General features: G+C 38.8%; 181 protein-coding genes and 4 pseudogenes (2 of these 185 only partly in view). 102 read left to right on the top strand and 83 right to left on the bottom strand.

The genetic code is table 11. The features are described 5' to 3' along the window. Both RB214_RS19700 and RB214_RS19695 read right to left on the bottom strand, forming a co-directional pair. Window positions 1-2,186 carry the 5' portion of an efflux RND transporter permease subunit gene (locus tag RB214_RS19700; RefSeq protein WP_309169214.1) on the bottom strand. Its footprint begins 895 nt before the window's first position, so the window shows 2,186 of its 3,081 coding nt (coding positions 1-2,186); its start codon is at window positions 2,184-2,186; the stop codon falls past the left edge of the window. A 2-nt stretch (window positions 2,187-2,188) separates the two neighbouring features. Next, window positions 2,189-3,271 (bottom strand): efflux RND transporter periplasmic adaptor subunit, encoded by a 1,083-nt coding sequence (locus RB214_RS19695; protein ID WP_039487629.1) that lies wholly within the window; start codon window positions 3,269-3,271, stop codon window positions 2,189-2,191. Window positions 3,272-3,393: 122 nt separating this feature from the next. Between RB214_RS19695 and RB214_RS19690 the strand changes: the two genes are divergently transcribed. After that, window positions 3,394-4,290, top strand: a complete 897-nt coding sequence (locus RB214_RS19690) for a LysR family transcriptional regulator (protein ID WP_309169213.1) — start codon at window positions 3,394-3,396, stop codon at window positions 4,288-4,290. Then, window positions 4,280-4,591: an MGMT family protein gene (locus tag RB214_RS19685; protein ID WP_024609175.1), complete on the top strand. Its 312-nt coding sequence runs from the start codon at window positions 4,280-4,282 to the stop codon at window positions 4,589-4,591. The genes RB214_RS19690 and RB214_RS19685 overlap by 11 nt, the downstream gene beginning before the upstream one ends. 242 nt (window positions 4,592-4,833) lie before the next feature. Here the strand turns inward: RB214_RS19685 and RB214_RS19680 are convergent, their stop codons facing one another. The 4 genes from RB214_RS19680 to RB214_RS19665 form a co-directional block, all read right to left on the bottom strand. Next, entirely contained in the window at window positions 4,834-7,059 is a 2,226-nt protein-coding gene (locus tag RB214_RS19680; RefSeq protein WP_024606019.1) for a DEAD/DEAH box helicase, read from the bottom strand. Continuing rightward, the gene (locus tag RB214_RS19675; RefSeq protein WP_024606018.1) at window positions 7,056-8,363 is read right to left on the bottom strand and encodes an ATP-binding protein; all 1,308 of its coding nucleotides are present in this window, start codon (window positions 8,361-8,363) and stop codon (window positions 7,056-7,058) included. The genes RB214_RS19680 and RB214_RS19675 overlap by 4 nt, the downstream gene beginning before the upstream one ends. Window positions 8,364-8,365: 2 nt before the next feature. Next, entirely contained in the window at window positions 8,366-10,798 is a 2,433-nt protein-coding gene (locus RB214_RS19670; protein WP_024606017.1) for a TerB N-terminal domain-containing protein, read from the bottom strand. Window positions 10,799-11,103: 305 nt separating this feature from the next. Continuing rightward, window positions 11,104-11,733 (bottom strand): hemolysin III family protein, encoded by a 630-nt coding sequence (locus RB214_RS19665; protein ID WP_007376338.1) that lies wholly within the window; start codon window positions 11,731-11,733, stop codon window positions 11,104-11,106. Between the two features lie 219 nt (window positions 11,734-11,952). On the opposite strand from RB214_RS19665, the gene RB214_RS19660 reads away from it, so the two are divergent. From RB214_RS19660 to RB214_RS19650, 3 genes are all read left to right on the top strand, one after another. Then, on the top strand, window positions 11,953-14,304 hold the full coding sequence (locus tag RB214_RS19660; protein WP_309169210.1) for a TonB-dependent receptor: 2,352 nt from the start codon (window positions 11,953-11,955) through the stop codon (window positions 14,302-14,304). An 88-nt stretch (window positions 14,305-14,392) separates the two neighbouring features. Further along, window positions 14,393-14,743 carry a hypothetical protein gene (locus RB214_RS19655; protein WP_309169209.1) on the top strand — a complete coding sequence of 117 codons (351 nt, stop codon included), beginning with the start codon at window positions 14,393-14,395 and terminating at the stop codon, window positions 14,741-14,743. 400 nt (window positions 14,744-15,143) lie between these two features. Next, complete coding sequence (locus RB214_RS19650) at window positions 15,144-16,622, top strand: cellulase family glycosylhydrolase (protein WP_309169208.1); 1,479 nt, start codon at window positions 15,144-15,146, stop codon at window positions 16,620-16,622. A gap of 60 nt (window positions 16,623-16,682) precedes the next feature. Here RB214_RS19650 and RB214_RS19645 read toward each other — a convergent pair whose 3' ends face one another. Further along, window positions 16,683-18,374, bottom strand: a complete 1,692-nt coding sequence (locus tag RB214_RS19645) for an alkaline phosphatase D family protein (RefSeq protein WP_309169207.1) — start codon at window positions 18,372-18,374, stop codon at window positions 16,683-16,685. A 298-nt stretch (window positions 18,375-18,672) separates the two neighbouring features. On the opposite strand from RB214_RS19645, the gene RB214_RS19640 reads away from it, so the two are divergent. The 15 genes from RB214_RS19640 (at window position 18,673) to RB214_RS19570 (ending at window position 29,953) form a co-directional block, all read left to right on the top strand. Continuing rightward, complete coding sequence (locus tag RB214_RS19640; protein ID WP_002962453.1) at window positions 18,673-18,945, top strand: hypothetical protein; 273 nt, start codon at window positions 18,673-18,675, stop codon at window positions 18,943-18,945. A gap of 235 nt (window positions 18,946-19,180) precedes the next feature. Then, a complete protein-coding gene (locus RB214_RS19635) occupies window positions 19,181-19,759 on the top strand; it encodes an LON peptidase substrate-binding domain-containing protein (RefSeq protein ID WP_193226924.1) in 579 nt (192 codons plus the stop codon). A 68-nt stretch (window positions 19,760-19,827) separates the two neighbouring features. Continuing rightward, window positions 19,828-20,451 (top strand): sigma-70 family RNA polymerase sigma factor, encoded by a 624-nt coding sequence (locus RB214_RS19630; RefSeq protein ID WP_002962457.1) that lies wholly within the window; start codon window positions 19,828-19,830, stop codon window positions 20,449-20,451. Further along, window positions 20,444-21,124, top strand: coding sequence for a ChrR family anti-sigma-E factor (locus tag RB214_RS19625; RefSeq protein WP_002962459.1), 681 nt, complete (start codon window positions 20,444-20,446; stop codon window positions 21,122-21,124). Before RB214_RS19630 ends, RB214_RS19625 begins: the two co-directional genes overlap by 8 nt. Window positions 21,125-21,132: 8 nt before the next feature. After that, window positions 21,133-22,086, top strand: a complete 954-nt coding sequence (locus tag RB214_RS19620) for a DUF523 and DUF1722 domain-containing protein (RefSeq protein WP_138490055.1) — start codon at window positions 21,133-21,135, stop codon at window positions 22,084-22,086. Continuing rightward, window positions 22,086-23,480: a deoxyribodipyrimidine photo-lyase gene (gene phrB / locus RB214_RS19615; RefSeq protein ID WP_290174022.1), complete on the top strand. Its 1,395-nt coding sequence runs from the start codon at window positions 22,086-22,088 to the stop codon at window positions 23,478-23,480. Before RB214_RS19620 ends, phrB begins: the two co-directional genes overlap by 1 nt. A 1-nt stretch (window position 23,481) precedes the next feature. Then, window positions 23,482-23,910 carry a nuclear transport factor 2 family protein gene (locus RB214_RS19610; RefSeq protein WP_002962464.1) on the top strand — a complete coding sequence of 143 codons (429 nt, stop codon included), beginning with the start codon at window positions 23,482-23,484 and terminating at the stop codon, window positions 23,908-23,910. 2 nt (window positions 23,911-23,912) lie between these two features. Then, entirely contained in the window at window positions 23,913-24,623 is a 711-nt protein-coding gene (locus RB214_RS19605) for an SDR family NAD(P)-dependent oxidoreductase (protein ID WP_002962466.1), read from the top strand. Further along, complete coding sequence (locus tag RB214_RS19600; protein WP_002962467.1) at window positions 24,620-25,876, top strand: NAD(P)/FAD-dependent oxidoreductase; 1,257 nt, start codon at window positions 24,620-24,622, stop codon at window positions 25,874-25,876. Before RB214_RS19605 ends, RB214_RS19600 begins: the two co-directional genes overlap by 4 nt. Next, window positions 25,869-26,606 carry a DUF1365 domain-containing protein gene (locus tag RB214_RS19595; RefSeq protein WP_309169206.1) on the top strand — a complete coding sequence of 246 codons (738 nt, stop codon included), beginning with the start codon at window positions 25,869-25,871 and terminating at the stop codon, window positions 26,604-26,606. The genes RB214_RS19600 and RB214_RS19595 overlap by 8 nt, the downstream gene beginning before the upstream one ends. A 37-nt stretch (window positions 26,607-26,643) precedes the next feature. Next, window positions 26,644-27,906: a cyclopropane-fatty-acyl-phospholipid synthase family protein gene (locus RB214_RS19590; RefSeq protein WP_002962469.1), complete on the top strand. Its 1,263-nt coding sequence runs from the start codon at window positions 26,644-26,646 to the stop codon at window positions 27,904-27,906. Then, window positions 27,884-28,384, top strand: coding sequence for a DUF2878 domain-containing protein (locus RB214_RS19585; RefSeq protein ID WP_033021926.1), 501 nt, complete (start codon window positions 27,884-27,886; stop codon window positions 28,382-28,384). The genes RB214_RS19590 and RB214_RS19585 overlap by 23 nt, the downstream gene beginning before the upstream one ends. A gap of 53 nt (window positions 28,385-28,437) precedes the next feature. Beyond that, on the top strand, window positions 28,438-28,926 hold the full coding sequence (locus RB214_RS19580) for a chalcone isomerase family protein (RefSeq protein ID WP_002962471.1): 489 nt from the start codon (window positions 28,438-28,440) through the stop codon (window positions 28,924-28,926). Between the two features lies 1 nt (window position 28,927). Then, window positions 28,928-29,467, top strand: a complete 540-nt coding sequence (locus tag RB214_RS19575) for a DUF3833 domain-containing protein (protein WP_039487661.1) — start codon at window positions 28,928-28,930, stop codon at window positions 29,465-29,467. Window positions 29,468-29,677: 210 nt separating this feature from the next. Then, window positions 29,678-29,953 carry an HU family DNA-binding protein gene (locus RB214_RS19570; RefSeq protein ID WP_002962474.1) on the top strand — a complete coding sequence of 92 codons (276 nt, stop codon included), beginning with the start codon at window positions 29,678-29,680 and terminating at the stop codon, window positions 29,951-29,953. 91 nt (window positions 29,954-30,044) lie between these two features. On the opposite strand, the gene ilvN is transcribed toward RB214_RS19570, so the two are convergent. Beyond that, window positions 30,045-30,542, bottom strand: a complete 498-nt coding sequence (gene ilvN, locus RB214_RS19565; protein WP_002960314.1) for an acetolactate synthase small subunit — start codon at window positions 30,540-30,542, stop codon at window positions 30,045-30,047. Further along, on the bottom strand, window positions 30,542-32,266 hold the full coding sequence (locus RB214_RS19560; RefSeq protein ID WP_309169205.1) for an acetolactate synthase 3 large subunit: 1,725 nt from the start codon (window positions 32,264-32,266) through the stop codon (window positions 30,542-30,544). The genes ilvN and RB214_RS19560 overlap by 1 nt, the downstream gene beginning before the upstream one ends. A gap of 489 nt (window positions 32,267-32,755) precedes the next feature. Between RB214_RS19560 and RB214_RS19555 the strand changes: the two genes are divergently transcribed. Then, on the top strand, window positions 32,756-35,764 hold the full coding sequence (locus tag RB214_RS19555; protein ID WP_309169204.1) for an immune inhibitor A domain-containing protein: 3,009 nt from the start codon (window positions 32,756-32,758) through the stop codon (window positions 35,762-35,764). Between the two features lie 286 nt (window positions 35,765-36,050). Here the strand turns inward: RB214_RS19555 and RB214_RS19550 are convergent, their stop codons facing one another. The 6 genes from RB214_RS19550 to RB214_RS19525 all read right to left on the bottom strand — a co-directional run bounded on the left by RB214_RS19550 (window position 36,051) and on the right by RB214_RS19525 (window position 43,143). Beyond that, window positions 36,051-37,058 (bottom strand): isocitrate dehydrogenase, encoded by a 1,008-nt coding sequence (locus RB214_RS19550; RefSeq protein WP_039487666.1) that lies wholly within the window; start codon window positions 37,056-37,058, stop codon window positions 36,051-36,053. Window positions 37,059-37,264: 206 nt separating this feature from the next. Next, the gene (locus RB214_RS19545; protein ID WP_309169203.1) at window positions 37,265-38,953 is read right to left on the bottom strand and encodes a hypothetical protein; all 1,689 of its coding nucleotides are present in this window, start codon (window positions 38,951-38,953) and stop codon (window positions 37,265-37,267) included. 11 nt (window positions 38,954-38,964) lie between these two features. After that, entirely contained in the window at window positions 38,965-39,348 is a 384-nt protein-coding gene (locus RB214_RS19540; RefSeq protein WP_024596929.1) for a DUF3192 domain-containing protein, read from the bottom strand. Between the two features lie 69 nt (window positions 39,349-39,417). After that, window positions 39,418-40,191: a flap endonuclease Xni gene (gene xni / locus RB214_RS19535; protein WP_309169202.1), complete on the bottom strand. Its 774-nt coding sequence runs from the start codon at window positions 40,189-40,191 to the stop codon at window positions 39,418-39,420. A gap of 10 nt (window positions 40,192-40,201) precedes the next feature. Next, a complete protein-coding gene (gene ppnN / locus RB214_RS19530; protein WP_309169201.1) occupies window positions 40,202-41,545 on the bottom strand; it encodes a nucleotide 5'-monophosphate nucleosidase PpnN in 1,344 nt (447 codons plus the stop codon). 62 nt (window positions 41,546-41,607) lie between these two features. Next, a complete protein-coding gene (locus RB214_RS19525; RefSeq protein ID WP_309169200.1) occupies window positions 41,608-43,143 on the bottom strand; it encodes a GGDEF domain-containing protein in 1,536 nt (511 codons plus the stop codon). 204 nt (window positions 43,144-43,347) lie between these two features. On the opposite strand from RB214_RS19525, the gene RB214_RS19520 reads away from it, so the two are divergent. From RB214_RS19520 to RB214_RS19510, 3 genes are all read left to right on the top strand, one after another. Beyond that, a complete protein-coding gene (locus RB214_RS19520; RefSeq protein WP_309169199.1) occupies window positions 43,348-45,135 on the top strand; it encodes a PDZ domain-containing protein in 1,788 nt (595 codons plus the stop codon). 180 nt (window positions 45,136-45,315) lie between these two features. Continuing rightward, window positions 45,316-47,406: an EAL domain-containing protein gene (locus RB214_RS19515; RefSeq protein WP_309169198.1), complete on the top strand. Its 2,091-nt coding sequence runs from the start codon at window positions 45,316-45,318 to the stop codon at window positions 47,404-47,406. Between the two features lie 98 nt (window positions 47,407-47,504). Beyond that, window positions 47,505-49,676: a S46 family peptidase gene (locus tag RB214_RS19510; protein WP_309169197.1), complete on the top strand. Its 2,172-nt coding sequence runs from the start codon at window positions 47,505-47,507 to the stop codon at window positions 49,674-49,676. Between the two features lie 366 nt (window positions 49,677-50,042). On the opposite strand, the gene RB214_RS19505 is transcribed toward RB214_RS19510, so the two are convergent. From RB214_RS19505 to RB214_RS19495, 3 genes are all read right to left on the bottom strand, one after another. Then, on the bottom strand, window positions 50,043-51,071 hold the full coding sequence (locus RB214_RS19505; protein ID WP_309169196.1) for an IS110 family transposase: 1,029 nt from the start codon (window positions 51,069-51,071) through the stop codon (window positions 50,043-50,045). Window positions 51,072-51,123: 52 nt separating this feature from the next. Next, on the bottom strand, window positions 51,124-51,714 hold the full coding sequence (locus RB214_RS19500; RefSeq protein ID WP_309169195.1) for a hypothetical protein: 591 nt from the start codon (window positions 51,712-51,714) through the stop codon (window positions 51,124-51,126). A gap of 328 nt (window positions 51,715-52,042) precedes the next feature. Beyond that, the gene (locus RB214_RS19495) at window positions 52,043-52,513 is read right to left on the bottom strand and encodes a hypothetical protein (protein WP_309169194.1); all 471 of its coding nucleotides are present in this window, start codon (window positions 52,511-52,513) and stop codon (window positions 52,043-52,045) included. A 269-nt stretch (window positions 52,514-52,782) separates the two neighbouring features. Here RB214_RS19495 and RB214_RS19490 point away from each other — a divergent pair, with 269 nt between their 5' ends. Beyond that, window positions 52,783-54,054, top strand: a complete 1,272-nt coding sequence (locus RB214_RS19490) for an aminotransferase class I/II-fold pyridoxal phosphate-dependent enzyme (RefSeq protein ID WP_309169193.1) — start codon at window positions 52,783-52,785, stop codon at window positions 54,052-54,054. A 225-nt stretch (window positions 54,055-54,279) separates the two neighbouring features. Continuing rightward, a complete protein-coding gene (gene gntR, locus RB214_RS19485; protein ID WP_309169192.1) occupies window positions 54,280-55,290 on the top strand; it encodes a gluconate operon transcriptional repressor GntR in 1,011 nt (336 codons plus the stop codon). Between the two features lie 95 nt (window positions 55,291-55,385). Here the strand turns inward: gntR and gntU are convergent, their stop codons facing one another. Next, window positions 55,386-56,729, bottom strand: a complete 1,344-nt coding sequence (gene gntU / locus RB214_RS19480) for a gluconate transporter (protein WP_309169191.1) — start codon at window positions 56,727-56,729, stop codon at window positions 55,386-55,388. Between the two features lie 150 nt (window positions 56,730-56,879). On the opposite strand from gntU, the gene RB214_RS19475 reads away from it, so the two are divergent. Further along, on the top strand, window positions 56,880-57,395 hold the full coding sequence (locus RB214_RS19475; protein WP_309169190.1) for a gluconokinase: 516 nt from the start codon (window positions 56,880-56,882) through the stop codon (window positions 57,393-57,395). Window positions 57,396-57,467: 72 nt separating this feature from the next. On the opposite strand, the gene RB214_RS19470 is transcribed toward RB214_RS19475, so the two are convergent. The 10 genes from RB214_RS19470 to hisG form a co-directional block, all read right to left on the bottom strand. Next, window positions 57,468-57,656, bottom strand: a complete 189-nt coding sequence (locus RB214_RS19470) for a DUF1289 domain-containing protein (protein ID WP_165723885.1) — start codon at window positions 57,654-57,656, stop codon at window positions 57,468-57,470. A 1-nt stretch (window position 57,657) separates the two neighbouring features. Then, complete coding sequence (locus tag RB214_RS19465; RefSeq protein WP_165742634.1) at window positions 57,658-58,197, bottom strand: hypothetical protein; 540 nt, start codon at window positions 58,195-58,197, stop codon at window positions 57,658-57,660. 108 nt (window positions 58,198-58,305) lie between these two features. After that, window positions 58,306-58,920, bottom strand: a complete 615-nt coding sequence (hisIE, locus tag RB214_RS19460; protein WP_309169189.1) for a bifunctional phosphoribosyl-AMP cyclohydrolase/phosphoribosyl-ATP diphosphatase HisIE — start codon at window positions 58,918-58,920, stop codon at window positions 58,306-58,308. Beyond that, window positions 58,911-59,690 (bottom strand): imidazole glycerol phosphate synthase subunit HisF, encoded by a 780-nt coding sequence (gene hisF, locus RB214_RS19455; RefSeq protein WP_309169188.1) that lies wholly within the window; start codon window positions 59,688-59,690, stop codon window positions 58,911-58,913. Before hisF ends, hisIE begins: the two co-directional genes overlap by 10 nt. Further along, window positions 59,672-60,406 (bottom strand): 1-(5-phosphoribosyl)-5-[(5-phosphoribosylamino)methylideneamino] imidazole-4-carboxamide isomerase, encoded by a 735-nt coding sequence (locus RB214_RS19450; protein ID WP_197098907.1) that lies wholly within the window; start codon window positions 60,404-60,406, stop codon window positions 59,672-59,674. Before RB214_RS19450 ends, hisF begins: the two co-directional genes overlap by 19 nt. Before the next feature lie 32 nt (window positions 60,407-60,438). After that, window positions 60,439-61,029 carry an imidazole glycerol phosphate synthase subunit HisH gene (gene hisH / locus RB214_RS19445; RefSeq protein WP_309169187.1) on the bottom strand — a complete coding sequence of 197 codons (591 nt, stop codon included), beginning with the start codon at window positions 61,027-61,029 and terminating at the stop codon, window positions 60,439-60,441. Beyond that, a complete protein-coding gene (gene hisB, locus RB214_RS19440; RefSeq protein ID WP_309169186.1) occupies window positions 61,026-62,087 on the bottom strand; it encodes a bifunctional histidinol-phosphatase/imidazoleglycerol-phosphate dehydratase HisB in 1,062 nt (353 codons plus the stop codon). The genes hisH and hisB overlap by 4 nt, the downstream gene beginning before the upstream one ends. Then, a complete protein-coding gene (gene hisC / locus RB214_RS19435) occupies window positions 62,084-63,193 on the bottom strand; it encodes a histidinol-phosphate transaminase (protein WP_309169185.1) in 1,110 nt (369 codons plus the stop codon). The genes hisB and hisC overlap by 4 nt, the downstream gene beginning before the upstream one ends. Beyond that, a complete protein-coding gene (gene hisD / locus RB214_RS19430) occupies window positions 63,183-64,484 on the bottom strand; it encodes a histidinol dehydrogenase (RefSeq protein WP_024597350.1) in 1,302 nt (433 codons plus the stop codon). Before hisD ends, hisC begins: the two co-directional genes overlap by 11 nt. A 5-nt stretch (window positions 64,485-64,489) precedes the next feature. Continuing rightward, entirely contained in the window at window positions 64,490-65,389 is a 900-nt protein-coding gene (hisG, locus tag RB214_RS19425) for an ATP phosphoribosyltransferase (RefSeq protein ID WP_007376294.1), read from the bottom strand. 419 nt (window positions 65,390-65,808) lie between these two features. Between hisG and RB214_RS19420 the strand changes: the two genes are divergently transcribed. Both RB214_RS19420 and RB214_RS19415 read left to right on the top strand, forming a co-directional pair. Continuing rightward, the gene (locus RB214_RS19420; RefSeq protein WP_096794606.1) at window positions 65,809-66,045 is read left to right on the top strand and encodes a hypothetical protein; all 237 of its coding nucleotides are present in this window, start codon (window positions 65,809-65,811) and stop codon (window positions 66,043-66,045) included. A 141-nt stretch (window positions 66,046-66,186) separates the two neighbouring features. Further along, window positions 66,187-67,515, top strand: coding sequence for an IS4 family transposase (locus tag RB214_RS19415; RefSeq protein WP_375144349.1), 1,329 nt, complete (start codon window positions 66,187-66,189; stop codon window positions 67,513-67,515). 77 nt (window positions 67,516-67,592) lie between these two features. Here the strand turns inward: RB214_RS19415 and RB214_RS19410 are convergent, their stop codons facing one another. Together RB214_RS19410 and RB214_RS19405 are read right to left on the bottom strand one after the other, a co-directional pair. Next, a complete protein-coding gene (locus tag RB214_RS19410; RefSeq protein ID WP_309169466.1) occupies window positions 67,593-69,449 on the bottom strand; it encodes a cytochrome c/FTR1 family iron permease in 1,857 nt (618 codons plus the stop codon). A 283-nt stretch (window positions 69,450-69,732) separates the two neighbouring features. Continuing rightward, window positions 69,733-71,016: a sodium:proton antiporter gene (locus tag RB214_RS19405; protein ID WP_024597348.1), complete on the bottom strand. Its 1,284-nt coding sequence runs from the start codon at window positions 71,014-71,016 to the stop codon at window positions 69,733-69,735. 332 nt (window positions 71,017-71,348) lie between these two features. Here RB214_RS19405 and RB214_RS19400 point away from each other — a divergent pair, with 332 nt between their 5' ends. The 3 genes from RB214_RS19400 (at window position 71,349) to RB214_RS19390 (ending at window position 74,374) form a co-directional block, all read left to right on the top strand. Beyond that, the gene (locus tag RB214_RS19400; protein ID WP_309169184.1) at window positions 71,349-73,265 is read left to right on the top strand and encodes an ATP-dependent DNA helicase; all 1,917 of its coding nucleotides are present in this window, start codon (window positions 71,349-71,351) and stop codon (window positions 73,263-73,265) included. Window positions 73,266-73,274: 9 nt separating this feature from the next. Continuing rightward, complete coding sequence (gene tsaB, locus RB214_RS19395) at window positions 73,275-73,976, top strand: tRNA (adenosine(37)-N6)-threonylcarbamoyltransferase complex dimerization subunit type 1 TsaB (protein WP_182672377.1); 702 nt, start codon at window positions 73,275-73,277, stop codon at window positions 73,974-73,976. Window positions 73,977-74,044: 68 nt separating this feature from the next. After that, entirely contained in the window at window positions 74,045-74,374 is a 330-nt protein-coding gene (locus RB214_RS19390) for a hypothetical protein (RefSeq protein ID WP_193226942.1), read from the top strand. Between the two features lie 95 nt (window positions 74,375-74,469). On the opposite strand, the gene RB214_RS19385 is transcribed toward RB214_RS19390, so the two are convergent. After that, on the bottom strand, window positions 74,470-75,759 hold the full coding sequence (locus tag RB214_RS19385; protein ID WP_193226943.1) for an alkaline phosphatase: 1,290 nt from the start codon (window positions 75,757-75,759) through the stop codon (window positions 74,470-74,472). Between the two features lie 411 nt (window positions 75,760-76,170). On the opposite strand from RB214_RS19385, the gene RB214_RS19380 reads away from it, so the two are divergent. The 3 genes from RB214_RS19380 to rnd all read left to right on the top strand — a co-directional run bounded on the left by RB214_RS19380 (window position 76,171) and on the right by rnd (window position 79,972). Then, the gene (locus tag RB214_RS19380) at window positions 76,171-77,022 is read left to right on the top strand and encodes an alpha/beta hydrolase (RefSeq protein WP_309169183.1); all 852 of its coding nucleotides are present in this window, start codon (window positions 76,171-76,173) and stop codon (window positions 77,020-77,022) included. 115 nt (window positions 77,023-77,137) lie between these two features. Next, entirely contained in the window at window positions 77,138-78,790 is a 1,653-nt protein-coding gene (fadD, locus tag RB214_RS19375) for a long-chain-fatty-acid--CoA ligase FadD (protein ID WP_024604837.1), read from the top strand. Window positions 78,791-78,841: 51 nt separating this feature from the next. Further along, window positions 78,842-79,972, top strand: coding sequence for a ribonuclease D (rnd, locus tag RB214_RS19370; protein WP_309169182.1), 1,131 nt, complete (start codon window positions 78,842-78,844; stop codon window positions 79,970-79,972). Window positions 79,973-80,344: 372 nt separating this feature from the next. On the opposite strand, the gene minE is transcribed toward rnd, so the two are convergent. From minE to minC, 3 genes are read right to left on the bottom strand one after another with little or no spacing between them, the layout of a single operon-like run. Further along, window positions 80,345-80,608, bottom strand: a complete 264-nt coding sequence (gene minE / locus RB214_RS19365; protein ID WP_004334706.1) for a cell division topological specificity factor MinE — start codon at window positions 80,606-80,608, stop codon at window positions 80,345-80,347. 1 nt (window position 80,609) lies between these two features. Continuing rightward, window positions 80,610-81,419, bottom strand: coding sequence for a septum site-determining protein MinD (minD, locus tag RB214_RS19360; protein ID WP_011330130.1), 810 nt, complete (start codon window positions 81,417-81,419; stop codon window positions 80,610-80,612). 5 nt (window positions 81,420-81,424) lie between these two features. Next, window positions 81,425-82,129, bottom strand: a complete 705-nt coding sequence (gene minC, locus RB214_RS19355; RefSeq protein ID WP_024604842.1) for a septum site-determining protein MinC — start codon at window positions 82,127-82,129, stop codon at window positions 81,425-81,427. A 155-nt stretch (window positions 82,130-82,284) separates the two neighbouring features. Here minC and RB214_RS19350 point away from each other — a divergent pair, with 155 nt between their 5' ends. Both RB214_RS19350 and RB214_RS19345 read left to right on the top strand, forming a co-directional pair. Then, window positions 82,285-82,572, top strand: coding sequence for a YcgL domain-containing protein (locus RB214_RS19350; protein ID WP_024604843.1), 288 nt, complete (start codon window positions 82,285-82,287; stop codon window positions 82,570-82,572). Further along, the gene (locus RB214_RS19345; RefSeq protein WP_004334714.1) at window positions 82,565-83,581 is read left to right on the top strand and encodes a lytic transglycosylase domain-containing protein; all 1,017 of its coding nucleotides are present in this window, start codon (window positions 82,565-82,567) and stop codon (window positions 83,579-83,581) included. Before RB214_RS19350 ends, RB214_RS19345 begins: the two co-directional genes overlap by 8 nt. 40 nt (window positions 83,582-83,621) lie before the next feature. Here RB214_RS19345 and RB214_RS19340 read toward each other — a convergent pair whose 3' ends face one another. Continuing rightward, entirely contained in the window at window positions 83,622-84,167 is a 546-nt protein-coding gene (locus tag RB214_RS19340; RefSeq protein ID WP_024604845.1) for a GbsR/MarR family transcriptional regulator, read from the bottom strand. A 204-nt stretch (window positions 84,168-84,371) separates the two neighbouring features. Here RB214_RS19340 and adhP point away from each other — a divergent pair, with 204 nt between their 5' ends. After that, entirely contained in the window at window positions 84,372-85,382 is a 1,011-nt protein-coding gene (gene adhP, locus RB214_RS19335) for an alcohol dehydrogenase AdhP (protein ID WP_024604846.1), read from the top strand. A 138-nt stretch (window positions 85,383-85,520) separates the two neighbouring features. Here adhP and RB214_RS19330 read toward each other — a convergent pair whose 3' ends face one another. Together RB214_RS19330 and RB214_RS19325 are read right to left on the bottom strand one after the other, a co-directional pair. After that, window positions 85,521-87,941, bottom strand: a complete 2,421-nt coding sequence (locus RB214_RS19330) for a TonB-dependent receptor domain-containing protein (RefSeq protein WP_309169181.1) — start codon at window positions 87,939-87,941, stop codon at window positions 85,521-85,523. A gap of 218 nt (window positions 87,942-88,159) precedes the next feature. Further along, window positions 88,160-89,437: an amidohydrolase family protein gene (locus RB214_RS19325; protein WP_309169180.1), complete on the bottom strand. Its 1,278-nt coding sequence runs from the start codon at window positions 89,435-89,437 to the stop codon at window positions 88,160-88,162. A 154-nt stretch (window positions 89,438-89,591) separates the two neighbouring features. Between RB214_RS19325 and RB214_RS19320 the strand changes: the two genes are divergently transcribed. The 19 genes and pseudogenes from RB214_RS19320 (at window position 89,592) to RB214_RS19230 (ending at window position 116,195) form a co-directional block, all read left to right on the top strand. Continuing rightward, complete coding sequence (locus RB214_RS19320; RefSeq protein ID WP_309169179.1) at window positions 89,592-91,433, top strand: DUF885 domain-containing protein; 1,842 nt, start codon at window positions 89,592-89,594, stop codon at window positions 91,431-91,433. A 97-nt stretch (window positions 91,434-91,530) separates the two neighbouring features. Continuing rightward, the gene (locus RB214_RS19315; protein WP_004334734.1) at window positions 91,531-92,043 is read left to right on the top strand and encodes a YcgN family cysteine cluster protein; all 513 of its coding nucleotides are present in this window, start codon (window positions 91,531-91,533) and stop codon (window positions 92,041-92,043) included. Then, window positions 92,043-92,555, top strand: coding sequence for an RNA methyltransferase (locus RB214_RS19310; RefSeq protein ID WP_024595017.1), 513 nt, complete (start codon window positions 92,043-92,045; stop codon window positions 92,553-92,555). The genes RB214_RS19315 and RB214_RS19310 overlap by 1 nt, the downstream gene beginning before the upstream one ends. 78 nt (window positions 92,556-92,633) lie before the next feature. After that, window positions 92,634-93,524, top strand: a pseudogene (locus RB214_RS19305) (substrate-binding periplasmic protein). An 88-nt stretch (window positions 93,525-93,612) separates the two neighbouring features. Further along, on the top strand, window positions 93,613-94,869 hold the full coding sequence (locus RB214_RS19300) for a sugar MFS transporter (protein ID WP_165742650.1): 1,257 nt from the start codon (window positions 93,613-93,615) through the stop codon (window positions 94,867-94,869). Window positions 94,870-95,125: 256 nt separating this feature from the next. Beyond that, window positions 95,126-97,015, top strand: coding sequence for a methyl-accepting chemotaxis protein (locus RB214_RS19295; protein WP_309169178.1), 1,890 nt, complete (start codon window positions 95,126-95,128; stop codon window positions 97,013-97,015). Window positions 97,016-97,059: 44 nt separating this feature from the next. Next, window positions 97,060-98,103: a GGDEF domain-containing protein gene (locus RB214_RS19290; RefSeq protein ID WP_309169465.1), complete on the top strand. Its 1,044-nt coding sequence runs from the start codon at window positions 97,060-97,062 to the stop codon at window positions 98,101-98,103. 13 nt (window positions 98,104-98,116) lie between these two features. After that, window positions 98,117-98,731 (top strand): DsbA family protein, encoded by a 615-nt coding sequence (locus RB214_RS19285; RefSeq protein WP_024591046.1) that lies wholly within the window; start codon window positions 98,117-98,119, stop codon window positions 98,729-98,731. Between the two features lie 241 nt (window positions 98,732-98,972). After that, a complete protein-coding gene (locus RB214_RS19280) occupies window positions 98,973-99,725 on the top strand; it encodes a DUF3450 domain-containing protein (protein WP_008169959.1) in 753 nt (250 codons plus the stop codon). A gap of 10 nt (window positions 99,726-99,735) precedes the next feature. Beyond that, a complete protein-coding gene (locus RB214_RS19275) occupies window positions 99,736-101,103 on the top strand; it encodes a MotA/TolQ/ExbB proton channel family protein (protein WP_309169176.1) in 1,368 nt (455 codons plus the stop codon). Window positions 101,104-101,106: 3 nt separating this feature from the next. Beyond that, the gene (locus RB214_RS19270) at window positions 101,107-101,634 is read left to right on the top strand and encodes a MotA/TolQ/ExbB proton channel family protein (protein WP_166420857.1); all 528 of its coding nucleotides are present in this window, start codon (window positions 101,107-101,109) and stop codon (window positions 101,632-101,634) included. 53 nt (window positions 101,635-101,687) lie between these two features. Continuing rightward, the gene (locus RB214_RS19265) at window positions 101,688-102,101 is read left to right on the top strand and encodes a biopolymer transporter ExbD (RefSeq protein ID WP_004334764.1); all 414 of its coding nucleotides are present in this window, start codon (window positions 101,688-101,690) and stop codon (window positions 102,099-102,101) included. A gap of 12 nt (window positions 102,102-102,113) precedes the next feature. Beyond that, window positions 102,114-102,719: an energy transducer TonB gene (locus RB214_RS19260; RefSeq protein WP_024597386.1), complete on the top strand. Its 606-nt coding sequence runs from the start codon at window positions 102,114-102,116 to the stop codon at window positions 102,717-102,719. Window positions 102,720-102,788: 69 nt separating this feature from the next. Then, entirely contained in the window at window positions 102,789-104,117 is a 1,329-nt protein-coding gene (locus RB214_RS19255) for a tetratricopeptide repeat protein (RefSeq protein ID WP_309169464.1), read from the top strand. A gap of 282 nt (window positions 104,118-104,399) precedes the next feature. After that, window positions 104,400-108,488, top strand: coding sequence for a hypothetical protein (locus tag RB214_RS19250; RefSeq protein WP_309169175.1), 4,089 nt, complete (start codon window positions 104,400-104,402; stop codon window positions 108,486-108,488). A gap of 64 nt (window positions 108,489-108,552) precedes the next feature. Further along, window positions 108,553-111,249: a TonB-dependent receptor domain-containing protein gene (locus RB214_RS19245; RefSeq protein WP_309169174.1), complete on the top strand. Its 2,697-nt coding sequence runs from the start codon at window positions 108,553-108,555 to the stop codon at window positions 111,247-111,249. 203 nt (window positions 111,250-111,452) lie between these two features. Beyond that, complete coding sequence (asd, locus tag RB214_RS19240) at window positions 111,453-112,592, top strand: aspartate-semialdehyde dehydrogenase (RefSeq protein WP_182720332.1); 1,140 nt, start codon at window positions 111,453-111,455, stop codon at window positions 112,590-112,592. 335 nt (window positions 112,593-112,927) lie between these two features. After that, window positions 112,928-114,817 (top strand): bifunctional diguanylate cyclase/phosphodiesterase, encoded by a 1,890-nt coding sequence (locus RB214_RS19235; protein WP_309169173.1) that lies wholly within the window; start codon window positions 112,928-112,930, stop codon window positions 114,815-114,817. 229 nt (window positions 114,818-115,046) lie between these two features. Then, window positions 115,047-116,195 carry a DUF748 domain-containing protein gene (locus RB214_RS19230; RefSeq protein ID WP_309169172.1) on the top strand — a complete coding sequence of 383 codons (1,149 nt, stop codon included), beginning with the start codon at window positions 115,047-115,049 and terminating at the stop codon, window positions 116,193-116,195. Between the two features lie 83 nt (window positions 116,196-116,278). On the opposite strand, the gene RB214_RS19225 is transcribed toward RB214_RS19230, so the two are convergent. Next, the gene (locus RB214_RS19225; RefSeq protein ID WP_004334787.1) at window positions 116,279-117,085 is read right to left on the bottom strand and encodes an ion transporter; all 807 of its coding nucleotides are present in this window, start codon (window positions 117,083-117,085) and stop codon (window positions 116,279-116,281) included. A gap of 100 nt (window positions 117,086-117,185) precedes the next feature. Here RB214_RS19225 and RB214_RS19220 point away from each other — a divergent pair, with 100 nt between their 5' ends. From RB214_RS19220 to RB214_RS19200, 5 genes are all read left to right on the top strand, one after another. Then, window positions 117,186-117,398 carry a hypothetical protein gene (locus RB214_RS19220; RefSeq protein WP_004334789.1) on the top strand — a complete coding sequence of 71 codons (213 nt, stop codon included), beginning with the start codon at window positions 117,186-117,188 and terminating at the stop codon, window positions 117,396-117,398. A gap of 15 nt (window positions 117,399-117,413) precedes the next feature. Then, window positions 117,414-117,695 carry a hypothetical protein gene (locus RB214_RS19215; protein WP_004334792.1) on the top strand — a complete coding sequence of 94 codons (282 nt, stop codon included), beginning with the start codon at window positions 117,414-117,416 and terminating at the stop codon, window positions 117,693-117,695. Window positions 117,696-117,763: 68 nt separating this feature from the next. Beyond that, window positions 117,764-117,955: a YwbE family protein gene (locus RB214_RS19210; protein ID WP_004334795.1), complete on the top strand. Its 192-nt coding sequence runs from the start codon at window positions 117,764-117,766 to the stop codon at window positions 117,953-117,955. Beyond that, window positions 117,955-118,473, top strand: coding sequence for a DUF4240 domain-containing protein (locus RB214_RS19205; RefSeq protein ID WP_004334799.1), 519 nt, complete (start codon window positions 117,955-117,957; stop codon window positions 118,471-118,473). The genes RB214_RS19210 and RB214_RS19205 overlap by 1 nt, the downstream gene beginning before the upstream one ends. A gap of 438 nt (window positions 118,474-118,911) precedes the next feature. After that, the gene (locus RB214_RS19200; RefSeq protein WP_309169171.1) at window positions 118,912-119,388 is read left to right on the top strand and encodes a hypothetical protein; all 477 of its coding nucleotides are present in this window, start codon (window positions 118,912-118,914) and stop codon (window positions 119,386-119,388) included. A 20-nt stretch (window positions 119,389-119,408) separates the two neighbouring features. Here the strand turns inward: RB214_RS19200 and RB214_RS19195 are convergent, their stop codons facing one another. From RB214_RS19195 to RB214_RS19185, 3 genes are all read right to left on the bottom strand, one after another. Then, window positions 119,409-120,668, bottom strand: a complete 1,260-nt coding sequence (locus tag RB214_RS19195) for a Y-family DNA polymerase (RefSeq protein ID WP_309169170.1) — start codon at window positions 120,666-120,668, stop codon at window positions 119,409-119,411. After that, on the bottom strand, window positions 120,656-121,069 hold the full coding sequence (locus RB214_RS19190; RefSeq protein WP_004334808.1) for a S24 family peptidase: 414 nt from the start codon (window positions 121,067-121,069) through the stop codon (window positions 120,656-120,658). Before RB214_RS19190 ends, RB214_RS19195 begins: the two co-directional genes overlap by 13 nt. 81 nt (window positions 121,070-121,150) lie before the next feature. Continuing rightward, on the bottom strand, window positions 121,151-121,570 hold the full coding sequence (locus RB214_RS19185; RefSeq protein ID WP_309169169.1) for a MarR family winged helix-turn-helix transcriptional regulator: 420 nt from the start codon (window positions 121,568-121,570) through the stop codon (window positions 121,151-121,153). A gap of 109 nt (window positions 121,571-121,679) precedes the next feature. Between RB214_RS19185 and RB214_RS19180 the strand changes: the two genes are divergently transcribed. Then, window positions 121,680-122,432: a siderophore-interacting protein gene (locus RB214_RS19180; RefSeq protein WP_004334813.1), complete on the top strand. Its 753-nt coding sequence runs from the start codon at window positions 121,680-121,682 to the stop codon at window positions 122,430-122,432. A 206-nt stretch (window positions 122,433-122,638) separates the two neighbouring features. Here RB214_RS19180 and RB214_RS19175 read toward each other — a convergent pair whose 3' ends face one another. Genes RB214_RS19175 through RB214_RS19165 form a run of 3 tightly spaced genes read right to left on the bottom strand, consistent with a single transcriptional unit; the run spans window position 122,639 to window position 126,533 of the window. Then, window positions 122,639-123,586 (bottom strand): sugar kinase, encoded by a 948-nt coding sequence (locus RB214_RS19175; protein WP_165742661.1) that lies wholly within the window; start codon window positions 123,584-123,586, stop codon window positions 122,639-122,641. Further along, complete coding sequence (locus tag RB214_RS19170) at window positions 123,587-125,074, bottom strand: altronate dehydratase family protein (RefSeq protein ID WP_309169168.1); 1,488 nt, start codon at window positions 125,072-125,074, stop codon at window positions 123,587-123,589. 1 nt (window position 125,075) lies between these two features. Beyond that, window positions 125,076-126,533 carry a tagaturonate reductase gene (locus RB214_RS19165; protein WP_309169167.1) on the bottom strand — a complete coding sequence of 486 codons (1,458 nt, stop codon included), beginning with the start codon at window positions 126,531-126,533 and terminating at the stop codon, window positions 125,076-125,078. 186 nt (window positions 126,534-126,719) lie between these two features. On the opposite strand from RB214_RS19165, the gene RB214_RS19160 reads away from it, so the two are divergent. The 6 genes from RB214_RS19160 to RB214_RS19135 all read left to right on the top strand — a co-directional run bounded on the left by RB214_RS19160 (window position 126,720) and on the right by RB214_RS19135 (window position 132,378). Beyond that, on the top strand, window positions 126,720-127,484 hold the full coding sequence (locus RB214_RS19160) for an SDR family oxidoreductase (RefSeq protein WP_309169166.1): 765 nt from the start codon (window positions 126,720-126,722) through the stop codon (window positions 127,482-127,484). A 23-nt stretch (window positions 127,485-127,507) separates the two neighbouring features. Beyond that, window positions 127,508-128,350, top strand: a complete 843-nt coding sequence (kduI, locus tag RB214_RS19155; RefSeq protein ID WP_165742664.1) for a 5-dehydro-4-deoxy-D-glucuronate isomerase — start codon at window positions 127,508-127,510, stop codon at window positions 128,348-128,350. Between the two features lie 68 nt (window positions 128,351-128,418). Continuing rightward, a complete protein-coding gene (locus RB214_RS19150) occupies window positions 128,419-129,369 on the top strand; it encodes a TRAP transporter substrate-binding protein (protein ID WP_375144352.1) in 951 nt (316 codons plus the stop codon). Between the two features lie 9 nt (window positions 129,370-129,378). Beyond that, the gene (locus RB214_RS19145; protein ID WP_309169164.1) at window positions 129,379-129,867 is read left to right on the top strand and encodes a TRAP transporter small permease; all 489 of its coding nucleotides are present in this window, start codon (window positions 129,379-129,381) and stop codon (window positions 129,865-129,867) included. Beyond that, window positions 129,867-131,168, top strand: coding sequence for a TRAP transporter large permease (locus tag RB214_RS19140; RefSeq protein ID WP_309169163.1), 1,302 nt, complete (start codon window positions 129,867-129,869; stop codon window positions 131,166-131,168). Before RB214_RS19145 ends, RB214_RS19140 begins: the two co-directional genes overlap by 1 nt. Window positions 131,169-131,358: 190 nt before the next feature. Beyond that, window positions 131,359-132,378 carry a LacI family DNA-binding transcriptional regulator gene (locus tag RB214_RS19135; protein ID WP_145239108.1) on the top strand — a complete coding sequence of 340 codons (1,020 nt, stop codon included), beginning with the start codon at window positions 131,359-131,361 and terminating at the stop codon, window positions 132,376-132,378. Window positions 132,379-132,987: 609 nt separating this feature from the next. Here the strand turns inward: RB214_RS19135 and RB214_RS19130 are convergent. Beyond that, window positions 132,988-139,158 carry a pectinesterase family protein gene (locus tag RB214_RS19130; protein WP_309169162.1) on the bottom strand — a complete coding sequence of 2,057 codons (6,171 nt, stop codon included), beginning with the start codon at window positions 139,156-139,158 and terminating at the stop codon, window positions 132,988-132,990. 78 nt (window positions 139,159-139,236) lie between these two features. Next, window positions 139,237-142,200 carry a TonB-dependent receptor gene (locus RB214_RS19125; RefSeq protein ID WP_309169161.1) on the bottom strand — a complete coding sequence of 988 codons (2,964 nt, stop codon included), beginning with the start codon at window positions 142,198-142,200 and terminating at the stop codon, window positions 139,237-139,239. A gap of 190 nt (window positions 142,201-142,390) precedes the next feature. Between RB214_RS19125 and RB214_RS19120 the strand changes: the two genes are divergently transcribed. After that, complete coding sequence (locus RB214_RS19120) at window positions 142,391-143,818, top strand: hypothetical protein (RefSeq protein ID WP_309169160.1); 1,428 nt, start codon at window positions 142,391-142,393, stop codon at window positions 143,816-143,818. Between the two features lie 85 nt (window positions 143,819-143,903). Here RB214_RS19120 and RB214_RS19115 read toward each other — a convergent pair whose 3' ends face one another. From RB214_RS19115 to RB214_RS19065, 10 genes and pseudogenes are all read right to left on the bottom strand, one after another. Further along, window positions 143,904-144,866: an alpha/beta hydrolase gene (locus RB214_RS19115; protein WP_309169159.1), complete on the bottom strand. Its 963-nt coding sequence runs from the start codon at window positions 144,864-144,866 to the stop codon at window positions 143,904-143,906. Beyond that, window positions 144,867-146,534: pseudogene (locus RB214_RS19105) on the bottom strand (glycoside hydrolase 43 family protein). It abuts the gene before it with no gap. A gap of 3 nt (window positions 146,535-146,537) precedes the next feature. Further along, complete coding sequence (locus RB214_RS19100) at window positions 146,538-147,749, bottom strand: glycoside hydrolase family 105 protein (RefSeq protein WP_375144351.1); 1,212 nt, start codon at window positions 147,747-147,749, stop codon at window positions 146,538-146,540. A 110-nt stretch (window positions 147,750-147,859) separates the two neighbouring features. Continuing rightward, window positions 147,860-150,409 carry a glycoside hydrolase family 88 protein gene (locus tag RB214_RS19095; RefSeq protein ID WP_309169154.1) on the bottom strand — a complete coding sequence of 850 codons (2,550 nt, stop codon included), beginning with the start codon at window positions 150,407-150,409 and terminating at the stop codon, window positions 147,860-147,862. A gap of 49 nt (window positions 150,410-150,458) precedes the next feature. Further along, window positions 150,459-151,907, bottom strand: a complete 1,449-nt coding sequence (gene uxaC / locus RB214_RS19090) for a glucuronate isomerase (protein WP_309169153.1) — start codon at window positions 151,905-151,907, stop codon at window positions 150,459-150,461. Window positions 151,908-151,999: 92 nt separating this feature from the next. After that, entirely contained in the window at window positions 152,000-152,623 is a 624-nt protein-coding gene (gene eda, locus RB214_RS19085; protein WP_309169152.1) for a bifunctional 4-hydroxy-2-oxoglutarate aldolase/2-dehydro-3-deoxy-phosphogluconate aldolase, read from the bottom strand. A 13-nt stretch (window positions 152,624-152,636) separates the two neighbouring features. Then, a complete protein-coding gene (locus RB214_RS19080; RefSeq protein ID WP_309169151.1) occupies window positions 152,637-154,109 on the bottom strand; it encodes a glycoside hydrolase family 28 protein in 1,473 nt (490 codons plus the stop codon). Window positions 154,110-154,351: 242 nt separating this feature from the next. Next, window positions 154,352-154,486: a hypothetical protein gene (locus RB214_RS19075; protein ID WP_309169150.1), complete on the bottom strand. Its 135-nt coding sequence runs from the start codon at window positions 154,484-154,486 to the stop codon at window positions 154,352-154,354. A gap of 8 nt (window positions 154,487-154,494) precedes the next feature. Next, window positions 154,495-155,142 (bottom strand): TonB-dependent receptor plug domain-containing protein, encoded by a 648-nt coding sequence (locus RB214_RS19070; RefSeq protein WP_309169149.1) that lies wholly within the window; start codon window positions 155,140-155,142, stop codon window positions 154,495-154,497. 436 nt (window positions 155,143-155,578) lie between these two features. Beyond that, window positions 155,579-158,293: a TonB-dependent receptor gene (locus tag RB214_RS19065; protein WP_309169148.1), complete on the bottom strand. Its 2,715-nt coding sequence runs from the start codon at window positions 158,291-158,293 to the stop codon at window positions 155,579-155,581. A 421-nt stretch (window positions 158,294-158,714) separates the two neighbouring features. Here RB214_RS19065 and RB214_RS19060 point away from each other — a divergent pair, with 421 nt between their 5' ends. From RB214_RS19060 to RB214_RS19050, 3 genes are all read left to right on the top strand, one after another. Further along, the gene (locus tag RB214_RS19060; RefSeq protein ID WP_309169147.1) at window positions 158,715-159,473 is read left to right on the top strand and encodes a rhamnogalacturonan acetylesterase; all 759 of its coding nucleotides are present in this window, start codon (window positions 158,715-158,717) and stop codon (window positions 159,471-159,473) included. Window positions 159,474-159,730: 257 nt separating this feature from the next. Beyond that, window positions 159,731-160,726, top strand: a complete 996-nt coding sequence (locus tag RB214_RS19055; RefSeq protein ID WP_309169146.1) for an LLM class flavin-dependent oxidoreductase — start codon at window positions 159,731-159,733, stop codon at window positions 160,724-160,726. A 282-nt stretch (window positions 160,727-161,008) separates the two neighbouring features. After that, window positions 161,009-162,022: a patatin family protein gene (locus tag RB214_RS19050; protein ID WP_165742679.1), complete on the top strand. Its 1,014-nt coding sequence runs from the start codon at window positions 161,009-161,011 to the stop codon at window positions 162,020-162,022. A gap of 113 nt (window positions 162,023-162,135) precedes the next feature. Here RB214_RS19050 and RB214_RS19045 read toward each other — a convergent pair whose 3' ends face one another. Both RB214_RS19045 and RB214_RS19040 read right to left on the bottom strand, forming a co-directional pair. Further along, on the bottom strand, window positions 162,136-162,456 hold the full coding sequence (locus tag RB214_RS19045) for an IS30 family transposase (RefSeq protein WP_309169463.1): 321 nt from the start codon (window positions 162,454-162,456) through the stop codon (window positions 162,136-162,138). A gap of 179 nt (window positions 162,457-162,635) precedes the next feature. Continuing rightward, window positions 162,636-163,067, bottom strand: coding sequence for an Lrp/AsnC family transcriptional regulator (locus tag RB214_RS19040; RefSeq protein WP_007377579.1), 432 nt, complete (start codon window positions 163,065-163,067; stop codon window positions 162,636-162,638). A 172-nt stretch (window positions 163,068-163,239) separates the two neighbouring features. Here RB214_RS19040 and RB214_RS19035 point away from each other — a divergent pair, with 172 nt between their 5' ends. The 4 genes from RB214_RS19035 (at window position 163,240) to RB214_RS19020 (ending at window position 167,928) form a co-directional block, all read left to right on the top strand. After that, complete coding sequence (locus tag RB214_RS19035; protein ID WP_309169145.1) at window positions 163,240-164,310, top strand: ornithine cyclodeaminase; 1,071 nt, start codon at window positions 163,240-163,242, stop codon at window positions 164,308-164,310. Next, window positions 164,307-165,218, top strand: a complete 912-nt coding sequence (ctlX, locus tag RB214_RS19030) for a citrulline utilization hydrolase CtlX (RefSeq protein ID WP_165742682.1) — start codon at window positions 164,307-164,309, stop codon at window positions 165,216-165,218. Before RB214_RS19035 ends, ctlX begins: the two co-directional genes overlap by 4 nt. Before the next feature lie 121 nt (window positions 165,219-165,339). Then, window positions 165,340-166,746 carry a sodium:alanine symporter family protein gene (locus RB214_RS19025; protein WP_024609079.1) on the top strand — a complete coding sequence of 469 codons (1,407 nt, stop codon included), beginning with the start codon at window positions 165,340-165,342 and terminating at the stop codon, window positions 166,744-166,746. Between the two features lie 138 nt (window positions 166,747-166,884). Beyond that, the gene (locus RB214_RS19020; RefSeq protein WP_309169142.1) at window positions 166,885-167,928 is read left to right on the top strand and encodes a patatin-like phospholipase family protein; all 1,044 of its coding nucleotides are present in this window, start codon (window positions 166,885-166,887) and stop codon (window positions 167,926-167,928) included. Between the two features lie 114 nt (window positions 167,929-168,042). Here RB214_RS19020 and RB214_RS19015 read toward each other — a convergent pair whose 3' ends face one another. After that, window positions 168,043-169,659, bottom strand: a complete 1,617-nt coding sequence (locus RB214_RS19015) for a glycerol-3-phosphate dehydrogenase/oxidase (RefSeq protein ID WP_309169140.1) — start codon at window positions 169,657-169,659, stop codon at window positions 168,043-168,045. Between the two features lie 1,311 nt (window positions 169,660-170,970). After that, entirely contained in the window at window positions 170,971-171,732 is a 762-nt protein-coding gene (locus tag RB214_RS19010; protein ID WP_309169138.1) for a DeoR/GlpR family transcriptional regulator, read from the bottom strand. Window positions 171,733-171,900: 168 nt separating this feature from the next. Here RB214_RS19010 and glpK point away from each other — a divergent pair, with 168 nt between their 5' ends. The 5 genes and pseudogenes from glpK (at window position 171,901) to RB214_RS18985 (ending at window position 176,738) form a co-directional block, all read left to right on the top strand. Continuing rightward, complete coding sequence (gene glpK, locus RB214_RS19005; RefSeq protein WP_309169136.1) at window positions 171,901-173,382, top strand: glycerol kinase GlpK; 1,482 nt, start codon at window positions 171,901-171,903, stop codon at window positions 173,380-173,382. Window positions 173,383-173,611: 229 nt separating this feature from the next. Further along, the gene (locus RB214_RS19000; protein WP_024591022.1) at window positions 173,612-174,343 is read left to right on the top strand and encodes an MIP/aquaporin family protein; all 732 of its coding nucleotides are present in this window, start codon (window positions 173,612-173,614) and stop codon (window positions 174,341-174,343) included. A gap of 186 nt (window positions 174,344-174,529) precedes the next feature. Beyond that, a pseudogene (locus tag RB214_RS18995) lies at window positions 174,530-174,880 on the top strand (patatin-like phospholipase family protein); the annotation flags it as partial. 100 nt (window positions 174,881-174,980) lie between these two features. Next, entirely contained in the window at window positions 174,981-175,949 is a 969-nt protein-coding gene (locus RB214_RS18990) for an IS30 family transposase (protein WP_309167075.1), read from the top strand. 240 nt (window positions 175,950-176,189) lie between these two features. Further along, a complete protein-coding gene (locus RB214_RS18985; protein WP_309169132.1) occupies window positions 176,190-176,738 on the top strand; it encodes a hypothetical protein in 549 nt (182 codons plus the stop codon). A gap of 291 nt (window positions 176,739-177,029) precedes the next feature. On the opposite strand, the gene RB214_RS18980 is transcribed toward RB214_RS18985, so the two are convergent. Continuing rightward, on the bottom strand, window positions 177,030-177,593 hold the full coding sequence (locus RB214_RS18980) for a YSC84-related protein (protein ID WP_024605345.1): 564 nt from the start codon (window positions 177,591-177,593) through the stop codon (window positions 177,030-177,032). A 149-nt stretch (window positions 177,594-177,742) separates the two neighbouring features. Here RB214_RS18980 and RB214_RS18975 point away from each other — a divergent pair, with 149 nt between their 5' ends. Then, entirely contained in the window at window positions 177,743-178,954 is a 1,212-nt protein-coding gene (locus RB214_RS18975) for a tyrosine-type recombinase/integrase (protein ID WP_309169129.1), read from the top strand. Continuing rightward, window positions 178,954-180,153, top strand: a complete 1,200-nt coding sequence (locus RB214_RS18970) for a cation:proton antiporter (protein ID WP_309169127.1) — start codon at window positions 178,954-178,956, stop codon at window positions 180,151-180,153. Before RB214_RS18975 ends, RB214_RS18970 begins: the two co-directional genes overlap by 1 nt. A 139-nt stretch (window positions 180,154-180,292) precedes the next feature. Here RB214_RS18970 and RB214_RS18965 read toward each other — a convergent pair whose 3' ends face one another. Both RB214_RS18965 and ppsA read right to left on the bottom strand, forming a co-directional pair. After that, on the bottom strand, window positions 180,293-183,340 hold the full coding sequence (locus RB214_RS18965) for an FAD-binding and (Fe-S)-binding domain-containing protein (RefSeq protein WP_309169126.1): 3,048 nt from the start codon (window positions 183,338-183,340) through the stop codon (window positions 180,293-180,295). Between the two features lie 691 nt (window positions 183,341-184,031). Next, window positions 184,032-186,407 carry a phosphoenolpyruvate synthase gene (gene ppsA, locus RB214_RS18960; RefSeq protein ID WP_309169124.1) on the bottom strand — a complete coding sequence of 792 codons (2,376 nt, stop codon included), beginning with the start codon at window positions 186,405-186,407 and terminating at the stop codon, window positions 184,032-184,034. A 157-nt stretch (window positions 186,408-186,564) separates the two neighbouring features. On the opposite strand from ppsA, the gene RB214_RS18955 reads away from it, so the two are divergent. Further along, window positions 186,565-187,374, top strand: a complete 810-nt coding sequence (locus RB214_RS18955; protein ID WP_007583184.1) for a pyruvate, water dikinase regulatory protein — start codon at window positions 186,565-186,567, stop codon at window positions 187,372-187,374. 63 nt (window positions 187,375-187,437) lie between these two features. Here RB214_RS18955 and RB214_RS18950 read toward each other — a convergent pair whose 3' ends face one another. Beyond that, window positions 187,438-188,787, bottom strand: coding sequence for a class II 3-deoxy-7-phosphoheptulonate synthase (locus RB214_RS18950; protein WP_024596521.1), 1,350 nt, complete (start codon window positions 188,785-188,787; stop codon window positions 187,438-187,440). A 945-nt stretch (window positions 188,788-189,732) separates the two neighbouring features. Between RB214_RS18950 and RB214_RS18945 the strand changes: the two genes are divergently transcribed. Next, the gene (locus RB214_RS18945) at window positions 189,733-190,608 is read left to right on the top strand and encodes a DNA replication terminus site-binding protein (RefSeq protein ID WP_309169121.1); all 876 of its coding nucleotides are present in this window, start codon (window positions 189,733-189,735) and stop codon (window positions 190,606-190,608) included. Window positions 190,609-190,677: 69 nt separating this feature from the next. Here RB214_RS18945 and RB214_RS18940 read toward each other — a convergent pair whose 3' ends face one another. After that, the gene (locus RB214_RS18940) at window positions 190,678-191,892 is read right to left on the bottom strand and encodes a replication protein A (protein WP_309169119.1); all 1,215 of its coding nucleotides are present in this window, start codon (window positions 191,890-191,892) and stop codon (window positions 190,678-190,680) included. A gap of 773 nt (window positions 191,893-192,665) precedes the next feature. On the opposite strand from RB214_RS18940, the gene RB214_RS18935 reads away from it, so the two are divergent. The 5 genes from RB214_RS18935 (at window position 192,666) to RB214_RS18915 (ending at window position 201,020) form a co-directional block, all read left to right on the top strand. Next, complete coding sequence (locus RB214_RS18935; protein ID WP_024596524.1) at window positions 192,666-193,904, top strand: AAA family ATPase; 1,239 nt, start codon at window positions 192,666-192,668, stop codon at window positions 193,902-193,904. Between the two features lie 15 nt (window positions 193,905-193,919). Further along, window positions 193,920-194,882 (top strand): transcriptional regulator, encoded by a 963-nt coding sequence (locus RB214_RS18930; RefSeq protein WP_165743962.1) that lies wholly within the window; start codon window positions 193,920-193,922, stop codon window positions 194,880-194,882. Window positions 194,883-195,288: 406 nt separating this feature from the next. Further along, on the top strand, window positions 195,289-198,435 hold the full coding sequence (locus RB214_RS18925; RefSeq protein ID WP_309169116.1) for a DEAD/DEAH box helicase: 3,147 nt from the start codon (window positions 195,289-195,291) through the stop codon (window positions 198,433-198,435). Between the two features lie 876 nt (window positions 198,436-199,311). After that, the gene (rmuC, locus tag RB214_RS18920; RefSeq protein ID WP_182196439.1) at window positions 199,312-200,778 is read left to right on the top strand and encodes a DNA recombination protein RmuC; all 1,467 of its coding nucleotides are present in this window, start codon (window positions 199,312-199,314) and stop codon (window positions 200,776-200,778) included. A 50-nt stretch (window positions 200,779-200,828) separates the two neighbouring features. Beyond that, window positions 200,829-201,020, top strand: coding sequence for a DUF3185 family protein (locus RB214_RS18915; RefSeq protein WP_024596528.1), 192 nt, complete (start codon window positions 200,829-200,831; stop codon window positions 201,018-201,020). A gap of 728 nt (window positions 201,021-201,748) precedes the next feature. Here RB214_RS18915 and RB214_RS18910 read toward each other — a convergent pair. After that, entirely contained in the window at window positions 201,749-202,423 is a 675-nt protein-coding gene (locus tag RB214_RS18910) for an amino acid racemase (RefSeq protein WP_309169106.1), read from the bottom strand. 171 nt (window positions 202,424-202,594) lie between these two features. Here RB214_RS18910 and RB214_RS18905 point away from each other — a divergent pair, with 171 nt between their 5' ends. Beyond that, the gene (locus tag RB214_RS18905) at window positions 202,595-203,476 is read left to right on the top strand and encodes a LysR family transcriptional regulator (RefSeq protein WP_182748275.1); all 882 of its coding nucleotides are present in this window, start codon (window positions 202,595-202,597) and stop codon (window positions 203,474-203,476) included. Window positions 203,477-203,620: 144 nt separating this feature from the next. On the opposite strand, the pseudogene RB214_RS18900 reads toward RB214_RS18905, so the two are convergent. Next, window positions 203,621-203,737, bottom strand: a pseudogene (locus tag RB214_RS18900) (LysR family transcriptional regulator); the annotation flags it as partial. A gap of 1 nt (window position 203,738) precedes the next feature. Continuing rightward, window positions 203,739-204,644, bottom strand: coding sequence for a LysR family transcriptional regulator (locus RB214_RS18895; RefSeq protein ID WP_309169103.1), 906 nt, complete (start codon window positions 204,642-204,644; stop codon window positions 203,739-203,741). 105 nt (window positions 204,645-204,749) lie between these two features. Between RB214_RS18895 and RB214_RS18890 the strand changes: the two genes are divergently transcribed. Continuing rightward, window positions 204,750-205,526, top strand: a complete 777-nt coding sequence (locus tag RB214_RS18890; RefSeq protein ID WP_288984674.1) for a class III extradiol ring-cleavage dioxygenase — start codon at window positions 204,750-204,752, stop codon at window positions 205,524-205,526. Window positions 205,527-205,994: 468 nt separating this feature from the next. Then, complete coding sequence (locus RB214_RS18885) at window positions 205,995-207,263, top strand: IS110 family transposase (RefSeq protein ID WP_002963310.1); 1,269 nt, start codon at window positions 205,995-205,997, stop codon at window positions 207,261-207,263. Between the two features lie 39 nt (window positions 207,264-207,302). Here RB214_RS18885 and RB214_RS18880 read toward each other — a convergent pair whose 3' ends face one another. The 3 genes from RB214_RS18880 to RB214_RS18870 all read right to left on the bottom strand — a co-directional run bounded on the left by RB214_RS18880 (window position 207,303) and on the right by RB214_RS18870 (window position 209,936). Further along, window positions 207,303-207,653, bottom strand: a complete 351-nt coding sequence (locus tag RB214_RS18880) for a molecular chaperone DnaJ (protein ID WP_125825555.1) — start codon at window positions 207,651-207,653, stop codon at window positions 207,303-207,305. Between the two features lie 361 nt (window positions 207,654-208,014). Beyond that, window positions 208,015-209,106: an IS91 family transposase gene (locus RB214_RS18875; RefSeq protein ID WP_309169100.1), complete on the bottom strand. Its 1,092-nt coding sequence runs from the start codon at window positions 209,104-209,106 to the stop codon at window positions 208,015-208,017. After that, on the bottom strand, window positions 209,103-209,936 hold the full coding sequence (locus RB214_RS18870; protein WP_309169099.1) for a tyrosine-type recombinase/integrase: 834 nt from the start codon (window positions 209,934-209,936) through the stop codon (window positions 209,103-209,105). Before RB214_RS18870 ends, RB214_RS18875 begins: the two co-directional genes overlap by 4 nt. 428 nt (window positions 209,937-210,364) lie before the next feature. Here RB214_RS18870 and RB214_RS18865 point away from each other — a divergent pair, with 428 nt between their 5' ends. Further along, complete coding sequence (locus RB214_RS18865) at window positions 210,365-211,297, top strand: ChaN family lipoprotein (protein ID WP_165743969.1); 933 nt, start codon at window positions 210,365-210,367, stop codon at window positions 211,295-211,297. Window positions 211,298-211,336: 39 nt separating this feature from the next. Here RB214_RS18865 and azu read toward each other — a convergent pair whose 3' ends face one another. The 5 genes from azu to RB214_RS18840 are packed head-to-tail and all read right to left on the bottom strand — an operon-like array spanning window position 211,337 to window position 215,157. Further along, window positions 211,337-211,777, bottom strand: a complete 441-nt coding sequence (azu, locus tag RB214_RS18860) for an azurin (protein ID WP_309169098.1) — start codon at window positions 211,775-211,777, stop codon at window positions 211,337-211,339. Continuing rightward, entirely contained in the window at window positions 211,774-212,517 is a 744-nt protein-coding gene (locus tag RB214_RS18855; RefSeq protein WP_309169096.1) for a DUF2470 domain-containing protein, read from the bottom strand. The genes azu and RB214_RS18855 overlap by 4 nt, the downstream gene beginning before the upstream one ends. Next, the gene (locus RB214_RS18850) at window positions 212,514-213,302 is read right to left on the bottom strand and encodes a heme ABC transporter ATP-binding protein (protein WP_165743972.1); all 789 of its coding nucleotides are present in this window, start codon (window positions 213,300-213,302) and stop codon (window positions 212,514-212,516) included. The genes RB214_RS18855 and RB214_RS18850 overlap by 4 nt, the downstream gene beginning before the upstream one ends. Beyond that, window positions 213,299-214,351: an iron ABC transporter permease gene (locus RB214_RS18845; RefSeq protein ID WP_165743973.1), complete on the bottom strand. Its 1,053-nt coding sequence runs from the start codon at window positions 214,349-214,351 to the stop codon at window positions 213,299-213,301. Before RB214_RS18845 ends, RB214_RS18850 begins: the two co-directional genes overlap by 4 nt. Further along, the gene (locus RB214_RS18840; protein ID WP_309169092.1) at window positions 214,348-215,157 is read right to left on the bottom strand and encodes an ABC transporter substrate-binding protein; all 810 of its coding nucleotides are present in this window, start codon (window positions 215,155-215,157) and stop codon (window positions 214,348-214,350) included. Before RB214_RS18840 ends, RB214_RS18845 begins: the two co-directional genes overlap by 4 nt. Before the next feature lie 139 nt (window positions 215,158-215,296). On the opposite strand from RB214_RS18840, the gene RB214_RS18835 reads away from it, so the two are divergent. Further along, a complete protein-coding gene (locus tag RB214_RS18835; RefSeq protein WP_309169091.1) occupies window positions 215,297-217,378 on the top strand; it encodes a TonB-dependent hemoglobin/transferrin/lactoferrin family receptor in 2,082 nt (693 codons plus the stop codon). Window positions 217,379-217,556: 178 nt separating this feature from the next. Here RB214_RS18835 and RB214_RS18830 read toward each other — a convergent pair whose 3' ends face one another. Both RB214_RS18830 and RB214_RS18825 read right to left on the bottom strand, forming a co-directional pair. Then, entirely contained in the window at window positions 217,557-217,967 is a 411-nt protein-coding gene (locus RB214_RS18830) for a hypothetical protein (RefSeq protein WP_309169089.1), read from the bottom strand. 24 nt (window positions 217,968-217,991) lie between these two features. Next, on the bottom strand, window positions 217,992-218,228 hold the full coding sequence (locus RB214_RS18825) for a hypothetical protein (protein ID WP_309169088.1): 237 nt from the start codon (window positions 218,226-218,228) through the stop codon (window positions 217,992-217,994). A 108-nt stretch (window positions 218,229-218,336) separates the two neighbouring features. Between RB214_RS18825 and RB214_RS18820 the strand changes: the two genes are divergently transcribed. After that, a complete protein-coding gene (locus RB214_RS18820; protein WP_309169087.1) occupies window positions 218,337-219,212 on the top strand; it encodes a LysR family transcriptional regulator in 876 nt (291 codons plus the stop codon). A gap of 51 nt (window positions 219,213-219,263) precedes the next feature. Here RB214_RS18820 and RB214_RS18815 read toward each other — a convergent pair whose 3' ends face one another. Together RB214_RS18815 and RB214_RS20500 are read right to left on the bottom strand one after the other, a co-directional pair. Then, window positions 219,264-220,787 (bottom strand): sensor domain-containing diguanylate cyclase, encoded by a 1,524-nt coding sequence (locus RB214_RS18815; RefSeq protein ID WP_309169086.1) that lies wholly within the window; start codon window positions 220,785-220,787, stop codon window positions 219,264-219,266. A 276-nt stretch (window positions 220,788-221,063) separates the two neighbouring features. Continuing rightward, the gene (locus tag RB214_RS20500) at window positions 221,064-221,408 is read right to left on the bottom strand and encodes a GlyGly-CTERM sorting domain-containing protein (protein ID WP_375144350.1); all 345 of its coding nucleotides are present in this window, start codon (window positions 221,406-221,408) and stop codon (window positions 221,064-221,066) included. 298 nt (window positions 221,409-221,706) lie between these two features. On the opposite strand from RB214_RS20500, the gene RB214_RS18810 reads away from it, so the two are divergent. The 3 genes from RB214_RS18810 (at window position 221,707) to RB214_RS18800 (ending at window position 223,957) form a co-directional block, all read left to right on the top strand. Then, the gene (locus RB214_RS18810; protein WP_008467385.1) at window positions 221,707-222,048 is read left to right on the top strand and encodes a hypothetical protein; all 342 of its coding nucleotides are present in this window, start codon (window positions 221,707-221,709) and stop codon (window positions 222,046-222,048) included. Beyond that, a complete protein-coding gene (gene tnpB / locus RB214_RS18805) occupies window positions 222,045-222,395 on the top strand; it encodes an IS66 family insertion sequence element accessory protein TnpB (protein ID WP_010554756.1) in 351 nt (116 codons plus the stop codon). Before RB214_RS18810 ends, tnpB begins: the two co-directional genes overlap by 4 nt. Window positions 222,396-222,475: 80 nt before the next feature. After that, complete coding sequence (locus RB214_RS18800; protein ID WP_309169084.1) at window positions 222,476-223,957, top strand: IS66 family transposase; 1,482 nt, start codon at window positions 222,476-222,478, stop codon at window positions 223,955-223,957. Between the two features lie 18 nt (window positions 223,958-223,975). Here RB214_RS18800 and RB214_RS18795 read toward each other — a convergent pair whose 3' ends face one another. Continuing rightward, window positions 223,976-226,549: a S8 family serine peptidase gene (locus RB214_RS18795; protein ID WP_309169082.1), complete on the bottom strand. Its 2,574-nt coding sequence runs from the start codon at window positions 226,547-226,549 to the stop codon at window positions 223,976-223,978. A gap of 53 nt (window positions 226,550-226,602) precedes the next feature. Between RB214_RS18795 and RB214_RS18790 the strand changes: the two genes are divergently transcribed. Then, entirely contained in the window at window positions 226,603-227,781 is a 1,179-nt protein-coding gene (locus RB214_RS18790; RefSeq protein ID WP_309168668.1) for an IS4 family transposase, read from the top strand. Between the two features lie 50 nt (window positions 227,782-227,831). Here the strand turns inward: RB214_RS18790 and RB214_RS18785 are convergent, their stop codons facing one another. Beyond that, window positions 227,832-228,605, bottom strand: a complete 774-nt coding sequence (locus RB214_RS18785) for a S8 family serine peptidase (protein ID WP_309169079.1) — start codon at window positions 228,603-228,605, stop codon at window positions 227,832-227,834. A gap of 927 nt (window positions 228,606-229,532) precedes the next feature. Between RB214_RS18785 and RB214_RS18780 the strand changes: the two genes are divergently transcribed. Next, window positions 229,533-230,686 carry the 5' portion of a glycoside hydrolase family 3 protein gene (locus RB214_RS18780; protein WP_309169077.1) on the top strand. It continues 658 nt past the right edge of the window, so the window shows 1,154 of its 1,812 coding nt (coding positions 1-1,154); it begins with the start codon at window positions 229,533-229,535; the stop codon falls past the right edge of the window.

Raw genomic sequence — 230,686 nt, 5'->3', positions numbered from 1 at the left:
ATACCTAAACGGCGCGCTTTTTGTTCGTTAAACTGCGGGCGAATCATTTTAGTACGCGCACGCCAGTCATCACGAATATTATAAGCCCCTTCATCCTTTGCTATAACGTCTTCTGCTTTAGCTGCAAGTTTTCTAAGAACTACTGGGTCTGGGCCTGTAAAGCGTGCTTCAATTTTAGCATCGGTAGATGGGCCAATTTCCATCGGCTTAATTTTAAGCTCGGCTGAAAGTGGCGTACTTTGTGAGTATTCACGCACCTTTTGCATTACTATTGCAACCGCCTCGCGGTTTTTTACTCTAATAATAAGCTGCCCATAAGAAGAGTACGATTTTTGAGGAGCATAAGTAAGCATAAAGCGCGGCGCACCTTGGCCTGTTGTACTTGTTATTTCCTCAACGAGCTCTTCATTTTGTAAGTAGTTTTCTAGCTTTTTAATGCCATCAAGGGTTGCACGTATATCTGAGCCTTGCTGCTGCCAGTAATCTACATAAAACATTGGCGTGTTAGACGCAGGGAAAAACGACTGCTTAACCGCACCAAAGCCAATTACTGCAGAGCAAAGTAATACAACCATAAGAACAAGAGTTGTTTTACGATAATGCATAGATACATCTAAAAGTGCTTTATAGCCTGTAAAAATAAAGCCTTTGTACGGGTCGTCGTCTTCCTCTTCGCCCTCAGCATTTTTACCTTTTTTAAACTCATCTTGTTTAAACATTAAGTTTGCAAAAAATGGCGTAAGGGTGATGGCGGTGATCCAGCTTAATAAAAGCGATATAAATAACACCCAAAATAAGCTGCCAGCAAATTCACCCGTGGCATCAGAGCTTAATCCAATGGGAGCAAATGCAGTAATACCAATAACTGTCGCGCCTAGTAGTGGCCATTTAGTTTGCTCAACAATATTAACTGCCGCTTTTAACTTAGTTTGGCCACGTTTTAAATTTATTAATATGCCTTCGGTTACTACTATGGCGTTATCTACCAGCATACCTAGGGCAATAATAAGTGCTCCCAGAGAAATACGTTGCAGGTCTATGGCAAACAACTTCATAAATATAAAAGTGCCTAAAACGGTCAGTAATAAAATACCGCCAATTAAAATACCGCTTTTTAAACCCATAAATATAAGCAGTACCACAATTACAATGGCAATAGCCTCTACAAGGCTTACAATAAAGCCATCTACCGATTTTTCTACTTCTTTAGGTTGGTTATATACCGATTCAACATGTATGCCGTGTGGGCGCTGGTATTCAAGCTCTGCTAAGTGTTCGTCAATACGTTTACCTACATCAACTACGTTAACCCCGTTCATAAACGACACACCAATTAACAGTGCTTGCTCTGAGTTGTAACGAATAACATTAGTAGGTACTTCGGCGTATTCTCTAAATACTTTTGCTACATCGCCTAAATAAATAAGCTCACTTGCACCAGGTTTTGAAATAAGCAGAGTTTCAAGCTCACTTACATCTTTAAATTCCCCGGTTGGGTGAAAGCGAATAGACTCATCGCCAACACGTATTTTGCCCGCATTAGACACCGTATTTTGCGATTGCAGCAAGCCAAAAATATGGCTTGAGGCTATACCTAGTTGAGCCAATTTACGTGTAGATACTTCAACCATAACTTGTGGTTGTTGCTCACCAGCAATAGTTACTTTACTTACACCTTTAACCAAGACTAGCTCGCGCTTTAAAAAGTCTACGTAGTCTTTAAGCTCGTCATATGAGTAGCCGTCGCCAGTAACCGAATATAAAACGCCGTATACATCGCCAAAGTCATCTAAAATAGTGCTTGGGTAAACGCCGCTTGGCAGCGAAGGAGAAAGGTCATTAATTTTACGACGCATTTCATCCCAAATTTGGCGCAGCTGCTCTTTTCGATGAGTGCTTTTCATTTCCACCGAAATTTGAGATTTACCATTTGATGAAATAGAGGTCACATAATCAACATAAGGGAGTTGCTGAATCGCATTTTCAATAGGGAAAGTGACTTCCTCCTCGACTTGCTGCGGCGATGCACCCGGGTACATGGTAATAACCATGGCAGTTTTAAGAGTAAACTCAGGGTCTTCTAGTTGGCCTAGGTCAAAATACGACACACTACCGCCAATTAACAGCAGCAGCGCAAACATCCAACTAATTACTTTTTTCTCTATGGAGAGTTGCGCAAAGCTCATAATTATAAGCCTCGCTCTTTATTCCATGGACGTACTTTCATGCCTTCATCTAATGAATGTACACCGGCAGATACAACCATTTGGCCTTCTTTTATGCCGCTAAGTACTTCAATACCATCACGGTGAACTTGCCCTACTTTTACAGCCTGCTTATTAACAACACCTGTTTCTGGGTTGTATAACCACACATACGCGTTATCAGACACGCTTTCTTTTGCTTCTGAAAAAACCGACTCAACAGGTAAAATTGTATACGCTACTTGCGAGCTAGTAACTTTAGATAAATCAATAAATACACGCCCAGTCATACCGGCAAGTAAATTAAAGTCATCAGGTACTGGCAGCGAAAAAACAACTTGGTAGGTCAGGGTGGTTGGATCAGCCTGTGTATCCCACTCTTTTAAATCAAGGGTGTATTCTTTTTTTGCAAAGCCATCAAACACAACGGTAGGGTGGTAATCGGTACCTTTTTTAATGCGCGCTATTATTTTTTCAGGAACTTGGATTTCTACATCCATTAAGTCGCGTGTTTCTAAGCGTAAAATGTTTTGCTTGGCTTGAATATTTTCAAAGTTTTTAACAAATACTTTAGCCACAGTGCCTGCAAATGGTGCGCGTAATTCACTGTATTCTAGGTTTGTTTCGGCAATTTTAAAGGCAGACTCTGCCACCTGCATATTGGCTAATGCTTCATCGTATTCAGATTGGCTTGCGATTCTTTTTTCAAGTAATTGCTCAATACGACCAAGTTGCGACTTAGCAAGCTCAAAGCGGGCTTTTCTATCATCGTATTGTAATTGAAAGTCTTCTGGGTCGAGCTTTGCCAGTAGCTGACCTTTTTTAACTTCTTCACCTGCTAAAACCGGAAACTCAACAAGCTCACCATTTACTCTAAACGCCAAGTAAGAGCCTTGGTTTGCAACAACCTCAGCAGGAAAGCTGCGAATGTTAGTTTGAGAATCATGACCTATGTTGAATAATTTAACAGGGCGAATGGGCTCTTCTTTAACTTGTTGTTCTGGCTCAGAACAGGCTATTAAGCTTAATAAAGTCGTAGTTAAAAAACATAGACGAAAGAGTTTCATGTCTTCTCCGTTGCAATGATGGCAAAATAATTAAGTGCAGCATACGCTGCAAACATATAAAATAAAAATCATTAAATCTTAGAAACTCAATAAGTTTTACTTATAATGTTGCAGAGTGCTATATGAAGCTGAATCAATTAATAATTTTAGATGCCATAGTGCAAAGCGCAAGCTTAAGCGGGGCAGCACTAAAGCTACATAAAACCCAGCCAGCGCTTACACTTGCTATTAAAAATTTAGAAGAAAAAATAGGGTTTGAGTTGCTAGACAGAAGTAAGTACCGATTACAGCTTACTGAAAAAGGGCGAATTTTCCACCGCGAGGCGCAGCAACTTCTGTATGCCAACGACGAGCTAGCGCAGCTTGCTAAAGAATTGGCACTCGGTAATGAACCCCAATTTAGAATTTGTTACGAACAACTTTGCCATACGCAGAGTTACAACGAGATCATAAGTAATACTTTTAGATTGTTTACCAGCACCGAATTTAGCTTAACAAGCGGGAAGCGCTTTATTTCGTTAGAGCAAGTAAATAGTGGGCAAGCCGAATTAGGCATTGGTCCGTGGTTTGATTTATTTCATGCGACAGGCGATTTAGAAAGCGTACCTATAGGCAGGCTCGATATTGGCATTGTCAGCGCTAAAGGCGTACTTCCTCAAAAGCTAACCTATAGCGAACTGCAAACGTATCCGTGTTTAGCCATGTTTGAAAGTGACTTGAGTATCGACAGCGACAGACTATCGTATTCAAAAGGCTCCGCCATGATGAAAATTGATGATGTATCGACCTTAAAATCGTTTTTACTCTCAGGTGCAGGTTGGGCAATGATGAGCCTAGAGCACTGCGCTCCTGAAATAAAAGCAGGCTTACTTCAAGAAATACACATAACTGACCGAGAGCATAAATTTAGCGCGCAAATTAGAGCCTTTAGGCAGCATGCAATGCACCACGGCCCTGTAGCGCGCACTATTTGGGAGCAATTTAAAGTACTTAGTGAGGCGTATTTAAATGAACGCTGATATTGATAAAGAAACACTTATTTATACTGTTATCGCAGGCATACCAATAGGCAAAGTAGCAAGTTACGGGCAAGTTGCAGCTCTTGCGGGCTACCCGCAAAATTCACGGTTGGTCGGGCGCTTATTAAAAATGATGCCAAACGACTCGGTTATACCTTGGCACAGGGTAGTGAATAGCCAAGGTAAAATATCATTCCCTGCAGGTAGCGAAAAATACCAAGAACAACGCGAAAAGTTATTATCAGAAGGCGTACTGTTTAAAAACGACAAAGTGAATATGCGCGAGTGCCGGTGGGAGTGATATGACTATTATTGGCAGGTAAGTGCCATAGCTGACTTTCAAGGCGTGAATCTAAAACTTTGTTGGGTGGCGCCTTCTGCTTAACCAACCAACCTTTTGACGTAGGTCGGATAAGTGGCGAAGCCACGCCATCCGACACAGTAAAATACCTTGCCAATTATTATCAATATTTTATGTTGTCGAGTGGCTGGAGAGTGCCATTTGCGGACATTGATGATCCTTGATGAATATAATGTATGAAGTCATAATTTAACCTCTTTGGCATGTTTAAATCTTGCCATGAGCAATTCTTTGACTAATACTCGGGCCTTCTCTACATCAAATGCTCTAGCGGCATACCCTTTTGCAAGAATTTCTTGAGGTAAATATTCATCAAACTTATCTATGGCTTTTTCTGCAATAGCATCAGCTAAATCAATTGCTGATATGGTTTGATCATCTCGAAAGCTTTTAAGAGCCCCGATAACATCATCAATTAAGGTATTCTCAACTTCTATAATTCCTGCAAATGCACCTGCTCCAAACCCTTTGTGTATAAGTACTGCAACGAGTGTATTTACAACTTTATCGCCGGCCCAGGGCAAAACAACGGCTGTATTGCCATACTGTAAGAAATGCGTACTTTCAAGTTTTGCAGTTTTAAAAAAGTCAGCACCTTCTTTGAAAAGTGCTTGAGCAACGGCATCTGCAAATTCAATTCTTTGTTCACCAACTTGAATTCTGTAGTCACCTTCTTCCAGAATTTTAAGCATTTCTTGTCTCACTACATCATGTACAACCATTCCTGAACCACCAAATTTAGGTGGTTTTCCTCCTTTTGCATGCTTTACTGAAATTACTTTTTTATCTGTATCAACTAGCTCAACCACCCAACGTTTACCGGCAAATACAATATGTTGGCCCTCTAAAATAAGGCTATCTACGGGTAATGACCCTAGTGTTTTACTACCCGTTACAATTCTAAATTCTTCAGAGGTTTTAAACACGGCATAAAACGTATAATGATTTGTTATTTTTTCACCCATAAAACCTAAAACTAGTTCACCACTTCCTAACTGGGTAATAAGATCTACCTTACCCATGTGAGATAGCAAATCTTTAAAATGTGTAACAGTAACTTGTTGGAATGGACCGTCTTCACAAAGTAATACGTAGATTTGATCTGCTCTTATACCTCCCCATTGCGCGATGAGAGCTAAAACTTGATGAAGTAATGTTGAAAAGTGATAGAGCGAAGTGTCTGCTGGTTCGTACCATTTACTTGCAACCAATAAACGTATCATCGCTAGCGATTGAACCAATTCAAGCCGAAGTTTATCTACAATACTCGATTTTTCTGTAAGGTCAGCCTCAGTTATCAGCATTCGCAAAATACTAGCGCCACCACGCCTACCTGAACGACCCATGCGCTGCCGTAAACTTGCAATAGAATGCGGCGCAGTAACTTGCACGACAGAGTCAACCTTGCCTATATCAATGCCTAACTCCAAAGTCATAGTACACACTGCTGTAGTGGGCATTTGCTCTTGCTGAAGCCGAGCTTCAAGTGTTTCTCGCATTTCTTTGGCTAACGAGCCGTGATGTGGAAAAAACTCGTTAGGCACAGTGTTACTCTCACACATCTCAGCAAGAGTGGTCGCAATGCTTTCGGTGCGACTTCTGCTGTTTGCAAACACTAAGTGGTTCCCACCACGGCAAAGGCCATATAAATCGTTACATACGCTTTGCTCCGCAGTAACCGCCTCATCTATTACTACAGCGCTTTCAATGTATCCCTTCACTTGCATTTTTAACGTTGATGAAGACTGCGTTTGCTTTATTATTTTACAAGACAGCGATTTATTGGGTCTTAAAGACGCAGGGACACTTTCTAAGTCACCTAAAGTGGCACTTAAAGCGGTTCTGGGTATTGGTGCGTTTACACGGCCAAGCAGATGCTCTAAGCGGTGCAGTAAGCTCAACAAGTGATGGCCACGCTCAGTACCAATAAATGCGTGAAATTCGTCTATAACTATATGCTTTAAATTCTGAAAAGCAGATTTTACCCAGCCACTGTCTCTTATTAATAATGACTCTAGGGACTCTGGCGTTATTAACATGATGCCAGATGGATTTCGTTTCAGCTTATTTTTTCGACCTTGAGGGCTATCACCATGCCAAGGTGTAACTTGTATGTCTAACAAGTCTGACAAGCTTTCTAGCCTTCGATCTTGATCGTTTATTAACGCCTTTAGCGGGCTGATATATAAAATGCCTACACCGCTTACTTGATCTGCGATACTACTTATTGCAGGTAAAAAAAATGCTTCTGTTTTTCCTGCGGCAGTAGAGGCACTAATAAGCACATCAGTCTTTCCTGAGAGGATAGGGTCAATTGCTAAACATTGTATCTCTCTGAGTCGATCCCAGCCTTGTTTAAAAATCCACTGCTGAATTCGAAAATCAAGCCTTTCGTGTGCATCAATCATAATTTAAAATCAGCTAGCTCATCGTCCTCAGATTCAATTTCTAACTCTACATCGGAAGGCTTCTCCTCTGCAATATCAACATTTTTAATTAAGCTGTCCCAAGAAATACTTGGGTTTTGATCAATCACAGCAAGCATATCCAAAAACGCCTTAATCGTATTTCTTGGCGTTCTGAAGTAAGCGTCTCCAATTGTTTGGCTACAATGGACTAGAAATGCTTTAAGGGACTCGTCAGGAACTAAATATAGCGATTCATCACCTGATGCGAAAACATGTCTCAGGTTTTTAAGTAGTATAAATAACTCTTCTGGCGTTAAACTTGCCAAGTGTAATGCAGGGGATGAGTAATCAATAACACCGGCTTGTTTTGCAAATGTGTTGCCAGCTAGGCGAGATTGCAGCGCTTCATAGCTATATAACCCTTTTCTTGGATCAAGTAAAAACTCGGGTGTACCACCGAGTAAAAACCCTAAGTACTCAGCCGATCCTTGTAAGCAGTCGTTGAGTATTCTTAGAATTTGCTCGTAATTTGATAATCGTGCTTGGGTGCTATTGAGTTTGTATAAATTTACCATTTCATCGAGGTTAACTAATAACCCTTCGTAGCCAGCTTGCCTTACAAATAAACTCATAAGCTTTAGAGAGTCATAAAACGACGCATCTGAGATAATACTTCTTATACCAAGATCTTTGCGAGCATCTGTTTTTGTTGCATATTCTGCTCTTAACCATTTTACAGCGTTGTTTTTAAGTTGCTCGTTATCTGTTTCATGGCCAGTCCAGTATGCTTCTATAACTTTTGCAAAGTCGTAACCACCTACAAGCTCAGAGAGAGACGCGAGCCTTTCGTGGATCACTGTGGTTATTTCTTTGCTTGTATTATCTGCTTCTTTTCGTGCCTCGGTAATAAACTTTTCAACCACACTGGTCAATGCATTACCATCAGGCTTATTACGAGTAGACATGTTTCTCATTAACTCAGAATACAAGTTTCTGGCTTGTCCAGATGATGCATGAATACGACGGTCAGGAGATAGATCTGCATTAACAGTAACTAACTTGCGCTCTAATGCTATCGCTCTTACAACACTTAAAAAGAATGTTTTACCTGAGCCGTATTCGCCAATAATTAACCGAAAAGCAGAGCCACCCTCTGTCACTCTGTCGATATCTTTAATGAGTGCTTTAAGCTCATTACCACGACCTACTTGTATATGCTGTATGCCGACTTTTGGGGTAACACCCGATTTAAGAGACTGTATAATTGCATCGCGCTCTTTTGATCTAATTTTTTTTGCTGCCATTGTTATAACTCCCTTATCTCTTCGACTATTTCTTCATCAATGTATATATCACCGTCATAATCAATTACTGGTGCATCCACTAAATCAAATGACCAGTCATTAATGGTTTCTATAGCACCATCGACCATTAATTTTAGCTCACTACACATTTGAGCTACCTCTTCGCGACCCCATTGCGCTTTAGCACATAGCTTTTCAAACAACTGGCTATGAGCCTGATCTAATCCATCAACTTCGTTTGTCAGCTCTGAGACTTCAATATAATCGCTTTCATCTTCATCTGAGGTAAATATCTTTTCCAGCATATTTTTAGCTTCTGTTGTTTGGCTTTCATGAAGGGCTAAGATTGTTTCATCTAAGCTAAATTCTGATGAATTTTGACTTTTTGGCACAAGCCGATGACTACTTGTAGTAAGCTGATGAATATCACTCGTGACAGACTCTTTATTCAACCCTAAATTCGTGTAGAGTTTCTCGATTTGTTTTACTTCTTTGTTATCGACGTTGCCATCAGCGAGCGCAATAGACAGAATAAACCGCTTCACAAATTCTATTTCTGTTTCACCTAAATTATTAAGTCTATTTTTTAAACCCGCATTATCCGATGGGGTAACTAATCGCCATGTAAGATAAGCCTTTAAAGATCGCTTTTCTGTATCCGTTAATTTCTCATCATGAGCAATTAGCTTTTCTAGCTCAAAACTTTCTGACTCATCTACAACCCCATCTATGTTTGCCACCATAGCACCTAAACGCAGTGCGACACCCACTTGGTTAAATACATGACTAGGGACAAACTCTTCCCCATGCCCTGGAGTAAATAAGACAAGTTTGCCATCTAATTTAGGTTTTGCATGGTGGTAACGCGAGTCAGGCGCAATACCTATATCAGCAAAGCTCGCTAGGTTATAAATGAGTTCACTTTCCTTTTTATTTATCGCTTTTGGTGCTGGTAAGTCTGTTTGCAACCAAAATTCAGAAACGTTTGTTACCCCATCATTTTCTACAATGATAGTCTTAGCCCACTTTTTAAACTTTTCAATTAATGGTGATGGTTGGCTATTAGTAATAGCGCGTGGAAGTAACATCAGTGCAGCTAAGTCATCTCTATTAGTGCCTGCTTTACCTAAGTAACGGCTATAACTAGCGAGCTCTTCAGCGGCTTTATCAGCAATAGGTATTAGTTTTTTAATAGGGGCTTTTAATATACTCGGGTCTGGTAAACTATCGAGTAAAATTTTAACGCTAGGAATACCACCGCTGGCGGCAAAGTACTCAGCGTTTAACTTGGTTTTATTTGGTTTAACTTGCATTCCCTCAGAGAATTTTTGATTGTAGTAAAGTTTAAAAAGTGCATCAAACTCTACATCGCAACGCCTAGCTGCGGTTTTTAAATTGTATTGGTCTGTATTTTTGATCCATTCAAGTGCCAACTCATCATCCACTTTTTCTGTGGCAACGATTTGCTCTGAAAGGCGTAATTTAAAAAGTAGTGAATGACGCGTCTTCGGTAATGCATGTTTTTTACCTTTAAGTAATTTAGGTTTAACTAAATACATAAACTCTAAGAGATTTGCTGAATAACCAGCAAAAGAGCGATTTGAAGCAAACACTTTATGTAAACGAAGTACTTCATCAAAAATATCTTCAAATTGTTCCTCTCCAACTTTATTATCTTGACCATTCTCAACAACAAATCTTTCAAATCCGTAAAAGTACAAAAACACAAAGCCTATTGGAGTATTAGCCGCACTTCTATCGGTTGCTAACCAATCAAGGTAGGCACCTCTAGACTCTTTAGATAATAAACCGTAGCTTGGCCAGTAGCCTAAAGATTCATCAGTTGGGAATTCGTTTGAATTAGTCCGTGGTGATATTACTGGTAAGTCTGCACAAATTAATGCTGGTTCAGAGCGATAACCAACCAATGATTCCATCACCCCACCTACGTACAGAAACCCCTTTAACTTTCGACTGTGAATAGTAACTTCTTGACCCTTGCTTAACCATTGAGCTTGTTTACCCTTATTGATATAGGTGTCTTCAGATACATTACTCTCAAAAATATTAAATGTGGCTAAATCGTCTTCAGAATTTCTCGAACTATCAGCACTTTCTATAGTTGGGGTAGATGTATTAACAACAGTGATGCGAGGTTTTGGAGTTGTCTCCTTTGAGGTTGCTAATTCATTAGTTTGTTCGTGTAATTCAATACTTACTGATGCTTTATCAATTTTAATAGATTTTATAGGGCTGATTGCACCATTGGATAGAGCTGATACAGAAGGCTTAGAGGCTGGCGTACTATAAGTGCCTTTTATGTCCGAGCTTGGATTATCTAATACTCGAGGCTTTGCTTTATTTGAATTTGAGCGAGAACTGGTAATTAACCAAATTATCAATATAACAACTGCAATTATTAAAATGAATTCCATGTAACATCCCTTTAAAAATGGTTGGTACCATTTTAGTTTTTAAAACTCCATCGACTACTAACATACTACTAAAAAAATCAGAAATGTATAATACTGCTGCTAGCTAATTGCACTTATTATTAATCAAACAATAAAGTCGTCTTTAATAAAGCTTAATTTTGTATAAGGCTCTCCAGTGATGTGACTTGACCATCAGTATTGTGCTCTTAAATTTGCAAAATTTTAAGATAAACTTGAGCTTAATCCATAGCTAGTGACTGACTGCTTCTCGCTCAAACCTGACCATTTTAAATGGCTATACCAGCTCAATAAACATAATTACTAATTGAAATATAATGACAAACACACCCAGCAATAACAAATAAGTGCCAAATTGCGTGGCTAAATTGGGTGCTTTTAGCGCTGTAAAATAGTGTACCTAAACTATAAAAAATGCCGCCGGCAAGTAGCCAGTAAAGTGCTTTTACATCAACACTTGAATAAAGCGGATATACAATAGCCAGTGCAAACCAACCCATGAGCAAGTAGGTGGCGAGTGATATTTTTTTATTGCCGTTTTTTACAAATACTTTGTACGCAACGCCCGCCAGTGCCACAGTCCAAATAAATGTAAGTGTTGCCCATGACCAAGCACCGGTTAATGAGATTAATAAAAAGGGAGTGTAGGTGCCGGCAATTAATAAGTATATGGCGCAGTGATCGCACTTTTTATAAAAAGCTCTTAAGCGTGGTTGAATACTGGCGTGGTACAAAGTGGATGACAAAAACAGCACAAATAGGCTACTGCCATAAATTGCAGTACTAATATACGCTTTAGTGCTGGTGGCTTGGCTAAATAAATCCCACATAACAAATGCAGCAAATACAATACCAAGTGCATGGCTAATTACGTTTAGTTGTTCTTCTTTTTTAGAATAGGGCGCTTCTAACGACATGACAGATCCTACCACTATTTGAATGAATTTTAGTGTACAAGTGTACGCTGAGTTTTTCAATATTATAATTTTTATATGAATACAATAATTTATTATTTTTCATAAAGTTGAAACATCAATTTAACCAATGCGTAATTAATAAGACGTAAAAAAGTCGTAATAGTTCGTTAGATTACTGGTAATTCCTAAAAACAATTAACCGGACGAACAGTGAAAAACATGAAAAATAAATTAACAACACGGCCTTTTCTTAAACTTACTAAATTGTCTGTTGCGATGATTTGCGTTACATCAACAAATAGTTTTGCAGATCAAACCATAAATAAAGAACTTGATGAAATAGTGGTTGTTGCTCAAAAGCGTGCGCAATCAATACAAGATGTGCCTGTAACAATAAGTGCCTACGATGGCGACTTTTTAGAGAGCTTAGGGATTGGCGAACTCGACACTTTATCTGAAATAACACCAGGGCTTGTTATTCAAGAGCAAAGCCCTAACAACCCAGGCTTTGTAATTCGTGGTATTACGTCTGATAGTGGGTCGTCTCAATCATCACCTCGTGTGTCTATTTATTATAACGGAGCAGATGTATCACGCTCTCGTGGTTCATACTTTGAGCTTTTTGATGTAGAAGGGATTGAAGTTGTTAAGGGACCACAAGCAACACTGTTTGGAACAGCAGCTTCTGTAGGTGCTATTAGTGTAGCAACACGTAAACCAGAAAAAGATTTTTCGGCTCAATTAAAAGCATCCGTTGGTAATTACTCGGCCAAAGGTGTTAGTGGTTTTGTAACGGGTGGTAATGATTTAATGCAAGGCCGTGTTGCTTTTACTTATCGTGAACGTGATGGGTTTATAAAAAATATTGCAGGAGATAGTAACTCCCAAAATCCGGCTGGGTTTAAGCAAGATGATATGCATGGTATTGAGCGTTTTTCTTATCGTCCGTCTTTACGTATTACACCTAATGACGATGTAACGATTGATTTGGTGTATACGTATGAAAAAAATGATGACTCGGGTACATCTTTTAAAAATGGGCTTTATGCACCAACCGGTGGTGATACAAGCCCATATAGCTTTGTTGAAATGCCAGGTAGTCCGTATGCAGAGTCTGTGTTTGGAAAAAAAGACTTAGGTGTAGAGCGCACAGTTAACGATTTAAATTTGACTGTAAATTGGGATGTAAGTAACGATTTAACAATCACTTCAATTACTGCAGGGCGTAATTTTGACTCTTTAGAAGTGTTTGATGCTGATGGTACGCAGGCATGGTTTTTAGAATTTGCAGAAGCTGCTGAGGGCGATCAATTTAGCCAAGAATTACGCGCTGTTTATACACAGAATAAGTTTACTAGTATTTTTGGTGTGAGTTACTTTGAAGAAGATGGTAGCCAGCGTGTTCCATTTAGTACAGAGGAGTCTATATTTTTAAATTGCTTGGGCGTATTGGGTTCAGGTGTTCCTTGTATTAATAATGATGGTAGCGTTAATATTTTAACGCCAGCATTAACAGGTGGTGCAATAAGCGAGTTGCCATATTCACTAGAGTTTACAAACTATGGTGAAAACAAAGCGTATTCAGCGTTTGCTGATGTAACTTATGCTGCAACTGAGGCACTGGAGTTAACAGCGGGTCTTCGTTATATAAAAGAAGAAAAGCGCAGTGGTTATAGCTCTGCTGCACCCAATAGTGTTTTAACACAAGCGCCATTGTTTACGGTTGATACAAATGGTGAAACATTTTATGGTGATGCTGATTATGATGATTGGCTGCCACGTTTTAATGCGCTTTATATAATAAACCCTACTACAAATATGTATGCGACTATTTCAAAAGGGCGTCGTTCGGAAGTACTTGAAGTAAGTTCGGCTAACGACGAACAAGGGAGTGTCGAAGCTTCTATATCAGAAGTCCCAGCGGAAATTATTTGGAACTACGAAACCGGTATTAAAGGCAAAGCGCTTGACGGGCGTTTAGATTACTCTGTCGCTGTATTTTATCAAGATTACTCTAACTTTCAGGTTACGTTACAGGATGATGAAGGCGTTGCGTTTTCTGCTGATGCGGGCTCTGCCACTAATGTTGGCGCAGAGGCTGAAGTAAGGGCGTTAATTAATAATGAGTTTGAGGTATTTGCCAATGCGGCTTACCTTGATGCTGAAATAGATGATGACAGCAATAACGGTAACCTCGCAGGCAATAAATTTAGATTACAACCAGAGTGGACGTTTAGTACGGGGCTGTTTTATTCAACAGAATTGTCGAACTCACTTAATTTAACGAGCTCTTTAATATATAGCTACCGCTCTGAAGTGTATTTTGAGCCAGCAAATGCGCCAATATCAGGCTTAGATATTAGCCAACCTGGCCTTGGATTAGTCAGTGCGCGCTTAGGAATTGCGAGTGGTGATGATTGGGCCGTTAGTGTATTTGCCAGTAATTTATTAGATAAAGAGTACTTAGTTGATGCAGGTAATACTGGAGGGGGATTTGGCAATCCAACATTTGTTGCAGGGGCACCTCGTTTTGTTGGTATTGAGTTAACTCTCGGGTTTGGCGGACAATAATACATTTAACTACTTGATATTTTAATTGAGCCACTGCAAAGTGGCTTTTTTATGTGATCACGTTAAAGTGAATTTATATTAGGTAAAAATGAAACAAGATCTAAAAGCTGCTTTACTTACCGCCATTGTTTATCCTGGAGCGGGGCATTTTTCTTTAAAAAAACACCTTATAGGTGCTATTTTTGCGGGTGTATTCTCTGTTCTTTTAATTTTAACCTTTCAAGATATATTTGCGATTGCACAGTGTACTGCAAATGAAATTGTAAACGGAAAAATCCCCATGTCGGTTACGGCCATTTTAAAAGCCGCGCAACAACCATCTAACGCCTGCGCTCAGCTCGCTGAATATAAGTACGTACCTTTAATGATTATAATTTGGGTGCTGAGCATGATGGATGCATACCGCTTGGGCAGAAAAGCGCTGCCCACTAAAAAATAAGCCAGTTAATCAGAACTCGGTTTGGTTGGCTTATTAATTTTCTTCCCGCATATTTATCCCTGATATTTAGCTATTATTGATGGCGGTAATAATTATTATTACCGCTTTTTCCATTTTTATACATATTTTTTGTAACCGAGATTTTCGCCTGCACCATGTAAACATCGTGTAAATTCCTGTATATACCCAGTAAAATCCTCAAACCTCGTTAAATCGCTCACTTGTTGATATTTAGTTAATTAAAATCCTTCTCCTTGTACCTTTTTATTCATTTAATGTTAATAAATAAATGGTGCTTTATGCTCGCCAAATTAACTTTTTTTAACTATTAAGTATTGGTTTGGTGTCAATTTATTACGTCAAACGATGACGACTGATAATTTCAATTTAAGGAAATACGATGAATAACAGTTCAAATAATCACAAAAGAAAGGATTTTAAAATGGCGAGCTTATCGTTAGCTTTATTATTAGGATGCTCAACTATGGTCAATGCCGCTGTTGAGAAGTTAACGGTGAGTGGGAATCAAATTCTTGCGGGTGGAGAAAACACAAGCTTTGCAGGACCTAGCCTATTTTGGAGTAACACGGGGTGGGGCGCTGAAAAATTTTATACAGCACAAACAGTAGCAAAGGCAAAAACTGAATTTAATGCAACATTAATTCGTGCAGCTATTGGTCATGGTACGAGTACTGGTGGTAGTTTGAACTTTGATTGGGAGGGCAATATGAGCCGTCTTGATACTGTTGTAAACGCAGCTATTAGCGAAGATATGTACGTTATTATTGATTTTCATAGCCATGAAGCACATACCGATCAGGCAACTGCAGTTCGCTTTTTTGAAGACGTAGCTACCAAATATGGGCAGTACGACAATGTTATTTATGAAATTTATAACGAGCCGTTACAAATTTCATGGGCTAACGATATTAAGCCTTACGCAGAAACAGTTATTGATAAAATTAGAGCAATCGATCCTGATAACTTAATTGTGGTTGGTACGCCTACGTGGTCGCAAGATGTTGATGTGGCATCACAAAACCCGATAGATCGCGCCAATATTGCTTACACTCTGCATTTTTATGCTGGCACGCATGGTCAATCGTATCGAAATAAAGCACAAACAGCACTCGATAACGGCATTGCACTATTTGCTACAGAGTGGGGAACAGTTAATGCTGATGGCAATGGTGGTGTTAATATTAATGAAACTGATGCATGGATGGCATTTTTTAAAACAAACAATATTAGCCACGCTAACTGGGCTTTAAACGATAAAAACGAAGGTGCATCGTTATTTACTCCAGGCGGTAGTTGGAATTCATTAACCGCTTCAGGCTCTAAAGTTAAAGAGATCATTCAAGGTTGGGGTGGTAGTACGGTTGCTTTAGACTCTGATGGTGATGGTATAAGTGACAGCCTTGACCAGTGCCCAGATACACCCGCTGGTACAACGGTTGATAGTATTGGTTGTGAGGTAACTGACAGCGATGCCGATGGTATTAGCGATAATATTGATCAATGCCCTAATACACCTGCAGGTGAAACTGTTAATAATGTAGGTTGCGTTGTTGAAGTAGTTGAACCACAAAGCGATGCGGATAACGATGGAGTGAATGATGATATTGATCAGTGCCCAGATACACCCGCTGGTACAAGTGTTAATACAAACGGATGCAGTGTTGTAAGTTCAACAGATTGTAATGGTATTAATGCATATCCTAATTGGGTAAAAAAAGATTACTCAGGTGGTCCGTTTACTCACAATAACACCGACGATAAAATGCAATATCAAGGTAATGCATACAGCGCAAATTGGTATACAAACAGCATTCCCGGAAGTGATGCTTCGTGGACGCTTATCTATAGCTGTAGTTAAGCACGTTAAATAAAATATGTGAAGAAGGTAAATAATACATTTACCTTCTTTTTAAAAGTATTAGCCTTTATAAACACTTTGGTGTTGATCAGTGATGTTGTAGCTAGGGGAGTTTATGTTATCTATATAGCGCCAATCGGTTGTGATTTGCTCTTTAGTAATAGTCAGTAACATATATCCACGGTGTGATAAGTCACAATAGTTTAAGTCGTTTATTAACAATGAAAGCGAGTCAGCCATTTGCTTTGCTTGTACTGTATTAAGCGCTAAATAATGCTCCATCCCCGGGGATGTAACACCAGGCGTTGCAAATTCTACTCCTACGCTTTCGCCTTTTGCATTTTTTAATGTGCCATGCCACGCATTGTGCGTATCACCTGCAACCACGACTAACTTTTTATCTAATGCAGCAACGCTTTTGTATAATGCTTCGCGCTCGCTGGGGTAACCATCCCACGCATCTAAATTATAAGGCATTAAAGTATTTACACGTGCAAGTTGTGCGGGTGTTACCGCTTTATTTTCTAACACGGCTTTTTTAATGGTAACAAGCTCTTTTAACACCTGAGGTATTTTAGTGCGATCGGATTGCGAGAATATCTCGGTAGGTAGCCACATTTTAGTCATCAATACTTGCTGGCCCAATACTTGCCATTTTGCATTTGATTTAGTTATTGCACTGGTGAGCCAGTTTAGTTGTGTGTTACCTAGTAACTGCCTTTTTGGATTATTTAAATCACTGGCAAAGCGAGCAACATCCATTTGTTTGGTCTCTAGGTTTTTATAGTCGCTGTAAGCGAGTTGTTTATCGCGTGCTATTACGCGAGTATCTAGCATGTGCAAGCTTATTAAATTACCAAAATCAAAGGTGCGGTATATTTGCGGGCTTTGTTCGCCCATTGGCGGCCTAATTGGCAGCCATTCGTAATAGGCTTGAATAGCTGCTGCACGGCGCTTAAAAAAGTCACCTTCATCAGGGGTATGATTTTCAGCACCACTTTTATAGGTATCGTTGGTAACTTCGTGATCATCCCATATTGCGATAAAAGGCGCTGCAGCGTGAAGAGCTTGAAGGCCTTGGTCTGTTCTGTAAATTGCATAACGTTTGCGGTAGTCGCTTAGGGTAATAATTTCACCGCTGTTATCAGCTGCTAATTGGCGGCCAATTTTTTCAGCATTTTCGGTAGCGTATCCGCCCATTGGGTATTCGTAAATGTAATCACCCAAATGCAGTACTACATCTAAATCTTTTTGTTTAGCGGCATCGGTGTAGGCATTAAAGTACCCAGCAGGGTAGTTTGAGCACGACACAACAGCCATTTTTATTTGTTCAACATTGTTTATTGGTAGTGTTTTAGCACGGCCAATTGGGCTTTGTGTATTTAAACCCACAAATCGATAAAAGTACTCTGTGTTTGGAGCAAGTTCTTGCACATCTATTTTTATTGTAAAGTCTCGGCTTTTATCTGTTTGTTCGCGTCCGCTGCGAATAATGTTTTTAAATTGAGAGTCACTTGCCAGTTCCCAAGCAACAGTAACTTCAAAATTTGATTGAAAAGTGGTTGCACGTGTCCAAATTATTAAAGCATTACTGAGCGGATCGCCACTGGCTACACCGTGTTTAAATTCAATAGCCGATAGAGGTTTGTTTGTTAATGTTTGAGCACAACCTGTAATGGCACTCGATACTGCGACGGTAAATATACTTGCTGCTGAGGTTTTTAAAAAATTTCGACGTGATGAAAGGGTCATACTGCACTTTTTGAATTATTTATAGTGGTGTGCACTTTAGCGGGTAGATATGACGTTTTTATAAACGCTAAATGTATTTAGTGTGACGGTATTAATACATTTAAACCCTTTTATTTATTAACTAAAAAGTAGTCAAAAAATTAAATTAAATGGTTAAATTAACAAGGTATGAATTTTTTAAATTGAAGCATTGCATGTAAAGCTGTTTAATAACAGTTACTTACGATTTATTTTTATGTTGGCACAACCCTTGAGTATGTAACTACGTCTAAACAATACACAAACAAGGAATACCATTATGAAACATTCAATTAAAATCGCTATGGCAAGTTTATTAGTATTAGGTTCTGCGCAAGTACACGCAACAGAAGTGGACCTAGATGTAACTGATATATTAACTCAAAGTGTAGCAAGCTACGTAAAGCAAACCACAATCGAGCTTGAAAAATCACTAAAGGAAACGCTTTATTTTGATGCTAAAACTGTTTTAGAGGGTTTATTAGATGAGCCCGTTTTAACACATAGCACAACGCCTAAAAATACTGACACTAGTATTAAAAACGCAAAATAAATTATTTAAAGGATTAAAACGATGAGCAGTGAACTTGGATTATTTGCATTAATGTTAGCACCCGTAGTCAGTATGATTAGCGCTTATTACTCGGTTCAAGTGTTTAAAGCTATGGGAGGTTGGTTTAATCTTTAGCCAATTATATAGCTGGTAATTAATTCGATTCATACAAAGCTGATCGACTTAGCAAAAGCGCACGTAAATAAAGGCAGAGTGTTTGAAAGAAGTAGACTTTATGAAACGTGCGATTTTTCCATTACCCATTTTTATGTTACCTGAAGGCTATACGCGATTACGCATATTTGAGCCTCGCTATTTAAATATGGTTAAAACCGCATTAAAAAACAATACAGGGTTTGTGCTTTGTACATTTGAGCACGACACGCCATTTAATATAAGCGCGCAAGGTTGCCTTGTTGATATTATTGATTTTGACCAAGACGACAACGATGTATTATTAATCGATGTATATGCTTCTCAAAGCGTTCAAATAAATGATGTTTATCAAGACGAGGACGAACTGCGGCATGGTTTGGTGTCTTCTTGTAATACGCCATATTGGTATAAGGATTCTAACAACTCAGTTGGCGAACATGACTTATTGCATGATGCGCTTTTAAACGTGTTTAAAAGTAATCCGGAACTTAATTTACTGTACAAAAAAACTCACTTTGACAAACTGCCTTGGATTGCAGCTCGTTGGCTTGAGCTCCTACCTATTTCTATTGAGAAAAAACAGCAACTTGCGTTTGAAACGAACTTTGATAACTTACTGAATTTCCTCCATACTGTGATTAATAACGAATTTGCCTAAATTTTATGATCCTAAATTAATTATTGCCCGTATTACTTAATACAAAAGCAATAACGGGATAAATTATTATGGTAAGTCAACAACAATCACCACGTTGTGAACCTAATACAGGTAAGTACACTGCCATGCCAGAAACGCCGAGTAAAGAACTCATGCAAGCGCTTATAGATGTTGCACAGTCACGCGATAAAAAAGCATTTTCCTATTTATTTGAATACTTTGCGCCAAAAATTAAACGCTTTGGAATTAAGCAATTTGGTGTTGAAGCTCAAGCAATGGAGCTTGTGCAAGAGACGTTAACATCTGTTTGGCGTAAAGCACATTTGTATCACAGTGATAAAGGTGCGGCTACTACGTGGGTTTATACCGTTATGCGTAACGCTTCATTCGATATGCTTCGTAAAATGAAAAGCAATAAAGAAGAAAACATAAGCGAAGATATTTGGCCGTTATTAAATGAATCACAAGATACACATCATGAATACAGTGATCATTTAGAAGATAAACAAATTAAACGTTATTTAGACAAATTACCTATTGCTCAACGCGAAGTGGTAAGAGGCGTTTATTTTCAAGACATGTCGCAAGAGCAACTTGCACATCAACTTAATATTCCAGTAGGCACGGTAAAATCACGATTACGTTTGGCCTTGCAAAAATTACGTAATGAAATGGGAGATCAGCATGATTAAACATCACCCGAGTGAAACTTTACTGACACAGTATTGCGATGCATCACTTGCTACATCATTGAGTTTAGCCGTTTCTATACATGTAGATATGTGCCCTGTGTGCCAAGCTAAAGTAGCTAAAATTGAGGCAAGCAACGCAAACGCATTATTTAGCGAAGAGCCAGCGCAATATGAGAAACCTCAAGCTGAGCAACCTGAGTTACTTGAAGAATTTGAATTGAATGTGCTTGATATGATCACGTCTGATGATTCTATCGACGAAGTTTATGAAGTAGAGCCTGTTTCTATTAAAGTTAATGAGCATAACTATCAGCTTCCACGTGCGCTAACGCGTATTTCTCACAGTAAATTTACCCAAGTGGGTAAGCTTGCTAGATCGCGTATTGCACTTGATGATGGCCCATTACGCTCTAGCTTGTTACATATTGATGCTGGTGGTGAAATACCAGAACACACGCACACTGGCTTTGAAGTTACTTTACTCCTAGATGGCGAGTTTAGTGATGAAGAAGGAAAATATGTACCAGGTGACTTTATATGGCAAGATGGTAGCCACCAACATACTCCTTTAACAAAAGATGGTTGTTTGTGCTTTACAGTTGTCAGTAGTGCGCTACATTTTAATAAGGGCTTCAGCAAGTTACTAAATCCAATAGGTAATTTGATTTACTAAGAGAATTTATGCACACAGATATAATAAAAATAGGTATAAGCGCCTGCTTAGCAGGCGAAAAAGTTAGATTTGACACAGGTCATAAAAAGTCAAACTTCTGTATGGATGAGTTAGGTAAACACGTTGAATATACACGGTTTTGTCCGGAGGTAGCGGTAGGTTTACCAATACCTCGTCCAACTATTCGCCAAGTTAAAGTTGGCGATACTATTAAAGTATGTCGCCCAGATGGCACTGGAGATGTAGGTCAACAACTTACCGAGTATGGTAAAAAAGTTGCAACAGAACAAGCTAAAGAGTTGAGCGGGTTTGTATTTTGCGCAAAAAGTCCAAGCTGCGGCATGGAGCGCATTAAAATATACAACGAAGCAGGCACGGGTAATACCTCTGAAGGCGTTGGTTTTTTTGCTGAGCAAATAATGAAGCACAACCCATTATTGCCATGTGAAGAAAACGGTCGCTTAAACGACATGCATTTACGTGAAAACTTTGTAATGAGAATTTACGTATTTAAAAATTGGCAAAAGTTAGTGCAAGAACCACTAACTGTTCACAAGCTTACTCAATTTCATTCTCAGTATAAGTACTTGTTAATGGCTCATAATTACCAAGCTTATCGAGATTTGGGTAATCTGCTTGGAACGTTCGTAGGTGACGATATAAATGCAGTTGCGGATGAATATATTTTAGGTTTGATGACGGGTCTGAAAAAGCCAGCTTCTCGAAGAAATAATTGCAATACCCTAATGCATTTACAAGGTTACTTTAAAAATGATTTATCGAAGGTTGAAAAACAAGAACTTCGTGATGCGATAGACGAATACCGCGAAGGATTGGTGCCATTGTATGTACCACTTACCTTGTTAAAACATCATTTGAAGGTTCATCCGAATGAGTACCTTGAAAAACAAGTGTTTTTTAACCCTTACCCTCACGATTTAAAACTACGATTTGGTATTTAATGGATACATTATTTTGGTTTAGGCGCGATTTGCGCCTTTTTTCTAATGAAGCGTTAATTCAAGCGCTAAATAATGGCGCTAAACACGCCATTTTTTTTGTGTCTGAAAAGCAGTGGCAACAACACCAAGCTGCGCCTATTCAGATTGACTTACTCAAGCGCCGAGTTACTTATCTTCAATCACAACTTGCTGATTACGGTATTACTTTACATATTATTGAAGCGCCTAGCTTTTGTGATTGTACGCGCGAGCTTATTAACTTTTGTAAAGCAAACGATGTAAAACACGTAATTGCTAATACAGAGTATGAGCTTAATGAAGTAAACCGCGATAAAGCAATTTTGCACGAATGCGATGAGCTTTCTATTACTTTTACTTTGTACGAAGGTGATTTAATTGCACCTGTTGGAACGGTCAAAAATCAAAGTAATGAAATGTATAAAGTGTTTACTCCTTTTAAACGTGCATGGTTAAAGCAGTATCAAGATACACACTTTAGTTTGCCACAATGGCCTTTAACTTCTGACCCTATTGAGTTTGACGAGAGTGATTTACTAAAAAGTGATGGGTGCTCAGATAAGTGGCCGGTTGACGACGAAACACTCTCTACCGTAGTTGATAATTTTATATGCGACAAACTTACAAGTTACGACGACCAGCGTGATATTCCCAGTGTAAAAGGCACATCGGGTTTAAGCCCGTATTTAGCCCTAGGTATTGTAAGCACAAAGCAATTGCTTATTAATATTCAGCAGCGTTATCCTGATATTTTAACTACATCAAAAAGTAAAACGTTTACGTGGATTAACGAGCTTGTTTGGCGCGAATTTTACAGGCATTTAATTGCTGAATTTCCGAACCTTTCGCGCGGCGATAACTTCAACGAAAAGTATAATGCTGTAGTGTGGCGTAAAAGCGAAAGCGATTTTAAAGCATGGTGCGAAGGGCGTACAGGTTACCCATTAGTGGATGCAGCAATGCTACAACTTAAGCAAACCGGTTGGATGCATAATCGTTTACGAATGGTTGTTGCAAGCTTTTTAACTAAACATTTATTAATAGACTGGCGTGAAGGTGAACGCTTTTTTATGCAGCACTTAATTGATGGCGATTTAGCCTCAAATAATGGTGGTTGGCAGTGGGCTGCAAGTACGGGCTGTGATGCTCAGCCTTATTTTAGAGTTTTTAATCCTATCAGACAAAGCGAGCGCTTTGATCCAACGGGCAAGTTTATCCGTAAGTATTTGCCAGAGCTTGAAAACGTGCCAGATAAACACATTCATTTTCCACACACTTATTTAGCCGCAACAGGCAAAGATAAGGAATGTTACTGGCCAGCAATAGTTGATCATAAAGCGGCACGAGAACGTGCACTTGCTGCATTTAAGGTGTGATATGGATAACCAGTTACCAGTAGATAAATTTGTTGAAATATACCAACAGCTTGATAGTACTAATCTTGATTTATTGAGTGATATTTACTGTGACAACATACAGTTTATAGACCCGATGCATGAAATTAACGGCATTGTAGAATTGCGCAGGTACTTTGCTAACTTATACAGCAATGTTAAGCATTGCCAGTTTGATATTAGTGATTCGTTTAATAGCGGTAACAATGCTTTTATTTATTGGACTATGCATTATGCACATCCAAAGCTTTCATCAGGTAAAACTATCTCGGTAGACGGTCATAGCAAGCTTATTTTTAAAGATGGCAAAATTATTAAGCACAGAGACTACTTTAATGTAGGCGAGTTGTTATACAAACACATTCCTTTACTTGGTAGCGTTATAAAGCTAATTGATAAAAGGGCAGGTTAAGTATGATCACACTTATAACGGGTGCTACATCAGGTATTGGCGAGCAGCTAGCAATTAAATATGCACAGCTAGGAGACACTGTTATAGCTTGCGGCCGTAATAGTGATAAGCTCGCCGAGCTTGCTAAATACGACAATATCCAAGCATGTAAATTTGATGCAACTAACCTGCAAGATATAAAAGAGTCTACTATTGGTTTTCCTCATTTTGACCGTGTTATTTTAAACGCAGGTAATTGTGAATATATAGATGATGCGCGCAACTTTGATAGCGCGTTGTTTGAGCGTGTAATAAACGTTAACTTACTTTCTATGGGGTATTGCCTTGAGGCGTTACTTCCTAAAATAAATCCAGGTGGCCAACTTGTTTTGGTCAGCTCAAGTGTTACTTACCTTGCGCTACCTCGTTCAGAAGCTTATGGCGCATCAAAAGCGGGTGTAAGTTACTTGGCAAAAAGCTTAGCGGTTGATTTAAATGATGTTGATGTGACTTTAGTTCACCCTGGCTTTGTAAAAACGCCGCTTACTAATAAAAATGATTTCCCGATGCCTATGGCCGTTACTGCTGAAAAAGCCGCAGACTACATGATTAAGGGTATTCAAAAACGCCGCAAAGACGTTCATTTCCCTTATCGTTTTACACTTATATTAAAAGCTTTACGCATTTTACCACTGCCGATTTGGCTTAAAATCGCAAAAGGATTAGCCCGTTGAAAAAAATAGCAATAATAGGAACTGGTGTATCTGGTTTAACATGTGGGCATTTGCTTCACAAACATTACGATGTAACCGTATTTGAAAAAAATGATTACATAGGTGGCCACACAGCAACGGTTGATGTTGATGTGTGTGGCATCAAATACGCAATAGATACAGGCTTTATTGTATTTAATGACCGAACTTACCCATATTTTGAAAAGCTACTTTCGCGCATTGGTATTGATAAACAAACAACCCAGATGAGCTTTAGTGTGCACAACGAAGCCACTGGTTTTGAATACAATGGACATACGTTTACAAGCTTATTTGCACAGCGTCGTAATATTTTTAGACCTAAGTTTTGGCGATTACTGTACGACATTGTTAGGTTTAACAAACTGTGCAAAGCAATGCATGAAAAAGGTGATTACCAGTCTGATCAATCATTAGGGCAATTGCTTAACGATAACCAGTTTAATGACTTTTTTAAATACCATTATATTCTTCCTATGGGCGCGGCTATTTGGTCTACCAGTATTAAAGAAATGGAAAACGTAGGCGTTGAGTTTTTTGTTAAGTTTTTCTTTAATCATGGGCTTTTAGATGTAACCAATAGACCACAGTGGTATGTAGTACCAGGGGGCTCTCGTCAGTATATTAAGCCGCTGATCAGAGGTTTTGCCGACAAAATTAACCTCAATACAAATATTAAATCAGTTACGCGTCAAAATGATGAAGTAACAATAGAGTTTGCCAATGGTGAGCAAAGTAAATTTGATAAAGTAATATTTGCTTGTCATTCAGATCAGGCGCTTGCACTACTGGGTGATGCTACTGAGCAAGAAAAGTCAGTATTGGGTGCAATAGCTTACACTGAGAACTCAGTGGTGCTGCACACCGATACAAACCTTTTACCAGATAGAAAAGCGGCATGGGCAAGCTGGAACTACCTACTTAACAACAACACGGATAAAGCCGCTGTTGTTACTTACCAAATGAATATTTTGCAAGGTATACAATCAGATACACAGTTTTGTGTAACGCTTAACCATCTTGAAGGAATAAGCCAAAGTAAAATTTTGCGCGAGTTTACTTATCACCACCCTGTATTTAACCAAGAGTCAATTGCGGCTCAAAAACTTAAACACAGTATTGATGGACACAACAATAGTTATTTTTGCGGTGCTTATTGGTACAATGGTTTTCATGAAGATGGCGTACACAGTGGTGTAGATGTAGCCAAGCAACTTGGGGTCGAATTTGACTAGTGCAGTGTATTTAGGCGATGTTAAACATCGCCGTTTTGCTGTTAAAGAACATCGCTTTAGTTACCCTTTATATATGATGTGGGTAGATTTAAATAATCCTCAACAACTAAATGGTGTGCATAAACACATAGGTACGTCAGGCTTAAAGGCGTTAAAGTTTAATGAAGCTGATTATCTTACAGGCACCTCACAGCTTGCTAAACGTCCTCTTATTGAGCGTGCACATGAACAACTTGCCAATTTAGGTATTACTGAAACCTTTTCTCATATTTACATGCTTGGGCAACTTCGTTGTTTTGGTGTGTATTTTAGTCCTGTTAATTTTTACTTTTTTGGTCATAACGACAACCGTTTTAAATACATGATTGCTGAAGTAAGTAATACACCATGGAACGAACGTCATTATTATTTAGTACCTTTAGAAAAAAAAGTGAACTTTAAAAAGGTTTTTTCCGTATCACCTTTTATGAATCTAGATATGAACTATCATTGGCATGTTAAGCAATCGCTTGATAAAACATTGATACACATTGAAAATAAGCGAAATGAAGAGCTATTATTTGATGCTACACTTCGCTTAAAACGTAAAGAGCTTACTAAAGAAGAAGTTAATAAGTTATTTAAACGTTTTCCGGCCATGACATGGTCTATTTTCAAAGGTATTTATTATCAAGCGTTAAAGTTGTTTATAAAACGAGTTCCTTTTTTAGGTCACTCAGGCAAGCCATAAAGCACATAGATAGTCAGGACAATTAATAGGTATTTCAATGGATAAAGTGTCGAGCTTAAATTGCGAACAAAGCACAAACTGGTTAACTAACATATATAAAAAATTAGTGACTAAAGCCTTTTCGTCAATTGAAACAGGCCAAGTTGTTTTAGTAGATGCAAACGAGCGTACAGTTTTTGGTGACCCATCTTCAGTGCTAAAAGCAACGATTATAGTAAACGATAAAGCTATGTATAAGGCATTTGCATTATCTGGGAGCGTTGGCGCTGGTGAAGCCTATATTTTGGGGCATTGGTCTTGTGACAACTTAACCTCTTTCATTGAGATATTTGCTATAAATGAGAAGCAACTTGATGAGTTTGAGAAGAAATTCGCATTTTTTAGTAATATCGCGCACCGGTTTAATCACATAAAAAACAAAAATTCTGAATCGGGTTCTAAGAAAAACATCGTTGCTCATTACGACTTAGGTAATGATTTGTACGAATCATTTTTGAGTAAAGAAATGCTTTACTCAAGCGCTGTATATCCTACAAAAGAAGCGACACTTGAAGAGGCTCAACAATACAAGCTTAAACGCATTTGTGAGCAAGTTGAGCTTCAAAAAAATGATTCAGTAATCGAAATTGGTACGGGGTGGGGGGCTTTTGCTATATATGCAGCCACACATTACGATTGCCATGTAACAACAACAACCATATCTGATGAGCAACATGATTATGTCGCTAATAAAATTTCAGAGCTTGGTCTTGAAAGTAAAATTACATTACTTAAGCTTGATTACAGGCAATTGAAAGGAAAATACGACAAGCTTGTTTCTATCGAAATGATAGAAGCGGTGGGCCATGAGTACTTACCTAGCTTTTTTACCCAATGTGGTGAATTGTTAAAAGACGACGGTGCAATGCTCATACAAGCTATAACTATTGGCGATCAGCGTTATAAGCACTACTTAAAAAACTCTGACTTTATCCAGCAGTATATTTTTCCAGGCGGGTGTTTGCCATCACTTAATGAGATGAGTGAGCAGATTAAAAATAATACCGACATGGTAATTCATACTGTTAATGATATTGGTGCTCACTACGCAAGAACATTAGCAGACTGGCGAAGCCGTTTTATAAAAAGCTGGCCTGATTTGGACCGCTCAAAATTTGATGAACGTTTTTATCGTTTATGGTTGTTTTATTTTGCTTACTGCGAAGGCGCGTTTAGAGCTAGAGCAACAAGTACGGTGCATTTAATGGCGCGTAAACCACGTTTTGTTAGCGATAACGATGATATTGCGCTCGGTTACTAATTTTGTTTTATTTCAAGCAGTGTGGTTTTTATCATTGCTGCTTGAAGCTGATTCGCTACTTTTTAGCGGATTGATTATTGTTTTAATGTTTTGGTTGTCAAAACAAAAAAAACAAGACACCTTACTTCTAATTAAAGCCCTACCTTTAGCACTATTGTTAGAATTCATAGCAGTAAAGTCAGGCTTGTTAGAATTTAAAGTTTATCCCTTCCCTCTATGGCTCGTCTTTTTATGGGCTGCGTTATTACTTTCTTTAAATACTTCTATGGTTTTTTTGAGTAAATTAAAGCTTTGGCAGGCCTTTTTAGTATGCATGGCTTTTGCGCCAGCAAGTTATTGGGCTGGGGCGCGCTTTGAAGTAATAAGCTTAGGCTTACCTTTATGGCAGTTTTGGCTCGTTTACGGTGCGCTTTGGTCTACAGTGTTTACTGTTATTCTTTTTATAAACCAAAAAATCAAGTTATTCATCAATCGCTGATCGCCCACAATTCCCATTTCGTAACATTACCCATTGACTCGAGGGAGCTTATTTTGAAATTTTTACTAAAGGCAGTTACTTTTTATTTGCTTACAACTTCAATTGTTTTAGCTGACACACAATTTAATAAAGTAGGCGAAGCACGAATGGAGTATTTATTTTGGGATGTATATGACGCGGTTTTATTTACCCCTTCAGGTAATTACAGCGCAGGAACGCATCCTATTAAATTTAAACTTACCTATTTACGTGACTTTGAAGCTAAAGAAATCGTAAAAGCAACAAATGAGCAGTGGGAGCATATTGGAAAAAAAGAGCTAGCAGACAAATACGACAGTAAATTATTGTCTATTTGGCCTGATATTAGACAAGGTGATTCGCTAACGTTAGTCACAAATGAGCAGGGTATGAGTACTTTTTATCATAATGATGAAAAAATTGGCGAAATAAATGAACCTCAATTTTCGAGTGATTTTTTAGCCATTTGGCTGGATGAAAAAACGTCTGAGCCGAAACTACGAAAGCAACTATTAGGGAATTAATATGAATGTATTTAACGCGTTTAAAACAGCTCTTGTAAGCTTATCTGCTTTGTTGCTGATAAGCTGTTCGGCACCAAATGTAGAGCATTATAAAAATACATCGCCAAACTTTGACTTTAAAACATTTTTTAGTGGAAATTTGAAAGCCTACGGTGTTGTACAAGACTTTAAGGGTGAATTGACCCGCAAGCTTGTCGTAGATATGAATGCGAGCTGGGAAGGTAACCAGGGCGTTATTGAAGAAGACTTTGTTTATGACGATGGCGAAACTCAAAAGCGTATTTGGAAAATAACGTTAAATGAAGACAATAGTTTAACGGGTGTGGCAGATGATGTTATAGGTACAGCAAAAGGTAGAAGTGATGGCAGCGTATTTCATTGGAATTACGATGTAGAGCTTCCATACGATGGCAGTACTTTAAAAGTGAATTTTGATGATTGGATGTACCTGGTTACACAATCGCGCTTGATAAACCGCACATCTATTGTTAAGTTTGGAGTCGAGGTCGGGGAAGTGACCTTAGTGATCGAAAAAATATAGCTTATTTACCCAGTTGCTTAACTTGCGCCAAAATTGTACTCAAATTAAGTCTTTGTTAACCCAACACGCTGTATTTTACAGAGAATTATTTAAATTTTACTCATTTTTTAAGAATTTAAGCAAAAAATGCAATTTGCTGTTGCTAACTCTTTAAAAATGCATAAAGATAGGTTTTGCGAAGGCAAAATAATAACGAATAGGAATCTAACAATGAATAAAGCTCAATTAGTTGAAAAAATTGCTACTGATGCAGAAATCTCTAAAGCCGCTGCTACTCGTGCTCTTGACGCGTTTACAGGTGCTGTAACTTCTTCTTTAAAAGAAGGTGATTCAGTAGCATTAGTTGGTTTTGGTACTTTCTCAGTAAAAGAACGTGCAGCTCGCACTGGCCGTAACCCACAAACGGGTGCTGAGATCCAAATCGCAGCGGCAACTATCCCAAGCTTTAAAGCAGGTAAAGGTCTTAAAGACCAAGTAAACCCTTAATAGGTTTAACGAATTAAATTAAAAAAAGAGCTATTTAGCTCTTTTTTTTATGTTTAATAAAGACATCAATTGATGCCTTTATATTATAAATTTACGCTTTTAAGGCTTTATCGCCTCGACCAATGCCAACAGCGCCAGAACGTACAACTTCAATAATATCGGTTTCATGACGAAGTGTGTCTAAAAACGACTCTATTTTGTCTGTACTGCTCACTAATTGTAGACTGTAGCTTTGTCGGCCCATATCTAAAATAGCACCTTGGAACACATCAACTACTCGCGTAACCGCTGCACGAGTCGTCTCGTCTTGAGCAAATACCTTAACAAGCAATAGCTCACGTTCAATGTGACTCATTTCTGTTAAATCGATAATTTTAAGCACGTCGACTAGTTTGTTAACCTGCTTTGTAATTTGCTCTACAACTCTGTCATCACCCATAGTGGTAATGGTAATACGCGACAATGATTGATCGTCTGTTGTGCCCACAGTTAGGCTGTCGATGTTATATGCACGTTGTGAAAAAAGCCCAACAATACGTGATAGGGCACCTGGTTCGTTTTCTAATAAAATAGATAAAATACGACGCATTATGCTTTTACTCCTTTACGTAACCACATCTCATCAATGCTGCCTAACTTAATTTGCATTGGGTATACATGTTCTTTTTCATCAACGTTTATATCTAAAAAGACTAATCGGTCGTTAATTGACATTGCTTTATCGATAGCAGGTTGTAACTCATCTAGTGTGTTTACTTGTATACCTACATGGCCGTAGCTTTCAACTAACTTAACAAAATCAGGTAGTGAATCCATATAAGATGATGAATGACGTCCACCGTAAACCATGTCTTGCCATTGGCGTACCATACCTAAAGAGCGGTTATTAAGTGATACAACCTTTACCGCTAGGTTGTACTGTAAACAGGTTGATAGTTCTTGAATATTCATTTGAATAGAGCCATCACCCGTAATACACACAGACTCTTTATCAGGAAAGGCCAGCTTTACGCCCATTGCAGCAGGTAAACCAAAGCCCATGGTGCCTAGGCCGCCTGAGTTGATCCATTGACGAGGATGCTTAAATGGATAATATTGCGCTGCAAACATTTGATGCTGACCAACGTCTGAACTTACGTAAGCATCGCCATTAGTGGCTTTATACACCGCTTCAATTACAGCTTGTGGCTTAATTTTGTCGCCATCAGTGTTGTAGCTTAAGCATTTTTGTTCGCGCCAGCTGATAATTTGTCGCCACCAATCTTCTTGCGCGCTGCGATCTATTTTAATTGGGCTTTTATCAATACCCGCTTGTAGTTGTTCAAGTACGGTTGCTAAACAACCTACAACTGGTATGTGTGCTTTAATCGTTTTAGAAATTGAAGTTGGGTCAACATCCACATGAACAATTGTGGCATTAGGGCAAAACTTTTGAACATTATTAGTTACCCTGTCATCAAATCGGGCACCAAGCGCTAAAATCACATCGGCGTTAGCCATTGCTTTGTTTGCCTCAAGCGTGCCGTGCATGCCTAACATACCTACAAAGTTTGGATGCACACCTGAAATACCACCCAATCCCATTAGTGTATTTGTAATGGGGGCATTTAATGATTCAACTAAATGCGTTAATTGCTCTGATGTATTTGAAATAACAATACCACCACCAGAGTAGATAACCAGTTTTTTGGCCTCTAAAATAGCTGTTACGGCTTTGCGAATTTGTTTTGAGTGCCCTTTAGTATTAGGGCTGTACGTTCTCAGTTCGGTGGTTTTAGGAAATTCGTATTCAAACTTAATAGCAGGGTTAAGCATATCTTTTGGAAGCTCAACAACGACAGGACCTGGGCGACCAGTGCTAGCAATATAAAAAGCTTTAGCTAAGATTGTAGGGATGTCTTTAGCACTTCTACAGTTAAAACTGTGTTTAACTACAGGGCGAGAACAACCCACAATATCGGTTTCTTGGAATGCGTCGTCGCCAATCAAATTTGTAGGCACTTGGCCTGATAACACAACCATAGGAATTGAATCCATGTAGGCCGTTGCAATACCTGTAATACAGTTTGTAGCGCCAGGGCCTGAGGTTGCAAGTACAACACCAACGTCTCCAGTAGCGCGGGCATAGCCGTCAGCCATATGTGTTGCAGCTTGTTCGTGACGTACTAATATATGTTCAATGTCATCTTGCTGAAAAAGTGCATCATATAAGTCTAAAACCGAACCACCGGGATAGCCAAATATGTATTTTACCTTTAACTCTTTTAATGCCTGAACTACTAGTTCAGAACCATTATATTCTTGTTTGCTCATCCTCATTCCTCTGTGCGCTTTTTTATGCATAAAAAAACCCCCGCGTAGTGCGAGGGTTTTTAAAAAGCAGTATCACCTTTTAATACATCCCCGCTGGGCTTATAACTAAGACCAGTACGAGTACGACTAAAAGATTAATGTGTGTGTTCATAGTTTTTACTCTACTTAGCAAAACACTGCTTTTAAATTAAAGATTTTGTATAGGTTTATTTTTAAGGGTTTTAAGCCTTTATGTCAACCTTGAAAGCTGTTTTTTGCATTTTAAATTCGTTTTGTGGCTTTTTTTAATTTAAACCTGCAGAAAACCTATGTTTAATTGAGTTTACTGGCAGAAATTATGCATTTTAGATTGTAAGTTCGATTTTAGATATAAAAGAGCGTGAGAGACCATTAGCTTTAATTGCATATGTTAACTATATGTTTTTATCGCATGTTTAAATTTCTATTATTAGGTATGATTGCTACATAATTATGTTTGAGGAAAACACAGTGAAAAAAGTGACGTTAATTGCGCTTTTAACTACGCTATTAAGCCCTATGGTGGCGGCTAATAACTTAAGTCCGCATGATGTTGGTATAACTAACGAAGAGCGTATTTTATATTGGCTTAAAAAAAGAGACCAAATATCTTCAAGTGAGTTAGATAGTTCATTTAAGTTATATATGAGTAACAAAGACGTTGCCAATCACTCAATTAAAAATGGCTTTAGGCTATTTAAATCCTCTTCCAACGTTTTTTCAAATACAAATAAACAACAGGTCGCTTTTTCAACGTCGCTAGTGCCAGATCAAAGCGTTAATGATGTGAAAGTGTTAGCTATTTTAATTGATTTTCCTGATCTTAAACATGACGACAATCAACTTGTAGAGCAAGACACCGATATGTTTTACGCTGATTATTCAACTGAGCACTATCAGCAAATGCTTTTTAATACTCAAGGTTATACAGGCCCTGATGGACAAAGCTTAAAAACGGCTGCTGATTATTATAAAGCGGCTTCGGGAAATAGCTTAAACTTTAGCGGGCAGGTATATGGTTGGGTAACCGCTAATAGCAATGCAAAAATATATGGTGAGCGCCAAGGCAGTACACGGGATATAAATGCGCCCGCTTTAATTAAAGAGGCTGTGGAGAAAGCAGTTGCAAAGTTTAATATTAATTTAGCGGATTATGACTTAACTGATTTAGATGATATTGATGGCGACGGTATCCTTAATGAACCTAATGGCATTATTGACCATGTAATGGTATTTCATTCAAGTATTGGCGAAGAAGCGGGTGGCGGTTACCTAAGCACCGATGCTATTTGGTCGCACCGCTACTATGTATTTGATGAAAATAGCGGGCCGAGCGAGATTGCAGGCAGCAACATTAAGCTCTTTGGTTATACCATTAACCCTATTGATGCCGGGATTGGTGTGGTTGTGCATGAATTTGGGCATGATTTAGGATTATTAGATGAATACGACTTACAATCTAACACGGTAGGTGAGCCTGTCGCGTCTTGGTCAGTTATGTCGACAGGAAGTTGGGCTGGTTCGCCAAGAGGCTCAGAGCCAGTTATGTTTAGCCCTTATGCGCTTGAATATTTACAAAAGCGGTACCAGGGTAACTGGGTTAACCAGCTTACGCTTGATATGGATGAGATAGAGGCTAACTCACAGCAAACATTAATTAATACTGCGAGTACTTCACAACAGCAAAATCAAATAAAAATATCACTACCACCAAGGCTCGAAAAATTTAGGGCTCCAGTAGAAGGTGATTTTCAATACTATTCAAATACGGGCGACAATATTAGCAACAGCTTAGCTAATACAATAGCGCTACCAAACACAACTGAGACACTTACTTTAAGCTTTATTGCTTATTACAGTATTGAGCGCGATTACGATTTAGTTCAAGTAAAAGTAGATGGCGAGCCAATCGCGAGTAATTATACGCAAGCGCTTAATCCATACTACGGTGATATTGGTCCGTATATCTCAGGTGATTCATTTCTTAATAGTGATGCTAAGCAACCTAACGGCTATTTGACCCATAAGTTTGATTTATCAGCTTATGCTGGACAGACAATTGATTTAAAAATTGAATACATAACAGATGCGAACACACATTATTATGGTTTTGTTGTTGATGATATGCGCATTGAGCAAAGTGATACTTTAATTTGGCAAAATAATGCACAAGATCAAGTTAACACTGTGTTTAATGGCTTTGAAAAAGTTGGTAGTTACACATATGCATCGCCATCACATTACTATTTACAACTGCGTTCATACACAGGCGTTGACAGTAGTTTGCAAGCAGAGCAGTACTCACCGGGGTTATTATTGTGGTACAGCAATGAATCTCAAGCAGATAATAATACTACCGAGCATCCAGGCAGTGGTTTTGCATTAGTGGTAGATGCCGATCAGCGTTCAATAAATAAGGGCAGTACGCAAACTCCGGCTGCTTCAGCAATTCAAATACGTGATGCTGCTTTTAGCCTATATCAACAAAGGGCAGGGTTAGGTGATGATGATTTATCAGCTATCACCGGGTTTACTGATAAAACCGATTATAGCTTTGCAGCGCAAAAACCATCGGGTGTTGTGCTTCCACAGGTTGGTTTTGGGTTTAGTATTATAAGCCAGTCAACAGACAGTGAAGATATAGAAGTAGAGCTTACTTACGATGTTACTAAGGGAATTAATTTTACTAAAAACGGTTTAACCGTTAATTTTAGTGTAGAAGGTTTTGCACTTACTCCAGCGGACAAATTTACGTGGAGTTTTGATGACGGGAGCTTCAGCACAGAGTTAACGCCTACTCATGAATACCAAGACTATGGCACTTATAACGTTGAGTTTATGGCAGATAATGGTACTTCACAGCAAGTAGCTGTAGCACAAGTTACATTAGTTGAACCATTAACTGTAAGTGAAATTGAATATGAAATAAACCAAGGAACTTTAACAGCTGAGGCATCGCTTACAGGTGGAGTCGCACCGTATACTTATAATTGGCAGCTAGGAGATGGAAGTACTTTAGCGACTCAATCACTTACGTATAATTATTTGTACTCTGGTGATTACCAAGTAACGCTTACAGTGACCGATAACGAAGGCACGGAGCAAACTAAAGCGATTGATGTAACTGCTAATGTTCCGCTTAGCATAAACGCAAACGCTACAGTTAGTGATTTAAGCGCACAATTTAATGCCCAAGTAACCGGCGGCTTTAATAGTTACACTTACAGTTGGGATTTTGGTGATGGCAGTGCGTTATCAAATTTACAAAACCCAAGGCATACTTATCAAGCTGACGGGACTTATAACGTAACGTTGAATGTTACTGATACTCAAACCAATGATACTTTTACTCAAGAGTTATCTGCTACTGTACAAAAACAACAAAGTAGTTCGGGTTCAAGTGGCGGATCACTGGCGGGTTTATTAGGATTACTACTGTTAAGTTTATTTAGGTTTAATACTAATACCAATCCGCAATAATACTTAACCATTTTGCGGGGCTAAACGTGTCGCTACCTGTGTTAAAAAATTCTCATTTACGACTGCATGGATGCAGAAGGTAGAGCAATGCAGGAGCAATTGCCGAGAACAACTAAATAGCGAATTTTTTGCCTAGCTATCAACACGTTTTTTCATCCTCAAAATAGATCACTTAATTAAGCGAATTGGTATAACTTGCATAAATACACTAGGTAGTAAACGTAGTTAGCAAAAACAAAAAAGCCCGCTAAATTAGCGGGCTTTTTAAATCAATAACAAATATTAATTATAAACGGTCAATTACTGATTGAGTGAAATCAGTTGTACCGTGGCTGCCACCTAAATCGCGAGTTGTACGGTCGCCTGATTTAATTACATCAGCAACAGCACTACGAATACGCTCTGCAGTATCGCCCATATTTAAATGCTCAAGCATTTGAATAGATGCTAAAATTACAGATGTTGGGTTAGCTAGGTTTTTGCCAGCAATATCTGGTGCACTACCATGTACAGCTTCAAAAATTGCTGCATCTTCACCAATGTTAGCACCAGGTGCCATACCTAAACCGCCAACTAAACCAGCACAAAGGTCAGATAAAATATCACCAAATAAGTTAGTCGTAACAATTACGTCAAACTCTTCAGGTGTCATTACCAGCTTCATACATGTTGCATCAACAATCATTTCATTTGATTCAATTTGTGGGTAACGCTCAGCTACTTCACGTGCTACTTTTAAAAACAAACCAGATGTTGATTTTAAAATGTTAGCTTTATGAACTGCAGTTACTTTTTTACGACCTTCGCGTACCGCTAGCTCGTATGCAAAAGTTACGATTTTTTCTGCGCCTTCACGCGTAATTATCGATTTTGCTTCTGCTTCATTACCGTCTTCACTTACTACTTGGCCAGCACCTGAGTACATACCTTGCGTGTTTTCACGAATAGTAATGATATCAATATCGTCGTAACGTGCTTTAGTACCAACAAATGATTTAACTGGACGTACGTTAGCGTATAAACCGAATTGCTTACGAAGTGTTACGTTAATAGATGTAAAACCTTCACCTACAGGCGTAGTTAATGGGCCTTTAAGAGTGATTTTGTTTTTAGCAATTGTATCAACTGTTTCTTGCGGTAATAACTCACCTGTTTTTTCAAGTGCAGCTAGGCCAGCATCAACAAATTCATAATCAAAGTCGCAACCTGCGGCTTTTAATATTTCAAGTGCTGAGTCGATAATGCTCGGACCGATGCCGTCGCCTTTGATCACTGTGATGGTTTGTTTGGCCATTGACTTTTCCTTTAAAGAGTTTGATTTGCACATAAATTATTACTCTGAGAGAGTAACCGCTTGTTAGAACATTTATGTGAACGTGCTTGAAAATTTAAGGGCGCATTTATATCAATTTATCACCCATTTTGCTAGTTTATACAAAAAATACTGGGTATACACGAAAGTTATAATGGGTATAAAGACATAAAATAGCTTCTAATAAACTAAATACTATTAAACAACTCAAGAGATTCTAATTGTTGATAAAAATCAGCTTGGTTATGCCACTTGAGTATTTTTAGCTGTTCATTTAACGTTTGCTGCTGCCACGGAGTTAGCGAAAGTTCAGGTTTAAACACATTTTGAGCAACAATCTTAAGTGAGATCCAAAGTTTATGGGCCTCAGTTAAGTGCTTTTTAGGTGTTTGCTCTGCTTCTAAGAGTGCTGCAGTCCATGGGTTGTCACTCAATAAATGAGTAAGCTGTTGTGTGAGTTGTTCGGTGTTAATTGAACTTACCCCAAAAAATGAGCAAATAGGGGCACTCAATGTTTTATTTGGTGTGTCGTCAATCAGCGTTTTACGAGAAAGCTGTGTACTGCATTGCGTTAATAAAAAATGGGCGTAAGCGTATAAAGGTAAAGTGATGTGCTCAAACTGGTCATGGTCATTTTTACTAACCAATAAAGCCATTATTTTTACTAATCCATTTAATCTGTTAGTCACGTAGGCTTGCAATGGATGTGGGGTAACATTAACTAATTGTTCAAAAACAACCCGTTGAATTATTGCAGGTGCATTATAATAACCGACCATAGATAAACTATGTTTTAAGTCTTTTGCGGGCTGATGTTCTTTATTATATGGTTTTACTGCCTCGCATAAATTAGCAATTACGAGAGGGTGAGGCGCCATCAGCAGGCTTAATCCTTTATAGCTGTATTCGTGCTGTAACTTAATATTACTTATTAGCTCAAGTAAAGATTGTGCCTTATCAACCTCAAGCTCACTTTGTGGTTTTACATGTTCACTGTTAAATACTTTAAAGCTAATGGTTTTATCAGTGCAATGCCATTGTTTTGGATTATCGTTAAGCGTTGCTTTTACTCTGTACCAGGTTAATTTATTTGGATTTGCTGTACTAATTAAAACATGCCGTTGTTGTGCATCAGTTGCTAAATAAATCATGGTTTGCTCAGCGTATAAAACGCGGCTTCCCGGTAATAATGGCCCTAAATGCGCTATTAGTGATTTAATTAATTGCAGTGCGAACAAGTTAGGTGTGCGAATGTACAAATCGGTAAGTGCTTTATATAAGCTAATATGTTTATTAGCCGTGTTGCTCGTAATGTTCATGCTAATAATATTTGCTAGAGCAATCAGCGTTATGCCCCCATCGTAAAGCATTATTTTAGGAGCACTTACCAATGCTTGTTTATACTTATTTAATTTAGCTAGTAACTGCGTAACAGGTTTTGCTGAATCGCCACTAGCTAACATTACTTTTGCTGCTAACTGATGACGCATTTTCCAAATTTTTTTATCAGAATCTTGAAAAGGTGTTTGCTCGCAAAGCTTGTTTAATTGCGCTCCAACACATAAATGTTCAATGAGTGTAGCGGCTATGTATAGCTCACTTAAGGCACTATTATAATTTTGAGATTTACACAGGGCAGCAGTTATGACGCTCTGACTAACAACTAAATTTGTTGCATAAGAATAACTTGGATTATAAAGCGTTAATCTCGATTGTAATGCGAATGGCTGTTTGCTGTAGAGCACTCTATATTGCTCAGCTAGCTTACTTGCCATTGGATATAGAGCTGTCCATTTTTGTTTATTGTTATAATAACTTAAAAACAGCTGCGTATTATTAAGCAGCTGCTCTAAGGTAGTTGAAACAGCTTCATCCATTAAACCTTCACCTAATTTTGTTCTTGGTATTTATTGTATGCACTCGGGCCCCATAAAAACAGCTGCCCATTTTTAAATAATAGGCCAGTACATTCATCCATAGTGGTAATACCGTCAGATGTTTTATGTTGTGTACGATAAAAAACTATCTGAAATACTTGTTCACCATCTCGTTTGGCATAAGTAAGATCGGGGCTGCCTAAGTAATCAAGAACACTATTTAGTGTTGTTGGCTGCTCAAGTGATAGTTTTTCGATGTAACGTTTATTGAAAGCCTCTCGGTCTTGCCAAATCATAGCTTGAGGATCGTCTTTATAAAAGGTAATCACCAATGCAGCTATCAGTGCATATAGCCCTAAACCTAAAATTAAATATCGGATAAATTTTTTCAATATGGCTTACTCTGACTCCGGTAACTAATATCAGTATACGTTTTGTAATGTTTAGAGGCTATTAACTTGCGACTAATTAAGTCTTAACTGCTTTAAACTAAAACCTAAATTTATATCGGTGCGTAAACTAACCAAGTGCTTTGAAATTACGTACATATCCATATTAGCGGCTAACTTTGCTTTAATACTCGGGCTTAGAGACTCATCTTCGGCTGCTTGTTCAATTGAGTTATAGTTATTAACTATTTGCTGCGCAGATTTAGTACCTATTCCTTTAACTCCCGGAATATCATTTGTTTTATCGCCCGCTAATGCCCAAAAATCAACGAGTTTATTTTGCTCAACACCAAAACGCTCTTTTATACTTGTCTCATCTAAATAGAGTTTTTTAAAGTAATCATACACTGTAATATAAGGGCCTATATAAGGTAAAAAACCTTTATCGGTAGAAACAACAGTATTAGCTATTTGATTATTTGATGCTTTAAACGCAAGCGTTGCAATAATATCATCGGCTTCATCGTTAATAGGTTCAAATACTACAATACCTGTTTCTTCAATTGCGGCTTTAAAATGCAATAGAGCATCTTTTAATACTTGGGGTATTGGCGCGCGCGAGTGTTTGTAGTCTTTATAAAAATGATAACGCCAGCTTTTGTCGCCATCAAACACAGCAATAGCATGGGTTGCATTACTCGTATCTAAAAGCTTTTTACAGGCGTGGGCTACACGTGCACAGCACGTTTGTATCATTTGCTCGTCGCTATGATGTTTTTGATTCGCGTCAACGGCGTAAATGCGCCTAATTAAATTAAGCGCATCTATAAGAAGTAAATGGGGTTTCAAACTATAAAACTCATGCTTTTATTTTGTAACATGGAACATATTTACTACCAGGGAGCTTCATGCGACCTTGAAGAACAAATGCCTGTAATAATTTATCCATATTTGTCATAAGGGCAGGTTCGCCACTTAAAATGTATGGACCGTTTTGTTTAATGGCTCTAACGCCTTCGTCTTTTACATTACCAGCAACAATACCAGAGAAAGCTCTACGCAAATTAGCCGCGAGTAGCTGTTTAGGCTGATCAAGGTGTAAATCTAAACTTGCCATATTTTCATGTGTTGGTGCAAAAGGTTGTTGAAAGTCGTTATCTATTTTTAATGTCCAGTTAAAGTAATAAGCATCACCTTCACTTTTACGGTAATCACGAACATTAGCCATCGATGACTTTAGTTTTTGACCGACTAATTCAGGATTATCAATAATTACTTCAAACTTATCCAACGCTTCCTTACCAAGTGTCATTTCAACGAACTCGCATAGCTCTTTAAAGTACGCCTCGCTTTGTTTGGGGCCTGTTAAAATAACAGGTAAACATTGCTTAGTATTATCTGGGTGCAACAATATGCCTAATAAATATAACAACTCTTCAGCAGTACCTGCGCCACCAGGAAAAATGATAATTGCGTGAGCTGTTCTAATAAAAGCTTCAAGGCGTTTTTCAATATCAGGTAAAATAACGAGTTCGTTTACAATAGGATTTGGTGGCTCGGCAGCAATAATGCTTGGCTCTGTTAAACCTAAGTAGCGATTATCGGTGTTACGTTGCTTTGCGTGGCCAATAGTTGCGCCTTTCATTGGGCCTTTCATGGCACCAGGACCACAACCGGTACAAATATTTAATCCACGTAAACCAAGTTCGTAACCTACTTGTTTTGTGTACTTATATTCAACCTCGTTTATTGAATGTCCGCCCCAGCAAACAACCATGTTAGGCTCGCTTTTAACACGCAGTGCACCTGCATTTCTGAGCATATCGAACACCATATGGGTTATGGCTTTTTGCTCTTTTAAATCTTTTTCGTATTTTTGACAAATAAACAAAATATCACGAATAACAGAAAATATATGTTCGTGAATACCGGTAATTATTTCGCCATCAACAAATGCGGTTGCGGGTGGGTTTTCAAGTTCAATTTTAATACCTCGTTCGCGGCTTACTAAACGAATATCAAAATCTTTGTATTTGTCGTATATATCGTTACTGTCGTCGGTATGGCTGCCTACATTGAGCACTGCAAGTACGCAGTTTCTAAATAACTTATAACGCTCACTAGCAGACGATTGCTCTAATAAATCAACTTCTAATTGCGACAGTAAATCTAAAACCCCAGTTGGGTTTAACTGTATTAACATAGACGTGCTCCTACTGCTAAATCGTAAAACTACTTGTCATAAAAGTTATAATAGCTATGACATTATTTACTGGTACAAAGTCTATCTCGCCCTGAATTTTTGGCTTCGTAAAGTGCATCATCAGCTCTATCAAATGCCTTTAATAGGGTATCGCCTTTCTTAAATTGAGTTGCACCTACCGAAATAGTGATCTCAATTTGTTTTTCTCTAAATTTAAAAGGTATATTTTTAATTACCTTTCTTACTTTATCCAGGGGTAATGTTGCGTTTTCTAGCGACACACCTGGCATTAATAGTACAAATTCTTCACCGCCATAACGCGCTATAAAATCAGACTTTCTTACCGATTTTTGCAACGCTTTTGATATAACTTGTAAGGTAATATCACCTGCGGTGTGGCCAAATCTATCATTGATAGATTTAAAGTGGTCAACATCAATAACTGCAAGCGTAACATCTGATGGCTGCACATTAAACAAATGCATTTCGTGATTGTAACGTTCGTCAAATGCAGCCCGGTTAGGCAGTTTTGTAAGTCCATCTAGTAAGCTTTTAAAGCGCTGTTCGTTTAAGCGTTTTTTATACGTTGTTAACTTATCTTCTAAAGTAACAATTCGAGTATTTATTTCATTAAAACTAGCGCTAAGCATTTCTCTGTCTTTTCGTTCTAACTTTTCTTTTGCTATAAAATCTTCACTTATTGATTTTAATTCGTTATCTACGAGTTCTTTTAAAGATGAGATTGATGTTGCTTTTTGCGTTTGCTCATTAAGATTTTTTATTTTTAGTTCAATGCTTTTATTAAGTGAGTCAAACTCAACTTCCATAGACTCAGAGTGCTTGCTAGTTGAGATAATAGAGTTATGAAGATCTTCGAGGGTTTGATTTAATGAAACTAAAAAGCTTTGCGCGGATTTACGCTCTTTACTTATATTTTTTACCACTACATCAATAATACTAATTGCTGTATCAAGTAATGCATCAATTGAGTCACTTTCTGTAATATTATTTTTTATATTATTAATTTGTAGCGTAGCTTCTTCTTCAAGTATAAGTTCATTAGCGAGCTCAAGCAGTTTTTTTGCACGCGTCTGTTTTACAGGGCGCTGCTGATCAACTTGAGGGTCTTGTTTGGTAAGCAACGCTTCATGATAAAAGCTAATAAGTTGATCAAGTAGCGGAATGTAACCATGAGTTGAATGAACGTTATTAATCTCGTGATCGAGTAAATTTCTTAGAGTCCTGCGAGTGTCGTCAGGTAAACCTTTGGTTTTTTGTAATTGTTTACCGGCACTTTGCACACTGTTGAATAAATTACGTTGCTGAGCTTGTTGAATCGATTCTTGGTTTTTAAGTAGGACTAAAGTTTCACTAATAAGGGGAGCAAGGTTTTCAAAACTCATGCCTTTATTAAGCGCACTTCTAAATTTGGCGAGGCGATTATCTAACTCGATATCTAGTCCTTTACAGCTCAACGATAGTTTAGCTGTAAAGTCACATAGAACATCTACTTGATGTTTACGAGCACTCTCAACAGCCATACGCGCATCAATTGCTTGTTTTAGCTTTTTATCTGTTGCGTTAGATCTTTGTGACACCTAAGCATACCGCCATCAAATTAATTTCATTATCTTCAGTTTACAACAAATTTTTATTATGTGTAGTTATCTAGTAAAAAACTTAGAAATTTTAATAAGCTACTACTTATAAACTCGTATATAGGGTCATTTATCGTATTTAATTCACTTTTAAATAGGGGCTTGTTAGTCTTGTAAGCAATTAAGTTTCCACTAAGAGTCTCTATGAAAAAGTTATTAGCCCTTTCAATTTTAGCTGCATGTTCTGCACCTGTATTTGCCGATGTAAATTATTCTTTAGAAATTTCGCAGCCACAGCATCATTTAGGTGATGTAAGTGTTGAATTTCCAAAAACAGCGCAAGCACACCTTGATATAAAACTTCCTGCGTGGCGCACGGGTCGCTACGAAATGTTAAACCTTGCAAATGGCATTCGCTACTTCAAAGCCAAAGATGAAGATGGCAAAGAACTAAAATGGAAAAAAATAGATCACAGTACATGGCGTGTACATCTTAATGAACCTACAGAAGTTAATGTTGACTACCAAGTGTATGCAAATGAGCTTGGTAAACGTGCTCGCCACATTGACGACAGCCACGCATTTATAGATGCGTCAGGCTTTTTTATGTTCAGTGACTCGTTTCGACAAGAGCCTGTAACCGTTAATTTAGACGTACCTAAAAAGTGGCGTTCTGTATCGGGTATGGACAATTTAAAAGGCAAAAACTCATTTAAAGCTGCCGATTACGACGTACTTGTTGATTCACCAATCGAAACGGGTATTAACCAACTACACACATTTGAAGTAGAAGGGCGTGAATACGACTTAGTTGTTTGGGGCGATGGTAACTACGATGTAGATCTAATGCTTACAGATCTTAAAAAATTAGTTGCCACGGGTAATGTAATTTGGGATGACTACCCGTATGAACGTTATGTATTTATGGTGCATGCAACATCAGGTGCTGGTGGTGCAACAGAGCATCTAAACTCAACAATTATTCAACGTCCACGTGACCGATTTGGTAGTCGCGAAGATTACTTAGGTTTTATTAGCACAGCCGCACACGAATTTATTCATACATGGAATGTAAAAGCATATCGCCCTCAAGGTTTAGTGCCATACGATTACACTAATATGAATTACTCTAAACTGCTTTGGATTGCAGAGGGTTCAACAAGTTATTTTGAAGATCATTTATTAGTGCGCTCAGGCATTCAAACAACGGATGAATTTTTTAAAGTGATGAGTAAAACAATTAATCGTCATTTGCAAACACCGGGCCGTGAAGTACAAAGCGCAAGCGAAACAAGCTTTGATAAATGGATTAATCAAGGTGGCGATCACGCACGTAACTACAGCACTAATATTTACTCAGAAGGTTCGTTACTTTCACTTGCCTTAGATATCGACTTGCTAGAAAAAAGCCAAGGTAAAATAAGCTACCGCGACGTACACAAAGCACTTTATAACAATCATAAAATGCCAGCTGGATTTACAGATACAGATGTACTTAATATTTTAAAAGATTTAACAGGACGTGATTATTCAAGTTGGTGGCAAGAAAATGTTGAGTCGCCTGCAAGTATTAACTTTGACGACTTACTTACTAAAGTAGGTTTAAAATTTGAGCGGCCTGAAAAAGCAAAAGCGCTTGCAAGTATTGACGCTACCGCTAAAAATACGGGCGAGTTACTGACGTTAAGTTATGTACGCCGTGGTGGCAGTGCGTGGAAAGCGGGTTTAACTACCGATGATAAAATTGTCGCTATAAACAAACATCACGTAGGTAAAGATTTAAAAACTAGCCTAGAAACGTTTAAGGCAGGCGATAAAGTAACCGTTGACTATCTTCGTCGCGATGCACTTGAAAGCTTAACATTAGTATTATCAGAAGATTTCGATAAGCCTAAAAAAGTAGTTGCTGATAAAGAGGCAACGCCACAGCAAAAAGCACTATTCAAAGCATGGATTGGCGTGGAACATCCAAATGATGTGACAAAAAAATAAATTCAGTTTTTATAGCGTTTGAATATAGTTAACGATTATTAAAAAAGAGCTTCGGCTCTTTTTTTGTTTTGCATAATGACGTATAAAATGTACATGGAGATTTAATATTAAAATTAAATTTAATTATTATTTAGTATTTTCCTATTATTAAATAAAATTATTTATGGATATAGCCTTAAAATGAAATTAGATAACCCGACTTCAAACTTAACCCATCAATTTGTAATTAACGACTATTTGCATCAGTTATTTGATGCGGTAAATGTTATTTCTGTTCAAGGTTATGACAATGAGCGTCGTGTTATTTATTGGAATGAAGGCAGTGAGCGACTTTATGGATATACCAAAGAAGAAGCCATAGGACAAAAAATAGAAGACCTTATAATTCCAGAGCCAATGTGTGAGTTAGTTATTAATGCGCATAGTGACTGGGTAGAAAAAGACATAGAAATTCCAGCATCTGAAATTATTTTACAAGACAAGAATGGAAATGATGTATCCGTTTTTTCTAGCCATGTTATGTTTACAAATCAATATAATACAAAGCAAATGTACTGTATTGATATTGATTTATCTGAGGTTAAAAAGGCACAAGCAGAGGCGTCATTTAATGAGCATATGCTAAAAACTATTTTTGGGGCAATTCCTGACTTATTTTTCTTGATGGAAAATGATGGAACTATTATTGAGTATCATGCCAGTAATGAGACCGACCTTTATACCAAGCCAAAGCTGTTTATTGGTAAAAAAATGGGGGATGTACTCCCTCGCGATGTAGCCAAAAAATTTGAAACTTATATCAGCCTCGTATTAGAAAAAGAGCAGATGATGAGCTTTAATTACGAGTTGACCTTGCCCCATGGGCTCGTTTATTTTGAAGCAAGAATAAATAAAATAACAGAACATAACCAGTTAATGGTTATTATTCGAGATATTACAGAACAGCATAAATCAGATGAACTAATTAGACATCAAGCGTATTACGATAGTTTAACTTCGCTTCCAAATCGTTTTTTAGCACTAGATCGTTTGTCGCAATTACTTATTGAAGCAAAAAGAAATAACGAAAAAGCTGCGGTACTGTTTTTAGATTTAGATGATTTTAAAAAAATAAATGATTCTTTAGGCCATGAAACAGGAGACAAACTTTTAATTGAATCAGCGCAAAGGCTACAAGATGCACTACGAAAAGAAGACACGGTAGGGCGCCTAGGTGGAGATGAGTTTATTGTATTATTACGAGGTATAACTGATCATCATGCTGCGCTAAAAATCACTGAAAAACTGCTCAACAATTTTAGGGCCCCTTTTAAAATTGAAGGCCGAGAACACATACTAACAGCAAGTATTGGTGTAGCCATATACCCAGAAAATGGTACAACCGTTGCTGATTTATTAAGAAACGCTGACACTGCAATGTATCAAGCAAAATCATATGGTCGTAATATTTATTCATTTTTTACTAAAAAGATGAATGTAATTATTCAGCGCCGACTCGTAATAGAAGAGCAGATGCGTGGCGCCCTTGAGCGTGACGAATTTGAGTTATACTACCAGCCCCAATTTGACGCCAAAAATAAACACATCATTGGTGCAGAAGCGTTATTACGTTGGCATAACCCTGTGCTAGGTAATGTAACACCCGATGAGTTTATACCTATTGCCGAAAATACAGGGTTAATTGTACCCATTGGCAAGTTTGTAATTAGCCAAGCATTAGATTTTTTAAACACATGGCAAAGTACTTGTAAACGAAAACAGCAATACACTATTGCCGTTAACTTATCACCTCGTCAATTTAGAGACGTGGGATTACTCAGCTTTATTCAAAACTCACTAAGTGAAGCAAACGTAAATCCCGAAAATTTAGAGCTTGAAATAACTGAGGGAGTATTGATGAGTTGCCACACTAATGTTGTTGATATATTGACTGAAATAACAGCATTAGGCATTAACTTATCAATGGATGACTTTGGTACGGGTTATTCGTCATTAAGTTATTTGAGGGAGTATCCGTTTAATGTACTCAAAATAGATAGAAGTTTTATTGATGGTATTGTACTAAACAATGAAGACCGTAATCTCGTAAAGGCAATTATTGCCATGTCGCACAGCTTAGGACTGACAGTGGTAGCCGAAGGTGTAGAAACAAAAGAGCAGCTTACTTTATTGAACAAATTAGGCTGTGATTTTATGCAAGGTTTTTACTTTAGTAAACCAATACCAGCAAAACAGTTTCTTGATTTTTCGATGAATTTTGATAAAAAGTAAGATTAAACACTCGATTGTAACAAATCATTGCACGGCTATTGACCTCATTAGCTACTGACGAGTAACCTGTTATAGAAACAAATAAAAAGGATTCTATAATGCGTTTAAAACCTCTTGTAGCTACATTAGCAGCCACATTTTCCTTATCACTTGCGAGTAGCGCCATAGCCGACGAAGGCATGTGGCAACCACACCAACTTCCAGAGTTAGAATCAATTTTAAAAGCCAAAGGGCTTGAAATTGATGTTGAATCTATTTCTAAATTAACCGAATTCCCAATGAATGCGGTAATTAGCCTAGGTGGCTGTACAGCATCGTTTGTATCGCCTAAGGGTTTAGTTGTGTCAAACCATCACTGTGTTTATGGCTCGGTGCAATATAATTCAACACCTGAAAACAACATATTAGAAAATGGCTTTTTAGCTAAAAGCCCTGCTGAGGACTTACCAGCAGCGCCGGGTTCACGCGTATACGTCACAGAAACAGTTACTAATGTGACTGACAAAGTTAGTAAAGGTATTAAAGAACTAAGCGGTAAAGCACGCTACGACGCAATAGTAAAAAACGAAAAAGCGCTAGTAGCCCAGTGTGAAGCCGACGAAAGCTACCGTTGTAATGTGTACTCGTTTCATGGTGGTTTAGAGTTTTACCTAATTAAGTCACTTGAAATTAAAGACGTACGTTTATCTTACGCACCAGCTATGGGCGTAGGTAAATACGGTGGCGATATAGATAACTGGATGTGGCCGCGCCACACAGGCGACTTTGGTTTTTACCGTGCTTATGTAGGCAAAGATGGAAAACCAGCTGAGTACAGCGAAGACAACGTACCTTACGTACCTGACTCTTACCTAAAAGTAAGTGCCAAAGGCGTGCAAGAAGGCGACTTTGTAATGGTTACAGGCTACCCAGGGCGAACTAACCGCTACCGTATAGCAACAGAGGTAGATAACGTATTTAACGACAGCTACCCTAAAGCACGTGTTCATAACTCAAAATACGTGTCGCTTATTGAAGAAAACTCAGAAGACGGCAGTAAAGCGCGTATTGCTTACGAAAGCACCATTGCAGGTTATAACAACTATATTAAAAACTATGGTTCGATGATCGAAAGCTTCAAAAAAGGCACTATGCTTGAGCGCAAAAAACAGTTTGAGCAAGACCTAACACAATGGATCAATAGCGACAGTGAGCGTAAAGAGCAATACGGAAGCGTATTAGGTGAGCTATCTGATCTAATTGCGCAATCACAAGAGCACAGTGAACGCGACCGAATGTTAGGTTATGTACATCGCTCACAAATGATCAGCACAGCACGACGTTTATACCGCCTAGCTTACGAAAAACAGAAGCCAAATAGCGAACGTGAATCTGGTTATCAAGAACGTGACTTACCTCGCATTAAAGCAGGGCTTGAGCGCATGACGCGCCGTTATGATAGCAAAGTAGATAAAGCTATTTTACTGCACTTTTTAGAGCTGTATGCAGCACTTCCTAAAGAAGAGCGTTTTAGCGAGGTTGATGACGTATTTAAAGTACAAAATGGGTTTGATAAAGCAACCCAAAGCGCGTTACTTGATAGCATGTATGAACAGTCAAGACTTGATAATGCCACTGTTCGTAGTTCATTGTTTGAGCAATCGTTTAGCCAGCTAAATCAAAGCCAAGACCCATTTGTGCAGTACGCTAAAGCCATATTTAAAGTAATGAAAGCAGAGGAAGATAAATCAAAAGCACTTGCAGGTAAATTACAAGCAGCTCGCCCAGAGCTAATGAGCGCAATCATTGCGTTTAACAAAGCTCAAAACAAACCTGTATACGCCGATGCCAACAGCACACTACGAGTAACCTATGGCACCGTAGGCGGCTACTCACCTCAAGATGGCTTGGTAGCAACACCGTTTACATCGCTTGAAGGATTACTCGCTAAAAACACTGATGTTGACCCATTTAATGCACCCAAAAAGTTACAAGAGCAAATTAAAGCCAAGCTTTACGGTGATTACACGGGCGGCATGAATACAGTACCAGTAAACTTTTTATCAAATGTAGACACTACCGGTGGTAACTCAGGTTCGCCAACACTTAACGGCAAAGCAGAGCTTGTTGGCTTACTGTTCGACGGTGTTTACGAAAGTATTATTGGTGACTGGGATTACAACCCTGAGCTTAATCGCTCAATCCATGTTGATTCACGCTACATGCTGTGGGTAATGGATAAAGTAGATAATGCACAAAACTTATTAGATGAAATGACAATCGTGAAATAGGTAAGGTGTTTGATTTGCTTATTTATGACTGGTAAGTGCCAGTGTAGGTCGAATAAGCAAAGCCCATCCGACACAGTAAAATACCTTACCAATTATTATCAACATTTTATGTTGTCGAGTGGCTGTAGAGTGCCATTTCCGGACGTTCGTAACCATAGTCACTTATGTGGACTCCCATTTATCAACAACTATTTTAACTAAATAAATTCGCTTTCTTATGTACGAGTTCTAAATGAGGCGCTACCTCGACTCCAAGATAATTTCGCGTGTTAGAGCACTCTTCTTGTTAACGAGCTTTCCGCTCTTGTTACTATACTGTGTCGTCTAACATGTTGTTAATTTAGCTAAAGCTGATGTTTGATTTTTTTATAATAAAACAGCTTTATATTCTGTTTTATTATTGATTAAAGAAAAAGCGGTTCTAACCGTTTTATTGGCTAATGCGACTGCTGCACACTTTTTTCCTCGTCGTTCTATTAACGCTTTAAGCCAGCGCTCTTTACTTGTTTTTGGCTCTCGCTTAACAACTTGTTGGATGACAGCCATTGCACCTGTAATCAGTAAACTACGTAATGTTGTATTTCGACGCCGACTTATTCTACCTAAACTTACTTTACCACCAGAGCTGTGCTGAGTCGGTGTCAAACCTATACAAGCAGCGGCATCTTTGCCCGCTTTAAACCTGGCTAATTCACCCGACGACAAATTAATAAAAAGATGAATGGCATTTAAAATCCCACCCCCTTCTAGGCGCATTAGTTTTTTACAGCTTGGTGTTTCATCAACCCATTTAGCCAATGCTAAATCATAGGTTGCGATTGCTTCAGTTAACGTTAAATATAAATCCAATGATACTTTAAGCATTTTTCTAAATGCATCACAAAAACCATTTTCGGCATCTTCCAATGTATCTTGGATTGTACCTACAAACTGACTTATTGAGCGACCACTGCTTATATTAAATTCACGCAGTAAACCTGTGAGTTGATTTTTAAGCGCTACTTTTTGTTTAACACTGTGCTCTCTCAATTTGAGCATTGATTGAGCTTGCTGTTCATTAATTGATTTTGCAGTAATAAAGTGAACATCTGGTAACAGCGATGCTTGTAAAACAGCTAAAGCATCATTTTTATCTGTTTTTTGACTTTGACGAACAGACATAACTAATCGCGCAGATATTAGTAAGGAATTATGACCAAGTGAAGTTGCAAATTGATGCCAATAATTAGCACTCGCACAGGCCTCAAAAATAATCGTTGAAGGACTAAGCGATACCAAGTACTCACTAAATTGTTGCAGTGTCATCTCATTATTTGAGTGCACTTTATTATTTGTAGAACTACAAACTTGTATTAATTTATGAGCTAAATCGACACCAATTCTTAACTTATTCATAATTGAACTCCGAAAAATAATTTCTACTTAAGTGTAGAAGTTGGGAGTCCAATTATCTTGTTATGCTTTTTAGCCACCCAAATGCCTCTATTTTAATTCGCGCTTCAATACCTTGAATATCTAAATTCATGCAAGCCAATACTTCTGCGGCTGTTAACCATATAGAAAACTTCGGATTACTGGTTACAAAATCATGCCTAGTTATATGAGTTCCTTTATAAATCGCAGTTTCAACGACTCCGTGACCAGCCCATTTAACAAAAGCACTCGTTTGGTTTTTATCCATGTCGGTAATGTAGCCGGAAAAATTAAAATTTACATTTTCAATTTTGTGGGCTAACTGATTTCTTAAATTAGCTAGCTTAGTTAAAAAAATAGCTTGGTCTTTATGAAGAACTTCCATTTTTTCAAGAAGAACAATTTTCCCGTTGCGCGGATTAGCTTGTTCTAAAAAGGCTAATTCAGTTTCGATCTCAGGTGCTCTGAAACGAACTGCTAGTAAATGAGTTGTAGCAGCCTCGAATAAAGCACTAACCTTAATAATAAATGACCAATCATCTTCTTTTAATAAATCTCGATAAAAGTTTTTTGGTAAATTAAGTCGTGATTCGAAATCGGAAACATCGTTAAAAATATCACTCACCTAAATTTACTCCTTACACCAAGGTTTGAGAAAAGCATAACACCGCAAGCAACTGCAGCTGAAACGGAACTTGTGTTTGTGCGAAGCTTTTCCCGCACGAACACGAGTGGAGAGTAAGCTGTCAGATTGACTTGCCTTGTTAGACATCTGCTGTAAAGAAGTCTCTCGCTTTAGAGCCAACATACCATGTGATACCCTTGTTGGCAGAGAAACCTATAACGACACCAATACCAAAAGGTATAGCCTTTTCTAGGGCTTTGCGAGTAAAGGTAATACCAAGCTTTTTGAATATTTCTTTTACTGCCTGAAGTGTCGCTCCTTTGAGGTGTTACTGAACTAACTTCACGAAGGCTTTAGAACCCACAGTCTTACCCCCTTCTTTAGCTGCCTCGCTCATTGCTCCTAAGCCAGCAATTATGTAACAAAGCCTCTTTTCTTCCTCAATTAAAATGTCATGGCCATATACTGTAGCAATAGCCATCGTCATTTCAATTTGAAATTTCATACAAGCTACAGCATCAGCACTAGCGCCACCCCCAATTGCGATAGCAGTACCAATTCCCGGGATAACACCTGTAAGGGCAGTAGTGCCACCTGCAAATGCAGCGTAATAGCTGTAATTGGATATGATCTTTTCAGAAGCTAGTTTCTGAATCTCACTTTCAGATTTATTTGGTTTTGCTTTTTTGTACTTTTCCAAAACCTGAATGGATTCTTTTTTAATATCTTCAGGTTTAGCCAGAATAAACTCAACTGCCTTAAGCAGCCTTGGTTTATCTTCGACAATTTCCGTAGTCATTTATACCCCGATTTTTTAGTTGCCTAACAATTTAATCATAGGACTCTTTCCCTTTTTTAGCGCGAAAACGTCCTTATTTTATGAACTTACATTAATAGCAAATAGTGTAAGCTATTGCCAGCTATATTGAGCCAATATCAACGGCCACCAAAAACTCTGAGCTGCCTTTAACTTAAATCAAACCACCTCAACGTCCTTAAATATATTTCATGTGCATTTTATAACCAAGAAGTGCTAGGTTAGTGGTAAATTAATTGAAGGAAATAATTATGAAATTAGAGTCATTAGCACTGCACCACGGTTACGAATCTGAAGCTACGACCAAATCGGCAGCAGTGCCTATTTATCACACTTCTTCTTATACATTTGATAACACGCAGCATGGCGCTGATTTATTCGATTTAAAAGTACCTGGAAATATTTACACCCGCATAATGAACCCAACCAATGCCGTACTTGAACAACGTATTGCCGCGATGGAAGGGGGCATTGGTGGGCTGGCTGTTGCCTCTGGGATGGCTGCTATTACGTATGCTATTCAATGTTTGTGTGAAGTCGGTACTAATATTGTAAGCACCAGCCAAGTATATGGTGGGACGTATAACTTATTTGCACATACTCTACCTAGGCAAGGTATTGAAGCACGCATGATTAAGGCCGATGACTTTACCGCGTTCGAGAATGCAATTGACGACAACACCCGCGCTGTTTTTTGTGAATCTATTGGTAATCCGGCAGGTAATATTGTTGATATTGAACGTTTAGCACGTATTGCACACAGCAAAGGTGTGCCGCTTATTGTTGATAATACCGTGGCTACGCCGTATTTATGCCGCCCATTTGAGCTGGGCGCTGATATAGTGGTTCACTCACTGACAAAGTATATAAACGGGCACGGTACTGCCATTGGCGGCATGATTGTCGACTCAGGAAAATTTGATTGGAAAGCGAATGCTACGCGTTTTGCAATGATGAACGAGCCCGATCCGTCGTATCACAATGTGGTTTATACCGAAGCTTTTGCTGAAGCTGCATTTATCGGTCGCTGCAGAGTAGTGCCACTTAGAAATACTGGCGCAGCGCTTGCGCCTAAAAACGCATCTGACATTTTAATCGGCCTTGAAACCTTAGGTTTAAGAATGGATCGCCACTGCGAAAATGCACAGCAGTTAGCTGAGTATTTAGAAAATCATCCAAAAGTGCTTTGGGTTAATTACGCAGGGCTTAAATCAAGCCCGTATAACGAAATGAGTCAAAAAATTACCAGTGGTAAAGCATCGGGTATTTTAAGTTTTGGTATTGCTGGTGGCCTAGAAGCGGGTACTCGTTTTATTGATGCGCTAAACATGATTTTACGCTTAGTTAATATTGGCGATGCCAAGTCGCTTGCATGTCATCCAGCGTCAACCACACACCGCCAATTAAATGATGAAGAGCTTGCTAATGCGGGCGTAAGTCGCGATTTAATTCGTTTGTCGGTCGGTATTGAAAATATTGTAGATATAATTGCCGATGTAAGCCAAGCGCTCGATAAAGCTTAAAATTACATTAATTAGAAATGCTTGTTCAGCTTTACTGTAAATACAGTATTGTTTGTTAAAAAGGTTTAGGTTTTCTAAACCTTTTTAGCCATTCATTTAGCTACAGTTTAAATACAGGCGGTAGGCTAAATATTTATTACTTTAACCTAAATAAAATGGGCTAAAAGTAGTGATTTTTCACAATAGTTGGTATGTTACAAGTAACATTTTATTTAATTGTGTGTGATGAAAAAAAACAAACGTTCTTCTCTTCAAGATATTGCCGATGCGGTTGGTGTAACCAAAATGACGGTGAGTCGTTATTTACGTAATCCCGAAAAAGTATCAGAGTCTACTCGCACTAAAATTAGTGCAACTATTGATACGCTAGGTTACATTGCAAATAAAGCCCCTGATTTACTCTCTAATGCTAAAAGCTACTCTATTGGTGTACTAGTCCCATCGTTAACGAATCACGTGTTTGCTCAAGTTATAAAAGGCATTGAAGATGTGACAGGGCCTGCAGGATATCAAACAATGTTAGCCCATTATGGTTACAACCCTGAAATTGAAGAAAAACGGGTTGAGTATCTATTGTCGTATCACGTTGATGGTTTAATTTTATCAGAAACTACACACACAGACAGAACGCTAAAAATGATTGAAACGTCAGGCGTACCTGTGATTGAAATAATGGATACTCATCACTCTCCTATGCAGCAAGCGATTGGTTTTGATAACGTTAAAGCCGCTTTTGATATGACGACAGTACTTTTAAATAAAGGCTATCGCAATATTGTTTATATAGGTGCAAGGCTCGATGTACGAACACGCCTAAAATTTCAAGGTTATTCAGATGCTATGTTAGCTAAAGGCTTTACGCCTAAAAGTGTGATGACTGATCAAGCTTCATCTTATAGTTTAGGCGCTGAACTTTTACAAAAAGCGCGTACTGACTACCCAAATACTGACTGTTTGTTTTGTACTAATGATGATTTAGCGATTGGGGCTATTTTTGAATGCCAGCGAAACAACATTTTAGTGCCTAGCCAAATGGGGGTTGTGGGTTTTCATGGCCATGATATTGGCCAGGCAATGGTGCCTCAATTAGCAAGTGTGATCACCCCTCGTTATCAGATAGGTAATGTTGCGGGAAGAGAGTTGTTGAGCCGGATTAATTCCGATTTAGATACTAGCATTAATTATAAGCAAGTAATTGATTCTGGTTATATAGTTCATCTAGGTGAGAGTGTTTAAATACTCTAATTATATGAGCCTAATTACCTGAGCCTAAATAACAAAAGGCTCAGGTAATTTCTATATGTGTGATGATAAATCTACATACTGTAATTTTACAAAAACAGAGAAATAAGCATAGCGATAAGTGCGCCAACAGTACCAATAATGGTTTCCATTACTGTCCACGTTTTAAGAGTTTGCATTTCGCTCAAACCGAGATAGCGACTCGCTAACCAAAATCCTGAGTCGTTTACATGGGAGAGCACAATAGAGCCCCCACCAATAGCGATAGTGACAGCGGCAAGCTGCGCTCCATCAAGGCCTAAAGGCTGAAGCATTGGAATAATTAAGCCACACGCTGTAAGCATAGCTACTGTCGCAGAGCCTTGAATGACACGCACAGCGGCTGATAATACAAAAGCGAGTATTACAATCGGTAAGCCTGAGCCAGCTAAGTAATTACCTAGTGCAGTACCTACTCCTGAATCAACTAATACTTGTTTAAATACCCCACCGGCACCAGTGACAAGAATAATAATTCCTGCAGGTTGTAAGGCACTACCACAAATTTCCATGATTCTAGCATTCGGGACACCGCGCCTTGCGCCGAGCAAATAAAATGCCATTAGGCAGGCAACTAAAATTGCTGTAAATGGATGACCTATAAAGGCTAACCAATTATATAAATCAGAGTCTTTTTCAACAAAGCGGCTACCAATAGTATTTAAACTAATCATAATTAACGGCAGAGCAATTAAACCTAATGCTAATCCAAAACTAGGCGTCCCTTTACCAACTCTTTGGTTATCGTCGATTTGTTCGTGCTGTGGGAGTTCTACATGAATAGATTTAGAAATAATAGAGCCCCAAATTGGACCTCCTATAATCATTGCCGGTATGGCAGCAATAAGGCCAAATAAAATCATATAACCATAGTCAGCGCCTAATTGAGAGGCAACCAAAATCGGCCCTGGCGCAGGAATAAGAAACGCCTGACAAGATGCTATTCCCGCAAGTAGCCCAATACCAATTTTAACAACGCTACCACCGCCTTTTCGTACCACAGCAAAAACAATACCGATTAAAAGTACAACGGCCACATCAAAAAAGAGGGGGAGGGCACAAATAAAGCCCGTAAAGGTAAGCGCCCAATTAGCGTTTTTTTCTCCAAAACGGTGTAAAAGTGTGTGGGCAATGCGATCCAGCGCGCCGGTTTCTTCCATTACTTTGCCAAACATGGCGCCTAAAGCGACCACCACCGCTACAAAGCCTAGTGTTCCGGCCATTCCTTTTTGAATTGTAGCGGCAATTATTTCTGGGCTCATTCCTGAGAGTAATCCTGCAATCATAGAAACAAGGATCAAAGAGACGACAGCATGTAGTCGTACTTTCATTACTAAAAAAAGCAATAAAAATATGGAGCCTACCGCTGTTAGTATTAATGATAAATCTGACATTTTTCCCTACTTATATTCAGTGTGAATTATGATGTTTAGTGTGTGTTTAACTTCACTTTCGTATTTGTTACGGGTAACATGTTACCCGTAACTCAATATAATATATACATTGAAAATAATTAATTATTAAATTAAGGCGAGGGGAAATACATGAGTAACACAAATGTAGGTCGTATTTATATTGTAATGGGGGTTTCAAGCACAGGAAAGTCAAGTGTGGGTGATGCATTAGCAAAGCGCATTGGCGCTAAATTTATCGACGGAGACGACTTACATCCCAAGGCTAATATATTAAAAATGTCATCTGGGCAGCCTTTAAATGATGCTGATCGTGTGCCTTGGCTAGAAAGAATACGTGATGCTGCATTTAGCATTGAAAAGAAAAATGAAGTCGCGGTAATAGTATGCTCAGCATTAAAAAAGAAATACCGAGAACAAATATGTGATGGAAATACAGGCATTACCTTTTTACATCTTTTTGGTGATTTTGAGCTGGTTAAAAGCCGTATGCAGGACAGAAAAGGACATTTTATGCCTGTTGATTTACTCAAAAGCCAATTTGAAGCGCTAGAAGTTCCAAAAGAAGATGAGCCCAATGTTATAAATATAGATATTAATAGCTCATTTGAGCAAGTAGTCGAAAGCTGTATTAGCGCAACTAAATGAATAGCCACAACAAGTAAAAAGTTTTTAGTTAATCAATTAACTGTTACTTTTAACATTTAAAGGCTTTATTTGTTATGAGTTAGCGTCTGCTCGTGGTGTTTCTAAAATCGCTTTTTTTTCATCTTCAGATAATATTATCCAATCAAAAATTTCTTCGTTAGTACGCCCACAACCGGTGCAGTAACCGCTGCGCCTTTCGCATATTCCTAGGCAATCAGTTTTAAATTTAGATTGTTTTTTGTTTTGATTTAATTGGCGCATATTAAAGTCCTAGTGGTGGTGCAATTTCAAAGCGAGAAGAAAACCCGTTACCTTCTTGATTAGTAGCAAGTGTAATGACTGGGGTTTTAGTATCAAGTACAAAGGTGCTGTAAATTGAACTTGCTGTTTCTTTTTGGCTTTCCAACCAACCTGTTTTGGTTAAGCATTGGCGTAATTGCTTAGCCAGTTTTTGATGAGACTTTATTGTTTGCGTTTGTGTTTTAACAGGTGTTTGGCATTGGTAGCTTGCTTGCTCTGACTTATTTAAAGTAACCGTACAGTTTGCTCCAATCATATGAGCACTAGTACGCCATTGATTAGTAAACTGGTTATTTACTTTATCTGTTTTGATTGAATTAAAACCAGACTCATAACTGCTTATAAGGTTATTTATGGTGCTGCATTCGTCGGGTGTTACTGTGGTTTTTACAGACTGATTCGTTGTAGTAGTAGTGGTTGTTGTAGTTGTAGTCTGATTAGTTTTGCTGGTACAGCCCGCTAAAATAAACGCGACAATAGAAGGAATAATATAGTTTTTCATAGTTCACAGTAACCGATTAATTTAGCCACGCACTATATCACACGTGATTTACTGTAAAAATAAAAAGGCCCATATAAATATGAGCCTCTTTGTTAGTTGCAACTAATGCTATTTATGGCGACCTTGCAAGCATTTAACTACATCTCCAAGGGCTAAGCCTTGGCGTTGTAGTAATACTGTCAGGTGATAAATTAAATCAGCAGACTCGTTTGTCAGCTCATCGTTATCGTGTTTCATAGCGGCAAGAGCAACTTCTACGCCTTCTTCACCTACTTTTTGACAACTACGGCTTAAGTCTTTTGCAAATAATGACGCTGTGTAGCTTTTTGATGGGTCGTCGTTTTTACGCGCAACAATCACATCTTCTAACTGTGCTAAAAAGCTTAAACTTGGTTTTGCTTCATCACCAAAACAGCTTTGTGTGCCTAAGTGGCATGTTGGGCCTTCTGGGTTGGCAAGTACTAAAATTGAATCGTAGTCACAATCTGTATGCACAGATACTACGTTTAAGTAGTTTTCTGATGACTCGCCTTTAGTCCATAAACGCGATTTTGAACGCGAGTAAAACGTTACCTTATTGGTATCAAGCGTAACAGCGAGTGCTTCGCTGTTCATAAAGCCTTGCATTAAAATAACACCAGAGCGGGCATCTTGAATAATAGCAGGGATCATGTCACTTTTAGCGAAATCGACCTGAGCTTGGTTTTGTTGTGTTACTTGCATAATCTTGCTGCCACTTGGTTATCTATTAAAAATTGTTTTAGTTCGCTAATGTTAATCACATTTTTATGAAAAACGCTGGCGGCTAATGCACCATCTACTTTGCTTTGTTTAAATACATCAACAAAATCTTGCATACTACCCGCACCGCCAGAGGCGATTAAAGGAATGTCACACAGCTCGCGAATTTTACTTAGTTGCTCGTTGTCGTAACCGTTACGAACGCCATCTTGGTTCATACAGTTTAATACAATTTCGCCTGCGCCTAGGTCTTGTACGCGTTTAACCCATTCTTGTGTTTTATAGCGCGTACGGCTTGATGCATTAGGATCGCCGGTTAATTGGTAAACTAAATACTCGCCGGTAATTTCATCAAAAAAGCTATCAATACCTACAACAACACATTGCTTACCAAACTCATCGTGTAATTCTTTAATAAGTTCAGGACGCGCAATAGCAGGGCTGTTAATGCTGATTTTGTCTGCGCCGCGCTCAAGTACCCGCGCTGCATCAGCCACTGATTTAATACCGCCGGCTACACAAAATGGAATATCGATATTACGTGCAATGCTCTCTACCCAGTTTACATCAAGTAGGCGTTTTTCAACGCTTGCACTGATTTCGTAAAAAACCAGTTCATCGGCGCCAGCTTCGCTATAGGCTTTAGCCATTGTTAAAATGTCGCCAACTATTTCATGGCCTTTAAACTTAACACCTTTAACTACTTGGCCGTCTTTAACGTCTAAACACGGGATTATGCGTTTTGATAACATGCCAGTGCCTCCTCAACGCTAAATGCGCCATCAAGCAGAGATTTACCTAAAATAACGCCGCCCACACCGAGCTCTTTAAGCTTTTTAATGTCGTCAAGTGAGCTTACGCCCCCTGAGGCTTGCACTTTAATTGTGCTGTTGTGGCGAGTTAGGTCTTCGTAAAGCTCAAATGATGGGCCCGTCATGGTGCCATCTTTACTGATATCCGTGCATAAAAAATCAATAACACCTAAGTTCACATAAAAATCTACCAGCTCAAGTAAACCAAATTCAGATTCACTTAACCAACCGTGTGTTGCTGGTGCCCAGCCCGTGGCTGTTTTATTTACATCAAGAGCAATTACAAAATGCTCTGCGCCAAATTGCTCAATCCAGGCTTTTACTTGTTCGCGTTTTTCTACTGCCATTGAACCAATAACAACTTGGTTTGCACCGGCTTTTAGCCAATCACTTACATCTTGCTCTGAGCGAATACCGCCGCCCACTTGATACGGTACGTTAAGTGCTTTGGTCGCAGCTTGAATATGTTTCCACTGTTTTTTACTTGGATCGCGTGCACCTTCTAAATCAACAAGGTGTAGTTTACCCGCGCCGCTGTCGGCGTATTCTTTTAAACGCGCGCCAAGTTCGAAAGGGTAAAACTGTGCTGTGTCGTATTTACCTTGGTACAAGCGCACAATTTGATTTTGTAATACGTCTAATGCTGGAATAATCACAAATAATCTCTTTTTGTTAGTTAATGGGCAGCTTACAACTGCCAATCAACAAAATTTTGTAATAAACGTGCGCCAACTTTTGCGCTGCGCTCTGGGTGAAATTGCATGCCTGCGTAGTTGTCTTTAGCAACAATGGCTGAAAAGGTTTGACCATATTCGCCGCTCACTAGTGTGGCGTCGTTTACGGTGTGCGCAAAGCTGTGAACAAAATACACTTGCTCATCAAGCGTCAGCCCTTTAGTTAATGCATGCTCTTTGTTAACGCTTAAGTTATTCCAACCCATATGCGGCGACGTTAAATTGCCTACATCAAGCACTTTTACTTGCCCTGGTATTTTACCTAGGCACTGTACGTTACCTTCTTCGGTGCTCTCACACAGTAACTGCATACCTAAACAAATACCCATAAGCGGGCGCTGGTATTCATTTATAGCTTGTTGCCAGCCGTTATCTACTAGGCGTTTCATAGCAACCGACGCGTGACCTACACCTGGCAATATAGCGCGCTCAAAACCCGCTAATTGCTCTGGTGAAGTAATTACTGTTGGCGTTTGCCCTAAGCGCTCAAACGCAAAGCGCACTGAATTTATATTGGCACAACCGGTATTAATTATGGCAATCATAAACATCCCTTAGAGCTGGCTGTTTGTTGGGTCGTGTCTTGTGCTACTGCCATACGAAGAGCACGTGAGAACGCTTTAAATAAGCCTTCTACTTGGTGATGACAGTTACCGTCGCTTACCGATAAAATAAGGCTAATTGCGGCGTTATCACTCAAACTTTTGAAAAAGTGCTCAACCATTTGCACGTCTAAGTCGCCTGCTTTTTCGCGGCTAAAGTTAGCGTTTAATACAAATGATGCACGGCCCGATAAATCAATTTGTGCTTCAGCTTTACACTCGTCCATAGGAAGCGCAAAACCATAGCGTGCAATTTGCGATTTAGTGCCAAGCGCTTGTTTAAGTGCGACACCAAGAGCAATACCAATGTCTTCAACAAGGTGGTGCTCGTCTATGTGTAAATCGCCTTTGGCTTTAATGTTTAAACCAATGTTTGCGTGGGTGCGAATTTGATCAAGCATGTGATCAAAAAAGCCAAGTCCGGTGTCTATGCTGCCATTTTTAGTTTGATCTAAGTTTATGGCTACATCAATTTGGGTTTCTTTAGTGTTGCGTGTAACACGACCTTCGCGGTTTGCGGTAGTCAATTTTGTCACTATCGCACTCCAATCGCCGTCGTATAAAATACCTTCACAACATAAGTTTTGAGCAAGGCCAATATCGGTCTGGCGATCGCCAATAACAAAAGAGCGCGCTAAGTCTACTTTGCCAGAGCGCATAAGCTCGGTAAGTAAGCCCGTTTTAGGTTTACGGCAATCACAGTTTTGCTCGTCAAAGTGTGGGCAAATTAATACTTCTTCAAAGCTAATGCCTTGGCTTTGCATTATGTCCATCATTTTGTCTTGTGCTATGTCAAAATCAGCAGTAGGAAAGCTATCTGTGCCTAAACCATCTTGGTTAGACACCATTACTAAACGGTAACCTGCGGCTTGTAATTGTAATAACGCAGGAATAACACCAGGTAAAAATGCTAGCTTTTCAAGGCTATCTACCTGTTTGTCGGTAATTGGCTCTTCAATAATAGTGCCGTCGCGGTCTATAAATAAATAGGGGTTACTCATGATACTTCGTTTCCTGCTAAAGATGCTGCGGTAGCCGGCGTTTGTAAGCCATCTAACCAAATTTTTACTTGTTCAAGTTCTTGTTCGCTGCCAATTGAAATTCGTAGCCAGTCGTCTTCACCGTATAGTGTAAAAGCGCGCATAACCAAACCTTGCTCAAGTGCAATTTTAAAGTAGTTTTTGTCGGCTAATTTTAAAGTAACAAAGTTACCTTCACCAGTGAGAATTTTTAATGCAGCAGGGGAGGCGTTTAGCCAATCTACCAACTTAGCTTTTAAGCTATTTAAAATAGTAACTTGGCGGCGCATTGATGTAATTGCATCGGGTGCAATTGCTTGCGCTGCAATATTTGCTACAACACCTGATACCGGATACGGCGCAATGACTTTACGAATTGGCGCTAGTGTTGCTGCTTGTGCAAGCGTAAAGCCCGTTCTGAGCCCTGCTAGCGCAAAGGCTTTAGAAAGCGTGCGCAGAACCACTACATTACTAAACTCATTAATAAGTTTTGTGGCGCTTTGCTCTGGGCAAAACTCTATATAGGCTTCATCAACAATAACCAGTGCTTTACCCATAAGTGCTGTTGCAATCGCTTTTACTTTATCAAGTGGTGTTAAGCTACCCGTTGGGTTATTTGGGTTACAAATAAACACCAGTTTTGAGCTGCCAACAGCTGCGACTATTTCGTCAGCACTGCCATTTAGTAATAACTCTTGGGTAAGCGCGTTAATACCAACGTTGTGTGTATCAGCCGTTACTTTGTACATACCGTAGGTTGGTAAAAATAGCGCAATACTATCTTTAGCTGGCTCACAGTATGTGCGCACTAAAAGCTCAATGCCTTCATCTGCGCCGCGCGTCATTAATACATTTTCGCTTTCAAGCTCTGTATAAGCTGCATACCTGTCAATAACCAGTTGCGGTTGTGGGTCGGGATAGCGATTTAAATCCTCAATACTCAGTTCAAGATTTTTAGCATACGGGCTTTCGTTAGCATTTAGCCACGTAGTACCGGTTAGCTTTTCACTTTTTGCAGAGCTGTATGCAGCAAGGGCTGCAATATTTTTAGGTAATAAGCTAGACGCTTGTGCGCTCTCATTGCTCATTTTTAATTGCCTCTAAACGAATTGAAACCGCATTAGCGTGGGCATCAAGGCCTTCTGCATCTGCAAGTGGTAAAATTGCTTTTGAAAGCTGCGTTAAACCACTTTTAGTAATTGTTTGCACTGTGTATGTACGGAAAAAATCAAGCAAGTTTAAACTCGAGTAAGTTGCACTATAACCATATGTTGGTAACACGTGGTTAGTACCCGATGCGTAATCGCCTGCAGATTCTGGTGTGTAGTCACCTACAAATACTGAGCCTGCATTTTTAACTTTATCTAGGTAAGGTGTTGCATCGCCTAGTTGTAAAATTAAGTGCTCTGGTCCATATTGCGCCGATACATCAAATGCTTGCTCAACTGAATCAACCAAAATAAGTGAAGAATTAGCGAGCGCTTGCTCGGCTGTTTCTTTGCGGCTCAAATTAGCTAATTGGCGTGTAAGTGCCTGCTGAGTTTGTTCTATAATACTTTCGCTGTTACATAATAAAATAACCTGCGAGTCTGCGCCGTGCTCTGCTTGTGAGAGTAAATCGGCGGCTATAAATTCTGGGTTTGCACGTTCATCTGCAATAACTAATACTTCAGAAGGACCTGCTGGCATATCAATTGCCATACCTGGGATAGTTTGCGCAACGAGCTGTTTAGCCATTGTTACGAAGCTATTACCTGGGCCAAAAATTTTGTTTACTTTAGGAACCGATTCGGTGCCATAAGCCATTGCTGCAATTGCGCCTGCGCCACCACTTTCTATCAAAGTAGTAATGCCACATAACTTAGCTGCATATAAAATAGCAGGGTTAATTGCTTTGTCACCTTGTACCGGTGTAGCAAGTACGACGGTTTTAGCGCCGCTTAACTGTGCTAATACACCTTGCATAATAACCGAAGATGGCAGTGGAGCACTGCCACCGGGTACATAAATACCGACTGCTTCGATGGCTTGATATTTCAGTTCACATACAACGCCTGGTTGGGTCGATAATTTAATATCTTTTGGCAACTGCGCTTCGTGAAAACGTTTAACGTTTGCATAAGCGGTATCAATTGCGTATTTAAGCTCTGCACTTAGTGCTTGCTCTGATGCGTTAATTTCATCTAGCGGTACACGCAAACGTGGGTTAGCTCTATTATCAAACTCTTTGGCCATGCTAAGTAAGGCCTCATCGCCTTGCTCTTTTACATTAGCTAAAATAGTTTTGCATATTGCTTCAACCTTTGCGCTTACAGAAACTGCAGGGCGCATTAGCGCCGCGGCTTGTACTTGTGAAGATTCCTCATTCCAACGAAGCATGGTACTTACTCCATCATTTTTTCAATTGGCATAACTAAAATAGAGTTAGCGCCTAGGGCCTTTAACTGCTCCATTGTTTCCCAAAATAATGTTTCGCTGCTTACCATGTGAAGTGCTACGTATTCTTCATTACCCGCAAGGGCAAGTAGAGTCGGTTGACCAGAACCAGGTAAAATTTCACAAATTTCATCAAGTTTATTTTTTGGTGCGTGTAGCATGATGTATTTGCTTTCTTTAGCTTGTCTAACACCACGTAGGCGCGGCATAAGCTTATTGATTAGTGCTAGTTTGTCAGCGTCTTGCAGATCTTTATTTTGAATTAAACATGCGTTTGATTCTAAAATTGTATCACCTTGAATTAAGCCGTTAGCTTCAAGTGTTGCGCCAGTAGATACCAAATCACAAATTGCATCAGATAAACCTGCACGTGGTGCTACTTCAACAGAGCCAGTAAGCATTACTGTACTTGCGTTAATGCCTTCGCGCTTTAACCACTGAGTTAAAATTTCTGGGTAGGTAGTTGCAATACGTTTGCCTTCAAACCAGCTCTTATCGCGAGCGCCTAGCTCTTGTGGCCATGCAAGTGCAAGACGACAGTAACCAAAATCTAGTTTTGAAAGTTTGTTTACTTCGCTTGGAACACCTTGGCGTTCACGTTCTGCTTGAACTTCTACTAGTACGTTTTCGCCAACAATACCTAAGTCACATACACCGTCCATTACTAAACCCGGAATATCGTCATCGCGCACACGTAGTACGTCAATTGGCATATTAGTTGAGTGTGCAATTAAGCGTTGTTCACGAAGGTTAAGTTTAACACCTAACTGTTTTAACAGATCTTGACAATCTTTAGATAGGCGGCCGCCTTTTTGGATGGCGATACGTAGACGATTACTGTTGTTCATTATTCATTTTCCTTTAATTTAAAAACTAAAAACCCCGAGGGGAACCTCAGGGCGAAAATGAATCAATGTTATTTGAATCGCCAGAGGTTCCTTTTAGGAATAACCTCTCAGCGAAAGACCTGACAGGTTATTCCGGTGAATGGTGGTGATGATGTACTGTTGTCAGGTTTAAGCGCATTTTTTATCCTATATAACTGCCCGTTGCTTTGTTAACGTGCAGTTGTTATCTGTTTAAATAAATTTCGCATTCATAAAAACATAAACAGCGATATTATGGCAAGTTTTTTTTAGCTTAATTAAAGCATATGTTATAACTGTCGATAATATTAAGATAATAAGCGCAATTTTAGCGAATAATTGTTTGTTTATCATTCAAATTTAGCATTTTGATAATCAAACAGTTAAATAAGGAAGTACGTATGGATATCATGATCCCTTATTTAGGAAGAATCACCAGGCTAGAAGTTGAGTCAAAAGGCGCTTTCCATATTGCGGGTGTGCAAAGTGGATCGGCTACTGAAAAAGTTGAACTAGAGAATAAAAAAAGGCGTGAGTTACAGAAAAAGAAAAAGCTCAATATGCTTGATGATCAAAGTAGTAAAAAAAAGTCTAACGTAGACGATGACGAAAACCCCCATTTAGATACATGGGCTTGAAAATACCAGCTTTACTAAATACATAAGCAATTAACTAAAAAGGCCCTTGCGGGTAATGCCGATCAGTTAAGAAAATGACCGGTTGACCGATCCAAACGATCATGCAAAATCCGTAGTTAGGAAACTAACTACGGATTTTTTGTGAATATAGAACAAGCACTGCAAGCAACACTTGAAGAAAGCAGCCGATACCATACCTTTGAAAAATTATCAGAAATTCTTGACCCTGAAATCATTGAACAAGGTTTTCAACAAGCAGGGATTGCAACCGTTCGTAAGCGAAGATTACCGCTTGAAGCCGTTTTGTGGTCAGTTATTGGCATGGCATTGTTTCGAAAAGAATCAGTTTGGAATATCGCTAATAAGCTAGATATCATGTTACCTGGCAAGAACCAACTCGTTGCTCCAAGTGCGATGGTACAGGCGAGACAAAGGTTAGGTGATGATTCCGTTAAACACGTTTTCAATAAATCTGCTCAATCAATGTATAAGCAACAGTCATTCGAAACATGGAATGGTTTGAACCTATTAGCTGTTGACGGTGTTGTGTGGCGAACAGCCGACACGCCTGATAATCGTAAAGCCTTCTCTTCAGGTAGCAACCAATACGGTGATACAGCCTTTCCTCAAATACGCATGGTCTGTCATATGGAATTGACCAGCCATCAACTTCTCAGTAGCGAGTTTGATAACTATAAAACCAACGAGATGAAATTAGCTGAGCGTTTAATTGAACGTACACCAGATAATTCACTGACTATGTTTGATAAAGGATATTATTCTTTAGGCCTGTTAAACCGTTGGCACCAAACTGGGGAGATGAGGCACTGGTTGATACCAGCAAGGCCCGACTTACAGTATGAAATCATCTCCAGCGCGGGTAAAAATGACCATATCATTGAATTGAAAACAACAAAGCATGCACAAAAAAACTTTCCCGATGTTCCTGAAACGATTAAAGCGAGATTAATCAGTAAAACAATAAAGGGCAAAAGCTACCGTATATTAACCTCGATGACGGATAGATTGCGTTATCCAGGTAATGAAATTGTTGAATTATATTGTCATCGTTGGGAGATAGAACTTGGGTTTAGAGAAATCAAACAAACCATGCTTGATAGCGCATACCATTTAAGAAGCAAGCGTCCAGACATGGTGCGTCAGGAGCTATGGGGCGTGTTACTCGCCTATAATTTAATACGAAGAATAATGACGATGGCGGCGACAGTTACAGGGATATGGCCTAACCAGCTTAGTTTCTCTAGCAGTTCGATGGCTGTCATTCAGTATTTCTCGTCAGTATCTATAATGAGTCCAGGAAACATTCCAATACACTGGCAGCACTTACTCAATACACTGGTCTTATTTAAGCTTCCAGCTAGACGAGAGGATAGAAGATATCCCCGATGGGTTAAGCCAAAACCATCTAAGTATCCCCATAAAAAGAAAGATGCCAGTCAGCTTAACTGACTGGCATTACCCTTGCGGGCCTTTTTACTATGTATTTTGCTTATGCCAATTAGCTTAAACTCTTAAGCAGATTGGCATTACTCTTGGTTTTTGCTTTTAAATATATAAAAGCTAAATATAGCGAACACACATACCTGAGCTACAATACCTTGCCATGTTGACTTAATACCAAGCCATGCTATTTCCAAGCTCATTGGTAGCGGGGCAATACCTATTATATCGGCCTCTTGTAATGCAATAACGGCTTTGCCCATAAGCACAAACGAGAGTACAAATAGTAGGTAAGTGGTAATGGCAAAAAACTTAGCCACCGGTAATTTAATTGAGTATTTAATTAATACCCACGTAATAATAGCCAGTATTGCTATAGCTATCGCAAAACCCGATGCAATAGATGAATATTGAGCAGGCGAGCTTTGCGTTAATAATGACTGATAAAACAGCACGGTTTCGAATACTTCTCGGTATACGGCAATAAAAGAAAGCCCCGCTAATCCCCATAATGTACCCGACTCAAGGCGCTTATCTATATTGTCTTTTATATATTTTTGCCATTGTTGCGCACTTGTTTTACTGTGCATCCATACGCCAACATACAGTAAAATTACAGCGGCAAACAATGCGCCAGCACCTTCCATTACTTCGCGGCTCGCACCACTTATTTCTATTAATGTTTGCGCAGCAGCCCACGTTAAACCACCAGCAATAAGTGCTGTTATCCAACCAATATGTACATATTTTAGCGCATCTTTGCGTTTAGTTTTAATAAGCACAGTCATAAGGGCAATAATAACTAAGAGTGCTTCTAAGCCTTCTCGCAGTAATATAACTAAACTTGCTGAGAGTAGCGCGCCATCAGCTAGCTTAGTTTCGTTTAGCATGCTATCTGCTTTAGCGAGTTGAGTTAGTGCGGCACTTACTTTTTCGGCAACGACGGCTGTATCTTTTTCGTTTTTGAATGTTTGGCGCAGGTTCATCAGTTGTACTTCGATGTTTTTACGCAGTGTTTCGTCGTAGGCATTTAAGTTGTTTTCAACAAGCTCAAAGCCATCTAAGTATGCGCTAATTGCTAAATCACTTGCTTGTGAGTAATTGCCTTTAGCATGCGCGGCTTGCGCTGCAAGTAATTGCGTGCGAGTAACTGTTATCGGATTTTTGTTAGCGCTAAATAATTGCTCTGGATTACCACGAAGCCATTTAACGTAATGTGCTTGTGCTTCACTTTGACCTGCCGATAATTGTGCAGGGTTTAGGTTTACAATCTGCGAAGCGGTAATGTTTTGTTCTACATTTTGTGGTTTTTGAACATCCTTAAATGCCAAGCTACCTACATAAAAAGCTAAAGACCATCGTTGTTGTTCATTAAATTGGGTAAAAGCAACCATAGGTGTGTCGTCAATGCCGTTACTTACAGCGTCAAATAACCCCATTAATGAGCGGTTAGTTGCGCGTTCTTCATCGGTAAAGTTGGTAGGTTCTGGCGATAAATTTTTTGCAAGCGGACCGTCGCCTTGACCACTAGGGCCGTGACACATTGAGCAGTTAGTAGCAAAAAGCGCTTTAGTTTGCTCAACCGGAAGCAGCGATGTAGGTAACGATAGTTGTGGCATAAAGGTAAGCAGCGACTCACGAAGCGCTGAGCTTGCTGCACGTACATCGGCAACACTCGCTTTATTAGCAATCGCTGTATGCAGTGCTTTAGCTTGTGCCTTTACTGTATCAAACTCATTGGCTTGGCCTGATAGCTGTCCAGCTTGCTCAATAATAACGTGCGAAAACTCAGTCATTTCTTGATATTCGTCGGGGTCTAGTATTTCACCATTTCCAACAGCTGCCACGTAATCTACACCTACATACTCTGCAAGCTGTGCAATTTGTTTTATTTTTGTTTGCTCATTAGGTGAGGCCGACACATTAAAGCTTGCCATAGCCATTATAAAAAGCACAAAAAAACAATGAAATTGTCGTTTGCCCAGAGATACCAAATTTAAAAACACGTGAGAATTATTTTTGGACATTGAAAAGCCCTACAGAGGAAAAGCCAAAATTATAATTGTTTTCATTTGCAATTCAAGCTGATTAATTTAAACAAAGAAGATAAATAAAAAGGATAACAATTTATAGAACTTTAAAGTGTTTTTGTAACACGTGAGTAACAGTAACCAAGTGATTTATATAATAACTTGGTTACTGAGCTGATTGCTCACAAAGCATTTATTACTTTGCTTGCTCAGCTGACTTAATGCTGCTTTGAATAAGCGGCGAAATAGTTAAGCCTTGTACAATAATAGAAAATATAACCACAACGTAGGTAACAATAACGATTAGGTTATGTAGGTCAGAGCCGCCTACAAAAACTTGCTCGCGTGGGATTGCTGCCGCCATTGCCAGTGCAAGACCACCGCGTAGCCCACCCCAGGTTAAAATTTTAACACTGTGTTTATCGTAACTTCTAAAGCGTTTAAAGATAACAAAGGGTGCGCCTACACTAATAAAGCGTGCTAGTAATACTGCAGGTACCATTAGTAAGCCTAAGCCAATTTCACCAAGCGTGATTGGCATCGTCACTATTAGCATACCTATTATTAAAAACAGTAGGGCATTTAAAAAGCTATCGGTTGCATGCCAAAAATCTTTTACGTAACGAGTGTCTTCAGGCCCCGTGCGCTCAGTTGCTTTAGTACGAGTAATGTTACCCATTAATATGCCGCTCGTTACCATGGCAAGTGCGCCTGATATTTCCCAAATATTTGCAGCAGCAAAACCTGCGGTAGGAATAGTTAAGGTTATCAATAAGCGAATGTTTACATCGCGGCTGTTAATAATTAAAAAGTGGCCAACCAAAGCGATAACCAAACCAAACGCAATGCCGCCTAGGGCGTCTACAAAAAAGAGTTCTGCTATATCGCCAAATTGTGCATCGGTGCCATAAAAAGCAACCGAAAAAATGGTCGTAAATATTACTAAACCAATACCGTCGTTAAATAGCGACTCACCTTCTACTTGAACTGAGATTCCTTCTGGCGCTCGCATTTGTTTAATAATAGCAAGTACGGCAATAGGGTCGGTTGGGCTAATAAGCGCGCCAAATAATAAACAGTATATAAACGGTACATCAAAGCCAAATAAGGCAAACAGATAAAAACTTAAATAACCGACTATAAAAGTGGAAGCAATAGTAGAAAATAGCACTAGTGCGGTTATTTCCCAGCGCTGTTTACGAAGCGCCATAAGGTTAATTTCCAATGCGCCAGCATAAAGTAAAAATCCGAGCATACCTTTGAGTAATAACTCGTTAAAGTTAATACTGGAAACAATTTGGGTCATGGCTAACGCATTTTGATCGCCTAATAATTTAACGGCAATAATCAACAATAAAGAAATAACAACTGAGCCTGTAGTAATGGCAATTGTAGTTTGCATTTTGAGGATATATTGGTTTGCAAAAGCAATAAAAATTGCAATGGCAGAGAGAAAACAAATGAGATACCAAGCATTCATTGGCTAACCTTACTATTTTTTTAACGACACACGAAAAAGAGGATTATAAACACGCGTATGGTACTCCTGTAATATTTCAGAGTCACAGTTTTTATGCCTAAATATAGCTTTTAATACGGATTATTTTTAGTAAGAGTTAATAGGAAATTAGGCTTTGTAAATATTGTCATTATTAAATTAAATGTACGTTATAAATACACAGTGTATTGTAAAATCGAATGATTAATTTCACTATTTAAAGTGCGTATTAATTCGTAAAGTAAAAGTGGGTTTTGTAATTACTTGCCCTTAATGCTTTGCTTACGTAAAATCCCGCTATTATTTATTTTAAAGTGATTGGTATTATCAAACAGCTGTTTAGTGCAACCGGGCCTTTAGCGTTATCTTTAGATGGGTATATGCCTCGCCAACCACAAATTGATATGGCAATAGCTGTTGCGGATGCATTAAAAAACAGTTCGCAATTAGTTGTTGAAGCAGGCACGGGTACGGGTAAAACATTTGCATATTTAGCCCCTGCACTTAAGTCAAAAGGGCGCACGATAATATCAACAGGTTCTAAAGCTCTACAAGAGCAGCTTTATCACCGAGATTTACCGCAACTAGTTAAAGCTTTAAGTGCTTCAAAAAAAACCGCCTTATTAAAAGGGCGCGCCAATTACCTATGCACCTACCGACTTAATCAACATGTTGCACATGTACCTACTGACGACTCTGACGTAATGCATCAACTAGCTATGGTAGCTAAGTTTGCAAGCGAAACACAATCGGGCGATTTAGCCGATTGCATAGGTATAGAAGATGATGCCAAAGTACTGCCTTATGTAAATTCAACAGCCGATAATTGTTTAGGCAAAGAGTGTCCAGATTTTCAAAGCTGTTATATACGCAAAGCACGTTTAACTGCGGCCGATGCTGATGTGGTTGTTATTAATCACCATTTGTTTTTTGCTGATATGGCTGTAAAAGAAAGTGGCTTTGCTGAACTTATGCCAAAAGCCGACGCATATATATTTGATGAAGCCCATCAGTTAAGCGAAATTGCTAGTGATTACTTTGGTGAAAGTGTAAGCACTAAAAAGTTGGTAGATTTAATTAATGATTTACGTGCTATTTATAGAGCTGAAATTCCCGATATGCTGCAACTTGGTAAAAGCTTAAACAAGCTTGAGACAAGCGTTGCTGATTTACGATTACAATTTGGTGTTGATGGCAGCCGTGGCGATTGGCGAGAAAAACTAAGCGATAAACAAATTTGCGCGGCGCTCCATCGTGTGATCAGTGATTTAGATTTTGTTTATCAAGTACTCAAGCTTTGCTTAGATAGAAGCGACAAAATTGAGCATCCATTTGAACGTGCACTTGCGTTTAAAGGGCAGTTAGAGCGGGTTTTTGATACAGCCCAAACCGGCTTTAGTTATTGGTATGAAACAACGCGCCGTTATTTAACAATTAATATAACGCCATTGAATGTATCAGCTAAGTTTGCTCAAATGATGCAAGACACGGGCGCAGGCTTTGTATTCACTTCTGCAACACTTTCGGTTGATAACAAACTAGAGCATTTTAATGCAAGCCTAGGTTTGAAACCAAAACAAAGTATGATGGTAGATAGCCCATTTGATTACCCTAATCAGGCGCTGCTGTGTTTACCTCGCTACTTACCCGAATCGCATGCTGATAATATGCCGCATGCGATTGTAAAACTAACGCTTGAGCTTATAAAATCGGCACAAGGGCGTTGTTTTGTGTTATTTACTAGCTATCGAATGATGCACTTAGTGGCCGAAGGGCTAACTACACAAATAGACTACCCAGTTTATATGCAAGGGCAAATGTCTAAGCGTATAATTTTAGAGAAATTTACTCGCCATGGTAATGCGGTATTACTCGGCACGGCTTCTTTTTGGGAAGGTGTTGATGTACGCGGCAGTACATTAAGCTGTGTTATTATAGACAAATTGCCATTTGCAGCCCCTGACGATCCATTGCTACAAGCTAAAATGCAAGATTGCCAAATGCAGGGAAAAGACCCTTTTTCACACATACAATTACCGCAGGCTGTTATTGCGCTAAAGCAAGGTGTAGGGCGTTTAATTCGAGATAGTAAAGACAAAGGCGTACTTGTAATATGCGATAATCGCTTAGTTACGCGCCAATATGGCCAAGTATTTTTGAAAAGCTTACCACCGATGCGCCGCACGCGAAGCTTAGAAGATGCCAATACATTTTTAAAACAAATTAATTAGAGTACTAAAATGATCAAAAGTAATATCCTCGCCCTTGATGCTTCAACTGAAGCACTTTCAATTGTCTTACATTACCAGGGCCAAACGTTTCATCATTTTGAAGAGTGTCCGCAGCAGCACAGCCAAAAAATACTTCCACTTGTGGATGAACTGTTAACTAAAGCAAACTGTAAATTAAAAGATTTAGACGTAATCGGTTTTGGCCAAGGGCCAGGTAGTTTCACCGGTGTACGTATTAGTGTTGCTATAGCGCAAGGCTTAGCGTATTCAACTAATTTGCCGCTTGTTGGTGTGTCTACACTGGCTACTATGGCTCAACAAACGTTTGAACAAAATGGCAGCCTAAGTGTTTATCCAAGTATAGATGCGCGTATGGGTGAGATATACTTTGCACATTACCAAGCGCAAAATAATCTAATGCTTTTAGTTAACCAAGAATGCGTTATAAAACCTGATTTACTAAACAATGAGTATATAGCAACCACTGAGCCATCTGTAGCAGTGGGCACAGGTTTTAAAACCTATCCTGATGCGCTTAATGACTTTGAAAACGTGACAATTAATACTGATATTACATTGCCTGATGCACGTTATATGTTAGCGCATGTTGAAGCCGCGTTTTTAGCGGGTGACGTTGTAAAAGCGAGTGACGCTCAACCTAAATATGTGCGCGATACGGTAACGTGGAAAAAGCTACCAGGACGTGAGTAATCATATTATTTGCAAATTGGTTGTTTTTAAATCATAATTTTATGCATTATTAAGGTTGGAGACTCGTAATGACGCTGCCTATTGGTTCAGGTTTTTTTACCGGAGATATTCCGGGTAGGGTTAGCTCTACTAAAGTTGTTACTAATAAACCACAGAGTTTATTAGACCAACCGGCTGCTAAAAAAACAAATACCGATTACGTAAAAAACAGTGTTGAGGGTGTTGAACTGGCTAATCAGCTGTTTAAAAGCAGTGCTAAAAGCAATGAATACAGCCAAACAATTTACGACCAACCGACAGCTCAAGTAAGCAAAGCGATTTCTACTTATACTGAATTTGCTAATTTAGAACGCAGAGCAGAAGTACAAAATTTAATAGGCGTTGATATATACGCTTAACGCTTATGTAAGCGCTTTAGATAAATACAGCTATAAAATTTAATAAAAAGCCCGAACAAATGTTCGGGCTTTTTGTGTTCAAATCCACGTAAAGCTTACTGCTTAATAAAGCCAATCAGCTTATCTGCTATATCAGTATTATTTTGTGAACCAATAAATTGCTCACTGCCTTTACCATAGGCAAATACCTGCACGTCTACAGCGGTATGTCCGCCTGTTGTCCAGCCAGTAAAGCTTGCATCGCTAATAATACTTTTAACAGCTAAATTAAGCGCTTTTTCACCCATTTTTTTAGCTTGCTCAAGTTTTATTTGGTTTTCAGTTGTAAATTCAATATTGGTGTTAGCAGTCCATACTGGTTTTAAATCATCAGAATCCAGTAAAAGTTGAGTTAGTTTACCAGCAGTTGCTTTAACACCTTTTACTACATCAGTTTCCCATTTGTACTGACCATGTGCGCCAAGGGTTAACCCTCCTGTAGAGTGATCTGCAGTAATAACTAAAATAGTATCTTCGTTTTTATCTACATAGGCTTTTGCTTTTTCGATTGATTTAGCAAAATCATCCATCTCAGCCATTGCACAGGCAATATCGTTAGAGTGACCACACCAATCAATTTGGCTGCCTTCAATCATCACAAAAAAGCCTTCTTTGTTTTGATTATCTAATAAACCAAGTGCTTTAGACGTTAACTGAGTAAGACGAGTTGGGTTTTCATCTAATGCAAAAGGTAAGCCTTTAGATGCGTATAAACCAATTGCAGGTATTTGTGTAATTTGCCCTAGGTTTTTAATGTCGTCGCCATATTGATAACCAGCGGCTTTAAATTCATCAACTAAATTACGGTCATCACGAATAAAGTATTTAGTACCGCCACCAAGCATTAAATCAACCGGTAATTTACCCGCAATTTTATTGTCGATGTAGTCATTGGCAATGTCATTATAATTATTACGTGATTCATTATGCGCCGCAAAACTTGCTGGAGTTGCGTGGTTAATTTGTGAAGTTGCTACAAGCGCTGTTGTCATACCGCGCTCTTTTGCTATTTCAAGCATGGTTTTAACTGACTTTTTGTCTGTATCTACTGCAATTGCGCCATTGTAACTTTTATGACCGCTACTGAGTGCTGTAGCACCTGCTGCGCTGTCTGTCACATAAGTATGGTCATCAGGGTAGGTACGAGCCATACCCTTTAAAATAGTGTCAAAAACCGTGCCTTCTACTTCTTTTGTTGCTGGGTCATCTTTAAAATAGCGATAAGCCGTGGTGTAAGCCGGACCCATGCCGTCACCAATCATATAAATTACATTTTTAGGTGCTGATTCTGCGTAAGCACCAGAAGCGGTGCATAAAAGCGCTAATAAGCTGATCTGTTTTTTCATGGTTGTGTACCTTATGAGTGTACCTTATTTAATAGCCGCTGATATTGTATACAGATAGTATGATAAATAAATGAATATCTAAGATATTTATAATTTGGGGTTATATGAATAGAATTGTAGTTAACGCTGTTAGTTCTATTTATTTAAATTATACTGGTTATAGCTTAACTACATATAATGCTATCACCTTTTAATTGTTTAAAAGGTATACAAAGCAAACATATTTAAAAAGATCAGCTTATTTTTTTTGTAATTAAACTTATGATATTGTTTAAATTTTATTTTATATTTTTTGCTTTCTTTAGATCATCAAGATAATTAAATAGCGAATTTTGCACCATTTTCTCGGTTAGTGGTCTGACAACTTGTATGCTATAAATAATGATGCTCTAAATTAATAAAGGACTTGCCGTGCAGCCATTTAATATTAAAACCAATAACTTGAATATTCATGGCTTAAAAGTAGGTTCTGGGGATGAAATAGTAATAGCGTTGCATGGTTGGTTAGATAACTGCCACAGTTTTATACCAATGTTAAGTAAAGCTAAGCCAAAGCACACTTGGTACTGTATTGATTTTGTGGGGCATGGTTTATCATCTAGGCGAAGTGATGATGCACATTATTATTTTGTTGATTATATTGATGATGTGTACCAACTTATTAATGCGCTTGGTGTTAAAAAAGTTCATTTAGTTGGACATTCGATGGGAGCCATGGTTGCAGGGCTTTTTGCTAGTTGCTTTGGTGATTATGTAAAATCTGTTACCTTTATTGAGGGGATTGGGTGTGTTACGACTCCTAGCGAAGGTGTATGTGAACAGCTAAAAAGTGCAGTATTAAATAGAGCGCGTTTAAAAAATAAGAAGCAGAGAGTTTATAAATCGAAAGAGCTTATTTATGAAGCACGTGCTCAAACAACTGATTTGAATAGTGAGCTTATTGCTCTTTTAATGCAGCGAAATATAAAATCGGTTTTAGATGGTTATACATTAACAACTGATCCAAAGCTTAAAAATCACTCAGGTTTTAGGTTTGATGAGGCGCAATGTATTGGTGCAATAAAAGATTTAATTGCACCGTGTCAATTAATTTTAGGTAGCGAAGGTTATTCGTTTGTAAAACAAAATCTGGCAAAGTATATTAGTTATTACAATAGCTTAAAGGTAATTAATGTAGATGGTGGGCACCACTGTCATATGCAAAGTAGTGAACACTGTTTTAAGCATATTCAAGACTTTATGCTGCAAAATGATGCATGTTAATTGTAAGTTTACGTAAAATGTGGGATTATTCCTCCATTAGAGTATTTGCTCAATTGTTAAAGCGCCTTACTTAGATTAAGGTTAATAAAAATATAACTATAAACAGGGGCTAAGAGTGGAAAAAATTTGGCTTAAGCGCTACCCAGAAGGTATGCCTGAAACTATCGATCCTGAGCACTATGCCTCATTACTCGAAGTGTTTGAAAAAAGTTTTACCGACTACAAAGATTTACCCGCATTTACAAATATGGGTAAAACCTTGTCTTATGATGAAATTGATACTGCAACTAAAAAAGTTGCGTCTTATATTCAAAATGATTTAGGCCTTAAAAAATGTGACAAAGTGGCAGTTATGATGCCTAATTTGTTACAAACGCCCATTGCTATTTTAGGTATTTTACGTGCAGGCTGTGTTGTTGTTAATGTAAACCCACTCTACACAGTGCGTGAACTTGAGCACCAACTTAAAGATTCTGATACTTCAGCAATTTTTATATTGGCTAACTTTGCCGATACACTCGAAAAAGCGCTACCGCATACCGATGTTAAACATATTGTTGTTACCCAAGTAGGTGACATGATGGGTGGCATTAAAAAGCATGTTGTAAACTTTGTTGTTAAGTACATTAAAAAGATGGTGCCAAGCTACACTTTGCCAAATACCATAGATTTTTGCGACTTACTTAAAGCCGACGAAAATGCCTATGTACGCCCAGAGGTTAACTTAAGTGATTTAGCTTTTTTACAATATACCGGCGGAACAACGGGTGTATCTAAAGGCGCAATGTTAAGCCACGGTAATATGGTAGGTAATCTTGAGCAAGTTTCAGGATGTTTAGACCCAGTGCTTGAGCGCGGTAAAGAAGTGGTAATAACTGCGTTACCGCTTTACCATATTTTTGCATTAACGGCTAACTGCTTAACATTTATGAAGTACGGCGGATTAAATGTACTTATAACTAACCCACGCGACATGCCTGGTTTTATTAAAGAATTAAGTAAAGCTAAATTTACTGCTATTACGGGTGTAAATACTTTATTTAATGGTTTGTTAAACACGCCAGGATTTGCCGAACTTGATTTCAGTCATTTAAAAATGTCACTTGGTGGCGGTATGGCTGTACAACGCCCAGTTGCTGAAAAGTGGCAAACAGTTACAAAATCTAAATTAATGGAAGGGTATGGTTTAACCGAGTGTTCTCCTTTAGTTACCGTTAGTCCTTATGACTTAACGGCATATAATGGCTCAATTGGTTTACCGGCTCCAAGTACCGAAATCAAATTAATTCTTGATAATGGCCAAGAAGCAGCAAAAGGTGAACCAGGAGAGCTTTGGGTTAAAGGCCCGCAAGTTATGCTTGGTTACTACAAACGCCCAGATGCAACCGCTGAGAGCTTACAAGATGGCTGGTTTGCTACCGGTGACATAGCAACTTATGACGACGAAGGTTTCTTTTATATAGTCGATCGTAAAAAAGATATGATTATTGTATCTGGCTTTAATGTTTTCCCTAATGAGATAGAAGAGGTAGTGGCTATGCACGAAGGTGTGCTTGAAGTTGCTGCTATTGGTATTCCTCACGATGTAAGTGGCGAACAAGTTAAAGTTTTTGTTGTTAAAAAAGACCCTTCTTTAACTGAAAAAGATATAATAAGTCACTGTCGTGATAATTTAACTAATTACAAGGTCCCAAAACTGGTAGAGTTTAGGGATGAGTTACCTAAAACTAACGTAGGTAAAATACTCCGAAGAGCCTTGAAAGATTAGCAACCTATAAAAAAGCCGACATATGTCGGCTTTTTTATTGTAGGAGATTAAGTGCAATACCAATTGATCGAAACCCAAAATCAACTGAACACTTTTGTTGAACAAATAAAAAATAAGCCTATTTTAGCTATTGATACTGAGTTTATGCGTCGTCGTACTTTGTACCCAGAAGTTGCACTTATTCAAGTTTATGATGGTGAGCATTTAGCGCTTATCGATCCGTTAGCTGAGCTCTCATTATTCGATTTTTGGGAAATACTAAAAGATCCTAGTGTTTTAAAAGTACTGCATTCTCCTTCAGAAGATATTGAGGTTTTTCAAAAATACGCAGGCTTTGTTCCATCCCCACTTTTTGATACACAATTTGCGTTGCAGTTACTTGGGGAAGGTAACTGTATGGGCTTTGCCCTTATGGTAAAAGAGTTGCAAGGTATTGAAATAGATAAAAGTGAGTCACGCACTAACTGGCTGCAACGTCCGTTAACTAAAAAACAGTTAGATTACGCTGCTGCAGATACTTTTTACTTATTGCCGTGTTTCGAGCTGATTATAGAGCGTATTAATGCCGCTGGGTTCTTTGACATTGTAATAAACGAGAGTGAGCTGATAGCTAAAAAACGTGCGTTTCAAACACCAGACGAGCTTTTATATAAAGATATTAAAAATGCATGGCAACTCAAACCGCACGAACTTGCGGTTTTAAAAGAACTTGCTGTATGGCGCAGAAACAAAGCCATTAAGAAAAATTTAGCGCTAAATTTTGTGTTAAAAGAACATAACATGACTGAAATTGCCAAACGTGGTCCTTCAAGTTTAAATGCTCTACGTCAAATTCCAGGAGTTGAAGCTATTGAAGTTAATCGCTCTGGTGTAGATATAATCAAGTGTATTGAAGTTGCCAAAGCAGTACCAGATGCTGAGCATCCTGATGTACTTAAGCGCTTAATTGATTTTCCTACCTATAAAAAAGTAGCCAAAGATATTAAACAAAAGATCACTAAAGTCGCTAAAGAGCACAATATACCAGAAGACGTTATGGCCTCTAAAAAGCAAATTAATCAATTGATTAGTTGGAATTGGAAGTTAACGTCAAAACAAAAAGAAAGCCATATTAAGCCTGATTTATTAAGCTCTTGGCGCTATAACTACGTTAAAGACGCTTTAAAAGAATGGGATACTTAAGACTGGATATTTTTTTTACTGTGTAATACTTATACCAATCCGCAATAATACTTAATCATTTTGCGGCGCTAAACGTGTCGTTACCTGTGTTAAAAAAATCTCATTTACGACTGCATGGATGCAGAAGGTAGAGCAATGCAGGAGCAATTGCCGAGAACAACTAAATAGCGATTTTTTTTGCCTAGCTATCAACACGTTTTTCCATCCTCAAAATAGATCAATTAATTAAGCGAATTGGTATTATCTATAATTTTTGTGTTACATAGTAGAAAAGTTTTAGTTGCATGCAAGGGATTAAAACGTAGATATTTAGAAAGTTATTACTAAGTAAATGAAAATAAAGAGGGCGCTTATAAAGCGCCCTTTCTTCAATTACTTCTTTTCTTCATCAGGTAGTGTAACGTTTAGCTCAAGTACGGCTAAATCGTCTTCGTTTTGATCAAACTGAACCTGAACTGCATCGGTACTTACGTTCACGTATTTACGGATCACATCTAAAATATCTTGTTTTAATTGTGGTAAGTAATCCGGCGTTCCTCGTTGAGAACGCTCGTGCGCGACAATGATCTGCAATCGCTCTTTTGCTAGTGACGCACTGTTTTTCTTTTCTGAGCGGAAGTAGTCAAGTAAAGACACGTTAACCTCCAAATATCCGTTTGAATAAACCTTTTTTCTCTACATCTAAGAAGCGAAAGTCGACAGTCTCACCTAGTAAGCGGCTAATCGCATCTGCATAAGCTTGTCCTGCATCAGATTCGCTGTCTAAAATAACAGGTTGGCCAGAGTTAGATGCACTTAATACTGCTTGAGACTCAGGAATAACGCCTAATAAATCAATCGCTAAAATATCCTGAATATCTTCAACCGATAACATTTCACCTTTAGAAACACGATCTGGATTGTAGCGAGTAATTAATAGGTGTTCTTTTATGTTTTCTAAGCCTTCTTCAGCGCGCTTAGACTTACTGTGTAAAATACCTAAAATACGGTCTGAATCTCGCACTGACGATACTTCAGGGTTTGTTGTTACAATTGCTTCATCGGCAAAGTACATAGCCATCATAGCGCCAGCTTCAATACCCGCTGGTGAATCACAAACAATGTAATCAAAGTCTTCTTTTAGTTCATTTAGTACGCGTTCAACACCTTCACGTGTTAAAGCATCTTTATCACGAGTTTGTGAAGCAGGTAGTAAAAATAATTTATCTACACGTTTATCTTTAATAAGCGCCTGGTTAAGGTTTGCCTCACCATTAATTACATTTACAAAGTCATAAACAACGCGGCGTTCACAACCCATAATTAAATCTAAGTTACGTAAACCAATATCAAAGTCGATAATAACTGTTTTATAGCCTTTTAACGCTAAGCCTGTGCCAATTGCAGCACTTGATGTTGTTTTACCAACACCGCCTTTACCTGAGGTAACGACAATTACTTTTGCCATGAGATTTATCCTTTAACCAATGCTGAAATTTCTAATGATTCGTCTTTTTGTTGTATTTGCACTGCATTTCCCCAATGTTCACCTTGTAGCGAATCACTGATCCAGTAATTACCATCTATTGAAACCAGCTCGGCTTCAAGTTTTTGGCAAAAAATGTGTGCTTCTTTAAAACCTTTTGCGCCTGCAATAGCGCGACCGCGTAGCGTGCCATAAATATGCACATTCCCATCGGCAATGACTTCCGCACCATGACTAACTGCGCCAAGTACTATCAAATCTCTATCTTTTGCATAAACTTGTTGTCCAGAGCGAACTGTACCGCTGATAATTTGCGCTGGTAAATGCACCGTTTTTTCTACAATCGATGTATTGGACTCTTGTTTAACAGGTTCGCTCTTAACGTCTTGTGAATAATTTAAAACAGATAAGCCAGCAGCCTTTGCTTGAGTATGTTGCTCATCTGAGCCATTACACACACCAACCGCATTAAAACTCATTCGCTCGATTAATGATTTTAAGTGAACAAAATCAAGTGAACTGTTTTTAATTTCAATTAAATTAACGACAATAGGCGCACCCTCAAAAAACTTAGGGGCCTGGGCTATTTTTACATACAGTTGTTCTGCTAAAAGGTTTATATCAGTACTATAAAGATGCAAAACTGATAACGTAAAAAGATTCCCTTTTAACTCAAAAATTTGGTCCGACATACACGCTCAATTGATTTGTCTGATTAGAAATTAATTTTAGATAAACGTAGGCTGAATAGAGCCTTTATTGAAATTTCTAATCTAATTTTTCTAACTTATTATTACTCTCATGTTATAGTGTGCGGCATTGTTAAGCAAGAATTTATAGGGCCATAATGCTCACTGCAGTATATAAAAGTAAGAAAAAAGCGGATACGTTCTTATTTGTTGAAAAAAGAGATGATTTTAGTAAAGTTCCGGAACCTTTGATGACTATGTTTGGTCAACCTGTTTATGTGATGATCATCAATTTAACAAAACGTGAGCATTTAGGTGGGGCAGATTTAGAAACTGTAAAAGCAGCGTTATCAAATCCTGATAAAGGCTACTACTTACAAATTCCACCACCTGAGCAAAGTTTGCTAAGCCAATTACGAAAAGACAATGGAGTTGATAGTGATTAAAAAACTTATCGTTATATTATGTGGTGTATGTTTAAGCTCACCTGTTATGGCAAAAACTCAGGCTGAATTTCAAGATTATTTAGCGAATTTAAAGCAAGAAGCTATCGCAAAAGGTTACGAAGCCAAACTTATTGACGATGCGTTTGCAACAGCAACGTATAAAGAAAAAGTGGTTTCGGCTGACAAAAACCAGCCAGAAGTAAAAGAAACCCTTGAAACGTATTTACCAAAACGTGTACCACAATGGAAAATTGACCGCGCACGTAAGCTTTACGCAGAAAACAAAGAGGTACTTGAAAAAGTAGCGAAAGAGTTTGGCGTACAAGCACGCTTTATAGTGGCGCTTTGGGGACTTGAAAGTAACTTTGGTACAATTCAAGGCGGACATAACGTTATTTCATCATTAGTGACACTTGCTTTTGATGGACGCCGAGAAGCACTTTATAAGCGCCAACTTTGGGCTGCACTGGATATTTTAAAGTCGGGCCACATAACGCTTGATAAATTTAAAGGCTCTTGGGCAGGCGCAATGGGGCAAACGCAATTTATGCCTACCTCTTTTAATGCTTACGCGGTTGATTACAATAACGATGGTCGTAAAGATATTTGGACTACAAAAGAAGATGCTTTTGCCTCAATTGCTAATTATCTAAAACAAGAAGGCTGGAATGACTCTCTTACGTGGGGTCGCCAAGTTCAGTTACCTGAAAACTTTGATAGTAAATACGTTTTAGTGCGTGGTACCAAAACTCGCAAGCAGTGGTTAGAATATTGGAATGACTCAGAGCGCTCATTAGCTGATTGGCAAGCACTGGGTGTTCGTAAAGCTGATGGTTCTGATTTACCTAATGTAGACGTACGTGCTGCGCTGGTTATGCCTGATGATATAAATGGCCGTATGTACTTAGCGTACGATAACTACAAAGTGTTTATGCATTGGAATCGCTCGTATTACTTTGCTACTAGTGTAGGTTACTTGTCGGATAGAATTGGTTATCCAAAAATCTAATTCTTAAAATATACCTATAAATAAAGCCGCAATTGCGGCTTTATTCTTTTTTGAATATCTTTTCTTTTAGGTCAATAACTTTACCAATTCCAGAACCTAGCTTCATTAGCTTATTAAGTTGCTCTGGCGTTAAACGCTGCAGTTCTGATGACCATTTAGTGACGGTTTCAAGTAGGTTGTGAATCTCACCCATTTGTTTTTGTGCATAAAGCTCATCATCGTTACTGGCTTCGTCTAATAAGTTATCGCGTAGTAGTGTTAAGGTGGGCTCAATTTCACGTTTTTTACGTTCTTCAAATACGCGATTTGCCATATCCCAAATATCGCCAGCAGGGGCGTAGTACTCTTTACGATCGCCAGGAATATGCTGTATTTTAATTAACTGCCACGATTGCAGTTCTTTAATACCCATACTTACATTACCGCGAGAAATACTAAGCGCATCTGCAATCTCATTAGCTGTCATTGGATTTTTAGTAATAATCAGCAAACCACACATTTGCCCAATTGTACGATTGAATCCCCATCGGCTGCCCATCTCACCACAATGCATTACAAAGGCAAAATTCTTTTCGGATAAACTCATAGCTTAGTAACTTTCAGTAATTTCAGAAAGTAAATGCTAGCACGCTCATTTTGGATAGCAAGTTCTTAGCCATTTTATAAATTGATTTTAACGACTAAAGTATAATTTAGATTAATATTTATACATCTATATTGGGATATGTTGTACACAACAATACGTAAATAAATCCTTATTTTTAATTTTTTCACATACGATGGAATGACTATGAAAGCTGCAATTAATAATGAATACAAAGGTAAATTACAAATAACAGACTTACCAATTCCTGAGGTGGGAATAAATGATGTTTTAGTAAAAATAGCGGCCTGTGGCGTTTGCCATACCGATTTACATGCCTGTCATGGGGATTGGCCAGTAAAACCAAAAATGCCATTAGTACCAGGGCACGAAGGTGTCGGTGTTATCGAAAAAGTCGGAAGCAACATTAAGCACTTAGAAGTTGGCGATAGAGTGGGTATTCCTTGGCTCTATAGTGCATGTGGGCACTGTGAGTTTTGCCTAGATGGCAAAGAAACACTGTGTTTATCGCAGCACAATACGGGCTATTCTATTGATGGTAGTTATGCAGAATATTGTTTAGCGCATGGCGACTACGTTGTAAAAATACCTCAGGGATTAGGCTTTTCTGAGGCTGCTCCATTATTTTGTGCAGGTGTTACAACCTATAAAGCATTAAAAGTATCTGGTGCTAAACCAGGGCAGTGGGTTGCTATTGTTGGTGTAGGCGGGCTTGGGCACTTGGCCGTGCAATATGCTAAAGCAATGGGTTTTAATGTAATAGCTGTTGATACAGGCAAAGAAAAACTCGCGCTTGCTAAAGAGCTAGGCGCAGATATCACCCTCGATTTTAAAGAGGTGGTTCCAAGCGAAGCTATTTTTGAACAAGTCGGTGGCGCGCATGGTGTTGTGTGTACTGCAGTGTCTAAAGCTGGGTTTGAACAAGCCTATAAAAGTGTACGCCGTGGCGGTAAATGCGTATTAGTGGGATTACCTCCAGAGGATATGCCACTTCCTATTTTTGATACTGTGCTTAATGGCGTTTCAGTAGTTGGCTCTATTGTTGGTACACGTAAAGATTTGCAAGAATGCTTGGAATTTGCAGCGCAAGGTAAAGTAAAAGCGATTATTGAAGAAAAACGCTTAGAGGACATTAACGAAATTTTTGATGATATGCTCAAAGGTGAAATTAACGGTCGCATAGTGGTTACTATTTAATTTAGATTAAGCGTTTATAAAACACAAAAAAGCACGGCTTCTAAATTAGAAAACCGTGCTTTTTAAGTATTTAACTAACCTGAGCGCTGAAAATAGCTGCTTGAGATAGATTTATTATCCAGAGTTCAGGTTAGCTAGTTAAAGTGTGTAACTAAAACTTAGTTTTGTATTACGCTCTTCCCCTGGCATACCACCTAAAAACATCGCTTTTGAGTAATACTTTTTGTTGAACAAGTTATTTAAGTTTAACTGCATATGCCATTTATCAGTTGTATACGATACAGCTGTATCGTAAGTCGTATAACTTGGTACGTAACCATCAGGAATCGAAAACGAACTTGAATTAGTACTTCTGTTATCTACAAATGTAATACCACCACTTATATTTACAGCCTCAGGTAAATTAAACATATCTGCGTAGTAGGTTACCCATGTACTTGCTGTTACGTAAGGCACACCTTTTTGGCGTGTGTCGTAACTGCTGCTGTTAGGATTACTTTTGTCACGTGCATCTTGATAAATACCGTTTACGTTTACTTTCCATTTATCGTTCAAGTAAGCATTTAAATCAAGTTCAACACCTTTTGTTTGCTCTTTACCATCATAATAGCTTTCAGGTACATCTGAGCTTGATGTTAATGCGTCATAAAGTGGATTTGCATATTCTAAATTAGTACGAGAGCTTTCAAATATAACAACAGATGCGAGTAGTTGGTCATCAAATGCTTTAAATCTAAAGCCTAGGTCGTTACTTATAGACTCTGAATCTTGTCGGTCAGCTTCATTACCCGCCACAGAGCCTAATACACTATACGCTGTACGCCCTTTTGAATGATTTACAAATACAGATAAATCTTCAGATGGCTGATACGTTGCACCAAGGTTATACGTTAAGCCAGAATCTGATGTACTCGCTTCAGGTGTTGGCTCTGCACGGCTAGAACTGTAGCGCTCATCAACACCAAAGTGCTCATAAGTTTGCTCAATTCGGTTATACGCCACACCAATACGCGTTGTAAGTTCTTCAGTTATGTAACCAACATGTTGAATGCCTAAGCCCCATGCTTGTACTTTTTTATTGTAGTCACTTGTTTTAAGCGGATCGTAATCTTCAAAGTTACCGGTTGGCCAATTTGGTTCTCTTATATCGTAAATATACGGCAAAGAACCTTGGTACGTTACATCACCATCATTGTTTGTGAGTACGTAATCCTGATCCCATATTGAGAATTGTTTAAAACGAATATCTCTATCTTCGTAGTTGGCGTTAACTAGTAATTCGTTATCTACGTCGCCTAACATAAAGTCATAACGTAAATCTAAGAAGTACTGCCATGATTTTTCATCTGCTTCTACTTGGCGGTATTCTTGGCGGCGTGCTGCATACGGGTAAAGTACACCGTCTTCAACTAATGGAGCACGAGGGTCGTTATTAATTATTCCATCGCGTGTTGAATAGACGTAGTTATATGCACCTGTTTGGCGCGCAAAACTTGATGTGTAGTTACGGTACTGTAGCTGCTGGTTTAAAAACAAATCGTCAGTAATGTAATAGTTATGCGTTAATTTAAAACGCAGTTCTTCACCTTCGTTAGCATCAGCCATTGGTGAAATAATACCATTTGTGCCAAAGCTATAAGGTGTTAAGCCATCAGATGCTGACAATGAATTAGCAAGTTGGTCGCGTTGTGCATCACTTAACTGTACACCGCTTCCTGTCGGATCGTTTACTAAATCGGCACCAGTTACTTCACCCGCGCTTAAGCCATTTGCAGTTTCTGCATTGTAAATACGAATAGGGTGACCAATAGAATCAACCGCTATTTCATCTTTTATATAGGCTGCAGAAAGCATGATGTTTTGTCTGTCGTTTAGCACGTATTTAAGCGAGGTATAAATTTCGTCGCGATCTTCTTTTAAATCGTGAAAGCCGTCACTTGACGCTGTTTTAGCCATTACACGATAAGCTAAATCATCTGTTATAGCGTTAGTGCTATCAAACGATAATGAATAGCTATCCCACTGGCCAAGCTCAGCCGCAACTTTGTGTTTTTCTTCGAACTCGGGTTTTTTTTCAATTAGGTTAATTACGCCACCTGCACTACCAATGCCATATAAACCTGTTGCTGGGCCTTTTAAAACCTCAACAGATTCAACATTTGTAAGTGAACGAGTTGGGTTAAATGTATTACCCAGGCCTGCACCACCGTACATACCATCGTAGGTGTAGTTTGCATCTAAACCACGAATTACTAAGTTATCACCAATACCGTAATTATTACCTGCTTGTGTTAAGCCACTTACGTTTCTAACTAAATCTTGTAAGCTATCCACACCTTGAGATTCAATCAGTTCTCGGTCAATAATTACTACCGGTGCAGGTGTTTCCATTAAAGACATGTCTGATTTAGTAGCAAGACCAGAGCTCATCACCACACGGTTTTGCTTTTCGTATACGCTGATGCGTTCAATATCAGCATCAACTTGTGTATTTTGGGCAAATGCCACATTTGCATTTAAACAAGCAAGAGTAATAAGAGAGTACTTAAACGTTTTCATAGAGTGATAACTATTCGCGTTATTGAATTTGCGCGAATGATAATGGTTATTGTTTTTAAAGTGAATAGAAAGTTCATTTTATTTGATTAAATAAAACTGTTCGGATAATTAATAGACAAAAGCGAGTCTAATAGGGGGACGGTGACCCTTTTATGGCATATTCAAGATAGGTGAGAGTTTTATTAAGGCTGAGTAAACTCAGCCTTAATAGCGTGTATTTACAACTGGTTTTTATAAACAACACCTGCTTTCATTACAAAAGGTACTGCCTCTAAGGTTTTAATACTTTTAAGAGGATTTGCTTTTACCGCAATTATATCAGCTGCAAATCCGGTTTTAATTTGTCCTAACTGAGTATCCATTTTTAATAACTTAGCGCTATTAATAGTTGATGCTTGAATGGCTTGTAGTTCTGTCATGCCAAATTCAACCATGCGGCTAAACTGTTTTGCATTATCTCCGTGCGGGTAAATTGCTGCATCGGTACCGAACACCATTTTAACACCCGCTTTTACAGCACGGCTAAAGCTATCACGCTGCCTTTTAGAAACTTGGCGCTCTTTATTTAGGTTTTCTTCGTCTACGCCGTTTTGCTCGCCATAAGTTAGCGTATATTCGGTGTTATAAATATCCATAGAAAGCCAAGTTCCATGCTCTTTGGCAAGCGCTATGGCCTCGTCATCTAAAAAGCTGGCGTGTTCAACGCTATCAACACCTGCTTTAATGGCTGTTTTAATCCCGCTTGTACCGTGTGCATGAGCTGCAACAGGTAAATCTCGCATATGGGCTTCATCAACGATGGCTTTCATTTCTTCAAAAGAATACTGCTGTGCACCTACTTTAGTCCCTTTTGAAAATACTCCACCTGTGGCGCAAAACTTAATAGCATTTGCCCCGTATTTAATATTTTCGCGTACTTTTATACGCGCAGCCCATGGACCGTCTGCGACGCCACTTGAAGTATATTTAAGCTCAGGAGGTAATCGGTTGTTATCACAGTGCCCGCCAGTAATGCCGAGTGATGGGCCTGCAGCCCAAATACGAGGGCCAACTATGTCACCCGCATTTATGCCGTCACGCACGGCTATGACGCTGTAACCTTCTGCGCCAACATTACGTACTGTTGTAAATCCAGCTTCTAAGGTTTTTTTAGCAAAATGAGCCGCTTTAATCGCCATTCTAGGAACTGACTGGCCTAAACGTTCACTGCGCGGAACCGTAGGGTCGCTCGTTAAATGCACATGCATATCCATTAAACCTGGCATAAGGGTTAAATCAGGGAGTTGAATATGTTTATCATCTTTAGACAGCGTTGGTTTTTTATTTTGTTCAATGTTTGTAATTACGCCATCATCAATAGTAATTAAAGGGGATTTAATGAGTTTGCCATCTTTAACATCAACCATGGCTTTAGCTGATAGGTATGTAACTGCATGGGTATTAAAAGCGGTTAAGCAAAGTAAGGCAATAGAGGTGCTGAGTAGTTGTTTTTTCATTTTATTTTTCTTTTAAATCATATTTTAATTAATAGAAATGTAACAAGTTCAGATAAAAGTGCAAATTTAATACGATGAATGCAATCTATCGTAATTTCTTTATTAAGCACGCTTTAATGCGCATAATTAAGAAACGATATTAAAAAGGATTATCATGAAATCAATTAAATTAGCATTAGTTGCCAGTGGCGTTATGTTTGCTTTAAGTGGCTGTATGAATACTGAGCTTAGTACACACACTAATACCAGTACGCAGTTAAACACGGTTAACGCATCGGCAGGTATTGTTTCAGAGCTTTCGGCAGAGCAACAGCTCGATGTACTTGTTGCACAGTATTACGATGAATCGCTCACATATAGCCCTATCAGCGCAACGTACAATGGTCGTAACGAGTTTAACGATCAATTTACGCCTGAGATTTCAAAAGAAAATAGAGCTAAAAAAGCGGCTTTTTATAAAAAATATCAACAGCGTTTAAACTTTATAGATAAAGCACAGTTAACAGGGCAGTCGCTTTTAAGTTTTGAAATATTAGAGCGCGACCTTGCACTTAAATTAGAAGGCATGCAGTTTCCTGATTATTTACTACCAATAAATCAAATGGCGGGTGCGCATAACACCTTTGCAGGTTTTGGTTCAGGTCAAAGTGCTCAGCCGTTTAATACCGTTGAAGATTACACGGCTTTTATCTCGCGTAGCGAAGGTTTTGTAAAGTGGCTTGCAAGTGTAGAGCGTTCAATGGCGCAAGGCATCAAACTAGGTATTACGTTACCAAAACCACTTGCTGAAAAATTACAGCCACAATTTGCAGCTCATGTAGTTAAAAATCCAGAGGATTCACTATTTTGGGGACCAATTAAAAAATTACCAGAATCGTTTAGCGAACAACAAAAGCAAAAAATTACAGCGCAGTATCGTCAATTGATTATGCAGCACTTAGTACCGGCTTATAAAAGTATGAGTGACTTTTTAGCTAATCAATATATTCCTAATAGTCGAGAAAGCGTAGGTTACAGTGACTTACCAAACGGTAAAGCATGGTACGAATACCAAATTGAGAAAAACACGACGCTTAGCTTATCTGCAGACGAAATTCATGACATTGGTTTAAGTGAAGTGTCGCGCATTTTAAGCGAAATGAAAAAAGTAAAAGAAACCGTAGGCTTTAAAGGTGAGCTATCTGAATTTTTTGATCATTTACGTGATTCAGATGAATTTTACTACGACACGCCCGAGGAGTTAATTGCGGCATATGAAAACGTTAAGAAAAAAATAGATGCGCGTTTACCTCTACTTTTTAACATAGCACCCAAAGCACCTTACGTTGTAAAAGCGGTTGAAGCCTACAGAGCGCAGTCGGCAGCTGGAGCATCTTATGCATCTCCGGCACCTGATGGCTCTCGCCCTGGTATCTTTTATATCAATGCTTATAACTTAAAAGCGCAGCCTAAATTTTTACTTGAAACTTTATCGATTCACGAAGCAGCCCCGGGTCATCACTTTCAAATAGCACTTCAGCAAGAAATAGAGGGCTTACCTGATTTTCGTAAATTTGGTGGCTATACCGTGTTTGCAGAAGGTTGGGCGCTTTACGCAGAAAGCTTAGGTAAAGAGCTAGGCTTATTTACCGACCCTTATATGTGGTATGGACGTTTATCGGATGAGCAATTACGCGCAATGCGTTTAGTGCTTGATACTGGTTTTCATGCAAAAGGGTGGACGCGTCAACAAGGTATAGATTACATGCTTGCAAATTCATCTATGGCTAAAAGTGATGTAATTGCTGAAGTAGAGCGATATATTGCATGGCCAGGACAAGCGCTTTCTTACAAGTTAGGGCAATTTAAAATTCAAGAATTACGTGATTTTTCTAAAAAAGAACTCGGTGATAAATTTGATATTAAAGCGTTTCACACGCAAATATTAATTGATGGCGCATTACCAATGCCAATCCTTGAGGAAAAAATTAAACGTTGGGTTAAATCTCAAAGCTAATTTGTAGCGCCAAGCCAGTACTTTGAAAGGGTATTGGCTTTGCGCCATTTACAGCAATACGATAGAATGCGCGCTCTTTAGGGGGCACGAGTAAACTATGTTTGATCAACAATTAGCAAATACACAATTTTGGCTTAAAAAAAGCTTAAGCGACATGAGTCAAAACGAATGGGAAGCCATTTGTGATGGATGCGGAAAATGTTGTTTAAATACCTTTATTGATAGCGAAGATGAAGACGAATTTACAGCCACCGATCAGTTACGCGAAGGTGAGCAATTAATATTTACTAATATTGTATGTCAGTATCTTGATAACAACACCTGTGGTTGTAGCGAATATGAAAACCGCCAAACGCTTGTTCCTTCTTGTGTAAAACTCACAAAAGAAAACCTTAAAGACATCTTTTTTATGCCACAAAGCTGCAGTTACCGTCGTTTACATGAAGGTCGTGGTTTGGCTTCTTGGCATCCGTTATTAAATAATGGTGATAAAACAAAGATGCATGAGCTAGGTATTTCTGTAAAAGACAAAACAGTAAAAGATTGCGATGTAAAGCTCGACGACTTTGATTTGTACATTGCAGAATGGCCAACAAAGGACGTAGATTAATGAGTAAACAACAAGCCGTAATTGGTTTAATCAATCCTAAAAGCCCGACTAATGTTGGTGGTGTATTGCGAGCAGCTGGCTGTTATGACGCTAAACAAGTTTTTTTTACAGGCAATCGCTACTTAAATGCCAAAAAATTCCATACAGATACAAAAAATGTAGTGGAGCGTATTCCTTTAACCGAAACAGATAATTTAGAAGCAATAAAGCCACAAGGCGCAACGGTTGTGGTTATTGAGCTTATTGAAGGTGCAACACCTTTACCTGAGTTTAAACATCCTGAAAATGCATTTTATGTATTTGGGCCCGAAGATGGTTCTGTATCAAAAGACGTCTTAAAGTGGTGCGATGAGGTTGTTTATATTCCAACTATTGGCTGTATGAATTTAGCGGCAACCTGTAATGTAGTTTTGTATGACCGCTTGGCTAAATTAGGCGGCGTTGAGAGTAGTGACGATACTATTATTAGCTCTCGTGATACAAACAATAAAATGAGGTGGCAAAAAAGCTGATTAGTTAAGGTTTATTTGTGCAAAAGTGATAGTAGTAGCTAAACTTAAAAACACTATTAATCACAAATAGATACTAAAATGCGCTGGTTTTATTTTATATTATTGCTAACAACTAGTAATAGTTTTGCTGAAACATCGGTTGAGTATTTTCAAAATGGTACTCAACACACTTTAAATGGGCATTCCCATAAATCAGGGGTGCTCTATGAAGCTAAAAACTCCAAACAAACACTTCATCTAGCCACACTCGATTGGCCTCCCTATATTGGTAATAATGTATGTAATAAAGGCTGGGTTTATCAATTTTCAATTGCCTTGTTAAATAGTAAGGGCTACAGCGTATATATTGAATTTTTGCCTTGGGCAAGAGCGGTACGAAATGTAGAACTAGGCAGGGCTGACATACTAATGCCTGAATACTTTATAGAAGATACAGCCCCCTCCGATTATGTTGATGGTAAAACACGTCGAGAGTTACTCGGCTTATCTAATTCGTTTAAAGGTGGCGAAATTGCTTTTTTAAAAAGGAAAGGCGATACAGACCATTTCACAGGAAACTTGAACTCGCTCAAAGGGCTTAAGATTGGTGTTGTTCGAGGGTATCAAAATACGCCAGAGTTTGATGCCATGATGGACAATGGCGAGTTTAAAGTTATCACCTCTGTTGATGATTTACAGCTTGTTAAGCTACTGACTGCTAAGCGTGTTGATTTGGTTATAGGCGATCCTCAAGCTTTGAAATCATCTGTGGCTTACTCCTCTTTAACTAAACCTGAAAAACAGTCTTTGCTTTCTTCCATTGAGCAAGAAAGCATTCCTTTGCAATATAACTCGTGATATTTTGCCATTAGTAAGCGTGCGCATAATTGGCTTTTAGTATTAGAGGATATAAACGAAGGGCTTTATCAGTTTAATAACAGTGGCGAAATAGACCGAATTATTAGTGCGACCAACACGCAATGTGAATAACGTTACTGGAACGTTCCATAAGTGCGCTGACTAATTTATATTTAAACATGTAAAATCGTTTTCAACTTGTTAATGGAGTGAAAACGACGTGAGTGAAATAAATACAAACCAATCATTCGCGGTCAACGAACAGCCAAATAAAAATTATCTGTTTCCACTGACTGCAATGACGACCCTATTTTTTTTATGGGGTTTTATTACTGTTTTAAACGATGTACTAATACCACGCTTAAAAGGCGTATTTGATTTGAGCTTTTTTGAAGCGATGCTAGTACAGTTTTGCTTTTTTGGGGCTTACTTTATTGTTTCTATTCCTGCGGGGCTTTTAGTTAAGCAATTTGGTTACAAAAAAGGGATTTTAACTGGTTTAATTGTGGCTTCAATGGGGTGTATGTTGTTTTACCCTGCTGTTGTAGTACATGAATATTGGCTATTTTTAGGCGCTTTATTTGTACTTGCTGCAGGCGTAACAGTACTTCAGGTTTCTGCCAATCCTTATGTTGCTGCTCTTGGCAGCGAAAAAACAGCTTCTTCTCGTCTAAATTTAGCACAAGCACTTAATGCGCTTGGTACTACCGTTGGGCCTTATGTTGGTGGTTTATTATTTTTCGGTACTGCAGGTAGTTTAGCCGCATCTGCAGCAACTGCTGAATCTGTAAAAGTGCCTTATTTAATGCTTGCTGGCGCCTTATTACTTATCGCTATTGTATTTGCCTTTATAAAGCTTCCAGAAATTGAAGCCCACAAAGAGGAAAATAATACAGCAATTGAATCTCGTTCGTTAACGCAAGCACCGCACTTAACTATGGGTGTACTCGCTATATTTTGTTATGTAGGTGGAGAGGTTGCCATTGGTAGCTTTTTAGTTAACTACTTTGGTGAGGCGCACATAGCAGGGCTTGAAGAGCATACTGCGGCTGCACTTATTAGTTACTACTGGGGCGGGGCAATGGTAGGACGTTTTATTGGCTCTGTATTATTACAAAAGATTGCACCTTCTAAAGCTATAGCGTTTAATGCATTTAGTATTATTGCGCTATTATTGATCACTATTTTTACTCAAGGTGACGTAGCTTTATACTCAGTATTGGCAATTGGTTTATTTAACTCAATTATGTTCCCGACTATATTTTCAGTTGCAATCGAGCGACTAGGATCATTGACGAGCAAAGGTTCTGGCTGGTTATGTTTAGCAATTGTTGGTGGTGCACTTGTACCATTACTGCAAGGGTTTATAGCTGATACAGTAAATATACAGCAAAGCTTTTTTGTTCCAATGTTATGTTATGTATTTATTGCATGGTACGGTTTAAATGTTGTTCGCTTAGCAAATAAGTGGAAATAACAGACTATACAAGAGTGACTGAATACGTATTCAGTCACTTATAAAGCTACAGTTAATAGGAACGTTCCATAAAAAATAAATCTAGTCATTAATTATTTTAATATTAGCCAGTTACCCACCAAAGCCTATTTTTTTACAATCCTTTATTCTTATTTTTCATCAATAACCTAACTGTAAGTCTTTTTTACTAGGACATTTAGCTAAATTTTTGCTAAAACAGTAAGGCTAATAACGATAAATAATAAAAAGGATGTATATGCTTAACTCGTTGAAATTTACTTCCAAAGTGACTATTGCAGCCTCCTTAATTTTGGTTTTGGTGCTAGGATTATTTACTTTTAATAACTACATTGCGATGCGCAAGCAAACCGAGCAGCAGTTAAGCCTGGTATTGCAACAAAATTCCGAATCTGTTTCACAAAATATAGCGAGTTGGTTAAATGCAAAGTTGGCGATTGTAATATCAATTGCTAAAACCCATAAAGCGAATGATTCTAAAGCACTCACCCTTTCACAATTAAATACAGCAGAGCTTGCTGGAAGTTTTAAAAATACGTATATAGGTAAATCTAGCGGCACGTTTATATTAAACGATCAATCAGTTGTATTACCTCCAGATTTTGATGCGACTTCTCGTCCTTGGTATAAATTAGTCGAAAACAAATCAAATACCGCTTTTACAACTCCTTATATCGATGTGACCACTAACGAGCTTACAATTTCAGCGGTGGTACCCATGCTACAAAATGGCCAATTTAGTGGTGTTGCAGGTGCCGATATTGATATGCATACCGTGACAAAAATTATTAACGATATTGACTTTTTAGGACTCGGTTATGGTTTTTTACTCGATAACAAAGGCCAAGTGTTAAGCCATCCAAATGCTCAGTTAAACTTAAAAAATACATCAGACATCTTTGGTACCAATACACCTTTGCAAAGTGAGTTTACCCAGTACGAGATAAACGGAGAGTCTAAGCTTATTTCGTTTACAAAAATTAGTGGTATTGAAAACGTAGATTGGTACCTAGGTGTTGTTATAGATAAAAATAAAGCGTATGCCAGTGTATCGGCTTTTGGCCAAACTGCGGCTGTTTTTATGGTGATAGGAATTATCACTATTATAATTATGATGCAGCTTTTATTGCGCTACTTAATGCAGCCTATGAACCGTTTAAACGATGCTATTAAAGATATAGCACAAGGTGAAGGCGATTTAACAGGGCGCTTAACCGTTGAAAATGATGATGAATTTGGCGAATTAAGTCATTCATTTAATATTTTCATTGAAAAGATTCAACACTCAATAGAACATGTAAAAAGCACCACAGAGCAATTAGATACAGCTATTGAGAGTTTGGTATCACAAACACATTTTTCGCTGTCTATGTATGATGATCAAAGTAAACGAACCGATAGTGTTGCAGCGGCTATCAACCAGTTTTCAGCTACATTAATGGATATTTCAAGTAATGCAGAGAGTGCATCGCAGCTTGCTAAAAATGCAGATGAACATTCAACACAAAACCAAGAAGCATTAAGCCACAGTGTTGCAACTATCCACCAGCTCTCGGGTAATATGGAAAAAGCTCAGCAAACTATAAACAGTTTAAATACGCATACAGCCAGTATTGGCCAAGTGCTTGAAGTTATTAAAGGTGTAAGTGAACAAACGAATTTATTGGCACTTAATGCTGCAATTGAGGCTGCTAGAGCAGGAGAGGCGGGACGCGGTTTTGCCGTTGTAGCAGATGAAGTTCGCCAATTAGCGCACCGCACTCAACAGTCAACGCAAGAGATTGAAGACACGGTTAGTCAGTTGCAAAAAGGCTCAAACCTTGCTGTAGAGCTTATGAAAACAAGTCTTGAAGGCAGTGAAAAAAGCGTGCAACAAGCCGATGCTGTTGGCAATTTAATGAGCCATGTTATACAAGCGATTCAACAAATTAACGATGCAAATCACTCTGTGGCCACTGCAACAGATGAGCAAAACCAAGTTGTTAAGTTATTAGATACAGATATTCAAACAATTAATTCGCTTTGTATACAAGGCAAGGCCAACTTAAATGACACGCTTGACGAATGTACCAAACTAAAACAACAGTTTAGTGCTTTAGAAAATATGGTTCAAAAGTTTAAAGTATAAAATTAATGACTAAAAAAAATGTGAATAAACCAAATTAGCTCAGTCTGATAAATATCGACAGTGTTTATAGCTCATACATGCAACGCAAAGCGTTTTCTTTATTTACCATGATTGGGATTTCAATTGTGTTGATCGCAGTATTAGTGTTTTTTAATTATAAGCTTTATTCGCCACTACTGACCGCTTCATTAATTATCGTTAACATTACAAATATAAGCTGTTCTATCTATTTTATAAAAACGGGTAATCTGCAAGTTGTGGCATTAATAAGTATGAGCATTGTGTGCATGATGTTTGTTGCACTTGTTTATACCGGCGGTAAAGATAATACCGCGCTATATTGGCTAATGTTTTATCCTGTCGTAACGTTTGCATCTTTAGGGGTTAGACTAGGTGCTTGGTTAGGCTGTACCTTACTGTTTTCTTGTATTGTTATTTTATACGGCCCTGATTTTGGTCAAGTTAGCTATGGCGACGTAGAAAAAACACGATTTATAGCGTCCTTTTCTATGGTGTTTTTATTCTCATTTATTGGTGAGTATTTTAGGCATAAAAGCCACATGGCTATTGCCGATATTACGCTAGAGCAAAAACAAGATGCTTATACCGACCCCCTTACTGGTATAGCAAACAGACGTTTCATTACCTCTCATTTTTTAAAGCTTGCCCAAACACGCCCAGAGCAGTACTTACCTTTTTCAATTTTGTTAATTGATTTAGATAACTTCAAATCTTTAAACGATACGCATGGTCACGATTTTGGTGATACGGTATTGATTGAATTTACCAAGCTCCTTGAATCTCAGTTTTTGGCAACTGCGTTAAAGGCCCGTTATGGCGGTGAGGAGTTTGTTGTTATTTTACCGCAGGTTACTGTTGCTACAGCCACTGTAATAGCAAACAAATTTCGAGAGACTGTTGCAGGACACGTTATATTTACTGATGACAAGCAGCGTATTTCAATCACCTGTAGTATTGGTATTTCCCAAGTAAATAAAGTAACTGATTATGATGATTCGTTAAAACAAGCTGATGAAGCTCTTTATAGTGCAAAGGCTGCTGGTCGTAATAGTGTCGTCTCGAACTAGTTGAAGGATTAATATGTCTCAAAGTAAATTAATATATGTTCATGACCCAATGTGTAGCTGGTGTTGGGGTTACTCACCAACCTGGCTTAAGCTAAAATCAGAGCTTGCTGGTAAAGTAGCAATTGAATATAAAGTAGGTGGATTAGCACCTGATAGCCAAGACCCAATGCCGCAAAATATGAAAGAGATGCTTGAGGGTACTTGGCATAAAATTTCAGCGCAGTTAGGTACGCAATTTAATTATAACTTTTGGCGCGATTGCCAGCCAAGGCGTTCAACGTATCCCGCATGTAGAGCCGCACTTATAGCGCGTAAAGCGGATAAAGAAGCTCAAATGGTGGCTGCAATTCAAAATGCTTATTACCTAAATGCGCAAAACCCGTCAGATGAAAGTACATTAATTAGTTTGGCTGAAAAAATTGGCTTAGATAAAAATGAGTTTACCGCGCAGCTAACGTCAAGCGAGCTTAATGATGAATTTAAAGCTGAGTTATCCTTTGTTCGTACACTACCAATCCAAGGTTTTCCCTCACTAGTGCTTATTAAAGGTAATAAAGCATACCCAATTGAAATAAATTACACCGATTGGCATTATTCCCTTAATCAAATTAATTCAATTTTAAAATAATCCAGCCTGTTTATAGGGCATTTGGCTAACAAATGCTCTTATCATCTTAAAAACCCCCTCGTAAGTCTTAATTATTACCACTGTCATAAAAGCGACTTTTTTGCGCAACATCCTTGTCATGTTTCATCTATAAACTCCTGCTCATTGAAATTATTAAGTCATAAATTATTTATATAACAAAGTTTATGACCTAAAAAAACAAACTAGCAAATCCGCTAACTAACGAGTAAAGGTGTATGCGATGAAAGGCGTTAAACCATTAATCTTAGCTGGTATTGTGGCCGCAAGTGCAGCAGTACACGCAAACGATTTAGATAAGGTTATTGATAAAAGTAGTGAAATTAATAAATCAGCTGCGCAATCACAAACAAAAATAGACAAGATTGCAGATTCAATGCAAGGACGTTTACAGCAATTTAAAACCCTCAATAAAGAAATTGACGGTTTAGCTGTTTACAACGCTCAGCTAACTAAACAGTTAAATAATCAAGTAGAAGAGATGGAATCTTTAAACCTGTCTATGGATCAGGTTTCTATTATTGAACGTCAAATTACGCCGCTAATGCTTAGAATGATTGAAGGCCTTGAGCAGTTTGTATCTTTAGATATTCCATTTTTAGCTGATGAGCGCACTAAGCGTGTTACATCTTTAAATGAAATGATGAATCGTGCTGATATCAATTCAAGTGAAAAATTTCGCCGTGTACTTGAAGCCTATCAAGTAGAAGTAGACTACGGGCGCACTATTGAAGCCTATACCGCACTTTTAAACGTGGATGACAAAGAGCGTGAAGTCGATTTTTTACGCATTGGCCGTTTAGAGCTTATTTACTTAACACGCGATGGTAAAAAAGCAGGTAGTTGGAATGCAGATACAAAATCATTTGAAGCATTACCAGACTCTACAATAAGCCAAATTAATAAAGGCTTACGTATTGCGCGTAAGCAACTTGCCCCAGATATGTTAACTCTGCCAGTACATGCAGCAGAATAAGAGGTTAAAAATGAAATTGTTTACTCAAATGACAAAAATAGCTCTTTTTGCTGCAAGCCTAAGCATTACTGGTGCAAGTATAGCGGCAGAGCCAATGAACTTAGATTCATTACTTAAAACGCTCGAAAATGGTCAATCAGCTCAAAGCGAGCAAAATAAGCAGCGCGAACAAGAGTTTACTGCTCGTCAAAACGAGCAAGTACAAACGCTTAAAAATATCCAAGCAAAGCGTAATCAAATGCTGGTGGAATCTGAGCGCTTAGAAACGCAGTTTGAAGAAAATGAAGTAAAACTTGCTAACTTAACAGACACGCTTTCTAAACGAATGGGTTCCCTTAAAGAATTGTTTGGCGTGTTACAGCAAGTAGCAGGTGATTCTAGTAATAAGTTTGCGACATCAATTATATCTTCCCAGATTGCTGGGCGTAGTACGTTTATGGATGACCTTGCTCAAAAGATGGGGTCAACTTCAAAACTTGCTTCAATAGAAGATATTGAAAAAGTATGGTTTGAACTACAACGCGAAATGACCGAGCAAGGCAAAGTAAGTCGTTTTAATGCAAGTGTTATTGTTGAAGGCGGTACTAAAGCACAGCAAGAAGTTGTGCGAGTGGGCGCATTTAACCTTATATCAAACGGTAAATATTTAGAGTTTAATTCCTCGACTAATTCTTTGAGTGAATTAACACGCCAACCTGTATCGCGTTTTACTGCAACAGCAGAAGAGCTACAAAATACTAAAAGCGGTGTGGTGCAATTTGCACTTGACCCAACAGGTGGATCTATTCTTGGTTTATTAGTTCAAGCACCCGATACACAAGAGCGTGTTCATCAAGGTGGGACCGTTGGTTATGTGATTTTAGGCGTGGGTGTTATTGCACTTCTTATATCACTGGAGCGTTTTTTCTCATTATTGGTTATGGGCGGTAAAATTCGTCGTCAACTTAAAGATACAGTTGCACGTGATGACAATCCGCTTGGACGTGTAATGAAAGTAAAAGATCAATTTCCGAGTGTTTCACACGACACACTTGAGCTTAAATTAAGTGAAGCTATTTTACGTGAAATGCCAAAAGTGACGCGTAATTTAACACTGATTAAAATCATCTCTGTTGTTGCACCGCTTTTAGGTTTATTGGGTACGGTAACAGGCATGATCAATACATTCCAAGCAATCACCTTATTTGGTACTGGGGATCCTAAGCTTATGGCGGGTGGTATTTCTCAAGCGCTAGTAACAACGGTATTGGGCTTAGTGGTCGCCATACCAACGGTATTTTTATACACCTTACTTAATACGCGCGCTAAAAATATTTTGTTAACTATTCAAGAGCAGAGCGCCGGTATTATCGCAGAGCGTAGCGAGAAGGGAGCATAAACCATGGTGCTATTGATTGATTCAATCAATGCTATCCGTGATTTTCTCGACACTGGTGGCCAAGTACTCTTGGTCATCGGGGTGTTAATCTTCGCGATGTGGTTATTGATACTCGAGCGATTTATTTACTTTTTCAACGGTTTTCGAAGCTATAAACAGGGTGTGAAAACCGATTGGATTAACCGTGCAGAACGTAATAGTTGGAACGCAGAGCAAATACGCGAAGCAATAATATCGCGAGCAGGTATGCGCTTAAACACCAACCTTTCTTTGATTAATGTGATGGTTGCTTTGTGCCCACTACTTGGTTTGTTAGGCACTGTAACGGGCATGATAGAAGTGTTTGATGTAATGGCAATTACCGGCACAGGGAGTGCGCGTTCAATGGCGTCAGGGGTATCTAAAGCGACTATTCCGACAATGGCAGGCATGGTAGGTGCGTTATCTGGGGTATTTGCCTCAACGTATTTACAAAGAAAAGCTAAGCGCGAAGTAGAACTACTACAAGACAGCATGGTTTTAGACCATTAAGCAAAATTTTGATGAGCGGCTCTTATAAAGCCGCTCATCCTAGGAGAATAAAAATGAGAGCCCCGTTAGGAAACCTATTTCAAGAAGACGAAGCTGAAGAAATAAACATGACCCCAATGCTAGACGTTGTATTTATCATGCTTATTTTCTTTATTGTAACTGCCTCTTTTGTTAAAGAAGCCGGTATTGATGTTAACCGCCCTGAAGCCGCAACAGCGGTTAAAAAAGAGCGTGCAAATATCCTGGTCGCAATTTCAGACACAGGTGAGATTTGGATTAATAAACGTCAAATTGATGTACGCGCAGTACAAGCCAATATCGAGCGTTTAAAAGCAGAAAATCCACAAGGTAGCGTTGTGATTCAAGCGGATAAAAAAGCCACTACCGAAATGTTAATAAAGGTGATGGATGCCTCGCGCGCGGCGGGCGCATTTGATGTATCAATTGCCGCACAAGATGCGTCTTAAGGGCTAGTTATGTTGCGATATTTAGTTGCATTAGTGATAGCCGGTGTAGTGACCTTTATGTTGTTTTTAGGCATGCAGGCACTTATTACTGGCGGTGAAGGCGCTATGACGGATCCGGTAAAGGGTAACGTACTTGATTTTGTTCGCTTGAAAAAAGAAGAAACCGTACAAAAAAAAGAGCGTAAGCCACAAAAGCCACCAACACCAAAAGAGCCGCCACCACCAATGGAATCACCGCAAATGCAAAATAGTGATGCTACAGCTAATGCTAACAACTTTGACTTTGGTGCAAACGTTGATGCGGATGTAAATTTAGCAGGCGGGTTAGCACTTGAAACAAGTGATGGTGAATACTTACCGATTGTAAAGGTGGCCCCTGTTTATCCGCGCCGTGCGTTATCACGTGGCATAGAAGGCTACGTTATTGTTGAATTTACAGTAACTAAACAAGGTACGGTGCGAGACCCACAAGTGGTTAAAGCAGAGCCTGAGTCACTCTTTGATAGAGCGGCGATGGATGCAGCACTTAAATTTAAATATAAACCACGCGTAGTAAATGGTGAAGCTGTTGAAGTTGCGGGTGTTCAGAACAAAATATCTTTCCAAATTAGCGGTTAATTTAGTAATTAACCACGAGTAAACGGACAGAAATGCGAGGCGATTATGAAGCTATTTATTAAATCTGTTATGAAATTAAGCCCTACAGCTAAATTTTTAAAAGTCACATTATTTTGTACCGCTGCGATCAGTACAAGTATTGTTGCTCCAAGTGCTCTAAACATGTTACCTAGCGTTAATATAGCAAGTGCATATGCAGAGCAAGAGCAAAAAACTAAACGTGTGCCAGCGCTTCGCGAAAAGGTCTACAGCCAACTCGCACGTGCCCAAAAACTTGCAGACGATGGTGATGTTAAAGCAGGCCTTGAAGCGCTTGATAGCATTCAAGAGCGAGCTTCAAGCATGAATTCGTACGAAATTGCGATGATGCATAATTTTTATGGGTTTATTTATTACAACGAAAACGATTTACCAAAAGCGATAGCTTCGTTTGAAAAGGTCGTAGCAGAGGAGGCCATTCCCGAGTCGCTTCGTTTAAGTACTACCTTTAGTTTAGCGCAACTAGCTATGGCTAATAGTGATTACACTAAAGTTATCGCATTTTTAGATGACTGGGACACTATTAACACTCAGCCTAAAACAGAAGGCTATTACTTGCTAAGGGCTCAAACATACTATCAGTTAAAGGATTATAAAAAAGGGCTTGAGTACATATCTCAAGTAATTGCTTTAAGTGATAGCGAAGGCAAAATCCCTAAGGAAAACTGGTTAGTACTACAGCGTGCAATGTATTACTCACTTAATCAAACTGATAAAGTTGTTGAAGTACTTGAGCGCATGGTAAAGCTTTATAACAAGCCTGAGTATTGGGTACAGTTATCAGGTATGTATGGTGAAACAGGGCAAGAAAAGCAGCAGTTGGCGGTAATTGAAGCAGCTTACCAGCAAGGTTTTTTAACGTCTAAATCTGATTTACGCCAATTAGCGCAAGTGTATTTATATAACGGCTTAGCATTTAAAGCCGCAGACGTTATGAGTGATGCGATTGAAAAAGGGATTGCAGAGCAAAACGCTAAAAACTATGCCTTTGTAGCTGAGGCGATGATCCAAGCAAAAGAAGACGAAAAATCAATAAAATACTTTGTAAAAGCAGCCGATTTATCACCCAGTGGTAAGTATGACCAACGCTTAGCTGAAGTATATGTTAATACTGAGCAATATGAAGAAGCGGCCGACGCAGCGCGTAAAGCACTTAATAAAGGCTCACTTGATTTTGAATCAAATGCATTTGTTGCCTTGGGTATGGCTCAGTACAACTTACAAAATTTTGATGCATCAATTTTAGCGTTCGAACAGGCAGAAAAACATAAAAAATCACAGCGTTTAGCGCAGCAATGGATTAAATATGTAAAGCGCGAGAAAGTGCATGCAGAAACATTAAGAACGGCACTGCTTTAAGCTTTAGTAATAACGTTTAAATATAATTTCATAATCGCAAATCCAAACCACACTATTTTTAGTGTGGTTTTTTTATGTTTTTAATAAACTAACTACTTGAATTTTATGTAAATAACTTTGTCATCTTATGTTTATTAAAGTGTAACTGTAATGTCATATAGCTACCGTAAGGTAGGCGCTGCTGATAACTCAAGTGACCTTAAAGCAATACTTAATGTTTTAAGGTGACTTGAGTTTATTTGAGCACCTAAAAAATAATTAAATACTTTAACGGAGTGAACAATGAAATTATCTGACTTATTCAAAGTAAGTTTGATTGCAACTGCAGTATCTTTAGCTGGTTGTGGTGGAGACTTAGTAGTATCTGAAGGCGACACAACTATTAATGAAGGTGATACAGTAACTAACGTTATTGAAGGCGGTGACGATACAAGTGGTGAAACGTCATCACGTGATGATTCACAAAATGCTACCACTGGCTTTCCTACTGATATTGATAATGCACTAACTCAAGGTTTAGCAACTGATGTTTCTAGTGAGTTTACATCTATTACAGATAAGCCCGTTTATCGCTTAGCTGCAGATACTGTGTTCACTACTGATGTTTCGTTAACAAACGACGCACACTGGATCTTAAATGGCCGTACTGCGGTTGGTAATGATCGCGCAGATAATGCCAAGCTTTATATTCAGCAAGGTACAACGATTATTGGCGAAACAGGAGATGACTTCCTAGTTGTTCGTCGCGGTTCACAAATTGAATCGGTAGGGACTGTAAGTCAGCCCATTACAATGACCTCAATTCAAGATGTTACAGCTCAAGAAACAACGATTGGTCAGTGGGGCGGTTTAGTATTATTAGGTAACGCGCCAGCAAATTCTTGCGGCGACCAAGAAGGTGAAGCAACAGCTGATGAACTTGCTAATTGTGGTGTGTCGGCTGAAGGTGATGCAGGTCAGTTTGGTGGCGATATCAGTGATGATAATTCAGGTACTTTAAAGTATGTACTTGTTAAGCAAGCCGGTAAAACGTTAGGTAATGGTGATGAGTTAAATGGTATTACGTTTGCCGGTGTTGGCTCTGCAACTACGGTTGATTATATTCAAGTACATGAAAATCTTGATGATGGTATTGAGTTCTTTGGTGGCACAGTTAATGTAAGCAATGTTGTACTTACAAATATTGGTGACGATTCGCTAGATTGGTCTTTTGGTTGGACGGGTTCGGCTACTAATGTTTACATTCAACAAGCGGCTAACGTAGGCGATAACGCTATCGAAGCTGATAACTCTGAGTTTGATTCAAGTGCAACACCATTAACTTTACCTACTATTTCAAACGTTACAATTGTGGGTGCTGAGGGCAATAACGGCATTCGTTTACGTGCGGGTACTGCTGGGGTTCTTAAAAATGTATTTGTAACGGGCCCAGCTACTTATGAAAACTGTTTACGTGTAGGCTCAGATTCAGTACCTCGTGCTGAGGATGGCACACTTACGATTACAAACTCTATTGTTGCTTGTCAAACTGCAGCGAATAACTTTGGCAGCGAAGTTATTAACGGTGGCGATGTACAATCTTGGTTTGAAGGCCAAGACGCTAACCAAACACTTACCCCAGCTGATTTAATGCTAGATGACAACGGTTATACACCTCTTGCTGGCTCGCCGCTTATTGCAAATACGCAAGTTGGTGCATTTGATGGCTCAACTAATTGGATGGAAGGTTGGACTGTTGGTATTAATGGTGGCTTCCCTACTGATATTGATAATGCGCTATCACAAGGTTTAGCCTCAGACGTATCTAGCGAATTTCCAAAAATTACAGATAAGCCAGTATATCGCTTAGCTGAAGATACAACGTTTACAGCGGATGTAACACTTACAAATGACGCACATTGGATTTTAAATGGTCGTACAGCCGTTGGTAATGACCGTGCAGATGCAACTATATTATATGTTCAAGCGGGTACAACGCTAATTGGTGAATCAGGTGATGACTTTTTAGTTGTTCGTCGTGGTTCGCAAATTAACGCAAATGGTAATGCAACTGCACCTATTACAATGACATCTATTGAAGATGTAACAGGCGCTGAAACAACAATTGGTCAATGGGGCGGTTTAGTACTTTTAGGTAATGCTCCTGCTAACTCGTGTGGCGATCAAACTGGCGAAACGACTGCTGAAGAACTTGCTAACTGTGGTGTATCTGCAGAAGGTGATGCAGGACAATTTGGTGGCGATATTAGCGATGATAACTCAGGTGTACTTCGTTATATTGTCGTTAAGCACGCAGGTAAAACTCTCGGTAACGGTGATGAGCTTAATGGTATTTCGTTTGCGGGTGTAGGCTCTGCAACAAAAGTAGAATATATCCAAGTTCATCAAAACCTTGATGATGGCGTTGAGTTTTTTGGTGGTACTGTAAATGTTCGTAACATAGTACTTACTGACATTGGTGATGATGCATTTGATTGGTCGTTTGGTTGGACAGGTCGTGCGCAAAATATTTATATTCAACAAAGTGCTGTTGGTGGTGATAACGCTATTGAAGCGGATAACTCAGAATTTGATTCAAATGCTACACCTTTAACAAAGCCACTAATTTCTAACGTAACAATTGTAGGTGCTGATGGTACTAACGGTGTTCGTTTACGTGCAGGTACAGCGGGCGTTCTACGTAATGTAGTAATTACAGGACCTGAAGGTTACTCAAACTGTTTACGTGTGGGTTCTGACTCTGTAGCAAATGCAGAATCTGGAGAGCTTTCTATTGAAAACTCAGTAGTGGCATGTAGTGAAGATAATAACTTTGGTAGTGGAGCAATTGGTGGTGGTAACGTTCAATCTTGGTTTGAAGGCCAAACAGGTAACCAAACGCTGACAGCTGCTGGCCTTAGTTTAGCAACCGATGGCTTTACACCTAAATCTAGCTCACCATTATTAGGTTCGGGTGTTGATTCGTCAGACCTTGATTCGTTCTTTACTAAAACAGATTATATTGGTGCGTTTGATGGCGATAATAACTGGATGGATGGTTGGACAGTCGCTATAACACCAAGTTTTCCTGATGATATTCAAAATGCCTTAGAGCAGGGTTTTGCTACTGATGTATCAGCAAGCTTTCCTGAAATAACAGACAAGCCAGTTTATCAGTTAACTTCTGATGTTGTATTCACTTCAGACGTAACATTAACTAACGATGCCCATTGGATTCTAAAAGGCCGTACAGCCGTAGGTAATGACCGCGCTGATGAAACGACTTTATATGTTCAATTTGGTACTACGCTTATTGGCGAGTCGGGTGATGACTTTTTAGTTGTTCGCCGTGGTTCTAAAATAGAGGCTGTGGGCAGTGCAACTCAGCCAATTACTATGACGTCTATTGAAGATGTTACTGGTGGCGAAACGACTATTGGTCAATGGGGCGGTTTAGTGCTTTTAGGTAATGCACCGGCTAACTCGTGTGGCGATCAAGAAGGCGATGCTACCGCTGATGAGCTTGCAAACTGTGGTGTGTCTGCTGAAGGTGACGCTGGCCAATTTGGTGGTAATGACCCAGAAGATAACTCAGGTACTTTAAAATACGTGGCAGTTAAACAAGCAGGTAAAACGCTTGGTAACGGAGATGAGTTAAACGGCATTACGCTTGCTGGTGTTGGTAGTCAAACAGAGCTTGATTACATTCACGTTCATGAAAATCTGGACGATGGTGTTGAATTTTTCGGTGGTACTGCAAACATCAGTCACCTGGTTTTAACTAATATTGGTGATGACTCACTAGATTGGTCATTTGGTTGGACGGGTAAAGCGCAATACGTACTTATCAAGCAAGCTGACTCAGCAGGTGATAATGCAATTGAGGCGGATAACTCTGAGTTTGATTCAAGTGCAACTCCACTCACAATGCCTACAATTTCTAATGTTACTATTATTGGTAATGTTGGGGTTAACGGTATACGTCTACGTGCAGGCACTGCGGGTATGCTTAAAAACTTGGTTGTGACAGGCGGGGCAGATTATTCAAATTGTTTACGTGTAGGTTCAGATTCAGCTCCTCGCGCAGAGGATGCTACATTAACTGTTACTCACTCAGTTGTTGCATGTGAAACAGCAAATAACTTTGGTACGCAAGCAATTGGTACTGGTAATGTTGAGTCTTGGTTCTTAGGCCAAACAGGTAACTCTGTGCAAGCAGCCACAGACCTTGGTTTAGCAGATAACGGATATATGCCTTCGGCTGAGTCATTACTGTTAGGTAATGGTTTTGATTCTTCAAGCCTAGATAGTTACTTTGATTCAGTAGATTACATTGGTGCAATGGATGCACAAACAGACTGGACAGCAGGTTGGGTTAAGGTAGGTCTTTAATCCAAACCACATTATAGCCGAGCGAAAGCTCGGCTAATGTCTTGTTTTGTTTCGGAGTATAAAAATGAAATCTTTTAAACCCTCTTCTCTTGTTCTTTGTAAACTAAATTGCGCAGTTATGGCTGCAATTATGGGGCTATCAGTAAACACAGCTATAGCAGCCGAAGCCGAAGAGCAAGAAATAGAAGAAGTAGTTGCTGTTGGCCAGCGACTAAAAGGTAGTGTAGGCGCAGTACTACAAGAGCGTCAAAATCAGGCATTTGTTGCTGATATTATGGGTGCTGATCAAATATCACGCACAGGTGATGGCGATGCAGCTTCAGCGCTTCGTCGTGTGACTGGTTTAACCTTAGTCGATGGTAAATATATTTATGTTCGTGGTTTGGGTGAGCGTTATTCAAGTACCCAACTTAATAGCATGTATGTTCCAAGCCCAGATCCCACTCGTTCAGTTGTTCCACTGGATTTATTTCCATCGGATATTATTGAAAGTTTAAGTGTGCAGAAATCGTTTTCTCCTGATATGCCAGCGCACTTTGGTGGTGGTAATGTAAATATACGCACCAAATCTATTCCTTCTGATTTTTTGTTTAAAATACAGTTAGGTACTTCATATAACACCTCTAACAGTGACACCGGTTATTTTTACAGTGGTGGTGATGATGATTGGATGGGGCGCGATGATGGTACACGTGCTTTACCTTCATTAATTTCTACAGCGCTTAAAAGTGATGCAGGACTTGAAGGTGACAGCAGTACTACGCTTGAGCAGCGTCAAGCGCTCTTACAATCTCTAGATTGGCAAGTTGGACCTAATGAGAAAGACGTTGATCCAGGCATGAATTTTTCAGTAGCACTAGGTGATAGGTTTGAGTCTGAAGTAGGTACTTTTGGCGTTCTTGCAGCTGTTTCCTATGACAATGAATGGGAAGTAGTTAAAGAGCAAAGCGGTACAAATTTAGGGAGTTTGGGCTGCGAAGATAAATGTTTTGCACAAACTTATGATGGCATATCTACTGAACAAACCGTTCGTTGGAGTGGCACATTAAATTTAGGTTATGAATTTAATAATAACCATAAATTTGAACTAACGAATATAGCGCTTCATGATATGAGTGACAGAGTACGTAATCGTGACTTTTTCGATGCTAACGAGTCAGAAGAAGGTGTTACTGAGTTACGCCGTGTTGACGTTATGTATGAAGAGCGTGAAATGTTCTCTACGCAGCTCAAAGGGACGCATAATTTTCCTGAATTAGAAAATTTATTTTTTGATTGGTATGCAGGTACAAGCCGTGCCAACAGAGATGCTCCAGGTGCATTAGATGTTGTTTTTCAAACTAACTTAAATGATGGTGTATTTGAATCAGAACAGTTACAAGATGTTGCTGCTACTAACGTAACGCGTGATTATCAAACTTTGCATGATGACGTAGATACATATGGTTGGAATATGGGCATCCCGTTTTATGGTGATGGCTATGAGTTAGAGCTTAAGGTGGGTGGCGATTTTTCTGAAAAAAAACGTGATGCAAGTAATATTCAATTTGGTATTACGCACCGTGGTATAGCTGATGACTTTACTTTTGGCTCAAACATAGACCAAATTTTTTCTGACGAAAATTTAGCTAATAGTGAGTTTTATACAAGTATTACAGGCTCTGGTATTTTTGATGATGGTACCGCAGATGGTGATAAGTACAGCGCTGCACATAAGTTAGACGCTTATTATTTTATGGCCGACTTTTTCTACGAAAACACATGGCGTATAACCGGTGGTATTCGTTGGGAAGACTTTTCTCAAATATCAGTGCCTTTTCAGGCTCATACTAATTTCTTTGATGGAACAATTGAAGAAGTGAGCGAAGTTGCAATAAAAGAAGATAACTTTTTTCCTTCTTTAGCAATTACTTATATTATGGATGAAGAAATGCAGTTTCGCTTAAACTTAAGTGAAACGACGATTCGCCCAGATATGCGTGATGTAAGCTCAACTTATTATGTTGACCCACTAACAGAGTTTTTAGTGCGAGGCTCGCCTACACTTCAAAGCTCTAAGCTAAAAAATGCTGACTTTAGGTTTGAGTGGTACATGCCTTCAGGAAACAATCTATCAGTTGCTTTGTTTTATAAAGATATTGAAAACCCAATTGAAATGGTTGAGTTAGCGGGTGTTGGTGGAGCTGCTCCGCAATTACTAACAGCAAATGCGCAGTCGGGTGAACTAACAGGTATTGAGGTAGACTTTTTAACTGACTTTAGTTTTATTCATAATGATTTATCTGCCATATTTTTATCAGGTAACGTTACTCTATCGGATTCAAGTGTTGAGCTTGGCATAAACGATGCTGATGGGGTTGATTCATTATTTGAACAACAACTAAAAGAGGCGTTGGAAGCTGACTCTGTTTCTAACATTGTTACTAATAATAAACGTCGTTTAGTTGGTCATTCTGAATGGGTAGCAAACTTACAAATGGGTTATGACTCTGCTGATGGTTTTCATTCTACCTCAGTTGTTTATAACGTGTTTGGGCCGCGCATAATCGTACCAGGTACGCGTGGTAACGAAGACGCAGAAGAAAAGTCATTTCATTCTCTTGATTTAGTTTATTCTTACTTCCCTAACTTTAATACTAAAGTTAATTTTAAAGTTAAAAATATACTTGGCCAAGAAAAAGAAATTGAACAAGAAAACTTAACACTTTGGCGTCAAGAAGAAGGCACTGAGTTTAGTTTAAGCTTTAGCTACGAGTTTTAATTTTCTACCCAAGGAAGGGGGATATAATAAAACCTAATTACCTATTAGCCCTGTATTTAATACAGGGCTTTTTTATGACTATGAAAAATATTTAAGTTCTACTTTATTCACTAGTTTTAGCGCGCTGGTGGTGTTATTTTGACGTTAATGAAAATTAAATCTCACGCAATGAATTTAATTTTTAATGTATTAAGGCATCTTTTATGAATCAAACAGTGGAACAAACAATGAAAAAAGTAGGGTTAGTCGGTTGGCGTGGCATGGTTGGCTCTGTGTTATTAGAACGTATGCAGCAGCAAAGTGATTTTGCCCATATCGACACCACCTTTTTCACCACCTCACAAGCGGGTCAACTAGGCCCTGATATAGCAGGCGACGCAAAACCATTGCTAGATGCAAGTGACATTAGCGAACTTGCTAAAATGGATATTATTGTTACTTGCCAAGGCGGTGACTACACCAATGCGGTATATCCAAAATTACGCGAGTCGGGTTGGGATGGTTACTGGATTGATGCAGCTTCAGCACTGCGTATGAGTGAGGACAGCATAATAGTGCTAGATCCCGTAAACAAAGATGTTATTGAACAAGGCTTAGAGCAAGGCGTTAAAACGTTTGTTGGCGGTAACTGTACAGTATCGCTAATGCTACTTGCATTAGGCGGTTTATTTGAGCAAGACCTAATTGAATGGGTAAGCCCAATGACTTACCAAGCAGCCTCTGGTGCTGGTGCACGAAATATGAAAGAGCTTATTGCACAAATGGGCGCTATTCATGCAAGTGTTGCCGAGCAATTAGATAACCCAAGCTCTGCTATTTTAGAAATTGATAAAATAGTCAGTGAAACAATGGCGTCAAATGACTTACCACAAGACCAATTTGGTGTGCCATTAGCGGGCAGTTTAATCCCGTGGATTGACGTACCTATGCCAAGCGGTCAGTCTAAAGAAGAGTGGAAAGCGCAAGTAGAAGCCAACAAAATTTTAGGCTCTTCTAAGCAACCAGTGCCAATTGATGGTTTATGTGTTCGTATTGGCGCTATGCGTTGTCATTCGCAAGCGATGACCATTAAATTACGTGAAGATATTAGCGTAGAAAAAATTGAAGAAATTTTAGCGTCTCATAATGAGTGGGTTAAGGTAATTCCAAACGAGCGTGAAATTAGTGCCACAGATTTAACACCGGTTAAAGTAACGGGCACTTTAAGCATTCCTGTTGGGCGTATTCGTAAATTAGCGATGGGACCAAAATACATTAGCGCATTTACAGTAGGCGATCAGCTTTTATGGGGCGCGGCAGAGCCACTTCGTCGTATGCTACGCATAATTGTTGATGGTGAGTAATACTAATTCGCAATACTTAATCAATTTGAGGGGTTAAATCTGACGTTAACTACGTTAAATATTTCTGATATAGAACAACTAAATAAAGAAATTTTTTCCATGTTATCGACACGATTTTCTTCCCTCAAAATAGATCACTTAATTAAGCGAATTGGTATAATATATAATCAGTTTTAACAAAAGGGGTTGGCAATTTGCCAGCCCTTTTTAGTTTAATGGCTTATAAAACCGCTTAAGAGGCTAAAACAATACTTTTTTATGAATGTTCACTTTTGTTTATTATTGAACTTAAGTAAACTGTTTACATTGTGCAACAGCCTATTCAAGTAATATTAATGACCTCTCACACAAATAACTTTGCCAATAAGCGATTAGCATTTGTTAGCTCCTATTTTAGTTCTGCAATTGCTATAAACACGGTTGTTTCTTGTTTTCTTATTTTTAGCAGTATTAACCACAGTGCCTCGCAAGAAAAGCTTTACTGGCTTTTTACGTTATCATTTATTTCATTACTTCGAATAGCAAGCCATGTATTTGTTAACAACACCCATGCTTTTAAATATCATCTGTATTTTATAGGTTTATTATTAACGGCTTTAACATGGGCTGCTTTTCCTATTTTGTTTTATGAAAACATGCAAATGCAGGAAAAATTTGTATCACTGGTTGTTTTTAGCTCCCTTGCTGGTGGCGGTTTAAACGTTTTAGCTTCTGATATTCGTTCCTCCTTGTCGTATATAACCTGCTTATTGGTTCCTTTTAGTATTTTATTACTTTTACAGCCTATTGAAGATGAGAATGTACTAGGTGTTTTAGGGCTCGTTTTATGGTTTATTTTGTGTTTTATAACGGCTTCACGTAGTGCAAAAGATGTAAAGTCATCAATTAATAATGGACTTAAGTTAGATCAATTTATTGAAAACTTAGAAAACGAAGTACAACTTCGTACCGAACAAATAATTTCTTTAGAGCAAAAAGACAACCTAACTAAATTGTTTAACAGGGGGAGCTTTGTTTCTAATGTTGAACTTGATTTAGCCAATCAAAATGATGATATTAAAGCTGTTTTATTTTTAGATATGGATGACTTTAAAATCATCAACGATAAATACGGTCACGATTTTGGTGATTTTGTGCTGGCCCAAACAGGTAAACGATTAGTTGAAGCACAAACCCAAGGCGACTTTATTGCTTGTCGATGGGGAGGTGATGAGTTTATTTTTTATTCTCGCACTAACACCGAAGATGAACTTTTTGACTGTGTTTTTAGATTAGTTAAAACCTTAACGAAAACAGTAAGCATGGATAGCTATCAAGTAAACCCCTCTTTTAAGGTTGGGCTGTATTTTACGCGCGAAAATTTTAATCTTGCAGAGGCGATTAAATACGCTGATGTAGCTATGTATGAAGGTAAGAAAAGCCGTAATGAAATATCAGTATTTGACGAGCGAATGCATGAATCGCTTAAAAGAGAAGAAGTACTTCGCAGCTCAATTAAAGAGTGCGTAGAAAAAGGTGACTTTCATCTGTGCTATCAACCTATTGTTGATATAAGCACAAATGAAATAACTACGTTTGAAGTACTACTTCGTTGGCAGTTTAATGATGAATTTATTCCCCCTTCAGAATTTATAGATATTGCAGAGCGATATGGAAAAATTAATATACTCGGCGAATTTGTACTAGAGCAAGCTATTGCGAGCTTAAGTAAGCTAAATACCGTAAATAGTAATATTGGATTGTCGATTAATGTGTCGGTGCTGCAACTAGAAAATCATAACTTTTTAGATTTTTTAGTTGCGCTTTTAAATAGATACGCAGTTAAACCATACAATGTGCATTTAGAAATAACAGAAACAGTCATGATTAAAAATTTACCGTATTTGTCAAAAGTGATTACGGCCATAAAAAATACCGGTGTGCGTATTTCTATTGATGACTTTGGTACTGGGTTTTCTTCTATATCGGTTTTAAAAGAGCTATCAGTTGATTACATTAAAATAGATAAATCTTATATTGATAATATTTGTGAGTGCTCAAAAGACAAAAGTATTGTATCTGCGGTAACTAACATGTCGCATATGATTGGTTGCCAAGTAATAGCGGAGGGCGTAGAAAACTCCGCTCAGTTAACGTTATTACAAAGCTTAGAAATTGATAAATACCAAGGTTTTATATTCAGTAAACCAGTTAGATTTGATCAAGCACTATCCTTGATATATTAAAGGTACTCGCTGTTTTTATTTAGTTAAGTATTACTGCATAAACCCAATTTTTTGTAGCAATTTTAAATTGGTATAACCTTTGCTGTTAATACTTAAATTAGCCACTTTAACTTCACTTAGGCTATTAACGATGTATTTTAAATACGATTTACGTAGTGTTGTTACAATTTTGCGTAATTCTTACATGTTTAAAATGCTCATTCGAAAGTATTAGGTAAAGGAAATTACAATGAGCTCGGTTTCTAATGTATTTCATAGCAAATGGTTTAACTCATTTGCGGTTATTTTATTAGTCCTTATTATTGCCAGAATAGCTGCACCTTATGCGCTTCAGCAGTACGTAAATTATCAGCTAAAACATACGCAAGGTGTTACGGGGCATGTTGGTGATGTAGATTTGTTTTTATATCGCGGTGCCTACGCGATTGACGACGTTGAAATTTACGCTGTTGATGCAACTTCAGCTCCTAAGCCTTTACTGAGTATTCAAACTCTCGATTTTTCACTTGCGTGGTCAGCCCTTTTAAAAGGGAATTTAGTCACAAACATGGCTTTTACGCGTCCTGAGATAGTTATTTACGATAAAGACCCCAATGCTTCTGAGCAAAATCAACAAGTAAAAGATGAAACCACTTGGGTGGGACTGGCGAATGACTTAGTACTGTTTTCTATTGATACCTTAATAATTGAGCAAGGCAAGTTAACCTTAGTTAACTCAACCAATAACGGTGAAAAACCCACTTTTATATCAAATATTAATGCCAAAATTGAAAATATAACGAATGCGCAAAACCTATCAAAAACACTTGTGACTACTCTAAACGTAGAGGGGGCGTTAATGGGGGAGGCCGCATTAAAACTTGATGGCAAACTAGACCCTTTTAGCAAACACGCTAATTTTGATTTTAACGCAGAGGTACAGCGCTTCTCAGTTAAAAATCTCGACACTGTATTTAAAGTGTATACACCGTTTGATATTGAAGCGGGGGGGATTGATGGCGCAATGGAACTTGTGGCTAAAGATAATAACTTAAATGGTTATGTAAAAGCGGGTGTTCAAAACCTGAGTGTATTTTCTTGGCGAGAAGATATAGAAAAAGATGATGACGGTATCTTTACTGCTATATTTGAAGGCAGTGTAGATTTACTGGGCTCTATACTTGAAAACGATGAGTCTAAGCTTGTTGCTGCACGCATTCCTATAGAGGGGCAATTAGATAATACGGATGTTTCGACTTTCCAAGCCGTTATTTCGGTTTTAAAAAATGCTTTTTTTGATGCGTTTAAAATGAAAGTGGATAATGTTATTTCTTTTGAAGATCCAAAGAGTGATGAATCTTTAAGTAATAAAAGTAATAAAAGTAATAAAAGTAATTAATGTATTTATATTTCCCAAATTAAACGTTTAACTCTAAGTAACACCAACATTATTGATATTGGTGTTACTTAGTCTAGATATTTCTATTTGTCTTTACTTAATAGCGCTTTAAGCTCTGCAATTTGAACTTGTAGCTCATTTACCTGACCTTGTGTTGCAGGTAGAGAATCGTTATCCGCAAGCTCTTCTCGGGCATTTCGGTGCTCCTCACTCATTACCTCAAGTATTGCACCTACCATCATGTTTAAAAATACAAATGCAGTTAAGAATATAAACGTAAGGTAATAAATCCAGCTTAATTCGTACACCGCCATTGTTTCGTACATTATGTCGGTCCAATCTTCAAACGTTGCTATTCTAAACAAGGTAAGCATTGATATTGAGACGTCTTGCCAAAGTACGGGGTTGATTTCAGCAAACATCATGCTACCCATTGCAGCGTATATATAAAAAATAACAAACATTAACAGGGCTATATAACCCATTTGCGGAATGGCTTTGAGCAATGAGTTAACCAATAAGCGCAGCTCTGGGATCATCGAAACCAATCGTAACACTCTAAATATGCGCAACAGCCTAGCAATTAACATTGTAGAGCCAGCAGCAGGGTATAAACTGCCCAATACTATGATAGTGTCAAATATATTCCATCCCTTAGAAAAGAAGTCTTTAATGCCTTTACTTGCAACAAAGCGGATTATTAGTTCAATTAAAAAGAATGCAGTAATGCCAACGTCCATCCAATTTAGAGCAAGCTCTACGGTAGGATGTAGTGAGTAAGTGTGTGCACCTACTGTAAGGGCAGAAACAATAATTACAGCTATAACAAATGATTGAAATATCTTGCTTTTGTCTATACGCTGAAACAACTTTTGTAACTGCGACATCATAGTAATAGATCCTTTGGATATTAAGATTTTATGGCGCTAATATACAATAGTATCGTAATAATTTAACGCTTTTTCGATATAGAAAGTGTAAGGAAATTTAATGTTTATCAATAAACTAAAAAGCAGCGCATTACTTATTATTGGATCATGTGTTTTGGCTGGCTGCAGCTCTGATGCACGTTTTCATGAATTACAATCGGCGCGCCTTGATGAGTGTAACTATAAAGCTGACAAAGAATATTACGAATGTCTAGATAAACAAGACTCTAACTACGAAGAGTTTAAAAAACAGCAACAAGCCCAGACTAAATAAGTAACCTTTATATTTATGACTAAAACTCAAAAACAGCGCGATAAGCAAATTCGCTTAGCGCTTACTAATGCATGCGAAGCAATTAAAGAAATGGTAATTGGTTTTGATTATCTAACGCATACAGTTGATTTAAATAACGAAGTAAACACGTTAAAAGTACAATGTTACTTTATTGATGAGGTAGCCCGTGAAGATGCAAAACCGCAACTTGATGAGTTAACGCAGATTATACTTAGCCAGCTAGCAGCTATTAAGTTGAACGCAAAACCAGCACACATCTCATTTTTAGCCAATTAACAGCGGTTTAGTTGGTATGACATCACATGGACGTTATAATTAGATAAATTATTTTTAGGGTTTAAATTATGGCTGTTCCTTCGCGTTCGCAAATTTCACCAGGTACCACAGTAAATATTGTATTAAAAGAAGATCAACGCAGCGGCACATTAACAGAAGGTGTTGTTGAGCGCCTTTTAACAAAATCACCAAATCACCCACACGGTATTAAAGTACGTTTAGAAGATGGTCAAGTTGGCCGAGTAAAAGAGATTTTATAATGGCAACGTTAACAGAGCAGGCTTTTTGGGATTTAGTAACAACGCCTGATTTAGGGCTCGATCCGCAAAGTGTGAGCGATAACCTAAAAACTAAACTTAATGATTTAAGCGATCAGCACCTTATTGATTTTGATAAACACTTTGGCATACATATGCGTAAATGTTTTACCTGGGATTTGTTTGGTGCCGCTTTTGTGATGGCTGGATGTAACGACGATTACGGTTTTAGCGAGTTTAGATGTTGGTTAATTTCGCGCGGTAAAACAGTATTCGAAAACGCTTTAGAAAATGCTGATTCGTTAGCGCAGTGTACACCTGTTTATTACTTAAACGAGCAGCCTTACCCGTATATTGATGAGTATGATTTAATAGCCGGTTTATTATTTGAAGAACGCAGCGAAGACGAATTACCGTTTATTCCATCAGGCAGTGATGAACCTAAAGGTAAACGTTTTAAAGACAAACCTAAGTTCTTAAAGCAAAGCTACCCTTTATTATTTGCAAAGTACTGGCAATAAAACAAACAGTAATTTGAGCGCTATTCAAACAATTTTATGAGTTCAATTTCCCTTCAAGTAAGCGCATTGATATAAATCGTTTTGCTGTTTAAGCACGTATTAACTAAAGTACTTAACAGCAAAATGGTTTGTAATGCAGTATCTAGGATGAATCTTTGTGGATTTAAATGTGTTCAATCTAAGGGATTTATTTGCGGCACGAGGTTTGTAACCTAATGGGCTCGGTAATTGCTCTTGCGTTATCTTACTGGCTTACACACATGTAAGAATCAGTATAGTCGAGCAAAGCTCCCTTAGCTGCTCGTGTCTTGGTTCCTGAATACGACTTCTCTCCTTTTATAGTAAATCTCTGTTATAGTTGTTAAAAGTTATAAAAGCTAAGTGATTAGGCATTTTGCTATTATTTAACACGCTGACTCACGAGGATACACCCACGAAATGAAATATTTAACACTCGCTTTATTAACACTCGCTTTATTAACTGTCGCTTTTACAAGTGCAAATGCTTTTTCTGAGCCGAGTAATAAAACACGATTTATACCGCTTTTAAAGTCAAAATTGGGGGCCTACGAAGTTGTGTCGAGCAACTCAGGGTTATGCGTTAACAGCAATTTGAGTTTGACAGATGAAAGTGATTTAAGTGCTGGTTTTAAACTTGGTGAGCAAATTGTATTTGGATCGCTCCACAATGGTACCCGAACCATTAAAAAACCAAACTTTTGCTTTATAACCAGCACGCTTAAATATAAAAGTGATGGCCTTGAAAACGGCTTAAGAATGAGCCGTTGTGAAAGCCCTGCAAACGAAAAAACAATCAGTCAAAGTATCAAATTTTTAGCTGATAACACACTCAAATATACATTGAGCGAACCCAATGTAGAGTGCACATTTAAAAAAGCAGATGGGAGTAAATAAAGCATCTAGTAAGTAGCAAATCATTCGCAGTATATTTTAGGGATATCGCGCCAACGCGTAGTGTACTGCGGCGACAAAAAATCACGGTTCATGTGCCACCGGTCATTTAATTTACTACTTGCAAGGCTTAGCATTCCTTTTCCGTATCGATTGTTAATTGTGTCTAAGCATTGCATAAGTTTTGGATTATCAGGGCTTTTATTAAATAAGTCATTTTGCTGAAACTGTTCTGATATTAGCTCTACCGCACCCACACCACACTTATAAAACCGTATACCGGGTTGGTAAATCTTATTAAATACCTCAGATACAGCATTAGCCATCACGCAGGTGTCGTTAGTGGGTGAGGGGAACTTATACACAAAATACTTTTTATAATATCTATTTTCGTGCGCGCCACTGGCTGCAAAAATATAAAGCTGGTGAGTGAGCGAGTGTTGCGCTCTTAATTTATTAGCCACTGTGGTTACATGGTTAATTAGCGCTGTTTTAAGTGCTGTTGGCTCACATATGCGCTCTCCAAAACTACGGGTCGAATAAATCTCCCGCTTATCTTGTCGTACATCATCCCAGTTTAAACATGTTATCCCGTTAAGCTCGCTTACTGTGCGTTCAACAACCACACTAAATGCACGGCGCATTGCTCTAGGGTTTTGCTGAGCAAGATCCCAGGCGGTGTGTATATTCATTATTTTAAGTTTTTTAGCTAGCCGCCGGCCTATTCCCCACACATCTTCGCAGCTCATTCTTTGTAAAATAGCTTGGCGAGTTTGTTCGCTATTTATTACTGCTACACCATTAAAACCACTGAGCTTTTTAGCGGCATGGTTAGCGGCTTTTGCTAAAGTAGGGGTCGGGCCAAAACCAACACCTACAGGAAGTTTTGTTTCGCGCCATACTGTGCGTCTTATTGTATGACCGTATTCATGCCAGTCTTTAATTAATGATGTGTAGCCATCAAAGTGCAAAAACGATTCATCAATACTGTATATGTGCTGTGTATCGCAAAAGCGAGCGATGATGTTCATCATTTTGTCGCTTAAATCAGCATAAAGCTCGTAATTACTAGAGCGAATAACAACGTTGTTTTGCTCAAGTAAATGCTTAACTTTAAAGTACGGGCCAAATTTAGGAATATTTAAGCGCCGAGCAATAGGGCAAATAGCGCATACACAGCCATCGTTATTGGTAAGTACAACCACGGGTTTTGATCGAATAGCAGGGTCAAATACTTTTTCGGCACTGGCATAAAACGACACAGCATCAACTAAGGCATACATTTTAGTAACTCTGGGCTTTGCCTGTGCATTCTTATTGATAGCGTTACTACGCCTTCGAGCTGAAACTCGTCTGCAGAGGTGAGTTGTACAGGCTTATGTAAAGAAGACGCTGAAAGCAGCCGCGCATTGGTTTTATCAAGCAGTTTGCATACAAAAAGACCATTTAAGTTAGCAACAATAACGTCACCATTTTCTGCAGGCTCTGCACGGTCGATAACTAATAAGTCCCCTTCAAAAATTCCGACTTCTTGCATAGAGTTACCCGATGCTAGGCCAATAAAGGTAGCATTTGGGTGCTTTATTAAAAGCTCATCAAGGGTTACACCTAGCTCGGTGTACTGCGCTGCGGGCGATTCAAAACCACACACGCCTGCTTCTATATAAATGGGAATGACAAACATAACACAACCTAAAACGCATATACTGTATAAGTGTACAGTATATGCGTTTTGTGTAAGTTATGCCAAGAAATGTATAACCGATCAATCCATATTTTTGATCATTTGCTGTGCGATATCTAAAAAGTCTTTGATTTGCTGAGGGTTTAAGTTTTTACACATTTGATTATTTATTTTCTGCTCTGAGGCTAATAACTTATCAAAAAGAACTTTACCTTGCTCTGTGAGCGACAAAATAAAGCAGCGCTTATCGTGCTCACTTGCCTGTTTATTTATTAAATTTAAGTCAATAAGATCTTTAATTAAACGTGCTATTTGCGCTTTGTCGCGCTGCGTTTTAGTAACAATATCGTTAGCCGTACAGTTATTTACGCTCGCAATAATATGTATGCAGCGTACGTGCATAGCATTAATACCAAGTTCGCCTGCGTTAATTGCTTCACGAATTGTAACGCGGTAATTTTGCATCAATTCAAATAGCGTATTTGATAAAGGTGTATTCATAAAACTCTCAATATAGTTGACAAAGTCAATTAATTTGTTATAGTTGATTTTATCAACCAATGGGGCGTTGTGCAATTAAACATGTAATAAACCTTCTGAGGAGATCAAAATGAGTAGAAAAGTACGTCGTGCAACCGTAATAAGCACAACAGCGATAGCTCCGCATTTAAAGCGTTTGGTTGTTGGCTCAGATGAGTTTCATGATTTTCCTGCGGATCAACAAGGTGCGTACGTAAAAGTACTATTACCACATGCTGGACAAGATGAGGTTGAAATTGACCTCAAAGCAGCTGAACCTGCACCTAAGCGCTCATATACAATCAGAGCGATTGATACTATTAACCATACAATTACGCTTGATTTTGTCGTCAATCAGCATCGTGGTATCGCAACTGATTGGGCTAAACAAGCAAAACCTGGTGATAAACTCGCAATTGCAGGCCCTGGCCCTAAAAAGTTGGGTGATTTTAGTCAGTCGCAGTATTTGATGATTGCTGATTTAACCTCAGTTAATGCTATTAACGGCTATTTACAACAACTACCTGCAACAGCTGATGTTGATGTGGTCATACACGTTACAGACTCCCAAGATATCATCAAATTAGATACAATAGAGGTGCATACTAAACATCGTATTAAGTGGTTAGTTACGACTGAGCCACAAATAGAGTTAGTAGAGCAGGTCGCGCACTGTTTAAATAAGTACACGGGCACACCATTAATTTTTATGGGGCTTGAAGGCTCACTTGTGCGCACAATTCAAAACCTTGCGAAAGAGCAGTTTGCGGTCCCCAGTGCAAAAATAGTGTGTTCAGCGTATTGGAAGCGTGGCATCGATGCCGATGGCAAACCAGCCCCTTAGCCATAAGTGAATGTTGTAGTAATGATAAATTAGAGTGCATACCCATGAGAGGAAGTTTACTTAAACAAAATAAGCGTCTCACAGCACTTACTTTAGAATAAGTAAACTTAGGTATGCACTCAGGTTCGGTGTCGAGACGTTAAAGAGTCTTAACTAATCGATTTAAGCATTTAACTTCTAGCGGGCTAAATAAAGCGCTAACTGCATTAGTAGTTTTTGATTGTCGCAATGTTAATCTCGACAATTGCTCCACGCTTTTGGATCACTTGGGCGGCCAGTAAATTACCCGCTTGTGCACATTGTTTTATAGGTTGCTCTGTTAACCACTGGGCTAAAAAGCCGGCGTTAAATGAGTCACCTGCGGCGGTAGTGTCGATCACTTTTTCTACAGCGACAGTATTAAACAGCTCGACTGAAATTGAATTATCAAGGTGTTTTTTACTGTATTGGCAGCCATCCGCGCCGAGTTTTACAACGACCTCATGAGCGCCTTGTTGGTGCAAACGCTCGGTACATTGCGCAACATTACTATCTCCCCATAATTGTGCTTCATCGTCAAAGGTCACTAATGCTAAATCGGCTAGTGCGTATGCTTTATTATTGGCAAGGTGGCAGTGCATTTTGCTTGACCATAATGCAGGGCGATAGTTGCTATCATAAATAATTTTTATGCCTTGCTGTTTTAGTAACGCTAAATGGCTGAGTAAAGTATGGCAATCTTGCTCTGCTAAGATTGCCAGCGAGATCCCCGATAAATAAATAGCATCAACTTCGGCAAGGTTGGTTAGTACTTTTTTAAAATCAGTATGTTGCAATAAATATTTAGCGGCTGAGTCGCTACGCCAATACTGAAAAGTACGCTCCCCTGACACATCGTTTTGAATCATATACAAACCTGGTTGTTTGTTATGACTGAGCAGCACATTGTCAGTATTAATATGGTGAGCTTGCCATTTTTCAATCAGTGCACGACTTAGTGGATCAGTGCCCATGGCACTGACGTAATTGACGTTTACTTCATTGCCTGCGAGTTTTTTTAAGTAAATGGCGGTATTCATGCTGTCGCCGCCATAATTTTGTTGCATAGCAGTAAATGGTTGGCCGCTAAGCTCAACCATACATTCGCCAATAATTGCGATGGACTTAGGTGTCATTTATAACGTCACTCCTTTTTTCCAAATAGCGACTTCACGAATGTCGTTTATTTCATTGCAAGTTGGTTGGCCGTTTACGATGTTGACTAGCAGTTCAACAAACTCCCCGTGAACTTGCTCCATTGAGACATCGTTAATTAAAACGCCAGCGTCAAAATCTATCCAGCGTTTTTTCTTATTGGCAAGTTCTGAATTAGTAGCAATTTTTAACGTTGGCACAAATCCACCATAAGGCGTACCGCGGCCAGTGGTAAATAACACCATATGACAACCTGCAGCACCAAGTGCGCTGGTGGCAATAGGGTCGTTACCTGGTGCATCTAATAGATTTAATCCAGGTATTTGCAGGCGTTCACCATAGTGTAAAACCGCTTGTACTTTACTGGTGCCGGCTTTTTGCGTACACCCTAATGATTTATCTTCTAAGGTAGTGATCCCGCCTTTTTTATTACCTGGCGACGGATTTTCATAAATAGGTTGATTATGAGCTTTGTAATAACCTTTAAAGTTATTAACCATGTTAACGAGCTTGTTAAAGGTTTCCTCGTCTTTACAGCGCGACATTAATAAAGTTTCAGCGCCAAACATTTCAGGTACTTCGGTTAATACCGTTGTGCCACCTTGAGCAATTAAATAATCTGAAAAATAACCCAGCATCGGATTCGCTGTGATACCAGACAAACCATCGCTGCCACCACATTCAAGGCCAAACTTTACTTCAGATAAAGTACCTGGTTGACGTTTATCTTGTTTTACTTGGGCATAAATTTGTTCAAGTAGCGCAACGCCTTCTTCAATTTCGTCATCAGCTTGTTGGGTGATCAAAAACTTAATTCGGCCTTCATCGTAATCCCCTAAGCCATCACGAAATGCCGGTAATTGATTATTTTCACAGCCTAAGCCAACGACTAAAGCACCACCTGCATTAGGGTGCAGTGCCATATTTTGTAGCAGTATCCGTGTTGTGTCTAAATCATCGCCTAGCTGAGAGCAGCCAAATTGGTGAGGGAAAGCATAAATGCCATCTATCTCTAACTGTGGGTTACGTTGTTTAAACTCTTTGATCATTTGATTGATCATGCCATTAACGCAGCCAACCGTAGGGATCAACCAAATTTCATTACGAATACCGACTTCGCCATTTTGACGACGGTAAATATTAACAGCAGGTGAGGGCGTTGCTTCACTTTGCTCAATAAACTCAGGAATATACTGATAATCTAACTCATCATTAAGCGTGGTTTTAACGCAGTGGGTATGCACCCAACCGCCTTTTTGTATATTCTCTAGAGCAAAGCCTATCGGCGCACCGTATTTAATAACGTTTTCTTGTTTATTAATATCACGTAGCGCGACTTTATGACCTTTATCAATGTTCTCATTGACTAAGAGCTCTTCGTTATCAACGGGCAGTATTTCACCGGCACTGATATTTCGCATTGCAATAGCAACATCATCGGTTGGATGTAATTTTATTAGTGCTTTCATGTTATTGGCCTAATTGTTTAGTAAGCGTAGCAGCAACACCGTCGGTGAGCATAGTACGTAGGTGAGTTGTAACGGTGGCAGTCAATTCAGGAAGTTCATTTAAATCACTTTCCCAATGCCATTTTGCACCTAACACTTGTTCTACAAGGGCTGTTAATGACAATGCATTGTTATCAAAGTCATGCCAAAGCGTATTAAATAATTCTAACCATTGTGGTGCGTCGCTTAATTCAATCGGTTGGTCATTACGTAGGCCTTTATACATCAAAATTTGCCCTGCAATAGCCAATGCCATCATATTTGGAACCGCGTTATTAGTTGCTACATAAGTATGTAACTGCGGCAAAATACGGGTCTTAAATTTAGTCATACTGTTGAGTGAAATAGACAGTAATAAATGGCAAATATACGGATTTCTAAAGCGGTTCAGTACATCATTGGCAAAGCGCTTTAATTCATCTTCAGGTAAATCAAGAGTGGGAATAATTTCAGCAAAGATTAATTGCGTTAGGTATTTTTCAAACAAAGGATCGGCCAGCGCATCGCCCACAGAATCAATGTTCGCCATGTAAGCTAGTGGCACTAAAGCCGTATGAGCACCATTTAAAATACCGACTTTTTGTTGTTTGTAAGGTGAAATATCATCAACAATTTTTATATTTAGATCACTGTCTTGCAAGCATAATAATTGTGCTAGATGCTGCGGTCCTTGAATAACAAACAAGTGAAAGTACTCAGCGGTCACCATAAAGTTATCTAAATAACCTAACGATTCTTGTAGTTGTTGATGCTCATCACGGGGGAAGCCGGTGACAATACGGTCAACTAAGCTTGAGCAAAAGTGGTTAGCTTCATTCAACCAGCTTGAAAACGCCTCAGGTAGTTGCCAAAGTTGGCAGTATTGAAACACGATTTCTTTGAGTTTCTCGCCATTGTAGTCAATTAACTCACAAGGGATGATCACCATACCGCTGTCAGCTGAGCCGTTAAAGTGATTAAAGCGATGGAACAACCACTGCGTTAATTTAGCTGGGAATGCCTTAGCGGGAGCGTCGTCGAGTTTATCAGTATCAATATATTCAATACCAGCTTCAGTGGTATTTGAAAAAATAATTTTCAGATCCGGATTCTCAGCTAATGCCATATAACGCGGAAAATCTTTATAGACAGGAATTTCTTCATTGATTGAACTAATAATACGATGATCGGCGACGGTTTCACCTTGCTCGTTTAAGCCACGAATAATAGTGGTATACAAACCGTCTTGAACATTAAGTAAAGGAATTGCGTCATAATCAATAGGACGAATAACTGCAACGCCGGCGTTGAGAACACTTGTTTCATTGAGTTTATCAATTTGCCAATCGATAAATGCACGCAAGAAATTCCCCTCACCGTATTGCATTATTTTTGTTGGGTATTTGTCTTTATTAAAGTTTTTTCTATTCAGTGCTTGCATAATAAGAACCTATAAACGTTATATGGGCTGATTGATATTTATATCTTAGTCATATTTGCCACCGGTGGCAAATAGTATTTGACAAATTGCCACCGGTAGCGAAGAATAAGTGTTAACAAGTTTAGTTAATTCAATTTACATTGAATTAGTAATTACGTAATAAATACTTTAATACAGGAGTTTAAAATGACAGCCACCTTGTTTGATCTAACTTTAAAAACAGCACTCGTCACCGGTGCAAGCCGCGGCCTGGGTCAACAAATTGCACTGGGTTTAGCCGCTGCTGGCGCAAAGGTTATTTGCAGTAGTAGCAAAGAGCGTGGCTGCCAAGCAACGTGTCAGATGATCGAAGAACGTGGCGGTGTGGCTTTTGATTATGCTGCTGATTTGAGTAATGCAGACTCAGTTAATGCATTAGCAAACAAAGCGTTAACGGAACATGGCGAAATAGATATTTTGGTCAATGTTGGCGGCACTATATTTCGCAGCCCAGCGGTTGACTACCCGTATGAGCAGTGGCAGAACGTGATGAAAGTAAACCTTGATGCCAGTTTTTTATTGGCCCAAGCGGTTGCGCCAAACATGATCAAACAAGGGTTTGGAAAAATAATTAATATTGCCTCAATGCTGTCATACAGCGGCGGTATGACAGTACCAGCATATACCGCGAGCAAACATGCGGTAGCGGGTCTTACTAAAGCGCTGGCAAACGAATGGGCGCAACACAATATTCAGGTTAATGCTATTGCGCCAGGTTATTTTAGAACCGACAACACCCAAGCATTACAAGATGATGCCGCCCGTAATAGTGAAATTGAAAAGCGTATCCCTGCGGGGCGTTGGGGTGAAGCAGAAGACTTAATTGGTTCAGCCATATTTTTATCTTCAACAGCCAGTGACTATGTCAATGGCCATATTCTTGCCGTTGATGGTGGCTGGTTAGCACGATAATTTTTAATTTTAGGTAGCATGTTATGAACACACAAATAGAGTCACGTTATGCCGTTGGTCCAAATGAAGTTAAAGGCTATGACACCCAACAGTTAAGAGATGAGTTTTTGGTCGACAAACTCATGCAAGAGAACACCATTTATTGGTTATACACTCACTACGAGCGTTTTATGGTGGGCAGTGCGGTGCCAACCAGCGCACCGCTTAGGTTAGAAACGGTAGACAACTTAAAAGCAGCAAACTTTTTAACGGGTAGAGAGCTTGGTGTGATCAATGTTGGCGGCAGCGGCACGGTGACTGCTGATGGAGAAGATTTTCAGCTTGGCTATAAAGATGCCTTGTATTTAGGTAAAGATACCAATGAGGTGCTGTTTACTAGTCATGACAGTGGCAATCCGGCAAAATTTTATCTTAATTCTGCACCAGCTCACCACAAATATCCAAATAAGTTAGTGACACGTAATGATGCCAATGTATTGCATTTAGGTGCGCTTGAAACCTCCAATGAGCGCGATATTAATCAGATGCTGATCAATACCGTAGTACAAACATGCCAACTACAAATGGGGCTAACGGAATTAAAACCAGGCAGCGTCTGGAATACCATGCCAGCTCATCAGCATGATCGTCGCAACGAAGTGTATTTTTATTTTGAAGTGCCAGAGCAGCAAGCGGTGTGTCACTTTATGGGCGAGCCGACTGAAACTCGCCATATTTGGGTACATAACGAGCAAGCAGTGGTATCGCCACCATGGTCAATTCACTCAGGTGCTGGCACACAAAACTACAGTTTTATTTGGGGCATGGCAGGCGAAAACCTCGATTATGATGATATGGATAAATATCAACCGGGCGAGCTGAGATAATCAGCTCTTTCATGATCATATAGCGATAAGAAGAAATAATAATGAATAGAAATCTTCTCATAAAGATAATGCTGTTTTTGTCGTTATTTTTGCTAACTAGTTGCAGCGATGACAAAAAAACAGTGCGATTAACTTTGGCACATACATTAGACACGCGCCATGTGGTGCATCAAGCAATGGAATATATGGCTGAACGTTTGGCATTTTATTCAAATGGCACAATGGAAATTGTTATCTATCCAGGTGGTCAGTTGGGGTCTGAACGTGAACTCATTGAACTATTGCAAATAGGTAGCTTATCAATCACTAAAGTATCGGCAAGCCCGCTGGAAGGCTTTGTACCTGAGATGAAAGTGTTTGGCATTCCGTATTTGTTTCGCGATAGTGAACATTTTTGGCGTGTACTTAAAAGTGACTTAGGCACCGAGCTACTTAATAAAGTAAGCACTGCAAGGCTTAAAGGTTTGGGATATTACGATGCAGGCAGCCGCAGCTTTTATACCACCAATGGCGCGATTAATACCCCGGATGATTTAATAGGAAAAAAAATTCGCGTGTTAAATAGCCCTACAGCTGTGGCGACGGTACAAGCGTTAGGCGGCGCTGCAGCACCGATTGCATGGGGCGAATTGTATGCCGCACTGCAACAAGGTGTAGTTGATGGCGCAGAGAATAATCCGCCAAGCTATTACTTATCTCGTCATTACGAAATCGCTAAATATTATTCGCTGGACGAACATACGTTTGTTCCTGATGTGATTTTAGCAAGCTTAAAAGTTTGGAACTCACTTAACAATGAACAACAACAGTGGTTAACCCAAGCAATGGCCGACTCAGTTGAGTACCAACGTTCATTGTGGCAAAACGCATCTGATGAGGCGCTTAAAGCCGTGATCGCAGAAGGCGTACAAGTGACTTATCCTAATAAACAAGCGTTTCAAGATAAAGTGGCTGATTTTCATGCTTCGTTCGCTGATACAGCGGTTGCAGCTCACATAAAAAAAATAAAAAGCATGTAGGAGCAAACAATGCGACAACTCAACACACACTTAAATCGCATCATCGAGCGATTACTGATTTTGGCCATGATAGCAATTGTAACCGTTGTTTGTTGGCAAGTATTTTCACGATTTATTTTACGTGCACCGAGCTCATACACCGAAGAGTTAGCGCGTTTTATCCTGATTTGGATTGGGGTATTGGGCGCATCTTACGCGTATCGCACTAAAGCACATTTAGGACTTGATCTGTTTTATCAAAAAATGATCCCGTCACTTAGGTATAAGTGTTCATTTTTAATCGAAATCTGCGTGCTGATCACAGCATTAAGTATTTTTGTTTATGGTGGCAGCCAATTGATGATGTTGAGCTTTGAATTAAAGCAAACCTCAGCGGCGCTTGAGATCAACATGGGTTATGTGTATGTCGTTTTACCGCTAAGCGGGGTGTTGATTGTGATTAATTGCATTGAAAACCTGATCAATTATGCACAGCAAACATTCACGGAGGAAGCGTAATGGACTTAACAGCCATCGTTTTAATTATTTGCTTTTTTGCTTTATTGTTAATTAATGTACCTATTTCTTTGTGTATTGCGCTATCAACATTAGCAGCGCTATTAATGCACATTGATTTTACGCCTGCCACCACGACCATAGCCCAGCAAATGGCCGGTGGCATTGATAGTTTCGCATTATTGGCAATCCCATTTTTTATCTTGTCTGGATTGATAATGGGTCAAGGCGGCATTGCTAAACGGCTGATTGAATGTGCTATGGCGATGATAGGCTTTTTACCCGGCGGCTTGGCACTAGTAAATGTAATGTCGTGCATGTTATTTGGTGCAATATCAGGATCTGCCGTTGCAGCCACATCGGCGATTGGTAGTTTTATGGTGCCAGAAATGAAAAAACATGGTTACAGTGCCAGTTTTGCTGCGGCGGTTACCGCAAGTGCAGCGACTACGGGCATGTTAATACCACCGAGTAATATTTTAATTATCTATGCCATCGCCAGTGGTGGGGTGTCGATTGCGGCATTATTTATTGCCGGCTACTTACCGGGAATTTTAGTGGGGCTGGCGTTGATGATTGTTTGCGCTATTTACTCTATTCGCAACAATTACCCTGTAACAGCAAGACTGCCATTTAACATTGTGATGAAAAAAATACTCGCAGCTTTGCCAAGCTTATTGCTTATTTTTATTGTTATTGGCGGCATTATTGGCGGTGTATTTACCGCAACTGAAGCAGGCGCTATTGCCGTTATTTATGCTTTAGTACTGTCGGTATTTATCTACAAAGAAATCAATATAGCTGAAATGCCCGCTATATTACTAAAAGCTTGTGAAACAACGGCTATTGTAATGCTGATCATTGCCGCGTCATCGGGCATGTCGTGGTTATTGTCATACACACATATTCCACAGCTGGTCAGTGAGTTCTTTTTAACACTCAGTGATAATCCGATTTTAATCTTGTTGTTGATCAATCTGATTTTAATTTTGGTTGGCGCGTTTATTGATATGACACCTGCGGTATTGATTTTTACACCGATCTTTTTACCGGTAGCTGAGCAATTTGGTATGTCGCCGATTCAATTTGGTATTATGATTGTATTAAACTTATCAATTGGCTTGGTGTCTCCGCCAGTTGGGAGTGTGCTGTTTGTCAGTTGTGCGGTGGCGAAAACATCGTTACATAAAATAATTAAGCCAATGATGCCGCTGTATGCTGTGATGTTTTTAGTCTTGATGTTGGTCACATATGTACCGGCAATCAGTGAAACGTTACCGCGTTTATTTGGTTTAATCGAGTAACTAACCTGAACTTAGGATAATTTATTTGTCAGCGTTTAGGTTAACTTAATCAAACAAATCTGTGATGGAGCTCTACAGCTCCATTTTTCTTTTAAATCAAAGTAGTCAATGTATAACAAGAGCTGACTAACTACTTCTATGGATCTACGGTTAGTGTTAAACTTTGCAATCATCCTAAATAGGAACTTTTATGTCAGTAACGATTAATGATGTAGCTAAGCTGTGCGGTGTTTCAAAGCGCACAGTTTCACGTGTGATCAACCGTTCTCCCGCTGTGGGTGAAGCGACGCGGGAGCGAGTGCTTAAAATTATCAGCGAAGTTGGTTTTTCTCCTGACAAACAAGCACGGGGGCTGGCATCAAGTCGTTCTTATTTATTAGGTTTAATTTATGATAACCCCGATGCATTGTATATTGATCAGGTGCAACGAGGTGCATTAAGCGTCTGCTCTGAACTTGGCTATGAATTGGTTGTTCATCCTAGTTACTCTAAAAGTGCTGAATTTATCGACGATTGCCTGTCATTTATCTCTCGCTCTAAGCTTGATGGCGTGATTATTTTACCGCCAGTATCTGAAAACAAAGAGTTGGCTGCAGCAATTCGTGAAGCAGGTTGTCCTTATGTGCGCTTAGCATCGGTAGATTTAGATGATGCTGATAATATTGTGGTCTCAGACGAACGCGCAGCAATGAAAGAAATGGCCAGCTACTTGGTTGAACTTGGTCATAAAGACATTGGTTTTATTTCTGGACCGCAAGTTTATCGTTCTTCAATCGAACGCTTAGCTGGATTTTTAGCTGAACTGCAACAATGTAATGTGCAACTGCCAGGAAATCGTATTATTGAAGGCAAAAATAGTTACGAAAGTGGTATTGAGTGCGCTATGACATTGTTAAGCACTGAACCAAGACCAACGGCCATTGTTGCTAACAACGACGAAATGGCGGCTGGGGTATTACGGGTTGCCAGTAATTTAAATATCAAAGTACCAGAACAGCTATCAGTAGCAGGTTTTGATGATAATATTTTGGCTTCACGGATCATTCCATCGCTAACGACTATTCGAAGACCGGTACAAAATATGGCATGTTTAGCGGTACAAAAACTCATCAATAAAAGCCAATCGACACAAAGTGAAAAAATTAAATTAGATGACGTAGTCACTCCTTACTTAGTGAAGCGTGAATCTACCAACAGATGCGCTAAATAGTACCGATTGCCCCCCCCATAATAACCTTTTTGTTACAGACATATAAAGCGCCTAACTGACAGTAGGGCGCTTACTTCTATCCGTAATCCAATATACTTTTTTGATTTAATTAATGAGTTAATTAAATTTGAGGAGCACCTTTGATAAAATAGCATGAAATATCGCTGTTAAACCAAACGGCCGATATGCTGCTTAAAGCGTAAAATGCATAGCGCTCGTTTTTAATACCTGGAACATTTTAAGTGCTGTAAGCCCCGGCTGATATCAATTGTATTAAGTTACTGACCATTTATAGCGATAGATAAATACAGTGATAACAAGGCAGAAATTTTGATAGGGTGTTCTTGGCAATTACTCCTGCATTGCTCTACCTCCTGCATCTATGCAGTAGTACTTGAAAAATTACTAACTCAATTTAATAACGTTAACTTCATGCCCTCGCTCTTTAACCGCAGCGCCTGTTAATCTCTTTGTGAATTATTAACTTGAAGATTTTGTTGCGCAAAGAGAAAGGAATGATATGGATAAAAAATACCCTTGCTGTGCGGGGCAAGGGTATTGGTAACTATCAAATTGTCTTAAAGCAGCGCTTGGCTGCTCTCATTACAACTACTGAATGGTTATCTCATCCAATGTGATAGTTGCTTCACTTTCCGTTCTGAGAGTGATGAATGAGGTTGCTGTGGCTACCAACCCATCGACGGTGTACGTTTGACCAGGGACGAGCTCTTCAAGTTTTACTGAATAAAACTTTGAAGAGCCGCCATGGATCGAATTAGCGCTACCTGAGGTATTGTTATCTACATATATTTGGAAGCTTTTTGCGGTGTTACCTGCTACAGCCGCGACTTTAAAGCTCACTTGATAGTTGTTACTTAAATCAAGTAGACCCGTTGTGCTTGCATCCGCTGAGGTGGTATTCACCGCAGGGGTGGTATTGGCAATGCTAATACGTGCACCTGTCATGGTTAGTTGCCCAGCGGATACATCGATTGTGCCTGTTACACGATGAAACAGCGGGGTCCCCGTACCCGCTAAACCTGATAGGTCGCGGTAGCTATTACTAAAAAATTCGTCAGCATTTGCTGCGGCAAAATTTTCAGTAAATGGTAAACCAAGCGGCTGTTGCACAGGTGGCTCACTTGGCGCTGCAATGTCTGGGATGTCTAAATCGCTTTGATCTATTTTACCAATACCGGCATGGGCAATAACATGCGCTTTAACGTCCATTACTGGAGTTAACTTATACTCGTAAGGTGCTTGGTATGAGCTGGTGGGTGTCATACCTGTAGCAGTAACCTCTGCTGCCACATCGCCGTCAGCCACATCACCCCAAGTAACGCCTTCACCTAGGTAGTTACCAGAGGTATTCCAATAACCAATTACTTTTGAGTAAAAAGAGACCACAGGATTTTTAGTATGCTCAAAGTAGTTATTCTCAATATGTAGCTCTGCGCCCATTCGTGAGTTAATCGCGCTAGAGGTGATATTGTTATAATAGTTGTTGAATATATGGCCTAGACCAAATCTAAACAACGGAACACGCGATATGATGTTTTCAAAGCGGTTATGGTGAAAGGTAATATGACGATTCTTGTTGCTGCTCGAGTCATCATCACTGTGACCATGGAGTGACGTTTTCCAGCTATCGTGAATATAGTTATATGAAATGGTAATGTTTTCAGCACCCGATTTAGAATCGATTAAACCATCATAATAATCTTGATCAACATTTAACGATGAATAGAGTTCGTTATGATCAATCCAGATATTCGCGGTAGGTTTATTTTCATCACCTTCAATCGAAATACCATCTTTACCGCCGGTAAGTACTTCATGGATTTTTAAGTTTTGGATAATGATGTTATTAGCACGACGAATAGCAATGCCGATACCACTTAGCTCACCACGATCTGCCACACCAATGATTGAGATATTATCCATATCTTTAATTTCGATAGAAGAATTATCGCCGCCACTGTTTGCATCAGTAATGACACCGTCGACATAAATAGTCACTGGAACACCTGATGATTTTGCTTGTGCTAAAGCCGATTTAAGCGCTGTGCCATTATCAACGGTCACGACTGTTCCACCTTCGCCACCGGTTAGGTTAAAATTATAACCAGCAAAACCCAGACTATTATTCACCGGTGTAATTGCAATTGGCTCATCTGGCAAGATTGGGATTGCTAGTGGTTCAGGTGTCCAACCTTGGCCATCATTAAAGCTTGCAAAAATAGCATTACGCTCAAGTAAGTTAACCACGTCGCTGTCTTGCATAATGTAACCGCCAACACGGGCACTTAAATCAAGGGCATTACCTGCTAAATCCATGCTGCCATACTCGCGCCAGCCACTGGTAGCCGTTGCAATTTCTGGATTTGGTGCAGGTTGACTGTTAACACCTTGCACAGCCCAACCTGAGGTTGCAATGTGGGTATCAAACTTATTATTGATAAGCGTTATGTTATCGAAATATGTGTCACTACCACCACTGCGTGCAATATAGGTTGAATTATCTAACACATCATTGCCAATTGGTCCTGGGCCATGAGTAAAACTACTGTTTAAAAAGATAAAGCCAGGATCTGTTTGCACAGGTACGCGTGCTTGTAATACATAGCCTCCAGAGGTGTCTTTCGTTGGGTCATTGTCTTTAGAGTCACCTATAGTGCGTATTTCACTGCTTTCAAATAATGCGGTAACTGGGTAGCCCCAAATAAAGTCAACATTACCAGCAACTAAGCTGTTGTAGAACCAGCTATAACCTTTCAGTAATAGGGTATCTTGTTCGCTAATAAAGCTGGCATTATTAGCCACTAAACGACCATTACTATTAAAGTAAATTGTTTCAGCTTGGTTTGAATCAACCTTGTTACGCAAATGCGTGTTTTTCAATGTTAGGTTGTTGATCACTAACATATCCGCACCTTCAACTAAGAATACACCACGACCGCCACCCGGTGTGCCAGAACCTACAGGCGCACTGCCACCTGAGCCACCATTGAGTGTTTCGAAGTTTTCGTACTGAATAATAGTATTGTCTTGGCTTTGCCCTTGTATAGTTACGTTATTTTTATTACGTAAGAATAGCAGTTCATTATATACACCATCTTTGACTGAAATGGTGGTTTGCTCATCTTTAGCAAGATTTGCCATTGCAAAGTTAAGTGCACCTTGCACGGTTCTAAAGTCAGCTACACCGTCATCATCAACCAATAGTTGATTGCTTGCCGGCGTTGTCACTTTAGTGGTGAACGTCCATTGGCTATTATCACCGAGGCCAATAAAATCAGTACCGTTGAGTTGTGCGCCTAATACCACATCATCACCAATGACAACACGATAAGTATGGCCATATTCAAGCACATTATTATGCGGTTTAATGGTTAAGGTATTGCCTTCAATTGTGAGCGGGTAGTAGTACACAGAGCGGACTTTATCCTGGCCGGTGTAGCCTATCACATCGACATTTTTACCCACTTTGAGGGTATCAACAAGCGTGTTGTCGTTTTGCTTATAAATACGAACTTCACCTAAACTACCAAAGGTAGGGGCGTTATCAAAAGTAAGCGATAATTGGGTATCAACAAATTGGTTATCGCTAGCAATCGCTGGCATTACTTTAGCTGTTAAATCACCATAGTCAGCAGTTGGCATAACAAAGCCTTCTGCAACAGAGACTTTAATAGTACGGATAATACTTGGGTCTGAATCCGATACAAATGTGATCGTTGCATCGCCTGCAGCAATCGGTGTAAGGGTGATCGTATTTGCATCGATTGTAACGCTCACCACTGCTTCATTGCTTGAAGTGACCGTGTAGGTGTCGGCTGTGATACCGTCGTTTTTAATCGCTGTAACGTTGATCAACAATGGATCCATACTGGTACTTGTATCCCAATTAGGCTCTTTGTAATCAAGGGTTAACTGAATTGGCTTGATGCTAGGGTCGCCCACTTTTACATCATCAATTTCAAACGAACGATTATTCGTAAACACACCAATTAAGCCACGCGCTGTATAGCTGGTATCAGTCGCAGAGCCCATTTTCTCACCATCTAAGTATACGGTAAGTTGATCATCAATCATCTCAAATCGAGTGGTGTACCAAACGCCGTCTTCTGTAGCGCCTTTTTCACCGAGTAAGATTGGTGATTTTGTTTGCACTGGACGCGCAATCGACCCTTCGCTACTAACGGCGACTTCCACTTGCGTACTGCTTGATGAGTTTTGCACATTTAAGCCACCGGCGTACCAATTACCGGCATTTAAATAGCGTGCCATCAAAAAGATCTGCTTATTGGCCGTGGTAGAGTTCTGACGTGGGCGAATTTTCGCTTCAACAAAGTAGTTACCTGTCGAAGGCACGTTTGCCATAGCTTCTTCAGTGGCTAAAATTAGCTCGCCCCCAGCTCCGCCTGCGGTGTATCGCATCATGTTATTACCCATGATATCAAGTACATCAAACTCACCCATTGGGGCTTCAGTGTTATCTGGATTGGCTAAAATTTGCCAATTATTTAAATCACCATTGGCAAAATCATCACAAAAATACAGTTCAGGTGCATCCGTGCAGCTAAATACAGATGGATCTTTAACATACTCAACTCTGAGGTTATTGATAACCACAGTGCCGCCTGTTTCGGTACGTAACTGTAAAAATGAATTTTTAGTCGCAAGCTTTCCGGGTACTGTTAAAGTTTGACCAGCAGTAAGCGAGTTGATCAATTCATTATAAAAACGTGAGTCATTACCATGGATTGATTTAGAACTGCTTGATGAGTTGTTATCCACATAAATTTGGAACTTATTATCACCTTCAGGGTCACTTATACTGACAATATCCATCACCACTTGATAAGGACGAGACAAATCCAGCGCTCCACTGGTGGTGGTATCCGTTGCTGCTGTTTCAATACCTGGGGTGGTGTTACCTAATGTGAAACGACCTCCATTGAGTTCTAATCCAGTATCAATCACAGTGACTGAGCCGCCTGTTTTGCTAAACATGGGGATTTCATCGCCGTTTGCATCAATAATTTTTTGATGATCAACAGAGAAAATATCCGCAGTAAGTGCGGTAAAGTCAGTGGTAATTGGTAATTCTACTGTTGGGATCTCACCTTCCACAGGAGGATCAATCGGTGGTTCAACCGGCGGTTCAACATCTGGTACGTCGGTTGCCACTGTTTCAATGGTTAAGTTATCAATGACAATCATTGCCGCTGAATCAGTGCGTATTTGGAAATATGAATTTTTAATCTCAGGATTTAAAATACCGCGGGCATCGACATGAGTCAGATCAGGGCCAGTATTTACATCTTCGCCTGGAATGTAGGTATATGAAAACTGTTGACCTGCAGGGGTGTTGGTTTCGTTTATGTCTTTACCATAAAACTTTGAAGCGCCACCATGCACTGAATTACTTTGACTGGCAGTATTATTATCAACATAAAGCGATAATCCACCAGCACTATTATGAGAAACAACATCAAAGCTAATGGTAAACCCTTCGCTTAAATTATAAATCCCCACACCTGAGCTATCAGTCGCTGTTGATTCTTTGCCGGGCAGGGTATTACCGATGGTAATACGGTCGCCTTCAAGAATTAGTTGGCCTGCTACATCGTCAATTTTTGCACTACCGCCACTTTTAAAATATAACGGGCCGCTGCCTTGCTCATCCGATAAGCTTTTATAGCTCGATGAGAAAAATGTTTCAGTGTCAGTATCAAACTCTTCAATTAAGGCTAAACCAGCTTGCTGAGCTAAATCGTTGAGTTTGATTAACTCTTCTTGAGCTTGTTGTTCGGAGAACACTAAAATATTGTTTTTAGCATCATCATTACTATCACAAGTAAGCACCAGTGTTGCCAATGCACTTGGATCGCTGGTGGCACAAACACTATAGGTATTATTAACCGTATTATGGGAACGAGAAATTATATACTCTGTGGTAGCTGATTCGCCTTCACCTGAGGTCAGTGCAAGTACGCGATTACCAAATAAAAACGAATAATTGCCTGTTACTGTTTCGCTACCATCCACTACTTGGCTGAATGTGCCACTAAGGTTTGCTTCATCAACGGGTGTTAATATCAACTGTGCAATACTTGCCTCACTGCCTTGTACTAATGGGTTATACAATGTTCCGCTAAAATCGGCAGTATTAAATGCTAAAGGTTGGGTGCTGTTGTATTGCTTAAAAATAAAATCAACAAAGTGCACAATCGCTTGATCAGCTGGAATTAAGGTATTATTAGCTGAGCCTGCATCAGCGAGCCACGCATTAACGTTTGCCTCAAACTCATCGCTACTAAAATAGTCCGTAATCGTTTGTCCTTCGGCTAAAGTCATAACGGCTGCTTGTGCTGCTTGCTCGCTGATGGTGATGCCATTGCTAGGATCACCATCAACATCTAGTGACTGTAATAAACGCAAACTATTAATAACAGCAGGATGAAACACGGTATCTGTCGAAAATAAAGCAAGTGGAGTTAATACATTGGCGGCAGAGACCGTAGGGAAGGTAAGTGCACCAATTGAGAAATCGATAGCTTCACCTCTAAAGTAATCGAATTGTCCATTTGCGTTTGTTACACCATTGCTTATTGATGGGCTGTTGTAGGTTAAACCAGCAACAGGGCTGTCAACAAATATCCCTTGCACTGGTGGTAACGGAGCTTCTTTGACATTGATAGAACTATCTTCACCGCAGCCTGCTAAGATCGCGGTGATCAGCAAACACGATGGTATTTTTATTGTATTATTCATGCATCCCTCCAAGGATGAAAGCGCGTCATTAACGCGTTAATTGTGTGTGAAATTAACGTTTTTCATTATTAGTAGCTGTTAATAAAATTTATAATTCATACCTAACTGGAACGTACGACCATAATCTTCACGTTGATAGAGGATTTCACCACCGGATAAATCATTACCTTTGAAATAACGTAAATCTGCTTCATCGGTTAAGTTAATCGCGTCAAAATACACGCTGAGGCTTTTCGTAAAATCATATTTCACTTTCATATCAAAGGTTAAGATATCGTCTTGGTATATATCAGCCCATGACTTACAGGTATGTGGGTCTGATACAGAAGCTGATACTGGACAAGAGCCAACCTCTTCAAGGATATCTGAGCGGTAATTACTAATTAGGCGTAACGAGAAAGTCTCATCTTCCCAACCAACAGCAATGTTACCGGTGATATCTGCTTGGCCTGGTAGCTGCATTTTGTCTTGACGAATAGTGGCGTCGAGTTCGGCTTCACTTTTTACAAAGGTCATATTACTTTGCCAAAATAAGCCATTTTCGAAGAACTGATTGTAACTAAGCTCAATCCCGTAGACTGTGGCTTTATCACCATTGAGGGTGATATCAACCTGATTTAGAGCAAGATCTTGAGGAATTGCAAAATTAGATACTTGGTTTACAGGTAAAGTAAGCGGGAGCTCATCTATGCTCATTTGAATACCGGTGACATCGACGATGAAGTTATCAATATTTTTGTAAAATACTGCAGCTTCCATAAATAACTCTTTTGATGGATACCAGCCAAACGAAGCGTCAAAGTTATCCGAAGTCATTGCCACCAAATTTGGGTTACCTACTTGTAACGCATTGTCTGGCCCTAAAATATAGCCTTGTAAATCAATTGCGCTTTGTCCATCTGGTGAGTTGTAGCATTCATTAGTCGTTGGATCACATAAACTAATATCACTATCAAAACGCGCATAACCACGCGCTTGCTTAAACGAAGGGCGGGTATAACTAGTCCACAGTGATGTACGAACCAACATTTCAGGATTTGGTTCGTAGCGTATATGAATACTTGGGAAAAATTCACTGTAGGTAATGGATGCCTCAGGTAAAGGTACCGAAATATCTAAGGTGTGATCACCGCCAAAATTCCAATCATCATTTGATAATGACATATAACCGGTTGATGAAAATTCGGTATGTGCATAGCGTACACCGGTAATAACACTGACCTGCTCTGATAGCTGCAGCTCAGTCATAATATAAGCTGCGTAGGTATCTTCGTATAAGGTATAGTCTTCTTTGGTGCTGTCAATTGACACCTCGCCACCGGTGGCACTGTCGCGCGTAATTTTAGTTGAGTCAACTATGTACTCAAGGTCTTCGTTGCTAACAAAAGGATAGGTAAATAAGCCACCCTCAGGAACCGCAAAGTTATAATCAGTAACATTTGAGTTGGCGACTGTAATGCAGGTTTCATCCGTTCCACAATCGAGAGGGTTTATTGCATAGCTCCAGCGATCTTTATCACGGAAGTGTTCGCGTTCGTTATAAGTGCCACCAATTTTAATGAAATTAAGGTACTCAAAATCAAAGTCTTTTTGTAAGTTTAACTTGATACTGGTGACTTCATCAGTGCGGACACTGTCTTCCATAAATAAGTTGTCGTATTCCATATTTGATAAATCGCTGATATCACCATCGGCTTCACCGGCAAAAACATCATTATCTGGATCTAACGCAAAACCACCTAAGGCAGCAGCTTCTTCAGGAGTTAGCACCTGTGCAACAATATTGTTTTTAGTTGCTTGACCGTAAACGATATTCTCACGCTCACGAAACTGAACTCGGCGATCCCCCACTGATTTATCATCTGTTTTTGAATACGCATATTCATAATCTACGCGTAAAGTGTCGGTAATATAGTTTTCACCACCGATACTGTAATTGGTTGTAGTCGTTTCACCTTCCTGAATGAAAAATTGGTTATAAATATCGATATCAGACAGGGCAAACTCTTTTGTATCAGCATTTACATAAATAATTTCATCGGCTTGGTCGCCATTATAAAAGTTATAAAACTCTCTTTGTGCAACGTCATCATCAGTGTAATTAGAGTAGTTACCTCGTATGTAATAAAAACTGTCTGCGGTTGGCTTAAACTCAACATTTAAAGTTGCGGTGGTACGTGTTCGATCAGCAATTTCACGGCGGTTTTCGAGTTGCGCGGGGATCAATATTTCTGGTGCAACACCTAATTGCTCTTCACTGAGGCCAATGCCACCTTGTAAAAAGTTTAATTCTCGAGTGCTATGATGGCGTACCTCATCTACTTGAGTTTTCCTATCTTCATAAGAAAGTGCAAAACCAACGCCTATTTTTTCGTCTAAGAATAGCTGTGTGCCATCAAGGCTAAACTTTGGCGAGTGTTCTTCTCTGAGTTCACTGTATGAATCTTGCAGCTTCATTTTTAGGGTGTTTTTGCCACGGTCATATGCTGAGATAGCTTTGACGTTTACTGCGCCACCTATCGAATTTAGATTCATATCAGGGGTAAGGGTTTTAAATACTTCAATGGCTCCTAATGAATCACTAGTGATCCCATCAAGGCCAATTTTACGTTCATCACCCGCACCAGATAGTTCTGCACCATTCATGCTCACCGATACGAATTTAGGACCTAACCCCCGTACTGCAATGTATTTTCCTTCACCTTCACTGCGCTCTAAAGTGACACCAGGAATACGGCGTAATGACTCTGCGACATTTTGATCAACAAAGTTTCCCATGTCATCCGTGGCAATCACTGAGCTAAACGCTTTAGCATCGCGCTCCATGGCACGTGCTTTTAAATCTGCTTGATAAACGCCTGTTACAGCAATGATTTCAATATCATCTTCAGCTTCTACGGTTTTTTTAGCTGCTTTTTTCTCGGCGCTTGTTGTTGGTTTGTCACTTTCTACCTTTGGCTGTGCAGGATCAGTTGTTTGCGCATAAAGTGGCATAGCTACCATTAATGCTGCTGCGATCGTGCTTAATCTCATGCTCTTCATCTTTGTTCCTTTTTCAGGCTTATAATTGTGTGTGCAAGATATGCGATTCCCGTTGATTCAAATCCCAACTTGCCACCGGTGGCAAAATGGAATAACATGAAGTTAACACTGTATTAATGAAACTGTCAATTTACATATTGACAATTTTTTATTTTAACCAGCATTAAAAACGAAATAGCCAAGGAACATTATGCAAGTTCTGAAGAATAATAATTTAAACTATCTCAATATCGTATTACTAAGCATCATCATTGTGTTGACGGTTTTTGTTTCGACTAATTTATACGCTGCACAAGTTAACACACCATTGGCTTTTCCAACGGCAAAAGGATTTGGTAAGTACGCAACTGGGGGCATTAATGGCACGCTTTATAGAGTGACTACATTAGAAGATAATTTAGATAAGCCGCAACCAGGCAGCCTTCGCTATGCAATTGTGCAAAAGCATCCTCGCACTGTCGTATTTGCGGTATCAGGTGTGATCAAATTGGCAGGGGAACTTAAAATATCACATGGTAATATAACCATCGCAGGGCAAACTTCGCCAGGTGGGATTGCCATTGTTGGTGCACCTGTGACGGTTTCATCCGCAGATAATGTGATTATCCGCTACTTACGCTTTCGCTTAGGTACATTTGGTTATGCTGATGATTCATTAACGGTGCGTAACAGTGAGAATGTCATTATTGATCATTGCTCATTGAGTTGGTCAGTGGATGAAACCGCGAGCTTTTATAATAACCGTAACTTTACGTTACAAGATTCAATTATTTCACATAGTTTAAGCCATTCAATTCACCCTAAAGGCGATCATGGTTATGGTGGTATTTGGGGCGGCGCAAATGCGAGCTTTATTAATAACATAATTGCCAATCATGCCAGTAGAACACCAAGGATCAATGGTCATCGGCTTAAATCACCGTACCCACAAAATGAAGAGTTTGTTGAGCTTATCAATAATATTATTTTTAACTGGGGGCATAATAATGTGTATGGATCTGAAAATGGTCGTTTTAACCTGATCAATAATTACTATAAGCCAGGTAAAGCAAGTAAGATCATGCAGTTTGCTGATATTTGGTACTCACCAGAGATCAAAGAAAATCAAGCATATATTATGGGGAATGTACTTGAGAACAATCCACAACTTACTGAGCATAATTATTTAGGTGTAAATTATCGCAAAGCGGTTAAAGCAAAACGCACCATCAGTAATGAGAATAGTCAGTGGTTAAGTGATAAAGCAATCATTACGTCACCTATGCAAACAACGATGGTTTATGTTAGTGCTGAGCAGGCATTTACTGATGCCATTAAAGGGCAACATATAGGTGCAAGTCGTAATGCACATGGCTATTTCCATGACAGTATTGATACGCTTGTTTATCAACAGCTCACTGATAGTGTCGCGATAAATAAAAATGGTTTGATTGATCATGAGTTTGAGCTAATTGGTAATTGGGATGCATATAAACAGGAATTTACAGGTGCTCCCGCAATCGTTGATGCTAATGAAGATGGTGTTGCGGATGATTGGTTCAAACAGCATCAGCCGCAATTAAAAAATGCAACTGCAGCGCAGGTTTTGCAGCAGTACTTAAATTCGCTTAGCGACTAACAAAGAAAGCCTTGATGACTTAAAATAACCATTAACTCATCAAGGCTTTAATTTTAACAACAATAATGATCAACGAGTATAATGATCAACGAGTTTTAGCAAATTGTGCTGTTAAAAAGTCATCAATAACACTGGTCGTAGGCGTTAACCACGGCTGGAATAACCAAAATGAATGCGGCGCATCATCGAACTGGTAAACTTCACTGGGTATATGCAACTCTTGTAACTTTTGTATTGCGCTGTCTCGACCTGCACGAAAGCGTGGCACTGAGCTATTAATGAAAAGTGTCGCAGGCGCGTTTTTATCAATATAGAAAATAGGCGATGCGTCTCGCCAACGCTGTGGGATAGTTTCAAACCTACCTCCCAACCACTTACTGGCTGATGTGACGGCCTTGGCTGGGTTGTTTTCAAAAGGTAGTGCTTCAGGGGACGTGAAGTCACTTAAGCCATCTATATTGATCAGCGCTTGAACATTAAATCGCTTGGAGTTAGTGTCGCTGCTATCAACAACTCCGCCGCTGTAGGCTAACAGTGCGGCTAATTGACCACCTGCAGAGCCACCCGATAAAGCAATCTTAGTGCTGTCTATATTATACTGAGCAGCATTATTTTGAAGCCAATAAAACGCATCAACTAAATCCTCAACTGCTGCAGGATAAGGCGCTTCCTCGCTGAGGCGGTAACTGGGCGCAGCAACAATATAACCACGTTCTACCAGCGCAATTGCAAGTGCTGTCATTAATGCGGGTGTGCCTGATTGCCAGCCACCCCCGTGGATCAATATGATCAAAGGCGCTGTTTGCGTTTGCTGCTTTTGCTGATAAATATCTAAAGTCTGAGCACTGGTTTTAGTTTGTTTGTAAACCAGTGCTTTATGAGCTATGACAGAGTCAGGAACTGTCGTTGCGGGCACCTGCATGTGTGGATAGTGTTTGATTAGTTTTTTATAAGTATTTTCAACGGTGTAATCAGCTGCTATGCATGGCTGAACACATAGCAATAATACGGCAATAAAGTTCAACTTTTGATGTTTAAACATATTCATTTAATCCAAAGTGTCGTAACGGGCATAGTCAAAATCGGCATAGCTGCTAGCGCCAGGCGTGTGCGACAGGCTAAATAAGCCTAACTTAGCACCTACCCAGCGGCCTTTTTTAGCTTGGAAGTGTTCACCAATAATTTGAAACTCAGCACTTGCAGCGGTTCTATAACTAAAAATGGCTGTGGCGCCTGGTTGTAGAACGACTTTTAGTTCAAGATAGGGTTGTGTTAATGGTTGTTGCTCTACGATACTTTCTTTACAGCCTTTTCTCGCATTAAAACAGTGCACATAAACTAGCTGTTGTTCGCCAGTAGAAGATGTTTTGATACCCAGCCATGCATAGTCTTCACCAAATAATATTAGTCCTGAGGAACTAGCAGAGCCTGTTTTGTTAACCTGCAATGTGGTTGTAAAAGCAAACTGTTCTGCAGGGATCTTTTGCAGTAACAAAGAAGGCGTCGACCATAAATTAGTATTATTTTGGGCCGTAATTGGCTGCGAGTATAAGCGTAAAAAGCCGGGGTTGTCTGTCAATGAATACCAGCTGTTACTAGGATTTGCATTTCATTGCCATAATAAGCTTAGCTCAGGGCTGTTGAATTCATCATTGTTCACTATGCTAGTGGGCTGTGGGCTAATTTTGCTTCGAGGCTCAGTGTGCTGTAAAACCGGTTGGCCAGTTCCATTACCATTTTTATCTATGCCTATGATTGGCCAATCATTTTTCCAGTGCATCGGTTGTAAATGGGTGATACGGCCATACGCTTGTTTGCTTTGAAAGTGAATAAACCAGTCCTCATCAAATTGGGTATGAACCCACGCACCTTGATGAGGACCGTTGATCACTGAATTACCTTGTGCCATGACAACTTTGGCTTCATAGGGACCGGTAATATCTTTTGATCTAAATACCGATTGCCAGCCTAAATCTACGCCACCAGCAGGCGCAAAAATATAGTAGTAGCCGTTACGTTTATAAAATTTAGGACCTTCAATGGTGCGATATCCAGGGTGATTTTTACCATCGACAATGTGTGTAAATTTATCACTGACCCAACTCGCGTCATCTTTCATTTCACGTAGTGTGAGTACATTATTAAAGCCAGCACGACTTTTTGCCCATGCATGTATTAAGTAGGTTTTACCATTGTCGTCCCATAGAGGTGCCGGGTCGATCAATCCTTTACCCGCTAAAATAAGCTGTGGGGTTGACCAAGTTCCAGCAGGATCATCTGTTGTGGTTACATAAATACCAAAATCAGGATCAGGGTAAAAAATCCAAAATTTATTATCATGAAAACGGATTGTGGGCGCCCATACGCCGTTGCCATGTTGTACTTTTGCAAAGTGCTCTTGTGGCAGCTGTATTGGCAGTGCATAATTAATTAACTGCCAGTTGACTAAATCGGTAGAGTGTAAAATAGGCAAGCCAGGTGCAGAGTTGAAGCTAGATGCTGTCATGTAATAATCGCCATTAACAGCAACCACATCTGGGTCGGAATAATCGGCATGCAAGATTGGGTTTTTATATTCGCCATTACCTAGATCTGCTTGCCACGGACTTTGAGTGTGTGTTGGCGATAATAATTGCGACTCTTTTGCATAACATTGGCTGCCACTTAAGCAAACAACCAACAGTGCTAAATAGAAATAGTATTTGTTGCTTAGCATCGGTTATTTCTCCATTTCTAAACTAGCAAGAATAAAAGGCCCGACTGCTTTAGGATCGTTCGCACGTACATTTTCACTAATGTAATAAGCAAAGCTGCCATCTCGATAGGGTTTTCCGCCAAGTCCTGCTACTTCACATACTTGTTGGATTGATAAGGTGTTATCTGCTTGTGGTTTAATAAAGTTGCTAACTACAGCATTAAAGGTGTTTTTTGCAATCGCTTGGTAGCTATCAGACAAGTAACCTTGATTAACACCTCTTGCAATCGCATAGCTGAGCATAGCACTGCCTGATGACTCTAAATAATTGCCGTGTAATTCACCTTTATCTGTAACTTGATACCATACACCGGAGTCAGAACGTAGTTTTAGCATGTTATCAATCAATGTATTAAAGCGCTGTGATAGCCACACTTTTTTAGGGTAATCATTCGGTAGTTGATCTAATACATCAACCATTGCCATGGCGTACCAACCGATAGAGCGCGACCAATGATTAGGTGATTGTCCGGTTTTTTTATCTGCCCAACGCTGTTGTTTAGACTCATCCCAGCCATGTACAGGTAAAGCGGTGTCACTGCGATAAGTATGTTTTTCAATTAATTGAAACTGCTTTATAACATCATCATACCGATCTGCTGTCCCAAAGCGGCGGATATATTCGGCATAAAAGGGCGCTGCCATATATAAACCATCAAGCCACATTTGCGAGGTATAGCGTTTTTTATGCCAAAAGTCACCATCAATTGTGCGAGGTTGTAATTTGAACTGTGCATATAGCGTATCGAGGGCAAGGCGATATTTACGGTCTTTTGTTTCATCAAACATAAAAAACAGTAACTTGCCGGCATTGAGCATGTCGAGATTATATTTACTCATTACGTAGGTTTTAATACTGCCATCTTCCATTACTAACGCGTCTACATATTCTTTAATGTAATTGAAATAGCATTGCTCTGATTGATGCTGATAGAGCTTGGCAAATGACAGTAACACTAAGCCATGGGTGTAGTCCCAGCGCGGTTCAGTGCGCCAATCAATGGTGTACGCCTGTGGATTACGAGTCATCTCAGAGTTAGCCATTTGCAGGGCATAGCTCAGTGAGTTGTTATTATTTTGCGCAGACACATTCATTATTGAGCAGAATAAGCAGCAGATAAAAAATGAAATAATATTTTTATTTGCGCTGTCTTTATTGGTTTTAATTATACGCATCATAAATCCTTATGAGCTTAGTGTGCTGATGTTGTTGAAGGGAAGTGAGAGTTAGCCGGTAAGCAAAAATGCGATGAACTTTGCTTACCGGCTGACTAATCTATGACTGGTTAGTTGTTACCAGCTAGAAGCTTAGCTACTTCAAGGCTTGCTAGAATGAAGGGACCATTTCCTTTAGGATCATTATTGCTGACCGGCTCGCTCATATAATAGTGATAACTACCATCACGGCCAAAGCCAAGGCCTGCAACATAGCATTGGTTGGTCATACTCACCGTGCCATCACTATGGGCTAATGTAAATTGGTTAAGTAAACCTTGATACGCTGCAAGCGCGGTGCCTTGATAATCAGCATCGATATAGCCATTATTAAGTGCTTTTGCATAAAAGTAAGCGAACATTGCTGTTGCAGTTGACTCTTGGTAGTTACCTAAAGCCATTGGTTTGTCTAAAACTTGCCACCATGTGCCGGTATCAGTATCTTGAACTTTGGCTATATCAGTGGCCAACTCTTTTACCATGGCGAGTAAGGTATCGCGTTGCTCTGTGTTTTTTGCTGGGATGTAATCGAGTACATCAACCACTGCCATAGCGAGCCAACCCATACCACGGCCCCAAAACTCTGCGGAAACACCGGTTTGTTTATTCGCCCATGCTTTCTGTTTAGATTCATCCCAACCGTGATAGTACAACCCTGTCTTTGGATCGCGTAGTGCTTCGCGAGTGAGCTTAAATTCGTTTACAACCTCTGAAAAGGTTTCTTGTTGCTGGTGGCCCGTTTCAAATAAGCTACCGTACTGGGCTAAAAAAGGCATACCCATGTAAACGCCATCTAGCCACACTTGATGTTGATATTTGTTTTTGTGCCAAAATGCGCCTTGTGATGTACGTGGCTGTAACTGTAATTGTGCTCGCAAAGCTTTTGCAGCGGATAAGTATTGTTGCTGCTGGGTATCTTGGTATAGCTGAATAAGGTTGCGACCGGGTGGAATATTATCAATATTGAAATTGCTTTGTTTATAGGCGCTGATTTTCCCTTGCTGATCAATAAAGCTGCCAGTAACATGCGCAATCACATCCTTATAAGCTTGTTCATCAGTTGCCAGCCCTAATTGATAATAAGCATAAGGTTGTAAACCGATAATGTCGTATTCAAACTTTGGGCTGCGCTTACGGTTAACATCCCAGCCATTGGCATGGTAGCCTAGTGTTTTTCTTTTCAGCTCTGAATCGGCAAGGGCGCGAGCCCATTCAAGGGCTAATTTATCATTAAGCGGTTGAGTCGTTTTTTTTGCTGTAACTGTGGTATGCAAAGTAATACGTGGTTTAATCGTCAATCTTTCAGCTTGTTGATCAAGGTACTTAATAAAGCTTTCTTTATCGTTGATACCACTTTCAGGTTGCCACACTGAAGCAAAATAGTAATCTACATGCTGTGTACTTTGTCCTTTTGGTTTTAGTACTGCAAGGTAGTTATTTTTATCTTGGTGTACGTCAATAATATCGCCTTTTTTAAAAAAAACCGCCATACCTAACGCTGATTTATCTAAACTTTGATTGCCCCAACTGGCAATATAACTGTAGCCATAATTACTCATTGCATCGAGATCACCTTGAATAAACTCAGTCTCAGGGTGTTTGACCACACCGGCCACTAAATTAGACAAGTCTTTATCAGTGCTCAGTTCTACATGTGCTAAACGTGAGCCGCCATGCATACTAATATTAGCGGTTAAATCTTGCTGTTGATAACTGTTTTGCCAGCCTTGATACTCAATTTGGATACTGGCGCGTAAATCACCATTTTCAATAATCCGCGCTGTGCGTTGGTTCACATCAGCGACATGTTCCAGCTCATCATTACTACCCAGCAAACCAAATCCGCCAGCTCCTAAAGACTTACCCACTTTGAGAATGTCCATTCCCCAATCTTGTTTGTCATGATAAGAGTCATAATCATCAAGGCCAACAGTATGTAACACGGGGGCTGCGGTTAATTTACCAAAAATGTCAAAGCCATTGCGCCAATCAAGGTAAAAACGATAGCCCACTTTATCTGACTCAATACCAGGGCCTTCGTAACGGATCCAATTTGAATGATCGGTGTAATAATCAGGTGGTGTTAACTCATCAACATTTTTAAATTCACCGCCTACATACTCTTTTTTACCTGTACCAACTTGGTGTTTTGGTGGACGAGAATGAGGCTGCCATTGACCACCTTGTTTATGGGCAAGATCAGCTTGAACTCGTTTTGTTTGTGCTGTGATTACTGGTTTACTTTGCTGTGTAATGGTGACTTCAATGGGTTTATCATTTAAATCGACAATAAAATACACACCATCAAGCTCACCGTCCGAGTTTATATCTACTGCTTGGCTAGGTAACACTTGCTGCGCTGTTTTTACAGTTACAGCCGCAGTTTGGCTAAGGCCTAAATCGTAATAGCTAAGATAGATTGGCTCATCAGGGCGCTTAAACGAAGATGGATTAACAATGTCTACTTTAGCAACTAGTGCGCTACTGAGAGAGTTAGTCTCACTTGCTTGCAATGGTTTTTTAAGGTCAGCTTGTTCTTGGCAGGCAGCCAGTAAAAGGCCAGAGCCTAGAGCTGTTACCATCATAATGCGCTTTGATAACAGTGATGTTTTTAAAGTCATGGTGTGTCCTCAATGGTTGAGCCACTTAAATTAAGTGGCTCTATTATTGTTATTTATCGAGATTATATGCTTTTTTCACTAGCCCATAGGTTAGTTGATAAGCGAGTGTCTGCGCAGTGCTTTCACTAATTTGATGATTAGCTACTAATTCAGCCAAGTATCGGCAGTCAACGCGGCGTGCAACATCATGGCGAGCGGGGATAGATAAAAATGCACGGGTGTCGTCATTAAAGCCAACTGTATTGTAAAAACCTGCTGTTTCAGTTGTTTGCTGTCTAAAACGTAGCATACCTGCTGGGCTGTCATGGAACCACCATGCTGGGCCTAATTTTAGGCTAGGGTAGTGACCTGCTAGTGGCGCAAGTTCACGACTATAGGTAGTTTCATCTAACGTAAATAAGATGATTTTAAGATCCGGGTGATTCCCGTATTTACTCAATAGTGGTTTTAACGCATTTACGTATTCAGTTTGGCTTGGAATATCACAGCCTTTATCACGGCCAAATTGATCAAATACCGCTTGGTTATGATTACGATGGGCACCAGGGTGAATTTGCATCACTAAGCCGTCTTTAATGCTCATACCTGCAAGTTCAGTAAGCATTTGACCTCGGAATAACTCTTGCTCTTGCTCAGATGAATTGCCTGTCCGGCATTTTTCAAATAATGCTTCACACTCAGCTGTAGATAAGTCAGCAGTTAATGCAGTAGGGTGGCCATGATCGGTTGCTGTTGCACGGCCTTCAATACGAAAGTAATCACGACGTATTTGAATTGCTGCTAAATAACCTTGCCAAGTTGATGTATCTTGGTCGGTTATCTCACCAAGTTTAATTACGTTGTCGATAAAATCTTCGCGGCTTGCATCAACCACATCATCCGGTCTAAAGGTGGTGATCACACGTTTTGCCATTGCAGAGCCTGCAATTGCACGGTGGTGCGGGAGTTGATCAAGAGCACCTTCGGTTGTGGCAATCAGTTCAATGTTAAAGCGGTCCATCAGTGCATGAGGCTTGAACTCAGGTGTTGCTAACGCAGCTGTAATTTTTTGATAATAGTGCTGACCATTTTCCGAGCAAAGTTTTTCTGTAAAACCAAACACATCACTAAATACCGCATCTAACCAATAGCCGCTTGGTGTGCCTGCGTATAGATGATAGTTATCAGCAAATATTTGCCATACTTTTTCAGGTTCAGCTGCTTTAGAGCGAGCCATCTCGCCTTGCAGACCATGTTCTGGCACACCTAAATCAGTCATTGGGATACCTTGACTGTAGAGCATTCTAAACACATAGTGATCGGGTTTTATAAACAGCTCGGTTGCATTGCCGAAGTTTTCATTTTCATTAAACCAACGTGGATCAGTGTGACCGTGTGGGCTAACAATCGGTAAGTCTTTAATTGATTCATATAACTTTCTAGCGATAGCAATGACGCTAGGATCGCTTGAAAATAAACGATCTGGGTGCAACTCTAAAGGTTCGATATTGCTCGGCATTGAAGATTCCTTAACTGTTCGGCTTGTATTTTTGCCACCGGTGGCATGTAAAGGTAAATTACACTGTCAACGTATGGCAGTCAATATGTTAATTAGTTGTTGTTTAGTACCTGAAGGCAGGCTTTAGTGATTTTTTCATAGTCTTTACTTTGCACCCATTGTGGTTGTGCAATCCATGTACCGCCTACGGCCATCACATTGCTAAGTGCTAAATAGTCTTTAAAGTTTTGCTCATTAATTCCGCCTGTAGGGCAAAAGCGAATATCAGCAAATACGCTGCTGACTGCTTTTAAAAACTGTTCGCCACCACACAAAGAAGCAGGAAACAATTTTTGCTCAGTAAAGCCATATTCTTTAGCAAGTAAAATATCTGCGGTGTTTGAAACACCCGGCACAACAGGGACCGACGATTGGCTAAGGGCATCGAGTAACCGTGGCGATATAGCAGGCGTAACAATAAAATCACTGCCTGCGGCAAGGCTTTTTGCAAGTAACGCTTGATCGGTAATGGTGCCTGCACCTACACATAAATCGGGCAGTGCTTTTTTAATCGCGATTAATGCGTCAAGTGACGCTGGCGTGCGCAGCACAACTTCCACTAATTGGATACCCGCCTTATGCATCGCGGTCGCAATAGCGACACCTTCTTCACTACTATTTGCTTGTATTATAGGCAGTATTGGTTGGGTGCCTAATAATGTTGAAAACGCGTTCATACATCGGTTCCTATCATGATTGCTGTAATTGCGCCATTGTCAGTGGCTGTTTGTTTAAAGTGACATTATCTAAACTCATATTATTTACATGAGCTACGATTGACTGACTGCCTACTTGGTCGAAATGGCAGTTTTTAAAATGAATATCGTTAATTGGTGCGCGTTCAAAGCCATTAAGATAAAACGCTTTACTGAGCACATTTTTACAATGTAAGTTTTCAATTTGAATATCGCGAACTGTTGGATCGAATTGTCCTGCATCGCCTTCTTCATAATAGAAGTTGATCACCACAGCGTTTTTAACGGTGCCAACGTCAACATTACGAATGCGTATATGCTCGATCAAACCGCCACGTACTGAGTTAGTTTTGATACGAATAGCGCGTTCTAGATGCGGGCTGTCCATAGTACAATTTTGCACAAAGACATTGTTTACACCACCTGATATTTCGCTACCAATAACCACTCCACCGTGGCCTTCTTTCATATGGCAGTTTTCAATAACAATGTTTTGTGAGGGGACACCGACACGTCTTCCGTCTGCATTTCGCCCTGATTTAATCGCGATACAGTCATCACCGGTATCAAATACACAGTTTTTAATATGTACATGATCGCAGCTCTCTGGGTCACAACCATCAGAGTTTGGCCCGTGGCTTGAAAAATTAACCTTATCAACCGTAACACTTTGGCATAAAACCGGATTCACTAACCAAAATGGCGAGTTTTTAATTGTCACACCTTGGATTAAAATATTTTTACATTTATACGGTTGAATAAAGGGAGGGCGTAAATAGGCGCCAGTACTGTATATACGTTCGCTTACTGGCACACCAGCTTCGGCATCAACCATCAACTGATCCCGTGCTTCACGCTGGTGCAATACTTTACCTTGACTATCTTTAATTAAATCCCAATGGCCTTCCTTGTGTGGTCCCTTCCAAGGCCACCACGTTTGGTTATCGCCATTTCCTTGGAGTGTTCCTTTACCTGTGATGGCAATATTTTCTTGCTCATAAGCATAGATCAGTGGTGAGTACCCCATCATTTCTAAGCCTTCCCAGCGAGTAAATACCTCGGGTAAGTAATGATTAGGATCAGTGCTGAAACTTAATATTCCCTTATCAGCCAAGTGTAAATTTACGTTAGAAAGTAAATGAATGGCACCGGTCAAGTAGGTACCATTTGGAATGTAGACCTGACCACCTCCTTGTGCGTGGCAGGCTTCAATGGCGCCTTTAATTGCTTGCGTACAATCATATTGTCCATTTTCTTTAGCGCCAAAGTCTTTAATATTAAATTGCTTAGCAGGGAAGGTCGGGACGACAATGTTGGCTTTTATTTGTTCAGCCATTTGCCAATCGTCTGCGCTAATAGGCGCTTCAAAAACATTGAGTAAAGGTGCTGACTGACAGCCCATTAAAGTTGCTGTTACCAAAGTGCTAGAAGCTAATGCTTTGAGAAAATAGCGTCGTTGATTATTCATCTTGTATCCTGCTGCTGTAAATTGGAATTATTATAATAAGCTAACATTAGCAGTTATTGCCACCGGTGGCAATATCATTTTACTACTTAGTTTAAATTATCAAAGATTTATTGTTTTTGAAAAAGTTATTTAAAATTAGTAACTAATAAAATAATCGAAAGTAAAAACCATCGATTATGCACGGGGGGGAGTATTATATTGCAGACATAGCCTCAATTAACGAGGCTATGTGTTAATTAAGTTTAGAAAGTGCCCCTTACACCCAGTAAAAACTGGCGACCTGATGACAGATTTTCATAAGGGCGAGGGGTATAAATATCATTCCACATATCTTGTTTTTCATCTATTAAATTAACGGCTTCAAATGAAACACTCATTTTTTCTGTTAACTTGTAGCGAGCATAAAAAAAGCACGAGGCGATACATCAACATCACTATAACGAGTATTGACATTGTAAGCCCCTTTAAAGCCATCATATTGAAATGGAAGCGCCGTTTGTAAGTTAACATTGCCTGAGATGCCACCGTCTTCAAGTTCAGCAGAAACGGTTTTATTAATATCTATTTGGGTAAACAGTTCAGAGGAAAATACATTAAAATCAAATGCACGAGATGTATTTGAACCACCCGCAGCGTCTGTTGCAGCACCAGCAGATGCCGACTCCATACCATTAATTGTGGTTTTGACGTAACGAGAACCTAAACCGCGAATGGTAATTTGACGACCTTCACCTGCATCCTCTTCAATGGAGATACCAGGTACACACGAAAGTGAGTCAGCAACATTTAAGTAAGGAAATTTACCAATATCTTCAGCAATGATAGTCTCACGTGTACCAACGGCTTCACGCTTAGTCATTAAAGCGGCATTGATACTACCGCGAAAACCTTTTACTTCGATCACTTTAAGTTGATCATCAGCAACAGATTCATCTTGAGGCGCTGCATATGCTAAGCCACTGGTTAATGCGCCACTGAGTATTAAATTGGTCATCAACTTACTAAGTTTAAAATTATGTGTGCTGGTTGTCATAGTGGTTCCACGTTCTACTTATTGTTATTAAGTTAACATGACTTGAATTAGTGTGTTTGTCATGTACTTGTTCTGATTCTTATTACACCTAACCTAATAATTCATAATGGGAAAAAAACGAGAAAGTATGTAGCGAAGTATTGATTTAATTATTTTTGTTACCGGTGGTATAAGTGTGAAGTATAATGTTATTGATGTGATGTCAAACGAAAAAAATAACATAATTCATCTTTAATTTACATTTTCAATGGCGTGCGAATACCATTCAAGTGCAACATTATTTATAAGCACTGTGATTTAACTGATTATTAGCCATCGGCTGCACTACGTTTTAATTATAAATAACTGGTGCACTACCTTAGTCATAGAAAAACAGCTTAATTAAAATGTTAATTAAGCTGTTTACTTTAGGGGAATTTAAAGTTTAAGCATTGCTTTATAAGTTGTAGCGTATTCCTAAAAAGTACTGTCGACCGGTATGATTATATTCACGTGGTAAATCTAAACTACCATCACCCGTGGTATACAGGCGTTCATACTCATCGGTAAGGTTAATTGCTTCAAATGTTACGGTTACATTTTCATTAATATTATAAAAGGCTGATAGGTCAAAATGTGTTGGACCAGATGTCGCTTCTTCAGCATTACCATTGTTACCTGTGTAATCAGTGATGTAATTGTCGCGTTTATTCACTGAAGCACGAGCGCCATAGTTTTCTTCTTCATAATACAGGGTAAAGTTATAAGAATTTTTTGAAAGACCCGTAATTTCACCTGCAGAGACATACGTATAGTTAGACACTAACCCCATATTTTTTAACAACCCAGGTAGGAATGAAAAAGGTTGCTGATAAATAAGTTCTAGCCCTTTAATCACAGTTCCTTGACCATTTACAGGGACGAAATGTGTGTAAGGGGTAGTTCTAGGATCGAGTGCACTTGATGGATCATATTGCGGATCATTATCAATAAAGGGTAAATAAGCAGGATCGACGAGTTTTTCTTCACTATCACTTTTTATAAAAGAGCCAATATCTTTGTAAAACGCTGTTGCTGCTAATAGCGACTCTTCTGCAAAGTACCATTCAACACCAACGTCTGTATTGGTAGAGGTGAATGGGTCTAAGAATGGGTTACCCGCACTAACAGTGCCGTTTAAATAAGAAAACGATGGATTACCAGGATTGAGTGAACTCAAACTCGGGCGGGTCATGGTTTTAGATAAACCCAGCCTTACAATCACATCATCGGTTGCATCAAGGGCTAAATTAAGCACTGGTAAAATATTGTCATAGCTATTGTCGATTGATACCGCATCAGTTTGAATAAAACCTGTTGATGTGGTTTCAGTTTTTACATAACGAACACCTGCATTAGTTCTGAGCAGCATACTTGAAATTTCATACTCAAAATTTGTTTCGATGTAGGCAGCCATTGTTTCTTCTTCAACTTTCCAGCTCTGCGCACTGCGTGGCACCCACTCTTTAAGTAAAAGCTGTGAATTTATTGCATCAAAATCAGCCACTAGAAAGGGTGATAACGTGCCGTCATAACCGGTGCCAAAATCATCGTAGGGTATTAGCTGAGAAAATCCAGCTGCAGAATCTTGATCAGGAAAACCGTTTATTTGTGATTCATCGTAACTAACCGTTCTGTCGTTATAGGCTATACCGCCTTTGATATTCATCATATCCATCTCGTATGATAAATCAATTTTAGCGGTGTCATTTTCGCGCAGTACATCTGTTGCACGTAAGCGCCCATCGGCTAAATCAAAAGAGTTGGCATCTAGAGTATCGTAATCGTAATTCATTACAGCGGTATTATTGCTGGTGCCAAAATCCATCGATACTCTATGAGGTGTGTTATTAGTCATGTTATAACGATACTGTTCAGAGCGAGCATCCGATTCAGCAGTGCCCACCATAGCGTCTAATCGAAGGTAATCAGATAAATGATATTTAGCTGAGAATACGTATTGTTGAAATTTTGTTTTTGAAATCTGCTGACGGCTTTCTACTCGAGATTTAACGCCGTTAAATGTCGCTGCTTGGACCTGTTTTCCATTGTCAGAAATCGTAATCGATTCAGGAGTAATTTCGCTGAATGTGTTTCTAAACATCTCGAAAAAGTTGTACATAGTGCGGTCATTATCAAGAGTTGAATGTAATGTATCTAGTGTAAGGACCAGATCATCGTAAGGAGCATATTGTAATGAACCGGTAAAGCCTAAACGTTCTTGTTCATTACCAAAAAAATCAGGGCGAGGCAGGCGAGGCGTATATAAGCAGTTCACAGCATCGACTGTTTGACCTTCGAACTCACAGTCCCCTGTATTGGGTGTGCCAATAACTTCAGTATTAGAGGTGTCAGCATAGATACCGCCACCATCGAGTACGGGGGTGGTCCAGCGAACTGTACCAAAGCCTTCTTGGCGTACGGTGCGTTCAGATTTTGCGACAGAGAATAAAGCCCCGATTGTATCATCAGCAAATGTGTTGCTGATCATAAATACCATCCGTGGGTCGACTTCTTCAGTGAGGTCGTTATAACCGGCTTGCGCGGACGCTGCAACATGAAAGCCTGTTGTGTCAAAAGGACGTGCAGAATACATATCAATAGTGCCCGCTATACCACCTTCTTCAGTTGCGGCCGTGGGCGTTTTTTGGATATCAACACGATTAAATAGTTCGGATGCAAATATATTAAAGTCAAATGCACGGCCACCGTTTACGCCGCCACCAGAGTCGGTGCCATCGGTACTAGCAGGTACTTCCATACCATTAAGTGTTGTGCGGGTAAAAGCCGGACCTAAGCCACGCAACGTAATTTGACGTCCTTCACCACCTTCACGAGAAATAGCTACCCCAGGAATACGTTGTAATGATTCTGCGATATTCAGATCAGGGAATTTACCAATATCTTCAGCCGCGATGGATTCAGTGGTATTTACTTCAAAACGTTTAGTTGCTAAGGATTTATTTAATGATGATCTAAATCCAGTTACTTGAATTAACTCTATGTCATTTTGGGCTTTAGTATCTGTTTGTGGCTGTTCATCGGCTGCGATTGCATACGATGTTGTGCCCAGTAGTAAGGCACTAACAATGCAGTTAAGTGGTTTGATAACGAACTTATTTGCAGTCTTCATTGTGTGTTCCTTTTTTATGCTGTTGATTTGAGCTTTTATTTTTATCACTTTATCTAGCCAGTAAAATGTAAGTCTATGATTAAAAGTCATAAAACTATTATTTTAATCAGTAGCGATATCAGGGAAATAAAATTGCTACCGGTGGCATAAAAATCAAGTTATATCTAAAAAAGCGTATTGTCAAACCTAGTAAATTACATTTTTCATACTTCATTTACATTTTTTTCAGTAAAAGTACATTAAGGACTGGTTTAATTTTATTCAGCACCATGATTTAACTTGTTATTTGCCACCGGTGGCAGTTGGTGGTATGTTTATAACGACAACCACAATTAAGTAAAATTATTTTTTCACTCAATTACAAAAGATAATTTTATAAAGAGCTAAACTGATTTTTTAAAAACAATAAAGAGCGAGTAGAATGGGAAAATTAATAGCAGCAATATTTATCATGGTGAGTTTTTCAAGTATGTCAGCAACTACTAAAGTTCAGCTTTTTATGGCAGGGGATTCAACCATGTCAATTAAAGAAGTGAAGGATTACCCTGAAACAGGTTGGGGAATGCCCTTTAGTATCTTTTTTAATGATAGCATCGACGTTAAAAATCGTGCTAAAAATGGTCGTAGTACACGTACCTTTATCAGTGAAGGCTTGTGGGCGGGCATTATAAATGAACTTAATAAAGATGATTTTGTGATCATTCAATTTGGTCATAACGATCAGTCAAAACAGAAAGTAGACCGCTACACTACACCAGAGCAATATAAGCAAAACCTAGTTAATTTTATTGCTGAAGTAAGAGCAAAGCAGGCACAGCCATTACTGATGACCCCGGTAACGCGACGTTATTTTGATGAAAAAGGTCAGATCAAGGACACCCATCCTATTTACGCTGATATAGTAAGAGATGTAGCTAAACAGACAGGGGTCGATTTTATTGACATGGAACGGGTGACCCAACAGTATTTTCAAAAGCTTGGTGGGATCAACTCACGCTTACGTTTTATGCATATAGCACCTAACTTGCATCCAAATTACCCTATAGGCGTAGAAGACAATACCCATTTCAATGAACTCGGTGCTCGAGAAGTTGCTCAATTAGTATTAATAGAAATGAAAAAAATAAATCACCCACTCGTTAAGCAATTACGCATACCTGATCCAAAACATTTAAAATAAAAATAATTTTTATAAATCATATTGTTATGTTTGATACAGCTAATAACGTGTGTAGTTTATTTATGTATTGTAATTGCATTGAATGAGTGTAAGTGCATCTAATGCAATAATCACTCTGCACTTAGCTTAATAGACAGGATCAATTGATTAGTTAAAATCAATGATTGAATTAACCACCCAGCAGACCCATTAATGGAATGATGGTTAAATTATTTTGACTATCTTCATCACTTAATTAAAGGCAATGAGGAGTAAACATGTCTGGGTTATCTGCAATACCGTTTTCTTTACTTGAGCTTAGCCCAATGAAAGAAGATGCCACCGTCTCAAGTACTCTTGCAAATAGTGTCGCTTATGCACAAAAAGCTGATGAACTCGGTTTTAACCGATTTTGGATGGCTGAACATCATAATATGCCGGGAATTGTCTGCGCGGCAACCTCTGTATTAATTGGCCACATAGCAGGGCAAACTAAAACTATACGAGTAGGTGCTGGTGGCGTTATGTTACCAAATCACCCGCCACTGATTGTTGCAGAGCAATACGGCACATTAGAGAGTTTATACCCTGGGCGTATTGATTTAGGTTTAGGCCGCGCACCAGGTAGCGATCATATAACCAGTCGTGCTCTGCGCCGAGATGAACGACGCGCTGAAAACTTTGCCGATGAAGTCACTGAACTGCAAACTTTATTAGGCCCTTACGATGGTAGTCACCCTGTTCGCGCTATACCGGGTGAGGACACAAAAGTTCCGATTTGGTTATTAGGCTCGAGTTTATTTAGCGCGCAACTAGCAGCGCAAAAAGGGTTACCGTACGTATTTGCAGGGCATTTTGCACCGCGCTTTGTGCACGACGCAATAGCGCTGTATAAGCGCGAATTTAAAGCATCAGGCGTACTTGATAAGCCATACGTAATGCTTGCACTGCCTTTAGTGGCAGCAGACACCGACGATGAAGCGCAATACTTGTCGACTACTTCTAAGCAACGTGTACTCGAACTTATACGCGGTAATGAGCTGTGGTTAAAACCACCCGTTGAAAGTATGGACGGGTTATGGAGCGAGCAAGAGCGCGCTCATGTAGAGAACTTTTTAAGCCTAAGCGTAGTAGGCGGGCATGTAAGTATTAAACACAAGTTAGAGATGATAGCGAAACAGCTAGAAGTAGATGAGTTTATATTTACCAATGATGTGTTTGATAGTGAAAAACGCCACCGTGCACTCGAAATTTTAATGGAAATAAAACACTAAAATATAGTTAGTTAAGCAAGCGTACACTCTGGGCTTGTTAATATACAGACATCATCAAAAGTTAAACTTTTTTAACTCATTTTATTAACTTTAAGTGATGTCTGTATTTGTTATTTAAATATTAAAAGTAAATTTGATTTCTATTTTTAGTACATATTTTGCTTTATATACCGTTCTGTTTTTTCAATTGAACTGATTTAAATAATCAATTTTAAGATATCACTTTTGTTTTTATAATGTAGCTATTAAACCAGACATCATAAAATTAAAGGCAGGTACACCGTGAACTCTCTAAACACCGCAACAGCTAATTCAGTTAACAAAACAGCGCAGCCAAAAGTTGCTCTGATTGCTGAAGGTGGCGGGCAGCGAGGGATATTCACAGCTGGCGTACTTGATGCGTGGTTAGAGCAAAGCTATGACCCTTTTGATTTATTTATTGGTACTTCAGCGGGTTCACAAAACTTAACTAGCTACTTAGCGCGTCAAAAAGGCTACGCTAAACGCCTGATTAGAGGACTTTCGCGCAATAAGCGTTTTTTTCAGCTTGGTCGCGGATTAGTGGGTAAGCATATAGTTGATCTAGATTGGTACTTTGACAAAACCACTGAAGTAAACAGAGCTATAGATTTCAAAACAGCGAAAACTAGTTTAGGTGAGCGTGAACTACTTATAACAGCCACAAATGCACGAGACAGAAAAGCTTATTACTTATCGCCTACAGGTGATAGCAGTCAATGGCGTGATTTGTTAAAGGCTTCTAGCGCACTTCCGTTTTTATACAAACAAGGTGTAAAGTTAACACCTTGGTTAAACGCAAAAGCAGCGAATGAAACACATCTTGTTGAAGAACAAGCACAGAGCGATTTTTATCTAGACGGCGGTTTAGCCGCTCCACTCCCCGTGCGTGAGGCTTACAACCGAGGTGCTCGTAAAATTGTTGTAATAAGAACGGTTGACGCTAATTTTCAAGCGCAATCTGCATGGGTACAAAAGCTAAGAACATTTGCTATAGCATCAGGCTATTGTCCAAAAACATTGGACTACTTGATACAGCACGAAAAAGCGTATTTAGATGAGCTTGAGTTTATTGCAAATCCACCAAGTGATGTGGAAATAATACAAATTTTTGCAGACGAAAAACTGCATAGCAAATTATTAGGTAGTTCAAATAACGATTTACGTTTTGATCATAAATTAGGCTTAGCTGCAGGTCGATCTTATTTAGCGCAGCAAAGCCAATCTGAGATCAGCAATACGCATAATTACTCACAAAGCGAGTATCGTTACAATTAAGCCAATCGGATTCCCAAATCATGAATAATACTGCGACTAAAAGTTGCAGTATTATTCATTTAAATGCCTTTTATTTAAATGACACCCACCCTAATTTGTACATTTATCAACCTCTAGATTCTAATTGGAAGTGCACCACCTAATTCATTATAGACTTCATTTGGTGTTTTAAATCCTAAACATTTTCTAGGGCGATTATTTAGTTGTTCCTCTACTTTTTTTAATTGCTGATGGCTTACTTTGCTAAAGTTTGTTTTCTTCGGGTAATACCTTCTAATTAAACCATTTATTTGTTCTACAGCACCTTTTTCCCAGCTGTGGTAAGGCTCACAAAAATAAGATTTATTTTTCAAAATGGCTTCTACTTTTTTAAACTCTGTATTTTCAGAACCATTGTCATAAGTTATCGATAAACAAGCACTCGGTGGGTAAATAGATAGTTTTTTACATATTGCATTCGATGTCGCTAGAGCTTTTTAGATGGTAATTTGGTGATATGACACACTCTAGAAACTCGTTCAAGTAACACATTCAGCGCACATTTTCTGTCGTGAATACTTAAAACATTATAAATGGGTGTCATTTAAGTATTCTTTTAAATATTAAAAATAACTTAAGTTGATGAAAGCAATATGCTTGTTTCACTATTTAAAATACCGTCAATTTCGCGTACTTGCCTTAGCACTCCATCAAACTCACTTAAATTTGCAGCTTGAAGCTCTGCAACTAAATCCCATGCACCATTGGTGGTGTGTAATTTTATAAGCTCGGGTATTCCGCGCATTGTTTTAATTACTTGTGAGGTAGATTTACCAACGACTTCTATCATCATAATTGCGCGCACGGCTTCTGTTTCAATGTGTTCGTGAACGCGTACAGTAAACCCTAATATTGCGCCTGAGCTGACTAATCTGTCTAACCTATTTTGCACTGTCCCGCGTGATACATTTAAAGAACCGGCTAAAGCTGAAATAGAAGCGCGGCCGTCTTTTCGTAATTCAGCTATTAAAGCATTATCAAGAGAGTCATAAATATAGGGAGTCATAAATCAAACCTTTAAAAGAAGTTACTGACCAAAATACATAAATTGTACATAACCGCATAACAAAATGATAAAAATTAGTACTATTTGTGTGATTAATTGCCATATTAAATAGCACGTAGCCTCGCTAAACTTGTTTTAAATTAACTAATACATTTATTCAAGAGGTTTCAGCATGAGTCATTTTATAGCACAGCCAAAACAAGGCGTTCCATTTGTTAGCGTTCAGGCAATGGCTAAGCTTATAAATAGCTTAGGGGTCGAAAACGTTTTGCTAGATCTAACACATAAATTAGAAACCGACTTTGCCCGTTGGACTGAGTTTGATAAGTCACCTCGCTATGCAGCACACTCACCAGAGGGTGTAATAGAGCTAATGCCTGTAAGTGATGGCCAAATGTTCAGCTGTAAATATGTAAATGGTCACCCAAAAAACACCTTTAGAGAACTTCAAACAGTCGCTGCATTTGGTATTTTAGCAGATGTAGATAGTGGCTATCCGGTTATGATAAGCGAAATGTGTTTACTAACAGCACTACGTACAGCTGCAACTTCTGCAATGGTAGCTAAATATTTAGCACCTAAAAACTCAACAACCCTTACTTTAATAGGCAATGGCGCTCAATCAGAGTTTCAGGCACTCGCTTTTAAAGCGGTACTAGGTATTACGCATATTCGTTTATACGATATAGATAAAAGCGCCTCTAAAAAAGCATTTGCTAATTTAAGTGCATGCGGGTTAAACGTGGCTATTTGTAATAGTGTACAAGAGGCAGTAAAAGGGGCAGATATTATCACTACCTGTACTGCTGATAAAACTAACGCCACTATTTTAACAAATGACATGATCCCACAAGGTGTGCACATTAATGCCATAGGTGGTGATTGCCCAGGTAAAACAGAGTTAGATGCTAGATTGCTTGAGCGTGCTAATGTATTTGTTGAGTACGAGCCACAAACTCGAATAGAGGGCGAAATTCAACAAATGAGTCCAAGCTTTACAGTAACTGAGTTTCATAAAGTTATTAATAAGCAGTCGCTTGGGCGTACTAGCCAAGATGAATTAACCATTTTTGACGGCGTTGGCTTTGCGAGCGAAGACTTTACAGCACTGGTATTTATACGCGATGAGCTAATTAAAACGGGCGAGTTTGCTTTGCTTGATTTAATTACACAACAGGCGGACCCTCGTAATTTATTTTCAGTGCTTAGTGATCAACCATTAGTAAAAGAGCACGTGGCATGAGCGAAGTAAACCAAGCCCCCAGAGCTGTAGTGATGGTAAGGCCACATCACTTTACATCTAACCCACACACAATGCTCGATAACGCATTTCAAAGTGAATGCTTAGCACAAAATCAAAGTGAACAAGCATTTAAAGAAGTGACTAATGCCGTACAAATATTAAAAAATGAAGGGGTAACAGTTCACCTTTTTGAAGATGAGCAAACACACACTCCCGATTCAGTTTTTCCTAACAATTGGTTTTCAACTCATCAAAGTGGCCAATTAATAATCTATCCAATGTTTGTAGAAAACAGAAGGTTAGAATATCGAAAAGATATTATTGATTTTTTAACGGATCACTATAAAGTGTCTTCAGTGACTGATTATTCATTTTTATCGAAAGAAAATTCATTTCTTGAAGGCACTGGTTCACTGGTTGTCGATCATCAAAATAAACTCGCTTACGCGGTAGAATCAAAAAGAACTACCAAGTCGGTGGTTAATACAATATGTGAGCAATTAAAACTATCACCTATAGTGTTTAACGCATATGACGAGCAAGGAACTGCGGTTTATCACACTAATGTTTTAATGTGTATTGCTACAAAATTTGTAATGATCAGTTTAAATATGGTGCCAATTGAACAACGTGCACAGTTAGCTAAACATTTTTTGAAAAGCCATCATCAAGTTATCGATTTAACGCTTGAGCAAATTAATAACTTTTGTGGCAATGCTATTGAGCTACAGGGTAAAAATGGTCGTATTTTAGCCTTATCGCAAACTGCGTTTAATGCACTTACACCGGCACAAATAACAGTTATACAAAAAACGGCTAAGCTTGTGCCATTACCTATACCTACTATTGAGTCGGCTGGTGGCTCAGTTAGGTGCATGATTGCAGGAGTTCATTTGCAAAATAAATAATGTATAGTTTTAAGGCAGCTTAGCTGCCTTATTTGCATTAAATTTTTAGTCGATGTCGCAAGCAAATGCCGTTATACCCAAAAAAGGGTATTAATATAAAAAATATAAGAAGGAATTAGCAATGTTCGATACCGTCGTCAAAAGCGTAAACAACCTTTTATGGGGAGAAGGGCAAGTACTTATTTATATACTTTTGTTTACAGGGGTATGGTTTTCAGTACGACTAAAAGCAATTCAAATACTTAAATTTAAACATATGTTTAGCCTTTTAAAAGGCAGTAGCAAATGTAAAAAAAACGATATTTCATCATTTCAAGCGTTGTGTACAGGGCTTTGCGCGCGGGTCGGTACCGGTAATTTAGCCGGTGTGGCGGTTGCAATTTCACTTGGCGGCAGCGGCGCTATATTTTGGATGTGGGTTATAGCCATATTGGGTATGGCTACAGGCTTTGCCGAAAGCGTACTTGGGCAAGTATATAAAGTGCGCGATAGTGGCGGTGAGTTTAGAGGCGGGCCTGCGTATTATATTCAACAAGGTTTGGGTAGCCGAGCATTCGCAATTGTGTTTGCCGCGTGTTTGTTTTTAGGTTACGGATTTACGTTTAGCGCAATGCAAACTAACACAATTACCGACGCACTTAACTACGCGTTTGAAGTTCCTACATTTTATTCAGGCCTAGTTATTACCGTATTAGCGGGCTCAATTATACTCGGTGGCTTTAAAGCAATTGCCCGATTTGCAGAGCGTGTTGTGCCAATAATGGGCATTGTGTTTGTACTTGCGGCGGTAATTATTACGATTATAAATTTCACGCAAGTACCCGCCATGCTTAAAGATATATTTTTATCAGCGTTTGGTTTACAAGAAGCAGGCGCCGGTGCAATGGGCGCTGCGATTAAAAACGGTATTCAACGTGGTTTATATTCTAATGAGGCCGGTGCAGGTAGTGTGCCGCATGCTTCAGCAAGTGCCAGCCCAATTCCTAATCACCCTGTAACGCAAGGTTACATACAAATGCTAGGCGTATTTTTCGATACAATCGTACTGTGTAGCTGTACCGCTGTGATCATTTTATTGGCCGATATAGACATAAGCGGTGAAATGGAAGGCATTCGTTTAACACAAAGCGCGATGACTGCTCACTTAGCACAAGGTGGTGTTTACTTTGTAGCAGCCGCTATAACCTTATTTGCTTTTACATCGGTGGTGGCAAACTACGCCTATGCAGAGAGCAACTTGCACTTATTTAAGCTCGACAACAAAGTAGGGCGCGGCATTTACACTTTGCTTTATTTATCAATGATGTTGTGGGGCGCGTCGGCCACATTAAAAGAAGTCTGGGATTTAGCCGATATTGCCTTAGGGTTAATGACAGTGGTTAACGTTATCGCTATTATACTGTTAACGCCGACTATTTTGTCTGTTACGAGCGATTACCACGCACAAAGAGACAAAGGTTTAGAGCCCGAATTTAAAGTAAAAGATGTAAAAGTACAGGGCAAATGCGAAGACGGCATTTGGGATTAATTCACGTACTTTAAGCACACTTAACTATAAAAAGCGGTTTTATGGCAACATGAAATCGCTTTTTGTTTTGCATAAGTATTCACTTTCAGTGTTGTAGAAATAACAGAAGCAACCAAAATAAAAGGCACAATTTTTTAGATGATCGAGATTAACGCAGGGAAAACAGCGGCTAAAATTATTAACGAACAGGGCTTTAAACCTGAACTTTTCACCTCTTTTTTAGGTGCAAGTGGTGGGCCAAAGTGGTTTACCTTATTTGGGTTGGATAAGTATATTTTTGGTGAATTTTTTAAAAACCGAACCCGGCCACTTAATTTAATTGGCTCATCTGCCGGCGCTTTTCGCTCTGCGTGTTTTGCACAAAACGATCCCGTTGCTGCCATTGAGCGCTTAGCAAAATCGTATTCGCAAACCCGATACTCAAGTAATAAACCAACACCAAGTGAAATAACAATAAAAGCGCGCGCATTACTTGAAGATGTTTTTGGCGATAACGGCGTAACCGAAATTATAAATAACCCAATATTTAAAGCGCACTTTATAGTAGCAAAATCGAATGGCTTTATTGCCAGCGAAAATAAAATAATACAACTACTGGGTTTATCAAAAAGTTATATGCTAAACCGCGTTAACCGAAAATTATTAGGCTCACAGTATGAGCGTTTTATATTTGGCCCAGCAACAAGTGACTTATCAATTACCGACAGCTACAATTTTAAAACGCAAAACATAGCGCTTACTCAAAATAATTTAAAAGATGCATTACTTGCATCGGGTTCAATACCACTTGTTATGCAAGGCATAAAAAATATTGCAGGCTCGCCGCAAGGAATATATCGCGACGGCGGAATTATCGATTACCACTTTGATTTAAAAATTAATAACCCAGGCTTAATTTTATATCCGCATTTTAATAGCGATCCAAAAGCAGGGTGGTTCGATAAAAATTTAAAACGTAAAGTGTCACCACTTAATTATGACAATGTAGTGATGATCACCCCATCAAAAGAATTTGTAGCGAGCTTACCCTACGGAAAAATTCCAGATAGAAACGATTTTACCGATCTTGATGCAGACACGCGTATTAAATATTGGAATATAGTTTTTAGTGAAACAGAAAGGCTAGCTGAAGCGTTTGATAAAAAGTTAAAAATGTTATTAATTTTTAAAAATAAAATATAGTTTTATTAGTTGCTATAAGAAGTCAGTTAACATAATTAATTTTAATCGTGTTAACAGACTTCTTCTATAACATTTAACCCAAGCTTTTAAAGTCGTAAGAATAGATGTAAATGGTTATTTAGATATCTCTTCAATGTACTCCTGAAGTTTATTTTCAGCATTATCCTTACCAAATAGAATTTGGCAGACTTCATGTAAACCAGGATCTGAAAGAATATCTTCTTTTCTTACAACCAGTGAAATTTTAGAACGTCGACGTAAAAAATCACTGAGTTTAGTTATCATTTCCCGCTCAGCAGCGTGTTCAATTTCCACACGTAAGTACTCCGAATTCTTAATAAGGAGTTCGCCTTTTTCAGGTGCTTCACGAATTTTTTCTAGCATGTTAATCGCATTTCTGCCGTAACGTCTCCAAAACCGCTTACTAAGTACCTCTGTAGATGTTTTAGGTGTTAAACCATCCAAATTCATTAATTTTGCACGATGCATGAACTCATTTTTAACGGTGTCGTCAGGTTCACCGTACCATTTGTAATCTTCATAAGGTAACTTAATACCTAATCCAGTGACTAAATCAGCCACTTCATCGCCTACATTAATACAATCTGTTAGTTTTCCGCCAAAGATAGAAAGATATTTTTGATCACTATTTGTATCTATAGCGTGCTTGCGTGATAATTGCACCCAGTCAGCCTTACCATTACCGTCTTTTTTAATTGCTAATGGTCTAACTCCACAGCGCTCGGCTATAATATCACTTTTTGTAATTGGCTTTTCTAACTCTAATAATTTGTTAGCATTATCAAGCACAAAGTTTCGATCCTCATCAGTCACTTGTGAGTGCGGACTATGAACTTGTGTATCGGTTGTACCAATACACGTTTTTGGGCCCATGGGGATCACAAAAAACAACCGACCATCATCTGCAAAAAACGTCAGTACTTTGTTACTGTTAGTTACCTTATCAACAATAAGGTGAATACCTTTTGAAAATACATGGTGATGTGCTGTGGTTTGACTATTTGTATTGTTAATAGGATCAACAAATGGGCCTGCTGCGTTAATAATAACTTTAGAGCGGATAGTAAACTTCTCTTTAGATATCTCGTCTACTGCATTTGTAGTCCAAATATCATTAGAGCGAGTAGAGCCCTGCGAACTTACGTAGTTAGCGGCAATACACCCATGGCTCATACTAGAGCGAATAAAATTGAAAACAAAACGAGCATCGTTATCCAATAAAAAGCTGTCTGAATATTCAAATCCAGCCTCTACATTTTTTGTGTTAATGACTGGCTCTGATGATTTTATTTTTTTTGCATTGAGGTATCTAGGAGATTTAGTAAAAAAACGTCCCATAAACCAATAGAGAATAGTACCTAAATAAACAAAGAATGCCGGAAATCTAAAGCCTTTTTGGATACTTGTAAAAAAGCGAATTTCTTTAACAGTAGAAGGATAGCTACGCATTAAATGGTTTCTACTTTTACAAAGTTTATTAACCAAATTATATTCATGACTTTCTAAATATTTTATGCCACCCCAGGCTAAATTTGATGAGTTTGAACTAGTGAAACCGGCAAAATCACCTTTGTCTATCAAGGCAACTCTAGCGCCCTTAGCGGCTAAAGCGGCAGCAGATACAGCACCGTTAATACCCCCTCCAATAATCAAAACATCATAAATATCTTGGGGAAGTTTTTTAATATTGTTGTCTCTAAGTTGACTCATTTGTTGAATTACCTATTTTAATATCAAGCTATTTAGACCAGCTCAATTAAATTTAAAGTATTAATGTCCTAAACGGTATTTATCGTGCTATCAAAACTTATACTAGGCATGCAGGTAAGTAAGTATACGAGTAATAATAAAAATACTTTCGATATTTTTATTATTTAACTCAAGATTTGTTACCCAACATTTAAGTACTTGATACAAGTAAGCCTTCAAACGAAATCAAAAATTAATTGATCTGATTAACAAGGATGACCAAGCTACTGCAGATAACTATTGTATTTTAAGACTCTGAATAGCTATAACAGTACGAAGTTATTATTTACTTCGGTTTTCTTTTTATTAAAAATAACATTTAATAACGAACATTTGCAAACATTAAAGTACATAAATGAAAATTAGTCTAGCTATATCAAACCCACCGTAAAGCAATAAAAAACTTAGGAGTTTAATTTTTTCCGCTATAGTTTTTTGACACCCCATTAAATCAATAGTTACTACGGCGTTTTGATATCCGATAAATCAAGCAAGGCTGGGCCAGTTGGAGGTATATTGTTAGCTATCTTTATTTTTCTTGATACAACAGCTATTGCCGGCTGAAAAGCGCTTGTTATATCGATTGTATGTCTCTTTGGTTTCTTATCATTAAAGCCAAAATTAGTTGACCACTACATACCATCTATGGCTATAACGCCAACGTTTGTTGCTATATGTGCAGCCTGTGTCCAACGTATAAAATTTTGTTATAATATCTATCCTATTAAAAGCATGATCATTTTATCTTCTTAAATAACTCTCTACGTTAAAAATTATTAATAGCTGACAGAATAGGGGCAGGAGGGGGAGCAATACAGGAAAATGCAGAGAGCAATTGGAGATAACAACTCTATGTCATAATTTTTCTTTGTTATCGCGCTATAATAGATCACTAATTTAATACAATAGGTATGACTTTTCAGATGATATAGGTGAATAGTACCATCTATAGTGTTGTGGACTGGAAGACTACTTTCAAATGAGACATATTTTTCAAGCAAATCAATCTCATTATTAGCAACGTATTCAATGTTTTTCATCCATCTTCGGTGCAGATCACACCTACAACGAGAATGAATAAGATAGCATGAAGCTTATATTCGACTTTAGATTGGAGTTATTCGTCGGATATTATTGAAAAATGTTCATCAAAAATTAATTGTATGGGACTTCTATTTATAAGAAACCTATTCGATCATGCTGTAGCTAAAATGGAAAGCTCATGATTTCCCCATGATGAGGGAAAATCTATTTAACTGTTATGTTAAGCTTTTACCGAGCGATATGCAGTTCGACATCGTGCTCATTGAGTAAAGTAAGTATACTTTCGGGTGGCTGAGCATCGGTAATAAAGTTATCTGCCTGTGAGATATTACCTAATTTTACCATCGCATACCGACCGAATTTAGAGTGATCTGCAGCAAGTAAAACTTTACGTGAATTTTCAATGATTGCCTGGGCTACGCGCACTTCACGATAGTCAAAATCAAGTAACGCACCATTTTCTTCTATGCCACTAATACCTATAATGCCAAAATCCATACGAAATTGTTTAATAAAATCCTCTGTGGTCTCACCAATAATCCCGCCATCTCTGTGCCTAACTTCTCCACCTGCGATAAGTACAGAAAAATCTTTCTTAACACCTAATATAACCGCAACATTAAGATTATTAGTTACAACTTTCAAATTTTCATGACCAAGAAGTGCTTTCGCGATTGTTTCTGTTGTAGTGCCTATGTTTATAAATAAGGAAGAGCCATTAGGTATCATACGAACTACATGCTGTGCTATTTTTTGTTTAGCTTCTAAGTCCATGATTTTTCTAGTTTGATATGCTGTATTCTGAATGCTTGAAATGGCACTAGCGCCGCCATGATGACGTCTCAATTTATTTAAATTAGCAAGATAAGCCAGATCTCTTCTTATTGTTTGTGGTGTAACTTCATAATGACTTACTAGTACTTCAATAGAAATTGAATCTCTTTCTTTTAATAATTTTAGTATGGATTCGTGTCTTTGGTCTTGAGTCATTTTTTTCGCATTTTAAATTTAGTTAATAGTAAATTATAGGTTAAGAGCTAACAAATGAAAATCACATATAAATAATTATATATTAAAGTTGTATTTTTGTTGTATGTAGCAATTAATCCATGTAATAGTACAAAAACGAAAATAACCGAAAGTAAAAGTGAAAAAATAATGAATAACTATATCCTTTCAATTGATCAAGGTACGACTAGTTCTAGAAGTGTGCTATTTGATTTAAATGGTAATATTGCATACCTAGAACAACAAGAATTTGACCAGCACTTTCCAAAAGATGGTTATGTAGAACATAAACCAGAAGATATTTGGGCTTCTGTACAGCAAACAATGACAGCTGTAATGAAACACCTAGACCCTCAACACGATAAGGTTATTGCCATTGGTATTACTAACCAACGTGAAACGACAATAGTATGGGATAAAATTACTGGTGAGCCCGTTTATAACGCGATTGTATGGCAAGATAGACGTACGTCAGAGTTATGTAATGATTTAAGGGCCGCAGAAAAAGAAGAGTTAATTAGAAAAAAAACCGGCCTTTTAATAGACCCATATTTTTCTGCAACTAAAATAAATTGGATTTTAGAAAATTGTCCCGATGCTAGAGAAAAAGCAGAAAAAGGCGATTTAATCTTCGGTACTGTCGACACTTATTTATTGTGGAAATTGACAGGCGGAAAAGAGCACCGCACAGACGCAACGAATGCTTCGCGAACTATGCTCTTTAATATTCATACCCAAGAATGGGACGTGGAATTACTTGAACTTCTGAATGTGCCAATAGAGATGTTACCAGAAGTAATGGATTCATCAGATGATTTTGGTGTAACAGATGAACGCTATTTAGGTTACGAAGTACCTATTCTTGCAATGGCAGGAGACCAACAGGCAGCGTTATTTGGGCAAACTTGTTTTCAACCAGGAATGGCTAAAAGTACCTATGGTACAGGATGCTTTATGATGATTAACACTGGCGATAAAGTACTTGAATCTGAAAATAGACTTCTCAGTACAGTAGCTTATAGATTAAATGGGAAACCAACTTATGCGCTAGAGGGGAGTATTTTTATTGCAGGTGCTGCAATTCAATGGCTTAGAGACGGTCTACAATTAATCCAAAAAGCTGAAGAAACAGAGTCACTTGCATGCAATACCTCACTAGATCACGGTATATATATGGTACCCGCTTTTACAGGATTAGGTGCTCCTTATTGGGATTCTAATGCGCGAGGTGCAATTTTTGGCTTAACCCGAGATACGGGTATAAAAGAGATCGTAACAGCTGGATTACAATCAGTTTGTTTTCAAACTAAAGACCTTCAAAAGTCAATGGAAGCTGATGGCGTAAGACCACAGGTACTAAGAGTTGATGGCGGTATGGTAATAAATGGCTGGCTTATGCAATTTTTGTCAGATGTTTTAGGAGCCGAAGTTGACCGTTCGACCATAAGTGAAACTACTGCTTTGGGTGTAGCTTACTTAGCAGGTTTAAAAGCGGGTGTATTCCCATCACTTGAATCATTAGCGACTAACTGGAATTGCGATAAACGATTTGTTCCTAACATGACTAAATCAAAACGTGATGAATTATATGCCGGATGGTGTAATGCGGTAAAAAAAGTACAAAGCGAATAATAAGCCGCTTAACTATAAAACCATAGCAACATATCTATTAAGGTTTATTAGTGGAGACTATTTTTATGATACCACTAAATACTCCAAGCGTAAAAATAAATAAGTTGATACTTATCTTATGGTAATTTTCAGCTGTAAAAAAGTTTCAAAATATTCATGGTTTATACTTATGCAATAGATATCATTATTGAGGGTGGTTTTATGTTTATAATTAATAAGGAATATTAAAATGTCACCTTTCTTAGCTGAAATACTAGGAACTGCACTGCTTATTTTAATTGGGGGCGGGGTTGTAGCCAATGACATACTAAAGAAAACACTAGGCCATGGCGGCGGTTGGATGACGATTACCACTGCTTGGGGACTTGGTGTTTTTATCGGCGTGGTTGTTGCCGGTCCCTATAGTGGAGCACACCTTAACCCTGCAGTAACAATAGGCTTAGCCGTAGCTGGATCATTTCCATGGTCCGAAGTTCCAAGTTATATTTTAGCGGAATTTATTGGCGCGATGGTTGGCGCTTCGTTAGTTTATGCAGTTTATAAAGATCATTTCGATGCCACTGACGATCCCACCTTAAAACGAGCTGTTTTCTGTACATCTCCAGCTATACCAAATACGTTTAGAAATATACTTAGTGAAATAATAGGGACCTTCGTTTTATTAATTTGTGTTTTTTACTTCTCTTCAGCTGAAATTGACGATGGCTCTGGCGTAAAAATAGGCTTAGGTTCAATAGGCGCTATACCTGTTGCTTTTGTTGTTTGGGGTATTGGACTTTCTCTGGGTGGGACTACTGGATATGCAATAAATCCAGCTCGAGATTTAGGCCCGCGAATTGTACATTCTTTATTACCAATAAAAGGTAAAATTGATAGTAACTGGGGTTACTCATGGATCCCGGTAGTTGGTCCAATAATAGGGAGTGTTTTAGCAGCTTTATTATATATATTAGTTAAATAATTGAAATATAGTTATTTAATTTTACTAAAAAATGATTATACACAGACTACTTTTCTGAACACACAAAAGAAAAATATAATTTATATAAGCAATATAGTTAAATAAAAAAGGGCGTGTAGCCCTTTTTTATTTAAAGCTAAGGCTATTACCAATACAAAAATATAAATAAAAAAGTATAAAAAATTTATATATCGCGACGGCGGAATTATCGATTACCACTTTGACTTAAAAATTAATAACCCAGGACTTATTTTATATCCGCATTTTAATAGTGAGCCAAAAGCAGGGTGGTTCGATAAAAATTTAAAACGTAAAGTATCACCACTTAATTACGATAATGTGGTAATGATCACTCCATCAAAAGAATTTATAGCAAGCTTACCTTACGGAAAAATCCCAGACAGAAACGACTTTACCGATCTTGATGCAGATACACGCATTAAATATTGGAATATAGTTTTTAGTGAAACAGAAAGGCTAGCTGAAGCGTTTGATAAGCAATTAAATAATGAAAGTTTCGATTCAAAGTCATACTAGTAACCTAGATTCAAATTGTAAGTGCATAACTTGTTTTGGCTAGATTAAGTGGTCAGTTGCTCATAAGCTAACTACTTTTTCTCCGGCAAGAGATTTTACAATGAGACATTACAAACAACTGACCTATGCGCAAAGATGCCAGATCGCCGTTCTAAAGAAAAGCGGTTTTACGCAACAAAGTATTGCTGAGCTAACTAATTTATCGCAATCTACGATTTCAAGAGAGCTTTCTAGAAATACAGGTAAGCGAGGTTACAGACACAAACAAGCTCATGAGCGGGCTTTGTTTCGTCGAAGAAGTGTAAGAAAACCGCTTAAGATGACACCTGAAATGATAGCTTTAATTACCCAGAAGCTTAATGAGAAGTGGAGTCCTGAACAAATAACGGGATGGTTACGCAAAGAAAGTGAACTGTCTGTCAGCCATGAATGCATTTATCTGTATATCTGGGAAGATAAAAAAGCAGGTGGTGAGTTATACCTACATCTGCGCCGACACGGTAAGAAATATCACAAGCGCAGTCATGGTAAAACAAACCGAGGGCAAATAAAAAATCGCGTTAGCATTGAAGAGCGCCCACAAATAGTTGATGAGAAAGGCCGAATCGGAGATTGGGAAATAGATACCGTCATAGGCAAAGGTCATCGAGGCGCCCTTGTTACCATTGTAGAGCGGGTTACCCAATTCACTGTATCAACTCAGGTGGCAGGCAAAACAGCACAAGCCGTCACTGCGGCGACGATAGAACTATTAAGGCCATATAGGTCAGCGCTTCATACCATCACGGCTGACAATGGAAAAGAGTTCGCTTATCACGAGCAAATCACAGAGGCTTTAAGTGTTCCTGTTTATTTTGCTCACCCTTATCACTCATGGGAGCGCGGATTGAATGAAAACACGAATGGATTACTACGTCAGTATTGGCCGAAGAGCACAGATTTTAAGGCGGTAACACCAGCGCAAGTTATACCAGTACTTGAGCAACTTAATAATCGTCCGAGGAAGACACTTGGATTTGAAACGCCTGCAAAATTGATGCAGGATCACTTGGCGGCTAAAGCCGCCTAAACGTTATGCACTTCAGGTTTGAATCCGCGTAATTTAATAGCTAATAATCCATAAATTATAAACGAAATAATTAAACGGCTGAAAGCACTTTTTTATTATAAATTTTAATCTGAGGACAGCTGTGGCAGTTTGGGAGGGAGCTACAAAAGCTGAATAATAAATACACCCCAAACATAACTAATAGTTGCATGTGTAAGTTTACGTGTCAAAATTAAGAGAAAAATATAGTTGTATGAAAATATGGAAAATCTAGTAGAAGAATCAACCAGAATTAAAGAAATGATGCCAATCTATACTGGAACATTAACAGCAATTGTAGCAATTACTGTGGGTGTTATTTCTGGGTGGTGGAATCATATGAATATGAAAGCTTCAATAAAAGGAATGGCTTCCCAAGAAGAAAAAAAAAGGAAACATGAAAAAACTGAAAAAGCATATGAGAATTTTAATATATGGAAAAAAGCATATGATATACGTACTTTTGATATGGTTTCCTATTATCACAGACATATTTCTTACGAAGAAATGATAGCTATGAAAAAAGAGCCAAATTCTCAATATGCTGGGAAAGCATTGGAAACGGTAGAGATGTTGATAGATCTATACTTATGTGAGGAATGCTTAAAAAAATTTAAAAGTGTACTAAGCAAAAGAGATGACGTTGGTAAATATTTTTACGAAAAAAATCAGAGTAAAAAAATATACGAATCATTTAAAAAAAATTTAGATGAATTTGAAGATGCATGTAATGATTTTAAAAAGCAATTAAAAAAAGCAACCACAGTTTAATGTTAAAAGGGCGAAAAGCTTTTAACATTAAAGCGATAAATATAGTAAGGTTGTGTCATAGTTATTCCTCTCTGAGTAATCGTATAAATTAATAGCTTTTTACATGATTAATTTTCCTTAGCTGAGAGATAGCGATACTGAAGTCCACGAACAGATTGAGGACGCATTTGCGTTACTAATTACGTTATATTAATAACAACCCATAAATTACGTTATGTTAAATTGCATGGGTTTTAATAAAGCGAGCGTGATTATACAAACCAGCTCGCTTTTAGGAGAGTAATTTGGTGGTTAATTAAGCTCTGAATCAACCCAAAACTTGGTACCTTTTAATACAGCTTGTAGTGCAAGGCCATTTTCGGTTACAGAATATACAGTTACTTGATCTGCAATCGCTTCGGCAACCAGTGCACCGCCTTTATCTTCATATTTAGCTGCTGCATCAGCGTTTCCGCCAAATGCCCAACCATGTTCAATAAATCTATTTAGTGCTGCTTGATTATGAAAAACCATTACAACGTTAAAATCTTTTACACCTAAACCAAGCCCTAAACCGGCTTCACCCATATTCATGTAAGTCGATTTACCAGTAAGGTTATTTTTAACTACGCCGTAACCGCCACCAAAACTGGCTAAAACAACATTTACGTTCGCGTTATCAAAAACAGCGTAACCAGCCGAATTAGCAATTTGTTTTTTAACGTCAGGTTTTTCAGCGTATAATTTATCTAATGTATTTGTTTTCATACTTTGTACAAGTGAACGTTTTTCGCTTGGTGATGCACTACCTGTAGTAGCACACCCAGTTAACGCAACAGTTAAAGCCAGTACGCTTAGTATAATTAGTTTTTTCATAATTTTTTCCTTAATAAGATATAGCAACCAACAACCATAGAATAATCACAGTATTAAAATAATTAGAGCTTTACTATGTCCAATACTAGACAGTATCGGACTTTAACGTTATTCTGTAAGCCTATTATTTAATTGAATATTTATACATTATGCTTGTTGCTTTGGTTGATACGTTAAAACAATTAAGATATCAAATTGCCCATCTAGATGACGGTACTCTAAATTCAGAATACCCAGAACTTGCATCCTTTATACAGGAAGTTGGCTTGACTGTAACTGAATCAAAAGCCGATCTGACATTCTTATATCAGTTTTTATATGTTTATGGCAGAAAATCAGAAGCAACTTATAGCCGTTTTCGAAATGAACTTGAACGCTTTTATTTATGGTCGTGGTTAATAGCAGAAAAATCAGTATTCGATTTAAAACGTGAAGATATTGAAGCTTACGTTGATTTTATGGTCGAACCTGATAAAAAATGGGCTGCAACTTCAGTGCAATGGCGTTATAAAGATGAGCAAGGAATTCGTAGATTAAATCAAAATTGGCGCCCTTTTATGCTAAAAGAATCGACTGCCAGCCAACAAACTTTATCGGCCATGTTTACTGCCTTAAATGTATTTTATAAGTTTGCCCTACTCGAAGAAAAAACATTCGCGAACTTTGTCCCTGTTGTTAAAAAAAATAGCCCGTATTTAGTTGTTCAATCACAAATTCAAATTCCTGATACATTAAGTGATATTCAATGGGAATACGTTTTTGGTGTAACGCGAGATTTATGCGAACATAACCCTGATTTAGAGCGAAACTTATTTACGCTTGCCTGCTTAAAAGGTCTTTATTTACGAATTTCAGAATTATCTGAGCGCCCACAATGGTCGCCGGTAATGTCTCATTTTTGGCAAGATAATGATGGATTTTGGTTTTTACGTATAATGGGTAAAGGTAATAAATTACGAGATGTAACCTTAAGTGATGATTTTGTTGAATATTTAAAACGATATAGATTATATCGAGGGCTACCTGCCCTTCCTCGGGTTGATGAGTCAGATCCTTTGGTTCATAAAATTCGCGGGCAAGGTGGTATGACCGTAAGACAAATTAGGCGTTTAGTTCAACAAAGTTTTGATTATGCACAGCAATCATTACTCGATGATGGTTTTAAAGATGACGCTGAACAACTTGGCGCTGCAACTGCACATTGGCTTCGTCATACAGGTGCTACACATGATGCGCAAACCAGACCGCTTAAACATTTATCAGAAGATTTAGGCCATTCTAAAATTGCGACTACCGATCAAATTTATATTCAAACAAATATTAAAGAGCGAGCAAAATCAGGACTTAAAAGGAAAATTTAATGGAGTATTTAGTAATAGCATTTATAGGCGGACTATTTTTAATTTATTCTTTAACACTTCGCCAGTTAGAAAAAACAGAAGTAACAGGCCCAATGTTTTTTGTTGTTGGGGGAATATGTTTAGCTTTAATGCTACCCAACGAAGGGGATAAAATAAAAGAAGGTGTTGATCTTTTATTACCATTTATAGAGCTTACGCTAAGTATATTTTTATTTTCTGATGCAGCTAAATCAAAGCTAAGTGTATTAAGGCATAGTTTTCAGTATCCTAGTTTACTGTTGTTTGTTGCCCTACCCTTAACTTTGTTGCTTGGTATTGCTGTTGCTTTATTTTTCTTTGCTGAGCTTTCAGTTATTCAAGCGGCGTTGCTCGCTATTATTTTAACACCTACTGATGCGGCATTAAGTAAAGGGTTACTAGCAAGTTCACAAGTGCCTGAAAAAATACGTGAAGGAATAAATACTGAAAGTGGTTTGAACGATGGATTATGCGTACCTATATTTTTAATATTTATATTACTCGCTAAAAATCCTGATTCAGCTATTACTGCAACACAAACATTAAGTGTGTTTGGCCGAGAGCTTGGCCTGGCTCTATTAATAGCTATTACAAGTATTGTTGTTTTTATACCGAGTTTAAACTTTGCAATGAAACGTCATTACTTTGCACAAAATACCAGTCCATTTTTATTACTTGGTTTTGCTATGGCTGTGTTTTCTGTCACTCAGTATTTTCATGGCAGTGGATTTATTGCGGTGTTTATTGCAGGTTTACTATTTGATAAATTTTCGACTGAAGAAGTTAGAACAGAATTAATTGAAGACTCAGAGCACATCGCAGATTTTACATCGCTAATGATTTGGTGTTTGTTTGGGTTTGTTTGTGCTTACTTAGTTATCCCGAAATTAAATACTGAAATTATAATTTACGCTTTATTAAGTACAACATTAATTAGAATAATTCCTGTTATGTTGTCACTGCAGTTTACGGCATTGAATATTAAAGAGCGTTTTACATTTGCGTGGTTTGGACCAAGAGGATTAGCATCAATTGTTTTTACATTGATGGTGATTGATACGCAAATAGAAAACAAATATCAAATAGCGACAATAGCAATGACGACTATTTTGTTTAGTGTATTTATTCACGGTATAAGTACAAAGCCAATTGCAGACAGTTTCGCTAAAAAATCTAAATAGCTTTTATAAAAATTAGTGAATTTTTTGACGAGGTATCAAGGCGTTTTTCCAGCCTCAAAAACGATCATTTAATTAAGCGAATGGGTATTAATAAAAAAGGCGTAACTTATTTTTAAGTTACGCCTTTTTTTAACTTTTATTATCTAAGTACCTGTGCGAGTAATTCAATTGGGTGTTTGGGTTTAAATTTCTCAAAACGTTTAACTTGGCTACGACAAGAAAAGCCCGTAGATAAAAGTTGCTCTGGTTTATTTTTATCTACAATTGGTTTCCAACTCATTTCGTAAAGTGCACGTGAGTTATCTTGATTTTGTGCTTCGTGGCCATAAGTCCCCGCCATTCCACAGCAACCTGTATTTGTTGTTTTTAATGTTAAACCAATATCACTGAAAATTGTTTGCCAAACATTTGCCGATTTTGGCAGTGCAGTTGTTTCAGTACAATGACTCAGTAATGTAAATTCGGTATCTGTATTTTGCTTTGCGCTTAGTGATTTAAACGATTGTGTTTCTAGCCATTCATGAGCAAGCTGCACATTAAATTCGCCACGGTTATTTTCTAAAATTGTATTATATTCATCGCGGTAACACATAACGAGTGACGCATCTAAACCGACTAACGGTGCATTAATATCATTTAATTTATTTAAAAACTCGGCTGCATTTTTAGCTGTAACTTTAAATTCATGCAAAAAACCTTTTACGTGTTGCGGTTTACCATTTGGTTTAAAAGGTAATAGCATTGGTTTTTTACCAAGTTGGGTTATTAAAGTAATAAAACTTTCTACTAATTCCGCTTCGTAAAAGCTCGTAAATGGGTCTTGTACTATTAATACATATTCACTTTGTTGCTCTGCATTTAATTTATTTAGTAAATCAAAATCGAATTTTTGTGTTTTAGTAACACGCTTTGAAAGTGCAGGTATACTTAACTGTGGTGTATCAACATAGCCAACCGTTTTTTTAATAACATTACTAACTAATGATGTTTTAACAATTGGATTTATAACTTTAGCGAACTTTGCCATTAATGGCGCGCTGTTTTCTATGTTACCAACAAGGTAATCTTTTAGCGGGCGTGCATAATAACTATGATAATAATTTAAAAAGCGCGAACGAAAAGTAGGTACATCTACTTTAATTGGGCATGCTGTTGTACATGCCTTACATGCTAAACATTCATCCATTGACGCTTTTACTTCGTGAGAAAAATCGTAAATACCTTTTCGTTTTTCGCGGCTATGAACAAAACGTTCCCACCAGGTGATTACTTCACCTTTGTTAAGCTGCTTTTCTACTTCGAGTAAATCTACATTTTTTGACTCTTGTAAACGAAGCCATTCGCGCATTAAACTTGCGCGACCTTTTGGTGAATTACGACGATCGCCGGTTACTTTATACGATGGACACATAGGTGAATTTTCATCGTAATTAAAGCATATGCCATTACCATTACAGGTCATTGCATTGTTAAAACTGGTTTTAACTTCTATTGATATTTGCTTATCGAAGTGCGATCTCTTTTGTCCATCTACACTAACTAGTGAGTCTTCACTATCGATAGGAGTACATATTTTACCGGGGTTAATGCGGTTGTTAGGATCGAAAGCTGTTTTTATTTTACGAAGTTGCGTATATAAATGCTCACCAAAAAATTCAGGGCTGTATTCACTTCGGTAACCTTTACCGTGTTCGCCCCACATTAAACCACCGTACTTAGCGGTTAGTTTTACTACTTGATCTGAAATAGTTCTAAGTAGTTTTTCTTGTTCTGGGTCGCACATATCAAGTGCTGGGCGTACGTGTAAAACCCCAGCATCAACATGGCCAAACATACCATATTGTAAATTATGGCTGTCGAGTAATGCTCTAAATTCGACAATATAATCTGCTAAATTTTCAGGGGGTACTGCAGTGTCTTCTGCAAAGGCGAGTGGTTTTTGACTGCCTTTTACATTACCTAATAAACCGACTGATTTTTTACGCATTGCGTAAATTTTTAGTATATCGCTTTTATCACTGGTTAACTGATATCCAATAACGCCATTAGTTTGATTTGCTACGCATTCATCTAGAAGCTTACAAAGTGTGTCTACTTTGTCTTTTATATCATCGTTTGATACTGCATTAAACTCGACCATGTTAAGGCCTTGCATATCTTTATTTGGTACGTCGGTTATTAAGTCCGATACTAAATTCCAAATGATGTCTTCACGCGCTAAGTTTAAAACTTTGCTATCTACGGTTTCTACCGATGTTGCGCGTGCATCAACTAAAAACGGTGAATGACGAAGTGCTGAGTCAAAACTATCGTACTTGATATTTATAAGGGTTTTAAATTCGGCAATCGGTGTTAGGTTTAATTTAGCTTCAGTTACTATACCTAATGAGCCTTCTGAACCTGTTATTAGTCGGCTCATGTCAAAAGTAAGTAAATCATCACTTAGCACATGCTCTAGGTCGTAACCGGTTAAAAACCTATTTAATCGTGGAAACTTAGCTAAAATAGCTGCGCGTTCATTAACTGAAATATCTAAAACTGTTTTATATAAACTACCAATTAAAGAGTCTTGCTCGGCTATAATTTTTGCTTTGTCGATGTTTATTGGTGAGGTACACATAGGTGTACCATCGACTAAATAAGTTGTAAGCCCTAAAACATGATCGCTTGTTTTTCCGTAAACTAACGACCCTTGCCCAGATGCGTCAGTACTTATCATGCCACCAATAGTTGCCCTGTTACTAGTAGATAAATCGGGTGAGAAGAAAAAACCATAAGGTTTTAAAAAGTCATTAAGTTGATCTTTTATTACGCCAGTTTGAACGCGTACCCAGCCTTCTTCTACATTTATTTCGAGGATTTCGCGCATATAGCGAGACAAATCTACAACAATACCTGGTGTTAACGATTGACCGTTAGTACCTGTTCCGCCACCACGAGGGCCAAAAGTTAATGATAAAAATGGGTCGCGAGATGCAGTTTGCAGTGCGAGTTGAATATCTTTTTCATTTTTTGGAAAAATAACACCTTGGGGTATTTCCTGATACACACTGTTATCGGTTGAAGCAGTAATACGCGTTGCATAACTGGCATCGGTATCTCCACTAAAACCTTGGCTTGCAATGGTATTTAGGTAATTTGCGACAAGTACTGTCGCGGCATCTTGCTGTGTAATTGTTGCTATCATGACGACGATATTTTAGGGCATTTGACTAATTATATCATGGTGATGGCGAATAGAAATTGAAGATTTTACAGTTTGTAACACTCTTTTAGTCGATTTTAATGCAGCTTAAATTATACTCAAGTTAACGAGTAATGAGGTGTGTTATATGAAAAAATTACTATTACAGATCAGTGGCGTGCTATTTATTTTGCTAGGGCTATTTTTTGCGATTTTTCCTAGGGCGTGTTGACCTTTGGTTGTTGAATTTGCAGCAGTATGTTTGGTTTTTAGGCAAGGCAGAGCCTATGTAGTGTGGTTACTCCCCATAAATAGGCGATAACGCAGCATAAATACCAAACATGCGCTGCCCAATGGGTTCTTTCCAGGGACGATTAACTCTTTGTTGCTCGATTCTTACTTAGCCCACTAGGTTACAAACCTCGCGCCGCGATTTAATCGCCCCTAGATTGAACAAATTTCAATCCACAAAGATCAACACGCCCTTAGCCTTCACTTATATTTTTTATGGCGGGTTTATTGTGTTTTTCGTTTTATTACCCTAAAGCGCGACATTACTTATCACTTTGCCAAAAGGCATTAACTAAATCATGTGCTTATTTAGATAAAAAATTAGCCCGTTAATTTAACTTTTAATTGGTTATAAAAAATGCCAGCAATACATTGCTGGCATTTTTTATAGCTTACCTATTTATTACTTTGCTAATTTTTTAGCTAGGTATAACCATGTTTCTATTACTGTGTCTGGATTGAGTGAAACAGAGTCAATGCCCTGCTCTACTAACCATGCTGCAAAGTCTTCGTGATCTGAAGGACCTTGACCACAAATACCTACGTACTTGCCTTTTTCTTTAGCTGTTTTAATTGCCATAGAAAGTAGTTTTTTAATTGCTGGGTTACGCTCATCAAATAAATGTGCGATTAAACCAGAATCACGGTCAAGACCAAGCGTTAACTGTGTTAAATCGTTAGAGCCGATAGAAAAACCATCAAACATTTCTAAAAATTCATCAGCAAGTAATGCATTTGAAGGCAGCTCACACATCATGATTACTTTAAGACCATTTTCACCACGTTTAAGGCCATGCTCTTCTAGTAGTTCAATTACGCGTTTACCTTCTTCAAGGGTACGTACGAATGGGATCATGATTTCTATGTTTGCCATATCCATGTCGTTTCTTACGCGTTTTATAGCTTCACATTCTAATGCAAAACAATCGCGGAAATCTTCAGAGATATAACGTGCGGCGCCACGAAAACCAATCATTGGGTTTTCTTCTTCTGGCTCGTATTGCTGGCCACCAACTAGGTTTGCGTATTCGTTTGATTTAAAATCAGACATACGCACAATTACACGCTCCGGTGCAAAAGCACAACCAAGCGTTGAAATACCTTCAACCAGTTTTGTTATGTAAAACTCTACTGGTGATTCGTAACCGGCAATCATGTCAGTAATTTCTGCTTTTAATGCATCTGTTTGCGCATCAAAATTTAATAACGCTTTAGGGTGAACGCCAATCATACGGTTGATAATAAATTCAACTCGCGCAAGGCCTACACCTGCATGCGGTAAGCGTGCAAAGTCAAAGGCGCGATCGGGGTTACCCACGTTCATCATTACTTTCATTGGTAGTTCTGGCATTTTATCAACGCGTGACGTTAGTATTTCAAAATCTAAAATACCTTCGTAAATAAAGCCGGTATCGCCTTCGGCGCACGATACTGTTACTTCTTGTCCCGCTTTAATTAAATCAGTTGCATTACCACAACCAACAACTGCTGGAATACCAAGTTCGCGTGCAATTATTGCCGCGTGACACGTACGGCCACCACGATTTGTAACAATAGCTGCTGCACGTTTCATGATTGGTTCCCAATCAGGGTCGGTCATATCGGTAACTAAAATGTCGCCTACTTGTACCTGGTCCATTTCTTTAATTGAATCAAGAACACGTACAACACCGCTACCAATTTTGTGACCAATTGCACGGCCTTCAACAAGTACATTACTTGTGCCATTTAATTGAAAACGTTCCATTACGTTTGAGTCTTCGTTTGAGCGGACAGTTTCTGGACGTGCTTGAACTATATATAGTTTGCCGTCGTTTCCGTCTTTTGCCCATTCGATGTCCATAGGACGACCGTAATGTTTTTCAATGATTACAGCTTGTTTGGCAAGATCTTGCACTTCTTCATCTGTAATCGAAAATTTATTAGAAAGTTCAGGGTCAACATCAACGATGTCTACTTGCTTACCATGTGCTTTGTCTTCTGAGTAAATCATTTGTATGGCTTTAGAACCAATATTACGACGTACTACTGAAGGTTTGTTTTTAAGGAGTGTTGGTTTATGAACATAAAATTCATCAGGGTTAACCGCGCCCTGTACAACCATTTCACCTAAGCCATAGCTTGATGTAATAAATACAACGTCTTCAAAACCAGACTCTGTATCAATACTAAACATTACGCCAGATGCTGACTTATCTGAACGTACCATGCGCTGTATACCTGCTGATAACGCTACACCACGGTGATCGTAACCTTGGTGAACACGATATGAGATTGCGCGGTCGTTAAATAATGAAGCAAATACGTGTTTAATAGCGACCATGACTGAATCGATACCGACAACGTTAAGGAAAGTTTCTTGTTGGCCTGCGAATGATGCATCTGGCATATCTTCAGCGGTAGCTGATGAACGTACTGCAAATGAAACATCTGCTGCAGTATCGCCATGGAGTTGGCTATATGCGTCGCGAATGGCTAGATCTAGGTTTGGTTGGAATGGTGTGTCGATTATCCATTGGCGGATATCGGCACCGACTTTAGCGAGTGTATTTACATCATCAACATCAAGTGTATCTAGGATGTCATGAATTTTGGCGGTGAGTCCTGATTGATCTAGAAACTCATTAAAAGCATCTGCGGTAGTTGCAAAACCACCCGGTACTTGTACACCTGCGTTTGCGAGGTTTGAAATCATTTCGCCAAGTGACGCGTTTTTACCGCCAACTCGAGGAACATCTTGCATGCCAAGCTCTTGATACCAGAGAACGTATTCTTGCACGGATCTTTCTCCAAAAAAAACAAATTGTAGGTCTAACTGTGAGAGTTAAGAAAGAAAACCTTTTATAAAGGTCGTCATCATTCTACACTGGCAACAGTCCTCACGTAAACCGTGGGAAACCCATTTTAGGGATTTAAACGCAATAAAAAGGTTAATTATGAGAACTGCTTTTTATATATCAGATGGAACAGCAATTACTTCAGAGGTATTTGGGCATGCGACTTTGTCGTTGTTTCCTATCGATTTTAATCATAAAACAATTCCATTTGTAGAAACTGAAGAAAAAGCGCACGAAATTAAAGCTTTAATTAATGCAACCGCTGCAAAAACAGGTGAAAAGCCTTTCGTTTTTTTTACTTTTGTGAATCACAATTTAAGTGAAATTATAAAATCGGCTGATGCAGTTACGTATGATTTTTTAACTACGTATAGCGAAAAAATAGAAAAAGAACTCAATGTAGCCCCTGTTCCAAAAATGCATCGTACGCATTCTATCCACGAAAAAAGTTATGACTTTAGAATTGATGCGGTTAACTATGCGCTTATGAATGATGATGGCGGAAATATTAAAAACTTTTCCGAGGCAGACATCATTTTAATTGGCGTTAGCAGAAGTGGTAAAACCCCGACAAGCTTATACTTAGCACTGCAGTACGGCATTAAAGCGGCTAACTACCCTATTACAGAAGAAGATTTAGATAATGAAGGTTTGCCTAAATGTTTAGTCCCTTATAAACATAAGTTATTTGGGCTCACGATTGACCCTGAGAGGCTTGCGGCTATAAGGCATCGACGTATGGCTAACTCTAAGTATGCTTCAATTAAACAGTGTCGTATTGAAGTGCGCGAAGTAGAAATGTTGTATAAGCGTCACAAAATAGCTTACTTTAATTCTACGCATCATTCTGTTGAAGAAATTTCTGCAAAAATACTGATAGAGACAGACTTGGAGCGACGTAAGTACTAACTTAGTCATCAAATTTGAAATAAAAAAAACCGCAACTAAGCGGTTTTTTTGTATCAATAAATATTATTTACGTGCGTCTTTTAGTAAATCAGCGACTAAAAAGCCTAACTCTAATACTTGGTCGGCGTTAAGGCGTGGATCACACTGCGTTTTGTAACGCTGTGCTAAGTCATCGTCAGATAAACCGTAAGCACCGCCTGTACATTCTGTTACGTGCTGACCTGTCATTTCTAGGTGAACACCACCTGCGTATGAACCTTCAGCTTTGTGTACAGCGAAGAACTGACTGATCTCGCGCATGATATTATCGAAGTTACGCGTTTTGTAACCTGAAGTCGCTTTTTCAGTATTACCGTGCATTGGATCTGAGCTCCAAATTACTTTACGGCCTTCTTGTTGAACTCTTCTTACTAGTGCTGGGAGTTTTTCTGGCAGTACGTCTGCACCCATACGCGTAATTAGCGTTAAACGACCAGGAATATTATCTGGGTTTAATGCGTCAATTAAACGAATTAGGTCGTCTGGGTCCATACCTGGGCCAACTTTAACACCAATTGGGTTTTTAATGCCTTTAAAGAATTCAATATGTGCATGGTCTAGTTGACGAGTACGTTCACCAATCCAAACAAAGTGAGCAGAACAATCGTACCAATCACCCGATAAATGGTCGCGACGTGTTAGTGCCTCTTCGTAACCAAGTAGTAAAGCTTCGTGAGAAGTGTATAAATCGGTTTCTTTTAAGCTTGGCGCAATTGTAGAGTTAATTCCGCACACTTCCATAAACTCTAGTGCGTCTTGAATTTTATCTGCAAGTTGTTGGTATTTTTCTTTAAGTGGATTTGCAGCAACAAAGCCCATGTTCCAGCGGTTAACCTGATGAAGATCGGCTAGGCCACCTTGTGCAAATGCACGTAATAAGTTTAACGTAGCGGCACTATGATGGTATGCAGTCATTAAACGTTGTGGGTCTGGAATGCGCGCTTCTTCTGTAAACTCAATATTATTAATGATGTCGCCACGGTAAGATGGTAAAGACACGCCATTAATTGTTTCTAAGTCTGCTGAACGAGGTTTAGCGTATTGACCAGCCATACGCGCTATTTTAACTACAGGGCATTTACCGCCATAAGTTAATACAACAGCCATTTGTAAAATTGTTTTGAATGTATCGCGAATATTAGCGGCATTAAAATCGCTAAACGACTCGGCACAGTCACCACCTTGAAGTAAAAATGCACGACCTTCGCACACGTCTTCAAGTTGTTTGAATAGGCTTCTTGTTTCTTCTGCAAAAACTAGAGGCGGAGCCGTTTTTAATTGGCCTTCTACTGATTTAAGTATTTCTTGATCTGGGTACTGTGGCTGCTGCAGTATTGGCAGCTCTCTCCAGCTATTTGGGTTCCACGATGACATAATTTTTCCTCATTCCTACATTACCTGATAAGAAGAAATTAACGTATGCAGACCCCTATGTTCAAGGACTAAATTCACTATTTTCCAATTATTTAGTTATGAGTTAAGTATAAAAGTAATTTTACTTAACTCAGGTGATTATATAACAATCACTTTAGTTTTATTTTAAATAAAACTAAAGTGATTAAAAACATACAATTAGAGTTATTTATTCTCAATTTTAACACATTGAGAATAAATAAAGCACAAGGGTATATTATATGTATTTTACTTAAGAACACATCATACTTAAATTGCATCAAATGTAATCTTAACTTTACGCGCTAAATTAATTATTAACTAACAGGGACTATGTGCAGGTCTAAATATATGATATAGGATTTTGTGTTGCTTATTTATATGCACTTTAAACCTAGTAGAATAACGCTGTTGATTATTCTTATGCCAGAATATACTTACAACTGACACAAGGTTAATCTGCTGATTCACCACTCATCTTCCCACCATGCCGCCAACGTTATTTAGCAAGTTGTGATAACTAAAAACTTAACTGCCAGTGGTGCCTTAAATGGCTCTCATGCAAAAATCATGTATGACATTCTAAGCTTCTGGATGATAAACCCATAGTTAAAACACGTTATAATATTAATCACTAATTAGAGAAACAACCAAAACTAACACTATTATTTTGAATACAACCGCACCAAGTTCATTTTACATTCCTCATTTATTACACTACATGAGCAATTAAGCTCTAAGCGAACTAACTAAAACAGTACTAAATTACAGGAATAAGTAGAACTATCCATCCTAGAAAAGAACACATCATGCTTATATTTGTTTTTATATTAACTGAACATCGAGTAAAATTTTATTAAAAGTTTATTCAAGGCAGAATGCATGCAATAATATGGAATTGGTAAGATGTGTTCTTTGAGGTGTGCCGTGGTTACTAAAGTGCAAATTAGGAGTCAGTTTGATTTAATGAACGAATTAACTTTAAGGTTAATTGAAGAATTAAACGAATGTGAGTTTTCCAGAGCAGAGTACTATCAGTTACCTGATGTAAGTAATTTAGATGAAAATAAGGTTCCTGAGTCCATACTTGTCTCTAAAATAACTGGAGCGCCGGCTCAAAAGGCAATTTTAAACTCCTTTTCTGACATTTATAAAAAATCGGGCTTAAGTAGTCGCGTGTTAAAAAGGCACCCTGGTTTACTTGTTATTAAAAATGCAGATAAACAAGCTTTAAATAATCGTATAGCACAGGTTAACAAAGCTAAAGCTAGTTTCAAAGAGTGTATATTGGCAATTGATAATAACGATGCCCGATTTGAGGCTGTTCATAATGCAATACCAAATTTAATAACACTTGCTGCTTATCGTAAGATTCACAGTGAGAGTGAATCACCATTTTCTGTTAGGTTTACTTGGATGCACAAGCACGCAACTAAAACGTTGACTAAAAAAATGGCCCTCGAAATGCTAGACAAATCAGCCAGTTATCGAAATCCAAGAATGATAGATCAGCAAAAATGGCAATCACTTGTAGCTCAAGAACAATTACGGATTGCTAGTTTAGGTGAAAAGGAAAAATTAAGAATTCGTCGCCCTACTCGCGTAAGCCCTCAAGTTAATGTGAGATACACAGCACAAAACCGCTATCATGTGAGCGCCGCATTACCATTTATTCTGATTAATCCAGAACCAGACGTTAAACTAGGTATCTTACCTGATTATAAAAAACCCGAAGCTCATCCTCGAAAACGTGAGTATGATTTTTTAGTTGATAGGCTATATTTAGAACAAGTTGACCGATAGCTATTATGTTAAAAAGGCCACAATATGTGGCCTTTTTAGTAAATATGTACAGTATTTAAATAACGTTTATTATTTTTCTACTATCTCTTCTATTTTATCTTCATCAATTAACACTGCATTTTCAACAATACGTTTACCGCCTTGAATCTCAATGCGTTTGTTGTGTTTGTTCAATGTAAGTATTTCATCGCAAAACTGATCAGACGGGTGCATTTCGTATATGTAATCAATAATGTTACCAGTTTTGTCATCTTTGACGTTTGTAATGCTGTATTCTGATATAGCACCTTTTTCAATCAAATCTTTCATTGTGGTGGTCATATCACGACGAAGCGCTTTTAATTTATTTTCCGTAATATCATCAGTTGAATAAATAGATCCGTATTTTTCCATAATAGAAAGTAATCTAAAATGATAAGTTTTACCTGGAGCTGCATAACGCCAAAGGTGATACAAACGAAGCATCATCCAACGCGACAATCCTCGTTTTAATTCTTGTGCACTATTAAAGTAATACCCTTTGTATTCAAGGTTATCAATCATGTTATGAACAAACGCATTTAAGCAGGCCACACACTTTACATTGCCACCTTGACCTTTTTTGCCACTAAAGTGAAGTGACGATAAAAAGTTCATATTTGACTCGTAAAACGAATCATCTATATCGGAGTTTTTAGTATCGGTTGCTGAATATTTAAATGAAAGTTTAGAACCTTGCAATGCTTCAAGTGACTCTTTAATAGCAGGATATGGCATTGACTGCCCTACCGCTTTGAGCTCTTGCGCTAATTCGTTCATAGAAAAAACAACCGCGTATTGAATACCGGACTTAAAATTAATTTTTACTATTTTGCCTTTAGAAGCTAAACGAATAAGTGCTCGTTCTACTTTTTCTTCTCTGTCCGATGGCCAAACAAGATACTCAATATCTTCGCCATCTTTACGAGTACTGACAACAGCAGGGGTAATTTTTATCTCACCATCGTATAAAATACCATCTACTTTCTCCGATATTTTACGCGTAATGATTGTTTTTTTAGGCGCTTCTTCAAGTGGCAATTTTTTATAGCCAGAGCGAACAAAACGGCCCCACAAATCATAATGATTAAACGTGTTTGAATATGCACGTAAACCATGAGCTGCATTTTCAATAGAAATTCGCACGTCTTTGTTGTCTGTAAATAGTGCTAAACTTTCGTTATCAATTGCACTTTCCACCCCGTGGATTTGGCCCCTGAGTGTATCGGGCAAATTATCTACCGAGATGTTGACCTTTCGGCTCATTGTTCTTATTTCCATTTTTATTGCGACATCTAATAACAACACATTAAACAACAAAAGTTAAATGTTTAAGTTAGTATAAAAGTGATCTGACTTTAAATAAAACGTTTAGATCACTATTATACTAAGTAATGTACATAACTTGCGATTTCAGATCATATTTTTACTAACTAGGTCATCTCAAATCGGTTTTTTACTAACTCAGCTGTTATTTTGTCCATCACAATGGCTTTATTTTAAAATTTAGCACGACAAATTCATACGAAAATTAATATCCCTGTGGATAAAGGCTTATCGAGTTAGCATAGATCTGATCTGTACCAAGTACAGATCAGATCTATACTAATTAAACGAACCTATTGACGCTAAGGTTAGTGCATAACTTTATAATTTACTTAGTAAAAAATTGTTCTCAAGGGCTCTTTCTGTTCATAACCTTGTGCGCAACCTGTGCGTAACTTGATTTAAAAAATAAGGCTTAGTAAAAAGGTGATCTGCAGGTAGATAAAGATCTGATCTTAACCAAGTATAACGCTGATCTGCTTTTTTTTATATTATTTATATTAATCATAATGTTATGTGTTAATTTAAGGTCCTTAACCTTTAATACCTTATATATTTAACCACCTTTAAACTTCTTTATTTATACTAAGCAATATTAAAAGTGTAAAAGTATTTTTAAATGTCTTCTTTTTAAAATGCATGTCGTCTTAAATAGTTGTTTACAGCAATTTGAATGGACATTATACTAACTGCCTAACTTTGAGGAAGAAAGTATGTCTATCAATAATAACGCGTTAAGTACCTACCGGCTTTTAAAAGCAACCGCCGAAGTAGCTGAAAAATCATTAGAAGGTCGTATTCAGCACTATCGTGCTCATCTTAAATCAGAAGAAAAAGAATTAAGAACTTATACGCAAAAAGCAGCTGCCGATTTATTAGGTTGTAATAATCGTACTTTAAAAAGACGTCATGACAACGGTGACTTTGATGATTTAAACATAAAACGCGGCGCCAATGGTCATTATGCTTACACATTAGTAAACATTTTTGCTATGGCTGATATTATGGATATTAAACCAGATCATCGTACTGGTGATGACAAACTGCAAGTTATTGTCATTAATTCTCTCAAAGGTGGCTGTGGCAAAACAACCAGCATGGTTAATATTGCAGCAGCGCTGGCAACTACAAATATTAAGCGCTATCGCATTGGTATAATTGATTTAGATCCTCAAGGCTCTTCTTCAAGCTTTTTTCCTTCAAGCGAGCATGACCCAATTACTGTTGGTGATTTAATGCGTGATTGTATAGATTTAGATGAGGGCGAAACATGGCCTGAATTTGTTTCAAACTCATTTTTACCAACGCATATCCCAAATATTCGTGTACTACCATCAGGTATGGACGATTTTTATTTTGAGCACGAAACTGCAACATTACTCAAAGACACCTCAAATTATGAGCAAACTCGTCATTACCATAAGTTACTTGAAAAAGTAATTAACCCTGTTAAAGACGAGTTTGATATTATATTAATAGATACAGCTCCAACTCTTAACTTTATGTTTTATAATGCATTAATGGCTTCTACTGCGATGCTTATCCCTGTTCATCCAGAAGCTGTAGACTTTGATGCTAATAATAAATATTTAAAACGACTAGGTGAGATTTACCATACCGTTGCGGCACTTGGCCATGAGGGATGGGACTTTATGCAGTTTTTAGTTACCAACTATGTAAAAGGTAATCACTCACAGCGCGATATTGTTAAAGATGTTCGTAGTGCATTCGGTCGCCAAGTTATGAGTTACCCAATCAACCACAGCTCGGCGATTACTGCTAGCTCTTCGTCTTTCAATACTATTTTTGATCAAAAAGCGTCAGACAGCTTAGCAAGCCGTGAATCACTAATGCGCGCTCAAGAAAATATTAAAGATGTGGTCGATGAGCTAGAAATGCTTATTCGTTCAAATTGGCAGTCAACTCAATCAACACTCAATACCCCTAAGTAAGGATGTTAAATAAAAATGGCTAAAAAACGTAAAAATGACACCCGCTTAGATCCTTTTGCAACAGCTGTAGGAAGTAGTAGCCTTGACGCATTACTTGAACAAGCAAATGCTGGTGATGTAATTCGCATGCCAGCACCGAGCGATCCTGAGCGCCAAATTACACTTATTTGCAAAGTGATCGCACACGCTGACATTGAATCTACAACTGGTGTATACGGTAAAAATCGCCGTGTACAAGCACTTCTTAACGAAAAGTCAGTATCGGATATTTTACCTGCCATTGCAGAGGATGGCCGTAATCAGCACCCTGCGTTACTTTGGGATCAGGGTGATAAAAGCTTAGTCTTAGCGGGTTCTCGCCGTCGTATGGCCTGTATTTTAGGTAACGCTGATTATTTAGTACTTAGTTCAAGTGACTTTACTGAGCAAGACGCTAAAATTTTAGCTGTATCTTCAGATCAATATATCGCTCCAAGTTTATGGGAGCTAGGACAAGCTTACCAGCAAACTAAAAATGAGCTTATTGAACAAGGCAAAAAAGGATCTTACAGAGAGATTGCTGCAATTGAAGGTGTATCACACACCGCCATTGCAGATGCTGTTAAAGCGTATGAACAAATACCTGCTGAAGTTATTGCACTCTACCCTACTGCGAATCACGTGGGTCGCGAAGTGGCTAAAAAGCTCATGAGCGCAAAGGAGAGAGACCAAGAGGCGTTTAATCAGCTTGTTAGTGACCTAGCTAGCGATGAAGAGCTAAACGCCATTACAAGTGACGACAAGCGTGCAATGGCAATCACCAAATGCCTAACTGCTGAGCCTCAAGTTGCTGTTAAGCGTGAAGCTGTACTTGAAAATAAGTTTGTATCGGTACAACGCAATTTAAAAAGTGGTGATGTGTCTATCAAAATTGACAATAAAGTGATGACAGACAAACGCTTAGAACAATTAACTAAGCTATTAAGTGCCTTTAATTAGTTAGTTAAATAATGATCTGTCAGACATGTCTACTTAGTTAAATAGTGATCTGACAGATTGTTTTGTTAGTAAAAATCTGATCTTTACTAGCCTAATCCTACCTTAAATAATCATATTTCCTCTTCAAGATCACTTTTTTACTAACTAATCGCCCCCTTTTAGCTATTTGCTCTTGGTTTATTATCATTGTTAGTAAAATTGTGATCTATAACGTGCCGTTTAATTTTTATATTTGTATGTAATGCCTAATATTTTGTGAAATTTTATACTCATTTTTACCTATAAACCGATTTTTTACTAACCTATCAGCTCCAACCAGTTTATATCTTGTTAATAGTGCTTTAGCTCAGAGCACATAAGGCATATACTGGCAGAATTATTTTTAAAATTTAATGCTTAGAGTGACATGTCTGCTAACTTATCAAAAAATGATTTAATGGCTATTTTTGAAGAAATTAAAAATGAGCAGGCTACCCAGTTTCCTCTTTCTGAACGCTTTATTAAAAAACTTTTCCGCGAAAATGTCTTAGATAAAGGCAAAGAGTACTACAAGAAAGGTCAAATCACCTGGCTAGAGCATACCCCTAATTTTTCTGTTGTAGACTCTACCGTGCAAGTGGATAACGGATCATCATTTAACCAACGTATTGAGATCAGTAAAGTACCAACTGGTTATTCTGTTGATACACACTGTTCGTGTAATGCAAAAACCAAATGCCGACATTTAGCTGCTATTTTGTTTAAGCTTAAAATAGAGCACTCTGGTGAATACGGTGAAGATTACTTCATTAATGATTGGTTTAGTGAATTAAGCGCTCTTAAAAGTGGTGATCAACATACACCCTCGCAAGTATTATTATTTGTATTAGATATTGAAAATAACAAAGTATTTTTAACACCTAAAATAGCTAATTTTGAGACTAAAAAGAATTACACGTTAGGCCGAAACCTCACTGAGCAGCAGTTAAATAGTTTCGTAACGCCAAATGATTTACTCGAAAGTGATTTTAGATTATTTAGTTGGATACGTTCACAAAATGCAGTAGGAAGTATTGAGCTAAAAGGCCAATGGGGCTTTAGTGCCCTACAACAATTGATAGCTACTGAGCGCTTGTTTTTTCAGCGCTCTCGCGTGCCAATTAAAGCGCAATCTGGCCAAGCATTGAGTTTTAGTTGGGAGCAAGATAAAGATCTATCACAATTAGTTATTAAGCTCGAGCAAACCCAAAACTGGGCTTTATTAAAAACAACACCGCCTACTTACCTCGATTTAGATCATTTAAAAGCGGGTCGTCTTCGTACACCATTGAGTGCAGACGAAATAGCGCATTTACAAACTATGCCTGCTTTGCATGACGCTAATTTTGACAGAATATACAAACAACTTGCAGATAACTTTGGTGCAGGTGTTATACCGCACCCTACTAACTTGCAGCCAACGTTACCTAAGCTATCTAGTAATGCTGTTTTAAAAGTAACAATGGGCGAGCAAGGTTTATCACTTTCGCTGTTATTTAAGTATAAAAATAAAAACTATTTAGCTGGTTCTGCCCCAGCAAGTACTATAAATAGCGCATTTGAAAACACCGTAACTAACGAGCTAATCAATCTAGGGTTTGAATTTTGTAAAGGGGGTTTACAAAGTGAGCTTGTATTTACAAAGCAATCTCCTATCCATTTGCATTGGCTAATATACGAAGTATTTCCTGGCTTTAAGCAGCGTGGTTGGCAAGTCAGTGTAAGTAAAGTAACAAGCCCTAATCCACAATGTGAAGTGAGTTTACATGTACACCGTGCAGCAGGGCATCAAATGCACTGCAAAGTATTGTTGTGTGACGCAAAAGCAGCGCTGTTGTTTACTAATGCTGATTCGCTTTATCAGTCATTGAATCGCCAAAGTGAACTGTTTTATTACTACCCGCTTGGTCGTCAATTTGGGGTTATTAATAAGTCTGCCATTAACTTATTAAACGAATTTAAAGAACGCTTTGAATTTGTAAAAACACGTGACGAATTTAATATTCCGCTTTCGTATTTACCTGAACTAGTAAAGCACACAGCTATTAATGTAGAGCTTCACGACGATTCACTTGAGCTATATTTACAAGAGTTAAATAATACCGATAAGGCAATGCCTAAGGTTTCATTACATGGCTTAAATGACTCTGTAACACTTCGTGAGTACCAACAGCAAGGCGTTGATTGGCTTAGCTTTTTAAAACGTCATCAATTAGGTGGTATTTTAGCTGACGACATGGGGTTGGGTAAAACACTCCAAGTTATTGCATTTTTAGCGAGTACATTTAACCGCCCTCAAGCAGGCCCTACACTTATAGTGTGCCCAACTAGCTTGGTGAGTAATTGGAAAAACGAAATTACTAAGTTTGCTAAAAGTTTAAAAGTAACCACTATTTTTGGATCAAACCGTAACGATCCTTTACAACACTTAGCACAAGCACAATGCATTCTTACTACATACCCGCTTTTAAAGCGTGATATTGCATATTACTCGCCATTATATTTTGAAAATATAATCCTCGATGAAGCACAATACATTAAAAACGATACCGCACAGGTCTCACGATTAGTTAAACGCTTAAATGCCGACTTTAAACTTTGTTTAAGTGGTACTCCAATCGAGAATAATTTACTTGAGCTTAAATCGTTACTCGATTTTGCTATGCCATCGTTACTTGGCTCTCAAGCCCACTTTAAGCAGCACTTTCAAACACCTATTGAGCGTGAAGCTGATATGCAGAGGGCTGAGCAGTTAAAAGCGTTAATTATGCCCTTTATAATGCGCCGCGCTAAAGCACAAGTAGCGCAAGAGTTACCTGAAAAAACAGAGCTTACAAAAGAGTTTGAGTTTGAGCCTAAGCAAAAAGAAATGTACCAAGGCATTACACGTTCATTAGAAGAGAAGCTAATAGACTTATTTGCCGAACAAGGCGCACAAAAAAGTAAGCTTGCATTTTTAGAGGCGCTTTTAAAGTTAAGGCAAATTTGTTGCCACCCTAAATTAATAGATCCACATACTCAAGCAGGCTCTGCTAAGCTTGAATGGTTAACAACACACTTACCGCTTATGCTAAGCCTGGGTCGTAAGATTATTATATTTAGTCAGTTTACATCGGCACTCGATTTAATAGCTCAACGCCTTGAAGAAATAAACATTAACTTTAGTATGCTTACAGGGCAAACGCGTCAACGAGATAAAGTAATCGACGAGTTTACCAGTGGTAAAACATCCGTGTTTTTAATTAGCTTAAAAGCCGGTGGAACAGGCCTTAACTTAACACAAGCAGATACTGTTATTCATTTTGATCCATGGTGGAATCCCGCAGTAGAAAAGCAAGCGACTGATAGAGCCTACCGTATTGGTCAAACTAATCCTGTATTTGTTTATAAGCTCATAATGAGTAACTCAATAGAGCAAAAAGTATTTAAAATGCAGCAAGACAAGCAAGCTCTTGTTGATGCATTATTTACTGATAAATCAATGAGCTTTACAAAGTTTGATGAGCAGCAAATGTTGTCTTTAATTAAAAACTAAAAAAGATCTAAAAAGTTTTGATCTTTTTATGAACTTAATTAAAAAGCGGACGTCTATCATTATGCTTGTTGATTAATTGCAGTTAACACAAGCATCATGTTGATTTCCCATTTAGTTACTAATTTTAGTAATGATTGAGCCAGCCCATTTTGAGTTGGCTTTTTTTATGTCTAAAATTTAGCGTGCAGCACTTATTTTAAAAGTTTTAATTTTTTTATGAACTTAATTCAAAAAGACGCGTCTACTATTATGCTTGTTGATTAATTGCAGTTAATACAAGTTTTCATGTTGATTCCCTATTTAGTTACTAATTTTAGTAATGATTGAGTCAGCCCATTTTGAGTTGGCTTTTTTTATATCTAAAATTTAGCGTTCAGCACTTATTTTAAAAGTTTTTTATTTTTTTGAACTTAATTAAAAAAGACGCGTCTACTATTATGCTTGTTGATTAATTGCAGTTAATACAAGTTTTCATGTTGATTCCCCCTATTTAGTTACTAATTTTAGTAATGATTGAGCCAGTTCATTTTGAACTGGCTTTTTTTATGCCCATAATTTGATTTGTTTAAATCAACCCGAATAAAAATAAATGATCTTCCGCAAATTAATTTGAATTAATTATTTTGTTATCCGGTCTACTCTAATGCCTGTTGTTATATAGCCTCACCTAATAATATTAGATATTTTGGTGATTATGTATTTAAGTTGCAGCTTGCTCGGGCACATGTTGTTTATCCCTTTGATTACTTAACTTAGTAATATTTGACCAGCTTATTTTAAGCTGGTTTTTTTATGTCTGTAATTTCTTAACTCCCCTACTTCTGTTGTTGGTTATTGGTTATGATGGCATGTCTCTAAATTTTATAAGTTTATTTTATGCTCACTCAAGTACTCACTAATATTGATTGGCTAAGCGCTGGTGCTGGTGTTGCTTTAGGCGCCCTATTTTACGGCGCTGTGTCAACACGGCTTCGCAAAAAGCTACATCTACAAATAAGCGAACAGCAGCAACAGCTTTCCCTGTTACAAAACCAATTTGATAATAAAGAGCTGCAATACAGCGCCTTGCTAGAAGATCATGAACTGCTAGAACATACTCACCAAGAGCAGCGCGATGAAGCCCAGCATTTTAAAACGCGTTTTAGCGAACAAGAAAAACAAAGCATTCAATACAATCACTTTTGGCGTAAAGCCGAAGGCGAGCTTGCAGCGCTTCGTGAACAATATAATCAGCGCGATGTTGAATATAATAATATGCGCACTACCCTTGAGCAAAAACAGCAAAACTTTAGCGAGCAACTCGCGCAAATTGAGCAAAGTAAAAATACGCTCAAAAAAGAGTTTGAAAACCTAGCCAATAAAATTCTAGAAGAAAAATCACAAAGCTTTAAAACCTTAAATCAAGAAAGCATTGAGCAATTATTAAAACCAGTTCAAGGCGAGCTAAAAGGCTTTAGAGAAAAAATGGAATCAATGCACATTGAAGACATAAAACAACGGACTGCACTTAAAACCGAGCTACTGCATTTGCAAGCTAAAAGCCAAGCTATAACAGATCAAGCCGACAAGCTCAGTAACGCCCTACAAGGGCAAAAGAAAACCCAAGGTAATTGGGGCGAGCTTATGCTCGAAAACGTATTAGATAGTGCTGGCTTACGTGCAGGCGTTGATTATAAGCGCGAAGTGTCGTTTAACACTGAAGATGGCCGCTTGCGCCCTGATGTAGTTGTGTACTTACCACAGGGTCGCCACTTAGTTATTGATGCTAAAACTTCATTAAATGCCTATACACGCTACGTGAACGCTGAAAATGATCTAGATGCTAATCAAGCAATTAAAGAGCATGTAAACGCTGTTACTGCGCGTATTAATGAACTTGCGAGTAAATCGTACGACCGCTTACCAGGTATTAACTCGCCAGAAGTAGTGGTTATGTTTGTACCAATAGAATCAGCTTTTGTAGAAGCACTCAAATATCAAAGCGATATTTACCAACAAGCAATCGAAAAAAATATACTGGTAGCTACACCCACCACCCTGCTTACTAGTTTAAATATTGTTAAACAGCTTTGGCGTTTTGAAGAGCAAACCAAATATTCAAAAGAGCTGGCAAGTCGAGCGGAGCGTTTTTATAACAAGCTCAATGGTTTTTTATTGAGTATGGAAGGCGTAGGTAAGCAGCTTGATAAAGCGAAAGAAAGTTACGATAAAGCGTTCTCGCAGCTATACCGCGGTAAAGGTAATTTAATTAAACAAGCATCAGAGTTTAAAGAGCTAGGTGTATCGGTACAAAAAGAGTTACCTAGTGAGAGCGTAGAACGTGCTCAATTAGAATTAGATTAACCCTGATTTATTTTTATTTAGTTTATGTAAGTTAAACCTTAAGGATATTTATGAATAATAAGATTGTAGGAATTGTTTTAATCGTTATAGGTATCGCTTTAATTATGTGGGGATACGACGTGTATGATGCGGCGGCTTCGCAGCTTAGCCGTGCATTTAGTGGCGACACACCAATAGAAGCATGGGCGGGTATTATTGGCGGTGCCATCTGTGTGTTAATTGGTATTAAAAAGCTCAAGTAACCTGAACTTGAATAATTGATCTATTTAAGCAGCTATTTTCAGCGCTAACTACGTTGAATTTAGTTGTAATAGGCTGCACTGCACAGTGTTACTTGGCAAGATAAAACTCTTACAGGGCTTGCCAGCAATTGCATTGTGAAAGAGACAAATACGTCGTGTATTGCAAGTCAAACCTTTAATAATAAACGCTTCTGTAATATTTACCCCAATTATTTCAACTACGCTCGGTTAAATTAGCCAATTATTGCTGCAATCGCTTTGCTAGTGAGATTATTTGTGCATCTTTAATTTATTACGGTTTTGTCTACTAATTTGTACACATCTAATAAATGTAACCATTTTATATTGTATAAATGAGTATAGGAGCAAATTAAAGCTAATGTAGCCTCAATGAAAGTTACCATACCAAGCGAATTTTGGAGTGAATTGAAATCTAAACAGCTTATTGCCCAAAACGCCCCCATACCTGCATAACAAAATAGGTGTGCCATTTATACCAATCCGCAATAATACTTAATCATTTTTCGGGGCTAAACGTGTCGCTACCTGTGTTTAAAAAATCTCATTTACGACTGCATGGATGCAGAAGGTAGAGCAATGCAGGAGCAATTGCCGAGAACAACTAAATAGCGAATTTTTTGCCTAGCTATCAACACGTTTTTCCATCCTCAAAATAGATCACTTAATTAAGCAAATTGGTATTACTTGGCACACCTATGCTTAATTTTTTAAGCAACGCTTGAGAATAAGTGAGTTGATTGTTGAGTGCTTGTATAAGCCCAATTAACACACTCTTGCGCTAAAATCGCGATGGTATCTAAACATGTATCGGGTGCATTAAATACTTGTTCATTTAAAACTAGCGGTATTTCGGTGCAACCAAATAGTACTGTATCGGCACCGTGGGCTAGCATTAGCTCATAACTTTGTTTTAAAAGATTATGTCCTGAGGTTAAATCTCCTGACTTAACCGCCGTTATACCTTGCATTATAAATGTTTGCTGCTGCTCGTTAGGCTCAATAAATTCAATATTGTGCTTACTAAATGCCGTCTGATATATCCGCATATTGAGCGTGGCTGTGGTCGCTAATATCCCTATCTTACGTTTGCCCGTTGCCTTTGCGCGCTTAATAACGCTTTGTACAATACTAATGGTATGCACATCAGCATTTTGCGTTAGTGTGTTGTACCAATAATGCGCAGTATTACACGGTATAACAATGCAACTTACACCTAAGCTAGTAAGTTGGTTAAAACCCTTTTTAAGCTCAAAAAATGGATTTTCATCTTCAATACCCATTAAAAAATTTGTTCTGTCAGGAATTTGCGGGATATTCCTTATAAACATAGGTATGTGCTCTTGATCATTCTTAGCAGGTGATAACGCAATTACTTGATTCATAAATGAGGCGGTAGCCAAAGGCCCCATTCCTCCTAATATTCCTAGTGTTCTAAGCATTGTTATATTCCGATAAGTTGTTACTGTATGGGTTAAAATTATCGTGTTTTTTTGTTTTGAATAATGCTATTATTTTACTGCCCATGCTTAAATTGCATATCCTGAGTGAGTATTATGAATATAGAGAGTAAATGGTTAGAAGATTTTTTGGCCTTATCTAATACAAAAAGCTTTTCGCAGGCCGCAAGGCTTAGGCATATAACGCAACCTGCTTTTAGTCGACGAATTAAAGCATTAGAAGAAGCCGTAGGTGCAGAGCTAATAGATAGAGAGAACTTACCAATTACACTTACCTCAAGCGGTAAAATATTTCATATAACAGCGCGTAATCTAATAAACCAAATGAATAACTCAGTGAGTATGTTAGAAGAACTCTCCTCTGAAGAAATTCACTCAGTAAAGGTTGCTGCAGCGCACTCATTAGCTACGTTTTTAGCGCTAAAACTGTCGAACTTTCATAGTAAAAGTGATCGCAAAGTAGTCCTCAATATAGAAGCCATTGATGTTGATAAAGCCACAGCTACGCTCGAACAGGGCGCATGTGACCTACTTATTGCTTTTGATAACGAACGATTAAAGTTACCTCCGTTTAGTCATCAAAAAATAGGCAGTGCAGAGTTATTGCCAGTGAGTGCCTGCAATGCAAACGGTAAGGCAATATACAATTTAGAAAGTGATGGGTTTGTACCTCACTTAGCTTACAGTTTAGATTCTTATATGGGTAGGCAGTTAGAGCCGATAATATCGGGCTCTAAACTTAAAAAAGTATTTGTATCGTCGATGACAGAGCTTTTAAAAATACAGGCTTTAGAGGGTAATGGCATTGCTTGGTTACCAAACTATGTCATTACTAAAGAGCTAAAAGAGAAAAGTTTAGTTGTGGTTGGCCAAAAGCATCATTGCGTACCTATTACATATTATGCGTATCGGTACCATGCAGCGCTTCACCCTGGCGGCGAGAGCGTCTGGAATAAATTAAAAGAGCTAAATGTATAACGCAAAAAATTACTGTAAACCCCCATTACAGTAAAATGGGCGTTATTAATTTAACGCGCTCACAGTAATATGAATCTGTATTTTAATTATATTCCTATTTTATCATGGATTTTTACTTCCATAATAATTGGGTGTTTTGTCCCTTTTTTTAATTTGCTTAGATAGTGACGAATTATCCATATCATGCAGTGCTGCGGCTTTGGCAAATGAGCCTTGTTGCACTACATCTACAAATAACGTTAATTGATTAGTTATCGACATATCACTCTCCTAAATCCCAGTAAGGTGTATCGCCATAATAGCCACTTGCAAAATCAACAAACGCACGTACTTTACTGGGTAAAAACTGTCTGTTTGCATACACCATGTAAAGCCCCATTGGCTCGGGTTCGTAGTCATTTAAAATGCGCACTACTTTACTTTGAGCCAGTGCTTCCCCTGCTATAAATGTGGGCTGCATAGCAATACCACCACCCGCAATGGCTGTATTTAGTAGCAAATCACCATTGTTAGCCACAAAGTTACTTTCAAGCTTTAGCTCGCTTTTTAACTCATTAACCCCAAATAATCGCTTTGTGGGTTCGCTGTGGGAATAGCGTAAATAATTATGTGACTGTAAATCTAAAAGCGTTTGTGGCGTGCCATGGCGTTCTAAATAGTCGGGTGACGCAAATACAGCTAAACGTATAGGGGCAATTTTTTTAGCTATGAGCGTTGAGTTTTTTAATACGCCAATACGTAGAGCAATATCAATACCCTGCTCTACTATATCTACATATTGGTCGGTGAGCCGTAAATCTAACTTTAAATTTGGATACTGCTTTTGAAAATCAACCAACAAACCTGCTAAATGCTTAGTACCAAACGACATAGGCGCACTAATACTAAGCACACCCGATACATTTTCGCTTAAGTTATTGAGTGAGTTTTCCATGTCTTCAATATCAATAACCACCTGCTGACAACGCTGATAATACTGATTTCCAGCCTCTGTAACACTTACTTTTCGCGTTGTACGGTGTAATAAACGCGTGCGTAGATTATCTTCCAGCGCAGAAATATATTTGCTGACTAACTGCGGCGAAATATCGAGTTTATCGGCCGCTTTTGAAAATGATCCTTCTTGCACAACGGCTAAAAAGGTCTTCATGGTGGTGAGTTTATCCATCTTTAACAATACTTTGTTGATAATGTATAAATAAGTATCATATTTATCGTCAAATTAGAAACTTATATAGTGTTTATAACACGTCTATTTGTTTAAGGTTTTAGTATGACTCAGCCTGCTTTATTTATATCTCACGGTTCGCCAATGATGGCTGTACAGCAATCGGCTACGTCAGATTTTCTTGCATCAATAGGTCAAACGCTTAGTAAACCACGAGCTATTGTGGTGTTTTCTGCCCACTTTGATGAAGCGCACGATATAGTTATTACATCAGGAGATGCGCCGCATACTATTCACGACTTTTATAACTTCCCCAAGCCTCTGTATAAAATTCAATACCCAGCACCAGGAGACCCTAAGCTTGCTAATACTATTAGTGAGTACTTTTACAAAGCGGGTATTAAAACGGTGCAAAATGCAGATCAAGGGTGGGATCATGGTGTGTGGATCCCGCTGCGCTTAATGTATCCAGCAGCTAATATTCCCATTGTTCAGGTGTCTATTAACACGCGTTTGGGCGCTCAGGCGATGTATAAGTACGGGCAGTTACTTGCACCACTGCGCAGCGATAACGTATTAATTATTGGCTCAGGCGGTATTAGTCACAATCTACGTGAAATATTTAAAAGCCCTGCTACACCTAACCGTGTTCAAATGGTTAATGAGTTTACCCATTGGGTTGAGCAAAAGTTAATAACGCAAAACACCCAAGCGTTACTTAACTATTTAAATGAAGCACCCTATGCTTTATTTAATCACCCTACCCAGGAGCACTTTTTACCTCTTTTTGCAGCGCTTGGAAGTAGTGACGGTAAAGCCGAAAAAATACATGAGGATATAGAAATGGATATTTTAGCGCTTGATGCATACAAGTTTTATTAATTTTCATCAGTACGATGCAAGTACTTAGTGGTTTATTTAATCAAAGTGTAATGGGGGTTTACGAAGAGGTGTTGGGCTAATCCTTTTGGGGAGAATATCACCCGAACTCCTTTTGCAATTTAACGCTTTGCTAAGGGGCAATTAGCAGTTGGCTAAACTTGCGCGAAGCGCCAAGCCAACTGTTAATTGTCCCAGTGAGTTTACGAACGAACTTGAGCAACTTATAGTTACTCCGTTCCATTAATTAATGTATTTACCTATCTCATTAATACATGGAATATGCTTCTGTTGATTACGAATATTTGAGCGGAAACAATTAATGTTTGTAACAAGACTTTCGGATCAACAGGAGTAATTTGTTTCAATACGCATACTCAGGGATTGTCGTAATGCCGACTATCTATAAGACCTGCGAGAAACACTATTAGCCTCTATCTATTCTTTCACTTTACCTCTAGGAGGCCCAAAATGGAAGCCTTTAACGTCTCAGATTTTGCTGCCCTTATCGGGATCGATTGGGCCGACCGTAAACACGATATTTGTGAAATAAATCGCGACACAAATACACAACTTTTAAGTGTGATTTCCTCTGAACCTAAGTCAATCAATGCATGGGCGCTTGAGTTAAAACAACGCTACAACGGCAGACCTGTTGCTGTCGCGTGTGAGCTAAAAAAAGGCCCACTTATATATGCACTCAGTAAATTTAAGCACATTGTATTATTTGTGATTAACCCATCAAGTGTTGCTAAATACCGTGCAGCATTTACGCACAGCGGGGCTAAAGATGATCCTACTGATGCGATTATTCAAGTTGAAATTTTACAACTTCATATGGATAAATTAACGGTTATTAGACCTGACTCAGAAGACGTTAGGTGTCTTGCGCAGCTTGTCGAATATCGCCGTAAATTAGTACAAGATCGTGTTAATTTAACCAATAAAATAGCTACAACGCTAAAAAATTATTATCCCCACGTGATTGATTGGTTTAAAGAAAAAGACACTCAAATATTCTGTGACTTTTTACTGCGTTGGCCCTCTCTTACTCACGCTAAAAAAGCGAGAAAACAAACACTACTCGACTTCTTTAATCAACATAATTCCCGCTACCCACTCGTTAATGAAAAGCGGATAAAAGAAATAAAGGATGCTGAAATTCTCACCGATGATATGGCGGTGATCACGCCAAACTTATTGCTTATTGAATGCCTCGTTCCGCAACTTAAACAGCTGATGTTGGCAATAACACGATTTGATGACGAAATTAAAACACTTTATAAGCAACATGCAGATCGCGCTATTTTTGATAGTTTACCAGGTGCAGGCCCACAATTAGCACCTCGACTATTAGCCGCTATGGGGTCAAATCGTGAGCGCTATAAGTGCGCCGCTGACATACAAAAATACGCAGGCATTGCTCCAGTAACCGAACGCAGTGGCAAGAAAGAATGGATACACTGGCGGTACTCATGCACTAAGTTTTTAAGGCAAACGTTTGTGGAATGGGCTGGATTATCTGTGCGTTATTCATTTTGGGCTAAAGCATATTATCGGCAGCAAGAAGCCAAAGGAAAACCTCATAATACCATCATCAGATCATTGGCATTTAAGTGGATACGAATCCTATTTAGGTGCTGGAAAACACATACGCCCTACGATGAATCAACTTACTTAACCGCATTGAAAAGTAAGGGATCACCGCTGTTAAAATTTGCGGTGGAAAGTGAGCTTTAGCGCTTGCTGTCCACCTCAGGGCGTGTTGTTATGTAACACTTATCCAGAACCTTTCATGATGTTCTTATTTAGCTGCTCAAACTCTTTCATTAACTTGTCACAATCTGCCTTTTTAGCTTGGCAGAGTGCTGACATTTGAATGTAAATTGCTTGGTTTTTCTCAAGGACTTTACGTTTTATCGCTGCTGGGTGAGCTGTGTGAGTCTCGGGAGTAAACGACCATAAAACCAAGTTAGACTCTTCTTTATCTTCGATAATAGTCCAGCCTCCTTGGAGGCTTAAATTTGTACCATCTTTATTTTTCAATGCTTGAAGAGCTAAGTCGACTGTTTTATATCCAATAGAACTATTTTCATTTGCAGATGATGGGAAGGCTAATAGTGCGCCCATGAATGCTATAGGTATAATTTTCACTAAACTCTCCGTGTTACATAACACTTTAGTATTTATGCGACACGCAGTTTGTGTTGCATAATCGCTTGTTGGACTGAGGCGCTACCTGCTCGGTGTGTCAGAGTTGGTGTTGTTTATGCTATGGGAATTTGCTTTTTAGAGGCTCTAGCTAAATCAGCTAATTTAATAAGCTTACCTATTATAATTTAAGCTTTCCCTGCATTGCTCAGCGTTTATTATCTATTCATTAAACCGAATGTTTAACCGTTAAGCAAGGATATTTTTCGCTCGCACAGTCGCTATTAGCCTGAGCAATTAAGCAGGTTAACTTATTGATTTGATGCAGCAAGCAAGGCTGCTAACTCGTTCGCGCTATTTTATTTGTCGCCTCATCTAAATTCATCACACCAATAAATCGTAAGGTACCCGTCTTGCATGACTGGCAAGACCAATGGGGTATTAATCGTTCTTGCTCTACCTTCGGCTTCACCGCTTTGCATGGGGTTGCTGATACTTGAGCCTTTATTAACCCTAACTTTCGCTTGTGACACGCATTAGCTAAAAAGCCATAGTGGCGAATGCGCATAAACCCTTTGGGCAATACATGTTGTAAGTAGCGCCGTAAAAATTCATCACAACTCAGAGTCATGACTTTATCGCGGTTGTTATCTGCATAATCGCGGTATTTAAAGCTCACTGTTTCTTCAGTCGCTGACACTAATCGCGATTCTGACATCACGCCTTTTCGGGTATAACGAGCAAGGTAACTAACTAGCTTTTCACTGTACGTTAAACAGGCTTTGCTATACACGCACCATTTGGTTGGTGTGCTTACCTTCGCGAATGAACTATCGCATTCATTGAGCGCCGCGAGCATTTTCCCTCTAAACACTGTTGATAATGCTTTAATGGGGTATAAATAGCCTTTTTCTATTTCATGCCAGTGCGCTTTATCAAGCGCGCCTGCGGGTATCAAGCAATGCAGGTGAATATGCTGACTTAAGTTCTGCCCCCACGTATGCAGTACGCTTGTCATGCCTAACTGGCCATGCCTCTTTCGTTTCGCAAATTTACACAGCGTTTGCCATGCGGCTTTAAATAAACAGTGATATAACGCGTTTGGGTTGTAGTGCGCAATGATATTTAACTCATGCGGGAGCGTAAAAACAAGGTGGAAATACCGACACGGTAATAAATCTTCCTGCTGTTTTTGCACCCATTTAGCCGTAGCCATCCCTTGGCAACGTGGGCAATGGCGGTCTCGACAACTACACCCAATTTGTTGTACTTCACTACAGTTATCACATTGCCATGCTTGATAACCGAGCTGCCCCGTTCTGCATGATTGAAGGTGTTGGCAGACTCGTAACTGTTGATAACTCATTATGTGGTGCTGCCGATAATTCCCAAGGCCAGAATTTAAAATATCAGCGAGGTGCAAGCCGCTCATTGGTTTCCCCAACTTGCGAGTAAATCAATGCCACCATGCCCTAATTCAGGTAACCAGTGTAAGTAACTTTGCGTGGTTCTAATGTCACTATGACCAAGCTGATGTTGAAGTTGATGAAGCGGCATCCCTAACTCAAGTTGATGTGTTGCATAAGCATGGCGTAATACATGTGGATTACAGTGCTTTAAACCACACATTTGTGCATGTTTTTTCAATACCTTTCTGAAGCTTGAGGGTGACATAGGTTTATCCATTAACCATCGTGAATAAAACATCCAGCCCGTTGGGTGATACATTTTCCAATAGCAACGTAATTGATTTAGCACGCTATCTGATACAACAACATAGCGTGACTTATCTCCTTTACCATGTTCAATTAAAATGGTTTTACGCTGTCCATCGATGTCTTGCACTTTGATCCGCAGCAGTTCGCCAATACGCAAACCACATCCATAACACACCACTATCAATGTTTTTAAGCGCATATCCGTGCAACTTTCTATAAGTCGTCGAATATCATCACGCGATAAATAAGTAGGTGCCCGAGGTTTTGCTTTAGGCAAGGCTATTTCTAAGTTCAGTGGGCGGTGTAAAATATTCTTAAACAAAAACCAAATGCTGTTTATTTGTATTTTTTGACTCGCTCTGGAGAGCTTGCGAATGGCGGGATCTTTAAAAAAGATATTCAGCTCATCATCAGTAATTAAATCGAGTGGTTTATTAAAATAATGGCTGAGTTTAAGTAAATGCTCGCAGTAACTTTTACAGGTACTTTGTGAATAACCACGGTAGGCTATTTCAGTTTTGACTTGTTCAATGAGTGTGTTCATGACTTACCTCCAAATATGGGATAACCCCAAGGTAAGTGTGGCTCAAATGGACAGAATAGGATCTCCGCGTAGCGGCTTAGTTCAACAGCTTTATCAGAGGACACTTTCCCTATTTTAGCGTGAAAACGTCCTTATTTTGTGAGCTTACATTAATAGCAAATAGTGTAAGTGATTGCCAGTTATAAATATTATGCTTTCTGTAACTCATATAAACTTGTAAAAATGAGGAAAGTATCCTCTTATTCTAACTAAGCTAACGCCCCCTGAATGACGATAGAACGCTCATAACTGCCTATCAATTGCACTCTACAACCCGCTATTTAATCTTCATTGCTTATTTATTTTGTACTGTTTTTGGCTGGCTTAAAGCGCATTATAAATATATGATATTGATAATTATTTGTATTAACGGGTTTTGAAAGATGAGTATGAAAAAGTCTATGTTAACTCTGGCGTTAGTTACGGGTTTGAGTGGTTGCAGCACAACAACTGTGCCGCCTGATAAAAGCTCAACGCTTTATTACACTGCGCTTTATAATGCACAAGCAAAGCCTGTTAGCTCTGTATTATTAGAGCCCACGCTATTAAATGCCGATGTGGTTTTAGTAGGTGAATGGCATACGCACCCGGGTGTGCATTTATTTCAGGCTGAGTTATTTGAGCAATTAAGCAAAAGTAATAAACGCACTGCCCTTTCGCTTGAACAATTTAGCCGCGCCGATCAGCTTACTTTAAACCAGTATGTTAAAGGTGAAATTGGTGAGCAATACTTAATTGATAACACCCAAGCGTGGCCTAACTACAAAAGTGATTACCGTGCGTTGGTAGAGCTGGCAAAAACGAACAATAGCGATGTAATAGCTGCCAATGCGCCTAAAAATATTGTTACCTGTATTGGCAGGCAAGGCATAAGTTATTTAAATAAACTTGATGATAAACAGCGCCGCTACATTGCAGCCACTATTGATACGTCCCCCAGTGATTATAAACAACGCTTTATGGCATCAATGCACCATGGTACGCCAAGTCAAAACGAAAACTATTATGCAGCGCAAGTTACGTGGGATGAAACCATGGGGGAGTCTATTGTTAACTATTTAAATGCACATAAAGATGCGCAGGTAATGCATATAGCGGGCGATTTTCATGTAAAAAATGGCGAAGGTATAGCGCGTGTTATTAAGCGTTTAGCGCCAGAGTTAAATGTTGTTTGGATATCGCCGGTAACAAGTGTGCAAGCAAATCAAGATGGGTACCAATTGCAGGCTAACCCTTTGCCACCTCGTTATGTTCAAAAAGCGCATCAACAAGCGGCTTTTAAAGCGTTAGCTAAACGAGGCAAAAAAACACAGTGCCAATAATAGGTTGGCACTGTGTTTGATTAATACACCCTTTGCTATTTATTTAAGTGTAAATGTGCCTTTCATCATGGCGTAGTGGCCAGGGAAAGAGCAAAAATAAGTGTAATCTGTTTTGGCGGTTAAGCCGCTGGTATCAAAAGTCACTTGCGCTGATTTACCACCGCCAATAATGTCGGTAGCGGCAAGTACGCGGCTATCGTCAGGCTTTAAGAACTGGTTGCTAAGCCCTGCTGCGTTGCCATCGGTGATAATATCTTGCATGTCTTGCTCAGTAGATAGCACCCAGTTATGACCCATTACATTGGCAGGTAATTTACCTACATGATTAAGCTTTACGGTTACTTTTTTACAGCTTTTAGGAGCGCTTAGTGTTTTAGTTGAAAACTGCATCATATCGTTTGCATCTATATTTAGTGTGCATTCGTCTGCATATGCAGCATTGGCACTAAATAGTAGTGCAAGGCTTATTAACTTTTTCATACGGTTTCCTCTGTGTTAGCTAGGTTGTTGCGTGCTTGATTGGTTAGCTCAACCAGCGCTTTACGTACCTCTAACGGGCTGTTGCACAGGGTTTTAAAGTTAATAAAGTAATTACGCTTTTGGCTTTGTATATAAAAGCCTGTGGGTAATAGGCCGCTCATTATTGGGGTGTTATCAGCTACGCTGTAGTGCTGCATTAATATGAGCGACATAGCATCTTGATGATCTTCATTCATGTGGTTAATCATGCTTTGCTGCTGGCCTTCGTCCCAGTTTTTAGCCTCGCCTTGCCATTCGTTTTGTTCAAGCCAAAATATTTTGCCAAAGCCGCCAATGTAACGCACACGCACTACGTCTAATTGCCATAACTGAAAGTCGTGCGCGTTGCGATAGCTAGCGGCTTCGGGGTATAGGGCAATATAATTATCAAGTAAAGTGTGTGCTTGCTCACTTGACACAATAGAGCCATCGCCTACGAGCGTTACGCGGCCGTGCTCGTTTTGATCGCCACTGTCGGTGGCGTCAAATACGGTAAGGCTCATACGAGAGTCGTGCTTTAAGTTTTTAGTGTGCTGGGCTATATCGCTAATAAAAAAGTAAACACGGCCTTGTTCGTCGCACATATAGGGGGTTACTGAGCCAAACGGGTAGCCGCGTAAATTATTAGAAATGGTCGACATGACACCAGCATTGGTTTTGTAAACCAATGTGCGTGCATCGTTTAACGCTTGCTCTCTCATAAAAACTCCTGACGTTGAGAAAAAACCATGGGTGCATCGTTATAAGGATGAGGGTTTACGTGCAGTTTCATGGCGTACATTTGTTGTAAGTTTTGTTCAGTTAGTACGGTGTTTATAGGCCCACTTTGCAGCACTTTTTTGTTGTGCAGTAAAATAGCATCGGTTGCATAAAGGCTGGCCAAGTTTAGATCGTGTATTGCAATAATGGCGCTGTTACCCTGCTCTACAAATGCTTTAACGCAGCTGAGCAAAGCATGTTGATGGCGCATATCAAGTGCTGATGTAGGCTCGTCGAGCAGCATTAGTTTTGGCTCGGCCGATTGTGTAAAAGCGTTTAGCTGCGCTAAAGTACGCGCCATATGCACGCGTTGTTGCTCCCCGCCCGAAAGCGCACTTACGCGGCGATTTAAATACTGGTTTAAATCCATAATAGCGGCGTATTTATTTACTTTTTCGCTTTGCATTTTTAATGACTCTACATACGGGTAGCGGCCCATTGCAATAAGCTCAAATACAGTAAAATCAAACCCTACGTGGTTTGCTTGCATCATCACTGCGCGCTGTGTGGCTAGGCGTTTTTTAGCGTGATAGGCCAGCGGCTTAGCATTAAAAAGTACACTGCCTGTAAAGGACTGCATACCTGCTAAGGTATGCAGTAAAGTAGATTTACCCGCGCCATTTTCACCAAGTAATGCAACAAGTTGGCCTTGTTTAGCACTGCCATTAATGGTGTTTAAAACGGTATGGTTGCCAAAGCCAACGCTTAGGTTGTTAAACGTGATCATGACCAACCTCGCTTATTTTTAACGATTAAATAAATAAACAGTGGCGCACCTAAAAGCGCAGTAATAATGCCAATGGGTAGCTCTGCTGGCATGATCACAATGCGTGCTAGCCAGTCAGAAAGTAGCAATACCACTACGCCAATTAACATACAAAGCGGCAGCATATTACGTAAATGCGGCCCCACCATTAAGCGGGCAATATGCGGGACTACTAAACCAACAAACCCTATTAAACCGGTAAGCGCTACAACCGCACCTACCCCTAATGCAACAAGTATAATTACATATAGTTTGAGCTTGTTGGTGTCTACTCCTAGGTACTGAGCTTGTGACTCGCCAATAAGAAGTAAGTTCATGGGATTTTTTAATCGCCACAGGCCAATAAGGCTAATAAAAAGTAAAGGTGCTGCTTGAATAATTGTGCTCCAGCTTGCCCCGCCTAATGAGCCCATGGTCCAGTAATTTATTAATCGTAATGCACTGTCATCGGCAAAAAAGCTTAGTAGCCCAATAACCGCAAATGCTAATGCGTTAATAGCAACCCCCACTAATATAAGTGTGGTGATATTAATTTGCCCTTGCTGCTTGGCAATAAAATATACCAGCGAGGTAACACCAAGCGCCCCTAAAAACGAGGCATAAGGTAAATACAACTGCGCGTTAAAATTAAACTGCGCGCTAAGTGCTATAAACGCCACTGCAACCATAGCCGCACCCGCACTAATGCCAATAATAGATGGGTCGGCCAATGGGTTGCGGCACAGCGCTTGCGTTGACGCGCCTGTTTGGGCAAGCACCAACCCTACAAGCACTGCAAGGACAAAGCGTGGCAAACGTATTTGCATTACGACATTTATTTGCAGCGCATCAAACTGATTAAAGCGCTCGGGCGCAAGCCAAGCAATGGCTAAACGCCAATCCCACCCTGCTGGCCCATACCCTATGCTAAGTAGCGCCAAAGCAAAAATACACACAGAGGCTAATAGCATCCATTTATGGGTTTGGCTAAGTGTTACAGGCTTAAAACGGCTCAATGTTAGGGTGTTCATAAGTGGGCTTTGTACTCGTTAAGCTCATTAATTGCTGTGGCAATACGTGGCGACATGCCAAGCGAAAGTAGGCTATCCATTACAAGTAAGTTACAGGTTTGCGCCGCTTTTAATAAGCGTAGTGTAGGTTGCTCACAAAAAGCCTGCTTACCGCCAAGGCTGTGTACCACATGGGCTGGGGCTACTAAAAAGTCGGGCTGATTTATAGCAAGTACTTCGGTGTTAATTGCTTTAAAGCCTGAATGCGTAGCGCCTATATTGGTAATGCCTGCATAGCTAAATAATAAATTAGGGACGGTTTCTTGTCCTGCGGCAACAAGCCCGCGCTCATTAGCTGAGAGTAAAAATAGCGCGCTGTGTGTTTGCGCTTTTGCTTTTTCAGGTAATGATTTTGTAATGTGCGTAATAAGTGTTTGTGCTTTTTGCTTAGCGTTTAAATCGTCACCTAAGCGTTTTATTAGCTCAAGTAGCTCGTTAACTGAGGTCGGCTTTTTATAATGAATTAGCTTAACCCCTGTTGCCTCAATTTGCTTAAGTGCTTGGCTTCGCCCTGCGCCTTCAAGCGCTAACAAGGTGGTTGGACGCATTGAAAGTACGCCTTCTGCCGCTAAATCGCGATAATAGCCCACTTGCGGTAATTGCGTGGCTTGGTGCGGGTACATGCTCGATTGATCAACCGCTACAAGGGTATTTTGTTTGCCTAGCGCATAAATTATTTCAGTAAGGGTGCCGCCAGCGCTAATAACGCGCTCTTGTGCAAGTGCAGATTGGGCCATTAAAGCAAACAATATAAATAAGTATTTCATTCCATACTCCGGTTTTATTTTTCGGCTATTATAACTGATTAAATCTAAATGAAAATGATTATCATAATTAATTGATCTTAATTTGACTTAGTTGTAACATCCCCGCCATAAATAATAACTATTATCATTTGGAGTTAAAATGAATCCCCCTGCATTTAAATTTACTGCTATAGCAACCTTATTACTTAGCTCAGGCACTGCATTTGCCGAAAACATAATTGACGATCATATTGTTGTGAGCGGCTCGCGCTTTGAGCAAAAGCTTAAAGATGTAACAGGCTCAGTTACTGTTATTACAGAGCAAGACATAGAGCGCCAGCTCGCTGTAGATTTACAAACCATGTTTAAATACGATTCAAGCATTGCAACTACTGGCAGTGGCGCAGGCGCGCAAACACTTACTGTACGTGGTGTTGGCGGTAACCGTGTTGTATTTATAAAAGATGGCCGACGCACTAACGATGGCTACGCAGGCGGAGGGGGTTATTTAGTTGGCCGCAATTATTTTGATGTAGCAGGTGTAAAACAAGTAGAAGTCGCCAAAGGCGCTGCATCGTCTTTATATGGCTCTGACGCACTCGGTGGTATTGTGGTCATAACCACTAAAGATCCAAGCGATTATTTAAAAGATAACAGCAGCTTTGTAAAAATGGCACTGGGGTATCAAGGTCAAAGCAACCAAGTTGCCGCCGATATTACTGCGGCAAAAGACTTAGGCGATTTTGCAGTAAGCGCGGTTTATAGCCACCGCGACAGCGAAGAAGTACAAAACTATGACGAAAACTTACCCGGTTATGATGCGAAATCAGACGCTTTATTAGTTAAATTTGAGCAGCAGCTAGATGAAAAGCGCACACTTAAATACACCCTTGATTACTTTAATCAAACAACTGAGCAAGTAATAACCCCCGCTGTTCAAGAAACCGAAGAAGATGACACGAGTTGGTCACTGGCGCTCGATTACCATTCAGAAGTAGCAACCGCTGCGTTTGATAAATGGTACGGACAAGTGTCTTATAGCAGTTACGAGCAACAAAGCGATCAAATCAGTGGTGCAAGTATTTACACCGATTATAACGACTATCGTTTTGAGCAAAATATTTTAGGTTTAAAAGCGGTATTTAATAAAGGGTTTAACGCAGAGAGTGCCGATCATGAAGTGGTATACGGGATTGATATAGACTTATACGACACCACCCGCCCACGTTTTAAAACCCGTATTTTAGTCGATGGCACTGTTGATTTTACAGACCAAAAACAAAAAGCATTCCCGGGGGCTGATACCTCTTTAATTGGCGCTTATGTACAAGACAGTATTTCGTTTAATAACAGCGCGTGGTCGGTTATTGCAGGTATTCGATATGATTACTACACCCTAGAGGCTAAAAATGATGAGCTATACGCCGATGCGCAGCTTGGTGATATTACCGAATCTGCTTTTTCGCCTAAGCTAGGTGCTATATACCAAGTGGATGATAACTTGTCGTTGTACGGGCAATACGTACGAGGCTTTAAAATACCACCACACGACCAAGCCTATCAAAGCCACGGCGTTGAACCGTTTTATCAAATATTACCAAACGCCGATTTAGACCCTGAAAGCAGTGATTCGTTTGAGCTTGGGCTAAGATACGCCAGCAGCGATATTAGCGTAAATTTAAGTGCTTTTTATGCAGCATACGATGACTTTATAGAAACAGCCGTAGTAGGTGTTGAGCCAACGTACATTCCTGGCGTAAACAAAACGCTGTATCAGTACCAAAATATTAGCGAAACACAAATAAGCGGTGTTGAAGCAGGAATTGCCATGTATGTAGCTGAAAATATACTACTAGAGGCAAACGTGGCTTACGTTGATGGTGAAAATAAAGAAACCGATCAGCCACTTACAAGCATTAGCCCGTTAAATGGCTCAGTATTGTTAAGTACAGAACAGGGTAATATTAACTGGACCGCCGCGTTGCGTTTGGCTAAATCGCAATCGGATGTAGTACTTGATACAAGCGGTAATAAAACTACGCAAGGGCATGGCTACGGCGTTGTTGATTTATACGCAAACTACGAATGGCAAGCATGGCAGCTAAATGTAGGTGTACTTAACTTGCTCGATAAAGAATATGTACCTTTTGAGTTGATTGCAGGTCAATCACAAGCTGCTGATTTTAGCCAATACACCCAACCTGGGCGTAACTTTTCAGCCAAAATAAGCTATGAGTTTTAATTAGCGTTTAATAAATACCAAACGTTGCATGGCTATGCAGCGTTTGCCTACCGCGTATTTACTCAATTTAAATTACTTAATAGTGAGTATGTTTAAGCAAATTTGTACACACTTAATTCGAAGTAACACTTTATAAAACCAGTGCTTTTAAAGCTAAAAAGCGCTGGCTATTTATAAATTAATTAACCGATAAATCTTTTGTTTCTAGATAGCTTGGTAGGCTTTTAAAACATGCCTCTAGCTTATTTTTAAGCGCTGTATTAATTGCAGCATTACACTTTAACTCCCCATTATATTCACCTTTAGTCAGTGGCACTAAGCTTAACGAGTCATAGCTTGGCTTGCTTTTTATTTTATGAATTATCAAGCCTTGTTGCTCTGTTAGCTTTATTAACGAAAATGCATTTTTTTGTGCTTTATCTGTCGTGATTTTCTCAACATATAACGGGTTTTTAAAGGTTAGTGTGACATTAAAAAGCACTCTGCCACCGCGTTCAAAATGGCCGTTAAATACGGTTATGTTTAAGGTGGGTGTTTTTTTATTTATTAATAAGTTTAGGTCAAACTTGGCTGGTAAAATGGTGATCAACCTTTGCTCGTTTGCTGCTTTTTTTTAAACACTTTTGATTTTTTTTAGGTTGGTGTTATTTGTAGTTACTTCATACACTATTTGGTAGTTGTGTGGAGGGGCGTATAAAGGCATGTGGCTGGCAAGTACTTTATCGCCGGCTAAAATAAGCGCCATACCATGGAAGCCATTATAGCTGTGGGTTTTGTGTGAATTGTGTTGAGGTGTATTTGCGTGCGCTGCACTCGATAATAAAATAAAAAATAGCAGTATGTGTTTCATGTTAGTGCTCAAAAAATATATATAGCGCCACTATAAGCTAATTTTTATATACAAATAATCGATAATAAGTGATTAGTTGTTTCCTTTTGGTTAATACGGTTTGGCGCTATGCATTTAGATGACATTGAAAAAGTAATTCATATGGCGGGTTCGCAAAATCTGCATACAACCGCTAAGCACTTTAATATTACCCCAGGTGCGCTGTCTAAAACGCTAAAAAAGGTTGAGGCAAACTTAGCCACGGAGCTGTTTAACCGTGTAGGTAAAACCTTAGTACTCAATGATAAAGGCAAAGAGTTTGTTAAGCACAGTAGCGATTTAGTTCATAATTACCAGCAGCTTACTAGCCGTTTTAAAAGCGATAATCATAAATTTAATGCGGTTATTGCAGGCCCTGCCATTTTACTCAAAAGTGGCGTTAAAAAGCTGCTTACACCCCTTAGTAACCTGCCTTGCTCGGTGCGTATTAATAATGTATTTGAAGGTGAAGCCATAAGCCAAGTTGCATCAGGTTCGGCGCATATTGCGCTAGTTACTCGCGAGGCATTAAACAACAGCTCACATACTAATTTAGTGGCGGTTGACGTATTTAATACTGAGTTTAGTGTAGCTGCGTCTCCTTCACATCAGCTAGTACAAAAAGGCTTTTTAATACTCAATAAAAACCAATTACTACAGTTGTCTTTTGCATGCCCGTTGTTTTCACCACTGTGCGGCCTTGAACAAGGTATTGGCTCCGACGGTTGGCAAGATGAAATAGCCCCGCGTAATATTGTATTTAGATGTAGCGATTACAGTGCATTAATAGAGGTGGTACAAAGTGGCTTGGCGTTGGCATATTTACCAAATTTCGTGATTGACGATTTAGGGCTTAAAAAATTAACTGTAAAGGGGGTTAACAGTCACTACAATGAGGATATTGTAATGATTTATAAGCCATCAACAGCAGATGGCTGGCTTAATAAACTCATGTATTCTCTGTAAAGTATTTATTAATTTAAGCTAAATTCAAAGTATTACTTAGCTAATTTTTGGTTAGCTAATTTCGGCCACTACGCATCGGTTACGGCCATGCTCTTTAGCATGGTATAGCGCTTTATCGGCACATTTGTATACTTGGTCAATATCAGTACTATGCACAGGCCAGGTCGCAATACCTATAGAAATAGTGATGTTGCCAATAGTGTCTATCTTTGTTGACTCTACTGTTTTACGTAAGCGCTCTGCAATTTTAAAAGCGCTTTGGCTGTCTTCGTTAGGCAGTACAAGCACAAATTCTTCGCCGCCAATACGTGCAACAATGTCGTCTTTCCTTGATAATTTTTTAATGATGTTTGTTAAATAAACAAGTGCTTCATCTCCTTTATCATGGCCAAAGGTATCGTTAACTCGCTTAAAAAAGTCGATATCAATTTCTAATATAGCGAACGGGGTTTGCTTTAGCATAAGCTGGTTAAGTAAGCCGTTTAAGCTTCTTCTGTTATGCGTATCTGTTAAGGGATCTGTTTGTGAATCATGGCGTAACACACCAATTTTAGCTTGTAATAAAGTTACTTCTCTTAACATTGCTAATTTTAGTTTTTGACTTTCGAAATACCACGACTTCACATTTTTAAGCTTTTCTAAGCTTGAAGGATCGTCGAGTGTATTTGCGTTATCGGCTAATCGCTTTAGAGGCCTTGCTATAAAATGTGCAAATAAACCAATAAAAATGAATGTGACTAATGCCATAGGTATTGTTTGTTCAATCACTTCAATAGTTAATTTATCTAGCGAAGAGAGCGTTGATTCTAATGGTCTTTGCGCCACTATTCCCCATTTAGATAAAATAATGGGTGCGTAGCCTGCGAGCATCGGCTTATTTAAGCTATTAATAACCGTTGAAGTGCCTATTTCGCCATCTATAACAGCGTCAATCACAGCATTGTTAGCAATAACGTTGCCGATTCTGGCAGGTTCTGGGTGATATAAAATGCGCTTATTTGAGCTAACAACATAAAGGTACGAACCACCTTTGTAGTAATGTTGTTCTAAAAGCTCATTTAAAATATTTTTCTCTTTTAAATAAAGAGAGCCCCCAATATAACCTAAATACTTATCTTCAGAATCAAATAGCGGGTGCGATATAAAAACAATTAAATTATCAGCTGCCGATAAATAAGGCTCACTAATTAATGGTCGTTTTTCTTTTAGTGCTTCTATTGCTCCTGGAGACTGTATTTTTTGGCCTATTAAACTTTCAAAGTGAGGCGACGTCGCTGCAACTACGCCATGTAAATTAATCACAACAGAGTTAAAGCTATCAGTTTGGTGATTTAAACGAATGGCTTCATCGTTTAATAATTTGGAGTTATTTGGTGATTGCTCAATAATTTTAGCTGAGTATTCAAGCTGCTGAAGCGCAGACTTTAAAAAGTTATCAGTTGCGGAGGCTAGTTTTTGAGCATAGGCTAAATTACTTTTTAGCGTGTATGATGTTAACTGCTCTTTTTGAACCTGATAGGTAGAATAAAAACTCCCTACCAATGTGCTCAGTGCTGCAGAGAATGCAAGTAGCAATATAAGAAATCTTAAATTTAAAGCGGGTAGTAATTTATATAGCAAAGCTGCATTCCAAAGCACTCAAATTCAGCGCGTATTATACGAAGTTAAGTATTATACCCGTTTAAGTGTTTTTAATTAAGTTGGTTTGTTTAATTTAGCGACTATGCGTTAGGGTATGGCGTGATAAATAATATATTCCAACATTGCCATTTTTTATCCTCCAGAAAGTAATAAAAAAACCATTAGCTTCAAATGAAACTAATGGTTTTTATTTATAGTACGTATTTAATCTTACGAATTATTTTTTCTACGACGTGCGAACAACAATGGTGTAAGCAAGGCCATTAACCAACCAAATGAACCACTTGAGCTCTTATTAATAATAGACGTTGATGCAACAGCTGTATCTGTATTACCTTTGCTATCACTAACTTCTAATTGGAACGAGATAGTTTCATCGCTTGATACCTTAGGTGCATTAAATTTAACTTCAGAAGCCGAAGATAAAATAATAGTAACAGGTGTACCAGATAACTGAGTCCACGTATAAGTTAGTTCGTCATTATTTGCATCTGTTGATCCAGAACCATCAAATATAACAACATCACCTTCAGTTGTACTTGAAGTACCTGTAATTACAGCAACAGGTGCAGCTTCATTAACACCAAAGCTATAAGTAGATGAAACAGTACTATCGCCAATCGTATTTGTAAGTGTTAGCTCTTTTTCAGTTCCTACTTCTCTAGGAATTAAATCAAAACCTACAGATAGTAACTCAGTTGATTCGCCAGCCTTACGAGTAATAGTCCACTCAGCAATATTTCCGCTTACAACACCATCATTAGTTACATTGTAAGCGTCTAGCGAACCACACCTAGCATCGATGTTCTGATTATCTAAAAATACCTGCTCAATGATAAATTCGGAGCAGGTGATGAAAACTTACAGAACAAGCGCACAGTGGCAGCAGCTTTTGCTGAAACGCAGTACGTTTAGTGGTACTAATATTGAATTCTGCCAACACCATAATGTCGCTATTACGACTTATTATAAACAACGTGCTTTACTGGCAAAAGACCAGCCTAATTCCACCTTGCCAGTGCACACGCAGTGCCTTACATCATCACGTTTTGTCCAGGTAAAACAAACTACTGAAGTCTGCGCGCAAACTCGTCAAAATACGCTGCAGTTTGATACGCTAACCGGCCAACTCACGTTTCCTATCGATTTAGCGACGGCCGATATCGTTGCCATTATTAAAGGGCTAACGGTATGAGGATGTTCGTTGATGTACCCACCGTCTATTTATGTGCCGATGCCGTTGATTTTCGAAAATCAATTAATGGTCTGGCGGCGTTGGTGGAAGCAGAGCTTGAACTACCCGTGCTCAGTGGTGCGCTATTTGTGTTTTGTAATAAAGGCCGTGACAAACTCAAACTGCTTTACTGGGATAACACCGGTTTTGCACTGTGGTATAAGCGATTAGATAAGCATAAGTTCAAATGGCCCAAACTCATGTCACCCACCATGACCTTAAGCGAGCAGCAATTACACTGGTTATTATCGGGTTATGATGTGATTGGACACAGTAAAATTGATGTCGCAGGTAAGCAAATGCTTTAATATTTGCGATCGATTGATGATCATCAAAGTGAGTTCAGTTAGCACTGCAAAGCCTTTGATGATGCCTTAAAATAGGCGTCATGAAAAATGAACTCGCCCTTAAACAGCGCATTGCTGAACTTGAAAAACTGTTAGCGCAGAAGGATGCCCAGATTGCGGCATTGGAAGAGCGCTGGAGCTTGGCCCAACAAAAACAATTCGGCAAAAGTGCTGAAGGCTTTGCCGGGCAAGGCGAGTTATTCAATGAAGTGGAAGAAATTGTTGAGGAAGTTGAGGCAGAGCAACAATCCATTAGCTATACCCGTAAAAAGCCGGTGCGTAAGCCACTGCCAAAAGACTTACCTCGTGAGCAGGTTATTCACGACATCATCGACAAAACCTGTGATTGCTGTGGCGGTGAGCTACATAAAATGGGTGAAGATAAGTCAGAAAAGCTTGAGTTCATACCCGCTAAAATCAAAGTGATTGAGCATATTAGGCCTAAATACGCCTGCCGTCACTGTGATAAATCCTTAACTCAGACACAGATTAAACAAGCCTCAATGCCTGCCATGCCCATCAACAAAGGCATTGCAACCAGCAGTTTGCTCAGTCAGCTTATCACCAGTAAATACCAATACGGGTTACCGCTGTATCGCCAGGAAGCGATGTTTAAGCAATACGGTATTGAACTCAGTCGACAGACCATGAGCAGCTGGATAGACAAATCAGCCACACTCTTCGCGCCATTAGTTGAACGGCTTAAAGCCGAGTTGTTAAGGCAACCCACGCTGTTTGCCGATGAAACGCCATTAAAGGTGGTGAAATCGGACAAAGTAAACAGTTACATGTGGGTGTATTGCTCGGGTCGAGATTCACCAGACCCGAATAGTCCCATCCCTAATATCGTACTTTACGACTTCCACAATAGTCGCGCGGCCGCCTGCGTGGTCAATTATCTTGATGGATATCAAGGGTACTTGCACGTGGATGGCTATCAAGCCTATGCCAGAACAGAGGCAACCTTAATTGGCTGCTGGGCGCATGCTCGTCGTAAATTTATCGACGCGAAAAAGCTACAAGGTAAAAACAAAACCGGCAAAGCGGATGTGGTATTGAGCCTTATCCAAAAACTGTACGGCGTTGAGTCACGCATCAAAGATAAAAGTGTGGATGACAAATATACGGCAAGACAAGAGGTTAGCCTGCCTATTCTTAGCAAGCTAAAAATATGGCTTGAGCAGGATCAGCCAAATTTAGTGGGGAACAGCAAACTGATAGAGGCAGCTAATTACCTGGCAAATCAATGGCACAAGCTCATACGCTATGTTGATGATGGCCGACTTAGTATCGATAATAATAGAGCAGAACGCGCGGTAAAACCGTTTGTGATAGGCCGAAAGAATTGGTTATTTAGCCAAACGGCTAACGGTGCCCATGCTAGTGCCACCCTTTACAGCATTGTGGAAACCGCCAAGATAAATGGTCTAATCCCATTTAATTACATCTGTGCTTGCCTTGATGAACTGTGCCAGCCTGAGCCCGATATCGACAGCTTGTTACCCTGGAATTTTAAAACATAGGTGTAGTTCGCTAGACGCTCACGTTACATTGGCAATTTCTTGACCTTCGGTAACCATTGCTTTTAATGTATAAACTTTATCTGCATTGGTAAAGTTTGGCTCTATATCAAAACTTACAGATTGCGCTTTACCTGCGATCATTTCTTGATTGCCAGCAGCTAACTCAGTAGATACAGTTTCAGTTACTTCATCATTAGCAAACGATACTGTTAATGGGATTTGAACTTCTGTAGAACCATCACCTGATTTCAATGACAGTAATGAGCTACTACCGCTGTTATCAGACCATGCAACTGTTAGGTCAAACGAACCATTGCTTTCTTCAACGGCAGCACTAACAGTGTCACTTTTAGATTCGTCATTTGTTAAGATTGATACTGCACTAATTACAACTTCATCTGTTGCACCTGGTGCTGAGGCAGTGTAACCGTTTGCTACAATGTAATAAGTATCAGCTGGTAAATTAAGGAATGTTAATGACTCGTTTGAGTTAGGACCAGCACTGCTACCAATGTTATTAAACTCGCTATCTAAAACTCGTAAATCAATGTCCGGCGCTGTTGCTGATGAAGTACTAAATACTACATTCGGTACAACTTCATCAAAAGTAAGTACTACAAAGTCTAAACCACCATCTTCAACAAATACTGTTTGTGGTTCAACTAAGTTAGAGCTTTTATCAAATACACCAACTTCAATATTATTCAAACTTTTAGACATTAAATCAGTGAATGTATAAGTACCGCTTGAGCGAGATGCCGCTATTGATAATGCTTCTGGTAAATTACTTTCAGCTACTTGCACTAAAATAGGCAAATGAGCATCGGGTAAACCGGCTGAAGTTAGTTCAAGGCTACCAAAGTTCCATACATCTGCAGCAGATGCGCTTACATCAGCAGTTACAGTTACGGTTTGTGTTTCGCCTGCTTCAATATCAAAGCTAGTTGGTGAAACAGTTAATGACATATTATTAGATGTTGATACTGGAGTTGCAGTCCAGTTCGCATCTTTAGTTGCTGTAAATGTACGAGTCCAAGTACATGTATCAATACACTGTGTATTTGTCATTGAAGGAATGTTAAGTGATAAAGGAACGCCACCCGTTGCAGGGTTTGCCTTCATGTAGTTACCAAACGTTTCATCCATGATAAGACCCGTATTAGTCGCTAAATTAACGCGAATACTACCTGAGCCCATATCAAATACGTCAGCTGGTGTTGAACCGTCTTCTTTACGCACATCGGTTGTAGCCGTCATCATTAATGCTGAACGAATGTTATCTGGTGTCCATGTTGGATGTGCAGATTTTAATACTGCACCAGCACCCGAAGTATGAGGCGCTGACATTGATGTACCTTGTAAGAAGGCAAAGTCACCAGGAGAAGGGGCTGTTACATCATTACCAAAATCTTGGTCATTGTAAGCCGCGTAAATTGATACACCTGGCGCTGTAACAGAAGGAGTCATAATATCAGCAGTAGTGCTGTTAGGACCACGAGATGAGAAGTCAGCCATATCATCAGCTTGACCAACAACCAAAGTGATTGCAGGGTCGATAGAAATTGTCATACCTGAAGTAGAAGCTAATGCATCTAATAAATCTTTACCTGAGTTTTCAGATATAGCTACAGAAGGAATAGTTGTACCTTCTAAGCCTGACATAGTAAGACGTGTATCACCATCTGTATTATTGTAAATAATAACGGCTTCAGCGCCTGCAGCAGTTGCATTAGCAACTTTATCTGAGAATGCACATGCACCACGACTAATTACAGCAACAGCATCTTTAAATGAATCAGCAGCAAAAGCACTACAGCCTTCAAAATTATTTGCATCAACAGATAAAGACGTAATAGGAGGAGCCGTTACAATTTCAGTAAATATAGGACCTGTGCCGTTTGAATATGCAAACGCTTCATCGTTAAATGTAACAAAGCTATCTAATGATCTACCATGCGTTGAAGCACCAACAACAGTATACCAAGGTGCATTTTTTGATGTTGTGTACGCTTCTGGACCATCGTTACCAGCAGATACTGCGGCAAAAATACCCGCTTCTTGTGCTGCTAAGAAACCAAGTTCAGTAGAACTTGCCCAAGGGTTACCACCACCACTAATTGAATAGTTTAAAACATCAACGCCATCAGCAACCGCATCATCTAAAGCGGCAACAATAGCTGCACTAGGGCAACCTGTATATTTATCATCGGTATTACCAGGGCTACAAATTTGGTAAGCAACAATATTGGCGTGCGGTGCTACACCAGATATTTGTTCAAACGAAAATGTATCATTAACGATACCATCACTTTCTAACACACCAGTTTCTAGTGCAATTAACGGTACATTTTTTAAAATATTACCGCCTGCTGTACTTGCTGTGTGTGAGCCGTGACCGCCGTAATCTTCACCATTTTTAGCTGGCGGTGTAGTACCAAAAACTTCTACATCGTCATAGTTATCAGTAACACTTGCATACGAGCGAACGCCAATTAATTTGTCGTTACATAGTTCAACAAAGTCACCTGCACAATCACCTACGTAATTACCAGCACCCCAAGGGCTGACGAATCCCCAAAACGTGACAGGCACAGCAATTTATGATCTTATGTAAATCACCACAACCCACATAAGTCACAACTGCTATGCCTGAGACATCAGTTTGCCATAAGTACTTTAAACATGCATTAGCGCCATTCAATAATGCCAGAGTAAAAACATTACTAAGCTGCAGTAATGCATTAATTTCGGGCAATAAACTTACCTTAACTGAAATCGGCAGAAATTTGTCTGGCGCTGTGGATGTAAAACATAAAATAAAACGCGTTGATCGCTTCTTAAAAAATACTCACCTCTACAATGAAAGGGTCGCTATCTATGAAGCATTAGCTCATCCTATTATTGACTCTTTACCCATGCTTGCAATTGCCGTTGACTGGAGCGGTGCCTGTGGTCACGACTATCACTTACTGCGAGCAAGCTTACTTGTGGATGGGCGCTCTATCGTGATTTATAACATGATTGTTGAGCAGAAGGATTTTGATAGCCCAGCAACCAACAGCCTGTTTTTAGATGAACTTTATGAAGTGCTTGGACGACATCCTAGTGTCTATATTGTAACAGACGGCGGCTTTCTTACGCCTTGGTATAGTAAAGTACGCGAACTTGGTTGGCATATGATAGGTCGATTAAGAGGCTCAATGAAGTGTAAACTAGCCATGCAATCACAATGGCATACATTAAAACAACTTAGGGCTGGTGCCAGCGATATACCTAAGACGTTAGGTCAAGCACGACTAACTCAGTCTAGCCCGACAGCATGCGATGCATTTTTACACGTATATCATGGAAAAAATAAAGGAAGAAAAGGAAAAAGCAGATTTACGAAAGATACAAAAATGTATCAAAACTTAGCTAAAGAGCCATGGTTACTCGCGACATCAGACAATACAATGACGAGTAAGCGAGTAGTTGGTTTATATAGTAAAAGAATGCAAATAGAGCAAAATTTCCGCGATGACAAAAGTTTGAGATATGGTTTTTCGTGGCGTTTTAGTAAAAGCACCGGCATAAATAGAATAGGAATATTATGCTTGATAGCCACAATAGCGAGCACTGCGTTATGGTTTATAGGGTGTGAAGCAGAAAAAAGAAAGTGGCATATAAAATTTCAAGCAAATAGCGTTAAGAATCGCCGAGTTCTTTCATTTTTAACCTTAGCCAAGCAAGTCATAAAGCTATGTAAGAGACGTATTACACAAAGCTATATAGAAAAAAGTTTAAAAAACTTTATTTTGAATTACGAAAAAGAAGCCGCTGGATAAAGGAGCCTGTAACGGATTCTGTGTAACTGCCCGTTTAAAGTGGGGATCCCTCAGCCCCAAGGGTTAGTATGGTCGTAACCATCACCGCCAATGTCAGCGAATGAGTCGTGATCTGTATTTACACCACTATCAATTACACCAATAATAACGCCTTCACCCATATTCGAGGCTGAATTACCTTCGCCTTGCCATACTTGGGTGGCACCAATATGAATAGGACCGGTGTCAGTATCCATTGTTTCCATACGTTCACGTTCAATATAATCAACGCCATCTAAAGCAGCTAACTTTACAGCTTGCTCTTGAGTTAAGCGCATAGCAACACCGTTGAATGCATTTTTGTATTGATATACAACGTTTGCTTGTTTACCTAATGAAAGGCGCGCTTTAGAAAGGAAACTTTGTTGTTTATCTTCAAGGTAGTTGGTGTATTGAACCGCGTCAGTAGATTTAACATCTAAACGTAATTCATTACGTACCTGTTGCGAGCTCATTTTGCTATTAGCTAATTTTGAAAAGAGTTCTTTTTTTGCTATTTTAGGGCTTGTAGCAGCAAAACCAACAACGCTGCCATCATAGGTCGCTAACGGTAGATCTGCTAGGCGAACAATATAAGTATATTCACCAGATGCTAAATCAGGCTCAACAACGATTTTTTTTACTGCTTTAGCTACACGAGTAGCTGAAGTAGATGATGTTTTAGTTTTGTCGACTGCTGACTTTGCAAGTGCTATTTGTTGATGAACACTGCTTCCGCCGGCTGCTGAACTTAACGAAACGGTTAATAGAGCTGCTGAAACAGCTAATGCTACTAGGGTCTTCACTGAACACTCCTTGCGCTTTTGTACGCATGTAATTATTATTTTTTATGATTTATTTAAAAAATTAAAGTGAATTTAAATTAAAAATAAATAAAGCAGATTTAAAAGATAACATGTGTCATTTAAATGTAAATGTAGTGTGTTTGATTTTTGGTAGCGATTTATAGTCAATGTAAATTTCGCAGCGAAAAAGTGAAGCAGTAAATAGGTTTAAAAAAGCGCTAAAAAAATAAGTATTACTTGCGATGATACTTTTATTTGTTGATTTATAAGTATTTTTAACTGGTTTTCAGTTTTTTAAAATAGATAATCACGCAAAATTAATTGTTGGTACCATTATGTTTATTGAATGAGTTTAGCTTTACATTCGTTTACATACATATTTTTAATATTTGATTTAATCTAATGCATGTAACAATTTACGTAAATAAATGTGATGTTTTACTCATGAAAACTGCATATGTTAATACTAAGGTGATTCTACAGTGTACCTACAAACTTTTAGAGTTAAAGTATGTGCAGTGTATGCCACACTTAACCTCGAAGCGAGAGCTATAATTTAGTTATCTCGATTACTGCTGCGAATACCTTGCACTATGCATTTGTTATGGGTAATGAGTCAATCACTATAAAAAAGGCATTTTTAAAGCTTCTACTCTGCATTTATAAAAACCACTATAATTATGTATCTATAACTTATAATGTTCAAGTTTGATTAACTTGAAATTATGTGCTTATGTATAAATAAGTTACTAATAAATATAAATATTAAGCAGCTATTAAGTTTATAAAAACACCATGCTTCATGGCTTTGCAGTTATGTCTAAAAGTCGATAAGCTGTATACACTTTTATATTTTATCTAGCTTTGGAGAGCGTTTTGCTAAATAAGCGTGCTATATCTTCTATCGTTTTTTTATCTGGGTGTCTAATGCCATTACAATCTTCTTTCGCTAAATCAACACTTTCTCTTGAACAACAACTTGGGCAAAAGCTAATACTCGACTTTCGTTACTTCTGCCAGCAAGGAGTAAGTAATAAATGCCGAACTCCAATGACCGAGTTACCTAATGAGCTTGCTACCGCTATTGCAAAATACGATATTGGTGGGGTAATTTTATTTTCTGAAAACACTCAATCGATAGAGCAAACAATTGCGCTTAATAGCCAATTGCAAACAGCTGCAAGTAAATCCAGTAGTAAGCTGCCGCTATTTATATCAATAGATCAAGAAGGCGGACGTGTAGCGCGTTTACCACGCGATGTTGCCACCTCATTTACCGGTAATATGTCGATTGGCGCAACCTACAAAAAACACGGTACAAGCTTTGCGACAAAAACAGCAACAGTAATAGCTAAAGAGCTAAATTCGCTGGGTATAAATGTAAACTACGCGCCCACGGTTGATGTAAACATGAACCCCGATAACCCTGTTATTAACGTTCGTTCGTTTGGTGAAAACCCAGCATTAGTGAGTAAATTGGGCGCCGCACAGGTTGCAGGATATGAAAGCAATGGCGTGATTACCTCGTTAAAGCACTTTCCGGGTCACGGCGATACAAACGTAGATAGCCATACAGGCTTGCCTAAAGTAAACCATGCAAAAGAAGTTATTTACGAGCAAGACCTAGCACCGTTTAAACACATTATCGCCAAGCAAAACCCAGGTATGATAATGACGGCCCATATTCAATACCCAGCGCTTGATAGCACAACGTTTATAAGTGTTAATGGCAAAACTATGGTAAAACCAGCAACAATGTCGCGCGCAATCATTACTGATATTTTACGTGGCGAGCTTAATTACCAAGGAGTTGTAGTAACTGATGCGCTTGATATGGCTGGTATTAGTAACTTCTTCACGCCAACTCAAGCGGTAATAAATACGTTTGCGGCTGGGGCTGACATTGCCCTAATGCCCGTTGAAATTAGAACACCGGATGATTTAAACAAGCTCGATGACCTTATTAAAGAGCTTGTTGCAGCGGTTAAATCAAACCAACTTGATGAGCAAGAAATAGCACAATCAGCGATGCGTATAATTACGCTTAAAAATAAATTTAGGTTAAGCACTAATTTTGACCC

It is taken from the genome of Pseudoalteromonas sp. HL-AS1, assembly GCF_031198785.1.
In the GTDB taxonomy this organism is placed as follows: Bacteria; Pseudomonadota; Gammaproteobacteria; order Enterobacterales; family Alteromonadaceae; genus Pseudoalteromonas; species Pseudoalteromonas distincta.
Note: the sequence above shows the minus strand (reverse complement) of the source record. Positions and strands in the feature narration are given on the sequence as shown.

Coding starts and splice junctions, on each gene's coding strand:
- RB214_RS19695 (WP_039487629.1), bottom strand. CDS start 3,271: ATGAAACTCTTTCGTCTATGTTTTTTAACTACGACTTTATTAAGCTTA.
- RB214_RS19690 (WP_309169213.1), top strand. CDS start 3,394: ATGAAGCTGAATCAATTAATAATTTTAGATGCCATAGTGCAAAGCGCA.
- RB214_RS19685 (WP_024609175.1), top strand. CDS start 4,280: ATGAACGCTGATATTGATAAAGAAACACTTATTTATACTGTTATCGCA.
- RB214_RS19680 (WP_024606019.1), bottom strand. CDS start 7,059: ATGATTGATGCACACGAAAGGCTTGATTTTCGAATTCAGCAGTGGATT.
- RB214_RS19675 (WP_024606018.1), bottom strand. CDS start 8,363: ATGGCAGCAAAAAAAATTAGATCAAAAGAGCGCGATGCAATTATACAG.
- RB214_RS19670 (WP_024606017.1), bottom strand. CDS start 10,798: ATGGAATTCATTTTAATAATTGCAGTTGTTATATTGATAATTTGGTTA.
- RB214_RS19665 (WP_007376338.1), bottom strand. CDS start 11,733: ATGTCGTTAGAAGCGCCCTATTCTAAAAAAGAAGAACAACTAAACGTA.
- RB214_RS19660 (WP_309169210.1), top strand. CDS start 11,953: ATGAAAAATAAATTAACAACACGGCCTTTTCTTAAACTTACTAAATTG.
- RB214_RS19655 (WP_309169209.1), top strand. CDS start 14,393: ATGAAACAAGATCTAAAAGCTGCTTTACTTACCGCCATTGTTTATCCT.
- RB214_RS19650 (WP_309169208.1), top strand. CDS start 15,144: ATGAATAACAGTTCAAATAATCACAAAAGAAAGGATTTTAAAATGGCG.
- RB214_RS19645 (WP_309169207.1), bottom strand. CDS start 18,374: ATGACCCTTTCATCACGTCGAAATTTTTTAAAAACCTCAGCAGCAAGT.
- RB214_RS19640 (WP_002962453.1), top strand. CDS start 18,673: ATGAAACATTCAATTAAAATCGCTATGGCAAGTTTATTAGTATTAGGT.
- RB214_RS19635 (WP_193226924.1), top strand. CDS start 19,181: ATGAAACGTGCGATTTTTCCATTACCCATTTTTATGTTACCTGAAGGC.
- RB214_RS19630 (WP_002962457.1), top strand. CDS start 19,828: ATGGTAAGTCAACAACAATCACCACGTTGTGAACCTAATACAGGTAAG.
- RB214_RS19625 (WP_002962459.1), top strand. CDS start 20,444: ATGATTAAACATCACCCGAGTGAAACTTTACTGACACAGTATTGCGAT.
- RB214_RS19620 (WP_138490055.1), top strand. CDS start 21,133: ATGCACACAGATATAATAAAAATAGGTATAAGCGCCTGCTTAGCAGGC.
- phrB (WP_290174022.1), top strand. CDS start 22,086: ATGGATACATTATTTTGGTTTAGGCGCGATTTGCGCCTTTTTTCTAAT.
- RB214_RS19610 (WP_002962464.1), top strand. CDS start 23,482: ATGGATAACCAGTTACCAGTAGATAAATTTGTTGAAATATACCAACAG.
- RB214_RS19605 (WP_002962466.1), top strand. CDS start 23,913: ATGATCACACTTATAACGGGTGCTACATCAGGTATTGGCGAGCAGCTA.
- RB214_RS19590 (WP_002962469.1), top strand. CDS start 26,644: ATGGATAAAGTGTCGAGCTTAAATTGCGAACAAAGCACAAACTGGTTA.
- RB214_RS19585 (WP_033021926.1), top strand. CDS start 27,884: ATGATATTGCGCTCGGTTACTAATTTTGTTTTATTTCAAGCAGTGTGG.
- RB214_RS19575 (WP_039487661.1), top strand. CDS start 28,928: ATGAATGTATTTAACGCGTTTAAAACAGCTCTTGTAAGCTTATCTGCT.
- RB214_RS19570 (WP_002962474.1), top strand. CDS start 29,678: ATGAATAAAGCTCAATTAGTTGAAAAAATTGCTACTGATGCAGAAATC.
- ilvN (WP_002960314.1), bottom strand. CDS start 30,542: ATGCGTCGTATTTTATCTATTTTATTAGAAAACGAACCAGGTGCCCTA.
- RB214_RS19560 (WP_309169205.1), bottom strand. CDS start 32,266: ATGAGCAAACAAGAATATAATGGTTCTGAACTAGTAGTTCAGGCATTA.
- RB214_RS19550 (WP_039487666.1), bottom strand. CDS start 37,058: ATGGCCAAACAAACCATCACAGTGATCAAAGGCGACGGCATCGGTCCG.
- RB214_RS19545 (WP_309169203.1), bottom strand. CDS start 38,953: ATGGATGAAGCTGTTTCAACTACCTTAGAGCAGCTGCTTAATAATACG.
- ppnN (WP_309169201.1), bottom strand. CDS start 41,545: ATGTTAATACAGTTAAACCCAACTGGGGTTTTAGATTTACTGTCGCAA.
- RB214_RS19520 (WP_309169199.1), top strand. CDS start 43,348: ATGAAAAAGTTATTAGCCCTTTCAATTTTAGCTGCATGTTCTGCACCT.
- RB214_RS19515 (WP_309169198.1), top strand. CDS start 45,316: ATGAAATTAGATAACCCGACTTCAAACTTAACCCATCAATTTGTAATT.
- RB214_RS19510 (WP_309169197.1), top strand. CDS start 47,505: ATGCGTTTAAAACCTCTTGTAGCTACATTAGCAGCCACATTTTCCTTA.
- RB214_RS19505 (WP_309169196.1), bottom strand. CDS start 51,071: ATGAATAAGTTAAGAATTGGTGTCGATTTAGCTCATAAATTAATACAA.
- RB214_RS19495 (WP_309169194.1), bottom strand. CDS start 52,513: ATGACTACGGAAATTGTCGAAGATAAACCAAGGCTGCTTAAGGCAGTT.
- RB214_RS19490 (WP_309169193.1), top strand. CDS start 52,783: ATGAAATTAGAGTCATTAGCACTGCACCACGGTTACGAATCTGAAGCT.
- gntR (WP_309169192.1), top strand. CDS start 54,280: ATGAAAAAAAACAAACGTTCTTCTCTTCAAGATATTGCCGATGCGGTT.
- gntU (WP_309169191.1), bottom strand. CDS start 56,729: ATGTCAGATTTATCATTAATACTAACAGCGGTAGGCTCCATATTTTTA.
- RB214_RS19475 (WP_309169190.1), top strand. CDS start 56,880: ATGAGTAACACAAATGTAGGTCGTATTTATATTGTAATGGGGGTTTCA.
- RB214_RS19470 (WP_165723885.1), bottom strand. CDS start 57,656: ATGCGCCAATTAAATCAAAACAAAAAACAATCTAAATTTAAAACTGAT.
- RB214_RS19465 (WP_165742634.1), bottom strand. CDS start 58,197: ATGAAAAACTATATTATTCCTTCTATTGTCGCGTTTATTTTAGCGGGC.
- hisIE (WP_309169189.1), bottom strand. CDS start 58,920: ATGCAAGTAACACAACAAAACCAAGCTCAGGTCGATTTCGCTAAAAGT.
- hisF (WP_309169188.1), bottom strand. CDS start 59,690: ATGTTATCAAAACGCATAATCCCGTGTTTAGACGTTAAAGACGGCCAA.
- hisH (WP_309169187.1), bottom strand. CDS start 61,029: ATGATTGCCATAATTAATACCGGTTGTGCCAATATAAATTCAGTGCGC.
- hisB (WP_309169186.1), bottom strand. CDS start 62,087: ATGAGTAACCCCTATTTATTTATAGACCGCGACGGCACTATTATTGAA.
- hisC (WP_309169185.1), bottom strand. CDS start 63,193: ATGAGCAATGAGAGCGCACAAGCGTCTAGCTTATTACCTAAAAATATT.
- hisD (WP_024597350.1), bottom strand. CDS start 64,484: ATGCTTCGTTGGAATGAGGAATCTTCACAAGTACAAGCCGCGGCGCTA.
- hisG (WP_007376294.1), bottom strand. CDS start 65,389: ATGAACAACAGTAATCGTCTACGTATCGCCATCCAAAAAGGCGGCCGC.
- RB214_RS19420 (WP_096794606.1), top strand. CDS start 65,809: ATGGATATCATGATCCCTTATTTAGGAAGAATCACCAGGCTAGAAGTT.
- RB214_RS19410 (WP_309169466.1), bottom strand. CDS start 69,449: ATGGCTATGGCAAGCTTTAATGTGTCGGCCTCACCTAATGAGCAAACA.
- RB214_RS19405 (WP_024597348.1), bottom strand. CDS start 71,016: ATGAATGCTTGGTATCTCATTTGTTTTCTCTCTGCCATTGCAATTTTT.
- tsaB (WP_182672377.1), top strand. CDS start 73,275: ATGATCAAAAGTAATATCCTCGCCCTTGATGCTTCAACTGAAGCACTT.
- RB214_RS19390 (WP_193226942.1), top strand. CDS start 74,045: ATGACGCTGCCTATTGGTTCAGGTTTTTTTACCGGAGATATTCCGGGT.
- RB214_RS19385 (WP_193226943.1), bottom strand. CDS start 75,759: ATGAAAAAACAGATCAGCTTATTAGCGCTTTTATGCACCGCTTCTGGT.
- minD (WP_011330130.1), bottom strand. CDS start 81,419: ATGGCAAAAGTAATTGTCGTTACCTCAGGTAAAGGCGGTGTTGGTAAA.
- minC (WP_024604842.1), bottom strand. CDS start 82,129: ATGTCGGACCAAATTTTTGAGTTAAAAGGGAATCTTTTTACGTTATCA.
- RB214_RS19350 (WP_024604843.1), top strand. CDS start 82,285: ATGCTCACTGCAGTATATAAAAGTAAGAAAAAAGCGGATACGTTCTTA.
- RB214_RS19340 (WP_024604845.1), bottom strand. CDS start 84,167: ATGAGTTTATCCGAAAAGAATTTTGCCTTTGTAATGCATTGTGGTGAG.
- adhP (WP_024604846.1), top strand. CDS start 84,372: ATGAAAGCTGCAATTAATAATGAATACAAAGGTAAATTACAAATAACA.
- RB214_RS19330 (WP_309169181.1), bottom strand. CDS start 87,941: ATGAAAACGTTTAAGTACTCTCTTATTACTCTTGCTTGTTTAAATGCA.
- RB214_RS19325 (WP_309169180.1), bottom strand. CDS start 89,437: ATGAAAAAACAACTACTCAGCACCTCTATTGCCTTACTTTGCTTAACC.
- RB214_RS19320 (WP_309169179.1), top strand. CDS start 89,592: ATGAAATCAATTAAATTAGCATTAGTTGCCAGTGGCGTTATGTTTGCT.
- RB214_RS19315 (WP_004334734.1), top strand. CDS start 91,531: ATGTTTGATCAACAATTAGCAAATACACAATTTTGGCTTAAAAAAAGC.
- RB214_RS19310 (WP_024595017.1), top strand. CDS start 92,043: ATGAGTAAACAACAAGCCGTAATTGGTTTAATCAATCCTAAAAGCCCG.
- RB214_RS19295 (WP_309169178.1), top strand. CDS start 95,126: ATGCTTAACTCGTTGAAATTTACTTCCAAAGTGACTATTGCAGCCTCC.
- RB214_RS19285 (WP_024591046.1), top strand. CDS start 98,117: ATGTCTCAAAGTAAATTAATATATGTTCATGACCCAATGTGTAGCTGG.
- RB214_RS19280 (WP_008169959.1), top strand. CDS start 98,973: ATGAAAGGCGTTAAACCATTAATCTTAGCTGGTATTGTGGCCGCAAGT.
- RB214_RS19275 (WP_309169176.1), top strand. CDS start 99,736: ATGAAATTGTTTACTCAAATGACAAAAATAGCTCTTTTTGCTGCAAGC.
- RB214_RS19270 (WP_166420857.1), top strand. CDS start 101,107: ATGGTGCTATTGATTGATTCAATCAATGCTATCCGTGATTTTCTCGAC.
- RB214_RS19265 (WP_004334764.1), top strand. CDS start 101,688: ATGAGAGCCCCGTTAGGAAACCTATTTCAAGAAGACGAAGCTGAAGAA.
- RB214_RS19255 (WP_309169464.1), top strand. CDS start 102,789: ATGAAATTAAGCCCTACAGCTAAATTTTTAAAAGTCACATTATTTTGT.
- RB214_RS19250 (WP_309169175.1), top strand. CDS start 104,400: ATGAAATTATCTGACTTATTCAAAGTAAGTTTGATTGCAACTGCAGTA.
- RB214_RS19245 (WP_309169174.1), top strand. CDS start 108,553: ATGAAATCTTTTAAACCCTCTTCTCTTGTTCTTTGTAAACTAAATTGC.
- asd (WP_182720332.1), top strand. CDS start 111,453: ATGAATCAAACAGTGGAACAAACAATGAAAAAAGTAGGGTTAGTCGGT.
- RB214_RS19235 (WP_309169173.1), top strand. CDS start 112,928: ATGACCTCTCACACAAATAACTTTGCCAATAAGCGATTAGCATTTGTT.
- RB214_RS19230 (WP_309169172.1), top strand. CDS start 115,047: ATGAGCTCGGTTTCTAATGTATTTCATAGCAAATGGTTTAACTCATTT.
- RB214_RS19225 (WP_004334787.1), bottom strand. CDS start 117,085: ATGATGTCGCAGTTACAAAAGTTGTTTCAGCGTATAGACAAAAGCAAG.
- RB214_RS19220 (WP_004334789.1), top strand. CDS start 117,186: ATGTTTATCAATAAACTAAAAAGCAGCGCATTACTTATTATTGGATCA.
- RB214_RS19215 (WP_004334792.1), top strand. CDS start 117,414: ATGACTAAAACTCAAAAACAGCGCGATAAGCAAATTCGCTTAGCGCTT.
- RB214_RS19210 (WP_004334795.1), top strand. CDS start 117,764: ATGGCTGTTCCTTCGCGTTCGCAAATTTCACCAGGTACCACAGTAAAT.
- RB214_RS19205 (WP_004334799.1), top strand. CDS start 117,955: ATGGCAACGTTAACAGAGCAGGCTTTTTGGGATTTAGTAACAACGCCT.
- RB214_RS19200 (WP_309169171.1), top strand. CDS start 118,912: ATGAAATATTTAACACTCGCTTTATTAACACTCGCTTTATTAACTGTC.
- RB214_RS19195 (WP_309169170.1), bottom strand. CDS start 120,668: ATGTATGCCTTAGTTGATGCTGTGTCGTTTTATGCCAGTGCCGAAAAA.
- RB214_RS19190 (WP_004334808.1), bottom strand. CDS start 121,069: ATGTTTGTCATTCCCATTTATATAGAAGCAGGCGTGTGTGGTTTTGAA.
- RB214_RS19185 (WP_309169169.1), bottom strand. CDS start 121,570: ATGAATACACCTTTATCAAATACGCTATTTGAATTGATGCAAAATTAC.
- RB214_RS19180 (WP_004334813.1), top strand. CDS start 121,680: ATGAGTAGAAAAGTACGTCGTGCAACCGTAATAAGCACAACAGCGATA.
- RB214_RS19175 (WP_165742661.1), bottom strand. CDS start 123,586: ATGACACCTAAGTCCATCGCAATTATTGGCGAATGTATGGTTGAGCTT.
- RB214_RS19170 (WP_309169168.1), bottom strand. CDS start 125,074: ATGAAAGCACTAATAAAATTACATCCAACCGATGATGTTGCTATTGCA.
- RB214_RS19165 (WP_309169167.1), bottom strand. CDS start 126,533: ATGCAAGCACTGAATAGAAAAAACTTTAATAAAGACAAATACCCAACA.
- RB214_RS19160 (WP_309169166.1), top strand. CDS start 126,720: ATGACAGCCACCTTGTTTGATCTAACTTTAAAAACAGCACTCGTCACC.
- kduI (WP_165742664.1), top strand. CDS start 127,508: ATGAACACACAAATAGAGTCACGTTATGCCGTTGGTCCAAATGAAGTT.
- RB214_RS19150 (WP_375144352.1), top strand. CDS start 128,419: ATGCTGTTTTTGTCGTTATTTTTGCTAACTAGTTGCAGCGATGACAAA.
- RB214_RS19145 (WP_309169164.1), top strand. CDS start 129,379: ATGCGACAACTCAACACACACTTAAATCGCATCATCGAGCGATTACTG.
- RB214_RS19140 (WP_309169163.1), top strand. CDS start 129,867: ATGGACTTAACAGCCATCGTTTTAATTATTTGCTTTTTTGCTTTATTG.
- RB214_RS19135 (WP_145239108.1), top strand. CDS start 131,359: ATGTCAGTAACGATTAATGATGTAGCTAAGCTGTGCGGTGTTTCAAAG.
- RB214_RS19130 (WP_309169162.1), bottom strand. CDS start 139,158: ATGAATAATACAATAAAAATACCATCGTGTTTGCTGATCACCGCGATC.
- RB214_RS19125 (WP_309169161.1), bottom strand. CDS start 142,200: ATGAAGAGCATGAGATTAAGCACGATCGCAGCAGCATTAATGGTAGCT.
- RB214_RS19120 (WP_309169160.1), top strand. CDS start 142,391: ATGCAAGTTCTGAAGAATAATAATTTAAACTATCTCAATATCGTATTA.
- RB214_RS19115 (WP_309169159.1), bottom strand. CDS start 144,866: ATGAATATGTTTAAACATCAAAAGTTGAACTTTATTGCCGTATTATTG.
- RB214_RS19100 (WP_375144351.1), bottom strand. CDS start 147,749: ATGCGTATAATTAAAACCAATAAAGACAGCGCAAATAAAAATATTATT.
- RB214_RS19095 (WP_309169154.1), bottom strand. CDS start 150,409: ATGACTTTAAAAACATCACTGTTATCAAAGCGCATTATGATGGTAACA.
- uxaC (WP_309169153.1), bottom strand. CDS start 151,907: ATGCCGAGCAATATCGAACCTTTAGAGTTGCACCCAGATCGTTTATTT.
- eda (WP_309169152.1), bottom strand. CDS start 152,623: ATGAACGCGTTTTCAACATTATTAGGCACCCAACCAATACTGCCTATA.
- RB214_RS19080 (WP_309169151.1), bottom strand. CDS start 154,109: ATGAATAATCAACGACGCTATTTTCTCAAAGCATTAGCTTCTAGCACT.
- RB214_RS19075 (WP_309169150.1), bottom strand. CDS start 154,486: ATGAGTGTTTCATTTGAAGCCGTTAATTTAATAGATGAAAAACAAGAT.
- RB214_RS19070 (WP_309169149.1), bottom strand. CDS start 155,142: ATGACAACCAGCACACATAATTTTAAACTTAGTAAGTTGATGACCAAT.
- RB214_RS19065 (WP_309169148.1), bottom strand. CDS start 158,293: ATGAAGACTGCAAATAAGTTCGTTATCAAACCACTTAACTGCATTGTT.
- RB214_RS19060 (WP_309169147.1), top strand. CDS start 158,715: ATGGGAAAATTAATAGCAGCAATATTTATCATGGTGAGTTTTTCAAGT.
- RB214_RS19055 (WP_309169146.1), top strand. CDS start 159,731: ATGTCTGGGTTATCTGCAATACCGTTTTCTTTACTTGAGCTTAGCCCA.
- RB214_RS19040 (WP_007377579.1), bottom strand. CDS start 163,067: ATGACTCCCTATATTTATGACTCTCTTGATAATGCTTTAATAGCTGAA.
- RB214_RS19035 (WP_309169145.1), top strand. CDS start 163,240: ATGAGTCATTTTATAGCACAGCCAAAACAAGGCGTTCCATTTGTTAGC.
- ctlX (WP_165742682.1), top strand. CDS start 164,307: ATGAGCGAAGTAAACCAAGCCCCCAGAGCTGTAGTGATGGTAAGGCCA.
- RB214_RS19025 (WP_024609079.1), top strand. CDS start 165,340: ATGTTCGATACCGTCGTCAAAAGCGTAAACAACCTTTTATGGGGAGAA.
- RB214_RS19020 (WP_309169142.1), top strand. CDS start 166,885: ATGATCGAGATTAACGCAGGGAAAACAGCGGCTAAAATTATTAACGAA.
- RB214_RS19015 (WP_309169140.1), bottom strand. CDS start 169,659: ATGAGTCAACTTAGAGACAACAATATTAAAAAACTTCCCCAAGATATT.
- RB214_RS19010 (WP_309169138.1), bottom strand. CDS start 171,732: ATGACTCAAGACCAAAGACACGAATCCATACTAAAATTATTAAAAGAA.
- glpK (WP_309169136.1), top strand. CDS start 171,901: ATGAATAACTATATCCTTTCAATTGATCAAGGTACGACTAGTTCTAGA.
- RB214_RS19000 (WP_024591022.1), top strand. CDS start 173,612: ATGTCACCTTTCTTAGCTGAAATACTAGGAACTGCACTGCTTATTTTA.
- RB214_RS18990 (WP_309167075.1), top strand. CDS start 174,981: ATGAGACATTACAAACAACTGACCTATGCGCAAAGATGCCAGATCGCC.
- RB214_RS18985 (WP_309169132.1), top strand. CDS start 176,190: ATGGAAAATCTAGTAGAAGAATCAACCAGAATTAAAGAAATGATGCCA.
- RB214_RS18980 (WP_024605345.1), bottom strand. CDS start 177,593: ATGAAAAAACTAATTATACTAAGCGTACTGGCTTTAACTGTTGCGTTA.
- RB214_RS18975 (WP_309169129.1), top strand. CDS start 177,743: ATGCTTGTTGCTTTGGTTGATACGTTAAAACAATTAAGATATCAAATT.
- RB214_RS18970 (WP_309169127.1), top strand. CDS start 178,954: ATGGAGTATTTAGTAATAGCATTTATAGGCGGACTATTTTTAATTTAT.
- RB214_RS18965 (WP_309169126.1), bottom strand. CDS start 183,340: ATGATAGCAACAATTACACAGCAAGATGCCGCGACAGTACTTGTCGCA.
- RB214_RS18955 (WP_007583184.1), top strand. CDS start 186,565: ATGAGAACTGCTTTTTATATATCAGATGGAACAGCAATTACTTCAGAG.
- RB214_RS18950 (WP_024596521.1), bottom strand. CDS start 188,787: ATGTCATCGTGGAACCCAAATAGCTGGAGAGAGCTGCCAATACTGCAG.
- RB214_RS18940 (WP_309169119.1), bottom strand. CDS start 191,892: ATGAGCCGAAAGGTCAACATCTCGGTAGATAATTTGCCCGATACACTC.
- RB214_RS18935 (WP_024596524.1), top strand. CDS start 192,666: ATGTCTATCAATAATAACGCGTTAAGTACCTACCGGCTTTTAAAAGCA.
- RB214_RS18930 (WP_165743962.1), top strand. CDS start 193,920: ATGGCTAAAAAACGTAAAAATGACACCCGCTTAGATCCTTTTGCAACA.
- RB214_RS18925 (WP_309169116.1), top strand. CDS start 195,289: ATGTCTGCTAACTTATCAAAAAATGATTTAATGGCTATTTTTGAAGAA.
- rmuC (WP_182196439.1), top strand. CDS start 199,312: ATGCTCACTCAAGTACTCACTAATATTGATTGGCTAAGCGCTGGTGCT.
- RB214_RS18915 (WP_024596528.1), top strand. CDS start 200,829: ATGAATAATAAGATTGTAGGAATTGTTTTAATCGTTATAGGTATCGCT.
- RB214_RS18910 (WP_309169106.1), bottom strand. CDS start 202,423: ATGAATCAAGTAATTGCGTTATCACCTGCTAAGAATGATCAAGAGCAC.
- RB214_RS18905 (WP_182748275.1), top strand. CDS start 202,595: ATGAATATAGAGAGTAAATGGTTAGAAGATTTTTTGGCCTTATCTAAT.
- RB214_RS18895 (WP_309169103.1), bottom strand. CDS start 204,644: ATGGATAAACTCACCACCATGAAGACCTTTTTAGCCGTTGTGCAAGAA.
- RB214_RS18890 (WP_288984674.1), top strand. CDS start 204,750: ATGACTCAGCCTGCTTTATTTATATCTCACGGTTCGCCAATGATGGCT.
- RB214_RS18885 (WP_002963310.1), top strand. CDS start 205,995: ATGGAAGCCTTTAACGTCTCAGATTTTGCTGCCCTTATCGGGATCGAT.
- RB214_RS18880 (WP_125825555.1), bottom strand. CDS start 207,653: ATGGGCGCACTATTAGCCTTCCCATCATCTGCAAATGAAAATAGTTCT.
- RB214_RS18875 (WP_309169100.1), bottom strand. CDS start 209,106: ATGAGCGGCTTGCACCTCGCTGATATTTTAAATTCTGGCCTTGGGAAT.
- RB214_RS18870 (WP_309169099.1), bottom strand. CDS start 209,936: ATGAACACACTCATTGAACAAGTCAAAACTGAAATAGCCTACCGTGGT.
- RB214_RS18865 (WP_165743969.1), top strand. CDS start 210,365: ATGAAAAAGTCTATGTTAACTCTGGCGTTAGTTACGGGTTTGAGTGGT.
- azu (WP_309169098.1), bottom strand. CDS start 211,777: ATGAAAAAGTTAATAAGCCTTGCACTACTATTTAGTGCCAATGCTGCA.
- RB214_RS18855 (WP_309169096.1), bottom strand. CDS start 212,517: ATGAGAGAGCAAGCGTTAAACGATGCACGCACATTGGTTTACAAAACC.
- RB214_RS18850 (WP_165743972.1), bottom strand. CDS start 213,302: ATGATCACGTTTAACAACCTAAGCGTTGGCTTTGGCAACCATACCGTT.
- RB214_RS18845 (WP_165743973.1), bottom strand. CDS start 214,351: ATGAACACCCTAACATTGAGCCGTTTTAAGCCTGTAACACTTAGCCAA.
- RB214_RS18840 (WP_309169092.1), bottom strand. CDS start 215,157: ATGAAATACTTATTTATATTGTTTGCTTTAATGGCCCAATCTGCACTT.
- RB214_RS18835 (WP_309169091.1), top strand. CDS start 215,297: ATGAATCCCCCTGCATTTAAATTTACTGCTATAGCAACCTTATTACTT.
- RB214_RS18825 (WP_309169088.1), bottom strand. CDS start 218,228: ATGAAACACATACTGCTATTTTTTATTTTATTATCGAGTGCAGCGCAC.
- RB214_RS18820 (WP_309169087.1), top strand. CDS start 218,337: ATGCATTTAGATGACATTGAAAAAGTAATTCATATGGCGGGTTCGCAA.
- RB214_RS18810 (WP_008467385.1), top strand. CDS start 221,707: ATGAAAACTTACAGAACAAGCGCACAGTGGCAGCAGCTTTTGCTGAAA.
- tnpB (WP_010554756.1), top strand. CDS start 222,045: ATGAGGATGTTCGTTGATGTACCCACCGTCTATTTATGTGCCGATGCC.
- RB214_RS18800 (WP_309169084.1), top strand. CDS start 222,476: ATGAAAAATGAACTCGCCCTTAAACAGCGCATTGCTGAACTTGAAAAA.
- RB214_RS18790 (WP_309168668.1), top strand. CDS start 226,603: ATGCCTGAGACATCAGTTTGCCATAAGTACTTTAAACATGCATTAGCG.